At 64.3% G+C, this 225,605-nt stretch carries 213 protein-coding genes and 5 tRNA genes (1 of these 218 only partly in view); 128 read left to right on the top strand and 90 right to left on the bottom strand.

Features of this window, described 5'->3' with window-relative positions; translation table 11 throughout:
• Together GEV01_RS20640 and GEV01_RS20635 are read left to right on the top strand one after the other, a co-directional pair.
• On the top strand, window positions 1–408 hold the 3' end of the coding sequence (locus GEV01_RS20640; RefSeq protein ID WP_175023157.1) for a flavin monoamine oxidase family protein. It extends 1,179 nt beyond the left edge of the window; 408 of the gene's 1,587 nt are visible here — the last part of the coding sequence; the start codon falls outside the window, past its left edge; its stop codon occupies window positions 406–408.
• A 23-nt stretch (window positions 409–431) separates the two neighbouring features.
• On the top strand, window positions 432–902 hold the full coding sequence (locus tag GEV01_RS20635; RefSeq protein WP_152807413.1) for a Rid family hydrolase: 471 nt from the start codon (window positions 432–434) through the stop codon (window positions 900–902).
• 44 nt (window positions 903–946) lie between these two features.
• Here the strand turns inward: GEV01_RS20635 and GEV01_RS20630 are convergent, their stop codons facing one another.
• On the bottom strand, window positions 947–1,735 hold the full coding sequence (locus tag GEV01_RS20630) for a spermine/spermidine synthase domain-containing protein (RefSeq protein ID WP_152807412.1): 789 nt from the start codon (window positions 1,733–1,735) through the stop codon (window positions 947–949).
• A gap of 145 nt (window positions 1,736–1,880) precedes the next feature.
• Between GEV01_RS20630 and GEV01_RS20625 the strand changes: the two genes are divergently transcribed.
• The 9 genes from GEV01_RS20625 (at window position 1,881) to fdhD (ending at window position 11,180) form a co-directional block, all read left to right on the top strand.
• Window positions 1,881–2,156, top strand: coding sequence for a hypothetical protein (locus GEV01_RS20625; RefSeq protein ID WP_152807411.1), 276 nt, complete (start codon window positions 1,881–1,883; stop codon window positions 2,154–2,156).
• Between the two features lie 13 nt (window positions 2,157–2,169).
• On the top strand, window positions 2,170–3,345 hold the full coding sequence (locus tag GEV01_RS20620; RefSeq protein WP_152807410.1) for a GGDEF domain-containing protein: 1,176 nt from the start codon (window positions 2,170–2,172) through the stop codon (window positions 3,343–3,345).
• Between the two features lie 122 nt (window positions 3,346–3,467).
• Window positions 3,468–4,922 (top strand): Ppx/GppA phosphatase family protein, encoded by a 1,455-nt coding sequence (locus GEV01_RS20615; RefSeq protein ID WP_152807409.1) that lies wholly within the window; start codon window positions 3,468–3,470, stop codon window positions 4,920–4,922.
• 30 nt (window positions 4,923–4,952) lie between these two features.
• Entirely contained in the window at window positions 4,953–5,717 is a 765-nt protein-coding gene (locus GEV01_RS20610; protein WP_152807408.1) for a substrate-binding periplasmic protein, read from the top strand.
• Between the two features lie 121 nt (window positions 5,718–5,838).
• Window positions 5,839–8,373, top strand: coding sequence for an ATP-binding protein (locus GEV01_RS20605; RefSeq protein ID WP_328595573.1), 2,535 nt, complete (start codon window positions 5,839–5,841; stop codon window positions 8,371–8,373).
• Complete coding sequence (locus GEV01_RS20600) at window positions 8,370–8,747, top strand: response regulator (protein ID WP_152807406.1); 378 nt, start codon at window positions 8,370–8,372, stop codon at window positions 8,745–8,747. The genes GEV01_RS20605 and GEV01_RS20600 overlap by 4 nt, the downstream gene beginning before the upstream one ends.
• Window positions 8,748–8,811: 64 nt before the next feature.
• Entirely contained in the window at window positions 8,812–9,414 is a 603-nt protein-coding gene (locus tag GEV01_RS20595) for a hypothetical protein (RefSeq protein WP_152807405.1), read from the top strand.
• 117 nt (window positions 9,415–9,531) lie between these two features.
• Window positions 9,532–10,305, top strand: a complete 774-nt coding sequence (locus GEV01_RS20590; protein ID WP_008447113.1) for a GNAT family N-acetyltransferase — start codon at window positions 9,532–9,534, stop codon at window positions 10,303–10,305.
• Window positions 10,306–10,361: 56 nt separating this feature from the next.
• Window positions 10,362–11,180 (top strand): formate dehydrogenase accessory sulfurtransferase FdhD, encoded by an 819-nt coding sequence (gene fdhD, locus GEV01_RS20585; RefSeq protein WP_152807404.1) that lies wholly within the window; start codon window positions 10,362–10,364, stop codon window positions 11,178–11,180.
• Here the strand turns inward: fdhD and GEV01_RS20580 are convergent, their stop codons facing one another.
• Window positions 11,181–13,502, bottom strand: coding sequence for an FdhF/YdeP family oxidoreductase (locus GEV01_RS20580; RefSeq protein ID WP_152807403.1), 2,322 nt, complete (start codon window positions 13,500–13,502; stop codon window positions 11,181–11,183).
• A gap of 199 nt (window positions 13,503–13,701) precedes the next feature.
• Between GEV01_RS20580 and GEV01_RS20575 the strand changes: the two genes are divergently transcribed.
• From GEV01_RS20575 to GEV01_RS20555, 5 genes are all read left to right on the top strand, one after another.
• Window positions 13,702–14,100: a hypothetical protein gene (locus GEV01_RS20575; RefSeq protein WP_152807402.1), complete on the top strand. Its 399-nt coding sequence runs from the start codon at window positions 13,702–13,704 to the stop codon at window positions 14,098–14,100.
• Between the two features lie 168 nt (window positions 14,101–14,268).
• Entirely contained in the window at window positions 14,269–14,604 is a 336-nt protein-coding gene (locus GEV01_RS20570) for a hypothetical protein (RefSeq protein ID WP_152807401.1), read from the top strand.
• Between the two features lie 84 nt (window positions 14,605–14,688).
• Window positions 14,689–15,090: a hypothetical protein gene (locus GEV01_RS20565; protein ID WP_152807400.1), complete on the top strand. Its 402-nt coding sequence runs from the start codon at window positions 14,689–14,691 to the stop codon at window positions 15,088–15,090.
• Window positions 15,091–15,183: 93 nt separating this feature from the next.
• Window positions 15,184–15,633: a hypothetical protein gene (locus GEV01_RS20560; RefSeq protein WP_152807399.1), complete on the top strand. Its 450-nt coding sequence runs from the start codon at window positions 15,184–15,186 to the stop codon at window positions 15,631–15,633.
• A 143-nt stretch (window positions 15,634–15,776) separates the two neighbouring features.
• On the top strand, window positions 15,777–16,034 hold the full coding sequence (locus GEV01_RS20555) for an ArsR family transcriptional regulator (RefSeq protein ID WP_152807398.1): 258 nt from the start codon (window positions 15,777–15,779) through the stop codon (window positions 16,032–16,034).
• Between the two features lies 1 nt (window position 16,035).
• Here GEV01_RS20555 and GEV01_RS20550 read toward each other — a convergent pair whose 3' ends face one another.
• Entirely contained in the window at window positions 16,036–17,007 is a 972-nt protein-coding gene (locus tag GEV01_RS20550; RefSeq protein ID WP_152807397.1) for a PEP-CTERM sorting domain-containing protein, read from the bottom strand.
• A 71-nt stretch (window positions 17,008–17,078) separates the two neighbouring features.
• A complete protein-coding gene (locus GEV01_RS20545) occupies window positions 17,079–18,551 on the bottom strand; it encodes a carboxylesterase/lipase family protein (RefSeq protein WP_235914459.1) in 1,473 nt (490 codons plus the stop codon).
• A 197-nt stretch (window positions 18,552–18,748) separates the two neighbouring features.
• On the opposite strand from GEV01_RS20545, the gene GEV01_RS20540 reads away from it, so the two are divergent.
• The 3 genes from GEV01_RS20540 to GEV01_RS20530 all read left to right on the top strand — a co-directional run bounded on the left by GEV01_RS20540 (window position 18,749) and on the right by GEV01_RS20530 (window position 20,748).
• A complete protein-coding gene (locus GEV01_RS20540; RefSeq protein ID WP_152807395.1) occupies window positions 18,749–19,624 on the top strand; it encodes a LytTR family transcriptional regulator DNA-binding domain-containing protein in 876 nt (291 codons plus the stop codon).
• Window positions 19,625–19,704: 80 nt separating this feature from the next.
• The gene (locus tag GEV01_RS20535; RefSeq protein WP_008447129.1) at window positions 19,705–20,172 is read left to right on the top strand and encodes a nuclear transport factor 2 family protein; all 468 of its coding nucleotides are present in this window, start codon (window positions 19,705–19,707) and stop codon (window positions 20,170–20,172) included.
• 9 nt (window positions 20,173–20,181) lie between these two features.
• On the top strand, window positions 20,182–20,748 hold the full coding sequence (locus GEV01_RS20530; RefSeq protein WP_152807394.1) for a TetR/AcrR family transcriptional regulator: 567 nt from the start codon (window positions 20,182–20,184) through the stop codon (window positions 20,746–20,748).
• Here the strand turns inward: GEV01_RS20530 and GEV01_RS20525 are convergent.
• The 3 genes from GEV01_RS20525 to GEV01_RS20515 are packed head-to-tail and all read right to left on the bottom strand — an operon-like array spanning window position 20,738 to window position 24,293.
• Complete coding sequence (locus GEV01_RS20525; RefSeq protein WP_152807393.1) at window positions 20,738–21,517, bottom strand: type 2 periplasmic-binding domain-containing protein; 780 nt, start codon at window positions 21,515–21,517, stop codon at window positions 20,738–20,740. The two genes, GEV01_RS20530 and GEV01_RS20525, sit on opposite strands and share 11 nt — an antisense overlap.
• A gap of 48 nt (window positions 21,518–21,565) precedes the next feature.
• Window positions 21,566–22,753, bottom strand: a complete 1,188-nt coding sequence (locus tag GEV01_RS20520; RefSeq protein ID WP_152807392.1) for a DUF1501 domain-containing protein — start codon at window positions 22,751–22,753, stop codon at window positions 21,566–21,568.
• A gap of 10 nt (window positions 22,754–22,763) precedes the next feature.
• Window positions 22,764–24,293 carry a DUF1800 domain-containing protein gene (locus GEV01_RS20515; protein ID WP_408014832.1) on the bottom strand — a complete coding sequence of 510 codons (1,530 nt, stop codon included), beginning with the start codon at window positions 24,291–24,293 and terminating at the stop codon, window positions 22,764–22,766.
• A 179-nt stretch (window positions 24,294–24,472) separates the two neighbouring features.
• On the opposite strand from GEV01_RS20515, the gene GEV01_RS20510 reads away from it, so the two are divergent.
• Window positions 24,473–25,072 (top strand): YdeI/OmpD-associated family protein, encoded by a 600-nt coding sequence (locus tag GEV01_RS20510; protein ID WP_152807390.1) that lies wholly within the window; start codon window positions 24,473–24,475, stop codon window positions 25,070–25,072.
• Between the two features lie 4 nt (window positions 25,073–25,076).
• Here the strand turns inward: GEV01_RS20510 and GEV01_RS20505 are convergent, their stop codons facing one another.
• The gene (locus GEV01_RS20505) at window positions 25,077–25,706 is read right to left on the bottom strand and encodes a LysE family translocator (RefSeq protein WP_152807601.1); all 630 of its coding nucleotides are present in this window, start codon (window positions 25,704–25,706) and stop codon (window positions 25,077–25,079) included.
• A 112-nt stretch (window positions 25,707–25,818) separates the two neighbouring features.
• Here GEV01_RS20505 and GEV01_RS20500 point away from each other — a divergent pair, with 112 nt between their 5' ends.
• The gene (locus GEV01_RS20500; RefSeq protein WP_152807389.1) at window positions 25,819–26,283 is read left to right on the top strand and encodes an Lrp/AsnC family transcriptional regulator; all 465 of its coding nucleotides are present in this window, start codon (window positions 25,819–25,821) and stop codon (window positions 26,281–26,283) included.
• Window positions 26,284–26,408: 125 nt separating this feature from the next.
• On the opposite strand, the gene GEV01_RS20495 is transcribed toward GEV01_RS20500, so the two are convergent.
• The 6 genes from GEV01_RS20495 to GEV01_RS20470 all read right to left on the bottom strand — a co-directional run bounded on the left by GEV01_RS20495 (window position 26,409) and on the right by GEV01_RS20470 (window position 30,910).
• The gene (locus tag GEV01_RS20495) at window positions 26,409–26,696 is read right to left on the bottom strand and encodes a hypothetical protein (protein WP_008447145.1); all 288 of its coding nucleotides are present in this window, start codon (window positions 26,694–26,696) and stop codon (window positions 26,409–26,411) included.
• Window positions 26,697–26,875: 179 nt separating this feature from the next.
• Window positions 26,876–27,559 (bottom strand): ABC transporter ATP-binding protein, encoded by a 684-nt coding sequence (locus tag GEV01_RS20490; protein WP_152807388.1) that lies wholly within the window; start codon window positions 27,557–27,559, stop codon window positions 26,876–26,878.
• A gap of 17 nt (window positions 27,560–27,576) precedes the next feature.
• Window positions 27,577–28,380 carry a phosphonate ABC transporter, permease protein PhnE gene (gene phnE / locus GEV01_RS20485; RefSeq protein WP_152807387.1) on the bottom strand — a complete coding sequence of 268 codons (804 nt, stop codon included), beginning with the start codon at window positions 28,378–28,380 and terminating at the stop codon, window positions 27,577–27,579.
• A complete protein-coding gene (locus GEV01_RS20480) occupies window positions 28,377–29,204 on the bottom strand; it encodes a PhnE/PtxC family ABC transporter permease (protein ID WP_152807600.1) in 828 nt (275 codons plus the stop codon). Before GEV01_RS20480 ends, phnE begins: the two co-directional genes overlap by 4 nt.
• Window positions 29,204–30,025 (bottom strand): phosphonate ABC transporter ATP-binding protein, encoded by an 822-nt coding sequence (locus tag GEV01_RS20475; protein ID WP_152807386.1) that lies wholly within the window; start codon window positions 30,023–30,025, stop codon window positions 29,204–29,206. The genes GEV01_RS20480 and GEV01_RS20475 overlap by 1 nt, the downstream gene beginning before the upstream one ends.
• 3 nt (window positions 30,026–30,028) lie before the next feature.
• The gene (locus GEV01_RS20470) at window positions 30,029–30,910 is read right to left on the bottom strand and encodes a putative selenate ABC transporter substrate-binding protein (RefSeq protein WP_152807385.1); all 882 of its coding nucleotides are present in this window, start codon (window positions 30,908–30,910) and stop codon (window positions 30,029–30,031) included.
• A 155-nt stretch (window positions 30,911–31,065) separates the two neighbouring features.
• Between GEV01_RS20470 and egtD the strand changes: the two genes are divergently transcribed.
• Both egtD and egtB read left to right on the top strand, forming a co-directional pair.
• Complete coding sequence (gene egtD, locus GEV01_RS20465; protein WP_235914458.1) at window positions 31,066–32,079, top strand: L-histidine N(alpha)-methyltransferase; 1,014 nt, start codon at window positions 31,066–31,068, stop codon at window positions 32,077–32,079.
• A 15-nt stretch (window positions 32,080–32,094) separates the two neighbouring features.
• On the top strand, window positions 32,095–33,348 hold the full coding sequence (egtB, locus tag GEV01_RS20460) for an ergothioneine biosynthesis protein EgtB (RefSeq protein ID WP_152807384.1): 1,254 nt from the start codon (window positions 32,095–32,097) through the stop codon (window positions 33,346–33,348).
• A 3-nt stretch (window positions 33,349–33,351) separates the two neighbouring features.
• Here the strand turns inward: egtB and GEV01_RS20455 are convergent, their stop codons facing one another.
• Complete coding sequence (locus GEV01_RS20455; RefSeq protein WP_152807383.1) at window positions 33,352–34,938, bottom strand: cytochrome C; 1,587 nt, start codon at window positions 34,936–34,938, stop codon at window positions 33,352–33,354.
• A gap of 153 nt (window positions 34,939–35,091) precedes the next feature.
• On the opposite strand from GEV01_RS20455, the gene GEV01_RS20450 reads away from it, so the two are divergent.
• Window positions 35,092–36,600 (top strand): ATP-binding protein, encoded by a 1,509-nt coding sequence (locus tag GEV01_RS20450; RefSeq protein ID WP_152807382.1) that lies wholly within the window; start codon window positions 35,092–35,094, stop codon window positions 36,598–36,600.
• Window positions 36,601–36,611: 11 nt separating this feature from the next.
• Entirely contained in the window at window positions 36,612–37,280 is a 669-nt protein-coding gene (locus GEV01_RS20445; protein WP_328595572.1) for a response regulator, read from the top strand.
• Window positions 37,281–37,293: 13 nt separating this feature from the next.
• Here GEV01_RS20445 and GEV01_RS20440 read toward each other — a convergent pair whose 3' ends face one another.
• Both GEV01_RS20440 and GEV01_RS20435 read right to left on the bottom strand, forming a co-directional pair.
• Window positions 37,294–37,641, bottom strand: coding sequence for a type II toxin-antitoxin system ChpB family toxin (locus GEV01_RS20440; protein WP_328595571.1), 348 nt, complete (start codon window positions 37,639–37,641; stop codon window positions 37,294–37,296).
• Window positions 37,635–37,886: an AbrB/MazE/SpoVT family DNA-binding domain-containing protein gene (locus GEV01_RS20435; protein WP_152807381.1), complete on the bottom strand. Its 252-nt coding sequence runs from the start codon at window positions 37,884–37,886 to the stop codon at window positions 37,635–37,637. The genes GEV01_RS20440 and GEV01_RS20435 overlap by 7 nt, the downstream gene beginning before the upstream one ends.
• 98 nt (window positions 37,887–37,984) lie before the next feature.
• Between GEV01_RS20435 and GEV01_RS20430 the strand changes: the two genes are divergently transcribed.
• Window positions 37,985–38,512: a GNAT family N-acetyltransferase gene (locus tag GEV01_RS20430; RefSeq protein ID WP_152807380.1), complete on the top strand. Its 528-nt coding sequence runs from the start codon at window positions 37,985–37,987 to the stop codon at window positions 38,510–38,512.
• Here GEV01_RS20430 and GEV01_RS20425 read toward each other — a convergent pair.
• Window positions 38,487–40,034, bottom strand: a complete 1,548-nt coding sequence (locus tag GEV01_RS20425; RefSeq protein ID WP_152807379.1) for a methyl-accepting chemotaxis protein — start codon at window positions 40,032–40,034, stop codon at window positions 38,487–38,489. The genes GEV01_RS20430 and GEV01_RS20425 overlap by 26 nt on opposite strands.
• Before the next feature lie 136 nt (window positions 40,035–40,170).
• Here GEV01_RS20425 and GEV01_RS20420 point away from each other — a divergent pair, with 136 nt between their 5' ends.
• Entirely contained in the window at window positions 40,171–41,142 is a 972-nt protein-coding gene (locus GEV01_RS20420; RefSeq protein WP_175023155.1) for an alpha/beta hydrolase family esterase, read from the top strand.
• Window positions 41,143–41,164: 22 nt separating this feature from the next.
• On the opposite strand, the gene GEV01_RS20415 is transcribed toward GEV01_RS20420, so the two are convergent.
• Complete coding sequence (locus GEV01_RS20415) at window positions 41,165–41,965, bottom strand: alpha/beta fold hydrolase (protein ID WP_152807377.1); 801 nt, start codon at window positions 41,963–41,965, stop codon at window positions 41,165–41,167.
• An 87-nt stretch (window positions 41,966–42,052) separates the two neighbouring features.
• Window positions 42,053–43,753 carry a 2-isopropylmalate synthase gene (leuA, locus tag GEV01_RS20410; RefSeq protein WP_152807376.1) on the bottom strand — a complete coding sequence of 567 codons (1,701 nt, stop codon included), beginning with the start codon at window positions 43,751–43,753 and terminating at the stop codon, window positions 42,053–42,055.
• Between the two features lie 428 nt (window positions 43,754–44,181).
• On the opposite strand from leuA, the gene GEV01_RS20405 reads away from it, so the two are divergent.
• The 3 genes from GEV01_RS20405 to GEV01_RS30955 all read left to right on the top strand — a co-directional run bounded on the left by GEV01_RS20405 (window position 44,182) and on the right by GEV01_RS30955 (window position 46,215).
• Window positions 44,182–44,958: an APH(3') family aminoglycoside O-phosphotransferase gene (locus GEV01_RS20405; RefSeq protein ID WP_152807375.1), complete on the top strand. Its 777-nt coding sequence runs from the start codon at window positions 44,182–44,184 to the stop codon at window positions 44,956–44,958.
• Between the two features lie 46 nt (window positions 44,959–45,004).
• Complete coding sequence (locus GEV01_RS20400) at window positions 45,005–45,934, top strand: cupin-like domain-containing protein (protein WP_152807374.1); 930 nt, start codon at window positions 45,005–45,007, stop codon at window positions 45,932–45,934.
• 89 nt (window positions 45,935–46,023) lie between these two features.
• The gene (locus GEV01_RS30955) at window positions 46,024–46,215 is read left to right on the top strand and encodes an arginase family protein (RefSeq protein ID WP_217428457.1); all 192 of its coding nucleotides are present in this window, start codon (window positions 46,024–46,026) and stop codon (window positions 46,213–46,215) included.
• On the opposite strand, the gene GEV01_RS20390 is transcribed toward GEV01_RS30955, so the two are convergent.
• On the bottom strand, window positions 46,201–47,076 hold the full coding sequence (locus GEV01_RS20390; RefSeq protein WP_328595585.1) for a LysR family transcriptional regulator: 876 nt from the start codon (window positions 47,074–47,076) through the stop codon (window positions 46,201–46,203). The two genes, GEV01_RS30955 and GEV01_RS20390, sit on opposite strands and share 15 nt — an antisense overlap.
• Before the next feature lie 78 nt (window positions 47,077–47,154).
• Between GEV01_RS20390 and GEV01_RS20385 the strand changes: the two genes are divergently transcribed.
• Complete coding sequence (locus GEV01_RS20385; RefSeq protein WP_152807372.1) at window positions 47,155–47,832, top strand: glutathione S-transferase family protein; 678 nt, start codon at window positions 47,155–47,157, stop codon at window positions 47,830–47,832.
• Here GEV01_RS20385 and GEV01_RS20380 read toward each other — a convergent pair.
• The 3 genes from GEV01_RS20380 to senB all read right to left on the bottom strand — a co-directional run bounded on the left by GEV01_RS20380 (window position 47,829) and on the right by senB (window position 52,105).
• Complete coding sequence (locus GEV01_RS20380; protein ID WP_152807371.1) at window positions 47,829–49,991, bottom strand: prolyl oligopeptidase family serine peptidase; 2,163 nt, start codon at window positions 49,989–49,991, stop codon at window positions 47,829–47,831. The two genes, GEV01_RS20385 and GEV01_RS20380, sit on opposite strands and share 4 nt — an antisense overlap.
• Before the next feature lie 72 nt (window positions 49,992–50,063).
• Window positions 50,064–51,113, bottom strand: a complete 1,050-nt coding sequence (selD, locus tag GEV01_RS20375) for a selenide, water dikinase SelD (RefSeq protein WP_152807370.1) — start codon at window positions 51,111–51,113, stop codon at window positions 50,064–50,066.
• The gene (gene senB, locus GEV01_RS20370) at window positions 51,110–52,105 is read right to left on the bottom strand and encodes a selenoneine biosynthesis selenosugar synthase SenB (protein ID WP_328595570.1); all 996 of its coding nucleotides are present in this window, start codon (window positions 52,103–52,105) and stop codon (window positions 51,110–51,112) included. The genes selD and senB overlap by 4 nt, the downstream gene beginning before the upstream one ends.
• Before the next feature lie 79 nt (window positions 52,106–52,184).
• On the opposite strand from senB, the gene senA reads away from it, so the two are divergent.
• A complete protein-coding gene (gene senA, locus GEV01_RS20365) occupies window positions 52,185–53,342 on the top strand; it encodes a selenoneine synthase SenA (RefSeq protein WP_152807596.1) in 1,158 nt (385 codons plus the stop codon).
• Between the two features lie 69 nt (window positions 53,343–53,411).
• Here senA and GEV01_RS20360 read toward each other — a convergent pair whose 3' ends face one another.
• Window positions 53,412–53,804 carry a hypothetical protein gene (locus GEV01_RS20360; RefSeq protein WP_152807369.1) on the bottom strand — a complete coding sequence of 131 codons (393 nt, stop codon included), beginning with the start codon at window positions 53,802–53,804 and terminating at the stop codon, window positions 53,412–53,414.
• A gap of 358 nt (window positions 53,805–54,162) precedes the next feature.
• Between GEV01_RS20360 and GEV01_RS20355 the strand changes: the two genes are divergently transcribed.
• The 7 genes from GEV01_RS20355 (at window position 54,163) to GEV01_RS20325 (ending at window position 62,113) form a co-directional block, all read left to right on the top strand.
• Entirely contained in the window at window positions 54,163–55,443 is a 1,281-nt protein-coding gene (locus GEV01_RS20355) for a Xaa-Pro dipeptidase (RefSeq protein WP_152807368.1), read from the top strand.
• 118 nt (window positions 55,444–55,561) lie between these two features.
• Window positions 55,562–56,884, top strand: coding sequence for a hypothetical protein (locus GEV01_RS20350; RefSeq protein ID WP_152807367.1), 1,323 nt, complete (start codon window positions 55,562–55,564; stop codon window positions 56,882–56,884).
• A 195-nt stretch (window positions 56,885–57,079) separates the two neighbouring features.
• Window positions 57,080–58,741, top strand: a complete 1,662-nt coding sequence (locus GEV01_RS20345) for a methyl-accepting chemotaxis protein (RefSeq protein WP_152807366.1) — start codon at window positions 57,080–57,082, stop codon at window positions 58,739–58,741.
• Between the two features lie 68 nt (window positions 58,742–58,809).
• Window positions 58,810–60,639, top strand: a complete 1,830-nt coding sequence (locus tag GEV01_RS20340) for a DUF885 domain-containing protein (protein WP_328595569.1) — start codon at window positions 58,810–58,812, stop codon at window positions 60,637–60,639.
• Window positions 60,636–61,067 (top strand): hypothetical protein, encoded by a 432-nt coding sequence (locus GEV01_RS20335; RefSeq protein WP_152807364.1) that lies wholly within the window; start codon window positions 60,636–60,638, stop codon window positions 61,065–61,067. Before GEV01_RS20340 ends, GEV01_RS20335 begins: the two co-directional genes overlap by 4 nt.
• A 15-nt stretch (window positions 61,068–61,082) precedes the next feature.
• Window positions 61,083–61,583 carry a hypothetical protein gene (locus GEV01_RS20330; protein ID WP_217428454.1) on the top strand — a complete coding sequence of 167 codons (501 nt, stop codon included), beginning with the start codon at window positions 61,083–61,085 and terminating at the stop codon, window positions 61,581–61,583.
• A gap of 17 nt (window positions 61,584–61,600) precedes the next feature.
• Window positions 61,601–62,113, top strand: coding sequence for an AAA family ATPase (locus GEV01_RS20325; protein WP_152807362.1), 513 nt, complete (start codon window positions 61,601–61,603; stop codon window positions 62,111–62,113).
• Between the two features lie 29 nt (window positions 62,114–62,142).
• Here the strand turns inward: GEV01_RS20325 and GEV01_RS20320 are convergent, their stop codons facing one another.
• The 5 genes from GEV01_RS20320 to GEV01_RS20300 form a co-directional block, all read right to left on the bottom strand.
• Complete coding sequence (locus tag GEV01_RS20320) at window positions 62,143–63,375, bottom strand: malic enzyme-like NAD(P)-binding protein (RefSeq protein WP_152807361.1); 1,233 nt, start codon at window positions 63,373–63,375, stop codon at window positions 62,143–62,145.
• Window positions 63,376–63,466: 91 nt separating this feature from the next.
• On the bottom strand, window positions 63,467–64,759 hold the full coding sequence (locus GEV01_RS20315; RefSeq protein WP_008447193.1) for a Glu/Leu/Phe/Val family dehydrogenase: 1,293 nt from the start codon (window positions 64,757–64,759) through the stop codon (window positions 63,467–63,469).
• Between the two features lie 177 nt (window positions 64,760–64,936).
• Window positions 64,937–65,899: a LysR substrate-binding domain-containing protein gene (locus GEV01_RS20310; RefSeq protein WP_152807360.1), complete on the bottom strand. Its 963-nt coding sequence runs from the start codon at window positions 65,897–65,899 to the stop codon at window positions 64,937–64,939.
• Between the two features lie 12 nt (window positions 65,900–65,911).
• Entirely contained in the window at window positions 65,912–67,264 is a 1,353-nt protein-coding gene (locus GEV01_RS20305) for an MFS transporter (RefSeq protein ID WP_152807359.1), read from the bottom strand.
• Window positions 67,265–67,287: 23 nt separating this feature from the next.
• Window positions 67,288–67,758, bottom strand: coding sequence for a MarR family winged helix-turn-helix transcriptional regulator (locus tag GEV01_RS20300; RefSeq protein ID WP_152807358.1), 471 nt, complete (start codon window positions 67,756–67,758; stop codon window positions 67,288–67,290).
• A gap of 200 nt (window positions 67,759–67,958) precedes the next feature.
• Between GEV01_RS20300 and GEV01_RS20295 the strand changes: the two genes are divergently transcribed.
• Both GEV01_RS20295 and GEV01_RS20290 read left to right on the top strand, forming a co-directional pair.
• Complete coding sequence (locus tag GEV01_RS20295) at window positions 67,959–69,164, top strand: cation:proton antiporter (RefSeq protein ID WP_152807357.1); 1,206 nt, start codon at window positions 67,959–67,961, stop codon at window positions 69,162–69,164.
• Between the two features lie 12 nt (window positions 69,165–69,176).
• Entirely contained in the window at window positions 69,177–69,425 is a 249-nt protein-coding gene (locus GEV01_RS20290; protein ID WP_008447201.1) for a DUF3297 family protein, read from the top strand.
• A 79-nt stretch (window positions 69,426–69,504) separates the two neighbouring features.
• Here the strand turns inward: GEV01_RS20290 and GEV01_RS20285 are convergent, their stop codons facing one another.
• The 9 genes from GEV01_RS20285 to GEV01_RS20245 form a co-directional block, all read right to left on the bottom strand.
• Window positions 69,505–72,510: a TonB-dependent receptor gene (locus tag GEV01_RS20285; RefSeq protein WP_152807356.1), complete on the bottom strand. Its 3,006-nt coding sequence runs from the start codon at window positions 72,508–72,510 to the stop codon at window positions 69,505–69,507.
• 128 nt (window positions 72,511–72,638) lie between these two features.
• Window positions 72,639–74,702 (bottom strand): glucosidase family protein, encoded by a 2,064-nt coding sequence (locus GEV01_RS20280; protein WP_152807355.1) that lies wholly within the window; start codon window positions 74,700–74,702, stop codon window positions 72,639–72,641.
• A 13-nt stretch (window positions 74,703–74,715) separates the two neighbouring features.
• On the bottom strand, window positions 74,716–76,689 hold the full coding sequence (locus GEV01_RS20275) for a glycoside hydrolase family 97 protein (RefSeq protein WP_152807354.1): 1,974 nt from the start codon (window positions 76,687–76,689) through the stop codon (window positions 74,716–74,718).
• 76 nt (window positions 76,690–76,765) lie between these two features.
• Window positions 76,766–77,719, bottom strand: a complete 954-nt coding sequence (locus GEV01_RS20270) for a LysR family transcriptional regulator (protein WP_152807595.1) — start codon at window positions 77,717–77,719, stop codon at window positions 76,766–76,768.
• Between the two features lie 179 nt (window positions 77,720–77,898).
• Window positions 77,899–78,090, bottom strand: coding sequence for a hypothetical protein (locus GEV01_RS20265; RefSeq protein WP_008447211.1), 192 nt, complete (start codon window positions 78,088–78,090; stop codon window positions 77,899–77,901).
• Between the two features lie 195 nt (window positions 78,091–78,285).
• A complete protein-coding gene (locus GEV01_RS20260) occupies window positions 78,286–79,527 on the bottom strand; it encodes an MFS transporter (protein WP_152807353.1) in 1,242 nt (413 codons plus the stop codon).
• A complete protein-coding gene (locus tag GEV01_RS20255; protein WP_152807352.1) occupies window positions 79,524–79,838 on the bottom strand; it encodes a hypothetical protein in 315 nt (104 codons plus the stop codon). Before GEV01_RS20255 ends, GEV01_RS20260 begins: the two co-directional genes overlap by 4 nt.
• A 21-nt stretch (window positions 79,839–79,859) precedes the next feature.
• Window positions 79,860–80,411 carry an RNA polymerase sigma factor gene (locus tag GEV01_RS20250; protein ID WP_152807351.1) on the bottom strand — a complete coding sequence of 184 codons (552 nt, stop codon included), beginning with the start codon at window positions 80,409–80,411 and terminating at the stop codon, window positions 79,860–79,862.
• 95 nt (window positions 80,412–80,506) lie between these two features.
• Window positions 80,507–81,331 carry a class I SAM-dependent methyltransferase gene (locus GEV01_RS20245; RefSeq protein WP_152807350.1) on the bottom strand — a complete coding sequence of 275 codons (825 nt, stop codon included), beginning with the start codon at window positions 81,329–81,331 and terminating at the stop codon, window positions 80,507–80,509.
• Window positions 81,332–81,404: 73 nt separating this feature from the next.
• On the opposite strand from GEV01_RS20245, the gene GEV01_RS20240 reads away from it, so the two are divergent.
• Window positions 81,405–81,797, top strand: coding sequence for a helix-turn-helix domain-containing protein (locus GEV01_RS20240; protein ID WP_152807349.1), 393 nt, complete (start codon window positions 81,405–81,407; stop codon window positions 81,795–81,797).
• A 28-nt stretch (window positions 81,798–81,825) separates the two neighbouring features.
• Entirely contained in the window at window positions 81,826–82,080 is a 255-nt protein-coding gene (locus tag GEV01_RS20235) for a DUF2442 domain-containing protein (protein ID WP_152807348.1), read from the top strand.
• 74 nt (window positions 82,081–82,154) lie between these two features.
• On the opposite strand, the gene GEV01_RS20230 is transcribed toward GEV01_RS20235, so the two are convergent.
• Window positions 82,155–82,946: a hypothetical protein gene (locus GEV01_RS20230; protein ID WP_152807347.1), complete on the bottom strand. Its 792-nt coding sequence runs from the start codon at window positions 82,944–82,946 to the stop codon at window positions 82,155–82,157.
• A 253-nt stretch (window positions 82,947–83,199) separates the two neighbouring features.
• A complete protein-coding gene (locus GEV01_RS20225) occupies window positions 83,200–84,603 on the bottom strand; it encodes a DEAD/DEAH box helicase (protein WP_043480042.1) in 1,404 nt (467 codons plus the stop codon).
• Between the two features lie 499 nt (window positions 84,604–85,102).
• Here GEV01_RS20225 and GEV01_RS20220 point away from each other — a divergent pair, with 499 nt between their 5' ends.
• Complete coding sequence (locus GEV01_RS20220; RefSeq protein ID WP_152807594.1) at window positions 85,103–85,756, top strand: DUF642 domain-containing protein; 654 nt, start codon at window positions 85,103–85,105, stop codon at window positions 85,754–85,756.
• A 65-nt stretch (window positions 85,757–85,821) separates the two neighbouring features.
• Here the strand turns inward: GEV01_RS20220 and fabI are convergent, their stop codons facing one another.
• Window positions 85,822–86,613 (bottom strand): enoyl-ACP reductase FabI, encoded by a 792-nt coding sequence (gene fabI / locus GEV01_RS20215; RefSeq protein WP_152807346.1) that lies wholly within the window; start codon window positions 86,611–86,613, stop codon window positions 85,822–85,824.
• Between the two features lie 206 nt (window positions 86,614–86,819).
• Window positions 86,820–88,199 (bottom strand): transglycosylase SLT domain-containing protein, encoded by a 1,380-nt coding sequence (locus GEV01_RS20210; RefSeq protein ID WP_152807345.1) that lies wholly within the window; start codon window positions 88,197–88,199, stop codon window positions 86,820–86,822.
• A gap of 226 nt (window positions 88,200–88,425) precedes the next feature.
• On the opposite strand from GEV01_RS20210, the gene GEV01_RS20205 reads away from it, so the two are divergent.
• Entirely contained in the window at window positions 88,426–88,983 is a 558-nt protein-coding gene (locus tag GEV01_RS20205) for a DUF1415 domain-containing protein (RefSeq protein ID WP_070269499.1), read from the top strand.
• Window positions 88,980–89,171 carry a DUF1289 domain-containing protein gene (locus GEV01_RS20200; RefSeq protein WP_141753242.1) on the top strand — a complete coding sequence of 64 codons (192 nt, stop codon included), beginning with the start codon at window positions 88,980–88,982 and terminating at the stop codon, window positions 89,169–89,171. The genes GEV01_RS20205 and GEV01_RS20200 overlap by 4 nt, the downstream gene beginning before the upstream one ends.
• A 118-nt stretch (window positions 89,172–89,289) precedes the next feature.
• Here the strand turns inward: GEV01_RS20200 and GEV01_RS20195 are convergent, their stop codons facing one another.
• Window positions 89,290–89,799 (bottom strand): DUF1993 domain-containing protein, encoded by a 510-nt coding sequence (locus tag GEV01_RS20195; protein WP_070359083.1) that lies wholly within the window; start codon window positions 89,797–89,799, stop codon window positions 89,290–89,292.
• Between the two features lie 171 nt (window positions 89,800–89,970).
• On the opposite strand from GEV01_RS20195, the gene GEV01_RS20190 reads away from it, so the two are divergent.
• Window positions 89,971–93,093 (top strand): EAL domain-containing protein, encoded by a 3,123-nt coding sequence (locus GEV01_RS20190; protein WP_152807344.1) that lies wholly within the window; start codon window positions 89,971–89,973, stop codon window positions 93,091–93,093.
• A gap of 16 nt (window positions 93,094–93,109) precedes the next feature.
• Complete coding sequence (locus tag GEV01_RS20185) at window positions 93,110–95,386, top strand: xanthine dehydrogenase family protein molybdopterin-binding subunit (protein WP_152807343.1); 2,277 nt, start codon at window positions 93,110–93,112, stop codon at window positions 95,384–95,386.
• A 43-nt stretch (window positions 95,387–95,429) separates the two neighbouring features.
• Here GEV01_RS20185 and GEV01_RS20180 read toward each other — a convergent pair whose 3' ends face one another.
• Window positions 95,430–96,821, bottom strand: coding sequence for a serine hydrolase (locus tag GEV01_RS20180; RefSeq protein ID WP_217428451.1), 1,392 nt, complete (start codon window positions 96,819–96,821; stop codon window positions 95,430–95,432).
• A 225-nt stretch (window positions 96,822–97,046) separates the two neighbouring features.
• Here GEV01_RS20180 and GEV01_RS20175 point away from each other — a divergent pair, with 225 nt between their 5' ends.
• A complete protein-coding gene (locus tag GEV01_RS20175) occupies window positions 97,047–98,111 on the top strand; it encodes an MBL fold metallo-hydrolase (RefSeq protein WP_152807341.1) in 1,065 nt (354 codons plus the stop codon).
• A gap of 4 nt (window positions 98,112–98,115) precedes the next feature.
• Here GEV01_RS20175 and GEV01_RS20170 read toward each other — a convergent pair whose 3' ends face one another.
• Together GEV01_RS20170 and GEV01_RS20165 are read right to left on the bottom strand one after the other, a co-directional pair.
• Window positions 98,116–98,532: a VOC family protein gene (locus tag GEV01_RS20170; RefSeq protein ID WP_152807340.1), complete on the bottom strand. Its 417-nt coding sequence runs from the start codon at window positions 98,530–98,532 to the stop codon at window positions 98,116–98,118.
• Between the two features lie 33 nt (window positions 98,533–98,565).
• On the bottom strand, window positions 98,566–99,288 hold the full coding sequence (locus GEV01_RS20165; protein WP_152807339.1) for a helix-turn-helix transcriptional regulator: 723 nt from the start codon (window positions 99,286–99,288) through the stop codon (window positions 98,566–98,568).
• 126 nt (window positions 99,289–99,414) lie between these two features.
• Here GEV01_RS20165 and GEV01_RS20160 point away from each other — a divergent pair, with 126 nt between their 5' ends.
• Both GEV01_RS20160 and GEV01_RS20155 read left to right on the top strand, forming a co-directional pair.
• Window positions 99,415–100,599 carry a hypothetical protein gene (locus GEV01_RS20160; RefSeq protein WP_152807338.1) on the top strand — a complete coding sequence of 395 codons (1,185 nt, stop codon included), beginning with the start codon at window positions 99,415–99,417 and terminating at the stop codon, window positions 100,597–100,599.
• Window positions 100,596–101,609, top strand: a complete 1,014-nt coding sequence (locus GEV01_RS20155; protein ID WP_152807337.1) for a DUF4034 domain-containing protein — start codon at window positions 100,596–100,598, stop codon at window positions 101,607–101,609. Before GEV01_RS20160 ends, GEV01_RS20155 begins: the two co-directional genes overlap by 4 nt.
• 15 nt (window positions 101,610–101,624) lie before the next feature.
• Here the strand turns inward: GEV01_RS20155 and GEV01_RS20150 are convergent, their stop codons facing one another.
• Window positions 101,625–102,053 (bottom strand): thioredoxin family protein, encoded by a 429-nt coding sequence (locus GEV01_RS20150; protein ID WP_152807336.1) that lies wholly within the window; start codon window positions 102,051–102,053, stop codon window positions 101,625–101,627.
• Between the two features lie 97 nt (window positions 102,054–102,150).
• Here GEV01_RS20150 and tsaB point away from each other — a divergent pair, with 97 nt between their 5' ends.
• From tsaB to GEV01_RS20130, 4 genes are read left to right on the top strand one after another with little or no spacing between them, the layout of a single operon-like run.
• On the top strand, window positions 102,151–102,852 hold the full coding sequence (gene tsaB / locus GEV01_RS20145; protein WP_152807335.1) for a tRNA (adenosine(37)-N6)-threonylcarbamoyltransferase complex dimerization subunit type 1 TsaB: 702 nt from the start codon (window positions 102,151–102,153) through the stop codon (window positions 102,850–102,852).
• A complete protein-coding gene (rimI, locus tag GEV01_RS20140; protein WP_152807334.1) occupies window positions 102,849–103,319 on the top strand; it encodes a ribosomal protein S18-alanine N-acetyltransferase in 471 nt (156 codons plus the stop codon). Before tsaB ends, rimI begins: the two co-directional genes overlap by 4 nt.
• Entirely contained in the window at window positions 103,316–104,257 is a 942-nt protein-coding gene (locus tag GEV01_RS20135) for a uracil-DNA glycosylase (protein ID WP_152807333.1), read from the top strand. Before rimI ends, GEV01_RS20135 begins: the two co-directional genes overlap by 4 nt.
• Entirely contained in the window at window positions 104,250–105,224 is a 975-nt protein-coding gene (locus GEV01_RS20130) for a DUF1853 family protein (protein WP_328595568.1), read from the top strand. Before GEV01_RS20135 ends, GEV01_RS20130 begins: the two co-directional genes overlap by 8 nt.
• Window positions 105,225–105,228: 4 nt before the next feature.
• On the opposite strand, the gene lplT is transcribed toward GEV01_RS20130, so the two are convergent.
• Window positions 105,229–106,491, bottom strand: a complete 1,263-nt coding sequence (lplT, locus tag GEV01_RS20125) for a lysophospholipid transporter LplT (protein ID WP_152807331.1) — start codon at window positions 106,489–106,491, stop codon at window positions 105,229–105,231.
• A gap of 129 nt (window positions 106,492–106,620) precedes the next feature.
• Here lplT and alr point away from each other — a divergent pair, with 129 nt between their 5' ends.
• The 3 genes from alr to GEV01_RS20110 all read left to right on the top strand — a co-directional run bounded on the left by alr (window position 106,621) and on the right by GEV01_RS20110 (window position 109,516).
• Window positions 106,621–107,715, top strand: a complete 1,095-nt coding sequence (gene alr, locus GEV01_RS20120) for an alanine racemase (protein WP_152807330.1) — start codon at window positions 106,621–106,623, stop codon at window positions 107,713–107,715.
• A 4-nt stretch (window positions 107,716–107,719) separates the two neighbouring features.
• Window positions 107,720–109,096 carry a DNA repair protein RadA gene (gene radA, locus GEV01_RS20115; protein WP_008447280.1) on the top strand — a complete coding sequence of 459 codons (1,377 nt, stop codon included), beginning with the start codon at window positions 107,720–107,722 and terminating at the stop codon, window positions 109,094–109,096.
• Between the two features lie 99 nt (window positions 109,097–109,195).
• Window positions 109,196–109,516: a PilZ domain-containing protein gene (locus GEV01_RS20110; RefSeq protein ID WP_328595567.1), complete on the top strand. Its 321-nt coding sequence runs from the start codon at window positions 109,196–109,198 to the stop codon at window positions 109,514–109,516.
• On the opposite strand, the gene GEV01_RS20105 is transcribed toward GEV01_RS20110, so the two are convergent.
• Window positions 109,497–110,681, bottom strand: a complete 1,185-nt coding sequence (locus GEV01_RS20105; protein ID WP_152807329.1) for a citrate synthase family protein — start codon at window positions 110,679–110,681, stop codon at window positions 109,497–109,499. The genes GEV01_RS20110 and GEV01_RS20105 overlap by 20 nt on opposite strands.
• A 100-nt stretch (window positions 110,682–110,781) precedes the next feature.
• On the opposite strand from GEV01_RS20105, the gene GEV01_RS20100 reads away from it, so the two are divergent.
• The 3 genes from GEV01_RS20100 to GEV01_RS20090 all read left to right on the top strand — a co-directional run bounded on the left by GEV01_RS20100 (window position 110,782) and on the right by GEV01_RS20090 (window position 114,827).
• A complete protein-coding gene (locus GEV01_RS20100; protein ID WP_408014835.1) occupies window positions 110,782–112,134 on the top strand; it encodes a CoA transferase in 1,353 nt (450 codons plus the stop codon).
• A 102-nt stretch (window positions 112,135–112,236) separates the two neighbouring features.
• Window positions 112,237–113,622: a flagellar filament capping protein FliD gene (gene fliD, locus GEV01_RS20095; protein WP_152807327.1), complete on the top strand. Its 1,386-nt coding sequence runs from the start codon at window positions 112,237–112,239 to the stop codon at window positions 113,620–113,622.
• 92 nt (window positions 113,623–113,714) lie between these two features.
• Window positions 113,715–114,827, top strand: coding sequence for a polyamine ABC transporter substrate-binding protein (locus tag GEV01_RS20090; RefSeq protein WP_070269485.1), 1,113 nt, complete (start codon window positions 113,715–113,717; stop codon window positions 114,825–114,827).
• Window positions 114,828–115,089: 262 nt separating this feature from the next.
• On the opposite strand, the gene sixA is transcribed toward GEV01_RS20090, so the two are convergent.
• Together sixA and ppk1 are read right to left on the bottom strand one after the other, a co-directional pair.
• On the bottom strand, window positions 115,090–115,557 hold the full coding sequence (gene sixA, locus GEV01_RS20085; RefSeq protein ID WP_152807326.1) for a phosphohistidine phosphatase SixA: 468 nt from the start codon (window positions 115,555–115,557) through the stop codon (window positions 115,090–115,092).
• Window positions 115,558–115,622: 65 nt separating this feature from the next.
• Window positions 115,623–117,719 carry a polyphosphate kinase 1 gene (gene ppk1 / locus GEV01_RS20080; protein WP_152807325.1) on the bottom strand — a complete coding sequence of 699 codons (2,097 nt, stop codon included), beginning with the start codon at window positions 117,717–117,719 and terminating at the stop codon, window positions 115,623–115,625.
• A gap of 314 nt (window positions 117,720–118,033) precedes the next feature.
• Between ppk1 and pstS the strand changes: the two genes are divergently transcribed.
• The 7 genes from pstS to phoR all read left to right on the top strand — a co-directional run bounded on the left by pstS (window position 118,034) and on the right by phoR (window position 124,693).
• A complete protein-coding gene (pstS, locus tag GEV01_RS20075; RefSeq protein ID WP_152807324.1) occupies window positions 118,034–119,080 on the top strand; it encodes a phosphate ABC transporter substrate-binding protein PstS in 1,047 nt (348 codons plus the stop codon).
• A gap of 156 nt (window positions 119,081–119,236) precedes the next feature.
• Window positions 119,237–120,235, top strand: coding sequence for a phosphate ABC transporter permease subunit PstC (pstC, locus tag GEV01_RS20070; protein WP_152807592.1), 999 nt, complete (start codon window positions 119,237–119,239; stop codon window positions 120,233–120,235).
• Window positions 120,235–121,092, top strand: a complete 858-nt coding sequence (gene pstA / locus GEV01_RS20065; RefSeq protein ID WP_152807323.1) for a phosphate ABC transporter permease PstA — start codon at window positions 120,235–120,237, stop codon at window positions 121,090–121,092. Before pstC ends, pstA begins: the two co-directional genes overlap by 1 nt.
• A 25-nt stretch (window positions 121,093–121,117) precedes the next feature.
• A complete protein-coding gene (gene pstB, locus GEV01_RS20060; RefSeq protein ID WP_008447305.1) occupies window positions 121,118–121,918 on the top strand; it encodes a phosphate ABC transporter ATP-binding protein PstB in 801 nt (266 codons plus the stop codon).
• Window positions 121,919–121,956: 38 nt separating this feature from the next.
• Complete coding sequence (gene phoU, locus GEV01_RS20055; RefSeq protein WP_008447308.1) at window positions 121,957–122,670, top strand: phosphate signaling complex protein PhoU; 714 nt, start codon at window positions 121,957–121,959, stop codon at window positions 122,668–122,670.
• A gap of 20 nt (window positions 122,671–122,690) precedes the next feature.
• Window positions 122,691–123,380 (top strand): response regulator, encoded by a 690-nt coding sequence (locus GEV01_RS20050; protein WP_008447310.1) that lies wholly within the window; start codon window positions 122,691–122,693, stop codon window positions 123,378–123,380.
• Window positions 123,380–124,693, top strand: a complete 1,314-nt coding sequence (phoR, locus tag GEV01_RS20045; RefSeq protein ID WP_152807322.1) for a phosphate regulon sensor histidine kinase PhoR — start codon at window positions 123,380–123,382, stop codon at window positions 124,691–124,693. The genes GEV01_RS20050 and phoR overlap by 1 nt, the downstream gene beginning before the upstream one ends.
• Here the strand turns inward: phoR and GEV01_RS20040 are convergent.
• The 3 genes from GEV01_RS20040 to GEV01_RS20030 form a co-directional block, all read right to left on the bottom strand.
• Window positions 124,690–125,178, bottom strand: a complete 489-nt coding sequence (locus GEV01_RS20040; RefSeq protein WP_235914457.1) for a hypothetical protein — start codon at window positions 125,176–125,178, stop codon at window positions 124,690–124,692. The two genes, phoR and GEV01_RS20040, sit on opposite strands and share 4 nt — an antisense overlap.
• A 172-nt stretch (window positions 125,179–125,350) precedes the next feature.
• Window positions 125,351–126,208: a CPBP family intramembrane glutamic endopeptidase gene (locus GEV01_RS20035; RefSeq protein ID WP_152807321.1), complete on the bottom strand. Its 858-nt coding sequence runs from the start codon at window positions 126,206–126,208 to the stop codon at window positions 125,351–125,353.
• 70 nt (window positions 126,209–126,278) lie between these two features.
• Entirely contained in the window at window positions 126,279–127,088 is an 810-nt protein-coding gene (locus tag GEV01_RS20030) for a MipA/OmpV family protein (protein ID WP_152807320.1), read from the bottom strand.
• Window positions 127,089–127,264: 176 nt separating this feature from the next.
• Here GEV01_RS20030 and GEV01_RS20025 point away from each other — a divergent pair, with 176 nt between their 5' ends.
• The gene (locus GEV01_RS20025; RefSeq protein WP_152807319.1) at window positions 127,265–127,933 is read left to right on the top strand and encodes a glutathione S-transferase family protein; all 669 of its coding nucleotides are present in this window, start codon (window positions 127,265–127,267) and stop codon (window positions 127,931–127,933) included.
• Here GEV01_RS20025 and GEV01_RS20020 read toward each other — a convergent pair.
• On the bottom strand, window positions 127,930–128,463 hold the full coding sequence (locus GEV01_RS20020) for a phasin family protein (protein ID WP_152807318.1): 534 nt from the start codon (window positions 128,461–128,463) through the stop codon (window positions 127,930–127,932). The genes GEV01_RS20025 and GEV01_RS20020 overlap by 4 nt on opposite strands.
• A gap of 270 nt (window positions 128,464–128,733) precedes the next feature.
• On the opposite strand from GEV01_RS20020, the gene GEV01_RS20015 reads away from it, so the two are divergent.
• Window positions 128,734–130,539, top strand: coding sequence for an FAD-dependent oxidoreductase (locus GEV01_RS20015; RefSeq protein ID WP_235914456.1), 1,806 nt, complete (start codon window positions 128,734–128,736; stop codon window positions 130,537–130,539).
• Between the two features lie 21 nt (window positions 130,540–130,560).
• Here GEV01_RS20015 and GEV01_RS20010 read toward each other — a convergent pair whose 3' ends face one another.
• Window positions 130,561–131,877, bottom strand: coding sequence for a M24 family metallopeptidase (locus GEV01_RS20010; protein WP_235914455.1), 1,317 nt, complete (start codon window positions 131,875–131,877; stop codon window positions 130,561–130,563).
• 114 nt (window positions 131,878–131,991) lie between these two features.
• Here GEV01_RS20010 and GEV01_RS20005 point away from each other — a divergent pair, with 114 nt between their 5' ends.
• Entirely contained in the window at window positions 131,992–132,765 is a 774-nt protein-coding gene (locus tag GEV01_RS20005) for an alpha/beta fold hydrolase (RefSeq protein WP_152807316.1), read from the top strand.
• A gap of 16 nt (window positions 132,766–132,781) precedes the next feature.
• Here GEV01_RS20005 and GEV01_RS20000 read toward each other — a convergent pair whose 3' ends face one another.
• Genes GEV01_RS20000 through GEV01_RS19975 form a run of 6 tightly spaced genes read right to left on the bottom strand, consistent with a single transcriptional unit; the run spans window position 132,782 to window position 139,948 of the window.
• Window positions 132,782–134,572: an MFS transporter gene (locus tag GEV01_RS20000; protein ID WP_152807315.1), complete on the bottom strand. Its 1,791-nt coding sequence runs from the start codon at window positions 134,570–134,572 to the stop codon at window positions 132,782–132,784.
• Between the two features lie 11 nt (window positions 134,573–134,583).
• Complete coding sequence (nagA, locus tag GEV01_RS19995; protein WP_328595566.1) at window positions 134,584–135,693, bottom strand: N-acetylglucosamine-6-phosphate deacetylase; 1,110 nt, start codon at window positions 135,691–135,693, stop codon at window positions 134,584–134,586.
• A 2-nt stretch (window positions 135,694–135,695) separates the two neighbouring features.
• Window positions 135,696–136,463: a DeoR family transcriptional regulator gene (locus GEV01_RS19990; protein ID WP_152807314.1), complete on the bottom strand. Its 768-nt coding sequence runs from the start codon at window positions 136,461–136,463 to the stop codon at window positions 135,696–135,698.
• Window positions 136,464–136,496: 33 nt separating this feature from the next.
• Entirely contained in the window at window positions 136,497–137,873 is a 1,377-nt protein-coding gene (locus tag GEV01_RS19985; protein WP_217428449.1) for a D-tagatose-bisphosphate aldolase, class II, non-catalytic subunit, read from the bottom strand.
• Between the two features lie 4 nt (window positions 137,874–137,877).
• Entirely contained in the window at window positions 137,878–138,825 is a 948-nt protein-coding gene (locus GEV01_RS19980; protein ID WP_152807313.1) for an ROK family protein, read from the bottom strand.
• Entirely contained in the window at window positions 138,812–139,948 is a 1,137-nt protein-coding gene (locus tag GEV01_RS19975) for an SIS domain-containing protein (RefSeq protein WP_152807312.1), read from the bottom strand. Before GEV01_RS19975 ends, GEV01_RS19980 begins: the two co-directional genes overlap by 14 nt.
• Before the next feature lie 272 nt (window positions 139,949–140,220).
• On the opposite strand from GEV01_RS19975, the gene GEV01_RS19970 reads away from it, so the two are divergent.
• From GEV01_RS19970 to GEV01_RS19915, 12 genes are all read left to right on the top strand, one after another.
• The gene (locus GEV01_RS19970; RefSeq protein WP_152807311.1) at window positions 140,221–143,514 is read left to right on the top strand and encodes a TIM-barrel domain-containing protein; all 3,294 of its coding nucleotides are present in this window, start codon (window positions 140,221–140,223) and stop codon (window positions 143,512–143,514) included.
• Between the two features lie 98 nt (window positions 143,515–143,612).
• Window positions 143,613–146,591 carry a TonB-dependent receptor plug domain-containing protein gene (locus tag GEV01_RS19965; protein ID WP_152807310.1) on the top strand — a complete coding sequence of 993 codons (2,979 nt, stop codon included), beginning with the start codon at window positions 143,613–143,615 and terminating at the stop codon, window positions 146,589–146,591.
• Between the two features lie 31 nt (window positions 146,592–146,622).
• Window positions 146,623–149,661 carry a TonB-dependent receptor gene (locus tag GEV01_RS19960; RefSeq protein WP_152807309.1) on the top strand — a complete coding sequence of 1,013 codons (3,039 nt, stop codon included), beginning with the start codon at window positions 146,623–146,625 and terminating at the stop codon, window positions 149,659–149,661.
• Window positions 149,662–149,680: 19 nt separating this feature from the next.
• Window positions 149,681–151,003, top strand: a complete 1,323-nt coding sequence (locus GEV01_RS19955; protein WP_235914453.1) for a DUF3472 domain-containing protein — start codon at window positions 149,681–149,683, stop codon at window positions 151,001–151,003.
• 21 nt (window positions 151,004–151,024) lie between these two features.
• On the top strand, window positions 151,025–152,377 hold the full coding sequence (locus GEV01_RS19950; protein ID WP_152807308.1) for a Gfo/Idh/MocA family protein: 1,353 nt from the start codon (window positions 151,025–151,027) through the stop codon (window positions 152,375–152,377).
• Between the two features lie 54 nt (window positions 152,378–152,431).
• On the top strand, window positions 152,432–153,355 hold the full coding sequence (locus tag GEV01_RS19945; RefSeq protein WP_152807307.1) for a patatin-like phospholipase family protein: 924 nt from the start codon (window positions 152,432–152,434) through the stop codon (window positions 153,353–153,355).
• A 36-nt stretch (window positions 153,356–153,391) separates the two neighbouring features.
• Entirely contained in the window at window positions 153,392–153,802 is a 411-nt protein-coding gene (locus GEV01_RS19940) for a GlcG/HbpS family heme-binding protein (RefSeq protein WP_008447352.1), read from the top strand.
• A 177-nt stretch (window positions 153,803–153,979) separates the two neighbouring features.
• A complete protein-coding gene (locus tag GEV01_RS19935) occupies window positions 153,980–154,561 on the top strand; it encodes a PEP-CTERM sorting domain-containing protein (protein WP_152807306.1) in 582 nt (193 codons plus the stop codon).
• A 225-nt stretch (window positions 154,562–154,786) separates the two neighbouring features.
• Window positions 154,787–155,950 (top strand): glutamine-hydrolyzing carbamoyl-phosphate synthase small subunit, encoded by a 1,164-nt coding sequence (gene carA, locus GEV01_RS19930; protein ID WP_152807305.1) that lies wholly within the window; start codon window positions 154,787–154,789, stop codon window positions 155,948–155,950.
• 1 nt (window position 155,951) lies between these two features.
• A complete protein-coding gene (gene carB / locus GEV01_RS19925; RefSeq protein ID WP_008447357.1) occupies window positions 155,952–159,182 on the top strand; it encodes a carbamoyl-phosphate synthase large subunit in 3,231 nt (1,076 codons plus the stop codon).
• Window positions 159,183–159,295: 113 nt separating this feature from the next.
• Window positions 159,296–159,772, top strand: coding sequence for a transcription elongation factor GreA (greA, locus tag GEV01_RS19920; protein WP_008447358.1), 477 nt, complete (start codon window positions 159,296–159,298; stop codon window positions 159,770–159,772).
• Window positions 159,772–160,254 carry a DUF4149 domain-containing protein gene (locus GEV01_RS19915; protein WP_070269461.1) on the top strand — a complete coding sequence of 161 codons (483 nt, stop codon included), beginning with the start codon at window positions 159,772–159,774 and terminating at the stop codon, window positions 160,252–160,254. Before greA ends, GEV01_RS19915 begins: the two co-directional genes overlap by 1 nt.
• A gap of 63 nt (window positions 160,255–160,317) precedes the next feature.
• On the opposite strand, the gene GEV01_RS19910 is transcribed toward GEV01_RS19915, so the two are convergent.
• Window positions 160,318–160,788 (bottom strand): YhbY family RNA-binding protein, encoded by a 471-nt coding sequence (locus GEV01_RS19910; protein ID WP_117009902.1) that lies wholly within the window; start codon window positions 160,786–160,788, stop codon window positions 160,318–160,320.
• A gap of 43 nt (window positions 160,789–160,831) precedes the next feature.
• Here GEV01_RS19910 and GEV01_RS19905 point away from each other — a divergent pair, with 43 nt between their 5' ends.
• From GEV01_RS19905 to GEV01_RS19880, 6 genes are all read left to right on the top strand, one after another.
• Complete coding sequence (locus GEV01_RS19905) at window positions 160,832–161,533, top strand: RlmE family RNA methyltransferase (protein WP_152807304.1); 702 nt, start codon at window positions 160,832–160,834, stop codon at window positions 161,531–161,533.
• A 201-nt stretch (window positions 161,534–161,734) separates the two neighbouring features.
• Window positions 161,735–163,618 carry an ATP-dependent zinc metalloprotease FtsH gene (ftsH, locus tag GEV01_RS19900; protein WP_328595565.1) on the top strand — a complete coding sequence of 628 codons (1,884 nt, stop codon included), beginning with the start codon at window positions 161,735–161,737 and terminating at the stop codon, window positions 163,616–163,618.
• 73 nt (window positions 163,619–163,691) lie between these two features.
• Window positions 163,692–164,543, top strand: coding sequence for a dihydropteroate synthase (gene folP, locus GEV01_RS19895; RefSeq protein ID WP_152807302.1), 852 nt, complete (start codon window positions 163,692–163,694; stop codon window positions 164,541–164,543).
• 12 nt (window positions 164,544–164,555) lie between these two features.
• Complete coding sequence (glmM, locus tag GEV01_RS19890; RefSeq protein ID WP_152807301.1) at window positions 164,556–165,905, top strand: phosphoglucosamine mutase; 1,350 nt, start codon at window positions 164,556–164,558, stop codon at window positions 165,903–165,905.
• Between the two features lie 71 nt (window positions 165,906–165,976).
• Window positions 165,977–166,053, top strand: a tRNA-Pro gene (locus GEV01_RS19885).
• A 72-nt stretch (window positions 166,054–166,125) separates the two neighbouring features.
• Window positions 166,126–166,202, top strand: a tRNA-Arg gene (locus GEV01_RS19880).
• Window positions 166,203–166,236: 34 nt separating this feature from the next.
• Here the strand turns inward: GEV01_RS19880 and GEV01_RS19875 are convergent.
• On the bottom strand, window positions 166,237–167,223 hold the full coding sequence (locus tag GEV01_RS19875) for a hypothetical protein (RefSeq protein WP_152807300.1): 987 nt from the start codon (window positions 167,221–167,223) through the stop codon (window positions 166,237–166,239).
• Between the two features lie 226 nt (window positions 167,224–167,449).
• Here GEV01_RS19875 and GEV01_RS19870 point away from each other — a divergent pair, with 226 nt between their 5' ends.
• Window positions 167,450–169,702, top strand: coding sequence for a zinc dependent phospholipase C family protein (locus GEV01_RS19870; protein WP_152807299.1), 2,253 nt, complete (start codon window positions 167,450–167,452; stop codon window positions 169,700–169,702).
• Here the strand turns inward: GEV01_RS19870 and GEV01_RS31165 are convergent.
• On the bottom strand, window positions 169,699–170,445 hold the full coding sequence (locus GEV01_RS31165; RefSeq protein WP_152807298.1) for an XRE family transcriptional regulator: 747 nt from the start codon (window positions 170,443–170,445) through the stop codon (window positions 169,699–169,701). The genes GEV01_RS19870 and GEV01_RS31165 overlap by 4 nt on opposite strands.
• A gap of 42 nt (window positions 170,446–170,487) precedes the next feature.
• Between GEV01_RS31165 and GEV01_RS19860 the strand changes: the two genes are divergently transcribed.
• From GEV01_RS19860 to GEV01_RS19745, 25 genes are all read left to right on the top strand, one after another.
• Entirely contained in the window at window positions 170,488–171,438 is a 951-nt protein-coding gene (locus GEV01_RS19860) for a DUF1376 domain-containing protein (protein ID WP_152807297.1), read from the top strand.
• Entirely contained in the window at window positions 171,395–171,985 is a 591-nt protein-coding gene (locus GEV01_RS19855) for a hypothetical protein (protein ID WP_328595564.1), read from the top strand. The genes GEV01_RS19860 and GEV01_RS19855 overlap by 44 nt, the downstream gene beginning before the upstream one ends.
• A 13-nt stretch (window positions 171,986–171,998) precedes the next feature.
• A complete protein-coding gene (locus GEV01_RS19850) occupies window positions 171,999–172,601 on the top strand; it encodes a DNA-binding protein (protein WP_152807296.1) in 603 nt (200 codons plus the stop codon).
• Between the two features lie 155 nt (window positions 172,602–172,756).
• Entirely contained in the window at window positions 172,757–173,596 is an 840-nt protein-coding gene (locus GEV01_RS19845; RefSeq protein ID WP_152807295.1) for a hypothetical protein, read from the top strand.
• 63 nt (window positions 173,597–173,659) lie between these two features.
• The gene (locus GEV01_RS19840; protein WP_152807294.1) at window positions 173,660–175,528 is read left to right on the top strand and encodes a phage tail protein; all 1,869 of its coding nucleotides are present in this window, start codon (window positions 173,660–173,662) and stop codon (window positions 175,526–175,528) included.
• 58 nt (window positions 175,529–175,586) lie between these two features.
• Window positions 175,587–176,024: a hypothetical protein gene (locus GEV01_RS19835; protein WP_152807293.1), complete on the top strand. Its 438-nt coding sequence runs from the start codon at window positions 175,587–175,589 to the stop codon at window positions 176,022–176,024.
• 65 nt (window positions 176,025–176,089) lie between these two features.
• On the top strand, window positions 176,090–176,449 hold the full coding sequence (locus GEV01_RS19830) for a hypothetical protein (protein ID WP_152807292.1): 360 nt from the start codon (window positions 176,090–176,092) through the stop codon (window positions 176,447–176,449).
• A gap of 35 nt (window positions 176,450–176,484) precedes the next feature.
• Window positions 176,485–176,619 carry a hypothetical protein gene (locus tag GEV01_RS31340; RefSeq protein ID WP_268878369.1) on the top strand — a complete coding sequence of 45 codons (135 nt, stop codon included), beginning with the start codon at window positions 176,485–176,487 and terminating at the stop codon, window positions 176,617–176,619.
• A 22-nt stretch (window positions 176,620–176,641) separates the two neighbouring features.
• The gene (locus GEV01_RS19825; protein WP_152807291.1) at window positions 176,642–178,483 is read left to right on the top strand and encodes a phage tail tape measure protein; all 1,842 of its coding nucleotides are present in this window, start codon (window positions 176,642–176,644) and stop codon (window positions 178,481–178,483) included.
• A 4-nt stretch (window positions 178,484–178,487) separates the two neighbouring features.
• Window positions 178,488–179,459 carry a LysM peptidoglycan-binding domain-containing protein gene (locus GEV01_RS19820; protein WP_152807290.1) on the top strand — a complete coding sequence of 324 codons (972 nt, stop codon included), beginning with the start codon at window positions 178,488–178,490 and terminating at the stop codon, window positions 179,457–179,459.
• Window positions 179,456–180,574 carry a phage late control D family protein gene (locus GEV01_RS19815; RefSeq protein WP_152807289.1) on the top strand — a complete coding sequence of 373 codons (1,119 nt, stop codon included), beginning with the start codon at window positions 179,456–179,458 and terminating at the stop codon, window positions 180,572–180,574. The genes GEV01_RS19820 and GEV01_RS19815 overlap by 4 nt, the downstream gene beginning before the upstream one ends.
• A 14-nt stretch (window positions 180,575–180,588) precedes the next feature.
• The gene (locus GEV01_RS19810) at window positions 180,589–181,263 is read left to right on the top strand and encodes a phage baseplate assembly protein V (protein ID WP_152807288.1); all 675 of its coding nucleotides are present in this window, start codon (window positions 180,589–180,591) and stop codon (window positions 181,261–181,263) included.
• On the top strand, window positions 181,260–181,625 hold the full coding sequence (locus GEV01_RS19805; RefSeq protein WP_328595563.1) for a phage tail protein: 366 nt from the start codon (window positions 181,260–181,262) through the stop codon (window positions 181,623–181,625). The genes GEV01_RS19810 and GEV01_RS19805 overlap by 4 nt, the downstream gene beginning before the upstream one ends.
• Before the next feature lie 3 nt (window positions 181,626–181,628).
• Window positions 181,629–182,747, top strand: coding sequence for a baseplate J/gp47 family protein (locus tag GEV01_RS19800; protein ID WP_152807287.1), 1,119 nt, complete (start codon window positions 181,629–181,631; stop codon window positions 182,745–182,747).
• On the top strand, window positions 182,747–183,325 hold the full coding sequence (locus GEV01_RS19795; protein WP_152807286.1) for a hypothetical protein: 579 nt from the start codon (window positions 182,747–182,749) through the stop codon (window positions 183,323–183,325). The genes GEV01_RS19800 and GEV01_RS19795 overlap by 1 nt, the downstream gene beginning before the upstream one ends.
• Before the next feature lie 64 nt (window positions 183,326–183,389).
• On the top strand, window positions 183,390–184,448 hold the full coding sequence (locus GEV01_RS30810; protein WP_175023151.1) for a hypothetical protein: 1,059 nt from the start codon (window positions 183,390–183,392) through the stop codon (window positions 184,446–184,448).
• Window positions 184,449–184,457: 9 nt separating this feature from the next.
• Window positions 184,458–184,760: a hypothetical protein gene (locus GEV01_RS19785; RefSeq protein WP_152807285.1), complete on the top strand. Its 303-nt coding sequence runs from the start codon at window positions 184,458–184,460 to the stop codon at window positions 184,758–184,760.
• A gap of 666 nt (window positions 184,761–185,426) precedes the next feature.
• A complete protein-coding gene (locus tag GEV01_RS30805) occupies window positions 185,427–185,687 on the top strand; it encodes a hypothetical protein (RefSeq protein WP_175023130.1) in 261 nt (86 codons plus the stop codon).
• A gap of 186 nt (window positions 185,688–185,873) precedes the next feature.
• Window positions 185,874–186,332, top strand: coding sequence for a hypothetical protein (locus tag GEV01_RS19775; protein ID WP_152807284.1), 459 nt, complete (start codon window positions 185,874–185,876; stop codon window positions 186,330–186,332).
• Between the two features lie 58 nt (window positions 186,333–186,390).
• Window positions 186,391–186,618 (top strand): hypothetical protein, encoded by a 228-nt coding sequence (locus GEV01_RS19770; protein WP_051077212.1) that lies wholly within the window; start codon window positions 186,391–186,393, stop codon window positions 186,616–186,618.
• A complete protein-coding gene (locus GEV01_RS19765; protein WP_152807283.1) occupies window positions 186,615–187,082 on the top strand; it encodes a glycoside hydrolase family 73 protein in 468 nt (155 codons plus the stop codon). The genes GEV01_RS19770 and GEV01_RS19765 overlap by 4 nt, the downstream gene beginning before the upstream one ends.
• On the top strand, window positions 187,079–187,471 hold the full coding sequence (locus GEV01_RS19760) for a DUF1353 domain-containing protein (RefSeq protein ID WP_217428447.1): 393 nt from the start codon (window positions 187,079–187,081) through the stop codon (window positions 187,469–187,471). Before GEV01_RS19765 ends, GEV01_RS19760 begins: the two co-directional genes overlap by 4 nt.
• 52 nt (window positions 187,472–187,523) lie before the next feature.
• On the top strand, window positions 187,524–188,228 hold the full coding sequence (locus tag GEV01_RS19755) for a hypothetical protein (protein ID WP_152807282.1): 705 nt from the start codon (window positions 187,524–187,526) through the stop codon (window positions 188,226–188,228).
• Between the two features lie 61 nt (window positions 188,229–188,289).
• Entirely contained in the window at window positions 188,290–188,715 is a 426-nt protein-coding gene (locus tag GEV01_RS19750; RefSeq protein ID WP_152807281.1) for a YeeE/YedE family protein, read from the top strand.
• Window positions 188,715–189,128 carry a DUF6691 family protein gene (locus tag GEV01_RS19745; protein WP_152807280.1) on the top strand — a complete coding sequence of 138 codons (414 nt, stop codon included), beginning with the start codon at window positions 188,715–188,717 and terminating at the stop codon, window positions 189,126–189,128. Before GEV01_RS19750 ends, GEV01_RS19745 begins: the two co-directional genes overlap by 1 nt.
• A 126-nt stretch (window positions 189,129–189,254) precedes the next feature.
• Here GEV01_RS19745 and GEV01_RS19740 read toward each other — a convergent pair whose 3' ends face one another.
• The 4 genes from GEV01_RS19740 to GEV01_RS19725 form a co-directional block, all read right to left on the bottom strand.
• Window positions 189,255–191,354, bottom strand: coding sequence for a TonB-dependent receptor (locus GEV01_RS19740; protein ID WP_152807279.1), 2,100 nt, complete (start codon window positions 191,352–191,354; stop codon window positions 189,255–189,257).
• 101 nt (window positions 191,355–191,455) lie between these two features.
• On the bottom strand, window positions 191,456–193,393 hold the full coding sequence (locus tag GEV01_RS19735; protein WP_152807278.1) for a CocE/NonD family hydrolase: 1,938 nt from the start codon (window positions 193,391–193,393) through the stop codon (window positions 191,456–191,458).
• Between the two features lie 170 nt (window positions 193,394–193,563).
• A complete protein-coding gene (locus GEV01_RS19730) occupies window positions 193,564–195,021 on the bottom strand; it encodes an aldehyde dehydrogenase family protein (protein ID WP_268878364.1) in 1,458 nt (485 codons plus the stop codon).
• Between the two features lie 49 nt (window positions 195,022–195,070).
• Window positions 195,071–195,976, bottom strand: a complete 906-nt coding sequence (locus tag GEV01_RS19725; protein WP_152807276.1) for a LysR family transcriptional regulator — start codon at window positions 195,974–195,976, stop codon at window positions 195,071–195,073.
• Window positions 195,977–196,078: 102 nt separating this feature from the next.
• Between GEV01_RS19725 and GEV01_RS19720 the strand changes: the two genes are divergently transcribed.
• A complete protein-coding gene (locus tag GEV01_RS19720; RefSeq protein WP_152807275.1) occupies window positions 196,079–196,924 on the top strand; it encodes a type 1 glutamine amidotransferase domain-containing protein in 846 nt (281 codons plus the stop codon).
• A 6-nt stretch (window positions 196,925–196,930) separates the two neighbouring features.
• Here GEV01_RS19720 and GEV01_RS19715 read toward each other — a convergent pair whose 3' ends face one another.
• Complete coding sequence (locus GEV01_RS19715) at window positions 196,931–197,659, bottom strand: substrate-binding periplasmic protein (protein WP_152807274.1); 729 nt, start codon at window positions 197,657–197,659, stop codon at window positions 196,931–196,933.
• An 86-nt stretch (window positions 197,660–197,745) separates the two neighbouring features.
• On the opposite strand from GEV01_RS19715, the gene GEV01_RS19710 reads away from it, so the two are divergent.
• Complete coding sequence (locus tag GEV01_RS19710; protein ID WP_152807273.1) at window positions 197,746–198,381, top strand: flavin reductase family protein; 636 nt, start codon at window positions 197,746–197,748, stop codon at window positions 198,379–198,381.
• Here the strand turns inward: GEV01_RS19710 and GEV01_RS19705 are convergent.
• Complete coding sequence (locus GEV01_RS19705) at window positions 198,375–199,463, bottom strand: type II asparaginase (protein WP_152807272.1); 1,089 nt, start codon at window positions 199,461–199,463, stop codon at window positions 198,375–198,377. The two genes, GEV01_RS19710 and GEV01_RS19705, sit on opposite strands and share 7 nt — an antisense overlap.
• A 145-nt stretch (window positions 199,464–199,608) precedes the next feature.
• Between GEV01_RS19705 and GEV01_RS19700 the strand changes: the two genes are divergently transcribed.
• Window positions 199,609–199,956, top strand: a complete 348-nt coding sequence (locus GEV01_RS19700; RefSeq protein ID WP_008447435.1) for a hypothetical protein — start codon at window positions 199,609–199,611, stop codon at window positions 199,954–199,956.
• A 66-nt stretch (window positions 199,957–200,022) separates the two neighbouring features.
• Window positions 200,023–201,711: an FAD-dependent oxidoreductase gene (locus GEV01_RS19695; RefSeq protein WP_152807271.1), complete on the top strand. Its 1,689-nt coding sequence runs from the start codon at window positions 200,023–200,025 to the stop codon at window positions 201,709–201,711.
• Window positions 201,712–201,723: 12 nt separating this feature from the next.
• Here GEV01_RS19695 and GEV01_RS19690 read toward each other — a convergent pair whose 3' ends face one another.
• Window positions 201,724–202,788, bottom strand: a complete 1,065-nt coding sequence (locus GEV01_RS19690; RefSeq protein ID WP_152807270.1) for a patatin-like phospholipase family protein — start codon at window positions 202,786–202,788, stop codon at window positions 201,724–201,726.
• A 164-nt stretch (window positions 202,789–202,952) separates the two neighbouring features.
• On the opposite strand from GEV01_RS19690, the gene GEV01_RS19685 reads away from it, so the two are divergent.
• The gene (locus tag GEV01_RS19685) at window positions 202,953–203,258 is read left to right on the top strand and encodes a hypothetical protein (RefSeq protein ID WP_152807269.1); all 306 of its coding nucleotides are present in this window, start codon (window positions 202,953–202,955) and stop codon (window positions 203,256–203,258) included.
• Here GEV01_RS19685 and GEV01_RS19680 read toward each other — a convergent pair.
• The 4 genes from GEV01_RS19680 to GEV01_RS19665 form a co-directional block, all read right to left on the bottom strand.
• Complete coding sequence (locus GEV01_RS19680; protein ID WP_152807268.1) at window positions 203,236–204,348, bottom strand: acyltransferase family protein; 1,113 nt, start codon at window positions 204,346–204,348, stop codon at window positions 203,236–203,238. The genes GEV01_RS19685 and GEV01_RS19680 overlap by 23 nt on opposite strands.
• Before the next feature lie 17 nt (window positions 204,349–204,365).
• Window positions 204,366–206,498, bottom strand: coding sequence for a TonB-dependent receptor plug domain-containing protein (locus tag GEV01_RS19675; protein WP_152807267.1), 2,133 nt, complete (start codon window positions 206,496–206,498; stop codon window positions 204,366–204,368).
• 93 nt (window positions 206,499–206,591) lie between these two features.
• Window positions 206,592–208,175: a M23/M56 family metallopeptidase gene (locus GEV01_RS19670; protein ID WP_152807266.1), complete on the bottom strand. Its 1,584-nt coding sequence runs from the start codon at window positions 208,173–208,175 to the stop codon at window positions 206,592–206,594.
• Window positions 208,172–208,567 carry a BlaI/MecI/CopY family transcriptional regulator gene (locus tag GEV01_RS19665; RefSeq protein WP_152807265.1) on the bottom strand — a complete coding sequence of 132 codons (396 nt, stop codon included), beginning with the start codon at window positions 208,565–208,567 and terminating at the stop codon, window positions 208,172–208,174. Before GEV01_RS19665 ends, GEV01_RS19670 begins: the two co-directional genes overlap by 4 nt.
• Before the next feature lie 288 nt (window positions 208,568–208,855).
• Here GEV01_RS19665 and trhA point away from each other — a divergent pair, with 288 nt between their 5' ends.
• The 7 genes from trhA (at window position 208,856) to GEV01_RS19635 (ending at window position 213,707) form a co-directional block, all read left to right on the top strand.
• Window positions 208,856–209,473 carry a PAQR family membrane homeostasis protein TrhA gene (gene trhA / locus GEV01_RS19660; protein ID WP_152807264.1) on the top strand — a complete coding sequence of 206 codons (618 nt, stop codon included), beginning with the start codon at window positions 208,856–208,858 and terminating at the stop codon, window positions 209,471–209,473.
• A gap of 40 nt (window positions 209,474–209,513) precedes the next feature.
• Window positions 209,514–210,395: a LysR family transcriptional regulator gene (locus GEV01_RS19655; protein ID WP_328595562.1), complete on the top strand. Its 882-nt coding sequence runs from the start codon at window positions 209,514–209,516 to the stop codon at window positions 210,393–210,395.
• 86 nt (window positions 210,396–210,481) lie between these two features.
• Window positions 210,482–210,640 (top strand): hypothetical protein, encoded by a 159-nt coding sequence (locus tag GEV01_RS30800; RefSeq protein WP_175023149.1) that lies wholly within the window; start codon window positions 210,482–210,484, stop codon window positions 210,638–210,640.
• A gap of 152 nt (window positions 210,641–210,792) precedes the next feature.
• On the top strand, window positions 210,793–211,170 hold the full coding sequence (locus tag GEV01_RS19650; RefSeq protein WP_152807263.1) for a LiaF transmembrane domain-containing protein: 378 nt from the start codon (window positions 210,793–210,795) through the stop codon (window positions 211,168–211,170).
• Window positions 211,167–211,874, top strand: a complete 708-nt coding sequence (locus GEV01_RS19645; protein ID WP_152807262.1) for a LiaF transmembrane domain-containing protein — start codon at window positions 211,167–211,169, stop codon at window positions 211,872–211,874. The genes GEV01_RS19650 and GEV01_RS19645 overlap by 4 nt, the downstream gene beginning before the upstream one ends.
• 2 nt (window positions 211,875–211,876) lie before the next feature.
• A complete protein-coding gene (locus tag GEV01_RS19640) occupies window positions 211,877–212,956 on the top strand; it encodes a sensor histidine kinase (RefSeq protein ID WP_152807261.1) in 1,080 nt (359 codons plus the stop codon).
• A gap of 4 nt (window positions 212,957–212,960) precedes the next feature.
• Window positions 212,961–213,707, top strand: a complete 747-nt coding sequence (locus GEV01_RS19635) for a LytR/AlgR family response regulator transcription factor (protein ID WP_152807260.1) — start codon at window positions 212,961–212,963, stop codon at window positions 213,705–213,707.
• On the opposite strand, the gene GEV01_RS19630 is transcribed toward GEV01_RS19635, so the two are convergent.
• From GEV01_RS19630 to GEV01_RS19590, 9 genes are all read right to left on the bottom strand, one after another.
• The gene (locus GEV01_RS19630) at window positions 213,697–213,897 is read right to left on the bottom strand and encodes a hypothetical protein (RefSeq protein ID WP_152807259.1); all 201 of its coding nucleotides are present in this window, start codon (window positions 213,895–213,897) and stop codon (window positions 213,697–213,699) included. The two genes, GEV01_RS19635 and GEV01_RS19630, sit on opposite strands and share 11 nt — an antisense overlap.
• 160 nt (window positions 213,898–214,057) lie before the next feature.
• Complete coding sequence (locus GEV01_RS19625; protein WP_152807258.1) at window positions 214,058–216,412, bottom strand: ATP-dependent DNA helicase; 2,355 nt, start codon at window positions 216,410–216,412, stop codon at window positions 214,058–214,060.
• Window positions 216,400–218,040 carry a VRR-NUC domain-containing protein gene (locus tag GEV01_RS19620; RefSeq protein WP_152807257.1) on the bottom strand — a complete coding sequence of 547 codons (1,641 nt, stop codon included), beginning with the start codon at window positions 218,038–218,040 and terminating at the stop codon, window positions 216,400–216,402. The genes GEV01_RS19625 and GEV01_RS19620 overlap by 13 nt, the downstream gene beginning before the upstream one ends.
• 82 nt (window positions 218,041–218,122) lie before the next feature.
• Complete coding sequence (locus tag GEV01_RS19615; RefSeq protein ID WP_152807256.1) at window positions 218,123–218,866, bottom strand: hypothetical protein; 744 nt, start codon at window positions 218,864–218,866, stop codon at window positions 218,123–218,125.
• Between the two features lie 324 nt (window positions 218,867–219,190).
• Window positions 219,191–219,754, bottom strand: a complete 564-nt coding sequence (locus tag GEV01_RS19610; protein WP_008447466.1) for a phasin family protein — start codon at window positions 219,752–219,754, stop codon at window positions 219,191–219,193.
• A gap of 65 nt (window positions 219,755–219,819) precedes the next feature.
• Complete coding sequence (locus GEV01_RS19605) at window positions 219,820–220,029, bottom strand: hypothetical protein (RefSeq protein WP_152807255.1); 210 nt, start codon at window positions 220,027–220,029, stop codon at window positions 219,820–219,822.
• A 3-nt stretch (window positions 220,030–220,032) separates the two neighbouring features.
• Window positions 220,033–221,190 carry a GGDEF domain-containing protein gene (locus GEV01_RS19600; protein ID WP_328595561.1) on the bottom strand — a complete coding sequence of 386 codons (1,158 nt, stop codon included), beginning with the start codon at window positions 221,188–221,190 and terminating at the stop codon, window positions 220,033–220,035.
• A 99-nt stretch (window positions 221,191–221,289) separates the two neighbouring features.
• A complete protein-coding gene (locus GEV01_RS19595) occupies window positions 221,290–223,479 on the bottom strand; it encodes an ATP-binding protein (RefSeq protein WP_152807254.1) in 2,190 nt (729 codons plus the stop codon).
• A gap of 69 nt (window positions 223,480–223,548) precedes the next feature.
• Window positions 223,549–223,968: a winged helix-turn-helix transcriptional regulator gene (locus GEV01_RS19590; protein WP_152807253.1), complete on the bottom strand. Its 420-nt coding sequence runs from the start codon at window positions 223,966–223,968 to the stop codon at window positions 223,549–223,551.
• Window positions 223,969–224,094: 126 nt separating this feature from the next.
• On the opposite strand from GEV01_RS19590, the gene GEV01_RS19585 reads away from it, so the two are divergent.
• Window positions 224,095–224,943 carry an SDR family oxidoreductase gene (locus tag GEV01_RS19585; RefSeq protein WP_152807252.1) on the top strand — a complete coding sequence of 283 codons (849 nt, stop codon included), beginning with the start codon at window positions 224,095–224,097 and terminating at the stop codon, window positions 224,941–224,943.
• A gap of 56 nt (window positions 224,944–224,999) precedes the next feature.
• Here the strand turns inward: GEV01_RS19585 and GEV01_RS19580 are convergent.
• From GEV01_RS19580 to GEV01_RS19570, 4 genes are all read right to left on the bottom strand, one after another.
• A tRNA-Leu gene (locus GEV01_RS19580) sits at window positions 225,000–225,084 on the bottom strand.
• Window positions 225,085–225,267: 183 nt separating this feature from the next.
• Window positions 225,268–225,352 (bottom strand) — tRNA-Leu (locus tag GEV01_RS19575).
• Between the two features lie 4 nt (window positions 225,353–225,356).
• Entirely contained in the window at window positions 225,357–225,524 is a 168-nt protein-coding gene (locus GEV01_RS30795; RefSeq protein ID WP_175023147.1) for a hypothetical protein, read from the bottom strand.
• Window positions 225,515–225,599 (bottom strand) — tRNA-Leu (locus GEV01_RS19570). The genes GEV01_RS30795 and GEV01_RS19570 overlap by 10 nt, the downstream gene beginning before the upstream one ends.
• Window positions 225,600–225,605 lie beyond the last annotated feature (6 nt).

Below are 225,605 nucleotides of genomic sequence, written 5' to 3'. Positions count from 1 at the left end.
CGCGACGTCACGCAAATCCTCTATCCCTCGCACGGCATCGGCCAGGCCGACGGCGTGCTGGTCGGCTCCTACTGTTTCGGCGCCTTCCCCGGCGACGACATGGGCCAGTACCCGCTGGCCGAGCGCATCGAGAAGGCGCTGGCGGCGGGCGAGGCCATCCACCCCGGCTACCGCACCATGGTGCGCGGCGGCGTCAACATCGCCTGGCCCAAGGTGCCGCACAGCCTGGGTTCGTGGGCCGAGTGGAAGCCGGAACAGTTCGACACCGTCTACCGGCTGTTGCAGCAGCCGGACGGCGTGATGTATTTCGCCGGCGAATACCTGGGCTACCTCAGCTCGTGGCAGGAGGGGGCGGTGCTGTCCGCCCACCATGCCATCGAGCAGCTGGCGGCACGGGTGCGCGCCTGATTTTTTTCACTGAAAGGATGACCATGAGGATGACCATCAACCGCATTCCAGGACTGCTGGCCGCCGCCCTGAGCTTGTCGCTTGCCTTGCCCGCCGCTGCCCAGACCAAGGTGCAGCACATCCAGAGCGCCGACAGCGGCATCGCCAACGCCGTGTGGGCCGGCGACACGCTGTACGTATCGGGCAAGCTGGCCAAGTCCTTCGACGGCGACACGCGCACGCAGACTGCCGACGTGCTCAAGCAGTTCGATGCCACGCTGCGCGAGCAGGGCCTGGGCCTTGGCGACGTGGTGCAGATGAGGGTCTACCTGGTGGCGGACGCCGCCGGCAAGCTGGATTTCGCCGGCATGAACGAGGCCTACAAGGAGTTCTTCGGCACGGCGGCCCAGCCCAACAAGCCGGCCCGCGCCACGGTGCAGGTGGCGGCGCTGGTGGTGCCCAAGGCGCTGGTGGAGATCGAAGTGGTAGCGGTGCGCGGCAAGCCCGTCAAATAGCGAGGTCCACCCCGCATGCTTCAGCGATAGATTCGCCGCAGCACTTAGGGGTCGGACCCCGGACGGGGTCCGACCCCGCCTGGCAGTGCGGGTTTCCAGCGCATGCGCAGCACGATCCAGTGCGCCAGCAGCCGGTTGAGGATGGCGAAGCCCAGGCCGTGGCTGCGCGCCACCCGCTGCTGCATCGCCAGCGCCGGCGACGGCTTGCCGCCCTTGACCGCGAACAGGATGCGGTTGTTGCCGGCGATGCCGCGGAACCAGCAGATGCGGCCCTGGAAGGTCTCGCGCAGGCGCCGCAGCATGGGGCCGTACTGCGGATCGTAGCTGAAGATATTGGCCACCATCACGCCGCCCGGCCGCAGCGCGCGGCGGCAGTCGGCATAGAAGGCGGCGCTGCCCAGCGCCGGCGGCAAGCCTTCTTCATCGAAGCCGTCCACCAGCAGCACGTCGGCGGCGCCGGCCAGGCTGGCCATGTACTCGGTGGCGTCGGCCTGGATGATGCGGAAGCGGGCGTCGTCGCGCGGAATGGCGAACTGCTCGCGCAGCGCGATGACGTCGGCGCGCAGCTCCAGCACGGTGATGCGGCTGTGCGGCAGGTAGCGGTAGCAGAACTTGGCCAGCGAACCGCCGCCCAGCCCGACCATGACGATGTGCTCCGGCTTAGGATGGAACAGCACAAAGCACATCATCGCGCGCGCATAGCTGAGCACCAGATCGTCCGGCCGCGACAGCCGCATCTCGCTCTGGACCATGCCGGGCTGGAATTCCAGCAGGCGTTTGTCGCCGCGCGTATGGACTTGCGGGCGGCGATCGGGCGGGGAGGACGTGGTCAAGTTGGCGGTATTGTGGATTTACAGGGTCAATTTATAGTAGCATGCCCGCCAGCGCGCCACATTGCATTTACAGACGGAAAAATTGTAGGTACATTGGCGATAGCACCGGCCAGCCCCTCCGGCGGCCTTCATGGAGACAGATACGATGTTTTTAGACCACCCTACGCTTACCGCCACCAACAGCTTCACCGAGCCTGACCGCCTGGAGCGGCTGACCCGCGTCTACGGCTACGTGGTGGCGCTGGCCGACATGGCCGGCAAGCAGGCCTTTATCGAAAAGGTCAGCCAGCTGCACGACCACAAGGGCACGCTGATCGTGTTCTGGCACGACGCGCCGTCCGAGGACGAGAAAGCCTACTTCTCCCAGGCCTGGGCCAGCAAGATGGGCGACGGCAGCACCAACGTCGAGCACGAGGTCTGACCCGCGGCAGGTCATGGATATAAAAACTTTGGTACTGGCGCTGGCGCTGGGCAATCTGAGCCTGTGCGCGGCGCTGTTCTTTTTTGAGCAGGAGCGCCGCCGCGCAGGCCTGGCGGCCGCCAGCACCACCTGGGGCATGGCCAAGCAGTTCCAGGCCGTGGCCTGGGGCTTGCTGTACCTGCGCGGCACGCTGCCGGACTTCCTCACCATCCCCCTCGCCAACGCCTTGCTGTTCACCGGCTTTGCGCTGGACGCCTCCGCCCTGTGGGAGCAGGCCGGCCGCCGCGTCTGGCGGCGCTACCTGCTGCCGGCGCTGGGCGCGGCCATCGGCGTGTTCACCGGCGCCTGGCTGCTGGACATGCCGGCCGCCGAACGCATCGCCATCGCCTCGGTGGTGATCGGTTTCTTCTTCATCGCCGGCGCCGCCGCGCTGGGCCGGGGCTGGAGCGCCGGCACGCTGCTGCGGCGCTACCTGGTGCTGTCGTCGCTGCTGCTGGCGCTGGCCGTGATGGCGCGCGGCCTGCTGACGGCGCTGCTGCCGGACGGCTGGAGCTGGGTCAGCCCGGCGCTGATCCAGGGCGTCGGCATCGCCGCCCTGTACCTGATGATGCTGGGCAGCGCCTTCGGCTATCTGCTGCTGACCCGCGAAAAGCAGCAGGCCGAGCTGGACCGGCTGGAAGTGGTGGACGCGCTGACCGACGTGCCGAACCGGCGCGGCTTCTACCAGACGCTGACGCCGTGGATCGCGCTGGCCCGCCGCCCCGGCATGCCGACCTCGCTGATCATCCTCAATCTCGACCATTTCAAGCGCGTCAACGACAACTACGGCCATCCGGTGGGCGACAAGGTGCTCAAGGCCATGGTCGACGTCTGCAAAAAACAACTGCGCGACAGCGACTTGATGGGCCGCCTGGGCGGCGCCGAATTCGCCATCCAGCTGCCGCGCACCTCGCTGGAAGACGCCATCATGGTGGCCGAGCGTATCCGCCTGGCCGTCGCCGCGATGCCGGTGAAGGCGGATAAAGCCGTCATCAACATGACCGCCAGCCTGGGCGTGACCACCATCCGCGCCGACGACACCACCGTCAGCCTGTTCAAGCGCGCCGACGAGGCGCTGCAAGAGGCCAAGCAGGCCGGCCGCAACCGCGTGGCCGAGGCGCAGACCGGCGCCGGAGCGCTGGAAGCCTGATTTGCCACACCCTGTCATCAGCAGGTAACAAACTGCGCTTATCGTGATTATAATCATGTAAATCGTTTAGTTTGATTCACCCGCGAGCCTTCGTTGCCGTTTGCCGAGAGAGGCTTCCACATATGTACGCTGCAGTAGATCTGGGTTCCAACAGTTTTCGCCTCCACATCGGCAAGCATGACGGGGAGGCGATCCGCGTCCTCAAATCCGTGCGAGAACCGATACGCCTGGCCGCAGGCCTGGACGACAAGGGCAACCTGACGCCGGCCGCCATGCAGACCGCGCTGGCCTGCCTGAAAAACTTCCGTGCCGTGCTGGCCGCCTACAAGCTTGACGGCGTGCGCGTGGTGGCCACGTCGGCCATGCGCGTGGCGCGCAATTCCGCCTCCTTCCTGCCCGAGGCCGAGCTGGCGATCGGCTATCCGATCGAAATCATCTCCGGCGAGGAGGAGGGGCGCCTGATCTACATGGGCGTGGCCAATGCGCTGGCGCTGGCCGGCGAACGCCGGCTGGTGATCGACATCGGCGGCGGCTCCACCGAGCTGATACTGGGGCGCGGCCAGGAAATCGAGCGGGTCGAGTCCTTCAGCGTCGGCACGGTCAAGCAAAGCCTGTCGTTCTTCATCGGCGGCCGCGTCGACGGCCCCTCGTTCGAGGCGGCCATCCTGTCGGCGCGCAGCCATTTCGAGGACGCGGCGCCGCCGTATCACCCGCAGTACTGGAAGCAGTGCTATGGGTCGTCCGGCACCGCCCGCACCATCGCCGACATCATCGTCAAGAACGGCATCGGCCGCGAAGTCAACGCCGAGACGCTGAGCGCCCTCAAACAGCGTTTCATCGAATTCGGCCATGTCAGCAAGATCGAGATGGCCGGCCTGCGCCCGGACCGCGCCAGCACCATCATCGGCGGCCTGGCCATCCTGATAGGCCTGGTGCGCGAGCTCGATATCCCGGTGGTGCAGCCCATCGAGGCCGGCCTGCGCATGGGCGTGATGTGGGACTTGCACCTGCGTTCGACCAAGCGTGACCGCCGCGAGCAATCGGTGCAGGCTTGCCTGCAGAAGTTCCACTGCGACGAGCGCCGCGCCAACCGCGTGGCCGACGACGCGCTGGCGCTGTACATGCAGACCAAACCGGCCGGCGACCAGTATGCGCGCCACCTGTACTGGAGCGCGCTGCTGCACGAAATGGGCATGGTGGTGTCGCACACCGGCTACCACAAGCACGCCGCCTACATGATCGAGAACGCCGACCTCCCGGGCTTCACGGCGCGCGAGCAGAAGACCATGGCCCGTTTGATCGCCGCCCACAAGGGCAATCTGCGCAAAGTGGCCGACGCGCTGGCCGAGCCGGATTTCAGCAAGGCCGTGGTGGCGCTGCGGCTGGCGGTGCTGTTCATGCACTCGCGCATGGACATCGACTTCACGCTGATCAAGCTGCGCATGAAGAACCGCATCGAACTGGAAATCCGCCGCGAATGGATAGGCGACCATCCAACCCTGTCCTACTGGCTGGAAAAGGAGCAGGAGCAGTGGGATGAAGTTGGGGTAGACTTCAGCATACGCACCATCGGCTAATCTGTTGGGAGGTTTATGAGGAACGACGCCATGCATCGTAGCTGCGCCTGGGTGCTGCTGGCGCTGTCGCTGGCATCGGCGTCGGCGGCCGGCAAGGAGACCGTCTCCCTGTGCTTCGAGCAGCAGGACGTGCTGCCATGGCGCACCGAGAAGCTGGGCGGCCTCAATTTCGCGCTGCTGAAAATGGTCGAGCAGCGCCTCGATATCCACTTCGACTATCAAAGCATCCCCTGGAAACGCTGCCTGGCCGAGTTGAAGGCCAACGCGGTCGACGGCGCCTTCGCCGTCAGCTACAAGCCGGACCGGCGCGAGCTGGGCGAATATCCCGGCGGCCAGCAGATCGACGCCAGCAAGCGCATGCATATCGATAGCTATGTCGTGGTCCGCAAAAAAGGCAGCAAGGTCGAATGGGACGGCAAGAGCTTCCGCAACCTGGATGGCGCCATCGGCTTCCAGCTGGGCTACTCGGTCGGCGACGTGCTGCGCGCGCAGAACGTGGAAGTGGACGAGGGCAGCCAGCGCGCCGACGAGCTGGCGCGCAAGCTGATCGCCGGCCGCGTGGCGGCTGCGGCCATCGGCGGCAGCGACGCCCATGGCTTGATGCGCGGTCCACTGGGGCCGCAGCTGGAGGAGCTGCCCATTCCCATCATCGAAAAACCGTACTTCCTGATACTTTCGCACGGCATGCTGGCGGCGCGTCCGCAGCTGGCGGAGCGCATCTGGCGGGCCATCGAGGAAGCCCGCAACAGCGCGGCCTACAAGAAGCTGGAAGCGGCGGAAGGAGTCCGTCATTGATGCGCAGGTTCCGGCGCAGGAGCCGGCCCTGAGCGGTGGCGGCCCGCTGGCCCGCCTGCGCAGCGCATGGCGCCGCAACATCCTGCTGCGGCTGGGCTTCGGCATCTTCGTGTCGGTGGCCGTGTCCACCGCGATCTACACCACCTATGTGATGCAGACGCTGAAAAGCGAGGCCGAACAGAATCTGCGCGAACGCGCCGAGCGGCTGACGGCGGTGCTGTCGCAGGCGCTGGCGCGGCCGCTGTTCGATATCAACAGCGCCGCCGTCTCCAGCGTGGTCGACGCCTCGGGCGCCACGCCGGAGGTGCTGGTGCTGCGCGTGCTGGCACCCAACGGCGCGGAGCTGGCCAGCTACGTCTCGCCGCTGCGCGAGCCGGTGGCGGCGATCAAGGTGCATCGCGAGATCAGCTTCAGCGACGCCCGCCGCAGCTATCCGGTCGGCTCCATCGACCTGGCTTTCTCGCGCCAGCAGATCGACCAGGACTTGCGCCGCCAGATCTACAACACGGTGGCGGCCAACCTGCTACTGGCGCTGGGCATCGTGCTGTCGATCTTCGTGGTCGGACGGCGCGCGGCGCGGCCTTTTGCCGACATCCAGGGCAGCCTGGAAAAGCTGACGCGCGGCGAGACCGACATCAAGTTGTCCGGTATCGGCCGCGAGGACCAGGTAGGCCGCCTGTCCGGCGCGGTGCTGCGCTTCCGCGACACGCTGACCCGTCTGCGCGACGCCGAGTATGAGCTGCGTGAGCTGAACCGCGACCTGGAAATGCGCATCGCCGCCCGCACCCGGGAGCTGACCAGCTCCATGCAGCAGCTGGGCGACAGCCAGGCCAAGCTGCAAACCATCGTCGACACCGCGCTCGACGCCGTGGTGCGGATGGACCTGGCGGGCCGCATCGTCGGCTGGAACACCCAGGCCGAGCGGATCTTCGGCTGGAGCCGCGACGAGGCTTTGGGGCTGGCGCTGGACAAGACCATCATCCCGCCGCGCTTCCGCTACGACCACCGGCGCGGCATGCAGCGCTACATGGCCGGCGGCCCCGGGGCTGTGCTCGATGCGCGCATCGAAGTCGTGGCGCTGCGCCGCGGCGGCGAGGAGTTCCCGATCGAGCTGGCGATCACCCAGGTCCGCTCGGAGGGGCAGGACAGCTACGAATTCTGCGCCTTTATCCGCGACATCAGCGACCGCCGCGAGCGCGAACAGAAGCTGGTCAACGCCAACGTGATGGCGGAGGCGGCCAACGTCGCCAAGTCCGAGTTCCTGGCCAATATGAGCCACGAGATCCGCACGCCGATGAGCGCCGTGATCGGCATGGCCTACCTGGCGCTGCGCACCGAGATGACGCCCAAGCAGCACGACTACATCAGCAAGATCCACCGCGCCGCCTTGTCGCTGCTGGGGATCATCAACGACGTGCTGGATTTTTCGAAGATCGAGGCGGGCCGGCTGGACATGGAATCCATCCCCTTCGTGCTGGAGGAGGTGCTGGCCAATGTCTCCGGCGTGACCGCGCAGCGCGCCGCCGACAAACAGCTGCGCTACCTGGTGTCGGTGGCGCCCGATGTGCCGCGCTATCTGGTGGGCGACCCGCTGCGGCTTGGCCAGGTGTTGATCAACCTGGTCAACAACGCCGTCAAGTTCACGGCCGAGGGCGAGCTGGAACTGCGCTGCGAAGTGCGGCCGGCCGCCGCGCCGGAGGGTGTGGCCGCGCTGCGCTTCTCGGTGCGCGACACCGGCATCGGCATGACGCAGCAGCAGAAGGCCAAGCTGTTCCGCGCCTTCAGCCAGGCCAACGGCTCCACCACCCGCCACTACGGCGGCACCGGCCTGGGGCTGTCGATCTCGCAGCAGCTGGTGCGGCTGATGGGCGGGCGCATCGACGTCGAGAGCGAGCCGGATCACGGCTCGACCTTCCATTTCGATCTGCTGCTGCCGCTGTCCGACGCGGCCGCCGTGGCGGTGCAGGCGGCCGTGCACCATGGGCCGGTGGGCGACCTGACGCTGCATGCGTCGCCGCGCCGCGCGGCGCGCGTGCTGCTGGCCGAGGACAGCCCGGACAACCAGGACGTGACGCTGGAGCTGCTGGAGCTGCAGGGCATCGCGGTGGACGTGGTGGGCAACGGCCGCGAGGCGCTGGACCGTCTGCAGGCCGCCGGCCCCGATACCTACGACCTGGTGCTGATGGACCTGGGCATGCCGGTGATGGATGGCCACGAGACCATCCGCCTGCTGCGCCAGGACAGCCGCTTCAACGAACTGCCGGTGATCGCGGTGACGTCGCACGCGCTGGCCGGGGTGCAGGCGCAGTGCCTGGAGGAGGGCATGCAGGACTACATCGCCAAGCCGGTGGACCCGCAGCGGCTTTACAGCGTGCTGTCGCGCTGGCTCGGCCTGTCGATGAAGGCGATCCCGCCGCTGCCGCCGCGCGCCGATGGCGGCCTGGTGGAACCACTCCAGGCGCTGGCCGAACTGCGGGCGCTGCTGGCGGAGTTCAGCGGCGACAGCGTCGATTATTTCGCCGGCGTGCGCGCATCGTTGGCGACGCTGCTGCCGCCGGTGACGATGAGCCGCCTGGTCGCGCATATGGAGCATTACGAATTCGAGGCCGCCGGAAAACTGCTGGCGGCGGTCGCGCAGGAACAGGAGGGATCATGAACATCAAGAACGGACGGCCGACCATACTGATCGTCGACGATACGCCGGACAATATCACGCTGCTGTCCAATCTATTGAAGGATAAGTACAACACCAAGGTCGCGACCAGTGGCGCGACGGCGCTGCAAATCGTCGCCGGCGCACCGGTGGACCTGATCCTGCTCGACATCATGATGCCGGACATGGATGGCTACGAGACTTGCCGCCGCCTGAAGGAGGACCCGCATAGCAGCGCCATACCGGTGCTGTTCCTGACCGCCAAAAGCCAGCCCGAGGACGAGGCCATGGGTTTGAGTCTGGGAGCTGTAGATTTCTTACGCAAGCCGGTCAATCCGGACGTGCTGTTCGCCCGCGTCGCGCTGCATTTGCGCTAGAACAAGCAAAAAAAGCGTAAATGATATATATTGTTTATATTGTTGAATAAAAATTGGAGTTGTTATGAATAAACCTGTCAATGCCCTCGTTAATGGCAAAGCCCCTGCGCTGCCTAAAAAACCTGTCGTGAAAACCGCCGCCAAAGCCGCCGCCAAGCCGGTTGTCAAGGCTGCCGTCAAGCCGGCCGCGCCGAAAGCCGTTGCCAAACCAGCCGCCGCCAAACCAGCTGCTGCGAAACCGGCACCGAAAGCTGTCGCCAAGCCTGCGCCGAAGGCGGCAGCGAAACCTGCTGCACCGAAGGCCGCGCCTAAAGCAGCTCCTAAAGCAGCTCCTAAGGCAGCGCCTAAAGCCGCCGCCAAGCCTGCACCTAAAGCCGCCGTCAAGGCCGCGCCGAAGGCCGCAGCCGCCAAGCCGGCGCCAGTGGACGCCGCCAAGGACAAAGCACGCAAGGAAAAGCTGGTGCGCGACAGCTTCACCATGCCGGAGCAGGAATACGCGGTGCTGGGCCAGGTCAAGAAAGCCTGCCTGAAAGCCGGTTTCGAAATCAAGAAGAGCGAACTGCTGCGCATCGGCGTCGCGCTGATCAGCCAGATCGACCTTGCCACGCTGCAAAATGTGTTGGCCGGTCTGCCACAACTGAAAACCGGCCGACCAAAGAAAAGCTAAGAAAAGCTATGTAAAAAACAACACTTCGGCCATTGTCACGGAACTGACACCACCTTGTCATTTTCCTGAAGTATTCGACCGTTACGCTTGCTTCGTCTCCCACAGAAAGGATGAAGCATGCAAACTTCGATCATACAAGCCGACGTCCGAGCAGCGTCCGGTAAGCTGGTACTCAGTATGGCAAGCACACCGGAAGAGCTGCGCGAAGTACAGCGCCTGCGCTACAAGGTGTTCATCGAAACAATGGGATTGAGTTCGCTGGTCCGCGAGGATGGCCTGGACAGCGACGAATTCGACGAGCACTGCGATCACCTGATCGTGCGCGATACGAGCACGCTCAAGGTGGTTGGCACCTACCGCCTGTTGAGCGCAACGCGCGCCCGCAAACTGGGTCGCGTCTACTCCGAGGGCGAATTCGACCTGGGCCGCCTGAACAACCTGCGCGGCCGCATGGTGGAAGCAGGCCGCGCCTGCATCCATCCAGACTACCGTGGCGGCAGCGTCATCATGCTGCTGTGGTCCGGCCTGGCCGAGTACATGCGTCGTGAAAACTGCGACTACCTGGTCGGTTGTGCCAGCATCAGCCTGGCCGATGGCGGCCACAATGCCGTTGCCGTCTACCAGTCGCTGGCCGCCGCCCACCTGGCGCCGTCCGAATACCGCGTCACCCCGCACCTGCCGTTCCCATTCTCGAAGCTGGAAGCAGCACAGAAGCCGCAAGTACCGCCGCTGTTGAAGGGCTACATGCGTTCGGGCGCCTGGATTTGCGGCGAACCGGCATGGGATCCTGATTTCGAAAGCGCCGACCTGTTCCTGCTGCTGCCGCTGGCGAACCTGGACGGCCGCTACGCCCGCCACTACGGCGTGGCCGGCGAACAGCTGGCTGCCTGACGCAGTGCTACGGCCCCGTGTAGAATAAGCCGTTGTGCTTATTCAGCGGGGCTGTGATGAAGTTTGAAACAGAGACGGAACGAACGGGATCGCAGGAGCGGTCCGTGTTGCGCCGTCGCGGCGGGGCGTCGCCGGACGCCAGCCGCACCACCGACCACGTCGCCGAGGAACGCCCGGTGGCGCTGGTCTTCAATGGCATTTCGCATGCCGTCATGATGGTGACGCCGCGTGAGCTGGAAGCATTCGCGCTCGGCTTCGCGCTGACCGAGGGATTGGTCGGCAAGGCCTCCGACGTTTTCGATATCGAACTGCGGGAGCATCCGCGCAGCTTCGAGGTCGCCCTTACCATCGCCCAGGAAGATTTCGTGCAGCTCAAGCAGCAGCGCCGTTCGATGGCGGGCCGCAGCGGTTGCGGCGTGTGCGGCGTCGAGAGCCTGGAGCTGCTTGATTTGCAGCCGTCGCCGATCGAAGCGCCGGTGCTGCACGATGAGGCTGCGCTGCCGCCGGCGATTGCCCGCGCGGCGGCGGAGCTGGGCGGGCACCAGCAACTGATGCGCGCCACCGGTGGCGTGCATGCCGCCGCATGGTGCGATGTGGACGGCGCGGTGCTGCGCGTGTGCGAGGACGTGGGCCGCCACAATGCGCTCGACAAATTGATCGGGCATCTGGCGCGTGAGGGCGTGGACATGCGGCGCGGCTTCGTCTTCATGTCCAGCCGGGCCAGTTATGAGCTGGTGCGCAAGGTGGCGCGCATGCACATCCCGATGCTGGCGACCATCTCCGCCCCCAGCACGCTGGCAATCGACATCGCCGCCGAAGCGGGCGTCAAGCTGGTGAGCTTCTGCCGCCAGGACGGCTGCGTCGAATATACCTAGCTATTCCGCCGACGACTGATAGTCCGACAGTTGCAGCAGCACCGGGATCGATTTCGAGGTCGGCGTGCCGGCGCCATCGGCGGTGCTGTGCAGCGGGATCAAGCCGTTCGTCTCCGGGAAGTAGGAGCCCAGGCAGCCGCGCGGGATGTCGTATTCCACCAGCAGGAAACGGTCGGCGCGGCGTTCGACATCGTCGTCCCACACGCTGACCATGTCCACCCACTGGCCGTTGCGCAGGCCCAGCATCTGCAAGTCTTCCTTGTTGATGAACACCACGCGGCGCAGACCGAATACGCCGCGATAACGGTCGTCCATGCCGTAGATGGTGGTGTTGTATTGGTCGTGCGAACGGGCCGTCATCAGCGTCATCAAGCGCTCGCCGTATTTGGCGCGGGCGCGGTGGATAGGCGTATCGGTATCGACTGCGCGCAGCAGGAACTGCGCCTTGCCGCTGGCCGTGCGCCATTCGCGCTCACGTGAGGCTACTCTCAAGTGGAAGCCGCCCGGCTTGGCCACGCGTGCGTTGAAGTCATGGAAATCGTCGAACACTTTTTCAATGCTATCGCGGATGCTGGCATAGTCGGCGGCATAGGCCAGCCAATCCACCTTGCCGCTGCCCAGCGTGGCGTGCGCCATGCGTGCCGTGATCGCGGTTTCGGACAGCAGGTTGTCGGAGGCCGGCGTGTTCATGCCGTAGGACAGGTGCACCATGCTCATTGAATCTTCCACCGTCACGCCCTGCGGCACGCCTTGTTGCAGGTCGATCTCGGTGCGGCCCAGCGTCGGCAGGATCAGCGCGTCCTTGCCGTGCACCAGATGGCTGCGATTAAGCTTGGTCGCCACCTGCACCGTCAGGTCGCAGGCGCGCAAGGCGTCGAAGGTCAGCGGCGTATCCGGCGTCGCCATGGCGAAGTTGCCGCCCATGCCGAAGAAGACTTTGATCTTCCCGTCCAACATGGCCTGGATGCTTTCTACCGTGTCGTAGCCGTGCGCGCGCGGCGGTTCGAAGTCGAACACTTTCTGCATGCGGTCGAGGAAGGCCTTGGCCGGCTTTTCCTCGATGCCCATGGTGCGGTCGCCCTGCACGTTGGAGTGGCCGCGCACCGGGCACAGGCCGGCGCCGAGGCGGCCGATATTCCCGCGCATCATCATCAGGTTGGACAGCATCTGGATCGTCGCCACCGCGCCCTTGTGCTGGGTCAGGCCCATGCCCCAGGTGCAGATCACTTTCTGGCCACGGATGTAGACCTCGGCCAGCGCCTCGATCTGATCGCGCGGCACGCCGGATTCGGCCAGCAGCTGGTCCCAGTCCTGGGCGCGTAAATCCTGTTCGAAGGCTTCGTAGCCGGTGGTGTGGGTGGCGATGAATTCTCGGTCCAGCAGGCTGGCTTCACCGGCCGCCAGCGCGGCGTCGTCGCGTTCGACCAGGCGCTTGGCCACGGCCTTGATCAGCGCGAAGTCGCCGCTCAGCTTCGGTTGCACGAACATGCTGCTGATGCTGGTGCTGGAATTGGTCAGCATCTCCATCGGGTGCGAAGGACTGGTGAAGCGTTCCAGGCCGCGCTCGCGCAATGGATTGATGGAGACGATGGTGGCGCCGCGCTTGGCGCAATCGCGCAGCTCGCCCAGCATGCGCGGGTGGTTGGTGGCCGGGTTCTGGCCGAAGATCAGCAGCGTGTCGGCGTGTTCAAAGTCTTCCAGTGTCACCGTACCCTTGCCGATGCCGACGGTGCCCGGCAGGCCGCGGCTGGTCGGTTCGTGGCACATATTCGAGCAGTCCGGGAAGTTGTTGGTGCCGTACATGCGCACGAACAGCTGCAGCAGGAAGGCGGCCTCGTTGCCGGTGCGGCCGGAGACGTAGAACGTGGCCTGGTTCGGGTCCGGCAGGGCCTTTAGGTGGCGGGCGATCAGCGCGAAGGCGTCGTCCCAGGCGATGGGCAGGTATTTGTCGCTGGCGCTGTCGTAGACCACGGGGTCGGTCAGGCGGCCGTGCTGTTCGAGTTCGTAGTCGGATTGTGTCAGCAGCTCGGCCACCGTGTGGGCGGCGAAGAAGTCGGGGCGCACGCGCTTGCTGGTCGCTTCGGCCGCCACCGCCTTGACGCCGTTCTCGCAAAATTCGAAGGTGGACGCGTGTTCGCGGTCAGGCCACGCGCAGCCGGGGCAGTCGAAGCCGTCCGGCTGGTTTTGTTTGAGCAGCGTCTTGTAATTACCACCGCTTACCTTTTCGCGCACCAGGTTGATCGCTACCTGCTTCAAAGCGCCCCAGCCTGCGGCTGCGTGTTGGTAGGGTTCGATGCGTCCTTCGGGTTTGGTCTTTTGCATTGCGTATTCCAGTGATTCTTGTTGAGCGGAGTATAGTGCAGAATGACGTTTTTGAGCTTGAAGGAGGGTATTTGGCATCACGCTTGGTCATGCCGATTTCGGGCTATGTGACAGTTGGTGAGTATTTTCTGACTGGCAATATGTAGAATGTTTTTTGCCTCTTGCTCAAGGGGTATCGCATATCTAGCCTAGGAAAAACTTGGACCCAATTACCCTCTTAGTCGCCGCACTAGCCAAAAACCCTGACACGGTTGCGTCCACAGCAAAAACGCTGACCACGCCAGGTACAGTAGATGTGGTGAAAATGAAAACAAGCCTGGTTGACCTGTCCAGAGGAATTTTGGCGTGCTATCACAAAACTGCGAAATTTCGGCAGACCGATGTTCTTACGACGCCATGGGAACGGCAAGGCCAATACGGCGCGGACCGCTCTGCCGTCATTAAAATCTCGTTCACCGGGATGACCGGCGCGTCGTATGAAATGCTGGTGGCAGTGATGGCGAAGGAAAATTCGGTACGCTCGGCCGTCATCGCAGAGAACTCCGTTGTGCCCTACAACAAACGCTGTGTTCTTGAAGAGTGGGTGTCGCCTGGCTAGATGGCACTTGCTGGCCAAGAGCGGACCTACAATCGCATGCATATACATACGTCCACATCGTCTTTGAACGCTGAAAATTGAACGGTGACGTGTGAGAATTGAAGAGTATGTTTTCTTTGTTCGCGGCGCTATCATGTGGCTCTGCTCGTAGAACCATTGAAAGTAAAGATGATGCGATTTCAACCGAACCGTGCGGCCCTTGTTTCCGTAGCCGCTTCCATTGTCGGTATCGCACTGGTCGCCAATGCCGTATTTTTGGTTCTGGGCGGCCAACTGGGCCACGCCCTGATGCGCGCTGGCCTAGGCCTATATTGCTGCATCTGGGCCTTCGTCCCTTACGGCGACTTCTTCCGCTTTGCGCGTATGCCGGTCCGTCTCGACGACAGCGCGGAGCGCAATGCCTACGCCAAGTTGTTTCCTCCTAGCCTGCTGCCAGCAATGTGGTTGTCGATGGCTCTGATGTTCGGCGGGTTTGTCTATAACGTGGTTGGCGTTTTTCGCTGAGCGCTGCTTTAACCTCGTTCGCTATCGGCCAGGAGCCGTCATTGCGGCGGTCCCCGATTGGACACGTAAGAAAAGGGTTTTTTGATGGCTGGAGATGTAGTTTTCGTTGAAGGGCCACTCAAATTTTTGCTTGAGTTTGCGGAGGTAGATCCGATGGGTTATGGCGTCGAGGTCCGGCTCGAAGTAGAGTATTCGGGCCGAAGTCAGAATCTCAAATGGACTGCAGAGCATCTATGGTTTGAATATGAAGCTCTTCGTCGATTTGAAAGCGAACTTGGCGACGGTCGCGAGGCCCGACTATTTGACATGAGCGAGTACCCGATACTTCACTTCAAGCGCGACTCATCCCAAGAGTATGTAACCATCAATCCACAGTCGCAGAGGCAGTCAAAAGACGGCGAGTGCATGTCCCTTCGTCTTAATGTCAATGTCGGGTCAATGCAAGCGCTGTATTCGGCGTTGAGCCAGTTCGGCAAGTGGTGGTGAGGCGGCCGCATCAACAGCCGCACGGCCAGCGTCCAGTACAATCGGCAGGGACCGGCCAGAAGCTGACTTTCATATTTTGGGAAGACTAGCTGTATGAGGCGAGCAAAGATAGGTGATATTTTTCTTGTCGAAACAGAGCAAGGTAATCGATATTTTCAGTATCTTGGGAATGATAGTACCCAGCTGGGTGGGAACATCATTGTTGTCTTTGTAGGGACTTTTGAGAACGGCTCGATTGACGTTGCCGAAATGAGTAGTCAGCCGATTGAATTCTTTGCGATTACCACGATTTCCCTTGGTCTTAAAATGCAGCTTTGGAGGCATGCGGGTAATGCATTACCCATAGAGCACTGCCATATATTATTCCGAGACACTAACGACTACGGCAATCCTGAACTCGCATCATCGGATGATTGGTGGGTATGGTCTCCAAATACAAAAAGCAAACACGTTGGCCCGCTTGTTGGAGAGAATCGAAAATCATACATTGGGGTCTTGGCGGCCCCGACGAATATTGCAGATCGACTGAAGACGGGGAAATAAAGCTATTTTTACCCAGCCCCCCAAGGCGATGCCCCATATTTTGAGTAGCTAATCTTTGAAAAAAATGTGACAGACGGCTTCGGGGCGGAACCTGCCGGTTGTTGCACGCCGCATGTAAAGTAAAGTAGGAGCTGATAAACACAATGGATGAAGAAGTCATGGCCGCGCTGGTCGGCGTGCTGGAGGCGCTGTGGCGCATCAACGCGGAGTGGCCGGACAAGCCGTGCACGCTGGCGAAGCTGAGCAAGCAGTCGGAGCGGCCGATGTCGGTGCTGCGGCGCCAGTTGACGATGCTGGTCGATGCCGGCTGGGTCGCGCTGGCGCTGGAGGAGGGCGGCGTCACCGGTACCGTGCTGCTGACCGAGAGCGGTGGGCAGCTGGGCCGGGAGTTGTTCACTTAGGTTATTTTCTGCGCCGGCGGCGCGCTGCCTGCATCGCCAGCAGGCCGGCCAGCAGCATCCCATACGTAGCCGGTTCCGGCACCGGCGCCAGCTGGTAGTGGTACAGCGCCACGTGCAGATTCGGATTGGTCAGCGACTGGCCGCTGCGGTCCGGGTCGACCACCTGTTCCACATACATGTCCAGCGTGCCGTCGGCGCTGGCGCGCAGGGCGATGCCTTCCATCTCCAGCGCGCCCGTGGGCTGCGGCAGGCGCACTACTTCCTCCACCGCACCGCTCAGCAGATTGCTGCGGTAGATCGATTGCGTCGCATTGTCCGACGCCATGTACAGCCAGTCCCCGACCACCTTGGCACCCTGGATGCGCGTCAGCGGCGTGTCCAGCGTGATGGTGTGGCTGAAGCTCCAGTCGTCCAGATTGTAGACGTTGATGGTGTTCCCGTTCTGCCATTCCTTGCCGTAGCCTACGCCGCGCTTGGCGTCGATGGCCACCCAGCTGGCCAGGTCCTTGTTCGGATTGGCGGGCGTGCCGCCCAGCTCATAGACTTTGCCGGTGTAGCTCAGGTCCGATGCGTTGAACAGCGCCACATGCGGCTTGGTGTAGCCGGCCGTGGAGTCGAGCGAGGCGTAGATCACGCCGTTGTGATAATCAATGTCGCCGATGTGGTTCAGCCCTTGCGCCATCAGCGCGCCGGGGATGCCGGGCGACAGGCCGCCGGTCAGCGTGAACGAGGAATTGCGCTGCACGGAATCGAAGTTGTTGTCGGCGCGTTCCAGCCCGTACTGCCAGGAGAAGAACCACTGCTTGCCATCGGTAGCCATGCCCTGGCTGCGATACAGGCCGGTGAAGGAATTGGGCGTCGGCGTGTGCATGTAGAACTTGTCGACGCCGGCCAGCTTCCAGGCGTCGGCGGCGTGTGCCGGGATCAGTGCTGCGGCGCTGAGCAGCAGGGCTAGCAGGGTAGGGATGCGCATGGCTTACTCCATTATCAAATTTGCTTGAACTTATGATAATGCCGATTTATTACCGGCCCACGACAAAAAATTTAGAACGCCTTGCCCCGCAGCCCGGAATAGACGGAGTCGAACACCTGCAGATGATCGATGGCCGGCACCGGGCCTGTGTCGATCGGATCGCTCAGGCGCTGGACTTTTCCGTCGGTGCCGCGAAACGGCGGCCAATGCGGCACGCCGCTGCCGTTCGGATCGCCCGTGGCGGCAAAGTGGACCCAGTAGCTCGACATCGCCGCCGCCAGTTTGCGGTCGGCGGCGCGCCAGGTCCAGGGGGCTTGGTCCAGATGGTCGAACATATACCAAAGTTCGGCGTAGTGGCTGGCGCCCCAACCGGCATAGACCGAATCGGCCGGAAACGGTGGGCGGTGCGTGAAGCTGTAGTAGTACACCGGGCTGCGGCCCTTCTGCGCCAGCCGCGCCCAGGCCCACATGTCCCAGCCGAATCGCAGGTCGCGCTCAAGTCCCAGGCGGCCCTCGCGCGCCTGGGTGTCGGTGGCGTGCGGGTAGGCCGCCAACAGTGCCGGCGGCAGGGCGCCGACGCTGGCGGTGATGTCGGCCTCGAACCGGTCGGCGCGCATCGCCGTCACATCGACCAGCGCCCGTGCTTCTTCGCTGTTTGAGCCCAGCAGCAAAGGCACGTCGTGATTGCGGCCCTGCGCATAGGCTTCGTACGGCGACAATGGCAGCACGTCCGGTTCGATCACGGGGTGGGTGATTGCGCCGGCGCCGCCACCCAGCAGGCGTTCGGCCGGCAGCTTGCGCATCGCCTCCAGCGTGGTGGCGCCGAGCGACTCCATGTAGCCGGCGCCGTCGCGCTCCGCGTTGGCCAGCAGGTAGCCGGGCGCCAGTTGCAGCGGTTCGAAGATGCCGCCGCTCTGCGCGATGGCGCGCTGGAACAGGCCCTTCGCGCGCTGCGACGAAAGCAGCGCGCTGACGGCCATCGCACCGGCCGACTGTCCGGCGACGGTCACGCGGCCCGGATCGCCGCCGAAGGCTGCGATGTTACGCTGCACCCATTCCAGCGCCGCGATTTGGTCCATCAAGCCGTAGTTGCCCGATGAGTGATGGGGCGATTCCGCGCTCAGGGCAGGGTGGGCCAGGAATCCCAGCGCGCCGAGGCGGTAGGCGATCGTCACCACCAGCAAGCCTTTGCGGGCCAGGCGGTCGCCGTGATACAACGGCATGGATGCTGAACCGTTGGCATAGCCGCCGCCATGTATCCAGACGATCACCGGCAAGCGCTGTCCGGCGCGGTGCAGCGGCGCCCACACGTTGAGGTAGAGGCAGTCCTCGCTGATCTCCGGCGGCGTCTCGCCCGGCATCGATACGCCTTGCTGCATGCAGGCCGGCGCAAACTTGCTGGCGTCGCGCACGCCCTGCCATGCGGGCGCCGGCTGCGGCGGGCGCCAGCGCCACGCGCCCAACGGCGGCAGCGCGTACGGAATGCCGCGATAGATGTCCACGCCGTCTTGCCGTTGTCCCGCCAGCGCACCGTCTCCTGTCATCAGCGGCGCCGTCTGCGCTGCTTGCGCACAGCCCCACGCCAACTGCAACGCCAATAACCATCTGCATACCGTCTTGCCCATGCCAGCTCCTCCTCGATTGGTCAGCGGCCAGTGTCGTCGGGCGGCGCCGATTCGGCTAGACCGGCTGGTCACATTTTCCCCTCGGCCCGTCCCAGATCGCTGCTAGAATCGTCCGCATGACGATTTCCGCTCATCCCACCCCGGCGCATGCGCGCTGGCCCGCCTGGCTGCGTCCGCACGCCTGGGTGTTCTTGTATTGGCTGGCGTTTCTGCTGGTTCTGGAACCCGGCAATATCCTGCGCGCCAGCCAGGCCGGTCAGACCTTGAGCCTGCCCCATGAAGTTATCCGCATCCTGCTGGCCGCCTTGCTGGGCACGACCGTCACCTCGGCGGTGCATGCGCTGGTGGAGCGTTTCCCGTTGCGCGGCCCAAGTCGCGGCCGCCATCTGCTGATCCACGTGGCCGGCGCCGCCGGCCTGGCGCTGACGCTGGTGGTGGCCTCGTGCTTGCTGGCGGCGTGGGTCTTCGCGAGGCGCTGGCTGCCATCCTGGGACGAAATTTGGGACCAGTTGGTGAGCAATTTCACGCTGCTGATGTTCGCGCTGGCCGCGTTGACTGCGCTGGTGCAGGTGGGCTTGCAGCGTACGGCATCGACCGTGCCGCCGGCCCGGCCCGCCGCTCCGGCGCCCGCCCTCGATGCCGCACCCGCGCTGACGCAGGTGCAGGTCAAACGACGCGGCCAAGTCATCTCCCTGCCGCTTTCCGATGTGGACTGGATCGAAGCACAAGGCAACTACGTGGCCCTGCACGTCGGCGCGGAACAGCATCTGGTGCGCGACACCGTATCCCGTTTTGCAGCGCGTCTCGACCCCCTCCAGTTCCAGCGCATACACCGCAGCATGATCGTCGCGGTCGACCGCATCCGCGTGTTCGAAGCGCTGGCAAACGGCGACGCCCTGTTGCATCTGACGCGCGGCGGCCCGCTGCGCGCCAGCCGCAGCTACGCGGCTGCCGTCAAGGCGGCCGCTCCGCAGCCAAACCTGAAGAAATAAAAATCCGCTTGCAATCGCCCGAAGCGAGGATTACACTTTGTTTGTACCGATCGGTACAAACAACTTAAAAAGGTAATCAAATGACACGTCCACCTCTCCCTCCGTTCACCCGCGAAACCGCGATCCAGAAAGTCCGCCTGGCCGAAGACGGCTGGAACACCCGCAACCCGGAAAAGGTCTCGCTGGCCTACACCGAGGACTGCCGCTGGCGCAACCGCGCCGAATTCGTCACCGGCCGCGCTGCCATCGTCGGCCTGTTGACCCGCAAATGGACGCGCGAACTGGAATACCGCCTGATCAAGGAATTGTGGGCATTTGAAGGCAACCGCATTGCAGTTCGCTTCGCCTACGAATACCATGACGACTCCGGTCAGTGGTACCGCGCCTACGGCAACGAGAACTGGGAATTTGCGGAAGACGGTTTGATGCGCCATCGCCTGGCCAGCATCAACGAAGCGCCCATCGCGGCGGCCGACCGCAAGTTCCACTGGGATGTGAACGGCCCGCGTCCGGCCGATCATCCGGGACTGAGCGATTTCGGATTTTAGAAAGCAGACATGGCAAGAACGATGGTTGAACGCGGCGACGTGATCCCGCTGCTGGCGGAAGTGTTTCGGACTTACGGCTTCGAAGGCGCGAGCCTGGCCCGCATTTCCGAAGGCACGAAGCTGGGCAAGGGCAGCATGTATAACTTTTTCCCCGGCGGTAAAGACGAAATGGCCGACGCGGTGCTGGCCGAGATCGACGGCTGGTTCCGCGATCAGGTGTTTCAGCCGCTGCGCACCGCCGACGACGCGGCGCAGGGGATAGAGCGCATGTTCGTCGCGGTCGGCCGTTACTTCCTGTCGGGCCGCAAGGTGTGCCTGGTCGGCGTGTTCGCGCTGGGCCATGAGCGCGACCGCTACGCGCTCAAGGTGCAGGGCTACTTCGCCGAATGGGTGGGCGCGCTGGCCGCAGCGCTGGTGCGCACCGGCCGCGACGCCGACACCGCGCAGGAGCTGGCCGAAGATGCCGTCGGCGGCATCCAGGGCGCGCTGGTGCTGGCGCGCGCCGCCGACGAACCGGCGCTGTTCATGCGCACGCTGGAGCGCATGCAGCGCCGCCTGTTGTCGCCTAAGGTTTGACCATATCGTCGAAGGCCTTGCGCTGGCTGGCCTGGTAGGCCGGCGTACGGCGGATGCGGCCGATGGTGTCCCACAGCTTTTCCATCAACTGCGGATTTGCGTCGTAGAAGCGGCGCGAGGTGACGAGGAAGTAGGGCGCGTCGGTGAAGGGCAGCGGCAGTTCCTCGATCTTGCCGGCGAACTGCGGCAGGGCGAGCAGCTCGCGGCCGTGGTACTCGGTGCCGACGGCGACATCGGCGCGGCCGGCCAGCATCTTGGCGAAGTTGGTTTCCATGGTTTTGCCGCTGTTGTCGATTCCGACTTCCAGCGATTTCAGGTGATCGTGCAGCATCACCATGCCGAAGGGGACCAGCACCGGCGAGGTCAATTGAGAGAAGCGCTGGCCGTCCCATTCCACTTTGCTGCCCACGCGGCGGAACACCATCGAACGGCCGCTGTTGACGGCGCGCGCGGCATCGACCGTGGCGCCGTGCATGGGGTAGACGTAGAACTGGGCCAGCGTGGGCGTGTAGGGTGCGTAGGGGAAGCCGTCGGCGATATTGGTGCGTATCTCTTCGCGGCAGCGCGTCAAAGGCGCGGCATAAAATTCAACGGAGATGCCCAGTTCCTGCGCGGCCTGGCGTATCAGCTGGTCGGCGATGCCGCCGCCGGTGGTGGTGATGAAGGGCCGTATGCCTGTCTCCATGGTGCAGAGGCGCAGCGTGACGGCGCCGGCCTGGCAACATAGAAAAAACGATAAAGTGAATGCACAGACAGCAGCACGGGCCATGTCGATCTCCACCGCAGTTTGAGATCATTCTACATGAGCGCGCGGCCGTCATACCAGCCCGATATCGCGCCCCCTGGTGCCGAAAATTTGTTCGACCTGTCCTGCATTGAGGCCGTACATGCGCGCCAGCAGGCCGCCGAACATGGCGCGGTATTCGTTGAGCACCGGGTAGTCGCGGTTCTGGAACAGCGTGGCCTGTTCCAGCCGTATCTGCTCGCCGCGCACCTTGCCGCCCTGGACGCCGCCGCCCAGCACCCAGTAGACGGTGCCGTGTCCGTGGTCGGTGCCGCGGTTGCCGTTCTCGCGGAAGGTGCGGCCGAATTCACTGACGACGATGACCACCGTGTCCTTCCAGTCCGGCCCCATCTCCTGCGCGAAGCCGGCCAGGCCGCGACCCAGTTCGTCCAGCCGCCCGGCCAGGTAGCCGGTGGCGCCGCCCTGGCCGACGTGGGTGTCCCAGCCGCCGACGTCGACGAAGCCGATGTTGTATTTGTCCTTCATCAGCTTGGCGATGCGGCGCGCTTCCAGTTCGAAGCCCTTGGCGGTGATGGCGTTGCGGTTGGCCGCGTCCATCTCGCCGATCATTTCCTTCATCACGTCCTCGCGCACCGCGAAGCCGTCGCGCACCGGCTGCGACAGCGCGCTGCCGTCGTACATGGCGGAGATCAGCCTGGCCTGGCGCGCATCGACCGAGGGCTTGGCGATGGTGCGCAGCGCCATGTTCGGCAACTGCACGCCGCCCTGCATCACCAGCGGCAGCTGGTCGGTGAAGGAGATGGCGCTGGCCTTGTCGGCGGTGAGCGTCTGCGCCAGCCGGTTCAGGAAGCCGGAGCGGTAGTCGCGCGTGCGGTCCAGCGCCTGTCCCAGCTCGATGCTGTCCTGGGTTTCGAAGTGGCTGCGCGAGATATCCTCGGTGCCGGCGAACGGCACGAACGTCGCCTGGCCCGCCGTGAACAGCGGATAGATGCTGTCGCGCAGGGCGGGATGCAGACCCCAGTCGCTGTCGATGGGCAGCGCGGAATTGAGGTCGGCGCTAGGCTTGGGTACGGCGATGTTGGGCCGCACCTGGTAGTAGTACTGGCTGGAGATCGGCACCAGCAGATTGGTGGCGTCGTAACCGCCGCGCATGAAGACGAACAGCAGCCGGGTCTTGCTGGCCGGCGCGGCCCACAGATTGCCGGCTACGGCGGGCAGCGCCAGCGCGGACAGGGATTTGAGCAGGGTGCGGCGTTTCATGTGCGGGCTCCTAGCGGTGCATCAGTTCTGGCGACGATAGCAGGAAGGTGTTCCATTCCTGCGGCGAGGTAGCCTGGTCCAGCACCTGGCGGGTGGCGGGGGCGATGGTCTTTTGCAGCGACTGGTAGTACAGCGCGTTGGCCAGTTGCGGGAAGGCCGCGCGCTCCTGCGCCTGCGGGCCGTCGGTCTTGAAGAGGCCCGCGTTGCCGGAGCCGATGGCCTTGGCGATTTCGAAGCGCGTGGTCATCTGGCCCGGACTGGCCCAGCCGGATTGCGTGAGCTGGTAGCCGTCCGGCGTCTGGCGGCCGTACAGCGGTTCGGCCATGCGCGTGAGCCAGTACAGCATCGGCCCGGTGTTGAGGATCACCTTGTCGTCGTAGGCCAGGCGCACGGCCGACACCACATAGTGCGCCGGGTCCTTGAATTTGTGGCCGAGCGACTGCGCGAATTCGGTCGACGTGAACATGGTTCGCAGCACGGCGGCGATGTCGCCGTCGGTGGACAGGAAGGTGGAGGACATGCGCTCCACCAGCGCCGGCGGCGCTTCGTCGGCGACGAAGTAGAGCACCAGCTTGCGGCTGATGTAGTGGGCGGTGGCCGGGTGGCGGCTCAGGCGGTCCAGTGCTTCGTCCACTTCCGCCAGGCCGCGTCCCTTGACGGTCTGGCCCAGGAATTCCTTGTTGCCGTAGTCGTGGCGGTTCGGGTTGAATTCAAACAGCCCTTGCCGCACATACTGCGCTTGCAGTTCCTTCTTCACGCCCGGCGCCGCCGTGCCGAGGTTGACGCCGACGCCGGTGAGGATGCGCGCCAGCTCCTGCACGTCGCGCTGGCTGTAGCCGCCGTCCACGCCCAGCGTGTGCAGCTCCATCAGCTCGCGCGCGTAGTTTTCGTTGATGCGGTTGGCGGCGTTCTGTTCGTTGTCCAGGTAGCGGATCATGGCAGGATGGCGCAGCGTGGCCGACAGCAGGTCGCGGAACTTGCCCAGCGCGTGGGGGCGCACGGCCGTGTCCTCGTAGTCGCCGACCAGTATCCGCAGGTTGCTCTTGGCCTGGTGGACGTTGAAGTGGTTCATCCAGAACCACGTCATCTGCTCCTGCAGCTGGTTGGGCGAATACAGGTCGCGCAGCAGCGAGCGCGTGGCCGCCTCCTTGGCGATGCGGTTCAGTTCCTGCTGGTAGGCCTGCTGCGCGGCTTTCTTCTCGTCGTCGTTGGCGATCTTGTCGGCGTCCTTGCGTTGCTGTTCCAGATCCTGGTTCAACTGAATCAGCGGCTTGCGGGTGATGGTCATGGCGTCGATCTGCGCCTGCGCGGCGGCCGGCAGCCGCGCCGGAGTGGGATGCAGCTGCTGTTCCAGCCAGGCGTCGTAGCCCAGCTTTTCGGCCTGCTGGTAGGTCGTCAGGTTGACGCCCCAGCTGACGCGGTTCAGCGCGCCGCTGAGCTGTTCCGGTTTGATGGAGGAGACGCCGCCGCCAGGCGCGGCGCAGCCGGCCAACAGCAGCAGGGCGCCGCAAGCGGCGAGGGGAAGCGATCGTTTCAGCATGGCGGAGGTCTTCATCGGCTGGGTGTGAAGAACAGAGTATGCCAAGCTGTGCAGGCTGCTGTATTCATTTTGTTTATGACGCAACAAAATGTTACAAGCAACGTTGCAAAAGCGATAGGTATGAATTGCACCGGAGTATTTGGTATATTGAGACAAACAACAACCAGCCGAGCATCATCATGCCCACCATCGATCCGCGTGTAGACGCCTACATCGCCAAGTCCGCCGAATTCGCGCAGCCCATCCTCCATCACCTGCGCGCCATCGTGCACGAGGCCTGCCCCGATGTGGAAGAGACCATGAAGTGGAGCTTCCCGCACTTTATGTACAAGGGCATGATGTGCGGAATGTCGGCCTTCAAGGCCCACTGCGCGCTGGGTTTCTGGAAGGGCGAGCTGTTGATGGCCGATGAGGCCAACCGCGAGGCGATGGGGCAGTTCGGCCGCATCGAGACGGTCAAGGATCTGCCGTCGAAAAAGGTCCTGACCGGCTACATCAAGAAAGCGATGAAGCTGAACGACGACGGCATCTCCGTGCCGGCGCGCGCCAAGCCCGCCGAGCCGCGTCCGCTGGCGATACCCGACGACCTGCTTGCGGCATTGAAGGAAGTGCCGGCCGCGCAGCAGCACTTCGAGGCCTTCAGCCCAAGCAAGAAGCGCGACTACGCCGAGTGGATCGCGGAGGCCAAGACCGAGGCCACCCGCACCCGCCGGCGCGAGCAGGCGGTCGAGTGGATCGCGGAAGGCAAGGCGCGCAACTGGAAATACGAGAAGTGCTGAGACACTATTCGATCGACAGCCGCACCGCGAAGCCCAGCATGGCGCCGGAAAAAATCCAGCGCTGTGCCGCCCGCACGCGGCGGTGCTTGCTCAAGTAGCTGCCCAGGCGTTTCGCCGCCACCGTCAGCGTGACGTCGTAGACCACGCCGAACAGCACCAGGATCACGCCCAGTTCCAGCATCTGCGTCCAGACGGCTCCCGCCGCCGGGCGGATGAACTGCGGCAGCAGCACGGAGCAGAACAGCAGCGCTTTCGGATTGAGCAGGTTCCCCAGCAGGCCGCGCAGGACCGAGGCGCGGATGCTGCCATCGCCGGCGGCCTGCTCGCCGCTTGCATTGGCGTCGCCCGACGGCGCGCGGAAGATCTGCAACGCCAGCCACGCCAGATACACCGCGCCGATCAGGCGTACCGCCGTGAACAGCCACGGTGCGCTTTGCAGCAGCGCCGCCGCGCCGCAGGCGGACAGCGTCACGTGCAGCGCTCGCGCCATCGCCAAACCCGAAGCCACCGCGAAGCCATGCCGCATCCCTTTGCGGCCGCTCGATTGCAGGACCAGGGCCATGTCCGGCCCCGGCAACGCATACACCACGGCCAGGGCTCCCATAAACACCAGCAGCAAATCCGGCGACACCATGACGATCTCCTCTAAAAAAACCGTCATGATGCCCTAGAATTCTGAGGGGATTTTGGGCTATTTTCTCTGTAAAAGTCTTAAAATTGAGGGGATTCCACTAACACGACATGTCATGAATGAATTAGACAACCTCGATCGCGCCATCCTGGCGGTGCTCACCCGCGATGGCCGCATCCCCGTCGCCAAACTGGCGGAACGGGTGGGCCTGTCCGAAACCCCCTGCACGCGGCGCCTGAAGCGGCTGGAGCAGGACGGCTACATCACGGGCTACCGCGCCAAGCTGTCGCGCCGGGCCATGGGCCTGGGCGTGCTGGCGTTTGCGCAGGTGCGTTTCAGTGTGCACGACCGCACGCTGGCCGACCGCTTCGAGCGCGAAGTGCTGGCCATCGACCGCGTGATCTCCTGCCACAATATCTCCGGCACAGCGGATTACCTGCTGAAGATAGTCGCGACCGATCTGGATGAATACGGTGATTTCATGCGTGACGTACTGCGGACTTTACCGGGTGTCACCTCGGTGGAATCCATGTTGTCGCTGCGCGAGGTAAAACCGGATGACGGCTTGCCTGCGTACTGATGATGGTGATGCTTTGAAGTAGGAATAATGCGGCGTTCAGCGGGGTTTGGGCTGTACGCTAGTGCATTTAGAGGGCGCCGGATACCGCATGCCGGCGCCTGGCATGGCAAGATCAGCTGGGCTGCTCAATGCATAGACGCGGTCGACAGATCCTTCAATTCCCGTATGCTGATATCTGACTTTTCATGCATACGCAGCAAGATCGTTGCCCCGACAGCCAGCTTGCGATGTCGGATCTTGCTGATAATGGGAGGCTGCACCTCTAAAACTCGGCAAAGTTCCGCGTCGTTTTTCAGGTTCATCTTTTCGATCAAAGTATCAAGAAGCTTGTTCGGAACAAAACTGGATGGTTCCAGTGCCCGAGCGCGATTCATGGCTTCGATCAGTTCCAGCTTTTTTTGCCGTACGTTCATGATTGCTCCTCCTTTGCTCAAAACGTGAAAGAAATTACGTTTCCCGGCAAGGCTAGCGTCCACACTTTTCTGGTCTGAATGTGGTACGCAACTCAACATTCTTGATAACCATGCAAGTTGATTTCAATAATACTACGGCGAGAAAATATTGGGAGGGTTTGATAAAAAAATTATCTTGTTTATTGCTTAAACGGGTTGACGATTGTTGTTTCTTGTATGCCGGTTTTTGAAAGTTGTAGGACTTTGTCTGTCATTTCGGCCGCGGCCTGCGAATGCGTGACCATGATCGCGCATGCGCCGGTGGCTTTGATTTCCCGGCGCAGCAAGGTCAGGATGCTGTGGGCGGTATCGGGATCGAGGTTGCCGGTCGGTTCGTCGGCCAGCACCAGGGCCGGACGGTGCACCAGCGCGCGGGCGATGGCGACCCGTTGCATTTCGCCGCCGGACAGCTGATGCGGGAAGTCGCCGCCACGCCCGCCCAGGCCCACGGCGTCCAGCATCTCGGTGGCGCGCTCGGTCGGCAGTCCATTCAGCAGCAGCGGCAGGGCGACGTTTTGCAGCAACGTCAGGTGCGGCAGCACGTGGAAGGCCTGGAAGATGAAGCCCATGCGCGCGCGCCGCAGCTTGGTGGCGGCGTCGTCGTCCAGGCCTGACATCGGCACGCCGTCGACGATGATGGGTGACTCGCCCGCTGCGGCGTCCGGCGTATCGAGGCCGGCGATCAGGTTCAGAAGCGTGGACTTGCCCACGCCGGAATCGCCCATGATGGAGACGAATTCGCCGGCCTTGAAGTTCCAGGACAAGTTGGACAGCACCGGACGGCCGCTGGCATAGGATTTGGACAGGTTGCGCAGTTCGAGCATGGAAGGGCTTCGCGAGGTTAGCGGGTGAGGGCGCGGCGCAGTGCGTAGCTGATGCCGTCTACCAGCGCCACCAGCAGCAGCATGGCGATGATGACGGTGGCGGCTTGCTGCATCTGGAACAGCGACAGGTGGTATTTGAGCATCTGTCCCAAACCGCCGGCGCCGACCACGCCAAGGATGGCGGCGGCGCGGATGTTGTTCTCCCACCGGTACAGGGTGTAGGACAGCATCTGCGGCAGCGTTTGCGGCAGCGTGGCGTAGAAGAAGGCGGCGGAGGCCGAGGCGCCGTTGGTGCGCAGGCTTTGCTCCGGCAGCGGCGCGGCGTTCTCCAGCGAGTCGGCGAACAGGCGGCCCAGCACACCGGCCGTGTGCGCGGCCAACGCCAGCGTGCCGCCGAACGGTCCCAGGCCGCAGGCGATCAGCAGGATCGAGGCCCACACCAGTTCCGGGATCGAGCGCAGCACGTTGAGCAGGCCGCGCATCAGCGCGCGCGCCGTGCGGCCGAAGCGCCCGGACGCCGACAGCGAGAACGCCAGGCCGGCGGCCACCGCCAGCAGTGTGCCAAGCGCGGACATGGCCATGGTCTCGACGGCGGCCCAGCCGGTCTTGATCAGGAAGGGTGCGGACAGGTCGGGCGGCGCGAAGCCGGCCAGCAGCTCCAGCGTGCTGTTGACTGCTTCCAGCGTGAAGAACTCGCGCCACTTCAGCGGCAGCGAGGCGAAGCTGGCCACCACCAGCACGGCCACCATCGCCAGCATGGCCAGCACGGTCCAGTCGCGGCGCGGCGGTTTCGGCATGTTATGCGTCATCGTAGGCTTCATCCGAGGCGCCTCCGCAGGATCTTGGAGAACTGGTCGGCCAGCGCCACCAGCAGCACGAACACCAGCAGCATGGACGACACTTCGGCGCCGGCCAGCATCTTCATCGATTCGTCCATGCGCTGACCGAGGCCGCCGGCGCCGACAAAGCCCATCACCACCGAGCCGCGCACCGCACACTCCCAGCGGTAGACGGTGTAGGACATCAGTTCCGACGCCGCTTCCGGCAGCGCGCCATACAGCAGCGCGGCCAGCCTCCCGCTGCCGTTGGCCAGCAGCGTGTCGCTGGCGTGGGCGTCGGACGATTCGAGGATCTCGGCGTAGACCTTGCCCAGCATGCCGCAGTAGGTGAGGGCGATGGCCAGCACGCCGGCGGTCGGGCCCAGGCCGATGATGCGCACGAACAGCAGCGCCCATACCAGCTCCGGCACGCTGCGCAGCAGCACCAGGGCCCAGCGCACCGCCTGCCGCACCACGCGCGCCAGCGGCCGCATGCGGCCCGTGCCCAGGCGCGAGACCGACAGCTGGCCGTTGATGATCAGGGTGGCCGGGATCGCGCCCAGCAGCGCCAGCGCCAGGCCGGAGGTGGCGATAGCGATGGTCAGCCAGGTCTGCTCCAGCAGCATGGCGAGGAATTCGGCGCCGTGCGCGGGCACGAGGAAATCGGCCAGGAAGCGGCCGGTGGCGGTGAGGCTCTGCCAGTCGAATAGTATCCACGGCTTGAACTCGGCGACCACCAGCATCGGCCACAGGATCAGCAGGCAGACGGCGGTGGCGGCGACGCGGCCGCGCCAGGCCGGGTCGGGATGGGAGGCGGGCGTCGCCATCACAGGCAGGCGCCGACGCCGAGCTTGACCGCCATCGCGTCGTGTTCGGGCGGCGGTGCGCTGGCGCCAGGCTGCTCGCCCTGATACAAGGCGGCGATCATGTCAGGCGTGACCTGGCCGCGCGGCAGGTCGAATTCGATGCGGCCGTCGCGCAGGGCGACGATGCGCGGGAAGTGGCTCAGCGCCAGGTCGACCTGGTGCAGGCTGCAGATCAGCGTGGCGTTGCGGGCCTTGGCCTCGTCGCGCAGCGTGGACAGCGTCAGTTCGGACAGGGCCGGGTCGAGCGCGGACAGCGGCTCGTCCACCAGCAGCGCCTTGGCCGGCGATAGCAGCAGACGCGCCAGGCCGCAGCGCTGGCGTTCGCCGCCGGACAGGCGGTCGACGCGGGAGTACAGTTTGTCGCCCAGGTTGAAGCGCGACAGCGCCTGCCACGCCGCTTCCGGGTCGGCAGGCTTGACCAGCGAAACCAGTGCGCGCCACAAGCTCCATTGCGGCAGGCGCGCGGCCAGCACCGCCGTCACCACGCGCTGGCGCGGCGGCAGCGGCGGCGTTTGCGGCGCCAGGAACAGCTGCGCGCGCAGGCGGTGGCGGTCGGCGTGGCCCAGCGCCCAGGGATCGGTGCCGAAGATCTGGAAGCTGCCTTCAGCCGGCTGGTGGGCGCAGGCCAGCGTCGCCAGCAAGGTGGTCTTGCCGGCGCCGGACGGGCCGATGATGGCCAGTTGTTCGCCCTGTTGTATCGTCAACGAGATCGCATGCAGTGCGGCCGCCCGCGATGCGCCGAGGTGGCGCACCGTCAGGTTCTGCAAGTGGTAAGTGGGCATCGATTACTTCTTCAGCAGGCCCGCGTTTTGTGCAGCGGCTTCGATCGCGGTGTAGTTTTCAGCCTTGGTCGGGATGAATTTGGAGGCGCGCTGCAGGTCCATGATGACCTTGTCCTGAGGGTTCTTGGCATCCAGCGCCAGGAAGGCGTCGGTCAGTTTTTTCTTCAGGTCGGCGTTCATGTCGGTGCGCACGCTCCAGTTGTAGTCGTAGTAGCCTGGCGTGGTGTAGAACACGCGGACCACGGCGGGATCGACCTTCTTCTCGGCGACCAGTTTTTCCCAGACCGAGATGTTCAACGCGCCGGCATCGACCTTGCCGCCTGCAACGGCGGCCACGGTGGCGTCATGCGCGCCGGAGAAGGCGATGCGTTTCAGGTCGGTGTCCGGATTGATCTTCGCGGCCAGCAGGAAGGAGCGCGGCATCAGATGGCCCGAGGTCGACGACTCCGAACCGAAGCTCAGGGTGTGGCCTTTCAGGTCTTCCAGCTTGTTGATATCCTTGTTGGTGGTGATGAAGACCGACTTGAATTTTTCGTCTTCGGCGCGCTGCACCAGCGGCGTGATCTGGTTCTTGCTGCGGTCCTTGGCCTGCACGAAGGTGAAGCCGCCGAACCACACCATGTCGACCTTCTTGTTGATCAGCGCTTCGACCGAGGCGGCGTAATCGGTGACAGGGGTGAACTCAACCTTCATGCCGATCTTCTTTTCCAGGTATTCGCCCAGCGGCTTGAACTTGCGCTGCAATTCGGTCGGGGCTTCGTCGGGAATGGCGGAAACGCGGAACACGTGTTCGGTGGACTGGGCCTGGGCCTGGGAGTGGGCAGCGGCCAGCATCAGGCCGGCGGCGAACAGGGATTTGAGTGCGCGCATGGCGAAGAGTTTCATAGTCAGTGCCCTTTTTGTAAGATTTGTGCCGGTTTAGCGACTAATGTGAAGGGCCGCACAGTTTTATCGGCCCGGTACTGCAGAATGAATATTCGGCTATCATAACAAAAATGTTATCCGCAGCTGGGATGACCACCTTTAAAGGCAGAGCAACTATGCAGATGTCCCGCTCCTCGGCGATCCGTGTTGTTTCATCCGATGCAGGCAAGACGCCGGCGCCGCAGCTGCGGCAGCGCGCGCAAGGCAGCGCGGCGGTCGTGGCCGAGATCAGTGCCGGCCTGCTGGCCGCCAAGCCCCATACCTCCCCCAAATACCTGTACGACGGCCTGGGCTCCAAGCTGTTCGAAGCCATCTGCGAGCTGCCCGAATATTATCCCACCCGCACCGAGGCCGGCATCTTTGCCGAGCATGGCGCGGCCATGGCGCAAGCCATCGGCACCGGCACCACGCTGGTGGACCTGGGCGCGGGCAATTGCGCCAAGGCCGCCAGCCTGTTCCCGCTGCTGCAACCGGCGCAGTATGTGCCGGTCGATATTTCACGCGACTTCCTCACCGAGGCCGTGAGCCGTTTGCAGCAGCGCTTCCCGGACATCGAGATGACGGCGCTGGGGCTGGACTTCTCCAACGGCTTCGCGCTGCCGGACAGCGTGCGGAGCGACCGCCGGCTGTTCTTCTATCCCGGTTCCTCGATCGGTAACTTCTCGCCTGAGCAGGCGGTCGCCTTCCTGCAAGGCCTGCGCGCCAACGCCGGCGCCGACGGCGGCTTGCTGATCGGCGTGGACCTGATCAAGGACAGCGCGGTGCTGGACGCGGCCTACGACGATGCGCTGGGCGTGACGGCTGCCTTCAACCTGAACATGCTGCGCCACTTGAATCACCTGATCGGCGCGGACTTCGATGTAGGCCAATGGCAGCACCGGGCCTTCTTCAACGAGGCGGACAGCCGCATCGAAATGCACCTGGAAGCGCGCACCGCGCTGACCGTGCGCTGGGATGGCGGCGAACGCCATTTCGCGCGCGGCGAACGACTCCACACCGAGGACAGCTACAAGTACACGCGGCAGTCCTTCGTCACCCTGCTGGAACGCGCCGGCTTCGCCACGGCCCAGGTATGGACCGATCCGTCGAACTGGTTTGCCGTCATCCACGCCAGGGCCATCCCTGTCTGAAAGCCGACCACGCCCATGGATATGCGCCCGCCGCAGCAAGACCTCTCCGCCCGCTATGACAAGGTACGCCGCCGTTCGCTGGCGCTGGCCGAACCGCTGACCGACGAGGATTGCGGCGCGCAGTCGATGCCGGACGCGAGTCCGATCAAATGGCATCTGGCGCATACGACGTGGTTCTTCGAGACCTTCATTCTGGAGCGCATGGAGGAGGGCTTTAAGCCATTTCATCCGGCGTTCCGGGTGCTGTTCAATTCCTACTACAACGGCATCGGCGAGAAGCACCCGCGCGCGCAGCGCGGCTTGCTGACGCGGCCCGCGATGGCGCAGGTGCGCGCCTACCGCGCCGATGTCGATGCCCGCATCGCCCGGCTGCTGGCCTGCGACCTGGATGCGGAGCAGAGCGCGCAACTGGCGATGCTCATTACGCTGGGGCTGGAGCACGAGCAGCAGCACCAGGAGTTGATGCTCACCGACGTCAAGCACCTGCTGGCGCAAAGCGCGCTGCTGCCCGAGTACATGGCCGTGCCGCTAGCGCGCGCCAAGACGCCGCCGCCGATGGAGTGGCTGCCGTTCGCAGGCGGCTTGACCGACATCGGCCATCAAGGCAGCGCCTTCTGCTTCGACAACGAACTGCCACGCCACAAGCAGTATGTGGCGCCGTTCGAACTGGCGTCGCGGCTGGTGACGAACGGCGAGTACCTGGAGTTCATCGCGGCGGGCGGCTATTTCAACGCCGCGCTGTGGCTGGCCGAGGGGTGGGACTGGGTGCGCAGCCAGAACCTGAGCTGTCCGATCTACTGGCAGCAGGACGAGCCGGGGCAGTGGCAGGAGTTCACGCTGCACGGCGCGCAGGCGCTGGATCTGTCGCGGCCCGTGACGCACTTGTCGCTGTTTGAAGCGGATGCTTATGCCCATTGGGCCGGCGCCCGTCTGCCGACCGAGGCAGAGTGGGAATTCGCCGCCGCGCAGGCGGCTGTGGAAACCGGCATGCTGCATCCGGCCGGCGCCGCCGGCACGGATGGCCTGCTGCAGATGTTCGGCCACTGCTGGCAGTGGACCAGCAGCAGTTACGCGGCCTATCCCGGCTACCAGAGCGCGCCCGGCGCGTTGGGCGAGTACAACGGCAAGTTCATGATGAACCAGTACGTGCTGCGCGGCTCTTCCTGCGCCACGCCGGACGGCCACGCGCGCGTCAGCTACCGCAATTTCTTCCCTGCCGGCGCCCGCTGGCAGTTCACGGGCGTGCGGCTTGCGCGCCTGGCGCCTTAAGCCTTACAGCACCTTCAGGAAGGCCGCCAGGTCGGCCGCTTCCTGCGCGGTGTAGCCGATGTTGAAGCGCTTGTCGTAGAAGGTGACGATGTCTTCTATAGTGTGCACCGAGCCGTCGTGGAAGTAGGGCGAGCGCGATTCGATGCCGCGCAGGCTAGGCACTTTGACGCGGCCGATGTCCTTCCATTTCCCCGTCTGCATGGCCGCACCAGGATCGGTGGTCGTCACCGTCTCGCCGCTGGTGTTGTTACGCAGCGTGTAGAGCGGCATGTCCGGCGTGCGGCGCGCCCCTGCCGAAACCCCTGTGTTGAACATGCGGACCACCGAGTGCGTGCCGGAGTTGGGCGTGTCGTGGCAGCTGGCGCAGGAGCCGCGCTGCAAGGGGCGCCGCAGCTCGTCGTTGAAGCCGGCCACGCCGCTGATGTTGAACGGCTTGTTGTTGAAGATTTGCTCGCCGCGTGCGATGGCTGCGCGGGCCAGGTTCTGCGCGCTGGGGGCGGGCGGCGGTGGAGCTGGGCGGCCGCGCACCGGTGGCGGTGGCGGGAGCGGGCGGTCCAGGTTGCGCCAGGCGCCGAACATCGCCATCACGTTGCGGTTGAAGGGAGCGCCGGTCTGGTAGTCGCCCGATTCAAGGTCGTTGATGCCGAAGTAGAAGGCGTTGGCCGCCAGCCTGGTTGGGCCGCCCAGCGCGCCGGCGTCGGTCAGGCTGCCGGCGTCGATGGAGCTGATCTGCGTGGTGAACAGCGTTTTCTCGAAATCGACGATGGCGCGCTGCTCGGCGGCGGTCAGGTCTTGCGCCGCTTCGGCGTGGCCGCGCACCGCGCTGTTGGACTGGCGCAGCAGGCTGGCGTCGACGCTGGCGAAGCATTGGGCGGGCCGTACGTCTTTCAGGCACAGGGCGGAGGCGGCGTCGCTGGCGGTTTCGCGGCTGTCCCACATCACGCTGCTGGCGAATTTGAGATTGGTGGTCGGCAGCGGGCGGCGGAACAGCGAGAGTTCTTTGGCGCTGGCGTAGTTGTAGGGGTCTTCGGTTTTCACCAACGAGAATTCGGCGCCGGTGGGCATGGGCAGGCCGACGCGTATCAGGCCTTTGGTCAACAGCATGCTGTAGGCGGCGCGCTTCTGGTCTAGCGTGGCCGTCGCGGCCAGCGGGGAGGTGGCGCCGTCCACCAGACGGAATACCGGATCGGTGCCGCCGCTGGCGGTGAAGCGGGCGGCCAACTTGTCCGGGCCTATGCTCCAGCCGTTGTCCGGCTGGTGGCAGGTGGCGCAGGAGCGGCCATTGCCGAAGGGTTTGAAGAAGGGATTGGCAGTGTCCACTGCGCCCACGCTACTGAAGGTGAGCGAGGCGCCTTCGTCGTTGGGCACCGGCGCCAGCACGACCGGCGGCGGAGGCGCTGCCGCCGCCGTTGCGGTGGGTGCGGCCTGCACGGTGACAGCGGCCAACGTGGTGGCTGCGCCCTGTGCGCCGCCTTGCAGTACGCGCTGTGTGGTGCTGCTGCTGTTTTCTGCTGTCGGGCTGCTGCCGCCGCAAGCGGCCAGCAGGGCGGCGGCGATGGCCGGTGCCAGGTAAAGCGCGCGTTGATACATGGTGGTCTCCGTCTTGTGTGATGACGGTGCGAGATTGCCGCGCAAATGTGTAGAAAAAATGAAGGCCGGGGGAGGTGTCGCGTTTTTGCCAGTCCCTCATAATTTCTCCACATTTGGCGGTTATGATGGAGGCATGAAGCCAGTGAGCCAGCCATGCGGTTGACCATCGCCCGCAAGATCGCGCTGGCGGTGATCGCTATCGTCATCCTGTGCGTGGGCACGATGGCGTGGGTCGCCAGCAGTAACCTCAAGCGCGGCTTTGTTGCCTACCTCAACGAATTGCAGGTGCAGGACTTCGACCAGTTGCGCGAGCTGCTGGAAGAGCGCTATCGCACCGAGGGCAATTTCGACTGGCTGCGCGGCCAGCCGCGCGCGCTCGGCGAGCTGCTGAACCGGATCACGCCGCGCAGCCAGGTGTTCGAGCCGGATGGCGATGCGCGCCGCCCGCCCCGGGGCCGCCGGCCGCCACCGCCTCCGCACCCCGGGCCGGGACGGCGCGAGCCTCCACCGCCGGAAGCGGACCAGCCACCGGCCGATAGACCAGCCGAGCCGCCTCCCCGCCGCAACGATCCAATGGACTTCGCGCAACGCGTCTCCATCACCGACGCGCAAGGCCGCAAGTTGATCGGCCCTCCGGACATCCAGGTCGGCGCCGAACGCGCCATCAAGGTTGACGGCGTGGTGGTCGGCCACATGCGGCTCATGCCGCTGCGCGAGACCGGCGGCGCCGATGCCAGCGCCACCGTCTTCCTGCGCGAGCAGCTGCAATCGATACTGCTGATGTCCGCCGTACTGATCGTCCTCGCCATCCTGGCCGCGATCTGGCTGGCCCGACATCTGCTGCGCCCCGTGGCCGCGCTGCGCGATGTGACCGCGCGCCTGGCGCTGGGCGAACTAAGCGCCCGTGCGCCCTTGCTGTCGCGCGACGAAGTGGCGGAACTGGCGCTGCACGTCAATGCCATGGCCGAAGCGCTGGAGGAGAGCGAACGCCAGCGCCGCAAGATGCTGGCCGACGTCTCGCACGAACTGCGCACGCCGCTGACGGTGATACGCGGCGAGATCGAAGCCCTGCTGGATGGCATCCGCCAGGCCGACGCCAACGCGCTGCAATCGCTGCATGCCGAGGTGCTGCGCCTGAACAAACTGGTCGACGACCTGCACCAGCTGACGATGGCCGATGCCGGCGATCTGCACTACCACTGGCATGAGCTGAACCTCGGCGAACTGCTGCGGCCCACGCTGGAGCGCTACCAGCCGCGCGCGCAGAAGTGCGGCCTGGACCTGAGCTGGAGCCTGCCGTCCGCGCCGCTGGTGCTGCAAGGCGATGCCGGCCGCTTGCAGCAAGTCGTCACCAATCTGCTGGAAAACAGCCTGCGCTACACCGACAGCGGCGGCCAGATCGTGGTCGCCCTGAGCAGTGCCGGCGGCCACGCGGAGATCATGGTGGAAGACAGCGCACCCGGCGTGCCGCCGGAAGTCCTCGGCAGCATCTTCGAACGCCTGTACCGCGTGGACGGCGCCCGCACGCGTGAGCGCGGCGGCAGCGGCCTGGGTCTGGCGATCTGCAAGGCGCTGGTGGAAGCGCACAGCGGCAGCATATCCGCCGCACCGTCCGTGCTGGGCGGCGTGAAAATGGTGGTGCGCCTGCCGTTGAAAACATAGGAAGCAATGACGTGCCCAACATCCTGATCGTCGAAGACGACACCAAAATCGCCGCGCTGCTGGCGGACTACATGAGCAACGCCGGCTGGCAGACCCGCTGCGTCGCCGATGGCCGCGGCGCCGTCGGCATCATCCGCGACGGCGGCATCGACCTGGTGCTGCTGGACCTGATGCTGCCGGAGCTGGACGGCATAGGCGTCTGCCGCGAGGTGCGGGCGTTCTCGCAGGTGCCCATCATCATGCTGACCGCGCGCGTGGACGAGATAGACCGCCTGCTAGGCCTGGACAGCGGCGCCGACGACTATGTCTGCAAACCGTTCAGCCCACGCGAAGTGGTGGCGCGCGTGCGCGTGCACTTGCGCCGCAGCGGGGCCGGTGTGTCGCCGGTGCCGGCCACACCGGCCTCGCCGTTCCAGATCGACCGCGCCGGCATGCGCGTGCTGCACAACGGCGCTGCGCTGACGTTGACGCCGCTGGAGTACCGCCTGCTGGCCGAGTTGATCGACAATCCCAGCCGCGTCTACACGCGGCAGCAGCTGCTGGACTTCGCCCACCAGGACCAGCGCGATATCAGCGACCGCACCGTCGATTCCCACATCAAGAACATCCGCCGCAAGCTGCCCGACGCCGAATGCCTGCAATCGGTCTACGGCGTAGGCTACCGCTTCGAGTTTTTGTAGTGAGGTTTCCGAATCAATCGGTAATTGCGCGAAGGCGTGCCAGTGCGTCTTCTATAACAGACTCAGGGACGGTCTCAACTCGCTTTGCCTTGCGCGCTTCCAGGTCCAGCATACGAATCTGGTTGACCAAAGCGACGCCCTGAGTTTTCGTACCCGTTCCGGAAAGTGACGCAGCGAATCCCGCGTGGCGAGCAAAATCACCGCCCTGTGTGATCGGTGCCACCAGCACCGTACCCAGCGCATTAAATGCACTAGTGGAGAGTACCAGTGCGGGCCGCATGCCCCTCTGCTCATGTCCTTGCGTCGGATCGAGGTTCACCATCACGATATCACCACGTCCGAACTTACTCCGGCCTACCACGCTTCACGTCCCACCGGCTTGGCGTTATGCCAGGCCGCCATGTCGGCAGGCTCCGGCGATGTGGTATCGCATTGCGTTACCAGCTCATCCAGCGAATATGAGGGCCGCGCCGCCTTCAGCAGCACGCCTTCTGGCAGCACACTGACGCTCAGTTTGTCGCCTAGGACGACCTTTAATATGCCCAACAATTCAGTCGGCAGCCGCACCGCCGCACTGTTGCCCCATTTTTGAATTGACAGTTCCATAGATCCCCCAGATGTTAATACATTGTAGATCCATGAAAAATGACAGGTCAAGAAGATTGTCTATACAATGTATCGTCGAAATATCAGCCGGGAGCACCATGTTCATCCGCCGTTTGGTTTCATCCGACGCATCCGCGTTCCAGTCGCTGCGGCTGGAGGGTTTGCGCCTGTCGGCATCCGCATTTGGTTCCAGCTACGAAGAGGAATGCGATACGCCGCTTTCAACGATAGAGGCCCGGCTGGCGCCGGACTCCGGCCGCAATATGTTCGGCGCCTTCGACGGCGCTGAGCTGGTCGGCATCGTCGGCGTAGGGCGCGAGACCGCGCTCAAGGTCCGGCACAAGGCCTATATACGCGCCATGTACGTCGCGCAGACCCATCGTGGCCGGGGCCTGGGTCGGCTTCTGATGGAGCACGCGCTGGCGTTTGCGGCGACGATGGAGGGCGTGCAGCGCATGACGATCTCCGTCACCGCCGGCAATGCGGAAGCGATAGGCTTGCATGAATCGCTGGGCTTCACGGAGTTCGGCCGCGAGCCCGATTCGATGATCGTCGACGGCGAGTTTTACGACGAAATCACCATGTCGCGCGCGCTCACCGCTACGCCGTCAGCCGGAACTGACTGACCACCTGGTTCAGCTGGCCGGCCTGGTCCTCCATGGCCGCCGCCGCAGCAGCAGCCTGTTCGACCAGCGCGGCGTTCTGCTGCGTCACCTGGTCCATCTGGCTGATGGCGATGTTGATCTGCTCTATGCCGCCGGTCTGCTCGCGGTTGGCCAGCGTGATCTCGCCAACGATTTCCGTCACTTTGCGCACGCTGTCCTGCACTTCGTTCATGGTGCTGCCGGCCAGGTCGACCAGGCGGGCGCCCGCCGCCACCTTGTCCACTGAATCGTCGATCAGCGTCTTGATTTCCTTGGCCGCGCTGGCCGAGCGTTGCGCCAGGTTGCGCACTTCCGACGCCACCACCGCGAAACCGCGGCCCTGTTCACCGGCACGTGCCGCTTCCACCGCCGCATTCAGCGCGAGGATGTTGGTCTGGAAGGCGATGCCGTCGATGACGCCGATGATATCGACGATCTTGCGCGAGGAGTCGTTGATCGAGTTCATGGTGCCGACCACCTGCGCCACCACCTCGCCGCCGCGCTGCGCCACCTGCGACGCCGACTGCGCCAGCTCGTTGGCCTGATGGGCGTTGGCGGCGTTCTGCTTGACGGTGCTGGTCAATTCCTCCATCGAAGCGGCGGTTTCCTCCAGCGAGCTGGCTTGCTGCTCGGTGCGCGAGGACAAGTCCATATTCCCGCTGGCGATTTCCGCCGAGGCGGTGGTGATGGCGCCGGTGCCGTTGCGCACGCGGCCGACGATGTTGGCGAGGTTGTCGTTCATCTTGCCCAGCTCTCCCAGCAACTGGCCCATTTCGTCGCGCTGGTCGTGGGTGATGCGGGAGGTCAGGTCGCCCGATGCCACGGCGCGCGCCATCTTCAGCGCCTGGCCGATAGGATCGGTGATCGAGCGTGTTACGCGCCAGGCGAAGGCCAGGCCGAGCGCCAGCGCCACGATGCCCAGCCAGGCCATCATCTGGCCGGCCATGGAGATGTCGTGCTTGACCAGTTCACCGTTGGCGGTCGCCACGGTCTTTTGGAGGTCGGCCAGTTGGCGTATGCTGGCCTGCACCTTGGCCAGCTTGGGCAGCATGTCGGCACGCAGCACGCTCTGCGCTTCGTCGCGCTGGCCGTCGGCCAGCATTTTGGTGACACGCGTGAATGAAGCCACATAGGCTTTGCGCTGCTCGCGGATGGTCGCCAGCAGGGCCTTGCCTTCGTCGGTGTAGAGCAGGGTGTCCAGCGTTTCGAGCGCGGCGCTGATGGTCTTCTTGTTGACGTCCATTTCGCGCAGGATGTCCGCCGTGCGCGCGGGATCGGGTGCGGTGAACAGTTCCAGTGTCAGCGCCGCGTTGGCGCGGGTGGTGCTGCCGACGGTGGCCGCCGCGTCGGCCTTGACCCAGTCCTTGTCGATGATGGTCGCATTGAGCTGGCTGATGCTGCTCAGCCTTTGCAGGCCGACGCCTATCAGTATGGCCATCAACACCAGCACTGCACCAAATGCGACAGCCAACCGCACACCGATTTTCAGGTTCGAGATATTCATGCACGACTCCATGAGGGCACCAGGCGAGAATCCAGTATAGCGAGAATGGTGCGGTGCGGTATCGCTCATCAACGCTGGTGTTGCGCAGCGTGGACGAAGCGTAGTATCTTGGCATTTTTGTCATTTGGAGCAGCATGTGCTGACACGCCTGCGCGCAGGATTGAAAACGGCTTTTCTGGGAACCGTCACCAGCACGGCGGCATGTGCACGCACCAGCGTTGAGACGCTCGCGCGGCCCGAGGGAGTGCGCCGCTATCTGCTGGCGCAACCCGGGCGGCGCTTGCCGGGCAAGCGCCCGTTGGTGATCGTCCTGCATGGCGCAGGGGCTTCGGCCGAGCAGGTGATGGGGCAGGCGTTCCCTCCGTCGCCGCTGTCGGTCTGGCTGGAGATCGCCGAGCGCGAAGGGCTACTGGTGATCGCGCCCGATGCCGGCGCGGGTGGCTGGAGCGACTGCTTTGCTAGCAAGGAGAAAGTCGCGAAGAAGGACGACGTCGCGCTGCTCTCCGCGTTGATCGACAAGGCCGTAGCCGAATACGACGCCGATGCCGACCGTGTTTATCTGATCGGCGTGTCCCGTGGCGGCCATCTGACCTACCGTGCGGTGGTCGAGATCCCGCACAAGCTGGCGGCGTTTTCCACCGTCGTCTCCGGCATGCCGCCGCCGCACGCGGCACCCGCGCCCACGGTACCGCTGCCCGCGCTCTTCTTCGGCTGCACGGCCGATCCGCTGATGCCTTACCGGGGCGGCAAGTACTTTTACATGCTGGGCTTCCTGGACCCGATCAGCAGCATCGACGACAGTGCGCGGACATGGCGCGAGCTGGCAGGCCTTCCCGATGAACCCAGCGTGCTGGATATCCCGCATCGCCACGAGTGGGACAGGACGCGTGTGACGCGCTACATGTGGGGCGACGCTGCGGACGGCTTGCAAGTGGGCTTGTACAAAATCGAAAACGGCGGCCATGCGGAACCAAGTCCCAGCAGGCGCTATCCGGCGCTGATCGGCAAGCTGACGGGCGCACAGAATGCCGATCTTGAAGTGGCGGAAGCCGCCTGGGAATTCTTCAGGGAGAAGCGGGCGGCGCTTGCGGCTCGCGAGGCCGCCTAGCGGCTGGCGCCCTTACCGTTGCTTACTTCTGCTTGTCCAGCACTTCCATGACGGCGGCCACGATGGCTGCCGGCTCGCCGTGCGCCACTTCGGCCACCGGCATGTCGCCGAAAGGCTTGCGCGCTGCGCGCATCTGGCTCGCGCTGGTCTCCAGGCTGTCAAGCTCGGAGGCGCGGGCACGCCAGTAGGTCGGCCGCGCTGCCTGCGCTGCCTGGGCCGCCGCCAACCGTGGGCCGATTTCCCCGTTGATGGCGGTGGCAGGGTAGGCGCAGCCTGCGCCGGTCTTGCCCTGTTCCGCCGCGGTCAGGCAGGCCAGCGCCGCTTCCAGGCTGGCGGCGCGGTCTGCGGGCAGCGCATCCTCATGCATCGCATCCACCAGCACCAGGCCGGTGACGGCGCCGCGCGAGCGCAAAGCGTAGTGCTGCGCCACCATGGCGCCGTAGCCCGCGCCCACCACTACGAAGGGCGCGTCCAGATGGGCGTTCTTGATCAGGAAGTTCAAGTCCTTGCTGGCATTGGCGACCGTCGATGCGCGCATGATCGGATCACTGGCGCCCATGCCCGCACGGTCGTAGACGCAGGCGCGGGTACGCTTGGCCACTTCCGGCAGCACCGCCGACCAATCCCAACCCGCTCGGCCGCTGTCGGCTTCGAACAGCACCGTCGGCGAGCCCTTGCCGGTGCAGTACATATTGAGTTTGCGGCCGCCGACGTCGACCTTGATTTGTGCGCCGGCCAGTGCGTCCTGGCCAACAGGAGGGGCAGCGTGGGCGGCGGCGGCCGTCAGCAGTAGGGCTGCGGCGGAGAGAGCGAAATGGTTCATGGACAGGAATGAGATGGATGGTGAAAGGGCGCCCTCGTGGGGCGCCCATCAGAATCCGGCTCTGGCGGCAGCTGGCCGGTGCGGGGATTATACGGTAGCGTCGGCGCCCGCTGGCGCTGCGGCGGTTTCGCGCTGCGTGAGCTGGCGGTTGACGGCGCTCAGCACCGCCTTGAACGAGGCCGTGACGATGTTGCTGTCGATGGCCGCGCCGAACAGGGTCGGGCCGTTGGCCAGGCGCAGTTCGACATAGCAGGCCGCCTTGGCGTTGGCGCCCGAGCCGATCGAATGCTCATGGTAGTCCATCAGTTTGATGTCCAGGCCCAGCGCGTTGACGAAGGCGTCGATAGGACCGTTGCCGCCGCCTTGCAGCGCCAGCGGCGCCTTGCGGTGGGTCAGGGAGATATCGATCTGCACTGGCTCGTCGCTGCTGGTGTCTTCCACCATCTTGTGCGCATTGTAGGCGTACGGCGAAGTCTGTTCGAAGTATTCCTTGTTGAAGATATCGTAGATGCCTTCGGCGGTGATCTCCAGGCCGGTGGCGTCGGCCACGGCCTGCACTGCGCGGCTGAACTCAATCTGCAGGCGGCGCGGCAGCACCAGGCCGTAATCCTGCTCAAGCAAGTAGGCCATGCCGCCTTTGCCGGACTGGCTGTTGACGCGGATGACGGCGTCGTAGCTGCGGCCCAGGTCTTGCGGATCGATCGGCAGGTAAGGGATCTCCCACAGCGCGCCTTCCTGCTGCTGGGCGAAGCCTTTCTTGATCGCGTCCTGGTGCGAGCCGGAGAAGGCGGTGAACACCAGGTCGCCCACGTACGGGTGGCGCGGATGCACCGGCAGCTGGTTGCACTCTTCAACGCACTTGCGCACTTCGTCGATGTCGGAGAAGTCCAGGCCCGGATGCACGCCTTGCGTGTACAGGTTTAAGGCCAGCGTGACCAGGTCGACGTTGCCGGTGCGTTCGCCATTGCCGAACAAGCAGCCTTCGACGCGGTCGGCGCCGGCCATCACCGCCATCTCGGCGGAGGCGACTGCGGTGCCGCGGTCGTTGTGCGGGTGGACGCTGATGATCAGCGAATCGCGGCGTGCCAGCTTGCGCGACATCCATTCGATCTGGTCGGCGTAGACGTTGGGCGTGCTGCACTCCACGGTCGACGGCAGGTTGATGATCATCTTGTTCTGCGGGGTCGGTTCCCAGATCGCGGTGACGGCGTCGCAGATATGCTTGGAAAAATCGAGTTCGGTGGTGGAGAACGATTCAGGCGTGTATTCGAAGCCCCATTCGGTCTGCGGGTGCTGCTTGATCAATTCCTTCACCAGCTTGGTGCCGGTGGTGGCGATGTTGGTGATCTCTTCGCGCGACATGCCGAAGACGACCTTACGGAACACCGGCGCCACCGAGTTATACAGGTGGACGATGGCGCGCTTGGCGCCGGCCGCCGATTCCACGGTGCGGCGGATCAGCTCATCGCGCGACTGGGTCAGCACGATGATGGTGACATCGTCGGGGATGCGGTTTTCCTCGACCAGCTTGCGCACGAAGTCGAAGTCGGTCTGGGAAGCGGAAGGGAAGCCCACTTCGATTTCCTTCAGGCCGATCTTCACCAGCAGTTCGAAGAAGCGCAGTTTTTTCTCGGCGCTCATCGGTTCGATCAGGGCCTGGTTGCCGTCGCGCAGATCGGTGCTCATCCAGATCGGCGGTTTCGAAATGACGTTGTTCGGCCACTGGCGGTCGGACAATTGAACTGGTGGGAAGGCGCGGTACTTCGCTGCTGGGTTCTGCAACATCATGGGGAACTCCTGTGTCTCAAATTGGGAAATGCTGGATGCCGCGGTCCGACGAATCGTCGTGCGCTGGCGCTGTGCTGTGGCGAGGGGCTGCCGTGCGGCCACGGGATACTAGGCTCGGCAACCGATCGGTAGTTTTAGCAGTAGCGACAAGGCTGGGAACATCGGTGCAAACTTTCCTGGGATTTGTAGACAGGTGCGGCTTGTGGCCGGCACTGGGGTACAGCTGGAACGCGGATTAAGCGCGTGCTAGTAGGCGCGCTGCTAGCGATAGGGCGCTAGCAGACGGCAGCAGGAAAGCGGATAGGTGCAGATGCGAGGTCATGGCCTTAAATGTACGAGATCGGCGGCGTCGCTGTCAAGGAGAATTGACCTCGGTGGCATGAATGAATAATATCGTGGCATTTTTGATATCTGAAAAAAGGGGACGTATGCGATTCAAGCTGCCATCCGCCATTGCGGGCTTTATCGACAACGCGACTCTGCATCGGGACGAAATCGGCGAGTCGCCTTGCCAGGTCCATCGCTTCCGGCGCGGGGACGAGGTCTTTTTTCTGAAGACGTCGCCCCTGGTGTACGCGTCCACCACCTACAGCGTGATGCGCGAGGCGGCGGTGCTGCAATGGCTGGCCGGACGGGTGAACGTGCCGGAGGTGGTCCTCGCCGCGCCGGCCGACGATGGCGAGTGCATGATCACGCGCGCCGTGCCGGGCTTGCCGCTGTCGTCGCTGATCGCCGAGGGCCGTCCGGTGCTGGAGCTGTTCCGCGAAGCGCTGCGCCAGCTGCAATCGGTGTCCGTGGCCGATTGCCCGTTCGACTCCGGCGCGGCGGTGCGGCTGCGCGAGCTCGATTACCTGGTCGGCAAAGGGCTGATCGACGAGGACTACGATTTCGAGCAGTGGCCCGGGCTGACCACGCCGGCCGACCTGCTGGCGCGCTTGCGGGCCACCATCCCCAACGAGGAGCTGGTGTTCTCGCATGGCGACCTGTGTGACAACAACGTGTTTGTCGACCAGCGCGGCGAGCTGCGCTTCATCGATGCCGGACGGGGAGGGCTGGCCGACCGCTGGCTGGACATCGCCTTCATCCACCGCAATCTGCGCGACGATGTGTCGGAGCACAGCGCCACGCAATTCCTCGAAGGGCTGGGCATGCCCGACGCGCCAGCAAAACGGGAGTTCTTCGAGCAGCTCGACGAACTGTTCTGAGGGCGAGCAGTTATACTATCGCCCTGCAAAAAATTAAGTTCGGGATATGTCGAAACAGAAGAAAGCGGTGGAAGCACCTCGGCTGCCGCCTACCAGGCAGGAATCGGAGTCCGCGTGGTCCGCCGACCCTGCCGCTCAAAAGCTGGCGCGCGAGCACAGGGATGCACAGGTGCGCGGCGTCACGTCGATACAGGCGATGCGCGAAGCGATCAAGCGCGTATCCCGCACGCTGCCGGCGATCACCGAAGTGCCGCGCATGCGGGCGCTCGATGCCGCCGCCTTCCGCAAGCGCGCGGCGGAAGGCTTGCCGTTCCTGATGACCGGGCTGGTCGACCGCTGGCCGCTGTGCGGCCTGACGCCGCAGGCCTTGCGCGAGCACTACAGCCATCTGCCGGTGCGGGCGCGTGTGGGCGACTACATCAACACCGCATTCGCGCCCGACCGCGCCATGCAGGACATGTCGATGCTGGAGTATCTGGAGCTGGTGGCCGCAGGCACGCACGACCTGCCGCCGTATCTGGGCAATCTGGAATTGCGGGAGTTGAACCGGCTGTGCCACTGGCCCACGTACTTCGACAAAATGGGGCCGCCGCGCTTCTGGCTCGGGCCAGCCGGCACGGTGACGCCGCTGCATTGCGACTACGACGACAATATCTTCGCGCAGATCTGGGGCACCAAGCGCATCTTCCTGGCGCCGCCGCACCACGACGAGTTCCTGTACCCGAACGAGGCGAACGCCATCCTGTTCGGTTCTCCGTTCGATCCCGAGGCGCCGGACTTCGAGAAGTTCCCGTTGGCGCGGCAGGCCACCACGATCGAAGTCATCGTCAATCCCGGCGACATGCTCTACGTGCCGGCCGGCTGGTACCACCAGGTGCGGGCGCTGACGTTCTCGCTGTCTTCCAACCGCTGGGCCAGGGCCATGCCGTTTGCATTGAACGGCGATGCCTCTCTGCGGGCGTCTGAAGTACGGTAAGATTGCGGTTGAAAAAACAACCCTAGGTGTTCGCCCGTCGCGCCAGGCCGTTGAGCGCGACGAGCCGCTGTGCCGCATCTTTAGCGACCTTGCGTGCGGGCTTGTGGGAGTCGGGACTGGGCGCCGGCCTGGCTTTGTCCAACGTGGTTCTGGTGGGGCAGCGCGATCTCGATGCGGCCGAGGTTAGGCTGATCGAATCCGGCGCGGTGACGCACGTGCCGACCGGCTGCGGGCAGCCGTCGCCGGTGCTGGCGGCGCTACGCCGTTCAATCCAGGCTTAAGCTGCCGGCCAGATGGCCGAAGACCGTCGATACGCGGCGCAGATGGCGCGACTCGGCATGCGTGAGCAGCCAAAGCTCGGTCTGTGCTTCGTCCAGCACACCGCCCAGTTGCGTAAGATCGCCGCGTTGCCGGGCCAGGAACAGCGGCAGCACGCCGACACCCAAACCCAGCGCAACCATCTCCGCCACGCTGAGAATACTGTTGACGCGGAACTGCGGCTCCACCTTGGGATACTGCTTCCTGCGCCAGATGACCGACGGGTGTTCGGGCAGCGCATCGTCCGGTGCGATCCACGGAGCCTTGCCGGCATTGGCCTTCTTCCATTTTCCACCGCGCGCTGCGAACATGGCGACGCGGATCGGTCCTATGTGCTTGCCGACCAGATGCGCGGGCGGCCGTCGGGTGGCGCGCAGGGCGATGTCGGCCTCGTGCCGGCTGAGGTTAGCCAGTTCATTGCGCGTGTCCAGCTCGTAGGAGAGCAGCGGGTGGCTGGCTTGCAGATCGCGTAGCGCGGGTGCGATCAGCGCATGCAGGAAGGTGTCGGTGCTGGTGATGCGCACCGTGCCTGTCACCTGCTCGGGGCTTTGCTGCACCACCGAGCGCGCGGCATCCAGTTGCGCCTCTACCTGTTCCGCATGCCGCGCCAGCGATCTCGCCATGTCGGAGGGTTGATAGCCCAGGCGGGAACGCTCGAACAGGCGCGTGCCCAGGCCTTTCTCCATCCGCTGCACCGAGCGGAAAACGGTGGAGGCATCTACCGACAGCTGTTCTCCAGCCTCGGCCAGCGTACCGCCACGCACCAATGCAAGGATGATTTCGAGATCCTGTGAACTGAGCTTGTATTGCGTTTTTGCATAGATCATCTGCGTGCATGCCTATTTTCATTGTGAAATCGAAATCGTATATTAACTCCATCGACCTTTAGCCAGGAGTGAAAAATGGAGACGATTTTGGTCAGCCATCCGCTGTGCCCCTATGTGCAGCGGGCGGCGATTGTGTTGGCGGAGAAGGGCGTTGCGTACGAGCGGCGTGATATCGATTTGTCGGCCAAGCCGGATTGGTTCCTTGCCGTTTCGCCGCTGGGGAAGACGCCGGTGCTGCTGACTGGCGGTGCTGCGGTATTCGAATCGGCCGTGATCTGCGAGTATCTGGACGAGACTCACGCGCCGCGCCTGCATCCGTCGGACGCCTTGCTGCGCGCGCAGCAGCGCTCGTGGATGGAGTTCGGCCCGGCGCTGTTGAATCTGATCGGTGGCTTCTACAACGCCGCCGACCAGCGGGCGCTGGCCGCCAAGGCCGCCGAAATCCACGCACGCTTCGAGCAGCTGGAGGCCGCGCTGGGCGAAGGGCCGTATTTCATGGGCTGCCAATTCGGCATGGTCGATGCGGCCTTTGCGCCGGTGTTTCGCTACTTCGACGTGTTCGACGCGATTGCGGATTTCGGCATGCTGGCCGGGCTGCCGCGAACGGCCGCATGGCGCACCGCGCTTGCTGCGCGGCCGTCTGTGCGGCAGGCCGTGTCGGCCGACTATCCGGACCTGCTGCGCGCCTTCCTGCGCAAGCGCGGCACGGCTTTGTCGGCCCTATGCGTGAAGGCGCCGCGACAAGCCGCCTAGATCGTATGCGCCAGCACGAAGGACAGGATGTCGGCCGACAGCGCATTGGCGGCCTTGCGTGAGTTGCTGAAATGGCCGGCGTCATAGTCGACCCGCAGCAGTACCTGCTTGCCGCTGGTGGTGGCGGCTTGCAGGCGGGCGGCGAACTTACCCGGCACCCACGGCTCGACGCGCAAATCATTGGCGCCGGTGATGATTAGCGCCGCCGGGTAGCGTACGCCGTCGCGCACCGCGTGGTAGGAGTCCATCGCCAGCAGGGCCTTGAACTCGTCCTCTTTCTTGACGGTGCCGAATTCCGCATCGTTGCCCGGCCCGTTGCTGGTCAGTTCAAAACGCAGCGTGTTGAATACTCCCACCTCGCCGATGACGGCGGAAAAAAGTTCGGGCCGTTCGGTGATCGCCCGCCCGGCGACGATGCCACCCGCCGACGTGCCCCACAACGCCATGTGCCCCTTGCCGGTCCAGCGCAGCTTGACCAGGTGTTCGGCGCAGTCGATGACATCGCGCCACGAATTGGGCTTGGTCGCTTTCATGCCGGCGCGGTGCCAGTCCTCGCCCTGTTCGCCGCCGCCGCGCACGTGGGCGTACACCAGCACGCCGCCGGCGTCGAGGAAGGCCAGCTTGGCGGGCTGGAAGCCAGGGTCCATGATGGTGCCGTAAGCACCGTAGGCGATCAACAGCAGCGGGTTGCGGCCGTTGAGGCGCGTGCTTTTGCGATGCAGGATTTCCAGCGCGATGCTGGCGCCGTCGCGCGCGGGCGCGTGCAGCCGGGTGGTGACGAAGTCGTTGGTCTTGAACGACGGGGCGCGCACCAGCATCACCTGGCGCGCCGCCAGCCTGGCGGCATCGACGTGGAAGGATTCGGCCGGCCAGGTCAGTTCATCCATATGGAACCAGGCGCCGTCTTCGTCGACGGCGGTGGCGATGCTCCAGACGGCGCCGGTGCGGGTCAGCTGCACACGCTCGACACGGTCCTGGTAGTCGATGCGGCGCAAGCCGCCCAAGCCTTCGGTGATGTCGTGCACATAAACGCCGTCGCGCGCGGCTGCCATGAAGTCGATAACCTGGGCCGATGCCGGCAGCACCACTTTGCCGCTATTGAAGTCGCCGCTGACGGCATCGACTTTGACGACTTCGCCCTTGTCGCTGCGGCCATGCGCGAGGATGTAGACGCTGTCGCCGTGCAGCAGCGCCATTTGTACGCCGGCGCTGCGGCCCGCCAGCTTGCGCCATTGTGCACGGCCCGCCAGCAGATCGTCTGCGCGAGCGATATAGAGCTGCGCGAGGTCGTTGCCGTTCAACAGATGGCGGCCCAGCACCCAGCTGCTGCCTGGCGCGCCATCGACGAACGGCGCATCGTCTTCCATCGTTTCGAAATCCGGGCCTTCGCCGGAGCTGAATACCTTCTGGTCGCTGGACGGATCGGTGCCCAGCCGGTGCAGCCAGCAGGCGCCGCCCATGCCGAAGTCCGGCGCGCCCGGCACCGCGTCCGCGCGCAGGCGGTAGGAGAAAAAGCCGGAACCGTCGGCACTCCAGCCGGCGCCACGCGAGATCACGCGCGTGATCTCGGTCGACTTGCCGCTGGCGACATCGCAGATATACAGCGTGCTGCGTTCGGAGCCTCCTTCCGACAAGCCATAGGCGACGTGGCGTCCGGTGGGCGAGGGGATATGCCAGTCCAGCGCTCGTGTGGGAGCGCCGGCCGCCGCGCCGACGGAAGGATCGAGCAGCAGGCGGCGGGGGCTGTCCGGCGTGTCGCGCACAAACAGCTGGACGCTGTTGGCGCCGGCGGGGCGCATCAGCAGGAATAGTTTACCACCGGCTGGCGTGGCCATGGCCAGCTGGTCGAGATCACCGGTGTAATGCTCTATCCGGCGCAGCATGGAGGCGCGCGGTGGCAGCCGGTCCAGCTGGCGGCGCGCATAGTCGCCCTGGCCTTTGAGCCAGACATCCCAGCGCTCGCTGCGCGGCCGCGCTTCCATCCAGCGGTACGGGTCCACGACTTCGGTGCCGAAGTAGTTGTCGGCGACCGGCTCCACCGGTGCGGCGGGCGGGCCGTCGGCCGCTGGTTTGGCGGTAGCGTTGAGTGCCCACACAGGGGCGGTGGACCCAGCGAGGAAGACGGCAAGCCAGTGACGACGCGAGATGCGGTTGCTCATACTACGCTCCTTATGGAAGGACGACGAGGGAGCGTTATATTATCATTTCCACATCTTCTGCCCGCCGGCGACTCAGGCGCTCACCGTCACACAGGCATCGCCTGCGGCCATGCGGCCGATGACGGCAGCCTCGCCGAAACCCTCGCGGCGGAACAGCGCCAGCACTTCATCGACGCTGCCTGCGTCGCACGACACCAGCAGGCCGCCCGAAGTCTGCGGATCGGTCAGCAGCATGTGCTGCGCCTGCGATACGGACGGCGAAAGCTCGACATCCTTGCCATAGGCTTCCCAGTTGCGGCCCGAGGCGCCGGTGAAGTAGCCGTCGTGCGCCAGTTGTTCGACGCCCGGCAGCAGCGGGATCTTTGCCATTTCCAGATGGGCGGCCAGCTTGGCGCCGCGCGCCAGTTCCAGCAGGTGGCCCAGCAGGCCGAAGCCGGTGACGTCGGTCAGCGCATGCACGCCCGCCATTTCCGACAACGCCTTGCCAGGCTTATTGAGCTTGGTGGTGTTGGCGATCATGGCCTGGTAGCCGGCGGCATCCAGCTTGTCCTTCTTCAGCGCGGCGGACAGCACGCCCACGCCCAGCGGTTTGCCCAGCACCAGCACGTCGCCGGCCTTGGCGTCGGCGTTGCGCTTTACTTTGGACGGATGCACGAGGCCCAGCACCACCAGGCCGTAGATCGGCTCGACGGAATCGATGGTGTGGCCGCCGGCGATGGGGATGCCGGCTTCGGCGCAGATCGATTCGCCGCCCTTGATGATCTGGCCGATGGTTTCGATCGGCAGTTTGTTGATCGGCATGCCGACCAGCGCCAGCGCCATGATAGGCGTGCCGCCCATGGCGTAGACGTCGGAGATGGCGTTGGTGGCGGCGATGCGGCCGAAGTCGAACGGGTCGTCGACGATGGGCATGAAGAAGTCGGTGGTCGCGATCAGCGCCTGCTCGTCATTGAGCTTGTAGACGGCGGCGTCGTCGGCGGTTTCGATGCCGACCATCAGTTCCTTCGGCACCGGGAAGCCGGAGGAGTTCTTCAGGATCTCGGACAGCACGCCCGGCGCGATCTTGCAGCCGCAGCCGCCGCCGTGGGAAAAGGAGGTCAGTTTGATAGCTTCAGTGCTCATGATGTCATTCCTAGGTTAGCTTTATGCAGCAGATTATCCACTAACTCCAGCAATGCCGCCTGCTCGGCGGCTGGTGCGAAGAGTGGGGCGCGTGCGTCGCACTGGGCGCGCAGCAGTTCGTAAAAGTCCGGTTCCGCCAGCGCGCGGTCGATCAGCCGCGCCAGCGCGGCGGCGTCGCCGGGTGGGAAGTAGCCTGCGTAATCGTCGCCCAGCATGCCACGGTTGCCGCTGATATCGCTGGCCAGCACCGGCACACCGCTGCATACGGCTTCGATGATGACGTTGGCGCCGCCCTCCATCTGCGAGGCGATCGCCATCAGGCGGCTGCGCTTGAGGCGCTGGCGCGTGGCCCCATGCGGCAGCGCGCCTAGCCAGCGGTAGCGCGGGTGCGCGGCCTGCGTGGCGAGCGCCGCCTGCTCCAGCGCCGGTTCCAGTGCGCCGCCGATGTGGACCAGGCGCGCTGCGGGCGCTGTCACTAGCGCGGCCGCACGCATGAAGGTCAGCGGATCTTTTTCCGTGCGCAGGTGGCCGATCATGCAGACGTCCAGGTGGCGGCGGGGGCCTTGCGCGGCGGGCCGCAGCGTGGCGGCGGACTGGAAGATCACGCTGGCCTTGGCGCGCAGCGGCGCGGGCAGGGCGTCCATGCCCGCCGGTTGCAGCAGCACCAGCGCGCTGGCCTGGCGTAGCGATTGTCGGGCGCTGTCGTCGGTGTGGATGTCGCGATACAGGTCGGTCCCGGTCAGCAGCAGGATGGATGGCCGTTGCGGACAGGCTTGCGTGTACGCGTACAGCGATGGCGCGGAGCGGCGCGCGTGCAGCGCGATCAGCAGGTCGGGCGGCGGTGCGCCGACGTCATTGTCGGGCCACTGTTGCGAAATCGATACCCGGTAGCGCGTGCGCAGAAACCGCGCCCAGCGGCTTGCGCTCTGCCAGTTGCCGTTGTTGGCGCGGGCCGAGGCGGGACTGACGATCCAGATGTGGTGTGTGCTCACTGGTGTTTTGGCTGGAAGTCGCTACAATCGGCTCATGACTTCGAGCCCCTCTTCATTCAGGAACGCTACGCCGCAGCAGATGGCGCTGGCCCTGCGGCATGCGCGGGATTATACGCTGTCGCTGTTCGACTGCTTCGCCGCCGCCGGCATGGATGTGCCGATGCGGGTGCCGCAGCTGCGCATCGTCAATCCGCCGTTGTGGGAACTGGGCCACATCGCCTGGTTTGCCGAGTGGTTCATCCTGCGCGAGGCCAGCTCCAGCCATCCGGCCGACGCCCACGGCAACTGCCTGCTCAGCAAGGGCGACGACTGGTTCGACTCGGCGATGGTGCCGCACCGCAGCCGCTGGACGCTGGACCTGCCCAGCACCGGCGCGCTGAAGACCTACTGCCACGAAGTGCTGGACCGCGTACTCGACAAACTCTCGCGCGAACCGAACGACGATGAGGCGCTGTATCCATACCGCTTGGCGCTGGCGCATGAGGACATGCATGGCGAGGCGCTGCTCTACACCTTGCAGACGCTGGGCCTGTCCGCGCCGGCGCAGGCGGCGCGTGGCGAGGCCTCGCTGTTCGCGCCGTCGCAGATCGGCTTCCCCGGCGGGACCATAGAGTTGGGCAGCGCCGCCGGCCGGGGCTTCGTATTCGATAACGAGCGCCAGGCGCATGCCTGCCGCGTGGCGGCGTTCACCATTGACAGCACTTTGGTCAGCAACGCGCAGTACGCGGATTTCGTCGGCGATGGCGGCTACGACAACCGACAGTTCTGGAGCACCGCCGGCGCCGACTGGCTGATGCGCCAGGAGCGCTCGGCGCCGCGCTACTGGCAGCGCGACGGCGGCCAATGGCGCACCATGCGCTTCGGCCAGCTTTCGACGTTGTCCGGCGCCGAGCCGGTGCGCCACGTGAACCTGTACGAGGCGCAGGCCTACTGCGCCTGGGCCGGCCGCCGCCTGCCGACCGAGACGGAGTGGGAGTATGCCGCGCAGTCCGGCCATCCGGCGTTCCGCTGGGGGCAGTTGTGGGAGTGGACGGCGTCGCCGTTCGAGCCTTATCCCGGCTTTGAGGTGGACCGCTACCGCGAGTATTCCGAGCCCTGGTTCACCAGCCACCAGGTATTGCGCGGCGCCTCGTTCGCCACGCCGCCGCGTTTCAGCTCGGCCAGGTTTCGCAATTTCTTCCTGCCCGAACGCGACGACATCTTCGCCGGATTCCGCACTTGCGCGTGGCCGGGTTGATTGAAATGAGCGTTATGCGTTGCACGCTTGTTCGGAGGACGTCCATGAGGCGCCGTCTCGACATGCCCCCTATGCTTTTGTCTTACCGCTCTTTGTGCGGAATACAGGACGGTCGCCGTCTGTGACTTCTCGTTCATGCACTGTCACATCCGGATTCACGGGCAGTTCCTTAGTCAGTGTGCCCTTCAAAGCAGCCTTTTCTAACAACGACAGAACAGGCCCCATATGAGGATTTTGGTTTGCACTACGTGCAAGAGCTTGAAGCAAAGTGATCCCGGGTTGCACTTCGAAATCCACGGACGCCCCCATACCAAGCAAACAAGCGACGACGTCTACGCAGGGGTAACTTCTTAAACATGCAACTTGTAGGGGGCGGACGCCGTACATATTCGGCGTATCAACGTTATTTGCATTGAATGCCACCTCGATATCCGCAACCTTACCGCCCCAAATTTTGTCCATTCTATTTGCCTTCTGTGAAATCGACTTACCAGGCTACCGGCCGATGCGGAGCGCGAACGTCAAAATATTAACCTAACAATGAAATGTTTCATGCTGAAAAATCATTTTAGATTATTTGCATCGAATGTGGTCTCACCAATTATCACAACACGTCAGCGAATGCCTGACGAAGCCGCGCATGAGACATCTCCCAATACGGAGTCACAGGCTGCGTAATCGACCTGCCGACGTGAACAGGAACGTGGCGCCGAATTTGATGCTATCCGCGCTGCGTTTGGCCGGGCTAATTTAAACAATCAGAACGTTTTTTTGCGGGAGCTCTGCTATTCTTTTCTTTTCCAAGAAAAGGGCGCACCCGATGAAACTCAAGCATCTCCTGATCTCCGCTGCTGTCATGGGCGCGGCCGCGCCGTCGTTTGCCGATGCCGGCAAAGTGGTGGCGATACGCGCCGGCAAGCTGGTCGACGTGGTCGCCGGCACCGTACTGAAGGACCAGACCATCGTCATCACCGGCGAGCGCATTACCTCGGTCGGCCCGAGCGCTTCGGCCAAGGTGCCGGCCGGCGCGCAGCTGATCGACCTGTCGTCGCAGACGGTGCTGCCAGGCTTGATCGACATGCACACCCATTTGACCGGCGACCCTTACCTGGGCGGCTACAACGCGCTGGGCGTGTCCGACACGCGCGCCGCGTTGTATGGCGTGCGCGCCGCGCGCAGGACGCTGGAAGCGGGATTCACCACGGTGCGCAATGTTGGCGCCGGTGGCTTCGGCGATGTCGCGCTGCGCGACGCCATCAACGACGGCGATTTCATCGGCCCGCGCATGCGTACCGCCGGTTACGCCATCGGCATCCAGGGCGGCCACTGCGACGAGAACCTGCTGCCGGCCGATATGAAGTTCACCAGCCGCGGCGTGGCCGACGGCCCATGGGAAGCCCGCGCCAAGGTGCGCGAGATGGCCAAGTACGGCGCCGACGTGATCAAGATCTGCGCATCGGGCGGCGTGCTGTCCAAGGGCGACGAGCCGGGCGCGCAGCAGTACACGCTGGAAGAGATGCAGGCCATCGTCGGCGAGGCGCACAAGTTGGGCCGCAAGGTGGCGGCACACGCGCACGGCACCAGCAGCATCCGGGATGCGATCCTGGCAGGCGTCGATTCGGTCGAACACGCAAGCCTGATCGACGACGAGGGCATCAAGCTGGCGCGCGAGAAGGGCACCTACCTGGTGATGGACATCTACAACGACGATTTCATTTTGCAGGAAGGCGAGAAGGCCGGCATGCTGCCGGAATCCATCGCCAAGGAAAAGGTGATCGGCCAGCTCCAGCGCGATAACTTCCGCAAGGCCTTCACCGGCGGCGCCAAGATGGCCTTCGGTTCCGACTCCGGCGTCTACCCGCACGGCGACAATGCCAAGCAGTTCGCCTACATGATCAAGTACGGCATGACGTCGATGCAGGCGATCCAGGCGGCCACCATCAACGCGGCCGATCTGTTGGGGTGGAAGGACCGCGTCGGTTCCCTCACCGTCGGCAAGTACGCCGACATCATCGCGGTCAAGGGCGATCCGGCGGAAAACGCCGCCGAGCTGACCAAAGTGACCTTCGTCATGAAGGGCGGCGAAGTCATTCGTAAATAAAGGCTTGCCGGGTCATCCCGCTGGCTCGCGGGGCCATGCTGTTGTGGTGCGGATGGTATAGGGAGAAGATTGTTTTTCTATATACTTTTCGCTTTCAGACAGTGCACTGCGAGCCAGTATGAGTTTTCACGCCTTCCCCCGTCATCTGGCCCTGCTGGCGATGGCCGTCGCACTTGCTGCCTGTGGCGGCGGTTCCGCTTCCTCCTCCAGCGGCACGCCGCCCGACACCACCGCAGGCACCTTCATTGGCACTGCGCCCGATACCACCTCCAGCATCGCGCTCGACGGGCCGCCCCGGGTCGTGCCGCTGCCGAGTGGCGCGGCGTTGAAGGGCATGAGCGATGCGCTGATCGTCGGCGACCATATCGTGATGCGCTCGTTGTCCGATTCCTCCATCACCGTCAACGGCAAGCAGGTGTATGCGCGCACGCGTTTGAGCGTGATGGACAAGGCCGGCGTGCTGGTCTCCACTACCGACTACGGCTTTACGCTGGCCGCCGGCTACACCGGCGATTGGGTGATGCTGCCGTCGCCCGACGGTTTCATGATGGTGCAGTCCGGCCCTGGCACCAAGCTGCTGCGCTTCGACGCGCAGGCCCAGCGCATCGGCGACGCCGTCGACCTGTATCCGCCGGTCGCCGCGACGTCGACCACCGAACTGGCGCCGGCCGAAGGCAGCGCTGCGGTGGACGGCAACGGCTTCTGGCATGCGGCCACCTTCTCGCTGCTGCCTGTCACCGACAAGACGCAATACCAGCTCAAACTGTGCAAGTTCGATTTCAACGGCCGGCAGCTGACGCCTCCGTTCGAGATATCGGCATCGGCCCTGCATCCGCATGTGGCGGCGACGGGTGGCGCGGTGCTGACCACCTGGCTCGAAGGCGGTGGCGCCATGGTCGGCATGTGGCCGAAGGGCCTGGGCGCACCGGTCCTGCGGTCGCTGGGCACCGGCGGCGCTCGGCCTTACGCGGTGGCGCTGGACGACAACGGCAAACTGGGCGTGATCTGGAACGGCAAAGCCACGCTGTCGAGCCCCGGCGGCGTGATGGGCGTGGCGCTCGACAAGAACGGCGTGGCGGTACTGCCGGTCGGCCGTACCGATCTGGGACAGGAAACCCTGTCCAGCAAATGGGCCGGCACCAGCCGCGCGCCGGAGATCGACGCGCGCCTCTACAAGGGCAGCCTGCTGCTGGCCGATGTGGTGGTCGGGTCTTACAATCCCGGCGATCCGGTCGGCGATGTGCTGGTGGTGGCCGATTATGGCGTCGGCACGGCGGCGCAGTCGGCGCAGAAGTCAGCCATCCTGCGTATCAAGCTGTTTGGTCCGGGCTCCGAAATCGGCAACACGCCGGTGCTGCGGCAAATGGTGTTCGGCGATCACACCGTGCTGTTGATCGGCGACGAGAACCACCTGAACATCCAGCAGTTGACTCGCAAGTGAACGATTTGGCCGAAGCAGGGATGATGTAGTTTATTTTCATCATTAGTTAATGCATAATCCGCATAACGAAAACTGCTGATCAACGCGCGCCCCAAACAGCGCCGCGCGTTCTCTTGTTTTTCCCATACCCCTCATTGAGCCAGCGACGCCGCAAGCGTCGCCGTTGGCGTTCGCCCTTTTCGACAGGAAGATTGAATGGAATCGTTCAAGAAGTTAAAAATAGGTACCCAGCTTGCGCTGAGTTTTGGCACGCTGACGGCGTTGATGCTGATCCTGGCGACGTTCGCGGTGGTGCGCATGTCGTCGATCACCGGCGCCTTCCAGTTGCAGCAGCAGGTGGCGGCGCAGAAGCTGGAGCCGCTGTACGTGGCCCGCGAAGCGCTGGCGCAGACCGGCCTGGCCGCGCGTAACGCTTACATTTTCACCGACAACGCGCAGGCGGCCAAGGAGCTGGCGCTGCTCGACGAACAGAAGGCCGTCTACCTGGCCGCGCTGGAGAAGATGACGCCGGCCTATGCGGGCGACGCCAATTTCGACAAGGTGCGCAGCGGCTTGCTGAAGATGGCCGATGCGCTGAAGCGTCCGCGCCAGCTGCGCGAGGCCGGCGACAACGAAGCCTTCGGCCGCTTCCTGACCGAGGAATGCAGCCCGCTGCGCCGCCAGATCGTGACCGACATCGCAACGGTGATGGCTGCTGCGCAGGCGGAAACGGCTGCCGCCAGCGCGGGCGTCAACGCCCACGCCAGCGATGCGCGGCTGTGGATCGTGCTGCAGGCGGTGCTGTCGTTCGTGGTCAGCGTGCTGATTGCGTGGGCGAATACGCGCCTGCTGCTCAAGCAGCTGGGTGGCGAACCGGCCTACGCCACCGAGATCGCCAACAAGATCGCCGAGGGCGACCTGGCCATCGATGTGGAAGTGAAGTCGGATGACAAAACCAGTCTGCTGCATGCGATCAAGGCGATGCGCGACAGCCTGTCGTCCATCGTCGGCCAGGTGCGCCAGGGGACGGACATGATCGCGACGGCGTCGTCGGAGATCGCTTCCGGCAACCGCGACCTGTCGCTGCGCACCGAGCATCAGGCGGAGTCGCTGGAGAAGGTGGCGACGGCGATGGAAGAGCTGACGTCGACCGTGAAGCAGAACGCCGGCAATGCGCAGCAGGCCAATGTGCTTGCGGTGTCGGCTTCCGAGGTGTCGGAGCAGGGTGGCCAGGTGATGGAGCAGGTGACGGTGACGATGGCGTCGATCAACGAGTCGTCGAAGAAGATCGTGGACATCATCTCGGTCATCGACGGCATCGCGTTCCAGACCAATATCCTGGCGCTGAATGCTGCGGTGGAGGCGGCGCGCGCCGGTGAGCAGGGCCGTGGCTTCGCGGTGGTGGCGACCGAGGTGCGCAACCTGGCGCAGCGCTCGGCCGCTGCGGCCAAGGAGATCAAGTCGCTGATCGACGATTCGGTGGAGAAGGTCGGCACCGGCTCGGAGCTGGTGCACAAGGCGGGTGAGACCATGCATGAAGTGGTGGCCAGCGTGAAGCGCGTGACCGAGATTATGGGCGAAATCAGCGGCGCCAGCATGGAGCAGACGGCGGGCATCGAGCAGGTCAACGACGCCATCGGCGAGATGGACAGCATGACGCAGCAGAACACCGCGCTGGTCGAGCAAGCCACGGCGGCGGCGCAGGAGCTGCAGGACCAGGCCTCCAGCCTGGCGCATGTGGTGGATGTATTCAAGCTGGAGGCGGGCAAGGGCCCGCGCTCGGCCAGCGTAGTGGGTATGCGCGGCCACGCGCGCCGCCAGCCGGCTGCGGCTTCGGCTCGCCGCAACGACGAGGTGCGCCGCATCGCCAACGGCTAGATATCGCTTGCATACGTGGAGCCGCTCATTACATAATTGATAAATAATTATGATTAATGGGGGGCTTGGTGAAACGTGTATTCAAATGGTCGGCAGCCGTGCTGTCGACCGTGTTGTTGATTCTGGCGGCGCTGGTCGCCCATACTATTTATTTCAAGCCGCTCAAGCTGGACTGGTTTTATACGCGGCTGTTTGCGGTGTCCGCGCTGGAAAGTCCGGAGCAGTTGTCTGCCATGCGCATCCTGCCCGGCTGGATGGACTTCTCCAGCGCGAAGCTGGACGACGCCACGCCCGCGCACGAGCAGAAGATGCTCGCCCTGGCCAAGGACGCCCTGGCCACACTCAAACGCTACGACCGCAATGAGCTGGACCGCGAAGGCCAGCTGTCCTACGATACGCTGAACTACTTCCTGCAAAACCAGGTCGACAGCGAGCCCTTTAAGCTGCACGATTTTCCGGTCAACCAGCTGCACGGCGTGCAGAGCGCGTTGCCGGATTTCCTGGTGCAGACGCACGAAGTGGAAAGCAAGGCCGATGCGGAGAACTACATCACGCGCCTGAAGCTGGTCCCGCAGAAGTTCTCCCAACTGACCGAAGGCCTGAAGCTGCGCGAGGCGCATGGCATCATCCCGCCGCGCTTCACGGTGGAGAAGGTGCTGGCGCAGATGCAGGGCATGATCGCGCAGGCGCCGCAGCAGCACGTGCTGTATGTCAGCTTCAAGCAGAAGCTGGACAAGATCCCGGCCGGCGAGATGGACGCCGATACCCGCAAGCGTTTGCTGTCCCAGGTTGAGGCGGCGGTGCAGGAGCAGGTATATCCGGCTTATCGTGGCCTGATCGCCTACTTCACCGCTTTGCAGCCGAAGGCGCAGCGCAACGACGGCGCCTGGAGCCTGCCGAATGGCGACGCCTACTACGCGTGGTGCGTGCGCCAGCACACCACATCCGCCATGACGCCGCAGCAGGTGCATGACCTGGGCCTGGCCGAAGTGGAGCGGGTGAGCGGGGAGATGGACGCCATCCTCAAGCAGCAAGGCTTGTCCGAAGGCTCGGTCGGCGCGCGCGTGCAGCAGCTGGCCAGCCGCCCGGAGCAGCAGTATCCGAATACGCCGGCTGGCAAGAAGGACATGCTGGGCCGCTACCAGGTGATACTCGACGAGATCAACAGCGGCATCGGGCGCGCTTTCGATATCCGTCCTAGCCTGGGCGTGAAGGTCGAGCAGATTCCGCCGGCTTCCGAGGCGACCGCGCCGGGAGCCTATTACAGCGAAGGCTCCTTCGATGGCAGCCGGCCCGGCATCTTCTACGCCAATATGCGCAATCCCGGCGAGACGCCGAAGTTCGTCATGCGCACGCTGGCTTATCATGAAGGCATACCTGGCCATCACTTCCAGGTGGCGATTGCGCAGGAGCTGAGCGACGTGCCGTTCTTCCGCCGTGTGATAGGCTTTACCGCCTATGCGGAGGGCTGGGCGCTGTATGCGGAACGGCTGGCGTATGAGCAGGGCTACGAGAAGGATGCGCTGGATAACCTGGGCCGCCTGCGCGAAGAGATGCTGCGCTCGACGCGGCTGGTGGTCGATACCGGCATCCATTACAAGCATTGGACGCGTGAGCAGGCCATCAGCTATATGATGGAGAACACCGGCATGCAGGAGGGCGATGTGACGGCGGAGGTGGAACGCTACATCGTCGATCCGGGGCAGGCGCTGGCCTACAAGACCGGGATGGTGAGGATACTGGCGATGCGCGAACACGCGAAGCAGGAGTTGGGCGCCAGATTCGATCTGAAGCAGTTCCATAACGAAGTGCTGTCCCACGGTTCGCTGCCGCTCGCCGTTCTGGAGCGGGTGATCGACGACTGGATCGCGCAGCGCAAAAAAATACAGACCCAATGAAACGTTACGCAAATCTTATAAAAACGTGCGTGGTGGCTGGCTTCTGCTGCGCAGTGTCGGCGGTGTGGGCGGTCGATATTCCAATGGACAGCAAGCTGGCGGCCGGACGGCTGGAAGCCAAGACCTGCTATGCGACGCTCAAAAACAAGGGCAAGCTGGTAGGGTATGAATTGAACGGCGATCTGCTCATGTCATCCGCCGGGCGCCTGGTGGCTGTGCCTTCCTCCAGCAGCCATGATGTGGGCGACGGCAAGCCGCGCCGCTATCAAGGCGGGGGCCTGGATGTCGAGATCAAGCCGCTCAGCGACGAGAAAACCGAAACCATCAAAAACATCACCTACACCATCAAGGAGCACGCTGTCGCTATCCTGATTGAAAAGGGCAAGCGCAGGCGCTTCAGGCTTGATGTGCTGTTTAACTGTTCTTAACCACCCACTTGCGCTATGAATTTTACCTACCGAAGCATTGTATTGGCCCTGGCGGCCGTCACCAATTTCGCGATGGCCGACGAGGGCGTCGTTTTTCGCGAACCGTACACCTTGCGGCTGCATCAGGATAAAACACACTACGTGGAGTACCCGGTTGGCAAGGTGCCGTTCGTGCTCAATGGCTCGGTGTTTCTGTTCAAGGACGATTACTTCGGCATCGGCCTCGATGTTCAGAATGGTGCGGTGGCGGCGGTCAAATACCTGCCGAACCCGGAGTCCGCCGACGTTTCCTTGCGCTTCACGCAGTCGGTCAAGGAAGATGGCAGTTCCACGATGCTGCTGGAAATCGTCAATCGCACCAAGTACACGCTGATGATGAATGGCGTGATGGTGACGCCGGCCGGCAAGGGCCCTGTCGGCACCAGCATCATTCCGGTCCAGGCAGGACTGGTCAACTTCGAGTCGTGGCCGCATCCGATCGCGCAGCTGGTCCTGACCAAGCTGGCGGTTAAATAACGGCGCTGGAGAGTTACATGAAAACAGACGATGTAACTAATGTCCCGACCTTGCATCTCGTATGCGGCAAAATCGCGGCTGGAAAATCCACGTTGGTGAGCGAGTTGGCGAAAACGCCGAACACGGTGGTGATCAGCGAGGACAAGATGCTGGCTATCCTCTATCCCGGCGAAATCCTGTCATTGGCTGATTACGTCCGCTGCACGACGAAATTGCGGAGCGCTCTGCAAGGCTTGATCAAAGACGTGCTGGCCGCCGGCAGTTCGGTCGTATTGGACTTCCCGGCGAATACGATCGCGACGCGCAGCTGGATGAAGACGCTGTTCGCCGACACCTCGGCCGCGCACTGCCTGCATTATCTGGATGTCAGCGACGAAGAGTGCAAGCGGCGTTTGAGGCGCCGTAACGAAGAAGGCCTGCATCAGTTCAGCACGAGCGAGGCTGAATTTGACTTGATCACGCAATTCTTCGTGCCCCCGACGGACGAGGAGGGCTTCAATGTAAAGAGTGCGCCGTCGCAGTCCTGGTAGATCAGGGTTAGCTCCGGCGCATCAAGCTCTTAGATCAGCGATTCCGCCAGATCACGCAGGTCGTCCGCGTATTCCAGTTCGTTCAGCTCCTTGCGGGCGACGCCGCTGCGCCAGGCGGCGGTGGCGATCTTCGGCGTCACTCCGCTCAGCAGGCGCGGGTCCAGCAGGCCTGGCACCACGTAGTCCTTGCCGAAGCGGGCGTCGCTGCGCGCCATGTCGGCCAGCGCCACTACGCAGGCGCGCTTCATTTCCTGGTTGATGGTCGAGGCGCCGCAATCGAGCGCAGCGCGGAACAGGTATGGGAAGCACAGCGCGTTGTTGATCTGGTTAGGATAGTCCGAACGGCCGGTGGCGATGATGGCGTCCGGCGCCACTTCGCGCACCAGTTCCGGACGCAGCTCCGGCTCCGGATTGGCCAGCGTGAACACGATAGGCTGCGGCTTCATGCGCTCGATATCCAGCGGCGACAGCACGCCAGGACCGGACACGCCGAGGAACACGTCGGCGCCTTCCATCACGTCGGACAGCTTGCTGGCATTGGTGTCCTGCGCCCATGCGGCTTTTTCGCCGTCCAGGTTGCGGGCGGTGGTCAGCACGCCTTTGCTGTCGCAGACGTAGATGTTCTTGCGTTCCGCGCCCAGGTCCACCAGCAGTTCCAGGCAGGCGATGGCCGCCGCGCCTGCGCCGGAGCAGACGATCTTCACGGTGGCGATATCGCGGCCGGTCATCTCGATCGCGTTCAGCATGCCGGCGCCGACCACGATGGCGGTGCCGTGCTGGTCGTCATGGAACACCGGGATCGACAGGCGCTCGCGCAGCTTGCGCTCGATGTAGAAGCATTCCGGCGCCTTGATGTCTTCCAGGTTGATGCCGCCGAAGGTCGGGTGCAGCGCGGCGATGATGTCGATCAGCTTATCGGGATCGGTTTCGTCGATCTCGATGTCGAAGGCGTCGATGCCGCCGAATTTTTTGAACAGCACCACTTTGCCTTCCATCACAGGCTTGCCGGCCAGCGCGCCGATATTGCCCAGGCCAAGCACCGCCGTACCGTTGGTGATGACGCCGACCAGGTTGCCCTTGGCGGTGTACTCGTAGGCCTTGGCCGGCTCGCGCTGGATTTCCACGCATGGCGCGGCCACGCCCGGCGAGTACGCCAGCGCCAGGTCTTCCTGGGTGCTGACGCTCTTGGTCACTTCGATGGCGATCTTGCCGGCGCTGCCGGCGCGGTGGTAGGCCAGCGCTTTCTGTTCGATGGTGCTCATGGGTGTCCTCGTTATTTTATTGGCTCTGAATGCGAAAAACGCCTGCACGGGCCGAAGCCGGTGCAGGCGCAAACTGCTGGGGATTAGTCGATCATGGATACAGGCCGCGTACTTCGCGGGCCTGCAGCACGCGGGTGCACGCCAGGATGAAGGTGGCGGTACGCAGCGTGACCTTCTTCTCCTGCGACACCGACCATACGGCGTTGAAGGCGTCCTGCATGATGCGGGTCAGGCGGGCGTTGATCTCGTCCTCGCTCCAGAAGAAGCTGGAGAAGTCCTGTACCCACTCGAAGTACGATACGGTCACGCCGCCGGCGTTGGCCAGCACGTCCGGCACGATCAGCACGTCCTTGTCGGTCAGGATGTCGTCCGCTTCCGGGGTGGTCGGGCCGTTGGCGCCTTCCAGGATGATCTTGGTGCGGATCTTCGGCGCGTTGGCTGCGGTGATCTGCTGTTCCAGTGCGGCCGGAATCAGGATGTCCGATTCGATGCCCCAGAACGCGTCGCGGTCCAGGAAGGCTTCGGCGCCGGCGAAACCGGTCACGCTGCCGCATTCGGCGACGTGCTTGTGCAGACGTTCCACGTCCAGGCCACCTTGATGCACGACGGTGCCGGTGTGATCCTGTACGGCGATAACTTTGGAGCCGGCTTCAGCGAACATGGTCGCAGCCACGCCGCCGACGTTGCCGAAGCCCTGGATCGCAACACGAGCGCCTTCGATAGCCACGCCGCGCTTGGCGGCGGCTTCGCGGCCCACGACGAACACGCCACGGCCGGTCGCTTCGCGGCGGCCCAGCGAGCCACCCAGCGAGATTGGTTTGCCGGTGACGACGCCGGTCGACAGATTACCTTCGATCATGGCGTAGGAGTCCATCATCCATGCCATCACCTGTTCGTTGGTGTTGACGTCCGGTGCCGGGATGTCCTTGTTTGGTCCGATGATCAGCGAGATTTCGCTGGTGTAGCGGCGGGTCAGGCGCTGCAGTTCGCCGCGGGACAGGGTCTTCGGATCGACACGGATGCCGCCTTTGGCGCCGCCGTATGGCACGTTGACTGCCGCGTTTTTAACGGTCATCCATGCCGACAGTGCCATCACTTCGGACAGGGTCACGTCCTGGTGGAAGCGCACGCCGCCTTTACCTGGGCCGCGCGACATATTGTGCTGGACGCGGTAGCCTTCGTAGTGGGCGATGGTGCCGTCATCGCGCTCGATCGGCACGTCGACGGTCAGGATGCGCTTCGGACGCTTCAGGGTTTCGACCCAGCGCGACAGGCTGCCCAGGTGCGGGGTAACGCGGTCGATCTGCTGCAGGTAGACGCCCCAAGGGCCCAGGTCTTCTGGATTGAGGTAGGAAGGAAGTGCGTGTGCTTGTACAGTGGTCATGCTCAAGTCTCCGATGGAATTCGTGGCTGAAATCCGCTCGTGGCGGTCTTCAAGTGGAGCGAATCATAGGCCTGGAGGCTTGAGGCGGGCCAATGCTGTATGCGCATTCGGCTATGCAAAAAATGCATAGTTAACGAAGTGGTACTGCAGCGGTACTCCGTAGTGCTACTGAACCGGCTAGCGTTCCGACACCGCGACGCGGCGTTTGCGGCCGCTGTTTTTCTGCTGCTGTTCGAGGAATTCCCACAGCCGTTCGACGATGGCCTTGCCGCGCCGGTGTGCCGACGGGCGCTCGCGGTAGAGGCGGATTTCCATCTCGATTTCCCATTCCGAGGCGCCGCCGTCGGCGCGCGCCAGCTGCTTCTGCTTGAGCTCCCGCGTCACCGCAGATTCGGGCAGGAAGGCCACGCCGCGGCCCTCCAGCGCCATCATCTTCAGGCCTTCGGCCATGTCGGTTTCGTAGTGCGGGTCCAGGTGCAGCGGGGTTTTGGAGTCGGTCAGGATCAGCTCCACCATGCGGCCCAGGTAGGCGTTATTCGTGTACGACAAAAACGGCAGCGGCTCCTTCTTGGTGCCGGGCAGTGTGAATTCCGGCGCCTTGTTCTTGTCGCAGCGGGCGTAGGCGCGCAGCGATTCGCGGCCCAGCACCAGCATGTCGTAGCGGCCCGGATCGAGCTGCACCGGCTGGCGCGGATGGTGGTAGCACAGCAGCAGGTCGCAACCGCCTTCGACCAGCTGCATCACGGCGTCGTGCACGTTGAGCGCCATCAGGCGGCTGCTGATGGGCGCGAAGTCGTGCTCCAATGCGGTCAGCCATTTCGGCACGAAGGTCAGCGACAGCGTGTGCGGCACGGCCAGGTCGATGCTGGTCTGCGCGGCGGCGCGCTTGGAGCGCAGCATGTCGCGCGCGCCGTTGATCTGCGCCAGCATCTCCAAGGCCTGCTCGTAGAACACGATGCCGGCCGGGGTCAGCGTGGTGGGGTAGGAGGTGCGGTCGACCAGGTCGGTGCCCAGCCAGTTTTCCAGCGACTGGATGCGGCGCGAAAAGGCGGGCTGCGTCACGTGCCGCAGCGCCGCCGAGCGGCTGAAGTTATTGGTCTCGACCAGCGAGATGAAGTCTTCCAGCCATTTGGTTTCCATGCACGTTTCCTTTTACTGCGGTTGCGGGGTGTTGGTAGTGTTCGTGATGCTGCGGATCGGCGTGAGCAGATACGCCAGCGCCGCGAACACCACCAGTATGATGCCACCGCCGAAGAACAATTGCGACAGCGAGATCACCGTCAGCACCCAGCCGGTGACGGCGGCCGACAACGGCGCCAGTCCCATGAAGATGAACATGAAGATGCTCATGGCGCGGCCCATCATGTGCGGCGGCACGCGGCGCTGTATCCAGGTGAAGACGTTGATCTGCATGTAGCCCGACAGCAGGCCTAGCGCCAGCATCAGCGCGGCCGCCTGCCATGCGGCGTGCACGGCGCCCAGCGGCATCACCAGCAGGCCGGCCACGCCGTCCACCAGCAGCAGCACGGTGCCGAAGCTGGCGAAGCGCAGGCGCGCTCCGGCCACGGCGGCGCCGGCCATCCCGAGCAGCATGCCGGCGCCGTTGGCGCCCATCAGCAGGCCCAGGGTGGAGGCGCCGTGCAGCTGTTCGCTGGCCAGCACCGGTATCGCCACCTGCATCGAGCCGCCGATGAACAGCGAGACGATGCCCCAGTAGATGAAGCACATGCGCATCGGCGCGTCGTTCCATACCATCATCAGGCCGGCGCCGACCGAGCGCAGCACCGATTGCGGTGCTTCCTGCTGCGTTGGCGCGGTCAGCTTGCCGACCTTGGACAAGGTCCAGGCCGAGGCCAGGAAGCTGAGGCAGTCGAAGCCGAAGGCGAAGGCCAGGCCGCGGGCGTCGGCGATCACGCCGCCGCTGTTGCCGGACAGCGCCAGCAGACCCGCCGCCATCAGCGGGCCGATCAGCATCGACAGCTGGCGCAGGCCCATCAGGAAACCGTTGGCCGCCTGCAGATGCTCGGCGGCGATCGCCTGCGGCATGATGCTGGTGCCGGACGGGATGCCGAAAGCCTGCGCCAGGCCGATGCCGAAAGCCAGCACGTAGATGATCATCAGCGTCAGGTGCGCGTTCAGGTCCAGCGTCAGCGACAGCGACGCGCTGAGCGACACGGTCATGGTCGGCTGGTTGTTCAGCACCAGCAAGGTCAGCAGGCCGAGCAGCAAGGCGTTGGCGTATTTGCTCAGCATCAGCACGCGCTTGGGCGAGTAGCGGTCCACCACGGCGCCGCCGATCAGGATGAAGACCGCGCGCGGGATGCTCATCAGCGCGATGACCAGGCCCAGCGCCAGCGTGTCGCCGGTCAGCTTGAGCACCAGCCAGGGCAGGGCCACCATCGTCAGCTGATCGCCCAGCATGGAGATCACGCCGCCGCGCAGCAGCCATTTGAAGTTGTGGTTGCGCATCAAGGCCGCGCGTTGCGTTTTTTTCGGATCGTCCATGGTGGCGCTCTCAGTCAGGCGTGTCAGGAGTTGGAGGCGTTCATGCCGGCGATGAGGGCGAGTGCGCCGCTCAGTTCGTCGAAATGCGCGGTGGGGCAATTGCGCAGCAATTCCTTGCTGATTTGCTCGGCCACGGTGACGGCGTTGGCCAGCAGCTCGCGGCCGGTGGCGGTGATGGCGGCGTAGGCGACGCGGGCGTCGCGCGGGTCTTGCTGGCGCTCGACCAGGCCGATTTTTTCCAGCGGCAGCAGGGTGCGGGTGACGCCGGAGGCGGTCAGGCCCTGGCGCTCGGCCAGGTCGACGCGGCGCAGGCGGCCGCCGGGGGCGCGGTTCAGGTAGTGCAGCAGCATGAAGTCGCCGAAGCTGATGCCGTGGTAGCCGCCCAGCACCTGGTCGAGCCGGCGCACCAGCGTGGCCTGCGCGCGCGCCAGCCGCAGGGCAAATTCCAGGCTCGGGCTGACGTCGGCCGGGGTGTCGTGATTGATCTCGTTCATGCGAACTCCTGTTGTTAAATTATTCTTGATGAATGCTTGAGTAAGCAAGTATATAGCAATTGCTTGAGTGCGCAAGTAATTTTTTGTGCTTTACGCCACAGAATTCAAACTACAGGAATTTTTGAGATAAAACGCGGCTAGAATGGCTGCGGCTCAAAATCTGTTTTACCAAAACTACACAAAAATAGCGGAGACTTTTTATGCATATGGGCACCACCGAGATCTTCCTGATCGCGATGATGATTATTTTTAGCGTGCCGTACCTGATCTGGCGCTTCGGCAACACCGACTACTTTGCGCCGCTGGTGGTGGTGCAGATCATCACCGGCATCCTGCTGGGGCCGGGCATCATGGGCCGCGCCTATCCGGAATATTACAGCTTTGTCTTCAACCCGCAGGTGGTGCAGTCGCTCAACGGCATCGCCTGGTGGGCGGTGATGATCTTCGTGATGATCGCCGGCATAGAGCTGGACCTGAAGAAGGCCTGGGAGCACCGCCGCGAAAGCACCATCACCGCCGGCCTGGCGCTGGGCACGCCGCTGGTGTTCGGCTGCATCGCCGCGCTGGGCCTGGTCGGTTACGCGGGCTGGATGGGGCCGAAGGCGCAAAGCTGGCAGTTCGTGCTGGGCATCGGCATGGCTTGCGCGGTGACGGCGCTGCCCATCCTGATCCTGCTGATGGAAAAACTGGAGATCCTGCGCCAGCCCATCGGCCAGCGCATCCTGCGCTACGCCAGCCTGGACGATATCGCCATCTGGGGCGTGCTGGCCGTGATCCTGCTGGACTGGGACCGCGTCGGCCGCCAACTGGGCTTCCTGGTGGTGTTTGCCGTGGCGACCAGGCTGTTCCGCATGGTGATGGTGCGGCTGGAGGAGCGCGATCGCTGGTACATCTCCTTCATCTGGCTGGCGGCGTGCGCGTTTGCCGCCGACTGGGCCGGCCTGCACTTCATGGTCGGCGCCTTCCTGGCGGGCGCGGTGATGGATGCCGAGTGGTTCAACCAGGAGAAAATGGACTTCATGCGCGCCAATGTGCTGATGGCCATCATGCCGGTGTTCTTCCTCAGCACCGGCTTGCGCACCAACTGGGCGATGGGCGGTTCGGCGGTGTTCATCGTGGCGGCGGTGCTGTTGATCGCCTCGGTCAGCGGCAAGCTGGCGGGCATTCACATCGCCGGCAAGATCCTCAAGTGGGGGCCGGGCGAGGCCTCCATCATCGGCTGGCTGTTGCAGACCAAGGCGCTGATCATGATCATTTTTGTCAATATTTTGCTCGATAAGCAGATCATCACCAGCGAGACTTTCACTGCGCTGCTGCTGATGGCGATAGGCAGCACGATGCTGACGGTGCCGATGGTGTACCCGAAATTGCAACGGGTGGCGCAGCTCATCTTCAAAACCAGCTGATATAATGCCGGGATGAACGATACTACTCAACTCCCTCCGCTGCCCGATCGCCTGTCGATCGACCCGCGCAGCAAATTCCACGTTGCCGCCGTGTTCGAACACGATGTGGGCATCCGTTTTAACGACAAAGAACGCCTGGACGTCGATGAGTACTGCATCAGCGAAGGCTGGATCAAAGTACCGGCCGGCAAAAGCCTGGACCGCTACGGCAATCCGATGCTGATCAAGCTGAAAGGCAAGGTCGAAGCGTTTTACCGTTAATACAACGTTGATACAAACACTGTAATGCAAAAAAACCACCAGCTCTGAACGCGTTCAGGCTGGTGGTTTTTTTTATCCATCAGAACTTGTGGTTGTACTCCGCCGAGAAGCGCACCTGGCGCTCAGGCGCGCGGCCCAGCACCTGGTTGTAGTACGGGTTGATGGTGTCGGCGCCCGAGTTGTAGACCGGCTGGGTGGCCAGCACGGTCTGGCGGTTCAGCAGGTTGAACACATCGGCCTTCAAGGTCAGGCCCTTGAACCAGGCCGGCATGTAGGTCGCGTTCAGGGCCAGCCGCATATCGGTCGGCAGCGTGCCGGCCGAGCCGCGCGGCGCCAGCTTCTCGTCGCAATAGAAGGTGGCTGCGCCATACCAGCCGGCCGGGTTGTTGTTGACGTTGAGCGCCTTGGGCAGGTTGCCGATGCAGGACTTCGGAGCACCGGTGGCGATGTTGATGTTGGTGCCCACGCGCCATTCCGGCGTCAGCTGGTAGTAGCCGTAAGCCTTGAGCACATGCGTGTGGTTGTTCGGCAGCAGGCCGTTGGCGCCGTCCATCAGCTCGGGATAATCGAAGGCGGTGGTGGCGGCGATGTCGGCCTGGCCGATGTCGGACGCCACCTGGCCTTCCATATTGCCGCGGCTGCGCGACAGCGTGTAGTTGATCTTGCCGTACCAGCCGTTGCGCAGCGGATGTTCGGCGAAGATGTCCAGCGCGGTGTAGATGCGCTGTACTTTCGGCAGGCCGATATCTTCGGCCGACAGCGGCACCGTCACCAGCTTGCCGTTGGCGCCCAGGTCCAGCTCCAGCGTGTTGCCCTGGCCCGGGTTGATCAGCAGGCAGGGCATGTTGTAGCGGCTGGCATCGACCTTGTTGCGCTTTGCCCAGGCATCCACCGGACGCTGGTCGCACCAGTCTTCGATGGTGTTGCGCAGCGTGCGGTAGGTGAACTTGGCGCCCACCGTGTAAGCCGGCGTCAGGGCCGCTTCGAAGCCCAGCGCCAGCTCATCCTGGTAGGTGGCGCCCAGGTTGCTGGCTGCCACCTGGTGCGGATCCTTGGCCTGGCCGTACTCATTGCCTGCGGAGAAAGGCGGGCTGATTTCGGTCAGGCCGGTCGGCGCACCGGTCTTTGCATCGACGCCGGTGTAGGTGAAGTAGTGGTCGATGTGCACCGGATTGCCGGCCAGGCGCAGCGCCACGCTGGTGGGAATTTGCAGGTGGTAGCGGCCGGCGTTGGCGAAGAGCTTCAGGCTGCTGTCGCCGCGCGCATCCCAGGCTGCGCCCACGCGTGGCGCCAGCATGTGGCGCTGCTCGGCATAGGCCACGCCGAAGCTGTTCTTGTTGGTGAACTGCTCGTTGCGCAGGCCCAGGTCCAGCAGGATGCGGTCCGTGACCTGCCAGCGGTCCTGCACGTACTGCGCGCTCTGGTCGGTCTTCGGCGAGGCCGCATCGCTCTGGTGGTACTCGTCCACGTAATAGCCCTGGGTGCCGTAGCCGCCGCCCGATGCCGGCGAGCGGCCGCCCGGCACCGTCGCATTCGGATTGGCCGAGCGCGAGTAGATCCAGCTGCCGCCGCCCGCCAGCGACGAGCCGTTGATCGAGGAGACGTTGTTGTGGTCGATACCGGCGCGCAGGCCGTGGTCGCCCAGCTTGTACTCGACGTCCAGGCGCAGCGTCGATTGCTTGTCCTCGGCGTTGGCGACCTGCATGGTGCCGCCTATGGTTTGCGGGTTGCTGTAGATGAGGCCCGGCACCTGCGCGCGCGCCGGTGCCGACACCTGGAAGATGCCCGGCACATAGCCTTCGGTGCTTTGCGGGTAGGTCGACTTGAAGCGGCCGGCCAGCGCCGTCACGGTCAGGCGGTCGGTCAGGAAGCCGGTGTACTTGAGGATGGAGTCGTTGGTGATGGCGCCATCGCCCGTCACGCCGTCGGCCCGCACGTTGGTGCGTTGCAGGTCGGTGTAGCTGAAGCCGTAGTTCTGCTGGGTCTTCTTGGTCTCGTCGTGGATCTGCGTGAATTCGAGACGGTGGTCGTCGTTGATGTTGTAATCGAGTTTGACCAGGTAGCGCGGCGTGCGGCTTTCGCGTTCGGTCCAGCCGTTGGTCTTGTTGGTGGAATCGGAGTCCTTGCTGATGTAGGCGGTGTTGAAGCGGTCCTGCTCCACGTTGGCGAACACGAACAGCTTGTCCTTGATCAGCGGCCCGCCGACATAGGCGCTGCCGAAGACGTCGTTGGCGCTGTTGGCGCCGCGATAGGTCAGCAGCTTGCCATCGGTGGCCGGGTTGGCGCCGGTTTGCGGATAGTAGGTGTCCTCCGGTTTGGCGCGCAGCTTGTTGGGCGTGTACTGCAGCACCGCGCCGGCTTCCCAGCGGTTGGTGCCGCTCTTGGTGGTGATGTTGACCACGCCGCCGGTGGAGCGGCCGAATTCGGCGCTGTAGCCGCCTTGCAGTATCTGCGCCTGGGCGATGGCGAAGAAGGGCAGGGTGGTCGAGCCGATCTGCTTGTACACATTGGTGACGGGGAAGCCGTTGATGTAGTACGAGTTCTCCGACACGCCCGCGCCGCCGAAGCTGTCGCCGCCGATGCGCGGGCTGCCGCGCGTGGTGGCGGGCGCCAGCTGGATGATGCCCGAGATGCTTTGCGCCACCGGCAGCGCCTCCAGTTCGCGCGCGGTGAAGACGGCGCCGTTGTTGGTGTTGCTGACGTCGATGGTGCGGCGGCGCGACGATACGGTGACGGCTTGCACGGCGTCGAACGAAGCTTCGACGCCCTGGCCGATCAAGGCCTCCACTTCGAGCGTGCGTTCGATTTCGCCATTCCGCATCAGCATGACCTTGTAGCTGCCCGGTTGCATGGAGGTGGCCTGATAGCGGCCGTTGGCATCCGGATGGACCGTGCGGCGCGCGCCGGTGGCGATGTTCTCCAATACCACGCTGGTGCCGTTGTGATTGGCGATCTGGCCGAAGATGATGCCGGTGGCGTTCGATTGGGCGTAGGCTGGTGCGGTAATGCCGCCGGACAGCAGGGCTCCGCCGAAAGCCAGCGCGAGGGCGTGGGCTACAAGCGTCATCCGGATGGGGTTCTTCATGATGTCTCCTGGTCGTTTTTATGATGGTCGGCCACCACTGGCAGCCGACCAAGACATACTAGGCAAGGAGACGATAGCGATCTAATGAATCTTTGGTCGCTACCATTGCTGAAAACGATATGCGGAGTTTATTCGGGCAGCGTGATCTGCAACGGCGCCTTGCCGTCCCAGGCTTTATCGAACAGGGTCTTGCCGTCCAGGCGTACCAGCACGCGTTGCGCTGGCTGGCCTGGCCGCAGGCGTGTTGTCACCAGATCGAGGCCTTCACCTGTACCACTCGCACCGAACGCGCGTATGCGCCGCAAGGCCATGCGCGGCCAACCCTTGGGCAGGCGCGGCGCGAAGCTGAAACTGCGCAGGCCTGTGGGTTCGATGCCGAACAGGCCTTCCGTCATCACCCGCGCATACAGGCCGCTTTCCGCCGACAGGTGGCGCTGCTGGCCTTCCGGCCAGGCTTCCACCGCATACGGTACGTGCTCGCCCAGCAAACGGCGGCCGGAGTAGTAGCGCAGATAGGGCATGGTGCGTTCCAGTTCGCCGGCCTTCAACAGGCCGCGCAATGCATACAGCGTGGCGCGGTCCCAGAAGGTTTTGTCGCCGGCTTCGGTCAGCACGCCGTTCTCCGACCACAGTTGCGGCGACAGCAGCGCATCGATGGTGCCGCGCTGGCGTTCGTTGATGCCCAGCGCCAGCGGCAGCGCGATCCACGCACGCAGCTTGTCGTTGCCGGCGTAGTAGCGATACGTGTCGTAGCCGCCGATGGATGTGCCGAAGTGGCGCTCGATGGCGCTGCGTTGTTCCTGCGCCTCCTGCCGCAGCGCTGCGGCGCGCTGCTTGTCGCCCAAGGCCTCGTTCAGGCGCGCGGCGCCGGTCAGGCCGCCGTAGGCCAGCACGTTGGTCGACAGGTTGGCTTTGCCGGATGGGAAACGGCCTTCCAGTTCGTCGCTGTCGGAGTGGACGATGCCTTCGGCGTCGCGCTGGCGGCGCGTGAACTCAAGGCACCAGTCGATCAAGGGCAGCAGCTGGCGCGCGGTGCCGGCGTCGCCCTGGGCCAGCGCGAACTGGCTGGCGCCGTAGGAGATCATGGCGCAGTCGCCGCGATCACCGGCGCCGTTCCAGTAGCTGCGTCCTTCTGCGACGATAGAGGAGGGCAGCGGCCGGTATTCCGGATTCATGTAGCGGGCGAACAGGCCGAAGCTGGTGAGCGCGCTCTGTACGGCGGCGCGGTCGCCCAGGTAAGGGAAGAAGGGATTGACGTATTCCGCCTGGTCGTTGGCCCAGACGGCGGCGTAGTAGCGCGTGCCGCCCGGCCCGTGCAGCAGGCCGCCACGCGTGGCGAACACGCTTTCGGCGGCGCGCACTTTGGAGAAGGCGAACATGGCGTCGAGCACCGGGTCCGGCGTTTCCAGTACCAGCTCATTGCGCCATTGCGCGACCTTGCGGGCGCGCGCTTGCAGTGCTTCCTCCGCATCCACGTACACCATCTCGTTTTGCAGGCGACCGCTGATGATGACGTCCACCTGCACGCGTGCGCCGGGCGCCAGCGTGCCTTCGCGTGCGGCGGACTGCACGGCGATCACGTAGGCGCCGTGCGTGCCGCGTTCGGCCGGCGTGGTCTCGTTGCTGTCCAACGCGGCGAAGCTGTAGCGGCGGGCGGTCTTGCCGTTGTTGACCAGCTCCAGCCGCTCCACCAGCGCCGGTTCGTCCGGTGATGGCGTCAGCGTGCGGTTCAGCAGCAGCCCTGGCGCCAGCTCGGATTGCAGGGCGAGCCGGCCGTCGAAGCGTACCTGCCGCAGGCGTTCGGCGGCGGCAGGTGCGCCGTCGATGGCGATGGCGGGCGTGGCCTCGGGACCGAACTTGCGCAGCAGGCTGGCGTGCGTGTCGTCGGGGATGGTGCGCAGCATCGGCCACACCACCGTGCGTGTCAGCAGCAGCGTGCCGTCGGCCTGGCTGCCGTAGTCGATCACTGCGGAGACCTGGCGGCCGCTCATCTCCAGCTGGTCGCGATGGGTGTCGCCGACTTGCCAGCGGATGGCGTCGCCGTCGATCTGCCAGCGCGGCGTGAAGGCGGGTGGCGCTGCGTGGATCGCGCTGGCTGCGTACGCGGTGGTTGTCGTGGCTACTGTGGTGGCGAAGGCGGCTGCCAATGCGGCGGCCAGTACGGCCGCGCGCGGGCGAATTGCTTGGTGCATGTTGTGGTGCTCCTTATTGCGACTGCTTGGTCGGGCGGATGATGGCGGTCCAGCCGCCGCCTGGCGCCAAGCGCATGGTGAGGCGGCTGTCGCGGGTGACGCTGGCGCTGCCCGGCTGCACGTCGGTGGCGAACACCGCCGCGTTCGGACCGTCTTCCATGCTGCTCATTTGGTAGCTGCCTTCGCCCAGGAAGGACAGGTCCAGCGCCAGTTCGCGGCCGTCGCTGCCGGTCATCGCGCCCACGTACCAGGTGTCGCCGCGGCGGCGTGCCATGGCCACGTAGCGGCCAAGGTCGGCGTGCAGCACGCGGCTTTCGTCCCACTCCACCGGCACCTGGCGGATGAAGGCCAGCGACGATGGGTTGGCGCGGTATTGCGACGGGCTGTCGGCCAGCATCTGCAACGGGCTTTCATAGATCACGTACATCGCCAGCTGGTGGGCGCGCGTGCCCTGGCTCATGGGGCGGTCGAAGCTGGCGACGAAGTCCTTGCGGTGGGCGTTGCTCATGGCGCCCGGCGTGTAGTCCACGGGGCCGGCGAACATGCGGATGAAGGGCAGCGTGACGTCGTGCTCCGGCGTCTGCTTGTCGCTCCACTTGTTGTTCTCCAGCCCTTTCACGCCTTCGAAGGTGAGCACGTTTGGCCAGGTGCGCTGCAAGCCGCTGGGCTTGAAGCTGCCGTGGAAGTCCACCAGCAGTTTGCGTGCGGCCGCTTCGCGTGCCACGCGTTCGTAGTAGTTGACCATCCACTGGTCGGCGCGCTGCATGAAGTCGACCTTGATGCCGGCCGCGCCCCAGCGCGCAAACTGGTCCAGCGCTGGCGTCATCTGGGTGTCCAGCGTTTTCCACGACACCCACAGGATGATGCCCACGCCGCGCTCTTTTGCGTGCGCCATCAGCGCCGGCATGTCGATCTCCGGCTTGACCGCCAGCAGGTTGCCCAGCTCGTACCAGCCTTCGTCCATGATGATGTATTCGAGACCGTTCTCCGCCGCGAAGTCGATGTAGTGGCGGTAGGTGCGCGTGTCCAGGCCGGATTTGAACGGCACGTTATACAGCTTGTTGCCGTTGTACCAGTCCCAGGCGACCTTGCCGGGCTTGATCCATTCGGTCTGCTTCAGTTCCTGCGGATCGGCCAGCAGATAGGGCATCTGGTTCAGCAGCAGGCCGCCGGCGTCGGCGGCGATGCCGAGGATGCGCCACGGGTAGGCCCGCGTGCCGGCGGTGCGCGCGATGTACGGCGCTTCCTGCGTCACCGGTACGTTGCGGTCGTCGCGTGCGGTGTCGGCCAGCGCCACTTTCGGGAAGACTGCGCGCAGGCCGTCCGCTTCGCCGTGCAGGTACATGCCGGGATAGTCGCGCAGGCCGGATTCCGTCAGCACCAGATGGGCGCCGCCGCCGCGCACCAGGGCCGGCACGCCGACCAGTTTGCCGGCGGCCTCGCTCACGGCCAGCTGCTGGTAGTAATGCTCGTTATGCGACTGCATGGACTTTTCCTGCGGCCAGTACAGCGTGTCCTGCGGCCGCATGTGGACGCCGGCCAGTTCGTCCTCCACCGTCACCTGGCCGGGCAGCTCGGTGCGGAAGCGGTAGGCGATGCCTTCGTCGTAGGCGCGCACCTCCAGCGTGTAGCCGCCGGCGAAGTCCAGGCGCAGGGCGTTGTAGTGGTCGCGCACCTGGCGCGATTTCTGCGCCACCAGCGGGCGCACCGTGGCGTCGATGCTCACGCGCTGCTGTTTGGTCAGGCGCGGATGGTCGCCCAGCGTGCCGATGCCGCTCAGCTTGAGGCCGATCGGCGTGGGCAGCACCAGCTGGGTGTCGCGGTGCTGGACCGCCAGCGTCAGCTGCTCGCCGGTGTCGATGGTGACGCGCAGCTGGCGGTCGGGCGAGCTCAGTTCCAGCGTGGGCGCGGCGTGGCCGGCCAGTGGAGCGATCAGGAAGAGTGCACCGGCCAGGCGGCGCGTCAGGGATAAGGGCAGTTGTTTCAAGGGAGGTCTCCATCCAGGTGTTTGGGCCATGCTAAGCGCGTCGGGCATAGCGGTCCATTCACCTTTTATGCGGCTGCTATACCGAACATGGTATAGCCAGCGCGGCCTGCCGCCGTATCGCCTGCAGCAGCAGCTCGGCGCCCGGCGACAGCAGGCTGTCGCGCCGGCGGATGATGCCGAACGGATCCATCTGGCACGCCAGTTCGATCGGCAGCACCGTCAGCAGGCCCAGCTCCTGGTAGTGCAGCGCGACGTCGGCCGACATCACGTTGAGGGCGTCGCTCATTTGCAGCATGCTGGTGATCAGTACGATTTCGCTGGTGTCGACCACGTCGCTCGGCGGCTCCAGGCCGGCGTTGTGGAACAGCTGGTCGAAGCGCTGGCGCAGGATGCTGCCGGGCGGCGGCATGATCCACGGCGCGCGCGCCACGTCCTGCAAGGCGAGCTGCGTGTGCGCGGCCAGCGGATGGCCGGCGCGCGCCACCACGACCACCGGCTCGGCGGCCAGTTCCTCGTACAGCAGGTCGGCGCTGTCGTGGAAGGTGGTCATGCGGGCCAGCAGGAAATCGAGGGTGCCGCGTTGCAGGCGTTCGAGCAGCACCATGCTCGATTCGATCTGCACGCCGATGCGCAATTGCGGCACCTGCTGTTTGATGCGGGTGATGGCGCAGGGCAGCAGCCGCATGGCCGGCGTCATGATGCTGCCGACATCGACCTGGCCGGCCAGGCCGGACTTGAGGGCGACGATGTCCTCGTGCGCTCGTGCCAGGCTGGTCAGGGCCATGCGGGCGTGGCGTATCATGCTTTCGCCGTAGATGGTGGGCTCCATGCCGCGCGGCAGGCGCTCGAACAGGGCGATGCCGAGCATGTCCTCCAGCTCCCTGAGCTGCTTGGACGCGGCCGGCTGGGTCATGCACAGGGCGTCGGCCGCGCAGCTGAGCGTGCGTTCGTCGTCGAGCGCGATCAGCAGCAGCAGTTGGCGGGTTTTCAGCCGCGCGCGCAGGAACCAGTTCGGATTCGGCGCGGTCATGCCCATAGATGATTCCATCATGGCGTCTCCCTTGTTGTTATAAAAAAATTATAACGGCCGGAGCAATAGCCAATCAATGATGCAATCTAGGCCTTTGATATCGAAATCGGCATAGTCCCGAAAGCGAAACGGCCCGGCCGACTAGTCGACCGGGCCGTTCATGACCGGGGTGGCGCCTGTTACTGCGGCTGTGGTTCGCCGCGCAATCTGTCCAGCATCTGCAGGGTTGCCGGTAGCAGATTCATGATGCCGTGATAGGCGCAGTATTCACAAAAAGCTTCTTCCGGACTCATGGCGGTGATGCTGGCGTCCGAGTGTCCGCGGCGGCGCAGTGCGCGTAAGCAGGCTGCGTCCATATTCCTGGCGTTCATGCGCTGTTTCCCTTTCGAATAAGTGGAGTGGATATGATGTTCTGAAGCAATTATATGCTCAAAATAGTTCTGTGTGGCAACTATATTGGATTTTCTTAATTACTGGAAGCATTTTGCTACGATGGCGCCGCCTGATCGGGGCGCCGGAGGAAGGTGGGGATGCGCAACGGCGGGCGCCGTTGCGCAGGGACGGACTCAGGCAGCCGCTTGCTGCGGCGGTGCGGCCAGGGTGTTGCGGTTCAGGCGCCACAGCAGCGCCAGGCCGACCAGCGAGGTGCCGACCACGACAAAGCCCACCACGTCGAAGTTCTGCAAGCGGCCGGTCGCGCTTTGCGTGACGATGTGGCCGGCCACCACCGACGCCAGGCCGCCCGACAGCTGCTGGATCGAGGCGCTGATGGCGTTGAACGAGCCGCGCTGGGTCTGCGCCGGCACCGAGGCCATCATGGCCTGGAACGGGATCATGCGCGAGAAGATCCCTATGAACAGCACCGTGTTGACGATGATGAGCACCACCAGCGAAGTCGGACCCAGGTGGGTGTAGACCAGCACCATGGTGATGGTCAGCGCGGTGCCGAACAGGAAGACGCGGAACTTGCCCAGCGCATCGGCCGCCTTGCCGACCATGGGGCCGACGAAGATGGTGCACAGGCCCGTGACGAGGTAGACCGTCGGTAGGTGGTGCAGGTCGATGCCCAGGTTGTTGACCACGTAGGCGCTGCTGAACGGCATCAGCATGAAGCCGCCGGTGGTCAGCAGGGCGGTGGTGGCGAAGGCCAGCAGGTAGCGGCGTTCGGTCACGGTGTGGAACAGGTGCATCCAGGCGCTGTGCTCCTGTGGCTTGCCCAGGTGGCTGTTGACCGGTTGCAGCTTCCACGCCACCAGCAGGCCGCCGGTCAGGCCGAACGCGGCCATGGCGACGAAGGGGATGTGCCAGTTCCAATGGCTCGACAGGTAGATGCCGGCCGGGATGCCCAGCACCTGGCTGGCGGCAAACGCGGTCTGGATCAGGCCCATGACGCGGCCGCGCTGCTGCGCTGCGAACAGGTCGGTGGCGATGGCCAGCACGACGGAACCGATGACGCCGCCGAACAGGCCGGTGACGATGCGCGCGGCCAGCAGCGATTCAAAGCTCTGCGCCAGGCCGCACCACAGCGTGCCCAGGATGAAGCCGGTGTAGAAGAACAGCAGCAGCTTCTTGCGGTCGAAGCGGTCGGCAAAGCCGGCGGTCAGCAGGCCGGAAGCGCCGGCGCTGAAGGCGTAGGCCGACACCACCAGGCCGAATTGTTTGGGGCCGATGTTCAGCGCCGGCATGATGACCGCGCCGAGCGGCGACATCAGCATGAAGTCCAGGATGACGGCGAATTGCAGGAAGGCCAGCATCGCCACAACAACTTTTTGGTAGCCGCTAAACGGCGTCGGTACAGGTTTTGTCATAGGTCTTTTTGTTCTTTATTGGGGCGGCAGAAGCCGTGTCTATCTTTGTGAAACTGGGCCCGCTCTTCCGGCGTCATCGCCTGCCAGCGCTGCCAGCGTTCGCGCCCGCCGTGGCCGCCGCCGTGGCGTCCGCGGAAGCCGCCGAACAGGATACGGCATAGTACCAGCAAGCCCAGCGCGCGCCAGTAGTCGATTTGCAGGCTGCCGGTGAACAGGCCAGGCATGACCCAGTTCCACAACAGCATCACCACCCAGCCCAGCAGGGCGACTCCGGCGAGGATCAGGGGCAGGAACAGCAGTTTCTTTTTCATTTCAGATTCTCCTTTCTTACATCATTCGTTGTCGTACAGGGTTTGCAGCCGCGTGCGCAGGTACAGGACCGCGTAGCGTTTGCGCGCCAATAAGGTGTTGACCGAGGTGCCGCTTTGCGCGGCCATTTCTTTAAAGCTGACGCCGTCCAGCTCATGCGCGACGAACACCTCGCGCTGACTGGCCGGCAATTCTTCCAGCGCCATTTGCAGCTCTTCCAGCAGCACGGAGCGGGCGTAGGCGTCTTCCGGGCTGCCGTCGGCCGAGGGCAGCAGCAGATCGAGGCTGCAACCCTCGCCGTCGTCGTCCGTCATGTCGTCGAGCCGCACCTCCTTTTTCTTGCGGAAGCGGTCGATGATGCGGTTGCGCGCAACGCGGAACAGCCAGGCGCTCACTTGTTCGATCGGCTCCGGCAGGCGATAGGCCTGGACGAACTCGTAGAAGACATCCTGCAGGATGTCGTCCGCATCGGTCGGATCGCGGACGCGGCTCCGGATGAAATTCCCGAGGCGCGAGCGTTCCCGCAGTACGGTTGCTGCGATGTCCTGTTCGGTGGTTGAATTGGGTGGTGTCATTACTTGGTAGACGACTCACGGCTGCTTATATTGTGGCAACTTGCAGAAATAATTATTTATAAAGTTAGCATTGTGATGCAAAACCAGCGTCGGGCTCAGCGGGCGCTGGCGCTGGCGTTCCAGCAGGCTGCGGTGTAGCGCACCTGGCCGTTGTCGATGTAGGGCGCGAAGCCGGCGCGGGCGGCGGTGGCGACTTGCCGGCGGGTGTGTTCGTCGGCCGTCTGCAGCAGCCTGCCGACCGGGCCCATCTTCGTGATGTAGTTATCCAGCTCCGTTTCGGGGAAGCTGCACAGCACGTCCAGCGGCTGGATGTCGATGTCATGCCAGCCGGCCTGTTCCAGTATCGCCTGCACGCGGTGGCGGTCGGCGAGGCCGAACTGGCCGGGCTCGTCCGGCACGCGGGGCGGCAACTGGGGCAGCAGGTGCGCCGCGCTGCGCTCGGCGGCGGTCATGAAGGGATTGTCTTCCGGGCTGCGCCAGACGATCATCCGCAGCGTGGCGCCGTCGCGCGCGGCCAGCCGCAGATTGCGGAAGGCGGCGACGGGATCGTCGAAGAACATCACACCGAAGCGCGAAATGATGGCGTCGTAGCTGGCCGGTTCGAAGGCGTGGCGTTGCGCGTCGTCCTGGATGAAGACGGCGGAGGAGCGGCTGTGCGCGGCGCGTTCGCGGGCGGAGGCCAGCATGGGCTCGGAAATATCGACGCCGGTGCAGTGGCCTTCCGCGCCCAGTTGGCGGGCGGCGGCGAGCGTGGTGGCGCCGGTGCCGCAGCCCACGTCCAGCAGGCGGCGCGTGGTGGCGGGCAGGGATTGCATCAGCAGGTCTTCGATGGGCTGGTACATGCGGTCGAGCAGGTTTTGAGTCGCGACCCAGGTGTGGCCAGCCGCGCCTTGCCACATGGAGGTTTGTTGCGTGTTCATGGTGGGGCCTTTCGCTTGTTGGGGAGTAGGGAAGGTGCTACTGTGCCACTTCAAGTCAACTTGAGGTCAAGCGATGGCGAGCATGGATATAGCGGAAGTGGCCCGGATCTCCGGCATGCCGGCGTCTGCGCTGCGATATTATGAAGAAAAAGGACTGATCGTGTCGGTCGGCAGGCGAGGCCTGCGGCGGTTGTTCGATGATGGTGTGTTGGAGAAGCTGGCGTTGATCGCATTGGGGCGCGCTTCAGGTTTCTCGCTGGATGAGATCGGTGGTATGTTCGGCCCGGATGGTGACTTGCGGATCGATCGCCAGTTGTTGACGGCGAAGGCGGACGAGTTGGACCGCACCATCAAAAAGCTGGCTTCCATGCGCGACGGCCTGCGTCACGCGGCGGTGTGCAAGGCGGCCAATCACCTGGAGTGCCCGACCTTCCGCCGCATCTTGCGGATCACTGCCAGGAAGTAAGTGGGCTTTTTCTCCACGGGAGAATGAAATGGAATGGGATGTCGTCGATGTGAAGCCGCAGAGTGAGCATACGCTCTGGGTGCGTTTTCAAGACGGAGTCGAGGGTGTCGTTAGATTCAACTCATCTGCGTTTCGAGGAGTCTTCGCCCATCTGCTAGATCAGGCATTGTTTGAACAAGTGGCTGTTGTGAATGGCGTCGTTACTTGGCCGGGAGATCTGGACCTAGCGCCGGACGCCATGCATGCTGAGATTCAGCGTAACGGTTGCTGGATATTGACCTGACACATTGAGTTAGACGGCCAGTTGAATTCGCACCCCGTTTCGGACATTCGCGTCGAGTTGAAAATACTGGTGGTTTATATTGGCGCACTGGGCATATGAGTTTTCGGTCCAGCCCAAAGAAAGAGTTCAAGAACACCATGGAGGATTACCTGCAGGTGCTCCATTGATTCAGGAGAAACGTCAACCTCTCCATAGTGACCATCAGCCATAGTCGCCCCGTACTTCGAGCCATTGAGGGCGTTCAACACAAGGGCGCCTCCATTTGGCGTGCTAATGAGCTGGTTCTCGATAGGCTTAAGATCCATCATTTTATTTCCCACACCAAGCCCACGAACACGATCTTCTAGGTGTTGGGCACTGTTTCTAACCGCCCGCAGTTGGGGGAACCTAGTCGCTACTTGCCCATGAAGGGATGCTAACTCAGACGGCACGCCGGATTCTTGCGACAAGACTCCAAGGAACTTGTCAAATGCATCTAGCGCGTACAGAAAGGCCCGTGCGTAAATGAATGGCTTAGCGTGCCTGAATTCGTTAGGCATTTCCCCCTTTGACCACATCTCTCGTTTGAAGCGAACATCAGTTTCAAAGGAAACGTCCGCCCTTTTTCCTGCTGAGAACCTGTCGGTACCAAGTTCGCGCTCCACCTCGGCCGCTATTTCTGCGCGACGCAGATTGTTCTTCAACCAATCTGCTGGCTCTCTACGCATCTGACTAATGGCCGAAGCTTGAACAAATAGGTTGAGTGCTACATTGGCTTCAAAAAATTGAGACTGTAAGTGGAAAAGCAGGTTGCTGATACGAAACGTCCATTCTTGATCCTCATAGTTCAACCAAGTGCCCGGAATAGTAACTTCGAATATGGACATGTGTTCTCCTCTAATCCGGGCTGCCGTTAATTAGTAACGTGCCGTGGATGAAGTCAGCTACCGCTTCTGGCTGATAGCGACCCAAACAAGATTCTAGCTCATCGCAGGAGGCCACCAAGCCCAGTCTGGGTTACTACGTTTAACCAAGTTTTCGGAACGCGTCGCACCCAACGCAAAAAGCCCCCGCCGGCACTGGCCGCGATCTTGATCGCGTCCAGGCCGACGGGGGCTTTTTAATTCAGCTGACTACCGATTAACGGTCGCCGTAGCTGCGGCGTGCGCCGTCGGTGCTGCGTGGGTTGCTGCCTTTGTAGCCGCCGCCGGTGCTGCCTTCCTTGCGCGGTGCGCCTGGCTTGCTGAACGTGCGCTGGCCCGATGGCTTGGCGCCACCACGGTTGTCGCCCGGCTTCCAGCCGCCTGGACGTGGCGACGAACGCGATGCCGACGCGGTCTTCTTAGGCTCGTAGCCTTCGATGACGTTGACCGGAATCAGTTGCTTGGTGAAGCGCTCGATGCGCTTGACGTTCATGCCTTCAGCGTGGTTCACCAGCGAGATCGCCAGACCGTTGCGGCCGGCACGGCCGGTACGGCCGATGCGGTGCACGTAGTCTTCAGGGAACTTCGGCAGGTCGTAGTTGAATACGTGGGTGATGGTCGGAACGTCGATACCGCGAGCGGCGACGTCGGTGGCGATCAGGATCTTGACCTGGCCGCGACGCAGGCTGTCCAGCGTGCGGTTACGGGCGCCCTGGTGCATGTCGCCATGCAGTGCGGCGGCCGAGAAGCCGGCGATGTTCAGACGGTCGGCGATGGTGTCGGCGTCACGCTTGGTGGCGGTGAAGACCACAGCCTGGTCCAGCGAGTCGTCGCGCAGCAGGTGGTCCAGCAGGCGGTTCTTGTGCGACAGGTCGTCGACGAAGTGCACGCGCTGGGTGATGTTCTCATGCTTGTTGGCGGCGCTGACGATCTGGATGATCTGCGGCTCTTTGGTGATGCGGCGGGCCATGTTGCCAACCACGCCGTCCAGCGTGGCCGAGAACAGCATGGTCTGGCGGGTCGATGGAGTCGCTTCGACGATCTTCTCGATGTCGTCGATGAAACCCATGTCCAGCATGCGGTCGGCTTCGTCCAGCACCAGGATTTCCAGTTGCGAGAAGTCGATCTTGCCCGATTCCATGTGGTCGATCAGACGGCCTGGGGTTGCCACCAGAATCTCAGGATTCTTGGCCAGCAGTTGCATCTGTTTTGGATATGGCATACCGCCCAGGATCGACACGGCCTTGATGCGGCGCAGGTTGACGCTGTACTTGTCGGTATTGGTGGTTACTTGCAGGGCCAGTTCGCGGGTCGGGGTCAACACCAGCATTTTTGGCTGTGCAGCTTTGAAACGTGGGCGCTCGCCACGGGCACGGGCGGCTTGCATTTCTTGATTCGGAGTCTTGCCGGCGGCTGCCGGGTCGATCTCGGACAAACGGTGCAGCGACGGCAGCATGAACGCTGCAGTCTTGCCGGAACCGGTTTGCGAGGAAACCAACAAGTCCTTGCCTGCGATAGCGGCAGGGATGGCCTGCTGCTGTACTGGAGTCGGCGCGGTGTAGCCGGCGTCGGTCAGGGCTTTAATGATGGACGTGTTGAGACCAAGTGCTTCAAATGTCATGCTGTTCTTTCGTAAAAAACCGGCGTTCATGCAAAAGCTGAACGCGAAATAGCTACGCCTACCAAAACGAAATGACTCAATCAAAATCGAAAGAAATTTCGGCACAAAAGCTTTGCGCCGGGACGGTGTCAGGTGCGACACCAAAGGCGGGAGGGCTTTAATAGCGACATCAGGGTGATGCGCTAAGGCTTGCGAAGCTGCTAGTAATACTTGGCTGAACAATCGGCGCTGCTTTTGTTGCAGCGCGCTCATTGCAGCGCACAGGCAACACTATACAGCAGTTGGCCTTCGCTGTATAGGTCAAACCCTTTCTATTGTGCAGTGCCGCAGCCGGGGCTGGCCGCCACAGATCCCCCCGGCATGACCGCCCGGCTTGCAAAACGGTAGTGCGCATGCGTCTGCACGGTTCGGCACGTCGCGCTTGATGATATAAAAACTACAATTTATACTGCTGTGGTTGGTACTCGCACATTGCTACTTATAACTCACGGGATAAACAATGAAACTGAAATCGACCCTGCTGGCCGTTGCGCTGGCGATGGCTGCGCATGCGGGCGCGACCGAATTGATCACCAACGGCAGCTTCGAGGCCGGCACCATCGTTCCGAATCACAGCGATGCAGGCTCGCAGCAGCTGCTCAGCGGCGACAGCTCCACGCTGGCCGGCTGGACCGTCATCGGCGGCAGCGACATCGCCTGGATCGGCCTGGGCAATCCGTATTCGCTCAACGCGTCGGACGGCAATAACTTCCTCGACCTGACCGGCTGGCACGACAATAACTCGACCGGCGCCGGCGTCAAGCAGACCATCGCGACCACGGCGGGCGCGACCTACGTGCTCAGCTTCGACATCGGCAATTCGATCAACTACAACTACGGCATCAACGACAGCCTGTTCGTCACGGCCGGCAGTGTGGTGGGGCAGCAGGTCTGGACCACGGTCAACAACCAGGCCAGCTCGTGGGAGCATGTGACGATGACCTTCGTGGCCAGCGGTGCGACCACCGACGTGTCCTTCGGCGGTGGCAAGGCCGTGTGGTACATCGGGCTGGACAACGTCAGCGTGACGGCCGTGCCGGAACCTTCGTCGGCACTGATGCTGGGCGCGGGCCTGCTGGGCATGGGCGCCTGGCTGCGCCGTCGCCGCGGCTAACTCGGCATCGCCAATAAAAAACGCCCTGCATGCAGGGCGTTTTGTTTGGTCTGGGCGTCAGCGGATCAGGTGTAGTCTTCCGCGTTCAGGCCCATGACGTGCGAGAAGCCGCCGTCGACGTAGGTGATCTCGCCGGTGATGCCGGAAGCCAGGTCGGACAGCATGAAGGCGGCGGTGTTGCCCACTTCTTCAATCGTCACGTTGCGGCGCAGCGGGGCGTGCGACGAGGCAAAGCCCAGCAGCTTGCCGAAGTCCTTGATGCCGGACGCGGCCAGGGTCTTGATCGGGCCGGCCGAAATGCCGTTGGCGCGGATGCCCAGCTTGCCCAGGTTCTCGGCCAGGTAGCGTACCGACGCTTCCAGCGATGCCTTGGCCAGGCCCATGGTGTTGTAGTAAGGGATGGCACGCACCGCGCCCAGGTAGGACAGGGTCAGCAGCGACGAGCCGTCTTTGAGCAGCGGCAGCGCGGCCTTGGCCATCGCCGGGAAGCTGTAGGCCGAGATGTCGTGGGCGATGCGGAAGTTCTCGCGGGTCAGGCCGTCCAGGAATTCGCCGGCGATCGCTTCGCGCGGCGCGAAGCCGATCGCGTGCACCAGGCCGTCCAGCTGCGACCAGCTCTTGCCCAGGTCGGCGAACAGGGCGGCGATCTGCTCGTCGCTGCCGACGTCGCAGTCGTACACCAGGTTGCTGCCGAATTCGGCGGCGAATTCAGTGATGCGGTCCTTGAAGCGTTCGCCGACGTAGGTGAACGCCAGTTCGGCGCCTTCGCGATGGCAAGCCTTGGCGATACCGTATGCGATGGAACGGTTCGACAGCAAACCAGTGATGAGGATTTTTTTGCCTTGCAAGAACGCCATAGTGACTCCGATTGCAACTGCGCGCCCTGGCTTGCCTTTTGGCAGGCTGGCTGGCGACGTCAGTGGGGTTGTTATTGATGTGAGAGGCCCGTTGCCGGCCGCTGCAAGACCAAGATTGTAGGGCGAGTGGGCCGCGACTGCAACCTTTGATCGCGCCCCCGGCTCACGCGCCACGCGCTGGAACCGGGGCCGGACGGGCTTTAATGCTAGTTCTTGCGGCGGGATTTGCCTTTGGCGGCGTCGTGCGACACGCGCGCCTTGACCAGCGCTACCGGGCTGGATTTGGCAGCCTTGCCGCCCTTGGCCAGTTTGTAGCCGGCCTTGCTGGTGGTGCGCTCGCGCTCGGCCTCGAAGGCGACGGTGGCGTTGCGTTCCACTTCAGGCGAGATGTCCACGCTGGCCGAGGTCGAGATCTTCGGCACCAGGATGGTCGAGCCGGCCTTGAGCAGCGATTTCTGCGGGATGTTGTTGGCCTGGCGGATCACCTCGGGCGTGGTGTGGAAGCGCGAGGCCAGCGTGCCGATGCTTTCGCGGGCGGTGGTGATCTTGTGCGTGGTCCAGGTCGACAAGTCCTTGCCCCATTGCGCCAGGTTCAGGTGGAACTTGTCGGCGTTTTCCTTGGGCAGCAGGATCTTGGTCTGCTCGTCGCCGGTGATGACCGGGCGCTTGAACTGCGGGTTCAGCGCCTTGAACTCGTCGACCGACAGCTCGGCCAGGTGGGCCGCGATGGTCAGGTCGATGTCGCTGGTCTTGTCGACGGCGGTGAAGTAGGGCGTGTTGTCGATGGCCGGCAGGTTCAGGCCGTACTGGGCCGGATTGGCGATGATGTTCTTCACCGCCTGCAGCTTGGGCACGTAGTTGCGGGTTTCGGCCGGCATCAGTTCGGCCAGGCTCTCGAAGTCGGTCGGCTTGCCGGCGGCCTGGTTGCGCTTGATGGCTTTCTGCACCGAGCCTTCGCCCCAGTTGTAGGCGGCCAGCGCCAGCTGCCAGTCGCCGAACATGTCGTACAGGCGCTGCAGATAGCTCAGCGCGGCGTCGGTCGAGGCCAGCACGCCGCGGCGCTCGTCCTTGAAGGCGTCCTGCTTGAGGTTGTAGTCGCGGCCGGTGCCGGGCACGAACTGCCACATGCCGGCGGCGTTGGCGCTGGACAGGGCTTGCGGGTTGAACGCGGATTCGATGAAGGGCAGCAGCGCCAGCTCGGTCGGCATGCCGCGCTTTTCCAGCTCGGTGACGACGTGGAACAGGTAGCGCGAGGCGCGCGCCGTGGTGCGGGCGATATAGTCGGGACGGGTGGCGTACCAGTTGACGTGCTTGCCGACCAGGTCGTTATTAATATCCGGAATGGCGTAGCCGCTGCGGATGCGGCCCCAGACGTCTTTTTCGCGGAAAGCATCATCCTCGGCCAGCTTGACCGGTTTGTTGACTTTCAGGGAGGAGACATCGAGGGCGGGGGATTTGGGCAGGGCGGACAGCGGCAGCGTCGCCGGCGGCAGGCCCGGCGCTTCATCGTGGGCCTGGCTGATCGCCGGCGCCATCAGCGCCAGCAAGGTGGCCAAGGCCGCGGATTTGGGAATTCGTGCTTGCATAGTTTTCCATTGTTGCCGACGAGTAACATCGGACGGACTATGAATAAACGTGGAGTGTACGAAGGTCCCCCGGTGGAGTCAAGAAATATGTCAGGCGGATGACTAATTCTTTTACACAATAGTTCTACGTAAATAAGCCGGAGATCGCTGCAAAATGGCTGAAGTATGAGTTCCCGCAAAGAGTGCGTACAATTCTGTTTTTGAGCAGTCACCAAGGAATTGAATTATGAGTAGCCCCGCCATCGATCACGACGCCGTCATCGCCGAGACCGTCAACTGGGTGGAGAAGGCCGTCATCGGCCTGAACCTGTGTCCGTTTGCCAAGGCCGTGCATGTGAAGAAGCAGATCCGCTACGTGGTCTGCGAAGCCGACACGCCGGAAGCGCTGCTGGAAAAGCTGATGGAAGAGCTGGAGTACCTGGCCGAAGCCGATCCGGAAAAAGTCGACACGACGATGATCATGCATCCGAACGTGCTGGCGGACTTCGAGGACTACAACGAGTTCCTCGACGTGGCCGACGCCGCGCTGGAAGAGATGGAGCTGGACGGCATCCTGCAGGTGGCCAGCTTCCACCCGGACTACCAGTTCGCCGACACCCACAAGAACGATATCGAAAACTACACCAACCGCTCGCCGTATCCGACGCTGCACCTGCTGCGCGAGGATAGCGTGGAGCGCGCGGTGGAAGCTTTCCCGGAAGCGGGCGACATCTTCGAAAAGAACATCGAGACGCTGCGCGCGCTGGGCCACGACGCCTGGGACAAGCTGTTGCAGGTGAAATGATGGGCGATTTGCCGGTACGGCCGGACACGCCCTGCGTGGCGGTCTGCTCCACCACCTTCGACGAGATCTGTCGCGGCTGCGGCCGCTCGGTGGTGGAGGTGGCGCACTGGGTATCCATGAGCGCCGAGCAGAAAGAGCTGGTGTGGCAGCGCATCCTGGCGCAGGGCTACCCGCGCCGGAATACGTAGTCGTTCCCGCGAAAGCGGGAATCCAGGCACTGCCTGGATTCCCTCCATGCTGAGTCAAGAGCGTTGCTAGCGCACGCTCAGTATGGATTCCCGCCTGCGCGGGAATGACGTGGGTGGATCAATACGTGCCGATGAAGTTCTTCTTGCCGATGTCCAGGCCGTTGTGGCGCAGGATGTCGTAAGCCGTGGTGGCGTGGAAGAAGAAGTGCGGCAGCGCGTAGTGGAACAGATAGGTCTGGCCGGTGAAGTGCTTGGTCTTCTCGCCGCTGCCGGTGGTGATCTCGCGCGTTTCGCTGCCTTCGATGGCGCTGGCCGGCACGCTGTCGATGTAGGCCAGGGTCTTGACGATGCGGGCCTTCAGGTCGGCGAAGCTGGTTTCGGTGTCTTCGTACGACGGCACTTCCAGGCCGCCCAGGCGGGCTGCCGCGCCTTTCGAGAAGTCGCAGGCGATCTGGATCTGGCGGGTGAACGGCAGCATGTCCGGGAACAGGCGGAACTGAAGCAGCGCGTTAGGTTCGATTTTCTTCTCGGCCGCGTGCGTCTCGGCCTTGTCGAGGATGACCAGCAGGCTGTTCAGGATCTGCTTGAACACTGGAATGGAAGCGGAATACATGGAAAAAGTGGTCATGGCAAGGTCCTCAGTTGAAATGAGTCGCGATGATAGCGCGCCTGTGGGTTTTTTGCTGGCGCGGTGACTTTTACAGCATTTTCCGTGCATAATTCCAGTTAGAAACCTTAAAGTTTGCGCTATTACCCAATTACAGACAGATGATGCAAACTTATCACTCGCGACCGGTGCATGATTAGCGCCGTTTACCAAAAGATGCGTGCCAGGCTCAGCGCCTTGTACGGTCTATCCATCTATGGCGCGCTGTTGCTGGTGGTGTTTGGCGGCCTGGTGATCCCGGCCATCATCGGCAGCTACCTGCTGATCGGCGTGCACGAGCAGAAATCGGCGCGCGTGGCGCTCGACGAATCGCTGCAGCGCAATGCCGACATCCTGGCGCTGGGCATGCAGGAATCCCTGTGGAATATGAATGCCGAATCGGCCCATTCGCTGGTCGAATCGGTGATGCGCGACCGTTCGGTGCTGCAGGTGGAAGTGGTCGGCCAGGCCGACACCCAGTTCATGAGCGTGCATTCGCCGCGCCAGGCGGCCGGCAACGTCTACCGCGCCGAGCGCGAGATCCTGGTGCGCGGCGAGCGCATCGGCCGCATCACGGTCGAGATGGATGACGCCCGCAGCCAGCAGGAGCTGCGCGAGAAGCAGCTGTCCTATGTGTTCGTGCTGGCGGCGCAGCTGATGGTGTCGCTGCTGCTGATCGTGCTGTTCCTCAATTCCCGTTTGATCAAGCCGCTGCGCAAGCTGATGCGCTTTTCCGACCGCCTGTCGCACGGCGATTTCGAGACCCGGCTGGACCTGGTCGGCAGCGACGAGCTGGGCCGCCTGGCCACGCAGCTGGAGCAGATGCGGGTGGCGATCAAGCGCCTGTTCGAGGACATCGGCCAGCGCGAGGAACGCTTCCGCACCATCGTCACGCAGGTGCCGGGCGCGGTGTTCCGCTTCCGTCCCGACGGCCCGATCGACTTCGTGTCGGACGCCATCGAAGAGATTTCCGGCTATTCCGCCGCGCAGTTCATGCGCAGCACCACCCATTCCTGGACCAACCTGATCGCGCCGGAAGACCGCAAGAAGCAGCGCCGCAGCGTGTCCGAGGCGATCCGCAACGGCCAGTCCTACGAGGTCGAGTACCGCATCGTCGACGCCGCCGGCACCGAGCGCTGGGTGGCCGAGAACGGCCAGCCGCAGCCGCACGACGGCGAGGGCAACGCGCCCTGGGTGGACGGCATCATCTCCGACATCAGCCAGCGCAAGCACAACGAGATGCGCATCGAAGCCCTGCTGGCCGAGCAGAGCGCCATCCTGGACAACGTGATGTTCGGCGTGATGTTCGTGCGTAACCGCCAGATCGTCTCGGTCAACCGCCGCTGCGAGGAGCTGTTCGGCTACGAGCCGGGCGCGATGACGGGGGCGTCGACCTCCATCGTGTTCCCGAGCTCCTTCGATTTCGAATCGGCCGGCGCGCGCCAGTATCCGTCGCTGTCGAAGGGCGATTACTTCAACGAAGAGCGCCACTACCGCCGCAAGGACGGCAGCCTGTTCTGGTGCATGGTCAGCGGCTACGCGCTGGACGACAAGCGCGCCAACGAGGGCAGCATCTGGGTGTATGCCGACATCACCGCGCGCAAGGAAGCGGAAGAGAAGCTGCGCCTGTCGGCCACCGTGATCGAGCACATCGCCGACGGCGTGGTGGTGCTGGACGCGGCCGGCATCATCGTCGCCGTCAATCCGGCGTTCACGCAGATCACCGGCTACACCGAGGCCGAAGCGCTGGGCAAGGACCGCACGCTGACGCGCTCCGGCCGCCACGACGCCGAGTTCTATGCCGGCATGTGGCAGGAGCAGGTGGACAAGGGCTTCTGGCGCGGCGAGATCTGGAACCAGCGCAAGAACGGCGAGCTGTATCTGGAATGGCTGACGGTGAGCGCGGTGCGCGACAGCCGCGGCGAGACCACCCATTATGTCGGCGTGTTCAGCGACATCACCAAGGTCAAGGAATCGCAGGAAAAGCTGGACCACCTGGCCCACCACGATCCGCTGACCGCGCTGCCGAACCGCCTGCTGTTCCACGACCGCCTGCAGCACGCGCTGCAGCGGGCCGCGCGCGACGGCGAGCAGCTGGCGCTGCTGTTCATCGACCTGGACCGCTTCAAGAACGTCAACGACACGCTGGGCCACCACATCGGCGACGAGCTGCTCAAGCAGGTCGCCAAGGCCCTGCACGAGCGCCTGCGCGAAGGCGATACGCTGGCCCGCCTGGGCGGCGACGAGTTCATCGTCCTGCTGGAGAATATCGAGAACCAGTTCGGCGCCAGCCAGGTCGCCGAGAAGCTGGTGCAGATGTTCGAGCAGCCCTTCATGGTGGCCGGCCACGAGCTGTTCGTCACCTGCAGCGTCGGCATCAGCCTGTTCCCGGACGATGCGGTCGACCTGAATATGCTGATCCGTAACGCCGACGTGGCCATGTACCAGGCCAAGGCGCGCGGCCGCAACGGCTACAGTTTCTACACGCCGTCGATGACGGGCGAGGGCGTCGAACGCCTGCGCCTGGAGACCTTCCTGCGCCGCTCGATCGAGAAGGACGAGATCTTCCTCAACTACCAGCCGCAGGTGGAAATCGACACCGGCCGCCTGATCGGGGTGGAGGCGCTGGTGCGCTGGAACCATCCGGAACTGGGCCTGGTCCCGCCGATCCGCTTCATTCCGCTGGCCGAGGATACGGGCTTCATCAACCAGCTGGGCAAGTGGGTGCTGGAAGAAGCCTGCCGCCAGATGATACGCTGGCAGGCGGCCGGATTGAATGTGCCGAAGATGGCGGTCAACCTGTCGGCCAAGCAGTTCGAGCGCGGCAGCATCGTCAACATGGTGGCCGACATCCTGCGCGAGACCGGGCTGGAGCCGCAGCGCCTGCAGCTGGAAGTGACCGAGTCGGTGATCATGAACACCGGCGACGCCATGGTCTTCATCAACGACCTGCACTCGATCGGCGTCGGCCTGGCGATCGACGATTTCGGCACCGGCTACTCGTCGCTGGCCTACCTGAAGCAGTTGCCGGTGCAGACGCTGAAGATCGACCGTTCCTTCATCAAGGATATCTCCACCGACGTCAACGACGAGGCCATCGCCATCGCCATCATCCAGCTGGGCAAGAGCATGAATCTGTCCGTGATCGCGGAAGGGGTGGAGACCGAGGAGCAGGCGGCCTTCCTGCTGCGCCATGGCTGCCATCTGGCGCAGGGCTACTTCTACAGCAAGCCGGTGGCAGCGGACGACATGCTGACCCGCTGGCGCACCTCATAAAAACCGGGAGACCGCAATGCAGGGACTGAAGCTCGGCGCGCGCCGCCGGTTTATTTTCGGTGGCGTGGCTGTCGCCGCCGGCGCGCTGGTGGTCGGCTGGGGCCTGATGCCGGCGCGCCAGCGCCTGAACGCCACGCATGCGCTGCCGCTGGACGGCGACGCGGTCGCGCTCAACGGCTGGGTGGCGGTGGCGCCGGACGGCACGGTCAGCGTGGCCATGCCGCGCAGCGAAATGGGGCAGGGCGTGCATACCGCGCTGCCGATGCTGGTGGCCGAGGAGATGGACGTGCCGCTGTCGGCGGTGCGGCTGGTGCAGGCCACCACCGATAAAATCTACGGCAATATCGCCATGCTCAAGGACGGCCTGCCTTTCCATCCGGACGACGACGGCAGCTTGAAGGCGGCCGTCGGCTGGACCGTCGGCAAGGTGGCGCGCGAGCTGGGGCTGATCATCACCGGCGGCTCGTCCAGCGTGAAGGATGCGTGGCAGCCGATGCGCGAAGGCGGTGCCGCAGCGCGCGCCATGCTGGTGGCCGCCGCCGCCAGGCAGTGGAGTGCGCGCCCGCAGGATTGCCGCACCGAGGACGGGCAGGTGATCCATGCCGACGGCCGGCGCCTGTCCTACGGCGCGCTGGCGGTGGCCGCCGCCACTGCCGCACCGGGCGAGATCCGCCTGAAGGATCCCAAGGACTTCAAACTGATAGGCCGCGCACAGCCGCGCCGCGACACGCCGTCCAAGGTGAACGGCGGGGCGGTGTTCGGCATCGACGTGCGGCCCGAGGGCATGGTGTACGCGGCGGTGCGCATGTCGCCGGTGATCGGCGGCGTGGTCTCCAGCGTCAAGCCGGAGGCGGTGCTGAAGATGCCGGGCGTGATGCAGGTGGTCGATTTCTCCAGCGCGCTGCCGCAGCAGACCGGCGCCGGCACCGGCGTGGCAGTGGTGGCGAAGACTTATTGGCAGGCCAAGCAGGCCGCGCTAGCCCTGCCGGTGGAGTGGCGCACCGACGAGCGGGCCAAGCTGTCGAGCGCCGCCATCTTTGCGGAGTTCGCGGCCAGGCTGGATGCGGAATCGGGCCACGCCTATCACAAGGCCGGCGACATGGATGCGGTGGAAGGCAAGGCCGCAGGCGTCGCCAAGACCGTGACGGCCGAATACCGCGCGCCCTACCTGGCGCATGCGGCGATGGAGCCGGTCAACTGCACCGCCCAGTTCAAGGACGACAAGGTGTTCCTGTGGGCGCCCACGCAGTCGCCCGGTTTCGCGCTGGAGGTGGCGGCCAAGGTCGCCGGCGTCGCTGCGGACAAGGTGGTGCTGGTGGTGACGATGCTGGGCGGCGGCTTCGGGCGCCGGCTGGACGTGGACATGGTGGCGCAGGTGGTGGCGGTGGCCAAGCGGGCCGGCGGCCTGCCGGTGCAGATGATCTGGTCGCGCGAGGACGACACCACGCACGACGTGTACCGCCCGGCGGCATTGGCGCGCTTCAGCGCCAGCCTGGATGCGGCGGGCAAGGTGCTGGGCTACGACAACAAGTCGGCCAGCGGTTCGGTGTCGCACCAGTTCTTCAAGCGTAACCTGGGCTTGCTGCCCGGTGGTCCGGACAAGACCACGGCCGAAGGCGAGTTCGATATGCAGTACGAGTTCCCGAACCAGCGTATCCGCCATGTGATCGTCGACAGTCCGGTGCCGCTGGGTTACTGGCGTTCGGTCGGGCATTCGCACAACGCGTTTTTCAAAGAGAGTTTCATCGACGAGCTGGCGCATGCGGCGGGCCAGGACGAGGTGGCGTTCCGCCGCGGCTTGCTGAAGCAGCACCCGCGCCATCTGGCTGTGCTCAATGCGGCGGTGGCCAGGGCAGGCGCCGCGCCGGCCGGCCGCGCGCATGGCGTGGCGCTGCACCAGTCCTTCGGCACCATCGTCGCGCAGGTGGCCGAGGTGTCGGTGGAGGGCACGGAGATCCGCGTGCACCGCGTGGTGTGCGCGGTCGATTGCGGCATCGCCGTCAATCCCAACATCATCGCGCAGCAGGCGGAATCGGCGGTGGTGTTCGGGCTGTCGGCGGCCTTGTTTGGCGCGGTGACGATCAAGGACGGCAAGGTCGAGCAGAGCAACTTCCACGACTATCCGGTGGTGCGCATCAACCAGGCGCCGGAGGTGGAGACCATCATCATGCCGAGCGCCGAACATCCCGAAGGCATGGGCGAACCGGCCACGCCGCCGATCGCGCCGGCCGTGGCCAACGCGGTCTTCAAGCTGACCGGCAAGCGCTTGCGCAGTTTGCCGCTGACGCTGTGAAGGCGGGGGCGTAACCCGCTGCGCGCGCCCGCCGCGCTTGGCGTCAGTTCTTTAGCGTGTCGAGCTTCGCCAACGACTGCTTGGCTTTGTCGAATGCAGGATCGAGCGCCAGCGACTGCACATAGCTCCCGCGCGCCTTGGCCTTTTCGCCCAACTGTTCGTAGGCCAGGCCTTTGCGCCACCACGCACCTGCGGGAGTCGCTACCTGGACTGCGGCGTCGAAGCGCAGGTAGCGGTCGAGCAGTGCGATCGCCTCGGTGGTTTCAAAGCCGCCGTCGATGCGGGTCCTTGCCGCCTGGTACACCGACGGAGCGTGGCCAGGATTGCGGTCATACAGCTTGGCGGCGCCACGCAGGTCGCCGCGCATCACTAGATCGAGAGCGAGCATCATGTCGGAATCCGCCTGCACGACCAGTTGCGCCGGTTTGCCGTACAGGCGTGCCTCGATCTTGTCGGCCATGTCGCGTGCGCCCATCGCCGTGTTGGACAGGACGATGACCGTATAACCGCTGCCCTGGTAGCGGCGGAACACCGCATCAATGCCGGGCGCGGCGCCACTATGGCCGATGACGGTGTCGCCGAACGCGCTCTTGCGCTCCCAGCCGAAGGCATATTCCTTGTCCGGGCCAACAGGAGTCCACATGGTCGTCTTGCTCGCTTCTGACAGCAGCTCCGTTCGCTTCAGCGCCTGATCGTAGCGCAGCATGTCGCGTGTGGTCGTGCGCATGCCGCCATCGGCCGATGGCGGGGGTACCGAGTCCACGTTGGAGGTGATGCTGAAGTCGCCGTGGCGGGTGTAGCCGATCGAGCGGTTAGGCAGTGGCTCGTCTTCGAGCGTGAGCGAACTCTCAGTCATGCCGGCAGGCTTGAAGATATGGTCGCGCAGGTAGTCACGGTAGGACTGGCCACTGGCTTTTTCGACGACTGCGCCGAGCAGCACCATGCCCGAATTCGAATACTCAAAGCGGCTGCCGGCCGCAAAGCCCGGCTTCTGGTCGTAAATCATGGGCAGGAAGGCGTCAATGGTGCGCAGCTTGCCCATGTTCGCGGCGAAGTCCTTGTGCGCCATGTAGTTGCCGGTGCCGGCGGAGTGGTTCAGCAAGTGTGCGATGGTGATTGTGTCCTTCTCCGCATAAGGGATATTGGGCAGGAAGCGCGAGATCGGGTCGCTCAGTTTGAGCTTGCCCGCTTCGGCCAGCTGCAAGATGGAAACCGCGGTGAAGGTCTTGCCGATGGAGCCGATGTTAAAGCGCGTGTTGCTGCGGTTTGGCACATTGGTCTCGCGGTTGGCCAGGCCCACGGCCGTTTCGTATACGGGCTTGCCATCACGCGCCACCAGCACCGTGCCGGCGAAAATGCCGACCTTACCGTAGCTTTGTACGATGGCATCGAGGTCGCGCTCGATATTGTCCGCCTTCGCAGCGGTACCGGCCATCAAGAGACAGGCAAGCAAAACTCGAAACATAAGATTCTCCATTTATTCGCCGATCGGGCGCACGGGGATATTGTCGCATTTTCGGGATGAGGTTCTTATTTTTTTGATATGCATATTGAAAATACCTCGGATCCACTGGCCAGGCGGACTGGCCGGCGCCACTTGCGCGGCACCGAGCAAGCAGATTAAGCTTAGGCTTGATTGATATTTCAGAATGCCGCCACCATGATTTTCCGCCAGCTTTTCGACCCGACATCCTCCACCTACACCTATCTGCTGGGCGACAGCGGCGAGGCGCTGCTGATCGACCCGGTCTACGAGCAGGCGCCGCGCGACCTGGCGTTGTTGAAGGAGCTGGGACTGCGTCTGCTCGCCACGCTGGACACGCACGTCCACGCGGACCACGTGACGGCCGCCTGGCGCCTGCATCAAAGCTGCGGCAGCAGCATCGCGCTGGCGGAAGCGGCGGGCGCCGAGCTGGCGGACCGTCCGCTGCGCCACGGCGACCGCATCGCTTTCGGCAGCCGCCACCTGAACGTGCGCGCCACGCCCGGCCACACCAACGGCTGCCTGACCTATGTGCTGGATGACGAGAGCATGGCCTTCACCGGCGACAGCCTGCTGATACGCGGCTGCGGCCGCACCGACTTCCAGCAGGGCAGTGCGCAGCAGCTGTTCGCGTCGGTGCGCGAGCAGATCCTGACGCTGCCCGACGGCTGCCTGCTGTATCCGGCGCATGACTATCGCGGCATCACCGTCACCAGCGTGGCCGAAGAGCGCCGCTTCAATCCGCGCCTGGGCGGCGATGTGGACGTGGGCGACTTCACCGGACATATGAACAACCTGCACCTGCCGCATCCCAAGCTGATCGCCGTGGCGGTGCCGGCCAATATGCGCTGCGGCCAGCCGGAGGGCAATGCGCCGGTGCCGGACGCGCCGTCCTGGGCGCCGCTGACGCTGCGTTTCAGCGGCGTGTGGGAAATCGAACCGATGGCGTTGCTGGAGCATCTGGACCGGGTGCAGATCGTCGATGTGCGCGAGGCGCCGGAATTCATCGACCAGCTTGGCCATCTGCAAGGCGCGCGGCTGGTGCCGCTGTCGCAGCTGATGGCGCGCGTGGATGAGCTGGACCGCGAACGGCCGGTGGTGGCGGTGTGCCGCTCGGGCGTGCGCTCGGCGCAGGCCAGCGTGCTGCTGGCCAAGGCCGGCTTCGGCCAGGTCGCCAATCTGGCCGGCGGCATGCTGCGCTGGAAGCTGGAGGCGCTGCCGGTGGCGTCCGACAGCGTTTGACCGCTTAGCGGCCGACCGCCACGCTCAGCACCCAGTTGACGCCGTAGCGGTCCTTGAGCATGCCGAACAGCGGCGTCCACTGCGACGGCGCCAGCGGCTGCGTGATGGTGGCGCCTTCGCGCAGCTTGTCCCAGCAGGCGGTGATTTCTTCGGCCGTACTTCCTTCGACCGCGACCAGGAAGGCGTTTTCGCCCTGGTGCCACGGCATGTCGGCCGGCACATCGTAGGCCATGATGCGAAAGCCGCTGTCGGCCGCCACCAGACCCCACATAACGCGATCGGCATCGGCCGGAATGCGGACGTTGACGGCGTCCTGGTAGGTGACGACGGTCGAGGCGCCGCCAAATACGCTGTGATAGAAGCCGAGGGCCTGGCGGGCGTCGCCGCGGAAGTTCAGGTGGGTGGTTGCGTGGATGGACATGGTGGTTCTCTCTGTGTTGAAGGAGCCACCATCTTATTTGGCGATGCTGTCAGTTTCTGGCAGTATGCTTCGGCCTGCGACAAATTCGGTGCGGCGCCATTCCTTGAGCAGGGCCTGGCGGTGCTTGGGATAGCGCTGATCCAGCAGCGCGGCTTCGGTAATGCGGTCGGAGCGGAAGTTGCGGAAGCCGTCGCGCAGCTCGCACCAGCACATCACCACGCGCGTCTGGTCGAAGTACACCAGCGCGTAGGGCCAGACCACGCGCTGCGAGACGGCGCCGGCCGGGTCGCGGTAGCTGATGCGGAGTTTGTGCTCGGTGCGGATGGCGGTGCGCAGCAGGTCCGGGTGGACCGGCGTGTGCAAGGCCTTGCGGCCGGCGCCGACCAGCAGGGCGGACGCCTCCAGCTCGCGCCGCATGTCGGGCGGCAGCACGGCCGCTATCTTCGCCAATGTGCTGAGGGCGCCCTGCGCCAGTTGCCGGTCGCCGCTGTCGGCGACCAGGCGCATGCCCAGCACCAGGGCCTCGATCTCTTCCTGTCCGAACATCAGCGGCGGCAGCATGAAGCCGGGCCGCATGACGTAGCCGACGCCGGGTTCGCCCTCGATGGCGGCGCCCTGGGCCTGCAGGCTGGCGATGTCGCGGTACAGCGTGCGGATGCTGACGCCGGTTTCGGCCGCCAGCACGTGGCCGCTCACGGGGCGGCGGTGGCCGCGCAGGACTTGCAGCAGATTGAGCAGGCGTTCGGATCGGGACATAGCGGGATCATAGCGCAGGAAAGCACCCGGGCGGCGAGCCCGCCTTCTGCACGGTTGTGACAATCTGTGTAAATGGCGGGCAGCTTAAGCACGTATAGTTGCTTTTTTCGTCATTCGATTGAGCCTATGACCAGCGTGCGCCGACTTACCGTCCTGATTTGTGCCTTGTGCTCGGCATTCGCCGTCGCCGCCGCCACGCCCGACGACGAACAGAATGCGGAAATGACCAAGGCCCTGCATCGCAACCTGCTGCGCTCGTTCGCGCTGGACAAGGACTTGAAGATCGACCCGGAATTGCGGACGGCGGCCGCCGACATCAGCGCGGCCCACGTCGCCCGTATCGACCAGCTGTTTCCTGCCTGGCTGGCCGAGGAGCGCCAGCTGCAAACCAAGGCCAGGGCGGGCAAGGCCCCGCCGGCCAACGAGTTGTTCTTCGCCGTCTGGGCGCGGCTGCTGAACGAACTGGCGCTGTGGCAGATCGAGCCGGGCGACGCCGACTACGAGCGCGCAACGCTGGCGGTGCTGCAGTCGTCGCCGCGCGTCTGCGATGTGGCCGGCGAGGGCCTGTACGGCGATTTCGCCACGCGCATCGCCCGCATCCAGGCCATGCCGGCGGCCCAGCGCGCAGCGGCGCTGGCGACCGAGCGGAGCCTGCTGAGCCGCTGGGGGCAGGCGCGGGAGGTCGCGGCCTGGCCCGATCCCTTGCCGCAGGACGCAGGCGCGCAGTGGCGCAAGCGGGTGCCAGCGGCCGGCGAGCGGCCGATGCCGGCGCTGTCGCCGGCGCTGGCGAGCGCCATGCTGGCCGATAAAAAAAGCTTTGACGACCTGCATCCGCAATTGAAATGCGCGTTGCAGCAATGGTGGCTGCAAGTGAGCTTGCGGCAGGGCGCGACGCCGGCCGCCGCGCTGAACGCCTTCCGCTACGGTACGCTGATCAACGCCATCGACCGTTTCGCCGGCTTCTATGACCAGTCGCCGGCGGACGGCAAACCGGCGCCTGCCGGCGTGCCCGTCTATCCGAGCGCCGCCGCCCGCTTCATGGCCACCGGCGTCACCACCATGCGCGCGCGGCTGGATGCCGCCGGCAAACCCGTGCAGGCCACTGTCGCCGCCCGCAAGATCACCGTGCCCGGCATCCGCAGCGTGCGTCCCGTGGCGTTCGAAAACATCTTCGACGCGGCGGCCGTGAAGTACGCGCTGGACGGCTTCCGCTACGACCGGCCGCGCGGCGCCGAGCCGTTCGCCTTCCAGCTGGCGTGGACCTTGCCGGACGAGCCGGCCGTCAATCAGACCAAGAAGGGAAGCCAATGAGATACGCGTCGAAAACCCTGAACACGCTGCTGGCATGGGCCGTGGCGTGCGGCGCCGCTGTCGCTGCCCCGGCGGCCGCCCCGGTGTCGCCGATCACCACCGAGGCCGAACAGGCTTTCTGGTGGGGCGACTTCGCCGCGCTGGAGCGGCAGAACGCTTTGCTCCGGCAGCCCGGCCACATCGCCGCCGATGGCGGGTCGGATGTCGAAATGTTCCGCGTCGGCTTGAGCCGGGTGATCGGCAACCACCTCGCCGACCGCGAGCCATACTTGCGGGAGCTGGAGGCGTTGACCCTGCAATGGGCCACCGAGCACCCGCAGTCGGCGCTGGCGCATGTGCTGCACGCGGATGTGCTGGTGTCCCACGCGTGGTCGTATCGCGGCGACGGTTACGCCAAGGACGTGCCGCCGCAGGCGTATGAGGATTTCCAAACCTATCTGCAGCGCGCGGCCGAGTATCTGGTGGCCCACGCCGACGTCGCCCTGACCGACAGCTATGCGCACGATACGCTGGTGAGGATCGGCATGGGGCTGGGCTGGAGCGCGGCGCAGCAGCGGGCCACCGCCGAGGATGGCCTGAAGCGCAATCCCGAGGATATCGGCCTGTACTTCAGCGTACTGAGCACCATGTTGCCCAAGTGGGGCGGCGACGCCAGGTCGCTGGACAAATACATCCGCCAGGTGACGGCGCAGACCAAGGCCGTGTATGGCACCGGCATGTATGCGCGCCTGTATTCGTACGCGGCCGAGAACCAGTATGGCCACGCGCTGTTCGAGGACAGCGGGGCCGACTGGCCGACCATGAAGCGCAGCTATGAGGATATGCTGGCGCGTTTCCCCGACAGTCCGGGGCGCCGCAACCGCTATGCCTACATGGCTTGCCTGGCCAAGGATACGCAGACATTGCGCAGCCAGCTGGAGGAACTGGGGCCGCGGGTCGATGCGTCGAAGTGGGGGCCGAACCCGCAGCGCAGCCTGGAGGGATGCCAGCGCCTGGCGGCCAAGGTCTGAGGTCTGGGGTCTGGCTCAGGCCTGCGCGTTGCGCATCAGCGTGCGCAGGTTGCAGTCGGCTTGCCAGCGGCGGCGCTCTTCGCTGTTGCGGGCCAGCTCGGCCAGTTCGGCGTCGCTTTGCTCGGACTGGGCCAGCACCAGGCGGTGCGCCAGGCCGGCGTCCGGCAGCATGGTGCCGAAGAAGGCCACCAGCTCGTGGTGCTGGATCAGCAGGGTGGGGAAGTTCTCCACGTCGAGATCGCCCACGATGTCGGCGTGGTCTTCGATGTCGATCCAGACGAAGAACTTGTCCGGGTGGCGCGACGCCACCTCGTCGAAGGTGGCGCGGTAGGATGCGCAGGTGCCGCACCAGGCGGCGCACAGGCAGGCTACGATCCAGCGGTCGCCGGCCAGGGCGGCGGCGATTTCTGCGCGATTGTCGGAATTCAGGGTCAAACTGTGCATGGTGTTCATCGGTTAGCGGCGGCCTCTGCGCCTGTCGGCCGTATTCTACATCCCCGCGCGGGGTCGCGCCTGCCAGTCCGGCAGGTTAAAATACGGGATGCCTACTATTCTTGCCATTGAAACTTCCTCCGAACTCGCCTCCTGCGCCTTGCTGCGGGGCGAGACGGTCATCAGCCGCGTGTCCTCGGGCGTGCGCACCCATTCGCAATCGGTGCTGCCGATGATACAGGAGCTGCTGGCCGAAGCCGGCATCGCGCTGAAGGACTGCGATGCGATCGCTTTCGGCTCGGGCCCCGGTTCGTTCACCGGCGTGCGCACCGCTTGCGGGATCGCGCAGGGCCTGGCGTTCGGCGGCAATCTGCCGGTGGTGCCGGTGGTGACGCTCGATGCGATGGCGCTGGCCTGCCATCAGCAGCACGGCGCCGGCGAGGTGCTGGCGGTGCTCGATGCGCGCATGGGCGAGGTGTACTGGGCCCAGTATCGCTTTGCCGACGGTGCGGCGCCGTTGGCGGTGCTGCCGCCGGCGCTGTCGGCGCCCGAGGGCGTGCAGCCGCAGGGGGCGCCTGTCGCTTGCGGCAATGGCTTGTCGGCCTATGCGGCGGCGTTTGCCGGCGGCGGCCATGCCGGGGTGATGCCGCATGCCGAGCAGGTGGCGCAACTGGCGGCGCTGGCTTTCGCCGCAGGCCAGACGGTGACGGCGGCCGAGGCGCAGCCGCTGTATTTGCGTAACAAGATCGCCTACACCCAGGCCGAGCGTCGCGACATGGCGGCCGCCAAAGCCGCTGAAGGTGGCGCATGAAGCAAGTGTGGGATCTGGCGCGGCTGAACTATGAGCCGATGCGGCAAACCGATCTGCCCGAGGTGGTGGCGCTGGAGGAGAGCGTGTATCCGCATCCCTGGAGCATGGCCAATTTCGCCGATTCGCTGAGCAGCAATTACGAGGCTTGGGTGCTGCGCGATCAGGATGGCGGCTTGCTCGGCTATTTCCTGCTGATGGCGATAGTCGACGAGGCGCATTTGCTGAATGTGGCGGTGTCGGCCGAGCGGCAGGGGCAGGGGCTGGGACGGTTTCTGCTGAACCAGGCCGTCGCTTGCGCGCGCGGGCTGGGCATGGAATCGGTGCTGCTGGAAGTGCGGCCATCGAATACGCGGGCGCTGGAGATTTATGAGCGCTACGGTTTTAAACATATCGGTCGACGCAAGGGCTACTATCCCGCCGCCGATCGGCAACGCGAGGACGCTATCGTTATGCGGTTCGGTATATGAGTCAGACCTCGGCCCGTAGTACGGTGTTCCTCGATGAGATGGGCGTGGGTGTGCAATGGAAGTTTCGCAATCCGGCGCCAGGCGAAGAGGCGGCTGTCCAGCAGGAGGAGCTTGAGGCGCCTGCTGAGGTGGTGGTCGAGGCGGCGCCTGCGTTTGTGCCGGCTCCCGCGCCAGCGCCAGCCCCGGTGATCGCAGCCGCGCCGGTGGCCGCAGCCGTCGCCGCACCAGCGCCGCTCCCCGCACCGGTCGCCGCGCCTGCGGTCGCGCCGGAGCAGCCGTTCGCCGACGAACCCGTCGCCGAGATGGATGACGACTCCACCGCCTGGTTCGACGAGGCGCCGGTGCCCGCGCGCGCCGCGCCGGTCAGCGACGAGGCCATCGCCGCCATGGACTGGACCGCGTTGAAGACCGCCGTTTCGACCTGCACCCGCTGCAGCCTGTGCGATGCGCGGCGCAACGCCGTCAACGGCCGCGGCGCCGCCGATGCGACGTGGATCGCCATCGCAGCCGCGCCGTCGCGCCTGGACGAGAAGGAAAACCAGGCCATCACCGGCGAGGCAGGCCAACTGCTGGACAATATGCTGAAGGCCATCGCCCTCAAGCCGGAGACGGACGTCTACGTCACCAACCTGGTCAAATGCCGCCCGTCCACCGACGACGGCGCCGACCGCGCGCCGACCGGCGAAGAGCTGCTGGCCTGCCGTCCGTTCCTGGACCGCGAGCTGGCGCTGACCGGCGCGACCATGGCCATGACCTTCGGCCAGTACGCGGCCAAGGGACTGATGATGGGCCCGGCCACGCGCGGCAAGGTGATGCGCTACGGCGCCGCCGAACTGCCGGTGGTCGCGACCTATCATCCGGACGACCTGCTGCGCCGGCCGGAAGACAAGGCCAAGGCCTGGAGCGACCTGTGCCTCTCCAAGGCTGCCCGTGACTAGCCAGCCGCCGCCCGCGCCGCAGGACAGCTATCAAATCCGCTTCGAGCGGCGCTGGGGACACCTGACCCGTCCGCACGTGCGCGCGCTGGCCTGGCTGCTGGACGCGCCCGATCTGCTGGATCCGGCCTCGCCGCACTGGCACGGCCGCATCGCCACCCTCGGCGCGATGTCGCAGCAAACCGCCGACTGGCTGGCCGCGCTGGAGCAAGACCCGGTCCCGCTGGACGCCGCGCTGGGCGCGCGCCACTACTCGCGCCTGGGCCTGTACGCTGAAAAGCTGATGGCCTTCTATTTCTCCGAACACGGCAAGCTGGTGGCCCACGGCCTGCAGGTGCGCGCCAACCGCAACGACACGGTCGGCGAGTTCGACTTCCTGCTGCGCGACGGCGACGACCTGGTCCACCTGGAGTTCGCCACCAAGTTCTACCTGCTCGACGCGGCGGAGGCGGGCGCCGATTTCAACGGCCTGATCGGCCCCAACCTGGCCGATACGCTGGGCGCCAAGATGCGCAAGATCTTCGACAAGCAGTTGTCGCTGGCCGCCCATCCGGCGGCGCAGCCCTTGCTGCCGCAGCCGGTGGCGCGGGCGCAGGCGCTGGTCAAGGGCTGGCTGTTCTATCCGGGCGGCGAGGAGGAGGCGATGCCGGGCATCTCGCAGCCGCATTGCAGCGGCTTCTGGATGCCGTTGCAGCAGGCCGCCACGCTGCAGGGCGAGTACTACGCCATCATGCCGCGCCTGCACTGGCTGGCGCCGCTGAAGACGCCGCTGGACGCGGTCTCGATGAACCACGCGGAACTGCTGGCCGCGCTGCACGATCACATGGCGCAGGTGGCCGCGCCGGTGATGGTGGCGGTGCTGCGGCGGGACGGGGAGTGGCTGGTGGAGCAGCGCCGCGGCTTCGTGGTGCCCGACGACTGGCGCGCGCAAGCCGCGCAGCGCCGCCAGGACGGCGCGCTGCCGGCTTAGTGCTTTAGTGCTTGGCTTCGCCGATCAGCGCGACCGAATCGAACTCGCGCTGGTTGGCGGCATGCTTGCGCATGATGAAGAACATGGTGCCAGCCAGGAACAGGCCGAACAGCACGATGATGACGTCCAGGTTCAGGTGGCCGCGCAGCATCAGCGAGTACACCGCCAGCATGGTCAGGATGGACAGGTTCTCGTTGAAGTTCTGCACCGCGATCGAGTGGCCGGCGCTCATCAGCACGTGGCCGCGGTGTTGCAGCAGCGCGTTCATCGGCACCAGGAAGAAGCCGCCCAGCAGGCCGACCAGGATCAGCAGCGGATAGGCCAGCGTCACCGATTTCACGAAGATCATACCCATGACGATGACGCCCATGGCGATGCCCATCGGGATCACGTTCAGCGATTTGCGCAGCGAGATGAAGCGCGCCGACAGCACCGCGCCCAGCGCGACGCCGATGGCGACCACGCCCACCAGGCTGGTCGACTGTTCGTAGGTCAGCTTGAGGGTGCGGTTGGCCCACTCCAGCACGATGAATTGCAGCGTCTGCGCGGCGCCCCAGAACAGCGTGGTGACGGCCAGCGAGATCTGGCCCAGCTTGTCTTTCCACAGCAGGCCGTAGCAGTTGGCGAAGTCGGTGATCAGCTTGATCGGATTGCGTTCCTGGTGGCCGTAGACGCAGCCGGTGTCCGGGATGCGGGTGTTGAACAGCGCCGCCAGCATATAGATGCCGACCACCACGCACAGCGCCGCTTCCGGCGCGGTGTCGATGCCGGTGTCGATCATCGGGAAGTCAAAGCCCAGCAGGAAGGACGAGACTTGATTGCCGACCAGCTTGCCACCCAGCACGGTGCCGAAGATGATCGACATCACGGTCAAGCCTTCGACCCAGCCATTTGCGGCAACGAGTTTCTCTGCGGGAAGTAATTCGGTGAGGATGCCGTATTTGGCAGGGGAATAGACGGCGGCGCCGAAACCGACCAGGGCGTAAGCCAGCAGCGGATGGACGTGAGCGAAAATCAATAGACAACCCGCAACCTTGATCAGGTTGGAGATGAACATGACCTTGCCTTTGGGCATCGAATCGGCGAAAGCGCCGACAAATGCCGCCAACAGCACGTAAAACAGCGTAAACGAGAGCTTCAGCAGAGGGGTAATCCATGCTGGGGACTTCATAGTCACCAACAGGTCGATCGCAACAAAGAGCAGCGCATTATCCGCCAACGACGAAAAGAATTGCGCTGCCATAATGGTATAGAAACCACGATTCATACTGGGGTGCCTGAAAACTTATCTGGCTTGCTTTATACCATGCTTTGTTCGTATCCCCAAGAATTGAGCCGTGCGGATATTCCGCTACACGGTAAAATACGGCCTTCTAATTCTCTGCAAAGAATGCTTATGCCCCGGCCGATCGTCGCAACCATCCACGTTGATTCCATGAAGCATAACCTGGCCCGCGCCAAGGCCAATGCGCCGGGCGCCAAGGCCTGGGGCGTCCTCAAGGCGAACGGCTACGGCCACGGCCTGGAGCGGGCGATGCGCGGCTTTGCCGACGCCGACGGCCTGGCGCTGGTGGAGGTCGACTACGCCGTGCGCCTGCGCGAGATGGGCTGGAACAAGCCCATCCTGTTATTAGAGGGATACTTCGATCCGGCCGATCTGGAGACCATGGCCGACTACGGTTTGCAGGCCGCCGTGCATTGCAACGAGCAACTGGAATGGCTGGAAGCGGCGCAGGCGGACCTGAGCGCGCGCGGCGTCCAATTTGATCTGCATCTTAAAATGAACAGCGGCATGAACCGTCTCGGCTTCATGCCGGACGCCTACGCCGCCGCGCATGCGCGCCTGAGCGCCATGTCCTGCGTCGGCAGCATCACCATGATTACCCACTTCGCCAACGCCGACGACGCCGAGCATCCGCTGCTGCCGATTGCCGAGCAGGTGCGCCGCTTCGAGCTGGGCACGGCCGGACTGGCCGGCAGCCGCAGCCTGTCGAATTCGGCGGGCGTGCTGATGCACCAGAAAACCTTGCGCAACGACTGGATACGTCCGGGCATCATGCTGTACGGCGGCTCGCCGGGCGGCGCCACGGCGGAATCGTTCGGCCTGCAGCCTTGCATGACGCTGAGCAGCGAGATCATCGGCATCCAGAACATCGTCGCCGGCGACGTGGTCGGTTACGGCAGCCGCTTCCAGGCCGAGGGGCCGATGCGGATCGGCGTGGTGGCCTGCGGCTATGCGGACGGCTACCCGCGCAGCGCGCCGATGGGCACGCCGGCGCTGGTCGACGGCGTCCGCACCCGGCTGGTGGGGCGGGTGTCGATGGACATGCTGACCGTGGACTTGACCGACTTGCCATCGGCGCGGGTGGGCAGCAAGGTGACGCTGTGGGGCCAGGGCATGCCGATCGACGAGGTGGCCACGGCCGCCGGCACCATCGGCTATGAGCTGATGTGCGCGCTGGCCCAGCGCGTGCCCGTGGTTGAAGGCTGATCTGATGGCCAAGGCAAAAACCAATTACACCTGCAGCGAGTGCGGCGGCACGGCCACCAAGTGGACCGGCCAGTGTTCGTCCTGCCAGCAGTGGAACACGATGGTGGAGACCGTCATCGAGGCGGGCGGCAACAACCGTTATTCGCAGCCGCAGCACCTGTCGCTGGCGCAGACGGCGCCGGTGCTGTCGCTGGCCGATATCGACGCCATTGACGTGCCGCGCTTCGGCACCGGCATCGAGGAATTCGACCGCGTGCTGGGCGGCGGCCTGGTGGCGGGCGGCGTGGTGCTGATCGGCGGCGATCCAGGCATCGGCAAGTCGACCTTGCTGTTGCAGGCGCTGGCCAATGTGTCGCATCTGAAGCGGGTGCTGTATGTCAGCGGCGAGGAGTCCGGCGCGCAGATCGCGCTGCGGGCCAAGCGGCTGAACATCGATGCCCGCGACTTGAAGCTGCAGGCGGAGATCCAGCTGGAGAAAATCCTCGGCACGCTGGCGGACCTGAAGCCGGAAGTGGCGGTCATCGATTCGATCCAAACTGTTTATTCAGATGCGTTGAGCTCGGCACCTGGTTCGGTGGCGCAGGTGCGCGAGTGCGCGGCGCAGCTGACGCGGGTGGCCAAGCAGACCGGCATCACCATCATCCTGGTCGGCCACGTGACGAAGGAGGGCGCGCTGGCCGGGCCGCGCGTGCTGGAGCACATCGTCGATACGGTGCTGTACTTCGAGGGCGACAACCATTCCAGCTTCCGTCTGGTGCGGGCTATCAAGAACCGTTTCGGCGCGGTCAATGAGCTGGGCGTGTTTGCGATGACGGAGAAGGGCTTGAAGGGCGTGTCGAATCCGTCGGCGCTGTTCCTGTCGCAGCACGACAACCAGGTGCCCGGCTCCTGCGTGATGGTGACGCAGGAGGGCACGCGTCCCTTGCTGGTCGAAATCCAGGCGCTGGTCGATGCCAGCCACCTGCCTAACGCGCGCCGCTTGTCGGTGGGTTTGGAGCAGAATCGCTTGGCGATGTTGTTGGCGGTGTTGCACCGCCATGCGGGCATCGCGGCCTTCGACCAGGACGTGTTCATCAACGCGGTGGGCGGGGTGAAGATCACCGAGCCGGCGGCCGACTTGGCGGTGCTGTTGGCGATTAATTCATCGATGCGCAGCAAGCCGCTGCCGCGTGGCTTCGTGGTGTTCGGCGAGGTGGGCCTGGCGGGCGAGATCCGGCCGGCGCCGCGCGGGCAGGAGCGTCTGCGCGAGGCGGCCAAGCTGGGCTTCTCGATGGCGATGATACCGAGCGCCAATGCGCCCAAGCAGCCGATCGAGGGCATGACGATCATTGCTGTCGATCGTATCGACGATGCTTTTAATAAGCTGCGCGAAATCCAATAACGTTGTATTGTTACGTGTTGTAATCGTCAATGCTGCTTAATTGTTAAAGCTTGGTTGCTAAAGCTTAGTTGCTAAAGAATACGTACAAAGGACAGGATAGTGTTAGTTGATCAAAGGTCGGTAGCGCGCAAGATCGTGCGCGCCAAGGCGGTGGTGATTATGGACGGCATGCCGCCCCTGCAGGGACGCACGATCGATATCAGCGCGCATGGCTTGTCGCTCAATTTCGAGCACAAGCTGGGGGCTGGGCATATGGGGCAGCTGTCGTTCGAGCTGTTCATCGACGGCAAGGCGCAGCTGCTCAGTTGCCGCTCCAAGGTGACGTATTGCATCTTCAGTGGCGATCATTTCAAGATCGGCTACCAATTCCTCAATCTGGACTCCATCACTTCCAGCGCGATCAATAAGTTCCTGCGCTAGGCCCCACGTAGCGGGCTCTGGGGCGGATCAGGCGGTTGGCCTGCACTTGTTCGAGTGCATGCGCCAGCCAGCCTACGCAGCGGCCCAGTGCGAACAGGATGAACGGTGCGTCGTCCGGCAGTTCGTGGGCGGCGGCCAGCAGGGTCAGCGCAAAATCAATGTTCGGCAATTCCCCCGCCTGCGCTTCGGCTGCGGCGGCGAGGTCTGTGTGCGGATGTAATTCCGGTAGTAACTCCAGCAGGGCGCGGGCGCGCGGGTCGCCTTCGGCATACAGTTTGTGGCCGAAGCCGGGCAGTGGGCGGCCGCTGGCTAGCCATGCCTGGACTGCGGTGCCGGCGCCGTGCTGGTTGGCCGAGGCGACCAGTTGGGCGAATTCTGCGGAGGCGCCGCCGTGCAACGGGCCGGTCAGCGTGGTGAAGCCGGCCAGCACCCCGGCCGCCAGCGAGGCGCCGGTGGAGATGGCGACGCGGGTGGCGAAGGTGGAGGCGTTCAGTTCGTGGTCGGCCATCAGCACCAGGGCGCGGCGCAGCAGGTCTTCGGCGGCGGGGCGCTGCCAGGCTAGTGCGAGGCGCTGGCTGATGGTGGCGTGGTTGTTGTCGGCCGGGGCGGCCATCATGGCTGCCGTGAGCGTGGACAGGACGCTGGCGGCTTCGGCGCGCAGTTCGGCGGCTGGACGGCCCAGCGAGGGAGCGTCGGTGGCGCTGCGCAGCGCGAGGGCCAGCAGGCCGGCGCCCAAGGCGCTGGCGGGGCGCGCACTGACGGCGGGTGCCGTTGCTGCCGCGTTCGCGGCGGCTGCCGTTGCGGCCAGCACCTGGCCTGGCTCGGCTTGCCACAGCAGGTCGGCAATGTCTTCCAGCGTGGCGGTTTCGGACAGCGTGACGGCGTCGCGGCCGCGATAAAGCAGGCGGCCGTCGGCGGCGGTGGAGAGGGCGGACGGCAGCACCGGATCGCCCCATTGCATCGCTTGCGCGGAGACCGCCTCTATCTTGCGGCGGCCGTTGCTGCGCTTGGCCATGCGCAGGATGTCGTCGCGATGGTAGAGGCTGCGGCGCGGATCGTCGGCGTCGGACTTGGCGCGGATCTTCCCCCGGCTGACGTTGGCGTACAGCGTCTGCGGGCGGACATTCAATACATTCAGCGCTTCTGCCGCTGTCATCCAGACCATCTCGGATTCCTATGTTGACGCTTCAAGTCAAGATTGACGCCCCCTGTGGGCGGTCCTAAGCTGGGACAGCATATCAATTCCTGGAGCGCTCATGTCTAAAATGTTGGAAGCTATTTCGTCCGCGCTGTCCTTGCCGGCGCCGGAGTGCGTGACCCTGGCCGGCGAGGGCGCATTGCCGTCGTGTTACGCGGTGACGGAACTGGCAGCGGCCTCGGTCGGCGCGGCGGCGCTGGCGGTGCGGCAGCTGATCGCGGCGCAGGGCGGGCCGGCGGCGGAGGTCGTGGTCGACCGCCGGCTGGCGTCGCTGTGGTTCGGCTGGTCGCTGCATCCGGTGGGTTGGGAGCGGCCGCCGTTGTGGGATCCGGTGGCCGGCGATTACCCGACGGCGGACGGCTGGATACGCTTGCACACCAACGCCCTCCATCATCGCGATGCGGCGCTGGCCGTGCTGGGGACGCCGGTGGAGCGCGCGGCGGTGGCGCGGGCGGTGGCGGCGTGGCGCGGCGCCGAGCTGGAAGCGGCGGTGGTGGCGCAGGGCGGCTGCGCGGCGATGATGCGGTCGAGCGCGGAATGGGCGGCGCATGAGCAGGGGCGGGCGGTGGCGGCCGAGCCGCTGGTGGCGCAGGCTGGGCAGGCCGGCAGTTTCAATGTGGGCTGGGCGGCGACACCGTCGCGGCCGCTCGCGGGGCTGAAGGTGCTGGACCTGACGCGGGTGCTGGCCGGGCCGGTGGCGACGCGGTTTCTGGCGGGGTATGGCGCGGACGTGCTGCGCATCGATGCACCGGACTGGAGCGAGCCGGGCGTGATACCGGAAGTGACCTTGGGCAAGCGCTGCGCGCGGCTGGACTTGCGGCTGGCGCAGGATCGCGCCGTGTTCGAGGAGTTGCTGGGGCAGGCCGATGTGCTGGTCCATGGTTATCGTCGGGAGGCGCTGGAGCGGCTGGGCTTTGGCGAGGCGGCGCGGCGGCGCTTGAATCCGGGGCTGGTCGATGTGGCGCTGGACGCCTACGGCTGGACCGGGCCGCTGAGCGGACGGCGCGGTTTCGACAGTCTGGTGCAGATGAGCGCGGGCATAGCGCAGCGCGGCATGCAGTGGCAGGGGGCGGCAAAGCCTGTGCCTTTGCCGGTGCAGGCGCTGGACCATGCGACCGGGTATCTGGTGGCTGCTGCGGCGGTGCGCGGATTGCTGTATCGGCTGCAGGAGGGGCGGGCGACGCAGGCGCGCTTGTCGCTGGCGCGCACGGCGCTGCTGCTGGAGCAGATGTCGCCGCCGTTGGGCGCTGCGGCCGAGCCTGCTCTGGCAGCGTTCGGCGATGCGGATCTGGCGCCGGGGCTGGAGCAGACGGCCTGGGGGGCGGCGCGGCGCCTTGCGCCGCCGGTCCGCATCGAAGGCGCGGCCATGGCGTGGGACAGGCCGGCCAGCGAGCTGGGCTCCGCGCCGCCGCGCTGGTAGCGCTGATGGTCGTGGATTGGAGGGCAAACAGCCCTCTGTTCTGGGCTTTGAGGTTTTCGCCAGTATTGCATAATGGCTAACCAACCCAAGGCGGATCGGATCATGGCGACTTCCAGCATTAATTCCAACGGCAATACCGGCAGTTCGACGGTGTCGAACGATATCTACAACCGCGTCCAGCAGACCATGGCGTCGCAGAACAAGGCGGCGACCAAGCTCAATACGACGTTGAAGAACGACCAGACCAAGCTGTCGGCGCTGGGCCAGCTGCAAAGCGCGCTGGCGAATTTCCAGTCGGTCGCATCCGGCTTGACCGGCAGCGGACTGAGCACCAGCGCCGCGACCTCGGTCAAGAATGTGCTGACCGCCGCCTCCACCGGCACCGCCAAGGCCGGCACCTATGCGGTCAACGTCAAGCAGCTGGCCCAGGGCCAGTTCCTGACCAGCGATGCCTTCGCGGCGGCCGACGCCAAGATCGGTTCGGGCGCCGCCACCACCGTCAAGATCGACTTCGGCACCGTCGGCGAGGACAAGGGCTTCAAGGCCAATCCGGGCGCGGCCAGCAAATCCATCACCATCGACAGCAGCAACAATACGCTGGACGGCATCGCCGCCGCGTTCAAGGCGGCCGGCGTCGACGTCAAGGTGGTCAAGGGGGACGATGGCAAGTTTTCGCTGGCGATCGCCGGCCCCAGCGGCGCGGCCAACAGCATGCGCATCAGCGCCAGCGGCGATGCGATGCTGAAAAGCCTGCTCGGCTACGATCCGGCCGGCAGCCAGAAAATGAAGCAGACCAGCGCCGCCATGGATGCGATCCTGACCGTCGACGGCAAGGATGTCACCAGCGCAAGCAACACGCTGGACAAGGACAAGGGCATCGCCGGCATGACGCTGACGCTGACCGGCACCGGCAAGACCGACGTCACCGTCACGCAAGACCCCAGCCAGGTCGGCACCAACCTGAAGGCCTTCGTCAGCGCCTACAACGATTTGAACAAGAAGCTGCAAGCCTTGCAGAAGGGCGATCTGAAGTCGGACACCGCCATGGGCCAGGTCACCAGCCAGCTGGGCCTGCTGCTGAAGACGGGCGGCGGCAGCGTGTCGATCACGGCGCTGAACGCGGCCGGCATCAGCCAGGACCGCGACGGCCAGCTGGTGCTGGACGATAAGAAGCTGCAGGCGGCGCTGGCCGCCGATTCGGCCGCGGTGGGCAAGCTGTTCACCAACGGCGGCAAGGGGATTGCCGATCTGCTATCGTCGAAGGCGGCGGCGCTGACCTCGGACAGCGGCACGATCAGCAAGGAGGCCAGCCTGCTGGGCCGCGAGATCACCAGCATCAACGGCCGGCGCGCGGTGATGACCAAGGCGCTGACGGCCCAGGCCACGGCGCTGGTGGCGCTGTACACGGCCCAGGCCCAGACCGGCGCCGGCAGCGCGATCAACGGTGCGGGCGGCAAGTCGGGCACGCTGTTCGATATGCTGGGTTGACGTTTCAGACGGATATTTCTAACGAATTCCTTGCGTCGGAACTGGCTATGCCCGATCATCACGGCTTGTGATTGATTCCACTCGGAGGGGCTATGGCAGGGAAGTTCGTTGGTACGATGCTGGTGGCGGCTGGCCTGATGGCCGGCGCAGGGCAGGTCGCGGCGCAGGCGCAGGAGGAGAAAGTCCTCAATATCTACAACTGGTCGGATTACATCGCCGACGATACGGTTAAAAACTTTGAAAAAGAAACCGGTATCAAGGTCCGCTACGATCTGTTCGACAACAACGAAATCCTCAATTCCAAACTGGCCGCCGGCAAGTCGGGCTACGACATCGTGGTGCCGACCGCGCAATGGGCGCGCCTGCAGATCGACGGCAAGCTGCTGCGCAAGCTGGACAAAAGCAAGCTCAGCAACCTGAAAAACATGGACCCGGCGATCCAGGCCAAGCTGGCCAGCATCGATCCGAACAATGAATACCTGGTCGACTGGCTGTGGGGCTATACCACGGTCGGCATCAACGTCAACAAGGTCAAGGCCGCGCTGGGCGGCATGCCGATGCCGGACAATGCCTGGGACCTGATCTTCAATCCGAAGTACGCGTCCAAGCTCAAATCGTGCGGCGTGTCCTTCCTCGATTCGCCGTCCGAGGTGCTGCCGGCCGCGCTGCTGTATCTGGGCAAGCCGGCCTACTCGAAGAACGCCGCCGACTACGCCGAGGCAGGCAAGCTGCTGCAAGCGATCCGCCCCAACGTCACGCTGTTCAGCTCGTCGGGCTATATCAACGACATGGCCAATGGCGCGGTGTGCGTGGCGCTGGGCTGGTCGGGCGATATCAGCATCGCCCGCCAGCGCGCGATCGACGCCAAGAACGGCAATGTGATCGAGGTGCTGGTGCCGAAGACCGCGGCTGCGCTGGTGTTCGACACGATGGCGATCCCGGCCGATGCGCCGCATCCGAACAATGCCCATCTGTGGATCAACTACATCATGCGCCCGGAAGTGCACGCCAGCCTGACCAACAAGGTGTTCTACGCCAATCCGAACACGGCCAGCCTGAAGTTCGTGCGTAAGGATATCGCCGCCAACCATACCGTGTTTTTGTCCGACGCCGATAAACAACGCATGGCCGCGCCGGAAGCGGTGCCGGCCGATATCCGCCGCAATATCACGCGCATCTACACCAAGTTCAAGACCGGTCTGTAAACGATGATCGGCGCGAGAGGCGGGCCCGATCGGGACACGCCGCTGGCGCCGATGCTGCTTCAGTGAAGCGATGGCTATTCGTGATAGCGGTCGATCAATTTGTGTTTGCTGCCGCGTGTTTCCTCGATGATTTCGTACACGACCAAGGCGATCATCCCGCCGAAGATCCCCATTGCGAGCAAGGTGAACATGGTAACCCTCCCTCAAGTTGTTACGATTAAACTTTAGCAGACGGTTGCCGCTTTGCAAGCTCTGCGGCTATTTATTTAACGACGAGGTCGGCCGCCATCACTGCCTTGAGGTAGACGCTGGCCGGATTGCCGGGGTCGCGCTGGGCGAACCACCAGGCGCTGGCCTTGCGGATATCCCATTCGAGATCGTCGCCGGTTAGCAACAGCGCGGCCACCTGGCCCAGCGTCGGCTGGTGGCCGACCACCAGCACCGATTCCTTGTTGCCCGGCCAGTTGGCGGCCTTGAGGATGTCGGACGGGTCGGCGCCGGGCGCCAGGTCGGTGTGCATCTTGTACTTGCGGCCCAGCGCTTCCACCGTTTGCAGCGTGCGCACGGCCGGGCTGACCAGGATGCGGCAGCTGTCGGGCAGCTGGGAGTCCAGCCATTGGCCCATGCGGCGGGCCTGCTTCTGGCCCTTGACCGTCAGTGCCCGCTCCAGATCGGACATGCCGGGGCCGGCGTCCTCGGCCTCGGCGTGCCGCCATAAAATGAGATCCATGTTTTTCTCCTGAGCGACATGTGAAAAAAGATCCCCGCGCCACCTCCCGGCGGCGCCTTCCTTGCTTACTCCCCGAGCTGGGCGCCCGCCATGCCCAGCGTGTCCATCAGGTGCTGCTGTGCGCTGTAGTGGGGCTGCTTGCCGCGCGCCTTGCGGCGCTGGTAGTGGCCGTCCGCCTCCAGCTCCCATGCGTTCATATTATCCTTTAAATACGGATTCAAGCCCTCGGCCAGCACGCGCCGCTTGAGCGCCTTGTCCAGAATCGGGAAGGCGACTTCGATGCGGCGGAACAGGTTGCGGCTCATCCAGTCGGCGCTGGCCAGCATGATGTCGTGCGCCAGGTCGTTGCGGAAATAGTAGATGCGGCTGTGCTCCAGGAAACGGCCGATGATGGAGCGCACCCGGATGTTTTCCGACAGGCCGGGCACGCCGGGCTTGAGCGTGCAGGCGCCGCGCACGATCAGGTCGATCTTGACGCCATCCTTGGAGGCGGCGTACAGCGCGCGTATCACCGATTCGTCGACCAGCGCGTTGATCTTGACGATGATGCGGCCGGGGCGTCCGGCGCGGGCGATGCGCGCTTCGTTGCGGATGGCCTTGATGATTTCGTTCTGCAGCGCGAACGGCGCCAGCCACAGGTGCGTGAGGCGGTGCGGCTTGGTCAGGCTGGTCAGGTGGATGAACACTTCGTTCACTTCCTGGCTGATGCCGGGGTGGCTGGTCAGCAGGCCGAAGTCGGTGTAGAACTTGGTGGTGGTCGGGTGGTAGTTGCCGGTGCCGAGGTGGGCGTAGAAGCGCAGCTTGCTGTCCTCGCGGCGTATCACCAGCGCCACCTTGGCGTGGGTCTTCAGGCCGACCACGCCGTACACCACCTGGGCGCCAGCCTGTTCCAGCTTGTCGGCCCAGTTGATGTTGGCTTCTTCATCGAAGCGCGCCTTCAGTTCGACGATGACCGTCACTTCCTTGCCGGACTGCGCGGCGAGGATCAGCGATTCCATCAGGTCCGAGTTCATGCCGGTGCGGTAGATGGTCTGCTTGATCGCCACCACGGCCGGGTCGAGCGCGGCGCTGCGGATGAAGTCGATCACCGTCTGGAAGGACTGGAACGGGTGGTGCAGCAGGATGTCGCCGTCGCGCAGGGCGGCGAAGATGTCCGGGCTGCCGGGCTTTTGCGCGATGCCGGGGAAGAAGGGCGGGAAGCGCAGCGCCGGGTTGTTGACGTGGTCCATGATCTCGGTCAGGCGCACCAGATTGACCGGGCCGTTGACGGCGTACAGCCGGCTCTGGTGCAGGCCGAACTGGTCAAGCAGGAACTGCGACAGTTCCGGCGGGCAGTTCTTGGCCACTTCCAGCCGCACCGAGGTGCCGAACTGGCGGCCTTGCAGCTCGCCCTTGAGCGCCTGGCGCAGGTTCTTGACCTCGTCCTCGTCCACCCACAGGTCGGAGTCGCGGGTGACGCGGAACTGCGAATAGGCGATCACTTCGCGGCCGGCGAACAGGTCGGAGATGTGGGCGTGGATGATCGACGACAGCAGGCAGAACGAGACGCCGCCGCTCTTCGACAAATGGTCGGGCAGGCGGATCACGCGCGGCAGCACGCGCGGCGCTTTGACGATCGCGATGGCGGTGCCGCGGCCGAAGGCGTCCTTGCCGGACAGCGAGACGATGAAATTAAGACTCTTGTTGACGACTTGCGGGAAGGGGTGGGCCGGGTCGAGGCCGATAGGTGTCAGCAGCGGCCGCACCTCGGTGTCGAAGTATTCCTTGACCCAGGCGCGCTGCGCTTCGTTGCGTTCGTTGTGGCGCACCAGGTGTACGCCGTTGGCGGCCAGCTGGGGCAGTACTTCCTGGTTGAGGATCTCATACTGGTGGGCGACCAGCGCGTGGCATTCATTGCTGATGCGCGACAGCGTGGCGACCAGCGCCGGATGGTTGGACAGCGAGCCTTCGACGCTGCCGGCCGCCAGCAGGCTGGCCACGCGCACTTCGAAGAACTCATCGAGGTTGCTGCTGGCGATGCACAGGTAGCGCAGCCGCTCTAATAAGGGGATGCTCTTGTCTTCGGCCTGCGCGAGGACGCGCCGGTTGAACATCAGTTGCGACAGTTCCCGGTCCAGAAACGCGGAGTTCTTGTTTACTTCAGCATGCAAGTCAGGCTTCATGTCTTTTTGTTCACTTTGCAGGTAAGCTCATTCTATCCTTTATTGCGGAAGAATGATGCAACAGTGTAAATAAGAAATATGACAGCTGCGTGACACGCCATGTCATAAATGACGTTTGTGACGTCGCAATTATGACAGGAGGGCGTAATATATGAGCGCAACCCAGCGTCGCCCTGGCCTGTTTTCAGAGGGGGAGCGCAGTCCGGGCAGGGTTAAATAACTATTTTGGACATATTTCGGTCATGTCATAAACCTGTCATATTGCCCCGGTAGACTGCGCAGCATCCTAACCTGTCATAACAAAAGGACTTGATATGCGAATGAAACAACTGTTTTCCTCCCTGGTGGTTGGCGTAGCGGCTGTAATGGCCTTCTCGTCTGCCGCCAACGCCGCCGATATGACCGGCGCCGGCGCCACCTTCCCTTACCCGATCTACGCCAAGTGGGCCGAGTCGTACAAAGCCGCCACCGGCAACGGCCTGAACTATCAGTCCGTCGGTTCGGGTGCCGGTATCAAGCAGATCAAGGCCAAGACCGTCGATTTCGGCGCATCGGACAAGCCGCTGAGCGCCGCTGAACTGGACGCCGAAGGCCTGATGCAGTTCCCAGCCATCATGGGTGGCGTGGTCACCGTGGTCAACCTGGACGGCATCACCCCTGGCCAGCTGAAGCTGACCGGTCCAGTCGTTGGCGACATCTACCTGGGCAAGATCACCAAGTGGAACGACGCCGCCATCGCCGCGCTGAACCCGGGCGTGAAGCTGCCGGCCGATGAAATCACCGTTGTGCACCGCGCCGACGGTTCGGGCACCACCTTCCTGTTCACCGACTTCCTGTCGAAAACCAGCCCTGAGTTCAAGACCAAGATCGGCGCCGACGCTGCCGTGAAATGGGCCGTGGGCGTAGGCGGCAAGGGTAACGAAGGCGTGGCCGCAAACGTGCAGCGCATCAAGGGTTCGATCGGCTACGTCGAGTGGGCCTTCGCCAAGAAAAACAAGATGTCGCACACCCAGCTGAAAAACAAGGACGGCAACTTCCTGCAGCCTGACGACGACTTCTTCAAGGCCGCCGCCGCCAATGCCGAGTGGACCAAGACCCCAGGCTTCGGCGTGGTGCTGACCGACCAGGCCGGCAAGAACTCGTGGCCGATCACCGGCGTGTCCTTCATCCTGATGCACAAAGCACAGGCTGACGCCAACAAAGGCAAGGAAGTCATCAAGTTCTTCGACTGGGCCTTCAAAAACGGCGGCACCGCTGCCACCGAACTGGACTACGTTCCACTGCCAGCATCGGTTGTCAAACTGGTTCAGGATGCCTGGAAAGCCAACCTGAAAGACGCTTCCGGTAAAGCCATCTACTAATCCGGACCGTCCCTTCGCCGCGCCGCAGCACAGCGCGGACGGCGAGGGGGTTAGCCTGCGCCTCCCGACCGGGAGCCGCAGGCTAGCTACCATCCACGAGACAACCATATGAGCGCTGATATCACTTCCACGCCACTGAACAAACCGGAGCCGGCCATGAACACCGCCACCGCCGCCTTGACGGCCGCCGAGCACGCAGCCACCCAGGCCATGCACCGCACCATGCGCAACCAGCGCATCCAGGACTTCTTCTTTCACAAGACCACGATGTTGTTCGCACTGTCCGTGCTGGCGGTGCTGCTGGGGATCATCATCTCGCTGATGGTGGGCGCCTGGCCGGCCTTCAAGGAATTCGGCCCGGCCTTCATCACCACCGTCGAGTGGGATCCGGTCAACGACAAGTACGGCGCGCTGATCGCCATCGTCGGCACCCTGGCCACCTCCGGCATCGCGCTGCTGATCGCCTTCCCGGTCAGCTTCGGCATCGCCCTGTTCCTGACCGAGATCTGCCCGGCCGGCCTGCGCCGTCCGCTGGGCACGGCCGTTGAGCTGCTGGCCGGCGTGCCGTCCATCATCTACGGCATGTGGGGCTTGTTCGTGTTCGCGCCGCTGTTCGGCGACTACGTGCAGCCCTTCCTGAAAAACACCATCGGCCATCTGCCCATCATCGGCCAGTTCTTCAGCGGCCCGACCATGGGCATCGGCATCCTGACCGCCGCGCTGATCCTGGCGGTGATGATCATCCCCTTCATCTCCTCGGTGATGCGCGACGTGTTCGAGATCGTGCCGGCGGTGCTGAAGGAATCGGCTTACGGCCTGGGCTGCACCCGCTGGGAAGTGGTGCGCAAGATCGTGCTGCCTTACACCAAGACCGGCGTGGTCGGCGGCGTCATGCTGGGCCTGGGCCGCGCGCTGGGCGAGACCATGGCCGTGACCTTCGTCATCGGCAACGCCAACAAGCTGTCGTGGTCGCTGTTCGCTGCCGGTAACTCGATCGCCTCGACGCTGGCCAACGAGTTCGCCGAAGCCGACACGCCGCTGCACACCTCGTCGCTGTTTGCACTGGCGCTGATCCTGTTCGTGATTACCTTTATCGTTCTGTCCGCCGCCAAGCTGATGCTGGCTGGCATGTCCCGCAAGGAAGGCGTCAAATAATGAATCAAGCTATCAACCCGGTCTACCGCAAACGGCTGCTGACGCACCGCATCGGCATCGCGCTGTCCGTGGCCGCGATGTCGGTCGGCCTGCTGGTGCTGGCGTGGATCCTGATCACGCTGGCCGTCAAGGGCTTCGGCGCGCTCAGCGTTCACATGTTCACCCAGACCACGCCGGCCCCAGGCAGCGAAGGCGGCGGCCTGGCCAACGCCATCGTCGGTTCGCTGATGATCGTCGGCCTGGCTACCGTGATCAGCACGCCGATCGGCATCCTGGCCGGCATCTACCTGGCCGAGTACGGCGAAGAGAACAAGGTCGCCGCCGTCACCCGCTTCGTCACCGACATCATGCTGTCGGCGCCGTCGATCGTGATCGGCATGTTCGTCTGGGCCATGTACGTGGCGACCGCCAAGCACTATTCCGGTTACGCCGGTTCGGTGGCGCTGGCGCTGATCGCGGTGCCGGTGGTGGTGCGCACCACCGACAATATGCTGCGCCTTGTGCCGAACAGCCTGCTGGAAGCGGCGTTCGCGCTGGGCGCCCCGCGCTGGAAAGTGGCGATGATGGTGCGCCTGCGCGCCGTCAAGGCCGGCGTGATCACCGGCGTGCTGCTGGCCGTGGCCCGCATCTCGGGCGAGACCGCGCCGCTGCTGTTCACCGCACTGAACAACCAATTCTTCAGCGCCGACATGAATGCGCCGATGGCCAATCTGCCGGTGGTGATCTACGGCTTCGCCATGAGCCCTTACGACAACTGGCGCGAGCTGGCCTGGGGCGGCGCGCTGCTGGTGACGTTCAGCGTGTTGGCACTCAACATCCTGTCGCGCACCGTGTTCAGCCAAAAAGCACCGAATTAAACTCATCCTGATAAAGCGATCAATAATGAATACGCAACTGAGCCAAGAGAACGTGGTAGCCATGAACGGCAAACGCAAGACCATCGAGATTTCGGGTCTGAATTTTTTCTACGGTAAGACCCAGAGCCTGACCAACGTCAACCTGGACATCCACGAAAAGCAAGTGACGGCCTTCATCGGCCCGTCCGGCTGCGGCAAGTCGACGCTGCTGCGTACCCTGAACCGCATGTACGATCTGTACCCGGGCCAGCGCGCCGAAGGTTCGATCATGTACCGCGGCCGTAACATCCTGGAAGAAGGCCAGGACGTCAACATGCTGCGCGCCAAGGTCGGCATGGTGTTCCAGAAGCCGACCCCGTTCCCGATGTCGATCTACGACAATATCGCTTTCGGCGTGCGCCTGTATGAAGACCTGTCGAAAGGCGAGATGGACGAGCGCGTTGAATGGGCGCTGAAGAAGGCCGCGCTGTGGGGCGAAGTCAAGGACAAGCTGACCAAGAGCGGTCTGTCGCTGTCGGGCGGCCAGCAGCAGCGCCTGTGCATCGCGCGCGGCGTGGCGGTGAAGCCGGACGTGCTGCTGCTCGACGAGCCGACGTCGGCGCTGGATCCGATCTCGACCTCGAAAGTGGAAGAGCTGATCAGCGAACTGAAGCAGGATTACACCATCGCCATCGTCACCCACAATATGCAGCAGGCGGCGCGCTGCTCCGACTACACCGCCTATATGTACCTGGGCGAGCTGGTGGAGTTCGGCGAGACCGACCAGATCTTCATGAACCCGGCGCGCAAAGAGACGCAGGACTACATCACCGGTCGCTTCGGCTGATCGCACCTATAATAGCAAATCGACTACGGAGCCTTAGCATGATCGGTGAACACTCATCCAAGCAGTACGACAACGAACTGGAAGCCATACGCAGCAAGGTGCTGCTGATGGGCGGCATCGTCGAGACCCAATTCCTCGACGCCATGACCTGCTTCCGCATCGGCAATCCCGAGCGCGCCGACCGCGTGATGCGCGAGGACGACGCCGTCAACCAGCTGGAAGTATCGCTGGACGACGCCTGCAGCCACCTGATCGTGCGCCGCCAGCCGGCCGCCAACGATCTGCGCACCATCATGGCGACCATCAAGGTCATCACCGACCTGGAGCGCATCGGCGACGAAGCGACCAAGATCGCCCGCACCGCCAAGGCGCTGCATGCGCGCGGCGCGGTGACCGTCAACCACTACGAGATGGTGCGCGGCATCGCCAACAACACCAGCGACATGCTGCACGATGCGCTGGACGCGTTCGCCCGCAACGACGGCAAGCAAGCCTTGCAGCTGATCGCCCAGGACGCGGTGATCGACCATGAATTCCGTTCGATCATGCGCAATCTGATCACCTTCATGATGGAAGATCCGCGTACAATTTCGGCCGCGCTGGACACCCTGTGGGTGGCCAAGGCGATCGAGCGCATCGGCGACCACGCCAAGAACATCGCCGAATACGTCATCTACGTCGTCGAAGGCAAGGACATCCGCCACACCAAGACCGCACCGATACCGGACGACGTGCCCGCGCAAGCTGAGTAAAAGAAATAACAAGAGAAATAATGGCATCCGATAAAACTACCGTACTGATCGTCGAAGACGAGCCCGCCATCGTTGAGCTGGTGACGTTCTCGCTGCGCGAGGCGGGCTGGAACTGCTGCGCCGTGCAGAGCTGCGCCGAGGCCTGGGACTTCATCCAGACCAAGACGCCGCAACTGATATTGCTGGACTGGATGCTGCCCGACCAGACCGGCCTGCGCCTGCTGGCGCGCATCCGTTCCGACCGCCAGTTCAATGAAATCCCGGTCATCATGCTGACCGCCAAGAGCATGGAAGAAGACAAGCTGGCGGGCCTGAACAGCGGCGCCGACGACTATGTCACCAAGCCGTTCTCGCCGCGCGAGCTGCTGGCGCGCGCCAAGGCGCTGTTGCGCCGCAAGAGCCCGGAGCATGCGCAAGCGACCATGCGCGCGGCCAATGTGATGCTGGACCCGGTCAGCTGCACGGTGCTGATGGACGAGCAAAAGATCGATATCGGCCACGCCGAGTACAAGCTGCTGAAGTTCCTGCTGGCCCATCCGGAGCGGGTGTTCTCGCGCAGCCAGTTGCTCGACAAGGTGTGGGGCGACCATGTGGTGATCGAGGAGCGTACCGTCGATGTCCACGTGCTGCGTCTGCGCAAGGCGTTGAAAGAGGCCGAGCATCTGATCAAGACTGTGCGTAGCGTGGGCTACATGCTGTCGGAGAAATAATGAATCCCAAACTGGTGTTCTGGGTGCCGGCCGCGCTGCGCACCGCCGTGATCCTGGCGGGCTGCACGGCCCTGGGCTGGATGTTCGGCTGGTTGAACGGCCTGGTGCTGGCGCTGATCGCCATGATGGTGCTGGTGTTTGTGCAGCTGTCGTATCTTTACCAGTTGAGCAACTGGATGGATGATCCGCAGAGCGCCAAGCTGCCCGATGGCTGGGGCGCCTGGACCAATATCTTCTCGCGCCTGTACCGCATGCGGCGCGACGATGAGAAGAACCAGACCGAGCTGACCGAGTGGCTGGCGCGCTTCCGCCAGGCCATGCATCTGCTGCCGGACGGCGTGGTCATCATGGATGACGTGCTGTTCCTGGAGTGGTGCAATCCGGCTGCGGAGAAGCATCTGGGTTTGACGCATGAACGCGACAAGGGCATGCGCGTGACCAATCTGGTGCGCAGTCCGGATTTCATGGACTACATCATTCTCGGCCGCTATGAGCAGCCGCTGACGATCAGCTTCCGCGAGCGCAAGCTGATTGTGCATATCATTCCGTTTGAAAACCGCCGGCAGATCCTGGTGACGCACGATGCCACCGAGACCGAGCGCATCGAGGAGATGCGGCGCGACTTTATCGCCAATGCGTCGCACGAGTTGCGCACGCCGTTGACGGTGATCGTGGGCTTCCTGGAGATCGCTGCGTCGGAGGGGCTGGATGCGGCGACGCGCTCGGCTCACCTGAAGCTGATGACGGAGCAGGGCCACCGCATGCAGCATCTGATCGAGGATATGCTGACCTTGTCGCGGCTGGAGTCGGTCGATTATCCGATGCGGCCGGAGCAGGTCGATGTGCCCAAGCTGATGGAGCAGGTGTTGCGCGATGCGCGGGCGCTGTCGGCCGGCAAGCATGAGATCACGATGGCGGTCAACGGGCCGGACATCATGGGCAGTTATGAAGAGCTGCACAGCGCGTTCGGCAATCTGGCGTCCAACGCGGTGCGCTACACGCCGGCTGGCGGCAAGATCCATCTGGTGTGGAAGGAGTATGAGGGCGGCGTGAAGTTCCTGGTGGAGGATACCGGGATCGGCATCAGCCCCGAGCACATCTCGCGCTTGACCGAGCGCTTCTACCGGGTCGACAAGAGTCGTTCGCGCGAGACGCAGGGTACGGGGCTGGGCTTGGCGATCGTCAAGCACGTGCTGCTGCGCCATGGTTCTACGCTGCAGATCAAGTCGGAGGCGGGCAAGGGCAGTAGCTTCATCGTCTGCCTGCCGAAGACCGCCATCGTTCAGCAGCAGCCGGAGTTGTTGCTGAACTAGTAGGCGACGTCTTCCAGCCGGTAGCGGAACTTTCTCCGCTCCGGCAATTCCCAGCCGGGTGCGCTGTCGGTGTTACGCGGTGGTGTGGCAGCTGACGGTGGGGCAGGCAGGGCGGCCGGCATCGGCGCGGTAGCAACAGGCGCGGGCGTCGATGCCGCTGGCGCCTTCGAGGCGGCGGCCAATTCGTCGCGCAGCCTGCACGCGATTTTGAAGGTCTTGTCGCCTTCAACGCGCGCGTAGTTGTTTTCGCCGTGGCTCCACGACTTCAGGATGGTGCCTTCGGGTAGAAACAGCGTTTTCCATTGATATCCGTGCAGGCCCTCGGGGTCTGCGCCGGGCGCGAATCTGGCTGGGTCTTCCAGCCAGCATTCGATGGCCTTGGTCATGGCTTCCGAAATGTCTTGCGAGCCGCCACGACGGTGCGGCTTTTCGATCAGCTTGAGCAGGGTGTCGGTAGGCAGCTGCACGATCATTGTGGTATTCATCCGATTTTCTCCCCTATTTTCTTCTGCTTTCCCCAAGTTAGACCGGGAGTCGGGGAGATAGTTCATTCGATGGAAAAATAGGGGAAAGCAGGGGGGGAAATAGGGCTTTTACCACAAGGAGTGGGACGGGGTACCCCATATACATACTCCCCGCCCGATTGCGATCTCAGCGCTATGGGTAGGTGAAGAAGATGAAGTGCACGGCGTTGAGCGTGATGTGGATCAGGATGGGCGCTTCGATGCTTTGGGTGCGCTGGTAAGCGTAGGCGTAGCCCAGTCCCGCGATGGCGGCGAGCCCGGCGTACAGTGGGCCGCCGGCCAGATGCGCGGCGCCGAACAGCAGCGCGGAGCAGGCCACCGCCACCCACGATCCATAGCGCCATCCGCCCATCGCCGATGCCAGCCGCGCCTGCACGAAGCCGCGGAAGAACGCCTCCTCGGCGACCACGGTGAAAAACAAATTCACGGCGAGGAACTGCAGCGTGACATCCGGCAGCTTGAAAGCCGGGTGCACGAAGCTGGCGCCGGTAGCCAAGGCCATCACCACTCCCACTGTCACCAGCAGCACAGGCCAGGTCTTGCGCAGCACGCCGCCCAGCTCGGCAAATGACGCCGTACGCCGGCAGATCAAAGCCAACAAAATCAGGCCCACCGCGCCCTTGTCGAAACTCGCATACTGGGTAAACGGTTTGGCGCCTTCCGAAAATACAGCACCGGCAATCACCACGGGATTGCTAAACCCTGGCAGTTTATGAATAGCCAGCGCAAACGCCAGCACCAGCGTGAGCACGCCGGCTACTACCCGCAGATATTTTTGAGATGCCGCAGTGGTCAGCCAGGCCGCGCCGCCGAACACGGCCAGCGCGACGTAGGCCGGCGCGTGCAGCACCCCGGCCAGGCCGCCGCACAGCAGCGCCACGGCAAACCAGATTTGCCAGGGGGCGAGCGGTAACAGCGGCGAAGGTTTAATCCAGACAGCGCCCACGGACAGGGCGAGTGCAATGAAGGTCAGCAGTGTGAGGGTGGGCATTATTGAAGGAAATCGCTAAGTTGAATTTCCTTCAATAGTATCACTCCAGCCAGTCGATCAAAACAGCCGATCAGAACTTGTAGGCCACGCCCGTCATCAGCACCGGCGAGGTTGTGCGCTTGGTCAGCGGGCTGTCGGCGGCGTCGCCGGTCAGGTGCGAGACGCCCAGCGCGGTGTGCACCGACCAGTTCTTGTCCAGTACGTGATTCCAGTTGACGCCGGCCGTGAAGTTGGTGAAGCCGCCCTTGGTGGTGAAGGTCCTGTAGCCGGAGGTGGCGCTTTGCGCGGCGGTCACGCCGAAGTAGGTTTGCATATGCTTCTTGTCGGCGTATTCGGTCGACACGCTCAGGCCGACCTGGTCGCTGGCGGTGGTGTACAGCTGCGTCGACGCGCCCAGCGTGTAAGTGGCGCCGTGCTCGCGGTGCGCCAGGTTTTGCGTGGTGCCCAGGCTCAGGCCGACGGTGCCCAGCTGGTAGCTCGCGCCCAGCACGGCCTGCGCCGCGCCCTGGATGTCGCCCATGCCTTTGAGCGAGTCGGAACCGTCGAAGATGTTGCGCTTGTGGTCGGCGCGGGCGCCGCCGTAGCTCAGCGCCGCGCTCAGGTTCACGCCGCTGACGTTGGCCTGGTAGCCGATGCCGCGCATGGTGCTGAGGAAGATGCCGTTGTCGTAGGTGCGTTCGAGATAGGGCACCGGCACCACCCGGCTCTTCTTGGCGCCGGTGTATTCCGGCACGTAGGCCAGGCCTGCGCCCAGCGTCAGGCTGTCGCCGGCGGCTGGCGCGGTTTTCGGATTCGATGACGGCAGGTCGAGGGCGTCGGCATAGCTGTTGGCGCTGATGGCGCAAAGCGAGGCGATGGCAAGGGTGATGGCAAGGCGCATGGAATATCCTGTGAGGTGGTGGTTCGGTGGTCCGCCGGCGCGTGATTGGAGGTAGCCCGGCGTATGACGGAGCGAAGTGTCTCAACAATTGCGCAGCGCCGCTATCGGCTTGTCTGAAGTATCATCTGCTGAATTCTTTGGTACCGCATCGCGGTGCCTGACCTTCGGAGCCGACCATGTCCCTGACCCTGTATTACCACCCGCTGGCCTCGTTCTGCCACAAAGTGCTGATCGCGCTGTACGAGAACGGCACGGCCTTCGACAAGCGCCTGATCAACCTGGGCGAGGAGGGCGACCGCGCCGAGCTGGAGGCGATCTGGCCGCTGTGCAAGTTCCCGGTGCTGCGCGACCACGAGCGCGGCCGCGACGTGCCGGAGACGTCCATCATCATCGAATACCTGGACCGCCATTTCCCCGGCCCGCAGTTGATGATACCGGCCGACTGGGATGCGGCGCTGGACGTGCGCCTGTGGGACCGCTTCTTCGACCACTATGTGCAGGAGCCGGTGCAGACCATCGTCGGCGCGCACCTGAGCGGCCTGCAGTGCGACCGGACCAAGGAGCGCACCAAGCTCAAGACGGCGTACAAGATGATCGAGAAGCGCATGGCGGCGCGCAGCTGGATGTGCGGCGAGGCGTTCAGCCTGGCCGATTGCGCGGCGGCGCCGGCGTTGTTCTACGCCGCCACGCTGTTGCCGTTCCCGGAGGAATACCATCATCTCGGCAGTTACTTCGAGCGCCTGGTGAGCCGGCCGTCCGTCAAGCGGGTGCTGGACGAGGCGCAACCATATTTCTCGATGTATCCGTTCTTTGACGATATCCCGGAACGCTTCCTGGCAGCCTAGTTCTTGTTGCCTTCGCCGTCGGCGCTCTGCATCGAGGCCGGCTGCTCCATCGAACGGTTTTGCGTCGCCACGGCGGCGAACTGGTGGGCCTGGTCGAGGATTTCCTTGCCCGCAGCCTTATGCAAACGCAGTTGCTGGTCGGCCTGGGCGGCGGCTTTCTGCGTGACGGCTTCGGCCAGCTCGGTGGCGGTGCGCGCCGCCTGCGGCGCATGCTGCTGCACCACCTGGTTGATGCTGGTCTGGAACTCGGTGGCGACCTGGTTGAGCTGCTGCTGCCAAGCTTGCAGCTTGTGCGCCACTTGCTCGATCGACGGCGTGTCGGCCGGCGCGCGTTCGGTGGCCGGGGTCAGCAGCGCGGTGCGCAGGGCTTCGGTGGAATCCTGAAGCCAGTCACGGCTGAACTGCAAGTTCACTTCGGACAGCTTGCGTACCGATTGCAGCGTGGCGACGGTCAGGTCGCTGAAGTAGTCGATCCGGGCTTCCACGTGATTTTTTGCTGCTGGCGAAATGGTTTCCACAAACGAATTCATAGACTTCTCCTGGTTGGTGGTGGGGCCAAGGTGAGCATGGTTTGACTGGCGTTCTGGCCGGACGCCGCTGCCCTTATCTTGGCAGGTGCTGGCGGTTTTCGCCACCCTGGAGCCGGGCGGCATCATTCGTTTAATCTGGTCAATACATTCTCCGCTTCGCCACGCGCTTGTCCGTCTCGCCACATAGCGATGGACCGGCGCCGGGCCGCTGCACTAAGGTGTCGATGTGACTTCACATCTGAGAGCGAGCCCATGAAAAGAAGAAGTTTGTTGAAGGCCGCCACCGCCTTGCCGGCGCTGGCATTGTGCCCATCGCTGGCCTGGAGCACCGCCGGCGCGCTGGTGCGCCGCGTGCGTCCGGGCGACGCCGGCTGGCCGTCGGCCGCCGCCTGGCAGCAATTGCAGCAGCGCGTCGAGGGACGCCTGCTCAAGCTGGACGCGCCGTTCGCCGCCTGCGCCGCCAGCGTAGACACAACCGCCAGCGCCCCGGCCTGCGGCGCCGCGCTGGCCACCCTGAAAAACACCTTCGCCATCGGCGACCAGCCGGCGCTGACGCAGACCAGCGGCTGGCTGGACGCCTGGTCCTCGCAGCCGAGCGCCTACGCGGTGGTGGCGCGCACCACGGCCGATGTGGTGGCGGCGGTCAACTTCGCCCGCGAGCATCATCTGCGGCTGGTGGTCAAAGGCGGCGGCCACAGCTACCAGGGCACGTCGGACGCGGCCGATTCGCTGCTGGTGTGGACGCGCCAGATGAACGCGGCCATCTTGCAGGACGCCTTCGTCGCGCAGGGCAGCGGCGCCGCGCCGCAGCCGGCCGTGACGCTGGGCGCGGGCGCGATGTGGATCGACGCCTACGACGCCGTCACCACGCGCGGCGGCCGCTACGTGCAGGGCGGCGGCTGCACCACGGTCGGCGTCGCGGGGCTGGTGCAGAGCGGCGGCTTCAGCAACTTCTCCAAGGCTTACGGCACGGCCGCCGCCGGCCTGCTGGAAGCCGAAGTCGTCACCGCCGACGGCCAGGTGCGCATCGCCAACGCGAGCAGCAACCCCGAGCTGTTCTGGGCGCTCAAGGGCGGAGGCGGCGGCAGCGTCGGCGTGGTCACGCGGCTGACGCTGCGCACGCGGGAGCTGCCCGAACATTTCGGCGCCGTGTTCTTCAGCGTCAAGGCGGCGTCGGACCAGGCCTACCGCGCACTGATCGCGCAGACGATGGCCTTCTATGCCGGCGCGCTGTTCAAGCCGCAGTGGGGCGAGCAGATCGGCTTCAACACCGACAATAAGATGGACGTGTCCATGGTGTTCCAGGGCTTGAACCAGCAGCAGGCCGAGGAAGCGTGGGCGCCGTTCCTGGCGTGGCTGCGCGAGCGGCCCGAGTACACGTTGGACAAACCGTTCCGCGCGCTGGCGCTGCCGGCGCGGCAGTTCTGGAACGTGGCCTTCTTCAAGCAGCACGCGCCGGGCTTCATGGTGGCCGACGAACGCCCAGGCGCCCCCGCGCACCACGGCGTGTGGAAGGGCGATGCGGCGGAGGCGGGATGGTTCATCCACGGCTACCAGTCGGCGTGGCTGCCGGCGTCGCTGCTGTCCGCCGACGGGCAGGCGCAGTTGGTCGAGGCGCTGTTCCGCAGCACGCGGCACTGGCGCGTCGGCCTGCACTTCAACAAGGGACTGGCCGGCGCCCCGGCCGCCGACATCGCCGCCGCGCGCGACACGGCGATGAATCCCGATGTGCTGGACGCCTTCGCGCTGGCCATCATCGCCGGCGGCGACGGCGCGCGCTATCCGGGCATGCCGGAGGCGAAGCAGGACGCGGTGGCGCAGGTGCTGCGCGGCCGCGAACGCGCTGCATCGATCGGCCGGGCGATGGGGGAGTTGCGCAAGGCCGCGCCGAAGGCCGGCTCCTACGTGTCGGAGAGCGATTACTTCATCAAGGATTGGCAGCGCGCGTTCTGGGGAACCAACTACGAGCGGCTGGCGCGCGCCAAGCGGCAGTACGATCCGCACGGCCTGTTCTTCGTGCGCCACGGCGTCGGCAGCGAGGCCTGGAGCGAGGACGGCTTCACGCGCAAGGGCTGACGCCCATGCCGCCCGCGCCGCTCACGGCTCGATGTTGGGCGCGCGGCGCGGCACCAGATGCAGCTCCTTCTGGCGGCCGCCGATGTAGCGCACGCCGGCCTGGTCGAAGTAGGCATCCTCCTCCAGCATGATGCGCAGCGGCGCCGCGTAGCCCGGCAGCGTGGTCGCCGCATTGAGCTCGATCGAATACGCGGTGCGGTAGCGCAGCGCTTCGTCGCCGCTGCCCGGCACGCCGTCCTGCATGTCCCACATGCCGATGGCCGGTCCGGCCGCGTGGCCGTGGTAGCCGATGGGGTGGGTGTAGATGGTCGGATTGAGGCCCTCGGCGCGGGCCTGCGCCAGCGCCGCCGCCAGCACCTGGTTGCCGGTGCGGCCCTGGCGGAACTGCGCCGTCAAAATATCCTGCACGCGGTTGGCGCGGGCGAAGGCCTGCACCAGCGCGGGCGGCGCGGCGCTCTCGCCGGGCTTGAGCACATAGGCGTGCTGCTGCACGTCGGTGTTCAGGCGCAGGTAGGTGATGCCGATGTCCACGTGCAGCAGGTCGCCGGGCACGATCACGTCGGTGTCGGCCAGCGCCGCGCTCTGGCTCGGGCGCTGGATCTCCACCGACGGATGGAACCAGGTGTCGTAGCCCAGGTCGCGGATCTTCTGGCGGAACCACCACACCACGTCTGCGCTGGTGGTGATGCCCGGCGTGATGACGCGCTCGGAAAAGCCCTCGGCGATGATCTTGTGCGTGGCGTCGATCAGCTGCGGATAGATCTGCATCTCGTGCGTGGTGCGGGTCTCCAGCCAGCGCACCGCCAGCGGCTCGGCCGACACCACGCGGGCGCGGTACTCGGCCGGCAGCGCGGCCAGCAGCTCGGTGTAGTCGGTGTGGGCGATGCCGTCGGCGTGGCCGAAGTGGCGCGAGGTGTCGAGCGCGATCTTGTTCGGCTTGCGCTGCGCGATCAGCGCCACCAGCGCCTGCCACTGGTCGGGGAACTTCTGCATGTCCCAGGCCGCCGCGATGCTTTTGCCGACGCTGTAGCGCGCCACCGCCAGCCGGTCCACACGGCCGCTGGCCGGGTCGCGGTAGAACAGCAGCACGGTGCGGCGGCGGGCGTTGAGCCACTCGGCCGGCAGCATGGTCTTGAGCACCGGATCCTCGTTGTACTCGCGCGCGACCACGATCCACATGTCGATGCCGGTCTGCTCCATCATGTCCGGCAGCAGCGTATCGAAGCGTTCGGCCAGCAGCTGGTTGACCACCGCCGCCTGCTCGCGCAGCGGCAGCACCTGGGCCGGGACCGACGCGGCGGCCAGCGCGAAAGACATCGCAAGGAGATATTTTTTCATGCGGCCATGGTGGCCCAGAGTTCCCGTCGAAGTCAATCAACTAGCTGCATGCTTGTTAAAAAAGCACTGTTGCGTTACGCTGGCGCCACGACCACCATCACACGAGGAGAGGACATGGCATCGATTTTCTATCTGCACGGCGGCCCGGGCCTGACCGTCGCCATTGAAAGCACGCGTTTCCCGCAGGCGGAGCAGGTGCAGTGGTGGCAGCAGCCGCCGGCCGCGCCGTGCGCGCAGCGGCCCTACCTGGATTTGCTGGAGGCGGCGCTGGCCGAGTTCCGCCGCAGCGCGCAGGCGCACGGTGCGCCGTTGACGGTGATGGCCAGCTCCTTCGGCGCGCACCTGGCGACCTACATCGCCAACCACGCGCCGGAGGCGGTGGCGCGCGTGGTGCTGCTGGCGCCGACCTACAATCCGGAGAAGGCCGCGCTGCGGCTGGCGCGGCATGCGCTGGCCGTCAATGCCGGCCACGCCGATGCGCCGAAAGTGGCGGCCGCGCTGGCCGCCTACGACGAGGCGCCGGGCAGGGCGCGGTTCTGGGAAGTGTTCGGCGTGCTGCAGCTGCTGCCGGATGTGCCGTCGCTGTATTTCGGCCCGGACGCCGGCGATGCGCCGCGCCATTTCCTCGACGTGCTTCATCAGCCTGGCGCCTTCGATGGTCCGAGTTCGGTGGCGATCTCGGACGATTTCGCCGCCAGCTTCCAGGCGCCGGGGCGCAGCGCGTTCAACGGTCCGGTGTCGGTGGTGTTCGGCCGTCATGACCCGATGATCGATGCGGAGCATGACGGCGCGTTGTGGCGCGCGGTGTACCCGCAGGCCGTCTTCCGCACTATCGACAGCGGCCACTTCCCGCTGCTCGAAAGTTCGGTAGAGGCCTGCCTGGCTTAGCGCTCCCGGGCTGCCGTCAGCGCGAGAAGTGCGCGTCGATTTCTTCCAGCGTCTTGCCCTTGGTCTCGGGCAGAAGGAAGGTGGCGGTCAGGAAGTACAGCAGCGCGCAGCCGGCGCCGTAGAAGAACAGCGTGGCGTAACCATACTGGCCCACCGTCGGCAGGAACACGGCGGCGATCACCGTCGAGACGAACTGGTTGATCAGCAGCGCCACGCTCATGCCGTTGGAGCGGATACGGTTGGGCATCAGCTCCGACAGCGCCAGCCACACGCACACGCCCGGGCCGACGGCGAAACTGGCGACGAACAAGCAGATCGCCAGCGCCACCTGCCAACCGTGCGTGGCCGGCGGCACCGCCGACAGGTGGGCCTGTTCGATGCGCAGCGGCGCGCTCGCGCCTTCGGCCGGATCGGCGAAGGGATTCAAGTGCAGGCGGCGGAAGAAGGCGCCGATCACACTGTCCGCCTGCACCGTGTCCTCGCGCGCCAGGCGCAGCTCCGGCAGCGCCGGATCGTCGCTGCGGCGGCTCTGCACATTGGTGAAGGGGCCGTAGGAATAAGCCAGCGACAGCTGCATCGGCGCGCCTTCGCCGGACGTACCGCCCAGCGCCTGCAGCGTGGCCGGATCGAGGCGCAGCACCAGGCTGTCGCCCTGCGCGCGCGCCTGCAGCATGGCGCTGATGTCGGCCTGTTCGCCTTCGACGCTGCGGAACAGCAGGCCCGCCGCCAGCAGCGCCACCACGATGCCGCCGGTGCCGAGCATCATCAGGAACTTGCGGCCCTTGCGGTCCACCAGCACCACCGCCACCACCGTCATCACCGCGTTGAGCACCTTGAGCGCCACGTCGGCCATGTTGGCGGTGGCGCCGGGCAGACCGGCTTGATTGAGGATCGTCACCACATAGGCGAGGATGGAATTGATGCCGGTCGCCTGCGTCAGCGCCAGCACCAGGCAGGCCAGCAGGAAGGGCAGCACATAGCGGCGGCTCAGCAGACGGTCGCCTGCGCCGGCGTTGGCCGTCGCTGCCGGCGACAGCGCCAGTTCGATGTCGCGCAGCTCCGCCTCCGCCTCGGCGGCAGGGCGGGTGCGCAGCAGCGCGGCGCGTGCCTGGGCCGTGCGGCCCTTGCGCGCCAGCCAGCGCGGCGATTCGGACAGCAGCAGGCCGCCCAGCGTGAATACCAGGCCAGGCACCAGGCAGACCCAGAAGATGCTGCGCCACGCATGGTCCTTGGCCGCGAACACGGCGGCCGCGCGCTGGGCTTCGGCCAGGCTTTGCGCCGCCGCCGTCGCGGCATCCACTGTCTGCGCCTGGAACAGGCCAATCAGCGCCGCCGCCACCAGGCCGATGGTCAGCAGCAGCTGGAACAGCGCCGCGCCGCGCCCGCGATGGCGCGCGTGCAGGCACTCGGCCAGATACAGCGGCACCACCACGCCGATCAAGCCGCCGCTGATGCCTTGCAGCAGACGGCCCAGCATCAGCGGCAGGTAGCCGTCGGCCAGTGCGATCAACGGTATGCTCAGCGTGAACAGCGCGCCGGCCAGCACCATCGCCGCGCGGCGGCCGACCAGGTCGGCCAGCGCACCGGCGAACAGCGACGACAGCACGGAGCCCAGCAATACAGCCGCCACGATGAAGCCCAACTGCTGCGCCGTCAGCTTCCACGCCACCGACGCCGTCGACTCCAGATAGGGCAGGGCGCCGGCGATGATGCCGACATCGATCCCGTACAGCAGGCCTCCCATGCCGGCAATGAACAGCAGGAAGCCCATGGCGCGATTGGGGGCGGTTGACAGGGTGGCTTGCATCGAAACTCCGGCTAGTGGGTGGAAAGATCGATGGCTTCGCCTTCAACGAAGACGGCCACCGGCTGCAGATCGGCGTTCAGGACTACGATGTCGGCCCAGGCGCCGGGCACCAGGCGGCCGCGCTCGGACTCGCCGATGTAGTCGGCGGGGTAGAGCGACAAGCGGTTGGAAGCGTCGGCCAGGTCCAGCCCGAGGCCGACGAAATTGCGCAGCGCCTGGTCCATGGTCAGCACCGAGCCGGCCAGCGAACCGGTGGCCAGCCGCACGCAGCCCAGGCATTTGTAGACGCGCTGGCTGCCCAGGCCATACTCGCCGTCCGGCATGCCGGTGGCGGAGGTGGCGTCGGTCACGCCGTACAGGCGCGGGATGGCGCGCAGCGCGGCGCGGATCGCGCCTTCATGCACATGCTGAAGGTCGGGGATGATCTCGGCGTATTCGGCGTGCGCCAGCGCGGCGCCGGCGATGCCCGGATGGCGGTGGTTGAGCGCCGTCATGCCGTTGAACAGATGGGTGAAGCCGGCCGCGCCGGCGTTCAGCGCGGCCACGCCGTCTTCGTAGCTGCCGTTGCTGTGGCCCAGCTGCACGCGGATGCCCATCTCCTTCAGCATCGGGATCAGCGCCAGGTGGCCATCCACTTCGGTGGCCAGCGTCAGCGCGCGGATGGGCGCCAGATCGTGATAGCTGCGCACCAGCTCCAGGCTGGCCACGGCCACCGCGTCGGGCGGTTGCGCGCCGAGCCGGTGGATGCTGAGGAAGGGACCTTCCAGGTGCACGCCCAGCATGCGCGCGCCGCCGGCCGGGCGCTCGGCGATCACGCCGGCCAGGCCCTTGAGCGCGCGGCGTATCGAATTGTCGGTGGCCGTCATGGTGGTGCCCAGCATGGCCGTGGTGCCGTGGCGCGCGTGGCTGCGCGCCACCGTGGCGCCAGCGTCGCCGCCCTGCATGATGTCGGCGCCGGCGGCGCCGTGCACGTGCAGGTCGATGAAACCGGGCAGGATGGTCAGGCCGCTGTTGTTGCCGGCGCCCGCTTGCGGGTCCGCCTCGATGCTTTGGATGCGCTGGTCGAAGGCGATGCTGCCCGTGATCCAGCCTTGTGGGGTAAGGATTCTGCCGCTTAACACTGTTATTCCGCTATCAGGAGTTCGATGCCGGCTTCCAGCAGGCCATCGCGGTATTCCGCGCTGATGCTGGCGTCGGTAATGACGGTGTGGACGCGGTCCAGCTGCACGATGCGGTGCAGACTGACGCGCCCGAATTTGGAGGCGTCCGCGAGGACGATGATTTTCTTGGCCCGCTCCACCATCTTGTGGTTCAGGCTCGCTTCCGCCTCGTGGTGGGTGGTGACGCCGAACTGCAGGTCGAAGCCGTCGACGCCGAGGAACAGCTTGTCGAAGCTGTAGGCTTGCAGACAGGCCTCGGCCTGCGTGCCCTGGATGGACAGCGACTGCTTGCGCAGCAGGCCGCCCGTCAGGATCAGGTCGACGCCGGGCGCGTCGGCCAGCTCCCAGGCGATGTTCAGGCCATTGGTCATCACCGTCACGTTCTGCGCGTCGCGCAGATGGCGGGCCAGCGAGATGGTGGTGGTGCCGGAATCGATGATGATGTTATCGCCCGGCTGCACCATGCGCGCGGCCCAGGCGCCGATGCGCTCCTTCTGCTCGTGGTTCAGCGCATCCTTCTGCGGTATGGTCTGTTCCGGCGGCGGCATGCGCGTCAGCGTGGCGCCGCCGTGGCTGCGGGTGGCCAGTCCCTGCGACTCCAGCGCACTGAGGTCGCTGCGGATGGTGACGGCCGAAACGCCCAACTGGTCCACCAGCGCGGCCACCTGGACCGAGCCGTGCTGGGTAAGCGCCTGCAAGATGGAGGCGCGGCGTTGACTGGTATTTCGCATTGTTGTGGTGTCGATTCTACAAAAACGTCGAGCTTAACAGATCGCGGCCGCGCTGCCAGCCGCCGTTGCCACATCAGCCTTTGCATTGAGCTGCCCGTTGAGCGCCGCATTGCGGTTGCAGGCACGCGCATATTGCGCGAGCACGCGGCCGATTTTGTGCTCCAGCAGCGCGTCGGCGTTGGTGGCCAGGCGGCCTTGCAGCACCTCCAGATACTGCTCCGGCAGGTGTTGGCTCAGCAGCGACAACGGGATAGTCAGCGCATCGAGGTTGGCGCACAGGCGTTCCACGGCGGCCGTTACACCTGGCTCGCCCCAGTAGTAGCGGCAACGGTCGCTCAGGCCATAGCGGCGCAGCAGGCGCTGTTCGGCGCTGCTGCCGGGGTAGTGCTTGGCCCAGTGCTTGGGCTGCGCCAGCATGGTCTCGTCCAGCACCTGCATCAGGCGCGAGGCCTGGCCGGCCGGCACCAGTTCTTCTTCGATGCAGCACAGCGCCTGCAAGGCTTCGCGCAGCGCGAAGGTGGCGGCCGGGCCGACCTTGAGGATGGCGAAGTGGTCGCGCACCATGTCGTGCAGCGCCGATTCGCGCTGGTAGTCGGTGGAGTGGGCTTCGAACACCAGGCCGGGCTGGCCGGCCACGAAGGCCGACAGTGCCGTGGCCTGGGCCGCGTCGTAGTGCTGGATCTGGCTATGGTCGAAATCGACGCCCGGCTGCACCACCATCGCGATCACGCGGCGCCATGCGCTGTGCAGCTCCATCGCGAAGAAGGCCAGGCGGTGCACGTCCAGCGTGCGCGCGGCGGCCTTGGGCGAGGTGACGGCGCCGGCCTGCGCCAGATTGGCTTCGCCGCCGGGGATAGGGACTTCGGTGCCGATCACGTACACCGGCGGCGGCAGGCCTGCCTGCTCGGCCGCCTTTTCCGCCACCGCGCACAGGCGCGCGGAACGGGCCGCGATGGTTTCGTCGCTCAGGATCTGCGGATCGTCGGCGCAGCGCATGCTGCAATCGAGGTGGATCTTGTGGAAGCCCGCCGCCGCGTAGGCCGCGATCAGCGTCTCCGCGTGCTGCATGGCGGTGGCCGCGTCCAGGCCCTGCCAGGCGTTGGGGCCGAGGTGGTCGCCGCCCAGCACCAGCCGCTCCAGCGGGAACTGTTCGCTCTTGGCCAGGTTGTGCACATAGTCGCGGAAGGCCGCCGGCGTCATGCCGGTGTAGCCGCCGAACTGGTCGACCTGGTTGGAGGTCGCCTCCACCAGCAGCACCGTGTCGTAGTCGGCCGCCACGCGCATCGCCGCGCGCAGCACGCTCGGATGGCTGCAGCACACGCTGTACAGGCCTGCCGGTTCGCCGCGACGGTGGGCGGCGATGATTTGCTGGACGGGGGACAGTGGTGGGGACAGGTCGGTAGTTTTCATGGGCTTAGCGGATGGTCAGTTGTTGACGGGCGAGCAGGGCGGCGCCGCGCGCGCCGCCGGCGTCGCCGAATTTCGGCGGCAGGATGGGCGGCACGCGCACGCCGGGGAACAGGTGGCGGCGGGTGGCCGCAGGCAGCTGCTCGTACAGGTGGGGCAGCTGCGACAGGCCGCCGCCCAGCACGATGGCGTGCGGGTCCAGCGTCAGCACCAGCGTGGCCAGCGCGTGGCCCAGCAGGTCGACGTGCAGCGCCATGGTCCTGGCGGCATCGGCCGAGCCGGCGCGCGCCTGCGCGACGATGGCGGCAGGCGTCAGGTCGCCGCCGCCGGCGTGGAGGTGCAACTGCGTCATGCCGGGGCCGGACACATAGCGCTCCAGGCAGCCGCGCCGTCCGCACGGGCAGCCGATCACCGGCAGATCGTATTGCGCCAGCAGCGCCGCCGGCAAAGGCCAGTGGCCCCATTCGCCGGCCACGCCGTTGGCGCCGCGCAGCAGCAGGCCGTCGACGCAATAGCCGCCGCCGGCGCCGGTGCCGATGATGGCGCCGAACATCGACGGCTGACCGTCCGCCGCGCCGCCTTGCGCTTCCGACAGCGCGAAGCACTGGCAGTCGTTGCCGACGGCGACAGGGCGTTCCAGCGCCTCCTTCAGCGAGGCCACCACCGCGCGGCCGTTCAGCGCCGGCACGTTGGAGCTGAGCTGGCGGCCGGTGACGCTGTCGATCACGCCAGGCAGGCCGATGCCGACCGGCGCCTGCAAGCCCAGGGCCTTGTCGGCGCGGCCCACCAGGCCTTGGATCGCCAGCAGGAACTCGGCGAAATCGGTGCCCGGCGTGGCGATGCGTTCGCGGTGGGCTTCCTTCAGTTCATGGCCATCCTCGGCAAACGCCACCAGCTCGATCTTGCTGCCGCCGATGTCGATGCCGTGATAGCCGCGTGGTTCAGAATTCGTCATGGCGATAAATGGTGACGCCCTGGACGACCCGGTTGACGGTGCCGCCGGCGAATGGATTGTCGGGACGCAGTTGCAGCAGCGCCGACTGGTGCAGCGCGTACTGCTGCGCCATCAGCAGCCACAAAGGCGCCAGCCACGCGTCCGGCCAGGCCGGGGCGTCGATGGTGATGTCGGCGCCTGCGCCCACGGTCAGGCAGCGGCCCGCGACCTGGTCGCGTTGCAGTTCGAGGAGCAGGTCGTGCTCATAGCGGCGCGACAGCGGATCGGCGCTGCGGAACAGCACCACCAGCGTCTCGGCGTTCAGCGCGGCCTTGGGGCCGTGGCGGAAACCGAGCGCGCTGTTGGCCATCGCCAGCACGCTGCCGGCGGTCAGTTCGAGGATCTTCAGCGCCGCTTCTTTTGCCAGCGCTTCCAGCGGACCGCTGCCCAGGTAGACCACGCGCGACACGCGCTGCGCGGCCAGTTCGGCCACCGGCGCCTGCCAGTCGGCCAGCGCGCGTTCGCCCAGTGCGGCCAGGGTGTCCAGGCGTTCCGGCTGGAAGTCGGGATCGAGCACGCACAACGCGGCCAGCAACATGCAGGTGAAGCTGCTGGTCATGGCGAAGCCGCGGTCGCAGCTGGCGGCCGGCATCATCAGGTTGAAGGTCTGCTCGTCGCCCGCGCCTTGCACGGCCAGCTCGCCGTCGGCGTTGCAGGTGATGTTGAGGAAGCGCGCGCTCGGCACCAGGTCGCGCACCAGCTGTACCGCCGCCGTGCTTTCCGGGCTGTTGCCGCTGCGGGCGAAGGACACCACCAGCGTCGGCGCGCTGCGCTCAAGGTACAGGGCAGGGTGGGTCAGCAGGCTGGTGGTCGACAGCGCGCGCACCTGGCAGGGCCAGGCGGCGTTGATTTCGTCGGCGATGATTTCGCCGACATAGGCTGAGCTGCCGGCGCCGGTGAGGATCACGCGCTGCTGCGGATTGCTCAGGGTGTCGCCGAGGAAGGCGGCGATGCGGCTTTTTTCGGCGGCGAGATGCGTCGCCAGTTCGCGCCACAGGGCGGGCTGGTGGGCGATTTCTTCGGCGGTATCGAGGCCGCCGATATCGCGCCAGGCTTGGGGGGCACGCTGGAGTAGGTTGGTCATCGAAAGAATTTGTCTGGTTAAGTCAGGGAAAGAATAAGGTTTAATTTTCGAAATGTCAAATTCGAAAGTAAAAAGAAAGTTAGTTCGCCGCGCCGCAGACCGCATCTGTACCACTTTCGCCACGTAAACGAAAGTTTGTTATTCGATCAACTATCAATACGAAAGATTTTGCAAGCTATTTGAAATATTTTCCTTTGTTTTTGTTGACCGCGTTTGTTTTTATTCCTAGAGTAATTGCATCACAACGCATTTTCTTTCGAAATAAGCAAACTATGAAACAGATTCCGGCACTTGCAGCCGCCTTGCTCTCCATCGCCAGCGCACCGCTGCTGGCCGCGCCGATCGGCAACCTGCGCACCGTCACCGCCGGCCCCGGCCAGCAGTGGGATTTGGTCACGGACACCGGCGCCCATATACAGCTTAGCCTTCCGCGCGCCGATGTGCTGCATATTTGGGCCGGTCCCAAATCCGGCCTTACCGGCGCCGGCGACAAGGCCGCGCCCATCGTCGTCGCCACGCCGGCCGCCACGGTCGAGCATAGCGTCAGCGAGCAGGCCGACCATATCCTGATCCGCACGCCGGCACTGAGCCTGCGCATCGACCGCAAGCCGCTGCGTTTCAGCCTGTTCCGCGCAGGCGACGCCCAGCCGCTGTGGCGCGAGATCCAGCCGCTGGAACTGGGCGACAAACAAACCGTGCAGACGCTGAGCAGCGACAAGGCCGAACGCTTCTTCGGCGGGGGCCAGCAGAACGGCCGCTATGAATTCAAGGGCCGGCAGATGCAGGTGTCGTACTCCGGCGGCTGGGAAGAGGGTGACCGCCCGAGCCCCGCGCCATTCCTCATGAGCTCACGCGGCTGGGGCGTGCTGCGCAACACCTGGTCCGACGGCAGCTACGATCTGCGCCAGAGCGACCAGATCTCGCTGGAGCATGACGAGGCCCGCTTCGACGCCTACTACTTCGTCGGCAAGGACGTGCGCGATGTGCTGGCCCGCTACACCGAGTGGACCGGCCGCGCGCGCATGCTGCCGCGCTGGGCGCTGGAATACGGCGACGCCGATTGCTACAACGACGGCGACAACGTCAAGAAGCCGGGCACCGTGCCCAAAGGCTGGACCGACGGCCCGACCGGCAAGACGCCGGACGTGATCGAGAGCGTGGCCCGCCAGTACCGCGAACACGACATGCCGGGCGGCTGGATACTGCCGAACGACGGCTACGGCTGCGGCTATTCGGCGCTGCCGGAGACGGTGCAGGGCCTGGCGAAGTACGGCTTCCGCACCGGCCTGTGGACCGAGAACGGCGTCGAGAAAATGGCGTGGGAAGTCGGCACCGCCGGCACCCGCGTGCAGAAGCTGGACGTGGCCTGGACCGGCAAGGGCTATCAATTCTCGCTGGACGCCAACAAGTCGGCCTACGACGGCATCCTGAACAACTCCGACGGCCGTCCGTTCATCTGGACCGTGATGGGCTGGGCCGGCACGCAGCGCTACGCCGTCACCTGGACCGGCGACCAAAGCGCCAGCTGGGACTACATCCGCTGGCACGTGCCGACGCTGATCGGCTCCGGCCTGTCTGGCCAGGCCTATGCCACCGGCGACGTCGACGCCATCTTTGGCGGCAGCCCGGAGACCTACACCCGCGATCTGCAGTGGAAGAGTTTTACGCCGGTGCTGATGGGGATGTCCGGCTGGGCCGCGGCCGAGCGCAAGCACCCGTGGTGGTTCGCCGACCCATACCGCAGCATCAACCGCCGCTACCTGAAACTGAAGATGCGCCTGACGCCGTATATGTACACGCTGATGCGCGAGGCCGAGCAAAGCGGCGCGCCGCTGGTGCGCGGCCTGATGTGGGATAACCCGGAAGATCCGGCCGCCTACACCGAAGCCTACAAATACCAGTACCTGCTGGGCCGCGACCTGCTGGTGGCGCCGGTGTACCGCAGCCAGGCCGTCAGCCAGGGCTGGCGCCGCGCCATCCACCTGCCGCAGGGCCAGTGGTTCGATTACTGGGACGGCCGCCAGGCCACGGCCGGCAAGGGCGGGCGCGATATCGACCTCGCCGTCACGCTGGACAAGCTGCCGGTGTTCGTGCGCGCCGGCGCCATTCTGCCGATGTACCCGGAGATGCTGTACGACGGCGAGAAGCCGAAGGACGTGCTGACGCTGGACCTGTATCCGCAAGGCGCCTCCGAGTTCACGCTGTATGAAGACGACGGCAACACCCGCAAATATCAGGACGGCGCCTTCAGCCAGCAACTGATCCGCATGAAGGCCGCAGCCGACGGCGTGCACGTCGACGTCGAACCGGTAGTGGGCAGCTACGCCGGCCAGCCGGCCCGCCGCGCCTACCAGCTGCGCGTGTTGAGCCGCCAGCGTCCAGCTGCTGTCAGCACCGCCAACGCCGTGCTGCCTCCGTTGGCCGACCGTGCAGCCTTCGACGCCGCCACCGCAGGCTGGTACTTCGACGCCGCCGAGCGTCTGGGCACGCTGCACGTCAAGACCGCCAGCCAGGACATCCGCCAGCCGCTGCGCTTCAACGTGCAGGCCACCGCGCAGACCGTCGCCGACGACGCTTTCCCGACGGCGCCGGTGCTGGGCCGCGCGATTCCGGCCGACGCCATGATGGTGATGAACCGTCCGGCCGAGGAAAATGGCCACCCGCTGGAAAACGCCTTCGACAACAACCCCACCACCTGGTTCCGCACCGCGCGCAGCCCGGCGGTGCAGGGCGGCCCGCATGAATGGGTGATCGGCTTCACCGAGCGCCGTCTGATCGACGGCATCGAACTCGCACCGCGCAACGACCAGCACTGGCAGCACGGCCAGATCCGCGACTACGAGATCTACATGGGCGACAACAACGGCGACTGGGGCCAGCCGATCAAGCGCGGGCAGCTGAAGCTTCAGCAGGGCGCGCAGACGATCAGCTTCCCGCCGGCCGCCGGCCGCCTGATGCGCTTCCGTGTACTGAGCACGCAGAACCCCGAGGGCGACGGCGCCTCCGCCACCGATCCGATGGTGACGGCCGCCGCCACCCCGGCCGCGCGCGCCTTCAACGCCGCCGTGCCGAGCGAAGTGCAGCCGATCACGCTGTCCGAATTCCACGTGATGGCCTACGAGCCGCCTGCCGGTGCGGAACTCCAGCAATACCTGTCCGACCTGGCCCTGCCGAAGAACGTCAGCCGCGACAAACCGGCGCAAGGCAAGGAGATGCGCATGAACGGTCTGTGGTTCCGCAAGGGCCTGGGTGTGGGCGCTACCAGCCGCGTCGACCTGCAACTGACCGGCAACTGGAACCTGCTGCGCGCCGACCTGGGTGTGGACGACAGCTGCCGCAGCGCGGGTGGCCTGCAGTTCCAGGTCTGGAGCGGCGAGCGCCTGTTGTACGACAGCGGCCTGATTAACGCGCCGGCCGTCGTCAAGCCGGAAATCGATGTGCGCGGACTGAGTCAACTCAGCCTGCGCACCCTGGGCGCGCGCGGCAGCAAGCCGGCCCAGGTCTGCGGCAACTGGGCCAACGCGGTCCTGCTGGGCACAGAGGGCAGCACCGTCAAGCCGCGCTAACCCCCATCCAACGTTTCACAAAAAAGAGCCCCTCTCCGGACCGGGGAGGGCCCCTTGCAGCCTCACGATAACAAACCACTGATAACAGGGAGACAATCATGCATATGAAAAAACTGGTGGCCGCGATGGTGGCGGTAGGCTTGGCCTCAACTGCGCTGGCCGCCGACGAGCAGGATGAGCCGGCGCAGAAAAGCGACAAGGACCAGAAGATCACGCGAGTCGAAGTCACCGGCTCCAGCCTGAAACGCATCAACGCCGAAACGGCGTCGCCGGTGCAGGTGATCGACGCCAAGCAGATCGAGAATATGGGGGCGCGCACGCTGCTGCAGGTGCTGGACAACCTGCCTGCGGCCCGTCCATCGCAGCAGGACTTCCGCTCGATGTTCTCCGGCTCCGACGGCGCCTCGCAGGCCAACCTGCGTGGTCTGGGCGCGCAGGGCACGCTGGTGCTGCTGAACGGCCGCCGTCTGTCGTTCTATGGTGCGCCGGCCGGCTTCCAGACCATGTTCGTCAACATCGACGCCATCCCCGCCGCCGCCATCGAACGCATGGAGGTGCTGACCGACGGCGCCTCGGCGGTCTACGGTTCCGACGCGGTGGCCGGCGTCATCAACGTCATCACCAAGAAAAGCTACCAGGGCCTGGAAGCGCGCGGCACTGCCGACTTCTCGTCCAACGTCAAATCCTACGGCGAGCGCCAGGGCAACGTCATCTATGGCCTGGGCGACTTGAACAGCGACGGCTGGAACGTCTACGGCTCGATCAACCTCTATCAGCGCGACCGCATTGCGCTGGAAGACACCTACCTGAAGCGCCCGGACTACTTCTACGTCAACAACCCGACCTTCGTTTCCGGCATGCGCATCGGCGTCGGCAGCGAGCCGGGTGTGGTCAATCCGGGCACGCTGTTCGTCTTCGACAAGGCCAATAACAACGCCCGCACCCAGCGCGCCGTCAACGGCTGCAACACCGCCATCACCGAAGCCTCGGGCACCCGCTGCGTGTGGAACACGCTGCCGTACCAGCTCGACACCGGCCCGACCTCCGACCGCGCCACCGGCTACCTGAGCGGCCGCGTGAAACTGGGTGGCGACCTGGAAGGTTATGCCGAAGCCACCTACACCCACATCAAGCTGCGCGGCGAGAACGGTCCGCGCAGCTTCAACAGCGGCAGCACCAGCAACTGGTTCGCGCGCAATACCGGCACCAAGCTGAACACCTTCGTCAATCCCTACCTGGGTCCCAACAACGTCTACCTGAAGGGCAAACTGGATGCGGACATGGCGGCCAAGATGGGCGGCGCCGCAGGCCTGAACTACATCATGCTCGACGCGCCTGGCCACTTCGGCCAGACCAACGAGGATAACAACTACCGTGCGCTGGCTGGCCTGCGCGGCAGCATCGGCGGCGGCTGGGACTTCGAGACGGCGCTCAGCGTGGCGGGCAGCCATTCGACGCTGTACCAGACGATCAACATCAACACCGCAGGTTTCGAAAAAGCCTTCGGTCCGTTCACCACCGATCCCGCGACCGGCCGCCGCTACATCTCCGACAATCCAGCCTACAAGTTCGGCGAAATCAGCGATGCCAATGCTGCGCTGCTGCGCGCAGCCTACCCAACCTTCGACATCCAGTCCTGGACCAAGCTGATTACCTGGGACGGCAAGATCGAAGGCACCATCGCCAAGCTGGGCGAACGCGAAGTGCGTGCCGCCTTCGGCGTCAACCTGATGCGCGAGAGCTTCTACACCCCCGGCAACCAGGACGCGGCCAATGGTCTGATCACGCAGCAGGGCGGCTCCTGGTTCGACGGCCAGCGCAACATCGCTGCGGTGTTCGGCGAGGTGGTGGTACCTGTCACCGACAAGCTGGAAGTGAACGCTGCCGCGCGCCTGGACAAATATCCGAACTTCGCCGCCAACCTGGCGCCGAAGCTGGGCGTGGTGTGGCGCGCGCGTCCGGAGGTGATGGTGCGTGGCACTTACTCCGAAGGCTTCCGCGCACCGAGCCTGGCCGAAGCGGGCAGCGGCGGCGTGTTTGCGCAGGTGGGCGGCATCCGCGACACCGTGCGCTGCGACGAGACCAATGCGATGGCGAAGGTGCTGATGAAATCCGTCTCGCCGGCCGAGGTGGAGCTGGGCAAGGGGCTGCTCAATTCGAACTGCTCGACCACGGTCGGCGGCCTGACCCCGCCCAATCCGTCGCTGCGTCCGGAAAAGGCCAAGATCTCGACCGCAGGCCTGGTGCTGCAGCCGGCCAAGGACGTCAGCATCTCGGTGGACTACTGGTTCGTCTATCGACGCAATGAAATCGTGCGCCAAGACTTCAACGAACTGTTCACGCAACTGGTGGACAAGTACGGCCCGGCCCTATCCGGCACCAGCGCGGCGATCCGCAATCCGATCAGCGACGCCGACCGCGGCACCATGGCGACCGTCGCCAGCATGTGCGCCAATCCGGCTAACGCGGCGGCCTGCGCCGGCGGCGTGCCCAAGTACTCGGTGGGAGACCTTGGCGGCTTGGTCAACTCGTATTCGAACCGTGGCCGCACGCTGGTCGACGGCATCGACATCGACGCGCGCACCCGCTTTTCACTGGGCGGTCTGGGCAAGTTGAGCACCGGCGTCGCGGCCACTATCCGCCGCCGCGAACTCTATAACTCGGAAGATGGCACCGGCTTCTCGGGCAACTACGTCGGTTACTACGATTCGCCGCGCGTGCGCGCCACGTTCAACGCCGACTGGGCATACGAAAAGTTCGTCACCAGTGTGTTCGTCAACTACACGGGCAAAACCAAATGGGCCTACGCGCCGTGGGACAAGGACAACACGCCTGAGAAATGCACCGCAGCCTCGGTCGCGCTGCCGTCCGACCTGTGCGGCGGTGCGCCGTCGTACTACACGGTCAACCTGGGCCTGAACTGGAAACCGATGAAGAACCTGGACGTAGGCCTGAACATCAAGAACCTGCTGAACAAGCAGCCTACTTACGACCCTAACGGCTGGGAAGGTTACAACCACAGTCAGAACCTGTTCGGCCGCATGTACTCGTTCTCGGCCAGCTACAAGTTCTTCTGATCCGCGCTAAAACAACAACAGGAGGAGCAGCATGCAACACCAACGATTCAAGCCGCGCCACAGCGCCATCCGCCAGGCGACGGCAATACTCATCGCGCTGACGGTGGCCGGCAGCGGCGGCCAGGCCTGGGCGCAGTCCAACGCCACGGCCACCATCTTCGGCGAAGTGCAGTCGCCGGCCGGCGCCACCGTGGTGCTGGAAAACCTGGCTACCGGCGCGCAGCGTACGCTGACGCCGGATACGTCGGGCCGCTACATCGCCAATTCGATGCCACCGGGCCGCTATGCGGCGCGTGTGGTCCGAGGCGGCACCGTGCAGGCCTCGCAGGAGGTTGAAGCGTTGGTGGGCGGTGGCGCGGAGGTCAACTTCGCCGCCGCCGTCGATGCTGCCGCCACCGTTGTGGTGCGCGGCGCCCGCACGCTGATCGACGTCTCCAGCACCAACAACGGCGTCGTCTTCACCGCCAAGGAGCTGAAGGCGCTGCCGGTGGCGAACGACATCTCCTCGGTGGTGCAGCTGACGCCGGGCGTGGCGCGCGGCACCAACTCGCAGTATGGCAGCGCGCCGCAGATCGGCGGTTCCGGCCAGTCGGAGAACGCGTTCTATGTGAACGGCTTCCCGATCACGAACATCCTGACCCAGGTCGGCGCGTCCGAGCTGCCGTTCGGCGCCATCTCCAACATGCAGGTGCTGACCGGCGGCTATGGTTCGGAGTTCGGCCGCTCCACCGGCGGCGTGGTCAACATCACCACCAAGAGCGGCGGTAACAAGTTCGAATTCGGCGGCAAGCTGTCGACCCTTCCGCGCGGCTTGAAGGGTACCACCGCCAATACCTACTTCCCCAACACCGGCGCCAATCCCAAGACCGACGGCAAGCTGCTGTATGCGAACCAGGACAACGGCAGCAGCAGCAAGACCCTTGGCCTGTATGGCAGCGGTCCGCTGATCAAGAACAAGCTGTTCGCCTTCGTCGCGCTGGAGCGCACCAAGTCCGACAGCCAGTCGGTCGGCGCCTCCACCGAGACGCCGGCTTCCGGCCTGCGCACCGGCTGGAACACCAGCGACACGGAAGTGAACCGCTACCTGGCCAAGATCGATTACAACCTGGCTGACGACCATCACCTGGAGTACACCAAGCTGTACGACCGCACCACCACGCACAGCCAGGCCTACGGCTACAGCTACGCGACGCAGTCGAGCAACGGCGTCAAGGGCGGCAGCGGCGACAACACCATCAACTGCTGCGGCGCCGCCTCCGCGCCCGGCGCCGACATCGATGTGCTGAAGTACACCGGTTACCTGACCGACAACCTGACCGTGACCGCCTTGTACGGCAAGTCGCGCACCATCCACCGCCGTTCGCCGGAAGGCTACGATCCGTCGCTGCCGCAGATCTCCAGCAGCACGGCGGTGCAGGTGCCGGGCCTGAACTATCCCAACCCGCAGACCGTGACCGGCAACCTGGTCGATCCGAATTCCGGCGACGAGCAAAAGGGCAAGCGGCTGGACGTCGAGTACCGCCTCGGCAGCCACTCGCTGCGCGCCGGTATCGACCGCATCGATGTCGATTCGCGCGTCGGCCTGGGCCTGGCCGGCGGCTACCGCTGGTCCTACCACAAGGATGCGCCGAACGCGCAGATCAACGGCGCCAACCAGACCTTGGCGCAGGGCGGCGGCTTCGGCACGCAGGGCTACTATGTCAGCCGCGATTACTACAGCAACCTCGCGCATCCGACCAGCGAACAGTCGGCGCAATACATCCAGGACCACTACCAGATCACCGACCGCGTGCTGCTGGACCTGGGCCTGCGCCGCGAGCAGTTCACCAACTACACCAGCAACGGCGACGCCTTCATCTCGCAACGCAATATGATCGCGCCGCGCGTCAGCGCCAGCTGGGACTACAACGGCGACGGCTCGCTCAAGCTGTCCTTCAACGCTGGCCGTTATCATCTGCCGGTGCCGTCCAACCTGTCCAGCAATATGGCGGCGCCGTTCACGTCGACCAGCGAATTCTTTACCTACACCGGTGTCGATGCGGCCACCGGTGCTCCGACCGGCCTGCACGCACTGGGCACCAAGCCATATTCCGCCAACAACGCCTACGGCCAAAGCCGCGACGCGCGCGAAGTCACCGCCATCGGCCTGAAGCCGCTGTCGCAGGACGAATTCGCGTTCGGCCTGGAGAAGGCCTTCAACAAGAAACTGGTGGCCGGCGCCAGCTTCCTGTATCGCCGCCTGAACGACACCAACGACGACAGCTGCGACCAGCGTCCGATCGACGCCTGGGCCGCCACCAACAAGGTCGACACCAGCAACTGGGGCGGCTTCCAGTGCGCGATCATCAATCCGGGCCGCGACAACGCGCTGTGGATCGATTTCGCCGACGGCAAAGGCCTGCGCCGCGTCGACATCACGGCGGCCCAGTGGGGCAACCCGAAGCCGGAGCGCACCTACCGCGCGCTGAACCTGTTCGTCGAGCACCCGTTAAGCAATGGCTGGTACGGCAAGGTCACTTACACGCTGTCTGCGCTCAAGGGCAATATGGAAGGGCAGACCGATACCATCGGCGGCGGCGACGTCGGCCTGACCGTCAGCGACGATCACAAGGAGCTGATGTACAACGCCTATGGCTACCTGCCGGGCGACCACCGGCACGCGATCAAGGCGTATGGCTTCATGCAGGTGCTGCCGGAGCTGACCGTCGGCGGCAACCTGGCGTTGACGTCAGGCGCTCCGCGTAACTGCATCGGCAACCTGCCCGACAACCTGCGCTTTGCGAACGACTACAACTCGGCCTACTTCTACTGCAACGGCGTGGCAACCCCGCGCGGCAGCCAGGGACGTTTGCCATGGCAGGCGCAGCTCGACCTGAACCTGGCCTACACGCCGCGCTACGCCAAGGGCCTGAGCCTGAAGGTCGATGTGTTCAACGTCTTCGACCGCCAGACCACGACCCGCTACAACGAGACCTACAACGACGGCAGCGGCATCTCGCGCAACTACCTGCAAGTGGCGGGCCGCACGTCGCCGCGCTCGGTGCGCCTGACCGCCGAATACGAGTTCTGATGTTCAACCTGAGGAGAGCATGATGAAACAGCAAAGTTTTTTCCTGGTTTGCGCAGCATGGATGTTGAGCGCCTGCGGCGGTACGTCCGCCGACGGGCAGGGTACGCAGACCGCCGCCAAGGTGGTGATGGGAGGGCCATCTGCCAGCGTGGCCGCCGCCAGCTCGAAGGCGGTGGCGCTGGCCGGTAACGCCTTCATCACCAGCGCGCCCGCCGATGCTGAGGAGGAGATCAACGACAACGGCCTGGCCAACTGGAGCAACCCAGCCACCGTCACCAGTGCTTACTTCCGCATGGCTTCAGCAGGCCAGGTCACGCTGGGGCTGGACGCCCGGCTGGCCGGCAGTAACAACAGCACCATACGCGTCACGGTCAACGGCACGCCGTTCCTCGTCAAGCTGTCGGTCAACGGCGCCAGGACTTATCCGGTCGGCACCGTCAACGTCGCCGCGCCGGGCTATGTGAAGGTCGATTTGCAGGGCGTCAGCAAGGACGGCGGCTACTTCGGCGACGTCTCTGCGCTGCGCGTGACCACCAGCGCCACCATCAACTACGCCAACGATCCGGCCAACTACTACTGGTCGCGGCGCGGGCCGTCGGTCCACATGGGCTACACCACGCCGGCCAACACCGAGTACTTCTACAACGAGGTGACGGTGCCGGCGGGGCAGGATCCGGAAGGCTCCTACTACATGGCCAACGGCTTCGGCCAGGGCTACTTCGGCATCCAGGTCAAGTCGCCCAGCGAGCGCTGGGTGCTGTTCTCGGTATGGGATCCTGATGGCGGCGGCAAGACCACGCTGGTCAAGAAGGGCGCGGGCGTGGTGGACAACAGCTTCGGCGGCGAGGGCACGGGCGGCCAGTCCTACCTGAGCTACAACTGGATCAGCGGGAACACCTACCGCTTCATCACCCGCGCGCGGCCGGATGGCGCCGGGGCCACCGACTACTCGGCGTGGTTCTACGCGCCGGAGCTGGGTGTGTGGCGCTTCATCGCCACCTGGAAGCGTCCCGCCACGACGACTTATCTGACCGGGGCCTACTCCTTCCTGGAGAACTTCATCGACACCAAGGGCTATACTGGCCGGCGTGTATCGTTCGGCAATCAGTGGGCGCGCAATGTGTCGGGCGCCTGGTCCGAGGTGACGAAGGCGCGCTTCACCGGCGACGCCACCGTGACCAACGTTCAGCGCATGGACTACGCGGGCGGCCTGGATAACGGCCAGTTCTACCTGCGTAACGGCGGCTTCTTCGGCGACTATGTGCCGGTGAACCAGAACTTCACCCGCGCCGCCACCGGCCAGCAACCGGCCGTGGATGTGACCACGCTGCCGCAGCAATAAAAGAATTTTAAAAGGAGCACCATGAAATCTGTTTTTAATCGACGAGACTTCCTGACCGCCGGCGCAGCGTTGGCCGGCAGCCTGATGATGCCGACTGCCTTTGCCGCCACCCGCGAGCGGGTACGCATCGGCATGATCGGCACCGGTATGCGCGGCCAGGTGCTGTTGCAGGAACTGCTGCGCCGCGATGACGTGGAAGTCGTCGCGCTGTGCGACATCGAACCCATCATGCTGGGCCGCGCGCTCAAGCAGGTGGAGAAGTTTGGCAAGGCCAAGCCGAAGACCTTCGGCGAGGACCGCGATCCGCAAGCCTACAAGCGCATGCTGGACGCCGGCACGCTGGACGGCGTCATCATCGCCACGCCGTGGGAATGGCATGCGCAGATGGCCATCGCCGCCATGCAGGCCAAGGTGCCTGTCGGTTGCGAGGTGGTGGCCGGCGTGACGCTGCAAGACCATTGGGATGTGCTCAACACCCAGCTGAAGACCAACACGCCGTATATGCTGCTGGAGAACGTCTGCTTCCGTCGCGACGTGATGGCGGTGCTGCAGATGGTGCGTTCCGGCCTGTTCGGAGAACTGATCCATCTGCAGGGCGGCTACCAGCACGACCTGCGCGCGGTGAAGTTCAACAGCGGCGATCCGGCCAAGCCGTATGGCGGTGGCGTGGAGTTCGGCGCCAAGGGCTGGTCGGAGGCCAAGTGGCGCACCGAGCATTCGGTGCAGCGCAATGGCGAGCTGTATCCAAGCCATGGCATCGGCCCATGCGCGATGTACACCAACATCAATCGCGGCAACCGCTTCACGCGCATCAACAGCTTCGCCACCAAGGCGCGCGGCCTGCACGACTACATCGTCAAGCAGCCGGGTGGCGCCAACAGCCCGAGCGCGAAGACGCAGTTCAAGCTGGGCGACGTCGTCACCACCACGCTGGCCTGCGAGAACGGCGAGACCATCCTGCTGCAGCACGACACCTCGCTGCCGCGCCCTTACTCGCTGGGCTTCCGCGTGCAGGGCACCGACGGCCTGTGGATGGACGTGAACAATTCCATCCACATCGAAGGCAAGAGCAAGCCGCACCAGTGGGAAGACTTCCAGGCCTACCAGGATAAGTACGACCATCCGCTGTGGCGCAAGCATGCCAAGGACGCGGAGGGCGCCGGCCATGGAGGCATGGACTTCTTCGTCATCCAGTCCTTCATCGAGGCGCTGAAGGCGAGGGCGCCGATGCCGATCGATATCTACGACGCGGTGACGTGGAGCGCCATTACGCCGCTGTCGGAGCAGTCGATCGCGCAGAACTTCCAGACGCTGGACTTCCCCGACTTCACGGCCGGGGCATGGAAGACGCGCAAGCCGATCTTCGCTTTGTAAGGTGGGGTACAATCTGCTGCGCCTAAACTCAGCACTAGCAGATTGAACCCCTACATGCCATCACGCCGCCTTTCCCTTGTCGCTTTAACCATCTTCGCCGCAGCCGCAGTCGTCGGCTGCAAGACCAATCCGGTGATCGAAACGCCAACGGCGCCGCCGCTGGCGGTGCCGGAACCCCTTCCTCCCAAGAAGATCAAGATCGGCCTGGCGCTGGGCGGCGGGGCGGCGCGCGGCTTCGCGCACATCGGCGTGATCAAGGCGCTGGAGGCGCAGGGCATCTACGCGGACATCGTGGTCGGCACCAGTGCCGGTTCGGTGGTCGGCGCGCTGTACGCGGCCGGGAATACCGGCTTCCAGTTGCAGAAGCTGGCGATGGACATGGACGAAGCGGCGATCTCCGACTGGGCCGTGCCGCTGTTCGGCAAGAGCTCCGGCGTGCTGAAAGGCGAGGCGCTGCAAACCTATGTCAACAAGGCGGTCAACAACCAGCCTATGGAAAAGCTGAAGATTCCGTTCGGCGCCGTGGCCTCGGATCTGAAGACCGGCCAGCCCATCCTGTTCCAGCGCGGGAATACGGGGATGGCGGTGCGGGCATCGTCGTCGGTGCCTGGCGTGTTCCAGCCGGTGGTGATCAACAACCGTTCGTATGTGGACGGCGGCTTGGTGGCGCCGGTGCCGGTGCGCTTCGCGCGCGACATGGGCGCGGACTTCGTCATCGCCGTCAACATCTCGACCCAGGCCGATGTGCAGGCCACCGTCAGTTCGCTCGACGTCATCATGCAGACCTTCAGCATCATGGGGCAGCGCATCAACCAGTATGAGTTGAAGGATGCGGACGTGGTCATCGCGCCTAGCCTGGGCAAGATGGCGGGCAACGACTTCGCCGGCCGCAACCAGGCCATCCTGGCGGGCGAGCAGGCCGCCGCGCAGGTGATGGCGCAGATCAAACAGAAACTGGAAGCCAAGCGCAGACCGTAGCAGTACAATATCCGGTCCAATAATAAGGAAGAGCACATGCAAACCAAACCTTACCTGTCGCTTGCCGACATCAAGAAAATCGCTGCCGGCGCTGAAGCCGAGGCTGTGGCCAACAACTGGCCTGTCGTCATCGCCATCGTCGATGACGGCGGCCACCTGCTGTGGTTGCAGCGCCAGGACGGCGCCGCGCCGCTGTCGTCGCACATCGCCCCTGCCAAGGCGCGCGTCTCGGCGCTGGGCCGCCGCGAATCGAAGATCTACGAAGACATGATCAACAACGGCCGCACCGCCTTCCTGAGCGCCCCGGCGCCGATGGCGGACGGCCTGCTGGAAGGCGGCGTGCCTATCATCGTTGACGGCCACGTCATCGGCGCCGTCGGCGTCTCGGGCGTCAAGTCGGCCGAAGATGTGCAAGTCGCTAAAGCCGGTATCGCCGCGCTGAACTAATTCTTTCGGCGTCCTGCCGAAATCGCCTGGCCGCCCGGCCAGGCTACCCCTGACCAAATAGGTGTAAAAAAGACATGCATAATAATAAATTATGCTATTCTTAAAATCCCCGAATGATGATCTGCGCAGACATCAGGCTGTGGTTCCTTTTCTTACTCCAATTCGAAAGAGCTACCTATGCTTAATAAAGTCCTCTGTGCCGGCCTGCTGGCCGCTAGCTGCATGGTTGCCCATGCCGAGCAAAACTGGTCCTTCACTTTTACCGGCTTTTACGACCAGGAAGCCGACGTCTTCCTTCCTGCTAACCAGCTGTCCGGCACGTTTTCCGGCACGGACCTGAATGGAAACGGCATCCTTGAGCTCAACGAGCTGAGCCGGCTGCACATCAACGGCGAATACGCGGCTGATAATTTCATCAACTGCGCCAGCACTTCATACTTTGCTTGCGGAACAGGCAGCTTTTCTTATCGCCTGGGCGGCAAGCTCGATTTCGATCTGGGCTGGCATGGCTGGGATGACGAGGGCTACCTGGACACCGGTCATCGCATCCATACCTACGACGTGGACTTTGCATGGGACCGGCATGGGCCTTGCTGCGCGGGCTCCACCGAGCAGCATCTCAACTGGACCGCGCAAACTCAACAAGTGGTGCTGGGGCCTGTGCCGGAGCCGGCCGGTTATGCGATGCTCGGCGTTGGCTTGCTGGGCCTGGCGCTGCGCAAGCGTCGCCGGGTGAATGCAGCTATTGCAAGTAAGTAAACCGCCACACCCGGCGGCATATTTTTGCCGCTATTTCGCCGACGGTCCATTGCCAAGCAGGGGGGATTTGGTTATAATTCAAAGGTTTAGCCAATCTCACCTCTACCGTAGCGACTACCACTCACTCCATCATCAATTGACCTTCCACCCTGGCCTGCGACGGCGGGGGATACACGACGGTCGTCTGACGTGGCGCAGCTACGGTAACTTTATCAGGAGTTGCCCTTGCCGCCATTTTTTTCTGGCCCTGCCGTTCCAGCCATACTGGCCCTTGCTGACGGAACTATTTTCAAAGGTTTTTCGATCGGCGCCGCCGGTCATACAACCGGCGAAGTGGTCTTTAATACGTCCATGACCGGCTATCAGGAAATCCTGACCGATCCTTCCTACAGCCGCCAGATCGTCACGCTGACGTATCCGCATATCGGCAATACCGGCGTTAATCCGGAAGACGTCGAATCCACCAAAGTCCACACGGCCGGTTTAATCATCCGTGACCTGCCGCTGATGGCGTCGAACTTCCGCTCCACCCAGTCGCTGTCCGACTACCTGAAGGCAGAGAACATCGTCGGCATCGCCGGTATCGACACCCGCAAGCTGACCCGCATCCTGCGCGAGAAGGGCGCCCAGTCCGGCGCCATCCTGGTCGGCACGCAAGGCAACGAGCCGTCGGCGTCGCAAGCGCTGGACCTGGCCCGTTCCTTCCCTGGCATCGCCGGCATGGACCTGGCCAAGGTAGTCACCGTCAAGGCGGCCTACGACTTCACCGAAACCGAATGGACGCTGGGCGAAGGCTACGGCAAACTGTCGGACCCTAAATTCCACGTGGTCGCTTACGACTTCGGCGTCAAGCGCAACATCCTGCGCATGCTGACCGCGCGCGGCTGCAAAGTGACCGTCGTGCCGGCGCAGACCACCGCCGACGAAGTGCTGGCGCTGAACCCGGACGGCGTGTTCCTGTCGAACGGCCCAGGCGATCCTGAGCCATGCGACTACGCGATCGCCGCCGCCAAGGTCTTCATGGCCAAGAAGCTGCCGCTGTTCGGCATCTGCCTCGGCCACCAGATCATGGGCCTGGCCTCGGGCGCGAAAACCCTGAAGATGAAATTCGGCCACCACGGCGCCAACCACCCGGTGCAGGACCTGGACAGCAAACAAGTGCTGATCACGTCCCAGAACCACGGCTTCGCTGTGGACCCGGACACCTTGCCGGCCAACTGCCGCGTAACCCACAAATCGCTGTTCGACGGTTCGCTGCAGGGCTTCGCCCGCACCGACACGCCGGCCTTCTGCTTCCAGGGCCACCCTGAAGCATCGCCCGGCCCGACTGACGTCGCTTACCTGTTTGACCGCTTCATCGGCATGATGGAAGCAACGGAGAAAAAATAAGATGCCTAAACGTACAGACATTAAAAGTATTCTGATTATTGGCGCTGGCCCGATCATCATCGGCCAGGCTTGCGAGTTCGATTATTCCGGCGCACAGGCCTGCAAGGCCCTGCGCGAAGAGGGCTACAAAGTCATCCTGGTCAACAGCAATCCTGCGACCATCATGACCGACCCGGAAATGGCCGACGTCACCTACGTCGAGCCTATCACCTGGCAAGTCGTGGAACGCATCATCGCCAAGGAAAAGCCGGACGCGATCCTGCCGACCATGGGCGGCCAGACCGCACTGAACTGCGCGCTGGACCTGCATCGCCACGGCATTCTGGACAAGTACAAGGTCGAGCTGATCGGCGCCACGCCGGAAGCCATCGACAAGGCCGAAGACCGCTCCAAGTTCAAGGATGCGATGACCAAGATCGGCCTGGGTTCGGCCAAGTCGGGCGTCTCGCACACCATGGAAGAATCGTGGGCCGTACAGCGCACGCTGGGCTTCCCGGTCATCATCCGTCCGTCGTTCACGATGGGCGGCACCGGCGGCGGCATCGCCTACAACGAAGAAGAATTCGAAACCATCTGCAAACGCGGCCTGGAAGCTTCGCCGACCTCCGAACTGCTGATCGAAGAATCGCTGATCGGCTGGAAAGAGTACGAGATGGAAGTGGTGCGCGACAAGGCGGACAACTGCATCATCATCTGCTCGATCGAAAACCTGGATCCGATGGGCGTGCACACCGGCGACTCGATCACCGTGGCGCCGGCGCAGACGCTGACCGACAAGGAATACCAGATCATGCGCAACGCCTCGCTGGCGGTGCTGCGTGAGATCGGCGTCGACACCGGCGGCTCCAACGTGCAGTTCTCGATCAACCCGGCCGACGGCCGCATGATCGTCATCGAAATGAATCCGCGCGTATCGCGTTCGTCGGCACTGGCGTCGAAAGCCACCGGCTTCCCGATCGCCAAAGTGGCGGCCAAGCTGGCCGTGGGCTTCACGCTGGACGAGCTGCGCAACGAGATCACCGGCGGCGCGACCCCGGCCTCGTTCGAACCGTCGATCGACTACGTCGTCACCAAGATCCCGCGCTTCACGTTCGAGAAGTTCCCGACCGCCGACCACCACCTGACCACCCAAATGAAATCGGTCGGCGAAGTGATGGCGATCGGCCGCACCTTCCAGGAATCGTTCCAGAAAGCGCTGCGCGGCCTGGAAGTCGGCGTCGACGGCCTGAACGAAAAAACCAAGGACCGCGAGAAGATCGAAGAGGAACTGGGCGAGCCTGGTCCTGAGCGTATCTGGTACGTGGGCGACGCGTTCGCCCAGGGCTTCACGCTGGAAGAAGTGCACAACCTGACCAAGATCGATCCGTGGTTCCTGATCCAGATTAAAGAGATCGTGGACCTGGAACTGTGGATGGACACGCAGAAGCTGGACCAGATCGACAAGCCTACGCTGTACAAGCTGAAGCAAAAAGGCTTCTCGGACCGCCGCCTGGCCTTCCTGCTGCAGACCGATGCCAAGGCCGTGCGCGCCAAGCGCCATGAGCTGAACATCCGTCCCGTGTACAAGCGCGTGGACACCTGCGCCGCGGAGTTCTCGACCAACACCGCCTACATGTACTCGACCTACGATGAAGAGTGCGAGTCCAACCCGACCGACAAGAAAAAGATCATGGTGCTGGGGGGTGGCCCTAACCGTATCGGCCAGGGTATCGAATTCGACTACTGCTGCGTCCACGCGGCGCTGGCGATGCGCGAAGACGGCTACGAGACCATCATGGTCAACTGCAATCCGGAGACCGTGTCGACCGACTACGATACCTCGGATCGCCTGTACTTCGAATCGCTGACGCTGGAAGACGTGCTGGAAATCGTCGACCTGGAAAAACCGGTCGGCGTGATCGTTCAATACGGCGGCCAGACCCCGTTGAAACTGGCGCTGGACCTGGAAGCCAACGGCGTGCCTATCGTCGGCACCTCGCCGGACATGATCGACGCCGCCGAAGACCGCGAGCGTTTCCAGCAGATGCTGCACAAGCTGAATCTGCGCCAGCCGCCTAACCGCACTGCGCGCACCGAAGCCGACGCCCTGGCGCTGGCGCAGGAAATCGGCTACCCGCTGGTGGTCCGTCCTTCCTACGTGCTGGGCGGCCGCGCGATGGAAATCGTCCACGAGCAGCGCGACCTGGAGCGCTACATGCGCGAAGCGGTCAAGGTATCGCACGATTCGCCGGTGCTGCTGGACCGCTTCCTGAACGACGCCATCGAGTGCGACGTCGATTGCATCTCCGACGGCGAAACCACCTTCATCGGCGGCGTGATGGAACACATCGAGCAAGCCGGCGTGCACTCGGGCGACTCCGCCTGCTCGCTGCCGCCTTACTCGCTGGCGCAAGAGACCATCGATGAACTGAAGCGCCAGACCTCGCTGATGGCCAAGGGCCTGAACGTGGTCGGCCTGATGAACGTGCAGTTCGCGATCCAGAAGCAGGAACGCGACGGCGAATTGCGCGACGTGGTCTACGTGCTGGAAGTGAACCCGCGCGCGTCGCGTACCGTGCCGTTCGTGTCGAAGGCCACCGGCCTGCAGCTGGCGAAGATCGCCGCGCGTTGCATGGTCGGCCAGACCTTGGCACAACAAGGTATCACCAAGGAAGTCGTGCCACCTTACTTCAGCGTCAAGGAAGCCGTGTTCCCGTTCGTGAAATTCCCGGGCGTCGACACCATCCTCGGACCTGAGATGAAATCGACCGGTGAAGTCATGGGCGTCGGCAAGACCTTCGGCGAAGCCTTCGTCAAGTCGCAGCTGGGCGCGGGCATCAAGCTGCCGAAATCGGGCAAGGTGTTCCTGTCGGTGAAATCGTCGGACAAGCCACGCGCCGTGAAAGTGGCGCGCGACCTGGTGGACATCGGCTTCACGCTGGTGGCGACCAAGGGCACCGCTGCCGTCATCGCGGCGGCCGGCATTCCGGTCACGCCGGTGAACAAGGTGGTCGAAGGCCGTCCGCACGTGGTCGACATGATCAAGAACCACGAAATCGTCCTGGTCATCAACACGGTGGAAGAGAAGCGCAGCGCCATTACGGACTCGCGCCAGATCCGCACCTCGTCGTTGGCTTCGCGCGTGACGACCTACACCACCATCGCCGGCGCGGAAGCGGCGGTCGAAGGCATCCGTCATTTGGACGAGTTGCAAGTGTACGATTTACAAGGGCTGCATAAAACCTTACACTAAGGTTCTTTCGTCGCCTCGGTGACGGGAAACAGTACCTTTTAACCACAGAGCTCGCGCTGCAGGTTGGCGTGGCCTCTGTGGTTTTCCATTGTAACAACAGAGTAAATATAAACATGACTTCAGTTCCACTTACCAAGTTCGGCGCAGAACTCCTGAAAGAAGAGTTGCACCAGTTGAAGACCAAAGAACGCCGTATCGTGATCGACGCGATTGCTGAAGCGCGTTCGCATGGCGATCTGTCGGAAAACGCCGAGTACGATGCCGCCAAGGAGCGCCAGGCGTTCGTCGAAGGCCGCATCGCGGAACTGGAAGGTAAGCTGAGCGCAGCACAAATCATCGACCCGACCACGCTGGACGCCGATGGCCGCGTGGTGTTCGCGTCGACCGTGGACCTGGAAGACCTGGATTCGGGCGCGAAAGTGACCTACCAGATCGTCGGCCTGGACGAAGCGGACCTGAAACTGAGCAAGGTATCGGTGACGTCGCCGATCGCCCGCGCGCTGATCGGCAAGTCGGCCGGCGACGTGGTGGAAGTGCAGGCGCCGTCCGGCCCGCGCGAATACGAAATCCTGGAAGTGCGTTACATCTGATGCTGCTCGCGCGTACACGTTTGCTGGTCGCGACGCTGTGGGCGGGCAGTCTGTGGGCAGTCGGCTATCTGGCCGCGCCGACGCTGTTCGCCACGCTGAGCGACCGGGTGCTGGCCGGCACGATAGCCGCCAGCCTGTTCAAGAATCAAGCCTGGCTGTCGATCGCCTGCGCGCTGGTGATGCTGGTGCTGCTGTGGGTCAGCAAGGGCGCCGAGACGGGCGGCATCTTCGCCGGTTCGGCCGCGAACTCGGCCGCCAAGACGCGCCGCACGCTGCTGGTGGTGGTCATCGCCATGCTGGGATGCACGCTGGTGTCGCACTTCGGCCTGCAACCGATGATGGCCGCATTGCGTGCCGCGGCGGGGCCGGGCGGTGTGATGGAAGGCGCCGCGAAGAATGAATTCGGCATGTTGCACGGCATTTCCAGCAGCATCTACCTGGTGCAGAGCTTGCTGGCCGCGTGGCTGGTGGTGAAACAGTAATACAGTAATAACGGTAATAACAGTTTCGTCCTTTCCCAGGCGGGAAAGGACGATGCATCAGGCTTACTTCGAGCCCAGTGCGCTCTTCTTGGTCGACTTCTGCAGTGGCTTGGCGCGTTTGATATTGCCGCCTTGCGTCACGCGTTCATTTCCCTTGAGCAGTACCTTGGTCACAGACGGGCGTTTGGTGCCGCTTGGGCTAGGCTTGACGATGGTGACTTCGCGCAGGCCTTTGCCGGAGGTCGAACGGGCTTTTTCCGTTTCAACCTTAGGGCGGTACAGCACCAGCAGCTTGCCGATGTGTTGCACAGGGGCCGCATCCAGCTTTTCGCAGATGGTGTCGTACATTTCGGCACGGGCTTCGCGGTCGTCGCCGAAGACGCGGACCTTGATCAGACCGTGCGAGTCCAGGCCCAGCGAGATTTCCTTGAGGACGTTGGCTGTCAGGCCTGCCTCGCCGATCAGGACGATAGGCTTGAGACCATGCGCTTCGGCGCGCAGAGCGCTGCGCTCAACAGGTGTAAGTTTTTGCATAATATATTTTTAGTGGTTCCCTTAAAGGCAGTATTCTACGCGAATGAAGAAGAAGAAATTAAACAAAAACTGGTTACACGACCACATTAACGACCCTTACGTGAAATTAGCGCAAAAAGAGGGCTACCGCGCCCGCGCCGCTTTCAAGCTCAAGGAGATCGATGAGGACGAGAACCTGATCAAGCCCGGCCAGGTCATTGTCGACCTCGGCTGCACTCCCGGCAGCTGGGGGCAATACGCGCGTCGCAAGCTGGCTGGCAAGGAGGGCGGGGGCATCAATGGCACGCTGATCGGCCTCGATCTGCTGCCGATGGAGCCGATCGCCGACTTCCACTTCATCCAGGGCGATTTCCGCGAGCCCGAGGTGCTGCAGATGCTGGAAGACCATGTCAAAGGTCAAAAAGTTGACTTGGTGTTATCGGATATGGCGCCCAACCTGTCCGGCATCCCCGATTCCGACGCCGCGCGCATGGAACATCTGATCGATTTGGCAATTGAATTCTCCCAGGCGCATTTGAAACCGACCGGCTCGCTGCTGGTGAAGTGTTTTAAAGACATGGGTTTTAACGACATCGTGCTCAAATTCCGCCGCGAATTCAAAACCGTGATCCAGAAAAAGCCGAAAGCCAGCCGCGACAAGTCGTCCGAGATTTTCCTGCTGGGCCGTGGCCTGAAAAACCCGACCGACGGCATGTTGTCGGCGCAACCGCTGGAATCTGACGAATTCCCCCTCGGACGCCCTTGATATTTGCCACTCGGGCCGCACATCGGCACGGTGCAGATCAGTTTTGACTTGATCGCACCGGTATTTTGGTCAAATAATGTGTTTTTTCGGCTGGAGTTTGGCCGCACGCGTAAGCGGGCTTCTGGCACCGCCTGCTTATTGCGAGTAAAATCGGGTTTCTAGCTATAGGTAAAAGATGCGCCCTGCATCCAAGGAGTTTTCGTGAATAACATGTTTTCCAAATCAGCCATCTGGGTAGTTGTCGTACTGCTCCTGCTCATGCTGTACAAGCAGTTCGATAGCCATGGCGTCGCAGGTGGCAGCAAAACCATCGCTTATTCCGAGCTGCTGGATGAAGTCAAGGCCAAGCGGATCAAGGATGTGCTGATCGAAGGTACGGCCATCACCGCCACCCGCAGCGACGACACCAAGGTGCGCGCCACCGCCACCGGCCTCGATCGCGGCCTGGTCGGCGATCTGCGCGACAACGGCGTGCACTTCGACGTGCGTCCGCCTGAAGAGCCATCGTTCCTGCAGCAAGTGTTCGTTTCCTGGTTCCCGATGCTGTTGCTGATCGGCGTGTGGATTTTCTTCATGCGCCAGATGCAGGGCGGCGGCAAGGGCGGCGCGTTCTCCTTCGGCAAATCGAAGGCGCGCATGATGGACGAAACCAATAACACCGTCACCTTCGCCGACGTCGCCGGTTGCGACGAAGCGAAGGAAGAAGTCAACGAAATCGTCGACTTCCTTAAAGACCCAAGTAAATTCCAGAAACTGGGCGGCCGCATTCCACGCGGCGTGCTGATGGTCGGTCCTCCGGGCACGGGTAAAACCCTGCTGGCGCGCGCCATCGCCGGCGAAGCCAAGGTGCCGTTCTTCTCGATCTCCGGTTCGGACTTCGTCGAGATGTTCGTCGGCGTGGGTGCATCCCGCGTGCGCGACATGTTCGAGAACGCCAAGAAGCATTCGCCGTGCATCATCTTCATCGACGAGATCGACGCTGTCGGCCGCCATCGCGGCGCCGGCATGGGCGGCGGTAACGATGAGCGCGAACAGACGCTGAACCAGTTGCTGGTGGAAATGGACGGCTTCGAAGCCTCGTCCGGCGTGATCGTGGTGGCTGCCACCAACCGCGCCGACGTGCTGGACAAGGCGCTGCTGCGTCCGGGCCGTTTCGACCGTCAAGTATCGGTCGGCCTGCCGGACATCCGCGGCCGCGAACAGATCCTGAACGTGCACATGCGCAAAGTGCCTATCGGTACCGACGTCAAGGCCGACATCCTGGCCCGTGGCACCCCTGGCTTCTCGGGCGCCGACTTGGCCAACCTGGTCAACGAGGCTGCGCTGTTCGCCGCGCGCCGCAGCAAGCGCCTGGTCGACATGATCGACTTCGAAGATGCCAAGGACAAGATCTTCATGGGCCCTGAGCGCAAGTCGATGGTCATCCGCGAGGAAGAGCGTCGCAACACCGCGTACCACGAGTCCGGCCACGCCGTGGTCGCCAAGCTGCTGCCTAAGGCCGATCCGGTCCACAAAGTGACCATCATGCCGCGCGGCTGGGCACTGGGCCTGACCTGGCAGCTGCCTGAGCACGACAATATCTCGGGCTACAAGGACAAGATGCTGGAAGAGATTTCCATCCTGTTCGGCGGCCGTATCGCCGAAGAGATCTTCGTCGGCCAGATGTCGACCGGCGCCTCGAACGACTTCTCGCGCGCCACCAAGCTGGCCCGCTCGATGGTGACGCGCTTCGGCATGTCCGACAGCATGGGCGTGATGGTCTACGAAGACAGCCAGAACGACGGCTTCTTCGGCGGCGCATCGAAGACGATTTCCGAAGCTACCCAGCAAATGGTCGACGCCGAGATCCGCGCCATCCTGGATCAGCAATATCAACTGGCGCGCAAGCTGCTGGAAGAGAACCGCGAGAAGGTCGAAGTGATGACCAAGGCGCTGATGGAGTGGGAAACCATCGATGCCGACCAGATCAACGACATCATGGCCGGCCTGGAGCCGCGTGCACCGAAAGCCGGCGTGACCATCCGCAAGCAGCCGCCTAGCGATGGTGGCTCGGGCGTGTCGCCCAGCGTGACCGCGCCAGCCTGATACGTGGCTGCGCAGTAGCATAGAGGGGTGGGGAGCAATCCTCGCCCTTTTTTTATTTTTCTTCCGGTTTCACATGCGATCTACATTACAGTTCGGCCGTTTCAACTATCCGTGGCGGGGCGATCGCGTCCGCGCCCGCGTGATGGGCATCCTCAACGTCACCCCCGATTCGTTTTCCGACGGCGGCCAGCACCAGTCGCTGGAGTTCGCCATCTCCCATGCCGAGCAGATGATATTGGACGGCGTCGATATCATCGACGTCGGCGGCGAATCCAGTCGCCCCGGGGCGCCGCCGCTGCCGCTGGAGCAGGAGCTGCAGCGCGTGATGCCGGTGCTGTACGCGCTGCGCGATATCGGCCCGGCCATCTCGGTCGACACCTACAAGCCGCAAGTGATGCGCGAAGCCATCATCGCCGGCGTCGACATGATCAACGACATCAACGGCTTCCGCGCGCCCGGCGCCATCGATGCGGTGCGCGACAGCGACTGCGGCTTGTGTATCATGCACATGCAAAGCGATCCGCAGCATATGCAACTGGCGCCCAGCTACACCGACGTGGTGGCCGAAGTCATCGCTTTCCTGCGCGAGCGCATCGCCACGCTGACGGCGGCCGGCATTGATCCGCGTCGCCTGTGCATCGATCCGGGTTTTGGATTTGGCAAGACTGTGGAGCATAATTACGCCTTGTTGAAAGCCACCGGGCAATTGATCGCGGAACTGAATGTGCCGCTGCTGGCCGGCCTGTCGCGCAAGTCCATGGTGGGCGCGGTGACGGGCAAACCGGTCGAGCAGCGCATGGCCGGCAGCGTCGGCGGCGCACTGGCGGCGGTGGCGCAGGGCGCGCTGATCGTGCGCGTGCACGATGTGGCGGAAACGGTGGATGCGCTAAAAGTATGGCAGGCAGGATTTAACCTACAACGATAAAGAGAATACACAATGTCACGTAAATATTTTGGAACTGACGGCATCCGCGGCCTGGTTGGCGTCACCCCGATCACGCCGGACTTCGTCATGCGCCTCGGCTACGCGGCCGGCAAGGTGCTGGCCGGCGCGCGCAGCGGCGCGGTGCGTCCGACCGTCCTGATCGGCAAGGACACCCGCATTTCCGGCTACATGCTGGAAGCGGCGCTGGAGGCGGGCTTCTCGGCCGCTGGCGTCGACGTCATGCTGGCCGGTCCGATGCCGACCCCGGCCATCGCCTACCTGACGCGCGCGCTGCGCCTGTCGGCCGGCGTGGTGATCTCGGCGTCGCACAACCCGTTCCAGGACAACGGCATCAAATTCTTCTCCGACCAGGGCACCAAGCTGCCGGACTCGGTCGAGCTGGAAATCGAAGCCGCGCTGGACGAGCCGATGGCCTGCGTGGCCTCGGAAAAACTGGGCCGCGCCAAGCGCCTGGACGATGCCCAGGGCCGCTACATCGAATTCTGCAAGAGCACCTTCCCGAACGAGCTGGACCTGCGTGGCCTGAAGCTGGTGGTCGATTGCGCCCACGGCGCCGCCTACAATATCGCTCCGCACGTGTTCCACGAGCTGGGCGCTGAAGTCATCGCCATCGGCAACAAGCCGGACGGCTTCAACATCAACCTGGGTCACGGCGCCACCGCGCCGGACGCCATGGCCGCCGCCGTGCGCGCCCACGGCGCCGACCTCGGCATCGCGCTGGACGGCGACGCCGACCGCCTGATCATGTGCGACGCCAACGGCCGCCTGTACAACGGCGACGAGCTGCTGTACCTGATGGTCATGGATCGCCTGGCGACCGGCCCGGTGGCCGGCGCGGTCGGCACCTTGATGACCAATATGGCGGTCGAAGTGGCGCTGAAAGAGAAGGGTATCGGCTTCGCGCGTGCCAAGGTCGGCGACCGCTACGTGCTGGAAGTGATGAAGGACAAGGGCTGGCTGCTGGGCGGCGAGGGCTCGGGCCACCTGCTGTGCCTGGACAAGCACACCACCGGCGACGGCATCATCTCGGCGCTGCAAGTGCTGTCGGCGCTGAAGCGCGCCGGCAAATCGCTGGAGCAGTGCGCCGGCGACCTGGTGATCTTCCCGCAGACCCTGGTCAACGTGCGTGTCTCGCCAGGCTTCGACTGGACCAAGAACGCCGCCATGGTGGCAGAAAAGGAATTGGTCGAGCGCGAGCTGGGCGACAGCGGCCGCGTGCTGATCCGCGCCTCCGGCACGGAACCTTTAATACGCGTGATGGTCGAAGCACGTAATGCCGACGATGCGCAGTCGATGGCGCGCCGCATCGCCGACAAGGTGGATGCGCAGCTGGCTGCGTAAAATTTCAGCAGTGTAATAAATCGCCTGCCTGTCATTGACGTAGGGAGGGGCAGGCGTTAGAATACTGTCTTCGGAGTGTGGCGCAGCCCGGTAGCGCACCTGGTTTGGGACCAGGGGGTCCAAGGTTCGAATCCTTGTACTCCGACCAAGAACTTTTAAAACGGGTTGTCGAAAGACAGCCCGTTTTTCATTTCCGTGACGTATTCTCGTCGCGACATATCTGCCCATAGCTCAGTTGGATAGAGCATCAGCCTTCTAAGCTGAGGGTCGCAGGTTCGATTCCTGCTGGGCAGGCCAAAATCCTATTTGAAATCAGAAGTTCAAGCTCAGCTCATGCTGCTTTAAGCGGCAGCGATGCGCTATTTTTCGTCTTGCCGGAGTCTGTCGCAGGTTTCACTTCCTTATACCACTTCTCCAACTCCGAGTCGGTTGCAATATCATCAATATTAAATCCCAGCATAAAAAATGCCTTATCCACTGTGCGAAACTGCTCTTGGGTAATAATTTCATTTTTGAAGTGCACCTCCGTTATGTATCTTATTACCCATGAGGCATATTTATTTGCGACCATGGCACGGGCATCATTTTTTCCTGCTGAATAAGTTTTTAATCCAAGAATTTTCTTCGTCGCTTTGTTCGGAACACGTATATTTGTATTTTTTCCAGCGAAAAATAGCATTTTTGATGTCAGCTCCTTAAATGAAGGCTGGTTTTTCTCCGGCAGAGTACAATAAAATTTTATTAAAATGTAATTCAAAAAAGCGGCGCACCTGGAATCGTAAATTGTGACGAAATTGGATGCAAAAGAGTAAACTTTCGTCCATCCAGCGGACCAGATCAATTGTGTGCCTGGCAATGTAATTTCATTGTCATTGTTTAGCCACGCAATTGAATTTTGAAGATGTGATGTCAGCATATTTTCATCGTGCATAGAAAATGCTTTTTCAATATTGCTGTCTTGAACGTTGCCCCAATCAAAAATTTTAATGCAGCTTAAAAGCAAATCAGTTTCACTCATTCCAGAGATTGAGTTTCCCAAAGATTGGTTTCCACCAAATACGGTGTCATCGACAATGCGCTTTCCCGCAGAATGATATTTCCCTTTTGGAATGCTGTTGGCAGTGCTGATGAAATCAATTTCCTTAACTGGATGGGCATCGGTTTCAAGATTTTTCGCTGCTTTGGAACCATAATTTACGGTATATAATGTCTTGGAAATTTGTGTTTGATAAAATTTATAAAATTCAAGAGTGTTTAATAATTTTTTGACGGCAGAGTAACTGGGAAGTGACGAAGTGTCTGATTTTTTAAGACTCATTTTGCTTATGCAGTTGGGTGTTTGGGAATTATGAATTTAAGCTATGTCCAAAGAGAATCGTGCCGGTGTTTTCCCTGTGAATGCCTGGCAAGTATTTTAAGCTACAACGCTAGTCGCCGAAACTACACGCTGTTGTTTCTTTGATAAAAATGAGAATTGGTGATATTTGGAGTGATGCCTTTATGCAAAGCTACTTGCTCTCAAGTTGAAAACCAAGGAGCTCGACGTGGAAAAGAAACCGTTGTTCCTCGCAAGTCCACTTCGTTCAGCTCTCGCCCTCTGTTTTCTTGCCGCAAGCATGGCGCCGGCGCATGGATTCGGCCTGAAGACCCACTTGTGGATAGCGCAGTCCATGCTAGCCGAGTTGCAAAACGGCTGCAGCTTCGAGATCGGCACCGTGCCGATTTCCATCGATGCCCAGCTGTGCCGCAGCATCCAACAGCATCCGAAAGCGTTCATGGCCGGGGTTCTGGGGCCCGACGCTTACCCTGATCTCGTCACTGGACAAATCACCACCCATCCCGGCATCCCGGGCGACTGGCAAACCAGCGATTGGCTGCGGCATATTTATGGACAGGCCAAGGAGGGCCCGGAACTGGCGTTTGCTGCCGGCTACCTGACCCACGCGGCCTCCGATGTGTTTGCCCACAGCTACGTCAACGCCTACGCGGGCGATATCTTTGTGCTGTCGGATGAGCGTGCGGTCGAGCGCCGCCATTTTGTGCTGGAAAAATACATCGACAGCAAGCTGCCTGGCTTCGCCTTCGACCGCCGCGAGCTGGAGCCGCCAGCGGAGTTTGTCCGCGACAAGCTGATCTACGACATCAACGCCGGCCGCCTGGCGCGCAAGGCGCAATACGCACCGCATATCGTCGCCATGCAGGCGGCGCGCGCGGCGATACGCAGCGCAAACCGCGATATCGACAAGCTGGAGCTCGATTCCTCCGGCGCGCTCAAAGAGGTGCGTGCGGAGCAGCTCCAGGCCGAGACCGGTATCGCGCAGGACCAGCCGCAACTGGCCCTGGCTGAGGCCAGCCTTCGAACGAGCGAAGACCGGCTGGCCCAGCGACAAAATGACTTTGATCAGGCCAGCACCGCGTTGCAGAGCGCGACGGCAGCGTTCAATGTGGAGGCGCCTTCGGCCGCCGTCAGGGCCCTGAGGTTTGCCGCGCAAGTCCAGCATGACGCGCAGCTCAAGCGCCTCAACGAGGAGCAGGGCTTGACCGGCGCGGCGCGCGCCAAGGTCGAGGTGCTGCGGGCCAGGCTCGCGAAGTGGCGCGATCAACTCGCCACTGCCGCATCGATCAGGCAGACGATGCAGGAACTGATCGCGGGTTCGAGCTTCTTGTCCGGCTATATGAAAAACTGGGAAGAGGGATTGGACGTCGCCGGCCGTGAGTACATCAATACCTCGCACCGCGTGGTGCTCGGCACGCTGGACCACCAATCGTCGTTCGTCAGGGAATATCAGAACTGGTACAAGTGCTATGGCAGTGCCTTCACGCCGGTGCCGTATCAATTCGGCGATGCCGTATGCGAGGGCAAGAGGTTTTATATCGAGCTCAAGAGCAAGCTGGAGGAGCAGGTGTTGCATGCGCTGCCGCCGCGCTTCGCGCACCTGGTCCAACGTTACATCGAGATCAAGAAGTGGATACGGGAGAAGGTCAAGCACGAACTCGATGAAGCGGCGCTGGCCTTTGAGAAACTGATCGCGCCTGACAAGACCACGGGCGATTTCATCGCGCTGCTGGCGCGGCCTGAGTATGCCACCGAAGCCAAACTCGACGAGGTGTTCGCCACGACCGCGGACGCCAACGGCAAGCAGCTGCTGGAATTCGCTTCCATGCACAGCTTTGTGAACAGCGACATCGGCTTGCAAGGCGACACATTGAATCCGGCGATGTTCAACGCGCTGCGCCATGCGCTGAGCTTGTCCAAGCTGTCGTTGGTAGGTCACACGGGCGTCCGGCGTATCGTCTGGGTGCTGGGCGGCGACCCCGATCTCCTCACGCCGCCTGCTGATGTGGGCGAGCGCTATTCAGTACTCTATTCCATGGTCCGCTCAATCGACGGCAACCAGCAATGGCAACCCTATGGCTTGCCTTATGCGCGACAGGATGGCGGCGCTACGCCGGATGCTGCTGAACGCAGATATGGCTACGGCCCGGAAGACAGTGCCAGGGGCTTCGAACTGTTCACTATTCCCTCGCTGCGCACCACCGTGTTCCCGCGGATTTTTAGCGCCAATGCCGCAGGGGAGGCCGGCATTGCAGGCAGTCTCATGAGGCACCCGAAGCTGGCCGAATATCCATTCAAGGAATGCCGGCAGCACCCGTTCCCGCGCACCTTTAACGACGATGGAACGCCGCTGCTTGAGGATTGCGCATGCCAGGAGAGCCTTGCCCTGGCGATGCCTTCCGCACCAACGATAGGCGAGTCCGTGCGCAGGGTCGCGAGCTGGCTCGGCTTCGGACCCTAGATCCGGTCCGTCTCTCGCCGCACCACTCGCCCGATGATGATGCACTCACCCTCGCGGCAGCTCTTGCGGCGGTGGCGTTGCTGGTCCTGGTTGTCCGAGGTCAGCCACCAGTCGCCGCGGTCGCGCGTCAGGCGCTTGACCACGGCCTGGCCTTCGTAGTTGACGGCAAACACGACGCCGTCCTCCATCGCCGTGTCGGCGGTGTTGATGATCACCAGGTCCCCCGCGTACAGATTGGGCTCCATGCTCTCGCCCTTGACCGCGATGGCGATCAGCCGTTCCGGGATGTAGCCGTGGCGGTCGGCCCAGTTCTTGGAAACGCTTAATTTGCTACCGTCGTAAATCTCTGGAACAGTTTGAAAGCCCGTCATACCTGCCGATAGCTGAAGTTGCACTTTGCGAATTTCGTAAAAATCTGGATCGCCCGCATCCGCCACCACCACCTGCCGATATTCCCGTTCGACGCCGCCGCCGCTGCGCGCCCGCGGCTCGCGGCCTTCATGCAGCCATTCGAACCTCACATTGCAGGTCGCCGCCAGCTGGGCCAGCGTCTGCGTCTCCGGGCCTTTCTTGCCCACGCCCTTGAGTATGCGGTTGATCGTCGGCTGCGGTACGCCGGAGGCGCGCGCGAGGGCGCTCTGGGTGGTGAACCCAGCCTCTTTCATAGCTTCATCGAGTCTGCTTGCGATATCCATGGCACGAACTATACGTGCATGAATAAAAATACGCAATAATTTATTCATTCAGGTATTGATTGGCTATCCATTCGCGTATATTCTGTGTCCATGAATAAAAACATTTCGAATTTCCCACGTTCCAACCACTTGCCCATGCCGCTGACGCCGGGCGACTGCGACCTGCGCGATTTCACCTTCATGCCGCTCGATGTGCTGCGGCTGCGCGACAGCGATATCTCGGCCATCGTCAGCGGCGACGAGTTCCGCGCCGCCGTGCTGCTGTGGTGCGCGTCGTGGCATCAGATTCCCGCCGCCAGCATTCCCGACGACGACGTGGTGCTGGCGCAGCTGGCCGGCTATGGGCGCGTCGTCCGTGAGTGGAGCAAGCTGCGCGCCGGCGCGCTGCACGGCTGGATCAAGTGCGCGGACGGCCGCCTGTACCACCCCATCGTGGCGGAGAAGGCCAACGAAGCCTGGCAGGCCAAGCGCGCCCAGCGCTGGAAGACTGAGTGCGCGCGCATCAAGAAGCACAACCAGCGCCACGGCCAGGACTTGCCGTTCCCCACGCTGGAAGCATTCCTGGCCGACGACGGGGCGCCACTGTCCCGCGCTTGTCCCCCGGGACCGGCCTTCCAAGAGACAGAGACAGGGACAGAGACAGGGAAAAGTTTACAAGCCAGAGCACAGGCCGCAGACGACGCTCCGCCGCCGCCCATGTCCCGCATCGGCGAGCTGTGCCGGCGACTGCGCCAGCTCGGCATTGCCGCCGCGCCGGGCCTGTTCGCCAAGCCGGGCTGGGCGCCGGTGCTGCAACGGCTGGACGATGAGTTCATCGTCGCCGTGGTGGCGCAGAAGCTGCGCGCCCATCCAGGCGAACATTTCAGCGCCGCTTATTTCTTGCCGGTCTTGAGCGACTTGATGCGCAACCCAGGCAAACCCGCCCAACCATCTTTCGGAGGAACCCATGCAGAACGCCAGCGCGTACTTGACCAACTCACGGGCCGCCACGGCGGCGGTGAACAGCACACCATCGACGGCCAAGCCCGTCTCGTCGGATAGCGTGGAGCGCCTGTTCGCGGAATTCGAGCTGCTGTACGGCAGCCGCCTGGCCGACCTGTGGCGCGGCACCGACGTGCGCGGCGTCAAGGAGAACTGGCGCAGCAAGCTGGCCGGGATGTCGATGGGCGAAGTGCGGCGCGGCGTGGCCGCCTGCCTGGCCCGGCCGTGGCCGCCGACGCTGCCGGAGTTCCTGCAGCTGTGCCGGCCGCCGACGGATGCCGAGTCCATGTTCGCCGAGGCGCAATGCCAGGTCAGCCGCCGCGCTTTCGGCGACGACCACTGGCCCTGCAAGGCGCTGTACTGGGCCGCCGTCGAATTCACCTTTGCCGATCTGCGCGCGCTGGCCTGGCCGAACGCCCGCGCCCGCTGGACCCGCATCCTGACCGCCAAGCTGGCGCACGAGCACGAACTGGCCGACGTACCGCGCCCGGTGCCCGCGCTGCCGGCGCCGGGACAGGCGCTGACCGATGTGCACACCGCCCGCATGCGGCTGCAGGAAATCAAGGCGCTATTGAAGAACAACCCAACCAATGCCAGCAACACTTAAGGAGTACAGACCTATGTTCGTAATCGAAGAAGAAGCACTGTTCAGCAGCGCACACGCCGCGCTGGTTTTCGCATTTAATTTCTCCGGCCAGCAGTACGACAAGTCCATGATGGCGCGCATGGCCTCCGGACCGACCAAGGAAGGGAAGGGCCTGGGCGGCCTCGATGGCGCGGCCCAGGCCGGCATGATACGGGCCGAGCTCGATCGTCTCGATCCGATGCTGATGCACATCCTGATCGCGCGCGTGGCGCCGCCGGCCGTGCCTTGCGATTGCGGTCGCAACTGCTGCGCCGGTTCCAAGCCGAACAAGGTGTGGGTCGACGCCATCCTGTTCCTGACCGAGCGCGCGCTGGGCGAGATGTCCGGCCTGCTGTCGCACTATCTGCTTCGCCGCGGCATCATCGAGCGCTGCTTCGGCATCAAGCACAACCTGGCCGACCTGGCCGACCAGTGCGGCGTGCATCGCGATACCGCCAGCGCGCACAACGCCAAGCTGGTGCGTTGGCTGAAGGGCGCACCTGCCAAAGGCCGCATGCCGGCCGTCAGCGGCGCCGAGCACAAGGCGTGGATCGCCGTCGGCGAATTGCTGCAACAAACAAAAATGATCGATTTTTAAAAAAGTGCTTGACCGTTCCGCAAAACACGCGGAGAATAGGTCTCACTTTGATAAGTTCAAGAAGTACGTCAAAAACCCGCCTAGTGCGGGTTTTTGCATTTCTGCGGCATTTTTTTCCTCGCGCCGCTCCCTCCCTTTCTTTTCTGGTGAACCCCATGGCCGATCAAACTGATGTCGCCCAAGCGCTGGTGGCGGCGATCAGCGCCGCCGTTTATCCCAACGGTATCGGCGCTGCCTCCGTCACCGGCGTTACCGCCGTGATCTACGCGGGCTGGCCCAACGCCGCCACGCTCAACGCCGACCTGACCGCCGGCAAGGCCCACGTGTCGGTATTCCCGACCGCCACCGAACGCGTCACGCAACCGGCCTGCAGCGACTGGATGGCGCAAGCCATTCCAAGCTCGACGCTGAGCCTGACTGTCGGCGCCGGCACCGTGACGGTGGCGGGCACGCCGGCGGCGGGGCAGAACGCCGCCGTGCTGGCGGACGGCCTGCCGGTGGTCTACGCGGTGCGCGCCGGCGATACGCCGACCGCCGTCGCCACTGGCCTGGCCGCGCTGCTCAATGCGCAGCGCCCGGCCAGCAACGTCGGCGCCGTCGTCAGCGTGCCAGGCGTGCGCAAGTTGGTGGCGCGGGTCGGCGTCGGCGGCAGCAATATGCGCGTGCTGCGCCGGCAGGAAAAAGTGTTCCAGATTTCGGTCTGGGCCAACAGCGCCGCCGCGCGCGATCCGCTGGCCGCCGCCATCGACGTGGCGCTGGCCGGCGCCTGGCGCGTCGCGCTGGCCGACGGCACCAACGGCACCTTGCGCTACAAGCGCAGCGTGCAAAACGATGCGATGGAAAATGCCACCATTTTCCGTCGCGATATTCTCTATGCCGTGGAGTACGCCATCACGGATAGTGCCAGCGCAACCCAGATCGTCGCCGAACAGCTCGGCGTCGCGATGCAGTTCGCAACAGGTGGGCAGTACGGCGCGACGACGCTGTATTCGTAACGCCGTCTTCCACCTGCTTTCTTGCCCGCCATGTGCGGGCTTTTTTATTTTTAGGAGGCTTACATGCCGGTATCACAGCAAGGCGCCATCAACACGACGGCGCTGATCGTTCCAGATCTCTACGTACAGATAGTGCCGCCCAGCGTGTCACTGCTGAATGGCGTGCCGACCAATGTGCTCGGCATTGTCGGCACCGCCCAGTGGGGCCCGGTCAATTCCGCATCCCCGGTGGGCAGCACCGCCGACTATGCGCGCATCCACGGCTCGCTGCAGAACCGCAAGTACGACATGGGCACCGCCCTGGCGGCCGCGGTCCAGCAGGGCGCCGCCAGCATGCGCTGCGTGCGCGTGACCGACGGCACCGACACGGCCGCCACCGCAGCCATCCAGTCGGCCGGCATCGCCGCGACCGGCTCGGTGGCGTTCACCGCCAATCCGGTGGCCGCCACCACGCTGACGCTGGCCGGCACCGTGGTGACTTTCGTCGCCAGCGGTGCGGTCGGCAACCAGGTCAACATCGGCGCCTCGCTGAGCGCGACGCTGGCGACGCTGCTGGCCTTCCTGCAGGCTTCGCTGGACGTCAACATCGACAAGTTCACCTTTGCGCTCAATGCCAATACCCTGAACCTGGCGGCGCTGGTGCCCGGCGTCGCCGGCAATACGCTGACCGTGGCCACCACCGTGGCGGGCGCCACCGCATCCGGCGCCACGCTGGCCGGCGGCGTGGCCGGCACCCCGGCGCTGACGCTGAGCGGCAAGTACACCGGCTCGCTGGGCAACAGCCTGCAAGCCACCATCGCCGCCGGCAGCCAGACCGGCACCGCCAAGGTGACGCTGGCGCTGTCCGGTTTCGCGCCCGAGGTGTTCGACAACATCCCCGGCGCCGGCAATGCGCTGTGGGTGAATATGGCGGCGGCCATTAACAACGGCAACAGCGTGGCGCGTCCGGCGTCGGTGCTGGTGTCGGCGGTTGCCGGCGCGGCCATCGGCGTGCCGGCCTATGCCAGCTCGAACTTCGCCGGCGGCACCGACGGCGCCAACAACATCACCGGCGCGCTGCTGCTCGGTTCCGACCTGGGCAGTCGCACCGGCATGTACAGCCTGCGCAGTTCCGGCGCGGCGGTGGCCATGCTGACCGACTGCGACGACATCAGCACCTTCGCGGCACAGGCTGCGTTCGGCCTGTCCGAAGGCATCTACATGGTCGGCGTGACGCCGCAGGGCGATACCCCGGCGGCTGCTGCGGCGGCCAAGGCCACCGCCAACATCGATTCGTATGCGTTCAAGCTGCTGCTGGGCGACTGGGTCTACTGGAGCGATCCGGTCAACTCGATCACCCGCGTCATCTCGCCGCAAGCGTTCGTGGCGGGCCTGCTGGCCAACCTGTCGCCGGAGCAGTCCAGCCTGAACAAGGCCTTGTACGGCATCGTCGCCACCCAGCGCAGCATCCAGAGCCGTCCGTACGCGGCGGCCGAGCTGCAGGTGCTGGGCCAGGCGGGCATCGACGTGATCGCCAATCCGGTGCCGGGCGGCGCTTACTTCGGTACGCGCTTCGGCCACAACACCTCGTCCAACCCGGTGACCAACGGCGACAACTACACGCGCATGACCAACTACATCGCCTACACGCTGAATGCGGGCATGGGCAAGTTCGTCGGCCGCCTGCAGTCCAGCCGTTCCGACGATCCGACCCGTCTGCAGGCCAAGGCCACCGTCGACGGCTTCCTGGCCAATATGCGGCAGCAGGGCCAGGTGGCGGACTTCTCCACCATCTGCGACCTGAGCAACAACCTGGCGCCGCGCATCGCCACCGGCTACATGCAGATGGACGCCAAGGTGCAGTACCTGTCGGTGGTCGAGAAGTTCCTGATCAACATGGAGGGCGGCCAGTCGGTGCAGGTCGCCCGCACCAGCACCGTGGCCGCCAACTAAGGCGGTTTTCATTTTCATCCATGCCGCCTGAGGGCGGCTTTTTTATTTGGAGCGACATATGTCGGCAGCAAATCAAACCCTGGGCAAGGACATCCGCGTCGTCATCACGACGGCCAGCGGCAACCTGAACATTCCCACCACGGCGATCATGAAGTTCGACGCCCAACCTGTCACCACCGAGGAAAAGCGCACCGGCCTGGACGGCGAAGCGCGCCACACGGTCACGCACAACGGCTGGAAGGGCTCGTTCGAAATCGACCGCTTCGACAGCACGCTGGACGACTTCTGGGCCCAGGCCGAAGCCAACTACTACAACGGCATGAACGTGCCGTACGGCTTCATCCAGGAAACCATCCAGGAACCCAACGGCGGCGTCTCGCAGTACCGCTATGAAAAAGTGGTCTACAAGCTGACCGAGCTGGGCGCCCGCGAAGGCGACAAGACCGTCAAGATGAAACTGGAATTCATGGCCTCGCGCCGCTTGAAAGTCCAGTAAGCCCGTGCTGCAAGGCGCGCGTCCATACGGCCGCGCGCCATTTTTTTTATCGAACAGGAACTGCAATGAACAAACCAACTATTTCCATCGAGACGGTGTCGGACGACATCGTCAAGGCCGCCAACGCGGTCGCCACCGTCGTTGCGGGCGGCCTGCGCATCGGCCTGAAAAAGCCCAACGTGCTGCGCCAGTACCAGATCGTCGAAACGGTCGGCGCTTCGGCGCGCAACGAGGTCTACATGGGCATGGTCATGCCGCTGCTGTGGGTGACGCAGATCGACGGCGACGACCAGCCGCCGCCTTCGACCAAGCGCGAGCTGGAAGCGCTGATCTCGCGCCTGGGCGAGGACGGCATCAGCGCCGTCATGGGCCATGTGGCGGAGCAGGCCGACGCCGCCGTGTCCGAGGCCGCCGTAAAAAACTAGCACGGAACCCCGCATTCGCCACGGTCGTGTACCTGGTGAAGAACGGGGTTCCGTTCGATGTGGCGCTGAGCCTGCCGGAAGAGGTCGGCACTGCCTGGGCCATCGCCCTGGGCGAGCAAGAGGGCGGCGAATTCGATTTCGCCGCGATGCGCTGGATGCCCAGGAAGTAGGGCGCGGTTTACAGGAGTTCCCATGGCAAAACCATACCAAATGATGTTGAAGTTACAGCTGTCCAATGGCGCCAGCAAGGGCTTGCGGGAGATCGCGAAGGCGCTGAAGCTGGTCGAAGATGGCGCGGGCAGGGCGCAGAAGAACCTGTCCGCGCTGGAGGAGATACTGGCCAAGCTCAAGGGCAAGGACGACGAGAAGGACAAGAAGAAAAAGACTGGCGAAGCGATGGCCGGCGTCGCCGACAAGATGTTCGGCGCGCTCAAGTCGCCGTACGAGGCGGCGGCGGAGGCCGCGCAGGCGCAGTCGGATTTCGAGACGCTCAACCTGGGCGCGCAGAACAATGCCGCCGTGTATGCCAAGGCGGCCGCGCTGTCGCACAAGACGCTGGGCACCGGCATTGCCGACAACATCTCCCGCATACGCGAGCTGAACGATGCACTCGGCGACTTGCCGAAATCGCTGGCCCTGTCGGAGGACTTTGCCAAATACTCGTTCGCGGCCAAGGTCGCCAACGGCGGCAAGGACGTCGAGGGGCAGACCGCGAATGCCGCCAAGGCGCTGGCCTTGCGCGGCACGCCTGTCACCGGCGCCGAGGCGGTGATGCGCAGCGAGCTGGATTTGCAATCGAAGGTGAATTTCGCCACCAGCGGCAAGGTCAATGGTGCGGAATTCGTGGCTGCCGCCAAGGCCGGCAAGCAGGCGTATCAGCATTTCGACAAGGAGTATCTGTACGGCCAGTTCTCCGCCTACATGGCGCAGGAGTCCGGCGAGACGGCCGGCGCCAATGCACAGGGCGCCTACGCGACGCTGGTGGGCGGCGGCATGGACGGCAAGGCCAAGGGCTTCCTGTCCCAGCTGGGCCTGCTGCAAGCGCGTGGCAAGGGCAAAGGCGGCAAGGGCGGCGAGGCCGGCCTGAGCGCGGCCAACACCGCGTTGATGGAGCACCGTCCCGACAAATTCATCGCCGAGGTGCTGGCGCCGGCGATCCGCAAGAAGTACGGCAAGATCGACGACGTCAAGATGGTGTCGCTGCTGTCGAAAAACTTTGACGAGCACACCGCGAGCTTTATCGGCGACCAGATCGTCAACCAGCCGCGTTTGCAATCCCAGACGCAGAAGTTTCAGCAGGCCAGCAACTACGGCAGCGCTTACCAGCAGTACCTGAAATCGCCGAAGGGCGCGGAGCTGGCGGCGGCGCAGGCGTGGAAGAATTTGCTGACCGTGATCGGCAGCGTGTACCTGCCCAAAGTCACCGACGCCTTGCTGTTCTTCGCGAAGGCCATGGACAAACTGGGCAACTGGCTGGGGCGCTTCCCGGTGCTGACGCAGATTGCGGTTGGCGCCTTCGCCTTGCTGGCCGGCGCGCTGAAGATAGGCGGCACGGTACTCGCGTTGGGTGGTAATTTTTCCTGGCTGGGCAAGGCTGCCAAGCAAGTCTGGCCGGTGCTGCGGATGATAGTCGGGGGCATTGTCGCGTTCGGCGAAGCAGCAGCGGCGTTGCTGACGCCGGTAGGCGCGGTGATTGCCGCCATCGTCGCGCTGGGTGCTGTGATCGCCGGCGCCTGGTACTGGTTCCACAAGGATGCGCCCAAGCCCAATGCGCCAGCCATTCCTGCTGGCGCAACGGCGACGGGCGCGGTTGCCGCGCCGCGCAGCTTGCCGCCCGTCGCACCGCGCATGGCCATCAACGCGGTGCCGCCGCCCGCGCCGGCGCCGGTGTTCAAGGTCGAGAACAAGCTCGACTATCGCGGCATCACCACCCGCGTGCTCCAGGAAGCGGGCGCGCGGATGGCCGGGCCGCCCACCGGTCCCAACAACTTCGACGGCACGATGAACCTCGCCTCCGTCGCCTACGCAGGATAGACACATGGCAAACACAGCATTTACCCTGACCCTGGGAAGCGAGACTTTCCAGGACTTTGAAATCCCCGAAAGCATCCCGCTCGGCGGCAGCCAGAAGCTGGTGGTGCACCAGTTGCCGGGCGGCGTGCGCGTGGTGCAGGCGATGGGCGCCGAGGACGATCCGATCCAGTGGTCCGGCCTGTTCCTTGGCGCCAGCGCGCTGCAACGCGCCCGCGCCATCGACCTGATGCGGGTGGAAGGCAGCCAGCAGCAGCTCAGCTTTTTCGAATACAAATACCGCGTCGTCGTCAAAAGCTTCAAGTACGTGGTGGAGCAGCGCCACCGCGTGCGCTACACGCTGGAGCTGGACGTGGTCGAGGACAGCACCCGCGCGCGGCCGTCGGCCAAGGCCGCCGACCTGAACGCCGCCATCAGCGCCGACGCCGCCAAGGCCGGCGCCATCGCGGCCAAGGTCGGCGATCCGAAACTGACCGGCCTGATGAAGACGATGAACGACAGCATCAAGTCGGTGTCCGATTTCGTCCAGGCCGGCAGCAAGACCATCAACGGCGTGCTGGAACCGGTGCGCGGCGTGGCCACCCAGGTCAAGGGCATGATCGCCGAGGCCGGCGCGGTGCTGCAGACCGTTACCACGCTGGGCGGCATCCTGCCCAACAACCCGGTCGCGCAGCAGGCCGCCAAGCTGACCAGGCAACTGGACGCGGCCGTCAAGCTGCCGGACCTGCACCAGTTGCAGGCCGTGGTCGGCCGCATTGAAGCCAACCTGACGCGCGCCTCGGGGGCGGTGACGTCCTTGCAGAAGGTGGTGGTCGGCGGCGACAGCCTGTACCGGCTGGCCGCCAAGGTCTACGGCGACGCCACCAAGTGGATCGCCATCGCCCAGGCCAACAAAGTCACCGATCCCCAGGTGACGGGTGTGCGGACGCTGGCGATACCGCCTACGCCGCCGGACAATGGGGGAGTACCCGGCCCATGATCAATCAAGCACAGCCAACAGGCGCCGCCAACCGGCCGCGCGGCATGGTCTATGCCAACGGCGCCGCGCTGGACGGCGTGATCGGCTTCGAGGTGAACAACAACGCCTTCTTCGTGGCCGACACCTTCCGGCTGACGCTGTCCATCGCAGCCCAGCCGGCCGGGCGCGGCATCGATTTCTGGTCGCGCCAGGAGCAGCTGGAGCTGGAGTTCCTGCTGGGCTTTCCGGCCGATCCCGGCCAGGTCGCCAAGTCCGATTTGACCAGCTTCCTGATCGGCTATGCCGACACGCTGGACATCGATCTCGACGCCGGCACGATCGTGCTGGCGGGGCGCGACCTGAGCTCCAGGCTGATCGACTTCAAGCGCACCAAGGTGTTCAGCAGCGGCACGCTGGTGGCGTCCGATGTCGTCAGCCAGATCGCCAAGGCGCAGGGCCTGACGCCGGTGGTGACGCCGACCACGGTGGCGGCCGGCGGCTACTACCAGATCGTCAAGGCGCTGGTGGCGTCCAACGTCAGCTACTGGGACATCGTCACCAGGCTGGCGCAGTACGAAGGCTACCAGGTGTATGTGCGCGGCCGTTCATTGCACTTCGAACCGCGCACCGCCAAGAGCGCCGATCCCTACGTGCTGCGCTGGCAGGCGGGCGGCGTGGCCGAGTCCAATGCCATGCAGCTGGGCTTCCAGCGCAATCTGTCGCTGGCCAAGGACTTGCGCGTGAAAGTGCTGTCCTTCCACAGCAAGACCAACCAGGCCGTCAGCGAAGTGGCCGAGCGCAAGCGCGTGAGCGATGGCGCGGCCGTGCCGTTCGACGGCGAGCCGCAGGAGTACGTGCGCACCTTTCCCAATCTCGACGCCAGCCAGGCCAAGGCCAAGGCCAAGGCGATCTTGCAGGAATTGTCGGCGCACGAAATGAGCTTGAAAGCCGACCTGCCGGGCGATGTGCTGCTGATGCCGACCAGCCTGATCCAGGTGAGCGACACCGGCAGCGCCTTCGACCAGGCTTACTACACGGCCTCCGTCACGCGCCGCTACTCGGCCGACGGCGGCTTCAGTATGTCGGTCGAAGCCAGGAACCAAATCCCTAACACCAATACCAACGCCAAAACTTAGCCGGAGGAGCACGCATGAACAATCTCATCAACAGCATCCGCCTGGTGTCGCAGACGGCCGGGCAGGGCCTGGCGCGCACGCGCATCGGCACCGTCACCAGCTACGACCCCAACACCTACAGCGCCAAGGTGTTGCTGCAGCCGGAAGGCGTGGAGATCGGCTGGCTGCCGATCACCAGCGCCTGGAGCGGCAACGGCTGGGGCCTGTTCAGTCCGCCCACTTCGGGCGATACGGTGCAGCTGGAATTCCAGGAAGCCAGCATGGACGCCGGCCTGATCGTCGGCCGCTTCTACAGCGACCAGGCGCGGCCGCTGCCCGCGCCCAGCGGCGAGCTGTGGGCCGTGCACAAGAACGGCGCGCAGTTCAAGCTGCTCAACAGCGGCGCCGCCGTGTTCAGCGACGGCCAGGGCGCCAGCATCACGCTGAACGGCGACGGCAGCATCACGTCGGCGGCGTCGAGCTGGAACCATAGCGGCACGTTCAAGCTCAGCGGCGACGCCACCATCAGCGGCAAGCTGGCCGTGAGCGCCGATGCTTCCATCGCCGGCAAGCTGGCCGTCAGCGGCGATGGCAGCGTCGATGGCAAGCTGACCGTCGGCGGCGATGTCAGGGGTGCCGGCGTCAGCCTGCGTACCCATACTCATCCCGGCGTGCAGTCCGGCCCGGGGATGACGGGAGCACCGGTGTGAGCGATCTTTCCCACTACATCGGCGGCGACCTGGCGCTGTCCGTCACCGGCGACCTGGCATTGAGCGGCGGCACGCTGGAAGGCCAGCAGCGCATCCTGCGGCGCCTGCTGACCAATGCCGGCGACTATCTGTGGCAGCTGGACTATGGCGCCGGCGTGTCGCAGGAAATCGGCAAGACGCTGGACGCCGGCCGCCTGCGCGCGCTGATCCGCGAGCAGTTGTTCAACGAGGCCATCGTCTCGCACCAGCCTGATCCGGTCATCCTGATCAGTCCCATCGACAACGGCATCAGCGTGCGCATCCAGTACGTCGATGCCGACGTCCAGCAGCCGGTCAATCTGGCATTCAACCTCAACAGGTAAATCATGAGCATCTCTACCAAAACTTTCGCCACCCTGGTGGCCGACCAGGTGGCGGCGATCCAGTCCAGGACTTCGGGCCTGATCGACTTCACCATCGGCTCCATGCTGCGCGCGCTGGTCGAAACCAACGCCGCGCTGGCCCAATGGCTGCAAGGCATCGCCATGCAACTGCTGTCGACCATGCGCGCCGCGACCGCCAGCGATGCCGATCTCGACAGCTGGATCGCCGACTACGGCCTGGCGCGACTGCCGGCCCTGCCTGCGGTGGGCGCCGTCACCTTCGCCCGCTTCACGCCGACCAGCCAGGCGCTGATCCCGTTCAGCACGCAGGTGCGCACCGCCGACGGCAGCCGCAGCTACACCGTCGCGGCCGACACCAGCCACCCGGCCTGGACGGCGGACGGCTATGTGCTGGCGGCCGGCGTGCCCAGCCTGACGGTGCCGGTGCGCGCCGACGTCGCCGAAGCGGCGGGCAACGCCGGCGCCGGCCAGGTCAGCGTGCTGTCGCAGGCGGTGACGTATGTCGACACCGTCAGCAACGCGCTGTCCTTCTCCGGTGGCGCCGACGCGGAAACCGACGCCGCGCTGCGGACCCGCTTCGTGGTCTACATCGCCTCGCTGTCGCGCGCCACCCGGGCCGCGATCGGCTACGCGATCAGCTCGGTGCAGCCGGGCACGGTCTACACCATCACCGAGAACCAGCAGTACAACGGCACGGCCGATCTCGGCTACTTCTACGTGGTGGTGGACGATGGTTCCGGTGCGCCGTCGGCGGGCTTTATCAACGCCGTCAGCAGCGCCATCGAAGCGGTGCGGGCGATCACCACGCGCTTCGGCGTGTACACGCCGGTGATCGTGCCGGTTGCGGTCTCGCTGGCGGTGACCCTGGCCGCCGGCTACGACACCGTCGCCACGCGCGGGCAGGTGCAGGCCGCGATCCAGAACTACATCAACGCGCTGGCGCTGGGCCAGACGCTGACCTACACCCGGCTGGCGCAGGTGGCGTACGACGCCTCGCCCGGCGTCACCAACGTGACGGCGATGCAGCTCAACGGCGGCAGTGCCGACGTCGCGGTGACGGCGCGGCAGGTGCTGAAGTTCTCGACCGTGACGGTGTCCTGATGGCGGCCGGGGACAACGGCGACATCGTCGCCCGCCTGAAGGCCACGCTGCCCACCTGGTTCAGCGACAGCACGCCGGTGCTGGACGCCTTGCTGTCCGGCTGGGCGGCGGGCTGGTCTTTTGTGTATGCGCTGCTGGCCTACGTCAGGCAGCAGAGCCGCTTGCTGACCGCCAGCGACGGCTGGCTGGACATGATCGCCGGCGACTTCTTCGGCCTCGGCTTGCAGCGTCAACCGTACCAGACCGACCAGAGCTACCGGACCGCGATCCAGGCCAACATCTTCCGCGAGCGCGGCACGCGCGCCGGCGTAGTCAAGCTGTGCCAGGACATCACCGGCCGCACGCCGATCCTGATCGAGTCCGGGAGGCCGCAGGACTATGGCGCGTATGGCCAGCCCACCGGCTTCTACGGCCAGGGGCGCTACGGCACGCTGAGCACGACGCCGTACGAGTGTTTCGTCAAGGTGTACCGGCCGTTGCCGGGCACGCCGCAATACGGCATCGGCGACGCCGACATCTACGCCGCCATCGATGCGGTGCGGCCGCATAACGTGACGGTCTGGGTGCAGCTGCTGTAAGTGCTGCTGCGTAGTTTTTATCCACAAGGCCGCTACCCGCGGCCTTTTTTCTTTCAGGAGCAGTATGGATCGCGCAACTGTTTATAACGGCGAGGAACTGATCGAGACCGACATTTTGAACGGCAACAAGTTCGCCATGATCGGTCTCGCCAAACTCGCCCAGGCCGTGCTGGGCACGGCGCCGGTGTTGCAAGGCCTGGCCTGCACGCCGGGCACGGGCCTGACGGCGGCGATTGCCGCCGGCCAGGTGTATCAAATGGCGGCGGTCGACGCCACGCCGTATTCGTCGCTGGGCGCCGACGCGCGCCAGGTGCTGAAGCAGGGCATCCTGGCCGACCCGATCGCCTTGCCCGTTCCCGCGCCGGGCACGGCCGGAAAGTCGATCAACTACCTGGTGCAGGTGCAGTTCCAGGAGGTGGACACGGGGGCGCTGGTGCTGCCGTTTTATAACGCCAGCAATCCGGCCATACCGTACAGCGGCCCTGGCGGTTTGGGCACGTCGAGCATGACCATCCGCTGCGGCAAATGCGCGGTGCAGGTCAAGGCCGGCGCGATGGCCAACACCGGTTCGCAGGTGACGCCGACGGCCGACTCTGGCTGGATCGGCGCCTACAGCGTGCAGGTGGACTACGGCATGACCACGGTGCCGGCGCCGAACATCGCGGTGGTGGCGGGGGCGCCGTTCTTGACGCTGGCGCTGCCGCAGGCCGCGGGGCAGGCTCAGGTCCAGAACAATGGCCTGTGCTACGCCGTTGACACCGGCGTGGCGAATGCTTACGCGGCCGCTTACAACCCGGCGGTGACTTCGCTAACGGATGGCATGGTGCTGGAGTTCAAAGCGGCCAACGGCAATACCGGCGCTGCGACTTTTTCACCAAACGGGCTAGCAGCCAAGGCGATTGTCGGCGGCGCACATGCGTCGCTGCAAGGTGCCGAGATCGTCGCTGGCGGCGAGATCGAACTGATGTGGCATGCCACCTTGAATTCGTGGGTGCTGCTGGGGTGTACTGGTGGTGCGCTTCAGGTTGGCCCTGGTACCCAGTCACAGCATGCGGTCACGCTAGCGCAAGCTCAGGCGTTGGGCACCTCCCCGACGCAACAATACTTTTTTGGACAACTCTAAGGAGGCAATATGGCAACAGGAAAACTCGGCTCTGCCGACCTGCCAGCGGGGGGCGCTGACACGCTGCTCTTCACGGCGGGGGCAACACAAACGTTCAATCTGCGTTTTGCGAATCGAAACGCAGCAGCGGTCAGGGTGCGTGTCGCGATCGGAACGGGGGGCACCCCCGCTGCGACCGACTATGTTGATTACGACGTGACAGTTCCTGCGAACGGGATCCTTGAGGATACCGGTCTCGTCTGTTCAATTAACGAAAAGGTGTGGGCGCGCAGCGACACAGCAAATGTGAGCGTCCGCGCTCACGGAATGTAAGGGAGAAAAAGATGGGACAGTCAGCAACTCAACAAGTTGGTACCACAAACGTTACAGGTTCACTCGCAGTTAGCGGTGCTTTGCCAACGAAGATCACACCTCCCGGCTACATGGGGGAATTTGGGACCGGGCGTTGGGTCGTTTTTCAATGGAGCGGTACATTCACCGTTCCCACAGGTGTAACTTCAATCCGCGTGCGTGTGGTCGGTGCCGGCGGCGGCGGCGGAGCAACTAACGGTGGCGGTGGTGGTGGCGGCGGATATGCCCATGGTGTATTTACTGTTACGCCGGCAACACCATATACCGTCACTGTTGGTGCGGGTGGTGGTACTGGGGGTGCAGGGGGGAGCACGTCGTTTGGGGCGCTTATCTCCGCAACCGGTGGTGGTGCTAGCTTCGGTGTCGGTGGTGCCGGAATGGGCGGAGACTATCAGGCCAGTGGCGGCGGTAGCGGTGGCTTAGGCGGTGGCGGAGCAGGATCGCAACTTGGCCCGGGCGGCAGTCCCGCGGGCGGCGGTGGCGGTGGTGTCGGTGGTGGCAAGTCTTTAGGATACGGTGGCGCCTCTGTCTTTGGCAATAGTCCTCCCGATGGTTCTGGAGCACCGGATGTATGCGGTAACTATGCTGTCGCAAATACAGCTGCTAACGGGAATATGAACCCTATCAATGCAGTTATCCGTTTCCCTTTCGACGGTTTTACGGGCGGCGGCGGTGCAGTTGGTTCTTCCAGCGGTGGTGCTGGAGGACCTGGAGCAGGCGGTGGTGGTTTTAGCGGAAGCACAGGGGCAGGCGGCCGTGGCGGAGTTGGCGGGGGCGGTGGCGGCAACAACGGTGGTGGCGCATCTACTGGTGGCGCCGGCGGAATTGGCGGCGGCGGTGGCGCTGGATCTTCTAACAGCCAAGGCGGTGGTAGCGGACTTTGTGTAGTGGAGTGGTAAATATGGAAAACTGCCAAGCGTGCAAGTTCTATCTTGCCTTCGATGACGGGTTGGGCCTGTGTCGTCGCTTCCCCGCTATCCCTATCGTAACGAATGGTGGGACCTACGCCCAATTCCCTCCGATGTGCAACGAGGGATGGTGCGGTGAATTTAAATTGAAATCTGGAGGCTAGAAATGACCACATACGCAAGAAGTGTCAACGGTACTGCTGTGGATGTCACCACCACGAACCCGGTGACGATTTTCCACCCAACGATAGCGGCCCAGTTCATCACTGTGCCGGACGGTACGCTGAATGGTGCAACGCTGTCCGGTGGCTTTTGGAACAACCCAATGGCGACGCAACCGGTCACACCGGTTGCTCCACTTCCAACGCTGACCCCGATGACGCTTTATATGGCGTTCACGCCGGCGGAGCGCATTGCAATCAAAACTTCCAATGATGCCATGGTGAAAGAGTTCTGGTCCATGTACCAGCTGTCGGTGCAGCTCGACAAGCCGACCGATCCCAACCTGGCCTCGGTGCGCGACATCATCGCCTATCTGGCCAAGCCGGCGTCGCCCGGCCCCGGCGGCGGCATCCTCGCGTCGCCGGAGCGGGTGCAGCAGATCCTGGCCGGCATCCCGCAGTAGCCCTGCAACGTTCAACACCACAGCCACCTTCGGGTGGCTTTTTTTATGCCTGGAGAACATGCGCATGACACACGAAACCATCGAAACCGGCGCCGCCATGCTGGCCAAGACGGCGCCGCCCATCGCCGTCGTCGGCGCCGAATACATCGGCATCACTCTGCCCGAACTGGTCCACCTGGCGACCCTGTTCTATGTCGGCCTGATGATCGTCCACAAGTGCTGGCACATGTGGAAGGAATGGAAGACCGGCAAAATCACGCCCGAGTCGGAAGGAGAGCTGCCATGACCCCCGCCGACTTCATCGCCGCCGTCGGCCCCGCCGCCCGCGCCTCGGCCGCCCGCACCCGGGTGCCGGCCAGCTTCGCGCTCGCCGAGGCGGCACTCGAATCCGGCTGGGGCGCGTCGCAGTTGGCGCTGCAAGCCCGCAACCTGTTCGGCGTCAAGGCCGATCCGTCCTGGCGCGGAGACGTGTTGCTGATGCCCACCCGCGAATTCCTCAAGGGCCAGTGGCAGATGCAGCCGGCCCGCTGGCGCAAGTATCCGGATTGGCAAGGTTGCATCGACGACCACGCCGCTTTCCTGCTGGCCAATCCGCGTTACAAACCGGCATTCTCCTGCCGTGGCGGCGAAGCGTTCGCGCGCGCGGTGGCCGCCGCCGGCTACGCCACCGATCCGCAATACGCCGACAAGCTGATCGCCGTGATGCGCGGCCGCCAGCTGTCCATTTTCGACCGTCCGGAGGCGCCATGAAATCCGCATTCCTCACCCCGCTGATCACCGAGTGCGTCGACGACCTGGCTGCCGGCGGACGCGGCATCTGGCGCGTGATGGCGCCGTTCCGCTACCAATCAGCCATCCTCGGCAGGGTGATCGAGGTCGAAGCCGGCTTCCTGACCGACTACGCCAGCGTGCCGCGTCTGCCGGTGCTGTACCTGCTGTTCGGCGACACCTCGCACAAGGCGGCCGTGATCCACGACTGGCTCTACCACCACCACGAGGTGTGCGACGAAGCCACCGCCAACCGCGTGCTGCGCGAGGCGTCGGAAGCCGACGGCATTCCGGCCTGGCGCCGCCTGGGGATTTATCTGGGTGTCAAAATTGGCGGCACGCCGTCATGGAGGGCGGACGGCGCCGCTTAAAGCGCGCATATTATTGGTACACTGCTGCATCCGAAAATTCTGAAAGAAGAAAATGACCTCCGGCACACTGCCCAACAATGCGACCACCGAAGAAACCTGTTCCTGGTTAAGTGAACAGACCGGCACGCCATGGAACCTGGCGCGCTTGTTGGAGGCAGGTTTGACTCCCCATGTCTGGCTGGATTATTCGGAGGAATATGCCGGCTTATTTGCCGAGGGGATTACCCGCTATCCCGCACCGATATTCTTTATCGAAGACACCCAGCGGCTTGCCGCCGGCAGCAGCGATGTATTAATCCGGATGACGCGCGATTCGGACAAGATAGTCTTTAAACTGAAACCGCCGGGTATCACCATGCCCTTGGATGCCCTGCGTTTCTTCCACCGGGATATCGCCAATGTATTGGAAAATATATTGAACCCGAAAGAGGAAGTTGTAGCAGCACCTCCGAAGGAGATTCTTAAAGGGATTACCAAGGAAGAAGTGCTGCGCGTATTCGGCGGCATGGCCAAGCTGGATTGGGAAAAGTCACTGGCGAGCGGCATCGGCATATTCGGCGATGACGGTGCGCGGGTAAGAAAGAATTCCCGCGCCGGAAAGAATATCCATCTGTGGAATCCCGTAACGCTGGCGCTGGGATTGAATGATGTCTATCGGGTACCGATGTCGCATTTGAAGAAGGCCTTTGCCACCCAGCCGGACCTGCGCCCCTGGAAAGCGTCCTGGCTGGAGTCTTTGGCTCTGTTGGGAGAGTAAAATTATGCCAACAATTGGCTTGTTCGCGCCGCTTTCTGGCGCACGCCCGTAGGAGCAGCGGATGACGATAGATACTCTGAACTTCACGCCATGGTCCGCGCTGCTGGGCGGCATACTCATCGGCGCAGCCGCCGCGATACTGGTCTTGTTGAATGGCCGAATTGCCGGCATCAGCGGCATTCTGGGAGGATTGTTGCGGCCTGCACGTGGCGATATTCTCTGGCGTATTGCCTTTATTTCCGGGTTGATACTGGCGCCGATAGCCTATGGCGTATTTTACGCGTGGCCCGAGATTCAGGCTGAGGCGGATACCGGAGCACTAATTATTGCCGGACTATTGGTCGGCATCGGCACCCGATACGGCAGCGGCTGCACCAGCGGGCATGGTGTTTGTGGAATATCCAGGCTGTCCCCGCGCTCAATTACGGCGACCATTGTTTTCATGGCGGCCGGTTTTATTACTGTCTACTTGATAAGGCACCTATAATGGTTATCGCATTTCTAAGCGGACTGCTATTTGGTCTCGGCCTGATTATCTCCGGCATGGCCAATCCCGCCAAAGTACTGGGTTTTCTGGATTTGACCGGAAAATGGGATCCTTCGCTGATATTCGTCATGTGCGGCGCCATCGCGGTAGGTTTTTTTGCATTTTTATATGCCGGCCGTCGTAAAACAACTATGCTCGGCACTGAACTGAAATTACCCACTGCAACTAAAATCGATCGCCGCCTGGTAATCGGGTCGATATTATTCGGCGCAGGCTGGGGAATTGCCGGCTTTTGCCCCGGTCCGGCCTTGGTCGGCTTGGGAATGGGCTTGCCGAAGGCCATTTTGTTCGTGCTGGCGATGCTGGCCGGCATGGGGATTTTCGAGTTGATCGAACGCCGGCGCGGTGGATAAGTTACCGCTGCGACAAAATTGCGCAGCGGTCTATTTTGCTTTTGAAACAGCAACTTAGCGTTGTCCAGTCCGGCTTGTTAACAAGCTTATCCACAGAATTTGTTAACAACCCGGACGTTCAAACGATCAGAAACGATAGCGCGCCGTCAACTGTACCGAGCGTGGTGCACCGGGCAGGCTGAGGTTTTTGCTACTGCCGTGGCCGGCTACGATGTAGGCCTTGTCCAGCAGATTCATCACGTTCAGCGTCAGATCGATGTTGCGGTGGCGGTAGTAGGCCATGGCGTCCGCCGTCACAAAGCCCGGCAGGACGACCGTGTTACCCGGATTGGCAAAGCGCTCGCCGACGTAGTTCAGGCCGCCGCCAACGCCGAAGTGGCCCGCCAGCGCCTTGCTGACCCACAGATTGGCGCTGTGTTTGGGCGTCAGCGTAGGGCGCTTGCCCTGCACCAGCTGGCCGTCATCCTTGGCGATCGACTTCAGCATCGACGCGTCCAGATAGGAATAACCCGACCATGCCTGCCAACCGTCACCCAGATCGCCGCTGAACGTCAATTCCAGGCCGTTGGTGCGCTGGGTGCCCAGTGGAATCAGCTTGTTGGTGATAGGGTCGGACGATTTCATATTGGTGCGCGTCAACTGGAACAGCGACACTCCGGCCGAGGCGCGGCCGCCGAACAGGTCGTATTTGGCGCCAACTTCCTTGTTTTTGGTGACTTCCGGTGCGATGTCCGCGTTATTGACCGCCAGAGCGAAGCCTTCGCCCGACGGCTGGAAGGAACGGCTGAACGAGGCATAGTAGGACTGGACCTGGCTCGGCCGGTACACCAGACCGGCACGCGGGCTCCAGTTGCGGTCGGTGCGGGCCACGCTGGCGACACCGGCTCGACGCTCGACGGTTTCCTGTTCAAATTTGTCGTAGCGGATGCCGGCCAGGGCCTTCCATTCCGCCGACATCGTCACCAGGTCCTGGATGTAGGCGCTGCTGACCTTGAAAATACCCAGATTGTTCGCCGTAGGCGCACCACCGGCCGTAAATGGGACAACCGGGTTGATCGGGCTGAACAATGACACGGTCGCCACGTTGGCCTGCGAGCGCACCAGCTGATCCTTGTTCTGCTTGCCGAATTCCACGCCGTATAGCACCTGATGCTGCATGCCGGCCAGTTCCGCGTGTTGCGTCAGCTCGGTTTGGTTGGTGTAGCCGTCTTCATCGCGCGCCACGTTGCCACGCGTCAGCGAGGCGGTCTTTGCCACTTCGTTGACCGAGCCGATCAGCGTGTTGTTGCGGTCCAGCGTGTAGTTGTAGTGGCGGAAGGCATTGCGGATCGAGAACTTCTGGTTGAAACGATGATCCAGCGTAAAGCCGAAGGCGTGCACGCGCGATTCGCTGTAGTCGAAATCCTTGGCGTTGGCGGCGCCGTAGTAGGTGCTCGGCGGCACATCGACCGTCCGGCCCTGGTAGGAAGGGATGCCGAAGTCGGTCAGGCGTTTGTCGTGCAGGTATTCTGCTTGCAGCAGCAATAATGTGTCCGCACTGAGCTTGAATTGCAGCGACGGCGCCAGCGCTTCGCGCTTCAGGAATTGCTGGTTGCGATAGCTGTCGGCATCCTCCACCGCGCCGGTGACGCGGAAAGCGATGCCGCGCTCGGCCACATTGCGCGCCAGGTCGAATTCGCCGCGCTTCTGCCCCCAGCTTCCAGCCTGCAGGCTCACTTCGCTGCGGTCCGTGCCCGGCTTCTTGGTGATGCGGTTGATCATGCCGCCGGACGAGCCGCGGCCATACAGCACCGACGCCGGGCCCTTGATGACCTCAACCTGCTCGACGTTCGACAGGTCGCGGAAATACAGCGCATCGTCGCGCATCCCATCGACAAACTGGTCGCTGATGGCGCTAAAACCACGTATCGTCACCTGGTCGCGCTGGCCGTCGCCGGTCGACATGCCGATTCCTGGCACGGCTTTCAGCACATCCTGGAGCGAACGCGCGCCTTGGTCACGCAGCAATGCCTGCGGCACCACGTTGACTGTTTGCGGAATATCGCGCAGCGGCGCGTCGATCTTGGTGGCGCTGGTGGAGGTGGTGGGACGGTAGCCATCGGCTTCGCCGGTGACGGTGACGACTGCCATCGTCTGTTCCGGCGCCGCGCCGGATTGTGCCAGCGCGGCGTTGGTGAGGGTGAGGCTGGCCAGCATCAACGCCAGCGGTTTCTTATTCAGTGCCATGATGTCCTTGAAGTAGTGTGTGGCTGGCTACTTCGTCGGACGAGAGGTTGGCTGGCTAGATGAGAATCGTTATCAACTGAATTATGCCTCCAAATCAAGGATCAGCGCAAGCCGGGCAACACTTGCACCTCGACGCCGGAGTACATCGCCGGCGCGTGATATACGCGTTGCGTGGCCTTCTGGAAGTCCTCGGGCTTGGCCTTTGGAATGTCCACGAAGGTTTGTGGATTCAAATCCACCAGCGGGAACCACGAACTCTGGATCTGCACCATGATGCGGTGGCCGCGCCGGAAAGTGTGGTTGACGTCGCTCATCGCGTAGTTGACGGCCTCCACTTTGCCTGGCGTGAACGGCTCCGGTTTTTCGAAGCTGTTGCGGAACTTGCCGCGCAGCGGATCGCCGCGCACCAGCTGCTGGTAGCCGGCCATGGTCAGGGTCGGTTTCGGCACATCGGGGCCGCGTTCCTCGTCGTCGCCGCCGCCCGGATACTCGGCCGGATAAACGTCGATCAGCTTGACGACCCAGTCGGCATCAGTGCCGGTTGTTGAGACGAACAGCTTGGGCTTGACCGGCCCGGCCAGCGTGATGTCCTCCTCCAGCACCTCGCTGCGATAGGTCAGCACGTCCGGACGCGAGGACGCGAAGCGCTGGTCGCCGACCATGTATTCCTTCGGCGCACCCTGCGCCGGATAGGCCGTGAACGGCACCGGCTTGCGCGGATCGGCCACGTATTCATCGTAGGCTTCGCCCGCTGCAGGCTGCTTCCAGCCCAGCGTGCCATTCGGTCCGAGGAACAGCGTGCGCGCCTGTGTTTGCTTGGGCGGCCAGGCGGCGTAGTTGCGCCAGACATTGCTGCCGGTCTCGAACGCATACACCTCCGACACGTTCTTGTTGGCCACGCCTTTCAGGTGTTGTTCGAAGAACGGATACAGGATATTGCTGCGGAATTGCTCGCCGGTCTTGGCATCGAACTTGATGTAACCGAGGGTTTTGCCGTCGGCGCGGCCCCAGGCTCCATGCGACCACGGGCCCATCACCAGGCCGTTGTAGATGCCGGGATTGTTGCGCTTGATGCTGCTGTAGGTGGTCAGCGGGCCTTGCAGGTCTTCGGCGTCATACCAGCCGCCCACGGTCAGCACGGCGGCCTTGATGTTCTTCAGGTGCGGCGCGATGTTGCGGGTTTTCCAGAAGTCGTCGTAGGTCGAATGCTCGATGGTCGGCTGCAGCAGCGCGCGCTGTTTCGCCGACATGGTGCCGAGGATGTTGGACAGCGTCAGGTGCTTGAGGAAGAACTCGTAGCCGTCGGCGGTGCCGTAGTCGAAGCGGTCCCAGGTTTTCGGCAGTGGCGTCGGATTTTCCGCTTCCACGAAGGCCGAGTAGAAATCGAAGTTCGCCGCCAGCATGAAGGCGCCGCCGTGATACGAGTCGTCGTTCATGAACAAGTCGGTGACGGGCGCCTGCGGCGATGCCGCCTTGATCGCCGGATGCGAATCGATGATGCTGGCCGACGTGTAGAAGCCCGGATACGAGGTGCCCAGAATGCCGACCTTGCCGTTGTTGTTGGCGACGTTTTTCAGCAGCCACTCGACGGTGTCGTGCATGTCCTCGCTTTCATTGCCCTGGCCCTTGGCGCGGTTGGGCGCAACGTGCGGCGTCATCTCGACCCATTTGCCTTCGGACATATAACGTCCGCGCACGTCCTGCTTGACGAAGATGTAGCCGCTGTTCTCGAAGTCCTGCGACGGTCCGATGTGCTCGGGGTAGAAGTCCACGCCGTAGTGCAGCTCGCCGCCCGACTGCACGCCCGCGCTGTATGGCGTGCGCTGGATCAGGAAGGGATAGGTCTTGCCGGCATCTTTGGGCACGTACACGGCTGTGAACAGGCGCACGCCGTCGCGCATCGGGATGCGGAATTCGTACTTGGTGTAGTGCTCGCGCAGGCTGTATTTCGGCGACGCGCCGGCATCGGCGGCGCCGGCCTGGATGGTGAGGCAGCCCAGCATCAGGGCGAGGGCAAAGGCGGTGAGACGGGGTTTCATGAGTTCCTTGTTGGATGAAGAAGTCAAAACCCGCCTAGTGTAATGCCAGTGGATAACTTTGGCTGCGACAAATTTGCGCAGCGCTTATTTTTCCTTTGAAAACATCAGCTTGGCATCGCCGCCACTGCCTTGTTAACAGCCTTATCCACAGAATTTGTTAACAACCGCGCTTACAGCATCGGCAGCTTCAGGCTGTCGACCACCATGCGTATCAGGCGCAGGCGGCCCGAGGTGTAGGGCGGGAAGAACAGCTTGATGAGCATCAGCGGCGACGCGCGCAGCACCGCGCGTTCGTGCGAGAAAGCCTTGAAGCCGTACTCGCCGTGCGCGCTGCCCATGCCGGAATTGTTGACGCCGCCAAATGGCAGATTGCCGTGCGCGAAATGCGCGACGCAGTGATTGACGCAAGCGCCGCCGGAGCTGGTCTGCTTGAGCACCTTGTCGATGTTGGCCTGGCGCGTGCTCCACACGTATAGGGCCAGCGGCTTGGGCGCGGCGTTGATGGCGGCGATGACCTGGTCGAGCTCGCGGTACTCGATGATGGGCAGCAGCGGTCCGAATATTTCTTCTGACAGAATGGCGGCGCCGGCCGGTATCTGCTCGATCAGTGTCGGCGCGATGTAGCACTGCGCCTCATCGACTTCGCCGCCGGTATGCACGACGGCGCCGCGCTGCAGCGCGTCCGCCAGCAGGCCCGCAAGGCGTTGCGTGTGGCGCTGGTTGACCACGCGCGTCAGGTCGGGGCTTTGCTTTTGTGCTACCGCGTCGGCGCCGTAGCGCTGTTGCAGCACCTGGCGGCAGGCCGCGACGAAGGCGGGCTTGACGCTGGCATGCACGTACACATGGTCGGGCGCCACGCAGGTCTGGCCGTTGTTGAGGAACTTCCCCCACATCAGCGTTTCCGCCGCCAGTTGCAGGTTGGCGGTTTCATCGACGATGGTCGGCGATTTGCCGCCCAGTTCCAGCGTCACGCTGGCCAGGTGCTGGGCGGCGGCGGTCATCACCAGCTTGCCCACCGACGGCGAACCGGTGAAGAAAATATGATCGAAGGGCAGTTGGAGCAGGGCGTGCGAAGTCGGCTGGCTGCCTTCGAACAGCGCCACTTCGTCGGCCGGGAAAACGTCGGCGATGATGCGCGCCATCAGGGCCGACACGGCCGGCGTCATCTCCGACGGCTTGATGATGGCCGTGTTGCCGGCGGCCAGCGCCGACACCAGCGGGCCGAAGCACAAGCTCAGCGGATAGTTCCACGGCGCGATGATCAGCACCCGTCCGCGCGGCTGGTACTGCACCGATGCATAGGTGCCGAGCATGGTGGTGGTGGGCCAGTGGCGGCGCGGCTTCATCCAGCGCTTGAGCGCGCCCAGCACCTGGCGGATTTCCTCCATCACCGGCAGGAATTCGGACGCTTCGACCTCGGCCGGGGACTTGCGGTAGTCGCTCTCGAAGGCGGCATAGAACGCTTCGCGCTGCGCCATCAGCGCGTCGCGCAGGCGCTTGACGCGGGCGATGCGCTCGGCGGCGGCGGATGCGCGCCAGCGCAGCGCCGTGGCCTGCTGGGCGTCGAAAGCCGCTTTGATCTGCTGCACGTCCGCTTCGTTCATGGCTGCCGTCTCCGCTGTTGTCAATGTTGGAGGATCATTATTGCTGCTATTTTTGCAGCAAGCAAGTGCTTGATTAGTGGCTTTGATCGGGGGCGATGCTGTCGATCAGCGCGCGGCATGCTGCGGACATGCGCCGGTGCGGCGCGTAGATCAGCGAGAACGGCCGGCTGCGGCCGCGCAGCTCGGGCAGCAGCTCGACCAGCTGGCCGTTGCCCAGCCTTTCCTCGACCACGAAGCGGTAGGTCTGGCACACGCCCAGCCCCTGTTGCGCCAGCGACACCACGCCCAGCACATCGTCGGCCACCCGCATGCGCGGCGGCGCCGGCCAGTCGACATCGCGGCCGTCCACGCGCAGCAGCCACGGCGACTGCCGGCCGGTGCTGGGCAGCGTGAAGGGCAGGCAGGCGTGGCCGGCCAGCTCGTCCAGGTCGCGCGGCGTGCCGGCCCGGCGCAGATAATCCGGCGCGGCCACCAGGCACAGCGCCGCGTCTTCCAGCCGCCGCGCGACCAGGCCGCTGTCGGCCAGCTCGCCCAGGCGTATCGCCATGTCGTAGCCCTCGTCGACCAGATCGACGTTGCGGTTGGCGATGCTCAGCTCGACCACGACCTTGGGATGGCGCTCCATGAAGGGCCGGAGCAATTGCGGCAGCCGGTAGTGGCCGTAGGTGGTGGGCGCACTCAGGCGCACTGTGCCGGACAGTTCGCCGCCCTGGCCCTGGATGGCGCGCTCGGCGTCGGCGATCAGGCCGAAGGCGCTGCGGGCTTGCTCCAGGTAGAGCCGGCCCGCCTCGGTCACGCTCAGGCGGCGCGTGGTGCGCCGCATCAGCTGCACGCCGAGCCGGGCTTCCAGCCGGGCCACGGCGCGGCTCAGCACGGACGGCGTGGTGCCCAGCGACACCGCCGCCGCGCTGATCGTGCCCTTGTCGACGATGGCGACGAAGGCCTCCACATCGGCCATATGATCGAATTGCCTGCCCATTCATGCCTTTCAAGAACAAATGATTTGGTGGTGCGCATATTTACACACTTTACAGGCATCAATAAAGTGGCGCTACTACCAAACACCCACAGGAGCATCGCCATGAACACCACCATCCTCAAAGCCGCCGCCGGTACCGTGCTCGGCCTGGCAGCCGTCGCCGCCAACGCCGCCAACGTGCTGGTCGTACTGTCCGACGAATCGCAGCTGGCGCTGCGCGACCAGCGCAGCTTCAGCACCGGTTTCTACGCCAACGAGCTGATGCAGCCGGTCAAAAAACTGCTGGACGCGGGCCACACGCTGACCTTCGCCACCCCGCTCGGCAAGGCGCCGACGCTGGACCGCAGCTCGCTCGATAAAATGTACTTCGGCAATGACGAAGCCAGCATGCGCCAGCACGTCGAACTGCTGGACAAGCTGCAGCTGACGTCGGCCGAGCATTCGCCGGTGGTCAGCCTGGCGCGTGTCGAGCAGAACGGCTACGGTCATTACGATGCGATCTACATCCCGGGCGGCCATGCTCCGATGCAGGACTTGCTGCACAGCGCGCCGCTGGGCCGCCTGCTGCGCGACTTCCACGCCAACGCCAAGCCGACCGCGCTGGTGTGCCACGGCCCGATCGCCTTGCTGTCGGCGCTGGAGCAGCCGGCCCGATTCACCGCCACGCTGGAGCAGGGCGCGCATGCGGCCCCGGCGCCGGCCTGGATCTACGCCGGCTACAAGATGACGGTCTTCAGTAATGCCGAAGAGGATGCTTCCAAAGGGATGTTGAACGGCGGCGCGATGAAATTCTGGCCGCAGGATGCGCTGCAAAAAGCCGGCGGCGCCTTCAGCAGCGCCGCCAGCTGGCAGACCTGGGTGGTGGCGGACCGTGAGCTGATTACCGGCCAGAATCCCGCCTCGGCCAGCGCCGTCGCCGACCAGCTGCTGGCCCGCCTGAAGCGCTGAGACGGTTTAGTTGGGGCGGAAGCGGTCGACGATGGCCTGGATCTCGCCGCGCCGCTTCAGCGCCTGGATCGCCCGGTCCAGCGCAGGCAGCGCCAGCTTGCCGCGCGGCGGCAGCGCGCAATAGGTGTCGAAGGCCGACACCTTGTAGGCCACCGGATTGAGCAAGGCCCGCTCCGGATGGGTCTTGCGCTGGAAATCGAAATACAGCGAATTGGTCAGCATGTAGCGGAAGCGCTTGCGCAGCAGCTTGGACAGATTGAAGTCGTCGCTGGAGGTGTCGTCGCGGGCGAACTCATCGCCCAGCGGAACCTCCAGATGCGCGTAGCGGTAGCCGAGGATGGTGCCGATGCGCTGCCCACGCAGCTCGGCCACACTGCGCACCGCCGCCGTATCGACGCGGCTGGCGACGATCTCGTTGTTGGTGAAAATCGCCTCCGACCACAGCCAGTCCTTGCCGTCCAACCATTCCGGCCGCAGGTCGCACAGGATGTCGGCTTGGCCGTTGGACAGCGGCGCCTCCACCCGCTTGCGCGGCACGGTCAGATAGCGCGGCGTCATGCGCAGCTCGCGCGCCAGCGCGTCGCCGAATTCCTTGAGCAGGCCGCCCACCAGCACGCCATCGTGGAAATCCGTCATCGGCATCGCGCTGCCGGTGGACACCACGTAGACCAGTTCCTCGGTGCGGCCAGGCATGGCCAGCAGCAAGCTGGCGAAAAAAATAAGAATAAACCTCATCCGGGTATCATACCTGTAGTGGCAACGGGCAGCAGCGGCCTGTGCGAAAATGCCGCATCGGCGCGGCAGCGCCTTCGGGATTGAACATGGACGATCGCTATTTCTACCAACCTGCGCTGGGCCACGGCCTGCCGCACGACCCCTTCAACGCCATCGTCGGGCCGCGCCCGATCGGCTGGATATCCTCGCGCGGCGTGGACGGCGGCCTCAACCTCGCGCCCTACAGTTTCTTCAACGCGTTCAACTACACGCCGCCGCTGATCGGCTTTTCCAGCCAGGGCCGTAAGGATACGCTGCGCAACATCGAGCAGACCGGCGAGTTCGTGTGGAACCTGGCCACGCGCCCGCTGGCCGAGGCCATGAACGCCAGCTGCGCGCCGGCGCCGCCGGAGGTGGACGAGTTCGTGCTGGCCGGCTTGACGCCGACGCCGTCGACCATCGTCAAAGTGCCGCGTGTCGCCGAGAGTCCGGTCGCCTTCGAATGCCGCTGCAGCCAGATCATCCGCCTGAACAACGCGGCCGGCGAGCCGACCGATGGCTGGCTGATCATGGGGGAGGTGGTGGGCGTGCACATCGCGCAGACGCTGCTGCGCGATGGCGTGTATGACACGGCGGGCTCGCAAACCATCTTGCGCGGCGGCGGCCCGGCCGATTACTTCGAGATCAAGCGGGATAGCCTGTTCCGCATGCGGCGGCCGGACTATCCCAAGACCGATCAGTAGGTGTAGAACATGCGCTGGATGTCCTTGCTGTCGTTGGTCCGGGTCAGGGCCAGCATCAGCAGGATGCGCGCTTTTTGCGGGTTCAGCGTATCGGAAACCACGAAGTCCAGTTCGTCGTCATTGGCTTCGCCGTTGCGGGCCACGATGCCCTGGCCGACGCGCGCCGAACGCACGATCAGCACGCCTTGCTTGCGGGCTGCCGTCAGCGATGGCAAGACCTTGGCCGCCAGGCTGCCGTCGCCGACGCCGGCGTGGATGATGCCCTTGGCGCCAGCACCCACCAGAGCGTTCAGCGCCACCGGATTGACGTTGGCGTAGCCGTAGACGATGTCGACTTGCGGCAGCGCGTCGAGCTTGCTGACGTCAAACTCGGTGTCGACCGTGTGCTTGCGGGTCGACGCGTGGTAGAAGTAAGGCTTGTTGCCCTGGAAGTAGCCCAGCATGCCCAGTTCCGGGGTCTTGAAGCTGTCCGGGGTCGAGGTGTTGGTCTTGGTGACGTCGCGGGCGCCGTGGATCTGGTCGTTCATCGCCACCAGCACGCCCTTGCCGACGGCTTCCTGGCTGGCCGCCAGCAGCACCGCGTTGTACAGATTGATCGGGCCGTCGGCCGACAGCGCCGTGCCCGGACGCATCGCGCCCACCAGCACTACCGGCTTGCGGCTCTTGACCACCAGGTCCAGGAAGTAGGCGGTTTCTTCCAGCGTGTCGGTGCCGTGGGTGATGACGATGCCATCGACGTCGGACTGGGCCAGCAGCGTGTTGACGCGCTTGGCCAGCACCAGCCAATGCTCGTTGCTCATGTTTTCGCTGGCGATCTGGAACACTTGCTCGCCCTTGACCTGGGCCACCTTGGCCAGTTCCGGCACAGCTGCGATCAGGCGCTCGACGCCGACCGTGGCGGCGGTGTAGCCGACCGTGGTGGTGGTGGTGGCGCCGCTGCCGGCGATGGTGCCGCCGGTGGCCAGGATCGTCACATGAGCCAGTGGGGCTGCGGCTTTTTCAGCTGCCCCGGCATATGAACTCAGCAATATTGCGCAAGCCAGCAATGCTTTGAGGAACCGTGCGGGTGTCGGGTGGGACATGTGATCTCCTGATCAAGCTGTAAAGCTAGCGATAGTAACAAATCCACCGGCTGTCAACAATGCAAGCCGTTGCCGCGTTATGGGTGGCGTGAGATGATGTTTACATAGATAATTGCTGCAAGAAAATTATAAAAGAGAAAATATTATGAATTTTGCTAACACCACGCGCAGGGTCGCGGTGCTGGCGCTGATGGCGGTACTGGCCGCCTGCGGCAAGAGCGCGGCGGAAAAGCGGCAGGAAGAAGCCGCGACGCTGACCAGTCTGGGCGAAAAATACGTGAAGGAAAAGGTGCGCGAGCCGGCCTCGGCGATCTTCCGCAACCAGGTCGTCGGCAAGGGCGGCGCCACCTGCGGCGAGTTCAACGCCAAGGATGCGTTCGGCGCCTACATCGGCTATCAGCGCTACATCTCGGTGGCGCGCGACCTGACCTTGCTGGCGCAGGATGTCTCGCCGGCCGAGTTCGAACAAAACTGGAACCAGCTGTGCCGCTAGCCCTGTCTGCCGGTTTGCCCGATTGGCGTTATGATGGGCGGATACCGACTGACCACAGGCTTGAGCATGGAAACAAGAACCGCAGGAGGCAAGGGCGCGCTCCCTGAGGCCGCATCGACCGACATCGGCAACCGCCGCCACCAGATCATGCCGACACTGAGCGAAGCCGAGTTCGAGCTGCTCAGCCGCTACGGCGAACGCCGCCACTTCAAGGCCGGCGACATCCTGTTCCGCCAGGGCGACCGCCACATCTCCATGTACGTGAACCTGAGCGGCTCGATGGAGATCGAGCGCGCCTCGGCGCTGGGCACCGTCATCCTCGGCACCCATGGCCCCGGCATGTTCACCGGCGAGATCGGCACGCTGGCCGGCCGCGCGGCGGTGGCCACCGGGCGCGTCGTCACCGACAGCGAAATGATCGTCATCAGCGAGGAATCCCTGCGCACGCTGGTGATCTCCGAAGCGGCGCTGAGCGAAACCATCATGCGCGCCTACATCCTGCGGCGCGTGGCCTACATGCAGGACCACACCGGCGGCGTGGTGGTGTTCGGCGCCCGCCATTCGCAGGCCACGCTGGTGCTGCGCCACTTCCTGACCCGCAACGGCCAGCCCACCGCCTACTTCGACACCGAACTGCACGACGAAACGGCGGCGCTGATGGAGCGCTTCGGCGTCACCGCGGCCGACATCCCGGCCATCGTCACGCCGTCTGGCGAGGTGCTGCGCCAGCCGACCCTGCGCCAGGTGGCCGACAGCATCGGCCTGAGCTCAGACAATATCGACGGCCGCACCTTCGACCTGGTGGTGGTCGGCGCCGGCCCGGCCGGACTGGCGGCCGCCGTGTATGCGGCGTCGGAAGGCCTGAGCGTGGCGGTGCTCGATTCGAAAGCGCCGGGCGGCCAGGCCGGCTCCAGCTCCAAGATCGAAAATTACTTTGGTTTCCCGACCGGCGTGTCCGGCCAGGCGCTGGCGGGACGCGGGCTGTCTCAGGCGCGCAAGTTCGGCGCCGAGGTGGCGGTGCCGGTGCGCGTCAGCGCCGTCAACTGCGAAGGACCGGATTTCGAGATTGCCATCGACAGCGGCGAGCGGCTGCGGGCGCGCTCCATCGTTATCGCCACCGGCGCGCGCTACCGCAAGCCGGACTTGCCGGGACTGGAGCGCTTCGAAGGCCGGGGCGTCTACTACAGCGCCTCCTTCATGGAAGCGACCTTCTGCGCCAACGAGGAAGTGGTGATTGTCGGCGGCGGCAATTCGGCCGGGCAGGCAGCGGTGTTCCTGGCCGCGCACGCCAAGCATGTGCACATCGTGGTGCGCGCCGACGGCCTGGCCGCCAGCATGTCGCGCTACCTGATCCAGCGCATCGAGGCGGCGCCCAACATCACGCTGCACACCCGCAAGCAGATCGTCGAACTGCAAGGCGAGGACAAGCTGGAACACATCAGCTGGCAGGCGGCCGGCGGCGAGGTGAAGACCGCGCCGGCGCGGCATCTGTTCCTGTTCCTCGGCGCGGAGCCGAACACCGCGTGGCTGGGCGACTGCGTGGCGCTGGACGAGCAGCATTTCGTGCTGACCGGGCCGCAAGTGCCCGCGCACGCGTGGCCGCTGGAACGCAGTCCGCACTTCCTGGAAACCAGCCGCCCCCGCATCTTCGCCGTCGGCGATGTGAGGAGCGGTTCGGTCAAGCGGGTGGCGGCGGCGGTGGGCGAAGGTTCGGCGGCGGTGCAGTCGCTGCATCAGGTGCTGGCGAGCGACTAGTCGTCCATCGGCCTAGACGCTGCGCAGCGGCTTGCTGTAGCGGGTGGCGCGGCGGATGGGCGGATGCTTGCCGGGCGCGTGGCCCAGCGCTTCCAGCGCGCGGTCGTAACCATACTGCCACTGGTCGTTCATGTGCTGGACGAAGATGTCGTAGGTCGGCGGCATCGCCAGTTCGATGCGGTTGCGGCGCCAGTCCAGCTTTTGCTGCAGCTGCTGCTTGGCCAGCACCACCGACACATCCGAGGTATCGATGCGCATATCGGCCAGGTGGGTATTGGCGTAGCGCAGGCGCGCATTGCCGTTGATGCCCAACACCGAACGCCAGGCGGGAATCGCGAACACCTGGTCGAAGGCTTCCTTGAATTCCATGATGACTTCCGCGCCAAGGCGGCGCGCGATCTCCACCGGGAACAGATCGAGCACGCCGCCGATGTATTCCTGGCCGCGGTACTGCTGGCAGCGGAAGTAGATCATGTCGGCGATGGAGATGCGGGCGGCTTCGGTGAGCGGCACGCTGCCGTCGACCAGCAGCTCACGGGCCACCGCGTGCTGGCCCCAGCGGGCGTCGCCCAGCGGCGACTGCATGCCGTGCAGCAGGGCGGCCGCGTGCTCGCCGCAGAACACCGTCTCCGCGAACAGCTTGCGGCCGGCGCGCGGCTGCCCGACTTCCGACTCATTGAACAGCAGCTTGCCGCCGATGATGGCGACATCCACGTCCGGCGTGCCGGTGGCGGGCGGGAAGGGTAGTTGCGAGGGGATCTCGAACATGTAGTCGCCGAACAGGTCGGGGATGACGGGCGCCTTGGCGGTCGACAGCTTGCGCCGGGCGGCGCGCAGCAGGCTGCCCATCAGGTCCGCGTGCCGGGTCGATTTCAGGCTGCACCAGAACTGGTACATTTCGGGCGACGACAGCCAGGCGCGCTGCGCTTCCGGGTCGGGAAGATTGTGGATGATGGCAGCCGCAATCGCGCCGCCGCAGCTGGCCAGCAGCACGTCCGGAGCGCTCCCGGCCCGCCGCAGCGCGGCGTACATGCCGATGTAGATGCCGAAACGGAAACCGCCGCCGCCGAGGACCATGCAGCGTTTATACGGTTTATACGATTGTTGCCAAGGTTGAATTTGTGCTTGCGTCATAAACCGAACCATACCACAGCAGGCTCCGAGCCCATCAAATTTGATATAAACCAAATCGCCAGCGAACAGCATTTGACGGTGGCGCGGGACAGGAGAAGAATTAATGCATGGACGATCAGCTTACAAGGATAGAAAGTGCTGTGCAGGCTTTACTTGCCAGCAATGAGGCGATGCGCGTAGACATCGCCAAATTGCAGATTCAGGTAGCCTTCATCGAGCAGCACTACGCAACAAAGGCGGATATAGAAATGGTCAAAACGATGGTTGCAGGCGCTAACTCAGCGGTTTCAGACGCCAAGGGGGAGTTGTATCGGGCCATGCAGGCACAAACCTGGAAACTGATTTCATGGATGACTGTTGTCTGTTCGGCCCTGACGGCCGCCGTCTATTTCATCGCGCGTAATGTTCACTAGCTGATCTGCGTCGCAGCGCTGCGTTGGCCGGCTCGGAGACGTAGCGGGCGACGAGGGCGGCTACCAGCGCCGTGAGGCACAGGAACAGCAGCAGCCATGGCAGCCGGGCTGCATAACCCAGGCTCTCCTTGGTCATCACGTTGCGCATCCCCGCCAGCACGATGATGTGGAACAGGTAGATCTCGTAGCTGTGCTGGCCGAACCAGCGCAGCAGCGACTTGCCCGGCGCACGCTCCGCAGCGGCAGGTTCCGCCGAACTCCCCAGCAGGAACGCGCCGCTCGCCAGCGCGACCAGCGTGAAGCCGAATACTTCATGTCCATCGATGCCGCGCAGGTACAGCGCCGCCAGCGCCAGCCCGCCCATGATCCGCAATATCCGTCCCTGAAGCGCATTCGGCGCCGTGCGTTGCGCCAGCATCGCCGTCAGGCAGCCGATGGCGATGGCGTCGAAGCAGGCCAGGTAGCCGTACATGAAGTAGATCTCGTTGTCGGTATGCAGGCTGCGGTAGACCGGCCCGGCGACGATTGCGGCGCAGCACAGCAGCACGATCAGCCAATTGCGGCGCAGCAGCAGGCATGACAAGGGCAGCAGCAGGTAGAACACTTCCTCCACCGACAGCGACCAGTACACGTTCAGGCAGTAGTTGAAGTAGCCGGCGGTTTGCATCAGCTGGTTGTGCCAGAACGTCAGCACCGAACCGGCGGCGATGAAGAAGTAGCTGGCCGGCCGGTCCGCATCGCCGTCGGAATTGGAAAAGAACGGCACGTCGAAGGTGCCCAGCACCACGATGATGGCCAACGCCAGCAGCAGGCAGGGCATGATGCGCGCGAAACGGTATAAATAGAATGTACCGATATCGATCCGCGACAGATCGCCCCAGCGCCGCAGCGATGTCGACGTGATCAGGTAGCCGGACACGGTAAAGAACATCGTCACGCCGAAGTTCCCCTGGTAGGCGGCGCGCAGCAGCCACGCCGGCAGCAGGTCGCCCAGTGGGCTGTTTTTCAGGCCGTAGGCCAGCGTAAAGTGCAGAACCAGCACGCACAGGATGGCGACGCCGCGCAGGCTGTCGATATGTTTGTTTCTCATCGGATGACGGTCTCCGTTCAAAGTTGATGCTCCAGCAGGATGCGCAGCGTGGCGCTGGTCGGCGTTTGCGCCACGCGGTAGCGGCGGCCGTATTCGTTGGCATATTCATGCGATTCAGTGGCGTCCTGGCGCAGCAGGTTGCTGGCCGAGATGCGCAGCTGCGTCTTGGCGTCCATCTTCCACAACGTGTACAGATCCAGCTCGCGTTTCGGGCTGGTGGCCATCCGCACCAGCGCCGATTGCCGCGCCGGGCCGCCGGCCTGGTAGTTCAGATTGCCGCCGAAGGTCAGTCCGGCGCCGGCCAGGCGGTAGTCCGCGCCCAGGTTGGCCGTGAACGGCACCTGGTCTTCCAGCCGGTTGTCCGGCCCCGGCACGCTCTCCACCCGCGACCAGTTGCGCGCCATGTTGGCGCGCAGGTCCAGCCTCGGCGACAGCGGCAGCTTGGCTTCCAGCTCGATGCCGCGCACGTTGGCGTTGCCGCTGTTGAAGGGCGCTTCGACCCACTCGCCGTCCTGCTTGAACAGGCGCGTCAAGGTGACATCGCGGATGCGCCGCACATAGGTGCTGGCGCTGAGCAGCGCGCCTTCGCCGAGATAGTGCTCGTACGCCGCATCCATGCCCCAGGCCAGCTCCGGCCGCAGGTTGGGATTGCCCTGTTCATCGGGATTGGTTTCGTTATTGTTGTTGTCGTTGGTGTAGCGGCGCGGGACCAGCTTGACCAGCGGCGGCGCCTTGTAGGTTCGGCTGATGGCCAATCGCAGCAGATCCTTGTTCGGCAGCTCGTAGCGCGATTGCAGCGAAGGACTCCACACCTGCGAGCGCAGGTCCAGCGCGTCCGGCGCGTTGGCGGCTTCGGCGCGGCTGGCGGTGGTCAGGCGTTCGTGGCGCAGGCCCAGATACAGGGAATAGCGCGGCGTGACCTGCCATTCGTCCTGCGCGAACAGGGCCAGGCGGTTGACGTTGGCGCGGTAGTCGGCGTTGCTGCCTCCGGTCTGCGTACCGCTGGCGTCGAACAGGGTTTCGTTGCGGTCTTCGCTGCGGACGGCGCGGCTGGCATCCCAGCCCAGCGCGATCGCGTGGCGCTCGCCGACCGGATGTCGATAGGTGCCGCTGAGCGTGACGCTGGTCTCCGACGGCCCGGAGTCGACGTGGTGGCGGCCCGATGGCTTGCCGTCGCTGTCCATGCCGTTGAAGTCGAAGGTGCCGCTGCGGCGGTTGCTGCTCGCGCCCAGTTTGGTCTCCAGTTTGGCGCCGCTCTCCAGCAGGTGGGTCCAATTCAGGTCGCTGCGCAGCATGGCGAAATTGGCGACGAAGTTGGAGACGCTGCGCGGGTACTCGCTGTGCGGGCCGATGAGCGCCGTCTCGTTCTCGCCGTGGACGTTGTCGACGCGGCGCAGATTGGCGAAGCCGGTCCAGCTCAGCGTGTCGCCGCCGGCCAGCGTCCAGTTCAGGCGCGGCGCGAGGGTGAGGGTGTCGGTGTGGCCTGATTCGGTCTTCTGCATGCGGCGCTGTTCGAGGATGGCGCCGCTGGCGTCGCGGCGTTCTTCCAGGTCGGTGGACGGTGCTTCGCTGCGCTTGTGGGTGAGCGTCGCGGCCAGGCTATAGGCCAGGCGGCCGTCCTGATCCGACAGCGTCGCCGACAGCGCGGGCGTGTCGACGCCCGCCTGCCGCGCGAGGCTGGCGCTGACCGAGCGCTGGCCGCGCTTGATGGTCTTCTTCAAAATGATGTTGATCGTGCCGGCGACCGCCTGGTTGCTGAACTCCGCCGTGGCGCTGCGCATGATCTCGATGCGTTCGATCGTCTCGGGCTCTATCGTGTCCAGCGAGAAGCCCGCCGGCACCGGCTCGCCGTTCAGCATGATCTGCGTGTAGCCGTTGCCCAGGCCGCGCATGCTGATCGCGCCGCCGCGTCCGGGCACGCCGGTGATGCTGATGCCGGGCAGGCGTTTCAGCACGTCGGCCAGCGTCTGGTCGCCCTGGCGCATGATCTCGTCGTGGTTGACGACGATGCTGGTGGTGGTCTCGCGCTGGCGCTGGTCGGCGCGCTGGCCGGTGACTTTGACTTGCGGCGGTTCGGCTGTCTCGGTGTCTGCGGCGTGGGCGCCGACGGCGAGCAGCAGCAGGCTGCCGGTGATGTAGTGTCGCTGCATATGCTTCCTTGTCTTCAAAAACGCGGGCAATAGTTCCCCTTGCCGCGGCGGGTGGGCTGCGGTTCGGAGGCGGTGATTGGGAGGGGCTTTAGCCTAGTAGCCTAGCTGCTGTCGGCGCGCGAGCAGGGCGCGCTTGGTGGTGCGGGCGTCCAGGTCGGCCAGTTTGGTTGCCGGGTTGAGGAGCTCTTCGCCCTGCCGCACTTCGAAATGCAGGTGCGGGCCGGTGGTGAAGCCGGTTTGGCCGACGGTGCCGATCTGCTGTCCGGCCTCCACCTTGGCGCCGGGCTTGACGTTCGTGCTGGTCAGGTGGGCGTACAGGGTGCGCTGCGCGCCGTGCTGCAGGATGACGGCGTTTCCGTAGCGGCCTTCGTTCTCGGTCAACTCGCCTGCGCTGACGACGGTGCCGGCGGCAACCGCATGTACCGGCGTGCCGCTGGACGCTGCGATGTCGATGCCTTTGTGTGGAGTTACCAGTACCGTGCGGCGCACGCCGAACAGGCTGGTTACGCGCATCTTGTCCAGCGGGTCGCGCCAGGCGGGTTCGGTTTCGGCCGGCGCGGCGGCGTCCGTCCGCGCGGGCGACGGCGTAGCGTTGAGTTGCGGAGCCGCGTTGAACGCGAGCGCCGGTTGCAGCACGGCGCCGCCGGCCAGCACCACGGCCATCAGCACGGCGACTCCCCAGGCGACTGCGCTGCTGAGCACCGGCAGCGCGGCCTGCTGCATCTGGCGGATGCGCGCGGCGGCGGTGGCGCCGTTGATGCCGCCGAAGGCTACGCCGCCGGCCGGCATGGCCGCCGTCTGCGCCTTCCATTGCAGCAGCAGGGCGGCAGCGTACTGCTTGCGCTGCTGCTGCGGGCGGCCCGCCAGCACGCGCTGGTCGCAGATCAGCTCCAGCGCCCATTCCATTTTTGCGTTCATCCAGCGCAGCGCGGGATTGAACCAGAATACCGTTTGCAGCACGACCGACACGCCCATGCACAGCGGATCGCGTGCGCGCCAGTGGTGCAGCTCGTGGGCGATGATCATGTGCTGCTGCTCGGCGCTGAAGCTGCGCAGATGACGCGGCAGCAGCAGAATGGGGCGGCGCGCGCCGATCAGCATCGGTGAAATGGCGGCGTCGGTTTCCATCACTGCCAGGTGGCGGCGGGCGATGGCGGCCAGTTGTGCGCCGTTGAAGGCGCCGTGTTCCTGCAGATCCTGTGGCGACAGGCGCTGCGAGGCGGCCAGCAAACCGCGCCATGCACGGCGGGCGCGCAGCTGGCGTGCCAGCGTCCATGCCAGGCCGGCGGCGTACACCAGCGTCCACAATGCGGGCAGCACCAGCGTGAAAGGCGGCAGGTCGCTATCGCCGGCGCTGTCCGATTCCGCCGCGTCGGCGCGGGCGGGCAGGACGGCCGCTGCTGCCGGCGAAGGCCGCGCCTCGCGGATGGCCTGCGATTCGGCTGCGCCCAGCGTCACCGTCGGCGCCAGGCTGTGTTGCGCGCTGTGCGGCAGCAGTGCCAGCAGCGCGGCGCCGGCGGTTACGCCTTGCGCCGCCAGCCACACCGCGCGGCGCGGCAGCAGCGCCGGCCAGTAGCGCAGCGCGGCCGCCAGCAGCGCCCACACCAGCATCCCGGCCAGCACGCAGCTGACGCTGGCCAGCATCCACTTGAACAGCACCACGTAGGCCAGCATCATGGCTTGCCGGCCTCGTCGGACGGCCAATCCTGCAGCATCTGCTCCAGCTGCGCCAGTTCATCGCTGTCGACCAGTTTGCTGCCGGTGAACATGGTGACGGGCAGCGGCGCCGCCATCTCCATCACGCGGCTGCCGAAATCATGGGCGAAGGCCGCCAGCGTGCCGACCTTTTCCAGCCGCGCCACGTAGACGTTGACGCCGTGCGCCGCCTGCTGGGCCAGCATCTGCTTGTCCAGCATGCGCTCCAGCGTCTTGCGGGTGGAGGAGAAGGACCAGCCCAGCTCCTCGGCGACGGCGTCGTGCAGCTCGCGGGCGCTCAGCGGCTGCTGCTTCCACAGGGCTTTCAACAGCGTCAGCTCGCTGACGGACGGAATGGGAATCGGGGTGGACATGGTGGAGCCTCTCTGCGACGAATGGGGTGATTATGCGACACATGTCGCATGCGGGTCAACACTTCGGTCAACAGTTGTCTAAAAATTTGTAACATTGCTTTGCATAAATTCTCTATATGTTACGATTAAGTTTTTGCTAATTGCCAATTGTGTACGGTCGTGCGGGATAAGCCGCAAGGTACCGCCAAGTGGGTCGTGGCTTGAAACCCGCAGCACCGTTATGAAATGCGCTATACAATGCCTGAGGCCGCAGCTTTCCGCCGCTGCCTCACAGTATTGGAAACACATATGTATTACGGAGAGCGCTTCAACAGCATCACTCACACCGTGGGCGCCGCGCTCGCGGCCATCGGCGGCACCTTGCTGATTGTCCTGGCTGCGCGTACCGGCGACGCCTGGAAAGTGGTGAGCTTCAGCATCTATGCCGCCACCCTCCTGGGGCTGTACCTGACGTCGACGCTGTACCACAGCCTGCGCGGCCGCGCCAAAGACGTGCTGCGCCAGATGGATTACTGCGCCATCTACCTGCTGATTGCCGGCAGCTACACGCCGTTCACGCTGGTCAGCCTGCGTGGAGCGTGGGGCTGGTCGCTGTTCGGCGTGGTGTGGGGCCTGGCACTGATCGGCATTTTGCAGGAAATCTGGTTTGCCAAGGGCGCGCGCGTCCTGTCGCTGCTCATTTACGTGGCGATGGGATGGGTGGGCGTGATCGGCGCCAGCCCGCTGATCGACGCGCTGGGCTGGAGCGGATTCGCCTGGCTGGCGGCCGGTGGCCTGGTGTACACGGTGGGCATCGCCTTCTTCGTCACCGACCACAAGTGGAGCTACGGCCACGGCGTCTGGCACTTGTTTGTGCTGGGCGGGAGCGCCTGCCATTTTGGCGCGATCTGGCTGTATGTAGCGTGAAGCACCTGTACAACTGTAGGATTTCGAGAGTAGAGCACCAGTGGATATTAATTCCGACGACCTGAAAACCTTTATCACCGTGATCGACAGCGGCACCCTGAGTGCCGCCTCGGTCCACCTCGGCCAGACCACGTCCGGCGTCAGCCGCGCCTTGTCGCGGCTGGAGGACAAGCTGGCGACGTCGCTGCTGACGCGCACCACGCGCCGCATGGAACTGACCGAAGAAGGCCATTTGTTCCTCGAACGCGCGCGCGCCATCCTCGGCGCCATGGAAGAAGCCGAGGAAACCATCCGCATCCGCCGCCAGAAGCCGGCCGGCCGCCTGTGCGTGGACGCGGCTTCGCCGTTCATGCTGCATTGCGTGGTACCGCACATGGCCGAGTTCCGTGCCATGTACCCGGAGATCAAGCTGGAATTGAGCAGCAACGACCAGATCACCGACCTGATCGAACACCGCACCGACATCGCCATCCGCATCGGCACGCTGACCGATTCGACGCTGCACGCGCGCGCGCTCACATCGAGCCCGCTGCACGTGCTGGCCAGCCCGGAGTACCTGCGCCGCCACAGCACGCCGGACACGCCGGAAGACCTGGCGCGGCATTCGCTGATCGGCTTTGCGCAGTACGAGCAGGGCAACAACTGGCCGCTGCGCCACGCGGCCGGCAACAGCCTGCCGATCACGCCGTCGATCGCCGCCTCCAGCGGCGAGACGCTGCGCCAGCTGGCGTTGACGGGACAGGGCATCGTCTGCCTGGCGGACTTCATGACCCGCGCCGACATCGAGGCCGGCCGCCTGGTCAAGGTCCTGGAAGCCAGCAACACCGGCTTCAGCCAGCAGATCCACGCGGTCTACTACCGCAACACGCTGCTGGCCCAGCGCATCAGCTGCTTCCTGGAGTTTTTGCAGCAAAAACTCTGAGCGGGTTACGGTGCGGTTCCGTACAGAGGTTTCCCGGGGGCGGGGCTACACTGGCTTCATGTCATCGCCGCCTCTGGGAGCCTATCATGTCGCAGACTACACATCCATCCAAACACCTGGTCCGTGCCTACCTGGAGCGGCGTTCGCATGAAGTCAAGCCGCCGCCTACGCCGGACGAAATCCGCCGCCAGCTGGGCTGGGGCATGCTGATGTTCGAGCAAAAAGTCGGCAACGGCCGCTCCTGATCCTCGCTGAAACCCCCGCCGGCACGCCATTCGCCGCCGGCATGCGGGATTTTTCGCCGTTCACCTGCCCGTTTCCGCCGTTCGCCGAATAGCGGTTTCGCGGCCCGCAGTTCCCCGGTATCGTTACATCCATACCAACACGGGGGACTGAAATGAGTATCCACACTGCTTACCGCTGGCGTCAACAAATGGTCTGGGGCATGGCGCTGATCGCCGCCGGCTGCGTGCTGCTGCTGGACCGCGCCGACATCATCGACATCGACTTCAACCTCATGCACTTCTGGCGCTGGTGGCCATGGCTGCTGGTCATCAGCGGCATCACCAAGATCATCCCGCCGACCACGCCGCGCTACTTCCTCAGCGGCTGCTGGGAGATCTTCTTCGCCGGCTGGTGGTATGTCTCCTTCAACCATGTCTGGGGCCTGGACTTCGGCGACACCTGGCCTGCGCTGGTGGTGGCGAGCGGGATCGGCATGCTGCTGCGCCCTGTGCTGGATAATGCCTTCCCTTCGATCAAGGAGCCAAAATGAGTACCAACCGTCAAAAGAGTCCCGCATCGCAGTTCGTCGTCGGCCTGTTCGTGGTGGCCGTCGGCATGGCCTTCCTGCTCGCTAATCTCGGCTGGCTGGACCTGGACTTCACGCTGCACCTGTGGCCGACCGCGCTGATCTTCTTCGGCGTCATGAAGCTGGTGCAGACCCGCACCACCTCCGGCGTGGTGGTGGGCGGCGCGCTGATGCTGGTCGGCGCCATGATCCTGTTGAAGGAGACCGGTTTCATTTCTATCAGCTGGCGCTCGCTGTGGCCCTTGCTGCTGATCGCCGCCGGCTTGTCGGTGGTGTTCAAGTCGACCACCGGACGCTCCTTCCTGGAGCCGGGCAGCGACTCGCTGGAAAAGACCAGCGGCGACGCCGTGGTCGACATCACCGCCGTCATGGGCGGCTTCAAGCGCCGCCTGACCACGCAGGATTTCCGCGGCGGCGAGATCACCGCCGTCATGGGCGGCTGCGACCTGGACCTGCGCCAAAGTTCGATCAACGGCGAGGCGGTGCTGAACGTGTTCTCGATGTTCGGCGGGATCACCATCAAGGTGCCGGTCGACTGGACCGTGGTCCTGCAAGGCACGCCGATCATGGGCGGCTTCGAAGAGAAGACCGTGCCGCCAGCCACGCCGGATAAACGCCTGATCGTGCGCGGTTACGCCATCATGGGCGGCCTGGAAGTGCGCAACTAAGCATGCAGGAGATTTCTTCCAGCCGGCGTGGCACCGTCATCTACCTGCTGGTGTGGTTGTTCCTCGGGATCGCGCTGGGCGGCGTGATCTCGCTGGCCAGCGACGCGCCGCTGGCCAACGCCATGCTGTTCGCGATTCCGATGAATCTGCTGTACGCCTACGCGGCGGGCTACTCGGCCTATTACCTGTGCCGCGCCTATCCGCTCGGCAGCGGCAGGACCGCAGCCACCGCGCTGGTGCTGACGGTGGCGGCGGTGGTGTCGGGCTTTCTGTGGCTGGTGCTGGGCCGCTCCTGGAACGGCGCCTGCCTGATGCTGGACGTGGCATGGGCCGGCATCGCATTCAACGCCCAGCTGTCGGCGCTGATCGTCGGCCTGGGCATCCTGCTGTACGGCTTCGCGGCGGCGGTGCACTACCTGGTGATCGAATTCGTCCGCGCCAAAGGCGCCGAGCAGCGCGAACTGGAATCGCTGCTGATGGCGCAGGAGGCCGAGCTGCGCATGCTGCGCACGCAGATCGATCCGCACTTCCTGTTCAACAGCCTCAATTCGATCAGCGCGCTGACCTCGCAAGACCCCAAGGCCGCGCGCCGCATGACGCTGGAACTGGCCAGCTTCTTCCGCCAGAGCCTGGGCATGGAGGCGCACAAGAAGGTGACGCTGGACGAGGAGCTGCGTTTGATACGCCACTTCCTGGCGATCGAGCAGGTGCGCTTCGGCGCGCGGCTGCTGGTGGAGGAGCAGGTCGATGAGCAGGCCGCCGCCTGCCTGGTGCCGCCGATGATCATCCAGCCGCTGGTGGAGAACGCCGTCAAGCACGGCATCTGCAATATGCCGGAGGGCGGCACGATACGGGTGACGGCGCGCAGGGACGGTTCGATCCTGCACATTCGCGTCGACAATCCGGTGGATCTGGACATGGCGTCGGTGCGCAGCGACGGCCACGGCATCGGCCTGACCAATGTGCGCCAGCGCCTGGCCGGCGTCTACAAACACGAAGCCAGCATCCACTGGGGACGTATCGATAACAGCTTTGGCGTGGACATCGCGATGCCCGCGCAAACAGGCGAAGAGGGAGAGTAGAGCAATGCGTATCATTATCGTGGACGATGAGATGCTGGCGCGCGGCGTGGTGCGCGAATACCTGGCCGAGCATCCGGACGTGGAAGTGGTGGCCGAATGCGCCAACGGTTTCGAGGCGGTCAAGGCCATCACCGAACTGGCGCCGGACCTGGTGTTCCTGGACATACAGATGCCCAAGCTGGACGGCTTCGAAGTGGCCGAACTGGCGGGTGCCAAGACCCGCTACATCTTCGCCACCGCCTTCGACCAGTACGCGATCAAGGCCTTCGAATTCCACGCGCTCGACTACCTGCTCAAGCCTTTCAGCCAGCAGCGCTTCGACCAGGCGCTGGCGCATGCGCGCGCCAACATGGGCAAGGGCGACGGCGATGCCGGCGGCACTGCGGTGCAGAACATGGTGCGCGAGGCGGCCGGCCGCAACAAGCCGCTGGGCCGCGTGCTGATACGCGACGGCGCCAAGGTCCATGTGATCAACAGCGACAAGATCGAGGTCATCGAAGCGCAGGACGATTACGTGCAGATCCGCTCGGAGGGCAAGTCCTACCTGAAGAACCAGCGCATGGCGGAGCTGGAGGAGCAACTCGACGCCGGGCAGTTCCTGCGCATCCACCGCTCGTGGATCGTCAACATCGCCTGCGTCGACCGCATCGAGCAGGCCACCAGGGACAGCTACGTCGCCATCCTCAAGGACGGCGCCAAGGTGCCGGTCAGCCGCAGCGGCTACCAGAAGATACGCGCCGTCATTCAGTAGCCCTCTGCTGCTCGGCTTGCAGGTCGGACGCGCGCCGCTGGGCGGCGCCGGACAGCACGCGCAGGATGGTGGCGTTGGAAACGTTGTAAGCGCTCAGATAGGCCCATGCGAGGGTCGCGCCCATGGTGGCGTCGATGACGACGGCCTGCTGTATCGCCCTGGAAAGCAGCGTGTTTTCCCTGTGTCTCATGTGTAGCATTCCTGAAAACTGAAGGCTCACGGAGTCGGGGTGAGTCGGCCAACACCAGTGGGGCTGCGCAGATGCGGGGCGCGGTAGTCCGGTCAAGCCAATATATCAGACCTGTCGCCGGCAGTTGATTGCATATCGCTATCGTTCCTCCGGCGGCGATTCACTGCGCCGGAGAGCGTGCCGTTGCGGCCACCTCGATGCGCCACCAGGCCGGCATCAGCTGTTGTATTTCCGGGCGGCCGAAGCGGTCGTCGATCAGGTAGACGGTGCCGCGGTCCGATTGCGTGCGGATCACCCGGCCGGCCGCCTGCACCACTTTCTGCATGCCGGGGAAGGTGTAGGTGTAGTCGTAGCCGGCGCCGAAGATGGCGTCCATGCGCTGGCGGATTTGCTCGTTGACGGGATTGATCTGCGGCAGGCCCAGCGTGGCGACGAAGGCGCCGATCAGGCGCGCGCCCGGCAGGTCCACGCCTTCGCCGAAGGAACCGCCAAGCACGGCGAAGCCTATGCCCTCGCTGTCGAGCGTGTAGCGGGCCAGGAACTGCGCGCGTTCCGCCTCGTCCATGCGGCGCGACTGGCGCCACACGGGCACGTCCGGGTAGCGCTCGGCGAACTGATTGGCGGCCTTTTCCATGTAGTCGAAGCTGCTGAAGAAGGCCAGGTAGTTGCCCGGCTGGCGGCGGTACTGCTCGCCCATCAGCTCGGCGATCGGCCGCAGCGATTGCTGGCGGTGCTGGTAGCGCGTGGAAATGTGCGCGGCCACCTGCACCGACAATTGCTCCGCCACGAAGGGCGATTCGACATCGACCCAGGCCGTGGTGTCCGGCATGCCGAGCATGTCGCCGAAGTAGTTCCACGGGCTGAGCGTGGCCGAGAACAGCGCCGTGCTGTGGCTGCTTTCGAAGCGCGGCTTGAGGAAGGGCGCGGGCACGATGTTGCGGATGCAGAGCACGGAGTTGGAGTGGCTGGCGCGCGCGCCTTCGGATTTCTCGATGTCGAACAGCGCGTGGTCGCCGAAGCTCTCGGCCAGCCGCGTGAACAGCAGCGCGTTGAAATAGAACGCCTGCAGATCAGGATCGACATACGACGGGTGCTCGGCCATGTAGTCGGCGATGGCGGTGGCCGCCGTCTGCAGCGCGCCCATGAATTTTTCCGGCAGCGCGGCATACGACTGGTACTCGCCGGACTGGTCTTTCTCCAGCTGGTTCCACTGGCGGTGCACGCGGTCCAGCGGCTTCTTCAACGGTTCCGGCGCCAGCTTGCGCAGCAGGCGCAGCGCGGCGTGTTCCATGTCGGCCGAATACATCTTGCGGGCGCGCGAGACCATGTTGTGCGCCTCGTCCACCAGCACGTTGACCTTCCAGTCGTTCAGCAGCGTCAGGCTGTGCAGCATGGCGCTGAGGTCGAAGTAGTAGTTGTAGTCGCCGATGACGATGTCGCACCAGCGCGCCATTTCGCTGCTCAGGTAGTAGGGGCAGACTTCGTGCGCCAGCGCGATGGCGCGCAGCGTTTCGCGGTCCAGCGCGAGGAAGGCGCCGCCCGGCGCGGGCGGGGCCATGATGTCGAGCGCGGCCTGGCGGGCGGCGGGCAGGCGGTCGTAGAAGCCGCGCGCCAGCGGACAGGAATCGCCGTGGCAAGCCTTGTCCGGGTTGACGCAGGCGGTGCTCTTGGACGCCATCTCCAGCGTGCGCAAGGGCAGCAGCGGGGCGCCGGCGCGGATCACGTCGACCGCGTCCAGCGCCATCTGCCGGCCCGAGGTTTTCGCGGCCAGGAAGAACAGCTTGTCCACGCCGTGCTCGGCGCTGGCCTTGAGCATGGGGAACAGGCTGCCGACGGTCTTGCCGATGCCGGTGGGCGCTTGCGCCAGCAGGCACACGCCGCGATTGCTGGCCTTGTACATCGCTTCGGCCAGCTGGCGCTGGCCGGGACGGAAGTCGGCATGCGGGAAGCGCATCGCCTTCAGCTGCGCGTCGCGTTCGGTGCGGTGCGCCAGTTCCTGCCGGGCCCATTGCAGGAACAGCTCGCATTGCAGTTCGAAATAGGCTTGCAGGCCGGCGGCCGTGTGCTCTTCCTGCAGTACGGTTTCCTTCTGGCTGCCGATGTCGAAGTAGACCAGCGCCAGGTTGATGCGCTCCAGCCCCTCGCTGTGGCACAGCAGGTGGCCGTAGACCTTGAGCTGCGCCCAGTGCAGCTGGCGCTGGTTGTCCGGCATCTTCTTCAGGTCGCCGCGATAGGTTTTGATTTCTTCGAGGCGGCGCGCGCGCGGGGCGTAGCCGTCGGCGCGGCCGCGCACATGCAGCGGGCCGTAGTCGCCGGACAGCGCGAGCTCGGCCTGGTAATCGTCGTCGCGGCGCGCGGTCACGGTGGCGTGGCCGGCGATGCCTTCCTGCGCCGTCGGCGAGGGCGTGAAGCGCAGGTCGAGGTCGCCCGTCTTGGCGGTGAACTCGCACAGCGCGCGCACGGCGATGGTGTAGCGGGGCGGGGCCGCCTGCTCGCTCGCGCTCATGCCGCCCATTGCAGATAGCAGACCGAGACCGGCATGTCGTGCGCGGCGCAGTAGGCGATCCAGCGCAGCTGGTTGTCCTGCAGGCGGTCGCCGGGGCCTTTCACTTCGATCATGTTGTAGCGGCGCTCGGCCGGCCAGAACTGGATCAGGTCGGGGAAGCCGCTGCGGTTGGCCTTGATGTCGGCCAGGATGCGTTCGAAGGCGCGCTTCAGGTGCAGCGCCGGGATGCAGTCCAGCGCCAGGTCGAGCAGCGTGGCGTCCAGCGTTTCCCAGTAGACGAAGGGCGACTGGATGCCGGCCTTGGCGGCGTAGTTGGCGTGTATTGTGGCGTGATACTGGCCGTTGTCGAGCTGGGCCAGCGCGGCGTCGAACTGCTGGGCGCGGCGGCGCTGGAAATCGGCGCTGTGCAGGTCGGCCGGGCCGCGATGGTAAGGGTGGAAGAAAGCGCCCGGGATGGGGCTGAACACGGCGTCCCAGCACAGCAGGCCGAACAGCGAATTGATCAGCGCGTTCTCGACGTAGTAGACGGGGGCGTCGTCGCGCGTCAGGTGGTCGCGCACGACGAACTCGACGTAGTCGGGCTGCTCCGGCGGCGGCAGGCTGAGGTCGATGCGCAGCGCTTGCGCGGGCGTGTTTGCCTGCGGCTTGGCGTGGCCGAGCTTGCGCGCCAGGCGCGGTTGCATGCGCAGCAGCTGCTGGCGCTCGGCCTCGCTTTCCGGCGCTTGCAGCGCGGCTTGCAGCAGCTCGAAGGCGGCGCGCGGCTGCTCGTCTTTTTCCAGCACGCGCACGGCGCGGGCGCGGGCGCCGGGGTAGTTGCAGCCGGCGTACAGCGCGTGCGCGGCTTGCCAGTCGGACTGCTTTTCGAGGTGCTGGGCGATCTGGAAGGTCAGCTTGTCGCGCCGGCTGCGCAGCCATTCGTTGTCCTCGGGGCAGGGCGGCAGGTCGCGGATCACCTCGTCCGCCGGCTCGCCTTCGATGAAGCGTTCGTGGCAGCGGTGCAGGGCGAGGAAGTCGTCGATGTCGCGGCGGCTGCGGAAGCCGCGCGCGGCCGGCGAGAAATCGACTTTCTCGTACTGGTAGATGCCGAGGTCGGACAGCACGAACTCGGTCCAGTCCTGGTGGTAGTTGCCGAAGAAGATGAGGCGCAGGCGGTCGCACAGTTCCTGCGTCAGGTTGCGGTAGCAGTGGTCGCCTGCGTCTTCGTACCAGATGGAGAAGCGGTGCTGGCTGTCGTACTGGGCGCGCAGCGCTTCGAGCTGGTCGGCCTTGCGCAGCTGGCGCTGGTGCGCGGGCAGCTGGAAGATCTTGCCGATTTCCGGCTTTTGCAGCAGGTCGAACAGTTGTTCCAGGTCGAGCTCGGGGTCTTCCTCGATCAGGCCGAGGGCGGCCAGCGGGCGGGCGGCTTCGTGGGTGCTGCCGATTTCGGCATACACCAGTTTGCTGGCGCGGAACACCGTGCCCTTGCGCATCACCATGCGCACGAACAGCGCGCGCGAGGCTTGCGGCAGCGCGGGGAAGGCAGTGATCAGGGCGCGTTCGTCGGCGGTCAGCAGGTCGTCATAGCGGTCGCCGATCCAGGTCAGTACCTGCTGGAAGTTCTCCAGGTAGTAAAAGGGATTTTCCAGGACTTTGATCATTGCCGGCGCGAGCTGTTACGATAACTGTGTTTATGTACAGTGTACCGTATTTGATGGCGTACGCCCAGCAAATACTGGTAGCTTAGCTTTCGGAGATGTGTTTGGCCGCACGGCGCTTGCGGCGGCGGGCACCTCGTCCAGAGCCGTTCTTGGGCTGTGTGCCGTTGCCGGGTTTTGCTGCTGGCGCGCTGGGTGGGCGGATGTTGGGTTGGCGCGGTCCCGATGGGCGTGCTGCGGGCTGCCGAGCAGCGCGGGCGCGTTCACCGACGGCCGCCGCTGGAGTGGCTTTGCGTGGCCTGGATGGCTGCGTGACTTGGTCTTTTGCCGGTTCGATTGTCGCAGGAGGGCGCTGGCTATTTTCCGGGGCCTCGCCCGCGAGCAAACGCGCTATGGCCGCTTTCCGCGCTGCCCGGCAGACATCGGCCAACAGCCATGCATCACTACCCGGAAGGCGCAGCCAGATGGCTTTCCATGCGTTGCGGTTGCCGCTGCCATACAGGTTCGCAAAACAGGAGGGTGATATGGCGTGCTTGCCGTACTTGATTTCCGCCCCTTCCACTGTGGCGAAATATTGCTGGTGGTCGAAGCTGGCGCGCAGCCTTGTTCCCTCGGGAAGAAACAACTCCTTCCATTGGTAGCCTGCTTCGGACAGCGCCACCGGCTGCTGCGGAGGAGGCGGGGGCGGGTTGATGTAGTTGCGGATGGCCTCACAGACGAAGGGCTCCAGGCCGAAAACATCCGACCAGAACAAGCCGGTGAATTCGCCCAACTCTAACAGCACATCGTCGGGCACGCGGATCGGGAATTGAAGGCTGTGAGTAGGCATGGGGGTTCCCCAAAATCGGGTTTTTACTAACCGCTGCTAACCACCGCTAAGGCGTACTACAGCGCGCTAAGGCTTACTAAAATTGCCGTACCGATCGCTAACCGATACTAAAATTTTGGAGCCTATATTCGTTAGAACCGATTAGCAGCAGTTAGTTCCAGATTAGTGCGGACTCGGACGAAATATCGATGGTTATCATGAGGTAGTAGTGGTTAGCGCGTTTTAGTAAAACCCCAAAAAACGGCAACCACCCCACGTGTCCCTTGATTGAGGCAATAAAAAAGCCAGGCGCGCAGGCCTGGCTGGTGTGGGGGATTGACGGGCTTATTTCTTCGCGGCTTTGGCTGGCTTGACGGTGTTCTGATCGACCAGCGCGCTGGCTTTGGCGATCTGCGCTTCGACCGCTTCCACCGCCTGCTTGGTGGCCTTGGTCACTTGCTCGTAGCCGCTGAAGGCGTTGTCGATCGCGGTCTTGACGATCTCCACGGCATTCTCCGAACCGGGACGCACATTCTTCGTGACGTCGTAGATCAGCGCGCTCAGCGTGCTCTTGGCTTCGGTCATGTGGGCGTCGGCGGCGCGGGTGAATTCTTCACGGATCTCGGCGATGATGCCGCCCAGTTGCTGGTTGTACGCGGCGGCGCCGGCCATGCCGGGCTGTACCTTGGCGGCGGCCAGCGACATGGCGGCCTTGGGATCGGTGGTCTGGCTGATTTCCTTGCCGGCGGCGAGGCCGTCTTCCAGTTGGGTCTTGGCGGTGGCCATGTTCAGGGCGACGACTTGTTCGACGCCTTGTACGGCTTTGCTGGTCAGGGTGTTGAAGGTTTCGAGCTGAAATTCAAACAGTGCTTTGGTGGCGTTGGCAAATTGTTCGGGATTCGTAAACATACAGTCTCCTCAAGATGATGGGATGTAGCTCGTACTCCGGGGTTCCCCCTGTTGTTGTGGCCCCATTATTTAACAAGAACTAACTTTTCGCAACGGCTATCTTTATAGGGGCCGGAGTCCTTTTCCCAGCCCGGTCCCAGCGGCGTCTGCGAGCAGGCGATGCCGTTGTCGATCTTGCTGCGCCACTTGTACCACGGCGCCGGCCCGGCGTTCAGGCTGGCGCTGCAGAGCGCCAGCAGGGCGGCCACGGCGGCGTATCGTTGGAGTGTGTTCATGGTTCAAACCAGTTGTTGGGTGCAGACGCGGTTGCGGCCGCCATTCTTGGCAGCGTACAGCAAATCGTCGGCGGAGGCGATCATGTTGATATGGGCGGCGTGCGTGGAGCTGGCGAAGTCCACGCTGGCCACGCCGAAGCTGGCGGTGACGGCGATCTGCTGGCCTTCGTGCTCGACCGGCGTGGCGGCCAGCGCGTGCCGCAGGCGTTCGGCCAGCAGGGCGCCGCCGGCCAGGTCGGTCTCCGGCAGGATCAGCAGGAACTCTTCGCCGCCGTAGCGCACCACGCTGTCGACGCTGTCGCGGGTCATCGATTGCAGCAGCGCGGCGAAGCGTTGCAGCACGGCGTCGCCGCCGTTGTGGCCGTAGTTGTCGTTGACCGCCTTGAAGTGGTCGAGGTCGCTCATGATGACGGTCAGGCTCAGCCGGTAGCGCTGGGCGCGCGAGATTTCCGTCTCCAGCAACTGTTCGTGCAGGTGGCGGCGGTTGTAGCAGCCGGTCAGCGGGTCGCGCACGGACAGGTTCTTGAGCACTGTCTGCGCGCTGTATTCGTTGCGCAGCAGTAGCTGGTAGCGGCGCGCGGCCACATAGCCGAACAGATTGGTCAGCGCCAGCAGCGCGGCCATGGTGGCCAGTTCGACGCTGCGCAGATGGCCCAGCCGGTCGGCCAGCAGCAGGAAGCCCAGCGTGGCCGGCGCCGCGATGGCCGCCGCGTACAGCAGCCGGTTCGGAATGTAGATGTAGATGACGATGACGACGATGGACATCGAAATCGCATGCAGCGAAAACTCGCCCGGCCGCAGCGCCGCGATCAGCAGGAAGCCGGCTGCGCCCGCCACCTCGACCACGCTGGCCACCACCCGCGTGACGGCGATGGATGCGGGCCGGCGCCGCAGCAGCACCAGGCTGCCCAGGGCGGAGGCGGCCACCAGCAGGCGCGCGCCGGCCAGCACCGCCGTGTGCAGGCTGTAGCCCAGCCAGATCACGTCGGTGACGGCAAAACTCAGGTAGAACAGCGAACAGAAGACGAACGTCACCCGCAGCTGCGCCTGCGTCGTGGCCAGGTGGTGGCGCAAAAAGGCTTGCTCGGCCGCAGGGTCGCTGAATTCGCAACGCAGGCTGGCCATGTCCGACTGCGCGGGATGGGCGGGTTTTGGACGCACGGGACTAGTCTCTTTCGGCTAGGGGCCGGCTGATTGCCGGTCTGATACAACCTATTATACGGCTGCAATATTTGCGCGCAGGAAAATAGTTGAGCCCGCCTACAGCGGCGCCACGCGGGGCAGGCGCATGGTGAAGCTGCTGCCCAGTCCCGGCGTGCTGACGGCCTCGATGCGCCCGCCCAGCACGCCGGTGACGATGTTGTGCGTGATATACAAACCCAGGCCGGAGCCGCCGGCGCCGAGCCGCGTGGTGAAGAAGGGATCGTAGATGCGGGCCAGGTTGGCGGCCGGGATGCCGACGCCGTCGTCGGCCACCGTGACGACGATCTCGCCGTTGCCGGCGTCCTGGGCCCGTATCATGATGCTGCCGCCGTCGCGGCCGTCGAAACCGTGCACGATGCAGTTGTCGATCAGGTTGTCCAGCGCCTGCGCCAGCGGGCCGGGATAGCTGTCGAGTTCTATCCAGTGCTCGATCTCCTCGACCAGTTCCAGCCCGCGCTGCTGGACGGCGGCCTGGGTGGCCTGCAGCTGCTGCGCCACCAGGTCTCCCAGCACGAAGCGGCTGCGCGGCGAGCTGGCGCTGTCGACCGCGATGCGGCGGAAGCTGGCCACCAGCGCGGCGGCGCGGTTCAGGTTGCGCAGCACCACCTGGTCGGCGTCGGCCGCCTGTTGCAGATAGCTTTCCAACACCGAGCGCCGCAGTCCGCCCTCCATGTCGCGCTTGAGCCCGGCGGTGCGCTCGGCCATGCTGCCGGCCATGGTCAGGCAGTTGCCGATCGGCGTGTTCAATTCGTGGGCCACGCCGGCCACCAGCGCGCCCAGCGCCGCCAGCTTGTCGCGCCGCACCAGCTCCTCCTGCGTCTGGCCGAGGTTGTCCAGCACCGTGGTCAGTTCCTCGTTGGCGTGCTCGGCCTCCTCCTTGGCGTGCTGCAGCTCGGCGGTGCGGGCGTGCACCAGCTCCTCCAGGTGTTCGCGATGGCGCACCAGCTCGGCCTCGCGGCGGGTGCTGGCGATGGCGATGCCGGCCAGGTGGGTGGCGGCCTTGATCAGGCGGCGGTCGTCCTCGGTCGGGCTGCGCGGCTCGCGGTAGTACATGGCGAAGCTGCCCAGCACCGTGCCCTGGTCGAGCAGGATGGGCATGGCCCAGCAGGCGCGCAGCCCGTAGCGCAGCGCGATGTCGCGGTAGGGCGCCCACAGCGGATCGTTGAGGATGTCGCTGACCACCACGGTTTCGCGGCGGTGGATGGCGGTGCCGCAGGAGCCGCCCACCGGCCCGGCCGACATGCCGTGGATGGTCGCCAGGTACTCGGCCGGCAGGCTGGGGCCGGCCGCCGACAGCAGCGTGACGCCGTCCGGCGCCACCAGCATCACCGTGCACAGCACCGGCGGCGCCTGCGATTCGATCAGCAGGGTCAGGCGCTCCAGCGTCTCGTTCAGCGGAGCGCCGCGGGCGATCATTTCCAGCACCTGGTTCTTGCCGTCGCGCAGTTGCTCGGCCAGCTTGCGGCTGCTGACGTCGACGATGCGCACGTGCATCAGCCGGTGCTCGGGCGTGGTCAGCGGCACCATGCGCAGCTCGCACGCCACCTGGCGGCCGGAGCTGTGCAGCACCGCCAGCTCGAACACCTGGACATCGCCCGCCATCACCTGCTCGATGTAGGCGGCGAACACCGCGGCCGACGGCCGCCCGTCCGGCTGCAGCGGCGGGCACAGCGCGGGCAGGTCGGTCTGTATCAGCTCGGTCTCGGTCATGCCGAACAGGGTGCGGGTGCGGCGGTTGACGTCCAGCACGCGGTTGCTGCCGCGCTGCATCAGCAGGATGGCGTCCGGCGAGCCGGACAGCATGTGGTGGTAATTGACTTCCAGCGTCGCCATGGTCGGCAGGTCGGACACCGGCGCCGGCGCGATCCGCTTCAGTTGCAGCAGGATTTTTTCCGCGACGTCTTCGCTGGGGAAGGACAGCGGCAGGTAGGCGCAGGCGCCGGCCTCGAAGGCGCGCTCGTGCTCGTCGGCGGTGGGGGCACCGGACAGCAGGAACACCGGCCGCGCGCCGCCGGCGTGGATGCGCTGGCACAGCTCCAGCCGGGCGCTGCCGGCCAGCGTCACGTCCAGCAGCGCCATGACGACACGGCCGCCGGCCACCAGCGCCAGGGCTTCGTCGCCGCGCCGCACCTGCTCGACCTGCAGGCCGTGGGGCGCCAGCATGATCCTCAGCGTGGCGAGATCGTAGGTCGTGTTGGTAGCGAGCAGGACGATGCCTGGCTGATCGGATGGTGACGGCTGCATCATGGCTGGTGGTCCGCTCCGCAGTAGGCGATGGGAGCCAGTGTCACAGGATGGACGGGCCGGGTCAAGCCTTTATGCAGCTTGCCGTGCGGCAGCTTCCTGGGCCTGGCGGATCAGCGGGAAATTGTCTTCGATCCAGTCGACCAGCACCTCCAGCCGCTCGGCCGCCTGGCGGCCCAGCGGCGTCAGGCTGTACTCCACGTGCGGCGGCACCACCTGTTGCGCCACGCGCAGCACCAGGCCGTCGCCGGCCAGCGCGTCCAGCGTCTGCGCCAGCATTTTTTCGCTGACGCCGCCGATCTCGCGGCGCAGCTGGCTGAAGCGGTGGGTGCCGTCCAGCAGCACCACCAGCACCAGCACGCCCCAGCGGCTGGTGATGTGGCCCAGCACGATGCGCGACGGGCATTCGGCGGCCAGCACATGGGGGGCGGGATGGCCCTGGTTTTCGATCAGCACCTTGCGCAGGGAACGGCTGGATTTGGCTTGGTTCATGGGGGCTTCCTCGGGTTGTTTGGGTACTTACCAAATTGTACGTACTTACAATTAGTAAGTATAGCTCTTATTATAGCCTCGACCGCGCGGAAACCTCCCCGTGGCAGCTTACTCAAAGGAAGACTAATGATTATCGTGACTGGTGCAACCGGCCAACTGGGCCGCCTGGTGATCGCCCGCCTGCTGAAAACCGTTCCCGCCGCACAGATCGTCGCCGCCGTGCGCGACGTCGCCAAGGCCGCCGACCTGGCCGCGCAAGGCGTGCAGGTGCGCCGCGCCGACTATGCCGATCCCGCCTCGCTGGACGCCGCCTTCCAGGGCGCCAGCAAGGTGCTGCTGATTTCGTCGAACGAACTGGGCCAGCGCGGCGCGCAGCACCGCAACGTGGTCGACGCCGCCGTGCGCGCCAAGGCCGGCCTGCTGGCCTACACCAGCGTGCTGCATGCCGATACCTCGCCGCTGGCGCTGGCGGCCGAGCATCGCGACACCGAGGCGGCTGTGCGCGCCTCCGGCCTGCCGTACACCTTGCTGCGCAACGGCTGGTATGTGGAAAACTACACGGGCAGCCTGGGCGGGGCGCTGGCGCACGGCGCGCTGGCCGGCGGCGCAGGGGAGGGGCGGATCGCGGCGGCGGCCCGTGCCGATTACGCGGATGCGGCGGCGGCGGTGCTGACCAGCGCCGGGCCGGTCGAGCAGGTGTATGAGCTGGCGGGCGACCGCGCGTTCACGCTGGGCGAGCTGGCGGCGGAAGTGTCGCGCCAGTCGGGCAAGGCGCTTCCGTTCCACAACCTGCCGCAGCAGGAGTACCGCGACATGCTGGTGGAGATCGGCTTGCCGGTGCCGCTGGCCGAGCTGATCGCCGATTCGGATGCGCACGCAGCCAGGGGCGCGCTGGATGACAACAGCGGCACGCTGGGCAAGCTGATCGGCCGTCCGACCATCTCGCTGGCGGACGCCGTCAAAGCGGCGCTGTAATGAAAAAAGCCCCCATCTGCTTTTCAGCTCGATGGAGGCTTTTTTGCGGAATTCTATGGTGCCCACGGAGGGACTCGAACCCCCACACCTTGCGGCACATGGACCTGAACCATGCGCGTCTACCAATTCCGCCACGTGGGCACTGTTACTGCTTTTCTGCTGCGTGTTCTGCAACAGAGGCCCGAATCTTAAAGGACGCCCCGGGCGTCGTCAATAGAGATTTCGTGCTTTTATGAAATAATTTCTTCCGTGTGCGGGGCAGGCGCAATGAAAAAAGCCTCCATCTGCTTTTCAGCTCGATGGAGGCTTTTTTGCGGAATTTTTTGGTGCCCACGGAGGGACTCGAACCCCCACACCTTGCGGCACATGGACCTGAACCATGCGCGTCTACCAATTCCGCCACGTGGGCACTGTTACTGCTTTTCTGCTGCGTGTTCTGCAATAGAGGCAGCATCATGCCGCATGGCGGAGGCGCCGTCAAGGGCTGTCTGCAAAATGATGAAGGCGGCGCACAATGAAAAAAGCCCCCATCTGCTTTTCAGCTCGATGGAGGCTTTTTTGCGGAATTTTTTGGTGCCCACGGAGGGACTCGAACCCCCACACCTTGCGGCACATGGACCTGAACCATGCGCGTCTACCAATTCCGCCACGTGGGCACTGTA

This window comes from Rugamonas rivuli, assembly GCF_009380165.1.
Classification (GTDB): Bacteria; Pseudomonadota; Gammaproteobacteria; order Burkholderiales; family Burkholderiaceae_D; genus Rugamonas; species Rugamonas rivuli.
The sequence above is the reverse complement of the archived record's forward strand: the minus strand, read 5'-3'. Positions and strand labels throughout refer to the sequence as shown.

Coding starts and splice junctions, on each gene's coding strand:
- GEV01_RS19770 (WP_051077212.1), top strand. CDS start 186,391: ATGCGCATGACACACGAAACCATCGAAACCGGCGCCGCCATGCTGGCC.
- folP (WP_152807302.1), top strand. CDS start 163,692: ATGCGATCTACATTACAGTTCGGCCGTTTCAACTATCCGTGGCGGGGC.
- GEV01_RS20100 (WP_408014835.1), top strand. CDS start 110,782: ATGTTGGAAGCTATTTCGTCCGCGCTGTCCTTGCCGGCGCCGGAGTGC.
- GEV01_RS19710 (WP_152807273.1), top strand. CDS start 197,746: ATGGACGATCGCTATTTCTACCAACCTGCGCTGGGCCACGGCCTGCCG.
- GEV01_RS20505 (WP_152807601.1), bottom strand. CDS start 25,706: ATGGTGTCGCCGGATTTGCTGCTGGTGTTTATGGGAGCCCTGGCCGTG.
- GEV01_RS19785 (WP_152807285.1), top strand. CDS start 184,458: ATGGCAACAGGAAAACTCGGCTCTGCCGACCTGCCAGCGGGGGGCGCT.
- GEV01_RS19760 (WP_217428447.1), top strand. CDS start 187,079: ATGAAATCCGCATTCCTCACCCCGCTGATCACCGAGTGCGTCGACGAC.
- GEV01_RS19740 (WP_152807279.1), bottom strand. CDS start 191,354: ATGGCACTGAATAAGAAACCGCTGGCGTTGATGCTGGCCAGCCTCACC.
- GEV01_RS19985 (WP_217428449.1), bottom strand. CDS start 137,873: ATGAAAACTACCGACCTGTCCCCACCACTGTCCCCCGTCCAGCAAATC.
- GEV01_RS20620 (WP_152807410.1), top strand. CDS start 2,170: ATGGATATAAAAACTTTGGTACTGGCGCTGGCGCTGGGCAATCTGAGC.
- GEV01_RS19800 (WP_152807287.1), top strand. CDS start 181,629: ATGAGCATCTCTACCAAAACTTTCGCCACCCTGGTGGCCGACCAGGTG.
- GEV01_RS19905 (WP_152807304.1), top strand. CDS start 160,832: ATGAAGAAGAAGAAATTAAACAAAAACTGGTTACACGACCACATTAAC.
- GEV01_RS19595 (WP_152807254.1), bottom strand. CDS start 223,479: ATGATGCAGCCGTCACCATCCGATCAGCCAGGCATCGTCCTGCTCGCT.
- GEV01_RS20265 (WP_008447211.1), bottom strand. CDS start 78,090: ATGAACGCCAGGAATATGGACGCAGCCTGCTTACGCGCACTGCGCCGC.
- GEV01_RS19645 (WP_152807262.1), top strand. CDS start 211,167: ATGAGTACCAACCGTCAAAAGAGTCCCGCATCGCAGTTCGTCGTCGGC.
- senA (WP_152807596.1), top strand. CDS start 52,185: ATGGCGCTGGCCCTGCGGCATGCGCGGGATTATACGCTGTCGCTGTTC.
- GEV01_RS20285 (WP_152807356.1), bottom strand. CDS start 72,510: ATGAAGAACCCCATCCGGATGACGCTTGTAGCCCACGCCCTCGCGCTG.
- GEV01_RS20470 (WP_152807385.1), bottom strand. CDS start 30,910: ATGAAACTCTTCGCCATGCGCGCACTCAAATCCCTGTTCGCCGCCGGC.
- GEV01_RS20150 (WP_152807336.1), bottom strand. CDS start 102,053: ATGCACAGTTTGACCCTGAATTCCGACAATCGCGCAGAAATCGCCGCC.
- GEV01_RS20090 (WP_070269485.1), top strand. CDS start 113,715: ATGGCAGGGAAGTTCGTTGGTACGATGCTGGTGGCGGCTGGCCTGATG.
- GEV01_RS20570 (WP_152807401.1), top strand. CDS start 14,269: ATGATGCGATTTCAACCGAACCGTGCGGCCCTTGTTTCCGTAGCCGCT.
- alr (WP_152807330.1), top strand. CDS start 106,621: ATGCCCCGGCCGATCGTCGCAACCATCCACGTTGATTCCATGAAGCAT.
- GEV01_RS20550 (WP_152807397.1), bottom strand. CDS start 17,007: ATGCGCATCCCTACCCTGCTAGCCCTGCTGCTCAGCGCCGCAGCACTG.
- GEV01_RS20500 (WP_152807389.1), top strand. CDS start 25,819: ATGAATGAATTAGACAACCTCGATCGCGCCATCCTGGCGGTGCTCACC.
- GEV01_RS19665 (WP_152807265.1), bottom strand. CDS start 208,567: ATGTCCACCCCGATTCCCATTCCGTCCGTCAGCGAGCTGACGCTGTTG.
- GEV01_RS19955 (WP_235914453.1), top strand. CDS start 149,681: ATGATGAAACAGCAAAGTTTTTTCCTGGTTTGCGCAGCATGGATGTTG.
- GEV01_RS20350 (WP_152807367.1), top strand. CDS start 55,562: ATGAGTTTTCACGCCTTCCCCCGTCATCTGGCCCTGCTGGCGATGGCC.
- phnE (WP_152807387.1), bottom strand. CDS start 28,380: ATGAAGCCTACGATGACGCATAACATGCCGAAACCGCCGCGCCGCGAC.
- greA (WP_008447358.1), top strand. CDS start 159,296: ATGACTTCAGTTCCACTTACCAAGTTCGGCGCAGAACTCCTGAAAGAA.
- GEV01_RS19590 (WP_152807253.1), bottom strand. CDS start 223,968: ATGAACCAAGCCAAATCCAGCCGTTCCCTGCGCAAGGTGCTGATCGAA.
- GEV01_RS19765 (WP_152807283.1), top strand. CDS start 186,615: ATGACCCCCGCCGACTTCATCGCCGCCGTCGGCCCCGCCGCCCGCGCC.
- GEV01_RS20530 (WP_152807394.1), top strand. CDS start 20,182: ATGGCAAGAACGATGGTTGAACGCGGCGACGTGATCCCGCTGCTGGCG.
- phoR (WP_152807322.1), top strand. CDS start 123,380: ATGAATCCCAAACTGGTGTTCTGGGTGCCGGCCGCGCTGCGCACCGCC.
- GEV01_RS20200 (WP_141753242.1), top strand. CDS start 88,980: ATGATGGGCGATTTGCCGGTACGGCCGGACACGCCCTGCGTGGCGGTC.
- GEV01_RS19845 (WP_152807295.1), top strand. CDS start 172,757: ATGGCCGATCAAACTGATGTCGCCCAAGCGCTGGTGGCGGCGATCAGC.
- GEV01_RS19685 (WP_152807269.1), top strand. CDS start 202,953: ATGGACGATCAGCTTACAAGGATAGAAAGTGCTGTGCAGGCTTTACTT.
- sixA (WP_152807326.1), bottom strand. CDS start 115,557: ATGGATCTCATTTTATGGCGGCACGCCGAGGCCGAGGACGCCGGCCCC.
- phoU (WP_008447308.1), top strand. CDS start 121,957: ATGATCGGTGAACACTCATCCAAGCAGTACGACAACGAACTGGAAGCC.
- GEV01_RS19755 (WP_152807282.1), top strand. CDS start 187,524: ATGACCTCCGGCACACTGCCCAACAATGCGACCACCGAAGAAACCTGT.
- GEV01_RS20345 (WP_152807366.1), top strand. CDS start 57,080: ATGGAATCGTTCAAGAAGTTAAAAATAGGTACCCAGCTTGCGCTGAGT.
- GEV01_RS19940 (WP_008447352.1), top strand. CDS start 153,392: ATGCAAACCAAACCTTACCTGTCGCTTGCCGACATCAAGAAAATCGCT.
- GEV01_RS20490 (WP_152807388.1), bottom strand. CDS start 27,559: ATGCTCGAACTGCGCAACCTGTCCAAATCCTATGCCAGCGGCCGTCCG.
- leuA (WP_152807376.1), bottom strand. CDS start 43,753: ATGATGTTGCAGAACCCAGCAGCGAAGTACCGCGCCTTCCCACCAGTT.
- GEV01_RS20510 (WP_152807390.1), top strand. CDS start 24,473: ATGCCCACCATCGATCCGCGTGTAGACGCCTACATCGCCAAGTCCGCC.
- egtD (WP_235914458.1), top strand. CDS start 31,066: ATGCAGATGTCCCGCTCCTCGGCGATCCGTGTTGTTTCATCCGATGCA.
- GEV01_RS20175 (WP_152807341.1), top strand. CDS start 97,047: ATGATTTTCCGCCAGCTTTTCGACCCGACATCCTCCACCTACACCTAT.
- GEV01_RS20290 (WP_008447201.1), top strand. CDS start 69,177: ATGAACGATACTACTCAACTCCCTCCGCTGCCCGATCGCCTGTCGATC.
- GEV01_RS20520 (WP_152807392.1), bottom strand. CDS start 22,753: ATGAAACGCCGCACCCTGCTCAAATCCCTGTCCGCGCTGGCGCTGCCC.
- radA (WP_008447280.1), top strand. CDS start 107,720: ATGGCCAAGGCAAAAACCAATTACACCTGCAGCGAGTGCGGCGGCACG.
- GEV01_RS19970 (WP_152807311.1), top strand. CDS start 140,221: ATGAAACAGATTCCGGCACTTGCAGCCGCCTTGCTCTCCATCGCCAGC.
- rimI (WP_152807334.1), top strand. CDS start 102,849: ATGAAGCAAGTGTGGGATCTGGCGCGGCTGAACTATGAGCCGATGCGG.
- GEV01_RS20415 (WP_152807377.1), bottom strand. CDS start 41,965: ATGAACCATTTCGCTCTCTCCGCCGCAGCCCTACTGCTGACGGCCGCC.
- GEV01_RS19875 (WP_152807300.1), bottom strand. CDS start 167,223: ATGAGTCTTAAAAAATCAGACACTTCGTCACTTCCCAGTTACTCTGCC.
- GEV01_RS20315 (WP_008447193.1), bottom strand. CDS start 64,759: ATGACCACTGTACAAGCACACGCACTTCCTTCCTACCTCAATCCAGAA.
- GEV01_RS20030 (WP_152807320.1), bottom strand. CDS start 127,088: ATGCGCCTTGCCATCACCCTTGCCATCGCCTCGCTTTGCGCCATCAGC.
- GEV01_RS20600 (WP_152807406.1), top strand. CDS start 8,370: ATGAACATCAAGAACGGACGGCCGACCATACTGATCGTCGACGATACG.
- GEV01_RS19810 (WP_152807288.1), top strand. CDS start 180,589: ATGAACAATCTCATCAACAGCATCCGCCTGGTGTCGCAGACGGCCGGG.
- trhA (WP_152807264.1), top strand. CDS start 208,856: ATGTATTACGGAGAGCGCTTCAACAGCATCACTCACACCGTGGGCGCC.
- GEV01_RS20250 (WP_152807351.1), bottom strand. CDS start 80,411: ATGACACCACCCAATTCAACCACCGAACAGGACATCGCAGCAACCGTA.
- GEV01_RS20260 (WP_152807353.1), bottom strand. CDS start 79,527: ATGACAAAACCTGTACCGACGCCGTTTAGCGGCTACCAAAAAGTTGTT.
- GEV01_RS20190 (WP_152807344.1), top strand. CDS start 89,971: ATGATTAGCGCCGTTTACCAAAAGATGCGTGCCAGGCTCAGCGCCTTG.
- GEV01_RS20235 (WP_152807348.1), top strand. CDS start 81,826: ATGGAATGGGATGTCGTCGATGTGAAGCCGCAGAGTGAGCATACGCTC.
- GEV01_RS20010 (WP_235914455.1), bottom strand. CDS start 131,877: ATGAAAAAATATCTCCTTGCGATGTCTTTCGCGCTGGCCGCCGCGTCG.
- GEV01_RS20205 (WP_070269499.1), top strand. CDS start 88,426: ATGAGTAGCCCCGCCATCGATCACGACGCCGTCATCGCCGAGACCGTC.
- GEV01_RS20475 (WP_152807386.1), bottom strand. CDS start 30,025: ATGCCCACTTACCACTTGCAGAACCTGACGGTGCGCCACCTCGGCGCA.
- pstA (WP_152807323.1), top strand. CDS start 120,235: ATGAATCAAGCTATCAACCCGGTCTACCGCAAACGGCTGCTGACGCAC.
- GEV01_RS19825 (WP_152807291.1), top strand. CDS start 176,642: ATGGCAAAACCATACCAAATGATGTTGAAGTTACAGCTGTCCAATGGC.
- GEV01_RS19815 (WP_152807289.1), top strand. CDS start 179,456: ATGATCAATCAAGCACAGCCAACAGGCGCCGCCAACCGGCCGCGCGGC.
- GEV01_RS19610 (WP_008447466.1), bottom strand. CDS start 219,754: ATGTTTACGAATCCCGAACAATTTGCCAACGCCACCAAAGCACTGTTT.
- GEV01_RS20050 (WP_008447310.1), top strand. CDS start 122,691: ATGGCATCCGATAAAACTACCGTACTGATCGTCGAAGACGAGCCCGCC.
- GEV01_RS19640 (WP_152807261.1), top strand. CDS start 211,877: ATGCAGGAGATTTCTTCCAGCCGGCGTGGCACCGTCATCTACCTGCTG.
- GEV01_RS19670 (WP_152807266.1), bottom strand. CDS start 208,175: ATGATGCTGGCCTACGTGGTGCTGTTCAAGTGGATGCTGGCCAGCGTC.
- GEV01_RS20195 (WP_070359083.1), bottom strand. CDS start 89,799: ATGACCACTTTTTCCATGTATTCCGCTTCCATTCCAGTGTTCAAGCAG.
- GEV01_RS19935 (WP_152807306.1), top strand. CDS start 153,980: ATGCTTAATAAAGTCCTCTGTGCCGGCCTGCTGGCCGCTAGCTGCATG.
- GEV01_RS19725 (WP_152807276.1), bottom strand. CDS start 195,976: ATGGGCAGGCAATTCGATCATATGGCCGATGTGGAGGCCTTCGTCGCC.
- GEV01_RS20165 (WP_152807339.1), bottom strand. CDS start 99,288: ATGTCCCGATCCGAACGCCTGCTCAATCTGCTGCAAGTCCTGCGCGGC.
- GEV01_RS20000 (WP_152807315.1), bottom strand. CDS start 134,572: ATGCAAGCCACCCTGTCAACCGCCCCCAATCGCGCCATGGGCTTCCTG.
- GEV01_RS20025 (WP_152807319.1), top strand. CDS start 127,265: ATGTCCCTGACCCTGTATTACCACCCGCTGGCCTCGTTCTGCCACAAA.
- GEV01_RS20455 (WP_152807383.1), bottom strand. CDS start 34,938: ATGTATCAACGCGCGCTTTACCTGGCACCGGCCATCGCCGCCGCCCTG.
- GEV01_RS20580 (WP_152807403.1), bottom strand. CDS start 13,502: ATGCAAAAGACCAAACCCGAAGGACGCATCGAACCCTACCAACACGCA.
- GEV01_RS19705 (WP_152807272.1), bottom strand. CDS start 199,463: ATGTCCCACCCGACACCCGCACGGTTCCTCAAAGCATTGCTGGCTTGC.
- GEV01_RS20230 (WP_152807347.1), bottom strand. CDS start 82,946: ATGTCCATATTCGAAGTTACTATTCCGGGCACTTGGTTGAACTATGAG.
- GEV01_RS19950 (WP_152807308.1), top strand. CDS start 151,025: ATGAAATCTGTTTTTAATCGACGAGACTTCCTGACCGCCGGCGCAGCG.
- GEV01_RS19630 (WP_152807259.1), bottom strand. CDS start 213,897: ATGAGACACAGGGAAAACACGCTGCTTTCCAGGGCGATACAGCAGGCC.
- GEV01_RS20295 (WP_152807357.1), top strand. CDS start 67,959: ATGCATATGGGCACCACCGAGATCTTCCTGATCGCGATGATGATTATT.
- GEV01_RS19650 (WP_152807263.1), top strand. CDS start 210,793: ATGAGTATCCACACTGCTTACCGCTGGCGTCAACAAATGGTCTGGGGC.
- GEV01_RS20525 (WP_152807393.1), bottom strand. CDS start 21,517: ATGGCCCGTGCTGCTGTCTGTGCATTCACTTTATCGTTTTTTCTATGT.
- GEV01_RS19965 (WP_152807310.1), top strand. CDS start 143,613: ATGCATATGAAAAAACTGGTGGCCGCGATGGTGGCGGTAGGCTTGGCC.
- GEV01_RS20355 (WP_152807368.1), top strand. CDS start 54,163: ATGAAACTCAAGCATCTCCTGATCTCCGCTGCTGTCATGGGCGCGGCC.
- GEV01_RS19830 (WP_152807292.1), top strand. CDS start 176,090: ATGAACAAACCAACTATTTCCATCGAGACGGTGTCGGACGACATCGTC.
- GEV01_RS19605 (WP_152807255.1), bottom strand. CDS start 220,029: ATGAACACACTCCAACGATACGCCGCCGTGGCCGCCCTGCTGGCGCTC.
- GEV01_RS19715 (WP_152807274.1), bottom strand. CDS start 197,659: ATGAGGTTTATTCTTATTTTTTTCGCCAGCTTGCTGCTGGCCATGCCT.
- selD (WP_152807370.1), bottom strand. CDS start 51,113: ATGAGCACTGAAGCTATCAAACTGACCTCCTTTTCCCACGGCGGCGGC.
- lplT (WP_152807331.1), bottom strand. CDS start 106,491: ATGAATCGTGGTTTCTATACCATTATGGCAGCGCAATTCTTTTCGTCG.
- GEV01_RS19635 (WP_152807260.1), top strand. CDS start 212,961: ATGCGTATCATTATCGTGGACGATGAGATGCTGGCGCGCGGCGTGGTG.
- GEV01_RS20240 (WP_152807349.1), top strand. CDS start 81,405: ATGGCGAGCATGGATATAGCGGAAGTGGCCCGGATCTCCGGCATGCCG.
- GEV01_RS19700 (WP_008447435.1), top strand. CDS start 199,609: ATGAATTTTGCTAACACCACGCGCAGGGTCGCGGTGCTGGCGCTGATG.
- GEV01_RS20555 (WP_152807398.1), top strand. CDS start 15,777: ATGGATGAAGAAGTCATGGCCGCGCTGGTCGGCGTGCTGGAGGCGCTG.
- GEV01_RS19960 (WP_152807309.1), top strand. CDS start 146,623: ATGCAACACCAACGATTCAAGCCGCGCCACAGCGCCATCCGCCAGGCG.
- glmM (WP_152807301.1), top strand. CDS start 164,556: ATGTCACGTAAATATTTTGGAACTGACGGCATCCGCGGCCTGGTTGGC.
- GEV01_RS19675 (WP_152807267.1), bottom strand. CDS start 206,498: ATGCAGCGACACTACATCACCGGCAGCCTGCTGCTGCTCGCCGTCGGC.
- GEV01_RS20020 (WP_152807318.1), bottom strand. CDS start 128,463: ATGAATTCGTTTGTGGAAACCATTTCGCCAGCAGCAAAAAATCACGTG.
- GEV01_RS20425 (WP_152807379.1), bottom strand. CDS start 40,034: ATGAATATCTCGAACCTGAAAATCGGTGTGCGGTTGGCTGTCGCATTT.
- GEV01_RS19980 (WP_152807313.1), bottom strand. CDS start 138,825: ATGACGAATTCTGAACCACGCGGCTATCACGGCATCGACATCGGCGGC.
- GEV01_RS30805 (WP_175023130.1), top strand. CDS start 185,427: ATGCAGTTATCCGTTTCCCTTTCGACGGTTTTACGGGCGGCGGCGGTG.
- GEV01_RS20180 (WP_217428451.1), bottom strand. CDS start 96,821: ATGGCCGGTACCGCTGCGAAGGCGGACAATATCGAGCGCGACCTCGAT.
- egtB (WP_152807384.1), top strand. CDS start 32,095: ATGGATATGCGCCCGCCGCAGCAAGACCTCTCCGCCCGCTATGACAAG.
- GEV01_RS20635 (WP_152807413.1), top strand. CDS start 432: ATGAGGATGACCATCAACCGCATTCCAGGACTGCTGGCCGCCGCCCTG.
- GEV01_RS20105 (WP_152807329.1), bottom strand. CDS start 110,681: ATGGTCTGGATGACAGCGGCAGAAGCGCTGAATGTATTGAATGTCCGC.
- GEV01_RS19795 (WP_152807286.1), top strand. CDS start 182,747: ATGGCGGCCGGGGACAACGGCGACATCGTCGCCCGCCTGAAGGCCACG.
- GEV01_RS20535 (WP_008447129.1), top strand. CDS start 19,705: ATGACACGTCCACCTCTCCCTCCGTTCACCCGCGAAACCGCGATCCAG.
- GEV01_RS20210 (WP_152807345.1), bottom strand. CDS start 88,199: ATGCAAGCACGAATTCCCAAATCCGCGGCCTTGGCCACCTTGCTGGCG.
- GEV01_RS19620 (WP_152807257.1), bottom strand. CDS start 218,040: ATGATCAAAGTCCTGGAAAATCCCTTTTACTACCTGGAGAACTTCCAG.
- GEV01_RS20330 (WP_217428454.1), top strand. CDS start 61,083: ATGAATTTTACCTACCGAAGCATTGTATTGGCCCTGGCGGCCGTCACC.
- GEV01_RS19735 (WP_152807278.1), bottom strand. CDS start 193,393: ATGAAACCCCGTCTCACCGCCTTTGCCCTCGCCCTGATGCTGGGCTGC.
- GEV01_RS20565 (WP_152807400.1), top strand. CDS start 14,689: ATGGCTGGAGATGTAGTTTTCGTTGAAGGGCCACTCAAATTTTTGCTT.
- pstS (WP_152807324.1), top strand. CDS start 118,034: ATGCGAATGAAACAACTGTTTTCCTCCCTGGTGGTTGGCGTAGCGGCT.
- GEV01_RS20300 (WP_152807358.1), bottom strand. CDS start 67,758: ATGAACGAGATCAATCACGACACCCCGGCCGACGTCAGCCCGAGCCTG.
- GEV01_RS20435 (WP_152807381.1), bottom strand. CDS start 37,886: ATGGAACTGTCAATTCAAAAATGGGGCAACAGTGCGGCGGTGCGGCTG.
- GEV01_RS20360 (WP_152807369.1), bottom strand. CDS start 53,804: ATGGACAAAATTTGGGGCGGTAAGGTTGCGGATATCGAGGTGGCATTC.
- GEV01_RS20280 (WP_152807355.1), bottom strand. CDS start 74,702: ATGCACCAAGCAATTCGCCCGCGCGCGGCCGTACTGGCCGCCGCATTG.
- GEV01_RS31165 (WP_152807298.1), bottom strand. CDS start 170,445: ATGAATAAATTATTGCGTATTTTTATTCATGCACGTATAGTTCGTGCC.
- pstC (WP_152807592.1), top strand. CDS start 119,237: ATGAACACCGCCACCGCCGCCTTGACGGCCGCCGAGCACGCAGCCACC.
- GEV01_RS20160 (WP_152807338.1), top strand. CDS start 99,415: ATGACCAGCGTGCGCCGACTTACCGTCCTGATTTGTGCCTTGTGCTCG.
- GEV01_RS20405 (WP_152807375.1), top strand. CDS start 44,182: ATGCGATTCAAGCTGCCATCCGCCATTGCGGGCTTTATCGACAACGCG.
- pstB (WP_008447305.1), top strand. CDS start 121,118: ATGAATACGCAACTGAGCCAAGAGAACGTGGTAGCCATGAACGGCAAA.
- GEV01_RS19680 (WP_152807268.1), bottom strand. CDS start 204,348: ATGAGAAACAAACATATCGACAGCCTGCGCGGCGTCGCCATCCTGTGC.
- GEV01_RS19775 (WP_152807284.1), top strand. CDS start 185,874: ATGACCACATACGCAAGAAGTGTCAACGGTACTGCTGTGGATGTCACC.
- GEV01_RS19750 (WP_152807281.1), top strand. CDS start 188,290: ATGACGATAGATACTCTGAACTTCACGCCATGGTCCGCGCTGCTGGGC.
- GEV01_RS30810 (WP_175023151.1), top strand. CDS start 183,390: ATGGATCGCGCAACTGTTTATAACGGCGAGGAACTGATCGAGACCGAC.
- GEV01_RS20270 (WP_152807595.1), bottom strand. CDS start 77,719: ATGACCGCGCCGAATCCGAACTGGTTCCTGCGCGCGCGGCTGAAAACC.
- GEV01_RS19615 (WP_152807256.1), bottom strand. CDS start 218,866: ATGCCTACTCACAGCCTTCAATTCCCGATCCGCGTGCCCGACGATGTG.
- GEV01_RS20615 (WP_152807409.1), top strand. CDS start 3,468: ATGTACGCTGCAGTAGATCTGGGTTCCAACAGTTTTCGCCTCCACATC.
- GEV01_RS19585 (WP_152807252.1), top strand. CDS start 224,095: ATGATTATCGTGACTGGTGCAACCGGCCAACTGGGCCGCCTGGTGATC.
- GEV01_RS19975 (WP_152807312.1), bottom strand. CDS start 139,948: ATGACCAACCTACTCCAGCGTGCCCCCCAAGCCTGGCGCGATATCGGC.
- GEV01_RS19690 (WP_152807270.1), bottom strand. CDS start 202,788: ATGGTCCTCGGCGGCGGCGGTTTCCGTTTCGGCATCTACATCGGCATG.
- GEV01_RS20040 (WP_235914457.1), bottom strand. CDS start 125,178: ATGAATACCACAATGATCGTGCAGCTGCCTACCGACACCCTGCTCAAG.
- GEV01_RS20170 (WP_152807340.1), bottom strand. CDS start 98,532: ATGTCCATCCACGCAACCACCCACCTGAACTTCCGCGGCGACGCCCGC.
- GEV01_RS19945 (WP_152807307.1), top strand. CDS start 152,432: ATGCCATCACGCCGCCTTTCCCTTGTCGCTTTAACCATCTTCGCCGCA.
- GEV01_RS20225 (WP_043480042.1), bottom strand. CDS start 84,603: ATGACATTTGAAGCACTTGGTCTCAACACGTCCATCATTAAAGCCCTG.
- GEV01_RS20255 (WP_152807352.1), bottom strand. CDS start 79,838: ATGAAAAAGAAACTGCTGTTCCTGCCCCTGATCCTCGCCGGAGTCGCC.
- GEV01_RS19990 (WP_152807314.1), bottom strand. CDS start 136,463: ATGCGAAATACCAGTCAACGCCGCGCCTCCATCTTGCAGGCGCTTACC.
- GEV01_RS20220 (WP_152807594.1), top strand. CDS start 85,103: ATGAAACTGAAATCGACCCTGCTGGCCGTTGCGCTGGCGATGGCTGCG.
- tsaB (WP_152807335.1), top strand. CDS start 102,151: ATGCCTACTATTCTTGCCATTGAAACTTCCTCCGAACTCGCCTCCTGC.
- GEV01_RS20245 (WP_152807350.1), bottom strand. CDS start 81,331: ATGAACACGCAACAAACCTCCATGTGGCAAGGCGCGGCTGGCCACACC.
- GEV01_RS19625 (WP_152807258.1), bottom strand. CDS start 216,412: ATGGGCGGCATGAGCGCGAGCGAGCAGGCGGCCCCGCCCCGCTACACC.
- GEV01_RS20540 (WP_152807395.1), top strand. CDS start 18,749: ATGACGATTTCCGCTCATCCCACCCCGGCGCATGCGCGCTGGCCCGCC.
- GEV01_RS20155 (WP_152807337.1), top strand. CDS start 100,596: ATGAGATACGCGTCGAAAACCCTGAACACGCTGCTGGCATGGGCCGTG.
- GEV01_RS20005 (WP_152807316.1), top strand. CDS start 131,992: ATGGCATCGATTTTCTATCTGCACGGCGGCCCGGGCCTGACCGTCGCC.
- GEV01_RS19910 (WP_117009902.1), bottom strand. CDS start 160,788: ATGCAAAAACTTACACCTGTTGAGCGCAGCGCTCTGCGCGCCGAAGCG.
- GEV01_RS19820 (WP_152807290.1), top strand. CDS start 178,488: ATGGCAAACACAGCATTTACCCTGACCCTGGGAAGCGAGACTTTCCAG.
- GEV01_RS20590 (WP_008447113.1), top strand. CDS start 9,532: ATGCAAACTTCGATCATACAAGCCGACGTCCGAGCAGCGTCCGGTAAG.
- GEV01_RS19745 (WP_152807280.1), top strand. CDS start 188,715: ATGGTTATCGCATTTCTAAGCGGACTGCTATTTGGTCTCGGCCTGATT.
- GEV01_RS19835 (WP_152807293.1), top strand. CDS start 175,587: ATGTCGGCAGCAAATCAAACCCTGGGCAAGGACATCCGCGTCGTCATC.
- GEV01_RS20310 (WP_152807360.1), bottom strand. CDS start 65,899: ATGGAAACCAAATGGCTGGAAGACTTCATCTCGCTGGTCGAGACCAAT.
- GEV01_RS20135 (WP_152807333.1), top strand. CDS start 103,316: ATGAGTCAGACCTCGGCCCGTAGTACGGTGTTCCTCGATGAGATGGGC.
- GEV01_RS20625 (WP_152807411.1), top strand. CDS start 1,881: ATGTTTTTAGACCACCCTACGCTTACCGCCACCAACAGCTTCACCGAG.
- GEV01_RS20385 (WP_152807372.1), top strand. CDS start 47,155: ATGGAGACGATTTTGGTCAGCCATCCGCTGTGCCCCTATGTGCAGCGG.
- GEV01_RS20035 (WP_152807321.1), bottom strand. CDS start 126,208: ATGCCCACCCTCACACTGCTGACCTTCATTGCACTCGCCCTGTCCGTG.
- ppk1 (WP_152807325.1), bottom strand. CDS start 117,719: ATGAAGCCTGACTTGCATGCTGAAGTAAACAAGAACTCCGCGTTTCTG.
- GEV01_RS30800 (WP_175023149.1), top strand. CDS start 210,482: ATGTCGCAGACTACACATCCATCCAAACACCTGGTCCGTGCCTACCTG.
- GEV01_RS19840 (WP_152807294.1), top strand. CDS start 173,660: ATGCCGGTATCACAGCAAGGCGCCATCAACACGACGGCGCTGATCGTT.
- GEV01_RS19695 (WP_152807271.1), top strand. CDS start 200,023: ATGGAAACAAGAACCGCAGGAGGCAAGGGCGCGCTCCCTGAGGCCGCA.
- GEV01_RS20450 (WP_152807382.1), top strand. CDS start 35,092: ATGCGGTTGACCATCGCCCGCAAGATCGCGCTGGCGGTGATCGCTATC.
- GEV01_RS19860 (WP_152807297.1), top strand. CDS start 170,488: ATGAATAAAAACATTTCGAATTTCCCACGTTCCAACCACTTGCCCATG.
- GEV01_RS20305 (WP_152807359.1), bottom strand. CDS start 67,264: ATGGACGATCCGAAAAAAACGCAACGCGCGGCCTTGATGCGCAACCAC.
- GEV01_RS19720 (WP_152807275.1), top strand. CDS start 196,079: ATGAACACCACCATCCTCAAAGCCGCCGCCGGTACCGTGCTCGGCCTG.
- GEV01_RS20610 (WP_152807408.1), top strand. CDS start 4,953: ATGCATCGTAGCTGCGCCTGGGTGCTGCTGGCGCTGTCGCTGGCATCG.
- GEV01_RS20595 (WP_152807405.1), top strand. CDS start 8,812: ATGAATAAACCTGTCAATGCCCTCGTTAATGGCAAAGCCCCTGCGCTG.
- GEV01_RS20480 (WP_152807600.1), bottom strand. CDS start 29,204: ATGGCGACGCCCGCCTCCCATCCCGACCCGGCCTGGCGCGGCCGCGTC.
- GEV01_RS20545 (WP_235914459.1), bottom strand. CDS start 18,551: ATGACAGGAGACGGTGCGCTGGCGGGACAACGGCAAGACGGCGTGGAC.
- fdhD (WP_152807404.1), top strand. CDS start 10,362: ATGAAGTTTGAAACAGAGACGGAACGAACGGGATCGCAGGAGCGGTCC.
- GEV01_RS20430 (WP_152807380.1), top strand. CDS start 37,985: ATGTTCATCCGCCGTTTGGTTTCATCCGACGCATCCGCGTTCCAGTCG.
- GEV01_RS20560 (WP_152807399.1), top strand. CDS start 15,184: ATGAGGCGAGCAAAGATAGGTGATATTTTTCTTGTCGAAACAGAGCAA.
- GEV01_RS20185 (WP_152807343.1), top strand. CDS start 93,110: ATGCAGGGACTGAAGCTCGGCGCGCGCCGCCGGTTTATTTTCGGTGGC.
- GEV01_RS20320 (WP_152807361.1), bottom strand. CDS start 63,375: ATGAGCACCATCGAACAGAAAGCGCTGGCCTACCACCGCGCCGGCAGC.
- fabI (WP_152807346.1), bottom strand. CDS start 86,613: ATGGCGTTCTTGCAAGGCAAAAAAATCCTCATCACTGGTTTGCTGTCG.
- carB (WP_008447357.1), top strand. CDS start 155,952: ATGCCTAAACGTACAGACATTAAAAGTATTCTGATTATTGGCGCTGGC.
- GEV01_RS20325 (WP_152807362.1), top strand. CDS start 61,601: ATGAAAACAGACGATGTAACTAATGTCCCGACCTTGCATCTCGTATGC.
- GEV01_RS20380 (WP_152807371.1), bottom strand. CDS start 49,991: ATGAGCAACCGCATCTCGCGTCGTCACTGGCTTGCCGTCTTCCTCGCT.
- GEV01_RS20515 (WP_408014832.1), bottom strand. CDS start 24,293: ATGCTGAAACGATCGCTTCCCCTCGCCGCTTGCGGCGCCCTGCTGCTG.
- GEV01_RS20400 (WP_152807374.1), top strand. CDS start 45,005: ATGTCGAAACAGAAGAAAGCGGTGGAAGCACCTCGGCTGCCGCCTACC.
- GEV01_RS19915 (WP_070269461.1), top strand. CDS start 159,772: ATGCTGCTCGCGCGTACACGTTTGCTGGTCGCGACGCTGTGGGCGGGC.
- GEV01_RS20495 (WP_008447145.1), bottom strand. CDS start 26,696: ATGAACGTACGGCAAAAAAAGCTGGAACTGATCGAAGCCATGAATCGC.
- GEV01_RS20335 (WP_152807364.1), top strand. CDS start 60,636: ATGAAACGTTACGCAAATCTTATAAAAACGTGCGTGGTGGCTGGCTTC.
- GEV01_RS19850 (WP_152807296.1), top strand. CDS start 171,999: ATGTTCGTAATCGAAGAAGAAGCACTGTTCAGCAGCGCACACGCCGCG.
- fliD (WP_152807327.1), top strand. CDS start 112,237: ATGGCGACTTCCAGCATTAATTCCAACGGCAATACCGGCAGTTCGACG.